Source organism: Saccharopolyspora montiporae (genome assembly GCF_015209505.1).
Lineage (GTDB): Bacteria > Actinomycetota > Actinomycetes > Mycobacteriales > Pseudonocardiaceae > Saccharopolyspora > Saccharopolyspora montiporae.
Genome location: NZ_JADEYC010000009.1, coordinates 57672 through 283901, shown reverse-complemented (window position 1 = coordinate 283901; position 226230 = coordinate 57672). Strand labels below are relative to the sequence as shown.

214 protein-coding genes, 3 tRNA genes, 2 pseudogenes and 2 riboswitches (2 of these 221 running past the window's edge) are annotated in these 226230 nt (G+C 72.3%); of the genes and pseudogenes, 129 read left to right on the top strand and 90 right to left on the bottom strand.

Annotation, left to right across the window (positions count from 1 at the left end; translation table 11 throughout):
• The 4 genes from IQ251_RS06680 to IQ251_RS06665 all read left to right on the top strand — a co-directional run.
• A protein-coding gene (locus IQ251_RS06680) for a FecCD family ABC transporter permease (RefSeq protein ID WP_193927566.1) crosses the window boundary here: on the top strand, positions 1 to 66 show its 3' portion. The gene continues 1020 nt to the left of window position 1, outside the view; 66 of the gene's 1086 nt are visible here — the last part of the coding sequence; its start codon lies beyond the left edge, outside the window; it ends in the stop codon at positions 64 to 66.
• Complete coding sequence (locus tag IQ251_RS06675; protein ID WP_193927565.1) at positions 63 to 1160, top strand: FecCD family ABC transporter permease; 1098 nt, start codon at positions 63 to 65, stop codon at positions 1158 to 1160. Before IQ251_RS06680 ends, IQ251_RS06675 begins: the two co-directional genes overlap by 4 nt.
• A 64-nt stretch (positions 1161 to 1224) precedes the next feature.
• Positions 1225 to 2064, top strand: a complete 840-nt coding sequence (locus IQ251_RS06670; protein WP_193927564.1) for an ABC transporter ATP-binding protein — start codon at positions 1225 to 1227, stop codon at positions 2062 to 2064.
• Positions 2065 to 2367: 303 nt separating this feature from the next.
• Positions 2368 to 4914 carry an ATP-dependent Clp protease ATP-binding subunit gene (locus tag IQ251_RS06665; RefSeq protein WP_193927563.1) on the top strand — a complete coding sequence of 849 codons (2547 nt, stop codon included), beginning with the start codon at positions 2368 to 2370 and terminating at the stop codon, positions 4912 to 4914.
• 80 nt (positions 4915 to 4994) lie between these two features.
• On the opposite strand, the gene IQ251_RS06660 is transcribed toward IQ251_RS06665, so the two are convergent.
• Positions 4995 to 5720, bottom strand: a complete 726-nt coding sequence (locus tag IQ251_RS06660) for a DedA family protein (RefSeq protein WP_193927562.1) — start codon at positions 5718 to 5720, stop codon at positions 4995 to 4997.
• Between the two features lie 281 nt (positions 5721 to 6001).
• Between IQ251_RS06660 and IQ251_RS06655 the strand changes: the two genes are divergently transcribed.
• Entirely contained in the window at positions 6002 to 7003 is a 1002-nt protein-coding gene (locus IQ251_RS06655) for an endonuclease/exonuclease/phosphatase family protein (RefSeq protein ID WP_193927561.1), read from the top strand.
• Between the two features lie 52 nt (positions 7004 to 7055).
• Positions 7056 to 7361, top strand: coding sequence for an antibiotic biosynthesis monooxygenase family protein (locus tag IQ251_RS06650; RefSeq protein WP_193927560.1), 306 nt, complete (start codon positions 7056 to 7058; stop codon positions 7359 to 7361).
• Between the two features lie 22 nt (positions 7362 to 7383).
• On the opposite strand, the gene IQ251_RS06645 is transcribed toward IQ251_RS06650, so the two are convergent.
• From IQ251_RS06645 to IQ251_RS06615, 7 genes are all read right to left on the bottom strand, one after another.
• Positions 7384 to 9324 (bottom strand): YhgE/Pip family protein, encoded by a 1941-nt coding sequence (locus tag IQ251_RS06645; protein WP_193927559.1) that lies wholly within the window; start codon positions 9322 to 9324, stop codon positions 7384 to 7386.
• Positions 9321 to 10052 carry an ATP-binding cassette domain-containing protein gene (locus tag IQ251_RS06640; protein WP_193927558.1) on the bottom strand — a complete coding sequence of 244 codons (732 nt, stop codon included), beginning with the start codon at positions 10050 to 10052 and terminating at the stop codon, positions 9321 to 9323. The genes IQ251_RS06645 and IQ251_RS06640 overlap by 4 nt, the downstream gene beginning before the upstream one ends.
• 178 nt (positions 10053 to 10230) lie before the next feature.
• Positions 10231 to 10740, bottom strand: coding sequence for a 2'-5' RNA ligase family protein (locus tag IQ251_RS06635; protein ID WP_193927557.1), 510 nt, complete (start codon positions 10738 to 10740; stop codon positions 10231 to 10233).
• Entirely contained in the window at positions 10740 to 11630 is an 891-nt protein-coding gene (locus IQ251_RS06630; RefSeq protein ID WP_193927556.1) for an iron-sulfur binding domain-containing protein, read from the bottom strand. Before IQ251_RS06630 ends, IQ251_RS06635 begins: the two co-directional genes overlap by 1 nt.
• Before the next feature lie 55 nt (positions 11631 to 11685).
• The gene (locus IQ251_RS06625; RefSeq protein ID WP_370591235.1) at positions 11686 to 12171 is read right to left on the bottom strand and encodes a beta-class carbonic anhydrase; all 486 of its coding nucleotides are present in this window, start codon (positions 12169 to 12171) and stop codon (positions 11686 to 11688) included.
• Positions 12172 to 12251: 80 nt separating this feature from the next.
• Entirely contained in the window at positions 12252 to 13631 is a 1380-nt protein-coding gene (gene radA, locus IQ251_RS06620) for a DNA repair protein RadA (RefSeq protein WP_193927555.1), read from the bottom strand.
• A gap of 144 nt (positions 13632 to 13775) precedes the next feature.
• Positions 13776 to 14408 (bottom strand): copper chaperone PCu(A)C domain-containing protein, encoded by a 633-nt coding sequence (locus tag IQ251_RS06615; RefSeq protein WP_193927554.1) that lies wholly within the window; start codon positions 14406 to 14408, stop codon positions 13776 to 13778.
• A 296-nt stretch (positions 14409 to 14704) separates the two neighbouring features.
• On the opposite strand from IQ251_RS06615, the gene IQ251_RS06610 reads away from it, so the two are divergent.
• The 6 genes from IQ251_RS06610 to rlmB are packed head-to-tail and all read left to right on the top strand — an operon-like array spanning position 14705 to position 19532.
• Positions 14705 to 15193: a CarD family transcriptional regulator gene (locus IQ251_RS06610; protein WP_193927553.1), complete on the top strand. Its 489-nt coding sequence runs from the start codon at positions 14705 to 14707 to the stop codon at positions 15191 to 15193.
• Between the two features lie 7 nt (positions 15194 to 15200).
• Entirely contained in the window at positions 15201 to 15911 is a 711-nt protein-coding gene (gene ispD, locus IQ251_RS06605) for a 2-C-methyl-D-erythritol 4-phosphate cytidylyltransferase (protein ID WP_193927552.1), read from the top strand.
• Positions 15908 to 16393 carry a 2-C-methyl-D-erythritol 2,4-cyclodiphosphate synthase gene (gene ispF, locus IQ251_RS06600; RefSeq protein WP_193927551.1) on the top strand — a complete coding sequence of 162 codons (486 nt, stop codon included), beginning with the start codon at positions 15908 to 15910 and terminating at the stop codon, positions 16391 to 16393. The genes ispD and ispF overlap by 4 nt, the downstream gene beginning before the upstream one ends.
• 53 nt (positions 16394 to 16446) lie before the next feature.
• A complete protein-coding gene (locus IQ251_RS06595) occupies positions 16447 to 17127 on the top strand; it encodes an HAD family hydrolase (RefSeq protein ID WP_193927550.1) in 681 nt (226 codons plus the stop codon).
• Positions 17128 to 17180: 53 nt separating this feature from the next.
• Positions 17181 to 18575 (top strand): cysteine--tRNA ligase, encoded by a 1395-nt coding sequence (gene cysS, locus IQ251_RS06590; RefSeq protein ID WP_193927549.1) that lies wholly within the window; start codon positions 17181 to 17183, stop codon positions 18573 to 18575.
• A 3-nt stretch (positions 18576 to 18578) separates the two neighbouring features.
• Entirely contained in the window at positions 18579 to 19532 is a 954-nt protein-coding gene (gene rlmB / locus IQ251_RS06585; protein WP_193927548.1) for a 23S rRNA (guanosine(2251)-2'-O)-methyltransferase RlmB, read from the top strand.
• Between the two features lie 240 nt (positions 19533 to 19772).
• Here rlmB and IQ251_RS20235 read toward each other — a convergent pair whose 3' ends face one another.
• From IQ251_RS20235 to IQ251_RS06565, 4 genes are read right to left on the bottom strand one after another with little or no spacing between them, the layout of a single operon-like run.
• On the bottom strand, positions 19773 to 20276 hold the full coding sequence (locus tag IQ251_RS20235) for an ion channel (RefSeq protein ID WP_193927547.1): 504 nt from the start codon (positions 20274 to 20276) through the stop codon (positions 19773 to 19775).
• 50 nt (positions 20277 to 20326) lie between these two features.
• Complete coding sequence (locus IQ251_RS06575; protein ID WP_193927546.1) at positions 20327 to 21202, bottom strand: metal ABC transporter permease; 876 nt, start codon at positions 21200 to 21202, stop codon at positions 20327 to 20329.
• The gene (locus IQ251_RS06570) at positions 21199 to 22011 is read right to left on the bottom strand and encodes a metal ABC transporter ATP-binding protein (protein WP_193927545.1); all 813 of its coding nucleotides are present in this window, start codon (positions 22009 to 22011) and stop codon (positions 21199 to 21201) included. The genes IQ251_RS06575 and IQ251_RS06570 overlap by 4 nt, the downstream gene beginning before the upstream one ends.
• 26 nt (positions 22012 to 22037) lie before the next feature.
• Positions 22038 to 23024, bottom strand: coding sequence for a metal ABC transporter solute-binding protein, Zn/Mn family (locus tag IQ251_RS06565; RefSeq protein ID WP_193927544.1), 987 nt, complete (start codon positions 23022 to 23024; stop codon positions 22038 to 22040).
• Positions 23025 to 23362: 338 nt separating this feature from the next.
• Between IQ251_RS06565 and IQ251_RS06560 the strand changes: the two genes are divergently transcribed.
• Positions 23363 to 24463, top strand: coding sequence for a LacI family DNA-binding transcriptional regulator (locus IQ251_RS06560; protein ID WP_193927543.1), 1101 nt, complete (start codon positions 23363 to 23365; stop codon positions 24461 to 24463).
• A 208-nt stretch (positions 24464 to 24671) separates the two neighbouring features.
• Here the strand turns inward: IQ251_RS06560 and otsB are convergent, their stop codons facing one another.
• The 3 genes from otsB to IQ251_RS06545 all read right to left on the bottom strand — a co-directional run bounded on the left by otsB (position 24672) and on the right by IQ251_RS06545 (position 30389).
• Positions 24672 to 27224, bottom strand: a complete 2553-nt coding sequence (otsB, locus tag IQ251_RS06555; protein ID WP_193927542.1) for a trehalose-phosphatase — start codon at positions 27222 to 27224, stop codon at positions 24672 to 24674.
• A gap of 126 nt (positions 27225 to 27350) precedes the next feature.
• The gene (locus IQ251_RS06550; RefSeq protein WP_193927541.1) at positions 27351 to 28790 is read right to left on the bottom strand and encodes an alpha,alpha-trehalose-phosphate synthase (UDP-forming); all 1440 of its coding nucleotides are present in this window, start codon (positions 28788 to 28790) and stop codon (positions 27351 to 27353) included.
• 150 nt (positions 28791 to 28940) lie between these two features.
• Entirely contained in the window at positions 28941 to 30389 is a 1449-nt protein-coding gene (locus tag IQ251_RS06545) for a threonine/serine exporter family protein (protein WP_370591234.1), read from the bottom strand.
• Positions 30390 to 30664: 275 nt separating this feature from the next.
• On the opposite strand from IQ251_RS06545, the gene IQ251_RS06540 reads away from it, so the two are divergent.
• From IQ251_RS06540 to IQ251_RS06520, 5 genes are all read left to right on the top strand, one after another.
• Positions 30665 to 30740: transfer RNA gene (locus tag IQ251_RS06540), tRNA-Thr, on the top strand.
• A gap of 152 nt (positions 30741 to 30892) precedes the next feature.
• The gene (locus IQ251_RS06535) at positions 30893 to 31144 is read left to right on the top strand and encodes a DUF3099 domain-containing protein (RefSeq protein WP_370591233.1); all 252 of its coding nucleotides are present in this window, start codon (positions 30893 to 30895) and stop codon (positions 31142 to 31144) included.
• 349 nt (positions 31145 to 31493) lie between these two features.
• Entirely contained in the window at positions 31494 to 31979 is a 486-nt protein-coding gene (gene ectA / locus IQ251_RS06530) for a diaminobutyrate acetyltransferase (protein WP_228046202.1), read from the top strand.
• 100 nt (positions 31980 to 32079) lie between these two features.
• Positions 32080 to 33333: a diaminobutyrate--2-oxoglutarate transaminase gene (ectB, locus tag IQ251_RS06525; RefSeq protein ID WP_193927537.1), complete on the top strand. Its 1254-nt coding sequence runs from the start codon at positions 32080 to 32082 to the stop codon at positions 33331 to 33333.
• Between the two features lie 79 nt (positions 33334 to 33412).
• Entirely contained in the window at positions 33413 to 33802 is a 390-nt protein-coding gene (locus tag IQ251_RS06520) for an ectoine synthase (RefSeq protein ID WP_193927536.1), read from the top strand.
• A gap of 123 nt (positions 33803 to 33925) precedes the next feature.
• Here the strand turns inward: IQ251_RS06520 and IQ251_RS06515 are convergent, their stop codons facing one another.
• Positions 33926 to 34960, bottom strand: a complete 1035-nt coding sequence (locus IQ251_RS06515) for an ADP-ribosylglycohydrolase family protein (protein WP_193927535.1) — start codon at positions 34958 to 34960, stop codon at positions 33926 to 33928.
• A gap of 266 nt (positions 34961 to 35226) precedes the next feature.
• Between IQ251_RS06515 and IQ251_RS06510 the strand changes: the two genes are divergently transcribed.
• On the top strand, positions 35227 to 38064 hold the full coding sequence (locus tag IQ251_RS06510) for an AfsR/SARP family transcriptional regulator (RefSeq protein ID WP_193927534.1): 2838 nt from the start codon (positions 35227 to 35229) through the stop codon (positions 38062 to 38064).
• 293 nt (positions 38065 to 38357) lie between these two features.
• Here the strand turns inward: IQ251_RS06510 and IQ251_RS06505 are convergent, their stop codons facing one another.
• On the bottom strand, positions 38358 to 39140 hold the full coding sequence (locus IQ251_RS06505) for an SGNH/GDSL hydrolase family protein (protein ID WP_193927533.1): 783 nt from the start codon (positions 39138 to 39140) through the stop codon (positions 38358 to 38360).
• A gap of 639 nt (positions 39141 to 39779) precedes the next feature.
• Between IQ251_RS06505 and IQ251_RS20095 the strand changes: the two genes are divergently transcribed.
• From IQ251_RS20095 to dapA, 4 genes are all read left to right on the top strand, one after another.
• Positions 39780 to 41270: a hypothetical protein gene (locus IQ251_RS20095; RefSeq protein WP_193927532.1), complete on the top strand. Its 1491-nt coding sequence runs from the start codon at positions 39780 to 39782 to the stop codon at positions 41268 to 41270.
• 116 nt (positions 41271 to 41386) lie between these two features.
• On the top strand, positions 41387 to 42124 hold the full coding sequence (locus tag IQ251_RS06495; RefSeq protein ID WP_193927531.1) for an ESX secretion-associated protein EspG: 738 nt from the start codon (positions 41387 to 41389) through the stop codon (positions 42122 to 42124).
• A 71-nt stretch (positions 42125 to 42195) separates the two neighbouring features.
• On the top strand, positions 42196 to 42879 hold the full coding sequence (locus tag IQ251_RS06490) for a DUF3159 domain-containing protein (protein WP_370591232.1): 684 nt from the start codon (positions 42196 to 42198) through the stop codon (positions 42877 to 42879).
• 44 nt (positions 42880 to 42923) lie between these two features.
• On the top strand, positions 42924 to 43766 hold the full coding sequence (gene dapA / locus IQ251_RS06485) for a 4-hydroxy-tetrahydrodipicolinate synthase (RefSeq protein ID WP_193927530.1): 843 nt from the start codon (positions 42924 to 42926) through the stop codon (positions 43764 to 43766).
• Between the two features lie 13 nt (positions 43767 to 43779).
• On the opposite strand, the gene IQ251_RS06480 is transcribed toward dapA, so the two are convergent.
• Both IQ251_RS06480 and IQ251_RS06475 read right to left on the bottom strand, forming a co-directional pair.
• Positions 43780 to 44751 (bottom strand): N-acetylglucosamine kinase, encoded by a 972-nt coding sequence (locus IQ251_RS06480; protein WP_193927529.1) that lies wholly within the window; start codon positions 44749 to 44751, stop codon positions 43780 to 43782.
• A gap of 164 nt (positions 44752 to 44915) precedes the next feature.
• Positions 44916 to 45977, bottom strand: coding sequence for an SIS domain-containing protein (locus IQ251_RS06475; RefSeq protein WP_228046201.1), 1062 nt, complete (start codon positions 45975 to 45977; stop codon positions 44916 to 44918).
• Positions 45978 to 46229: 252 nt separating this feature from the next.
• On the opposite strand from IQ251_RS06475, the gene IQ251_RS06470 reads away from it, so the two are divergent.
• A complete protein-coding gene (locus tag IQ251_RS06470) occupies positions 46230 to 47285 on the top strand; it encodes a hypothetical protein (RefSeq protein ID WP_193927528.1) in 1056 nt (351 codons plus the stop codon).
• 13 nt (positions 47286 to 47298) lie between these two features.
• Here the strand turns inward: IQ251_RS06470 and thiE are convergent, their stop codons facing one another.
• Entirely contained in the window at positions 47299 to 47970 is a 672-nt protein-coding gene (thiE, locus tag IQ251_RS06465; protein WP_193927527.1) for a thiamine phosphate synthase, read from the bottom strand.
• Positions 47971 to 48071: 101 nt separating this feature from the next.
• Positions 48072 to 48176: riboswitch (TPP riboswitch) on the top strand.
• Here thiE and thiO point away from each other — a divergent pair.
• The 3 genes from thiO to IQ251_RS06450 all read left to right on the top strand — a co-directional run bounded on the left by thiO (position 48167) and on the right by IQ251_RS06450 (position 50263).
• Positions 48167 to 49306 (top strand): glycine oxidase ThiO, encoded by a 1140-nt coding sequence (gene thiO, locus IQ251_RS06460; RefSeq protein WP_193927526.1) that lies wholly within the window; start codon positions 48167 to 48169, stop codon positions 49304 to 49306. (Overlaps the previous riboswitch by 10 nt.)
• Complete coding sequence (thiS, locus tag IQ251_RS06455; RefSeq protein ID WP_193927525.1) at positions 49303 to 49503, top strand: sulfur carrier protein ThiS; 201 nt, start codon at positions 49303 to 49305, stop codon at positions 49501 to 49503. The genes thiO and thiS overlap by 4 nt, the downstream gene beginning before the upstream one ends.
• A 1-nt stretch (position 49504) precedes the next feature.
• Positions 49505 to 50263, top strand: coding sequence for a thiazole synthase (locus IQ251_RS06450; protein WP_193927524.1), 759 nt, complete (start codon positions 49505 to 49507; stop codon positions 50261 to 50263).
• 7 nt (positions 50264 to 50270) lie between these two features.
• Here the strand turns inward: IQ251_RS06450 and IQ251_RS06445 are convergent, their stop codons facing one another.
• The 4 genes from IQ251_RS06445 to IQ251_RS06430 form a co-directional block, all read right to left on the bottom strand.
• Complete coding sequence (locus IQ251_RS06445) at positions 50271 to 52232, bottom strand: FUSC family protein (protein ID WP_193927523.1); 1962 nt, start codon at positions 52230 to 52232, stop codon at positions 50271 to 50273.
• Positions 52233 to 52457: 225 nt separating this feature from the next.
• Positions 52458 to 53324 (bottom strand): bifunctional hydroxymethylpyrimidine kinase/phosphomethylpyrimidine kinase, encoded by an 867-nt coding sequence (gene thiD, locus IQ251_RS06440; protein ID WP_193927522.1) that lies wholly within the window; start codon positions 53322 to 53324, stop codon positions 52458 to 52460.
• A gap of 61 nt (positions 53325 to 53385) precedes the next feature.
• On the bottom strand, positions 53386 to 54999 hold the full coding sequence (gene thiC, locus IQ251_RS06435) for a phosphomethylpyrimidine synthase ThiC (protein WP_193927521.1): 1614 nt from the start codon (positions 54997 to 54999) through the stop codon (positions 53386 to 53388).
• A 194-nt stretch (positions 55000 to 55193) separates the two neighbouring features.
• Positions 55194 to 55769 (bottom strand): peptide deformylase, encoded by a 576-nt coding sequence (locus IQ251_RS06430; protein ID WP_193927520.1) that lies wholly within the window; start codon positions 55767 to 55769, stop codon positions 55194 to 55196.
• Between the two features lie 303 nt (positions 55770 to 56072).
• Here IQ251_RS06430 and IQ251_RS06425 point away from each other — a divergent pair, with 303 nt between their 5' ends.
• Positions 56073 to 56381 (top strand): DUF3263 domain-containing protein, encoded by a 309-nt coding sequence (locus IQ251_RS06425; protein ID WP_370591238.1) that lies wholly within the window; start codon positions 56073 to 56075, stop codon positions 56379 to 56381.
• Positions 56381 to 57064: a LytR C-terminal domain-containing protein gene (locus tag IQ251_RS06420; protein WP_193927518.1), complete on the top strand. Its 684-nt coding sequence runs from the start codon at positions 56381 to 56383 to the stop codon at positions 57062 to 57064. The genes IQ251_RS06425 and IQ251_RS06420 overlap by 1 nt, the downstream gene beginning before the upstream one ends.
• 33 nt (positions 57065 to 57097) lie before the next feature.
• On the opposite strand, the gene IQ251_RS06415 is transcribed toward IQ251_RS06420, so the two are convergent.
• The 5 genes from IQ251_RS06415 to moeA all read right to left on the bottom strand — a co-directional run bounded on the left by IQ251_RS06415 (position 57098) and on the right by moeA (position 64857).
• The gene (locus IQ251_RS06415) at positions 57098 to 59302 is read right to left on the bottom strand and encodes an AAA family ATPase (RefSeq protein ID WP_193927517.1); all 2205 of its coding nucleotides are present in this window, start codon (positions 59300 to 59302) and stop codon (positions 57098 to 57100) included.
• 58 nt (positions 59303 to 59360) lie between these two features.
• Positions 59361 to 60293, bottom strand: coding sequence for a CDP-diacylglycerol--serine O-phosphatidyltransferase (gene pssA / locus IQ251_RS06410; RefSeq protein WP_193927516.1), 933 nt, complete (start codon positions 60291 to 60293; stop codon positions 59361 to 59363).
• A complete protein-coding gene (locus IQ251_RS06405; RefSeq protein ID WP_193927515.1) occupies positions 60290 to 61012 on the bottom strand; it encodes a phosphatidylserine decarboxylase in 723 nt (240 codons plus the stop codon). Before IQ251_RS06405 ends, pssA begins: the two co-directional genes overlap by 4 nt.
• Before the next feature lie 643 nt (positions 61013 to 61655).
• Complete coding sequence (locus tag IQ251_RS06400) at positions 61656 to 63602, bottom strand: M48 family metallopeptidase (RefSeq protein ID WP_193927514.1); 1947 nt, start codon at positions 63600 to 63602, stop codon at positions 61656 to 61658.
• Positions 63603 to 63660: 58 nt separating this feature from the next.
• Positions 63661 to 64857, bottom strand: a complete 1197-nt coding sequence (moeA, locus tag IQ251_RS06395; RefSeq protein WP_193927625.1) for a molybdopterin molybdotransferase MoeA — start codon at positions 64855 to 64857, stop codon at positions 63661 to 63663.
• A gap of 262 nt (positions 64858 to 65119) precedes the next feature.
• Between moeA and IQ251_RS06390 the strand changes: the two genes are divergently transcribed.
• The 5 genes from IQ251_RS06390 to IQ251_RS06370 all read left to right on the top strand — a co-directional run bounded on the left by IQ251_RS06390 (position 65120) and on the right by IQ251_RS06370 (position 71809).
• The gene (locus tag IQ251_RS06390; protein WP_193927513.1) at positions 65120 to 65803 is read left to right on the top strand and encodes a TIGR00266 family protein; all 684 of its coding nucleotides are present in this window, start codon (positions 65120 to 65122) and stop codon (positions 65801 to 65803) included.
• Positions 65804 to 66021: 218 nt separating this feature from the next.
• A complete protein-coding gene (locus tag IQ251_RS06385) occupies positions 66022 to 66225 on the top strand; it encodes a cold-shock protein (protein ID WP_093268692.1) in 204 nt (67 codons plus the stop codon).
• A 259-nt stretch (positions 66226 to 66484) separates the two neighbouring features.
• Positions 66485 to 67648: a serine/threonine-protein kinase gene (locus tag IQ251_RS06380; RefSeq protein WP_193927512.1), complete on the top strand. Its 1164-nt coding sequence runs from the start codon at positions 66485 to 66487 to the stop codon at positions 67646 to 67648.
• 357 nt (positions 67649 to 68005) lie between these two features.
• Positions 68006 to 69643 carry a chaperonin GroEL gene (gene groL, locus IQ251_RS06375; RefSeq protein WP_193927511.1) on the top strand — a complete coding sequence of 546 codons (1638 nt, stop codon included), beginning with the start codon at positions 68006 to 68008 and terminating at the stop codon, positions 69641 to 69643.
• 180 nt (positions 69644 to 69823) lie between these two features.
• Positions 69824 to 71809: a glycoside hydrolase family 84 protein gene (locus IQ251_RS06370; RefSeq protein ID WP_193927510.1), complete on the top strand. Its 1986-nt coding sequence runs from the start codon at positions 69824 to 69826 to the stop codon at positions 71807 to 71809.
• A gap of 12 nt (positions 71810 to 71821) precedes the next feature.
• On the opposite strand, the gene IQ251_RS06365 is transcribed toward IQ251_RS06370, so the two are convergent.
• Positions 71822 to 72280, bottom strand: coding sequence for a PspC domain-containing protein (locus tag IQ251_RS06365; RefSeq protein ID WP_193927509.1), 459 nt, complete (start codon positions 72278 to 72280; stop codon positions 71822 to 71824).
• 94 nt (positions 72281 to 72374) lie between these two features.
• Positions 72375 to 72932, bottom strand: coding sequence for a suppressor of fused domain protein (locus IQ251_RS06360; RefSeq protein WP_193927508.1), 558 nt, complete (start codon positions 72930 to 72932; stop codon positions 72375 to 72377).
• A 132-nt stretch (positions 72933 to 73064) separates the two neighbouring features.
• Here IQ251_RS06360 and IQ251_RS06355 point away from each other — a divergent pair, with 132 nt between their 5' ends.
• The 7 genes from IQ251_RS06355 to IQ251_RS06325 all read left to right on the top strand — a co-directional run bounded on the left by IQ251_RS06355 (position 73065) and on the right by IQ251_RS06325 (position 81314).
• On the top strand, positions 73065 to 73952 hold the full coding sequence (locus tag IQ251_RS06355; protein ID WP_193927507.1) for an AAA family ATPase: 888 nt from the start codon (positions 73065 to 73067) through the stop codon (positions 73950 to 73952).
• On the top strand, positions 73949 to 75076 hold the full coding sequence (locus tag IQ251_RS06350; protein WP_193927506.1) for a vWA domain-containing protein: 1128 nt from the start codon (positions 73949 to 73951) through the stop codon (positions 75074 to 75076). The genes IQ251_RS06355 and IQ251_RS06350 overlap by 4 nt, the downstream gene beginning before the upstream one ends.
• A 112-nt stretch (positions 75077 to 75188) precedes the next feature.
• Positions 75189 to 76307 (top strand): XdhC family protein, encoded by a 1119-nt coding sequence (locus tag IQ251_RS06345; protein WP_193927505.1) that lies wholly within the window; start codon positions 75189 to 75191, stop codon positions 76305 to 76307.
• A gap of 116 nt (positions 76308 to 76423) precedes the next feature.
• Positions 76424 to 76990, top strand: a complete 567-nt coding sequence (locus IQ251_RS06340; RefSeq protein WP_193927504.1) for a (2Fe-2S)-binding protein — start codon at positions 76424 to 76426, stop codon at positions 76988 to 76990.
• Positions 76987 to 79431, top strand: coding sequence for a xanthine dehydrogenase family protein molybdopterin-binding subunit (locus tag IQ251_RS06335; RefSeq protein WP_193927503.1), 2445 nt, complete (start codon positions 76987 to 76989; stop codon positions 79429 to 79431). The genes IQ251_RS06340 and IQ251_RS06335 overlap by 4 nt, the downstream gene beginning before the upstream one ends.
• Positions 79428 to 80282 (top strand): FAD binding domain-containing protein, encoded by an 855-nt coding sequence (locus IQ251_RS06330; RefSeq protein WP_193927502.1) that lies wholly within the window; start codon positions 79428 to 79430, stop codon positions 80280 to 80282. The genes IQ251_RS06335 and IQ251_RS06330 overlap by 4 nt, the downstream gene beginning before the upstream one ends.
• A 156-nt stretch (positions 80283 to 80438) precedes the next feature.
• The gene (locus IQ251_RS06325) at positions 80439 to 81314 is read left to right on the top strand and encodes an SRPBCC family protein (RefSeq protein ID WP_193927501.1); all 876 of its coding nucleotides are present in this window, start codon (positions 80439 to 80441) and stop codon (positions 81312 to 81314) included.
• Positions 81315 to 81364: 50 nt separating this feature from the next.
• Here the strand turns inward: IQ251_RS06325 and IQ251_RS06320 are convergent, their stop codons facing one another.
• The 3 genes from IQ251_RS06320 to IQ251_RS06310 all read right to left on the bottom strand — a co-directional run bounded on the left by IQ251_RS06320 (position 81365) and on the right by IQ251_RS06310 (position 84863).
• Positions 81365 to 82357 carry an o-succinylbenzoate synthase gene (locus IQ251_RS06320; RefSeq protein ID WP_193927500.1) on the bottom strand — a complete coding sequence of 331 codons (993 nt, stop codon included), beginning with the start codon at positions 82355 to 82357 and terminating at the stop codon, positions 81365 to 81367.
• A 26-nt stretch (positions 82358 to 82383) separates the two neighbouring features.
• Positions 82384 to 82977 carry a suppressor of fused domain protein gene (locus tag IQ251_RS06315; RefSeq protein WP_193927499.1) on the bottom strand — a complete coding sequence of 198 codons (594 nt, stop codon included), beginning with the start codon at positions 82975 to 82977 and terminating at the stop codon, positions 82384 to 82386.
• A 239-nt stretch (positions 82978 to 83216) separates the two neighbouring features.
• Positions 83217 to 84863, bottom strand: coding sequence for a DNA repair helicase XPB (locus tag IQ251_RS06310; protein ID WP_228046200.1), 1647 nt, complete (start codon positions 84861 to 84863; stop codon positions 83217 to 83219).
• 416 nt (positions 84864 to 85279) lie between these two features.
• Here IQ251_RS06310 and IQ251_RS06305 point away from each other — a divergent pair, with 416 nt between their 5' ends.
• Complete coding sequence (locus IQ251_RS06305; protein WP_193927497.1) at positions 85280 to 85993, top strand: hypothetical protein; 714 nt, start codon at positions 85280 to 85282, stop codon at positions 85991 to 85993.
• A gap of 175 nt (positions 85994 to 86168) precedes the next feature.
• Positions 86169 to 87773, top strand: a complete 1605-nt coding sequence (mdlC, locus tag IQ251_RS06300) for a benzoylformate decarboxylase (protein ID WP_193927496.1) — start codon at positions 86169 to 86171, stop codon at positions 87771 to 87773.
• 44 nt (positions 87774 to 87817) lie between these two features.
• Here the strand turns inward: mdlC and cutA are convergent, their stop codons facing one another.
• From cutA to IQ251_RS06275, 5 genes are all read right to left on the bottom strand, one after another.
• Positions 87818 to 88135: a divalent-cation tolerance protein CutA gene (cutA, locus tag IQ251_RS06295; protein WP_193927495.1), complete on the bottom strand. Its 318-nt coding sequence runs from the start codon at positions 88133 to 88135 to the stop codon at positions 87818 to 87820.
• Between the two features lie 65 nt (positions 88136 to 88200).
• Positions 88201 to 88983, bottom strand: a complete 783-nt coding sequence (locus IQ251_RS06290; RefSeq protein WP_193927494.1) for an ABC transporter ATP-binding protein — start codon at positions 88981 to 88983, stop codon at positions 88201 to 88203.
• Positions 88980 to 89792, bottom strand: a complete 813-nt coding sequence (locus tag IQ251_RS06285) for an ABC transporter permease (protein WP_193927493.1) — start codon at positions 89790 to 89792, stop codon at positions 88980 to 88982. Before IQ251_RS06285 ends, IQ251_RS06290 begins: the two co-directional genes overlap by 4 nt.
• On the bottom strand, positions 89789 to 90556 hold the full coding sequence (locus tag IQ251_RS06280) for an ABC transporter permease (RefSeq protein ID WP_193927492.1): 768 nt from the start codon (positions 90554 to 90556) through the stop codon (positions 89789 to 89791). The genes IQ251_RS06285 and IQ251_RS06280 overlap by 4 nt, the downstream gene beginning before the upstream one ends.
• 137 nt (positions 90557 to 90693) lie before the next feature.
• Complete coding sequence (locus IQ251_RS06275; RefSeq protein WP_193927491.1) at positions 90694 to 91707, bottom strand: ABC transporter substrate-binding protein; 1014 nt, start codon at positions 91705 to 91707, stop codon at positions 90694 to 90696.
• A 661-nt stretch (positions 91708 to 92368) separates the two neighbouring features.
• Here IQ251_RS06275 and IQ251_RS06270 point away from each other — a divergent pair.
• From IQ251_RS06270 to IQ251_RS06255, 4 genes are read left to right on the top strand one after another with little or no spacing between them, the layout of a single operon-like run.
• Positions 92369 to 95629, top strand: coding sequence for a sensor histidine kinase (locus IQ251_RS06270; RefSeq protein WP_228046199.1), 3261 nt, complete (start codon positions 92369 to 92371; stop codon positions 95627 to 95629).
• A gap of 20 nt (positions 95630 to 95649) precedes the next feature.
• Positions 95650 to 96057, top strand: a complete 408-nt coding sequence (locus IQ251_RS06265) for a roadblock/LC7 domain-containing protein (RefSeq protein WP_193927490.1) — start codon at positions 95650 to 95652, stop codon at positions 96055 to 96057.
• A 32-nt stretch (positions 96058 to 96089) separates the two neighbouring features.
• Positions 96090 to 96824, top strand: a complete 735-nt coding sequence (locus IQ251_RS06260; RefSeq protein WP_193927489.1) for a DUF742 domain-containing protein — start codon at positions 96090 to 96092, stop codon at positions 96822 to 96824.
• Positions 96805 to 97407 carry a GTP-binding protein gene (locus tag IQ251_RS06255; protein WP_193927488.1) on the top strand — a complete coding sequence of 201 codons (603 nt, stop codon included), beginning with the start codon at positions 96805 to 96807 and terminating at the stop codon, positions 97405 to 97407. Before IQ251_RS06260 ends, IQ251_RS06255 begins: the two co-directional genes overlap by 20 nt.
• Before the next feature lie 41 nt (positions 97408 to 97448).
• Here IQ251_RS06255 and IQ251_RS06250 read toward each other — a convergent pair whose 3' ends face one another.
• The gene (locus tag IQ251_RS06250; protein ID WP_193927487.1) at positions 97449 to 99698 is read right to left on the bottom strand and encodes a helicase-associated domain-containing protein; all 2250 of its coding nucleotides are present in this window, start codon (positions 99696 to 99698) and stop codon (positions 97449 to 97451) included.
• Between the two features lie 208 nt (positions 99699 to 99906).
• Here IQ251_RS06250 and IQ251_RS06245 point away from each other — a divergent pair, with 208 nt between their 5' ends.
• From IQ251_RS06245 to IQ251_RS06230, 4 genes are all read left to right on the top strand, one after another.
• Positions 99907 to 100092: a hypothetical protein gene (locus IQ251_RS06245; RefSeq protein WP_193927486.1), complete on the top strand. Its 186-nt coding sequence runs from the start codon at positions 99907 to 99909 to the stop codon at positions 100090 to 100092.
• 218 nt (positions 100093 to 100310) lie between these two features.
• On the top strand, positions 100311 to 101765 hold the full coding sequence (locus IQ251_RS06240; RefSeq protein ID WP_193927485.1) for an NAD-dependent malic enzyme: 1455 nt from the start codon (positions 100311 to 100313) through the stop codon (positions 101763 to 101765).
• Between the two features lie 60 nt (positions 101766 to 101825).
• Complete coding sequence (gene moaC / locus IQ251_RS06235; protein ID WP_193927484.1) at positions 101826 to 102308, top strand: cyclic pyranopterin monophosphate synthase MoaC; 483 nt, start codon at positions 101826 to 101828, stop codon at positions 102306 to 102308.
• 17 nt (positions 102309 to 102325) lie between these two features.
• The gene (locus tag IQ251_RS06230; RefSeq protein ID WP_193927483.1) at positions 102326 to 103333 is read left to right on the top strand and encodes a molybdenum cofactor biosynthesis protein MoaE; all 1008 of its coding nucleotides are present in this window, start codon (positions 102326 to 102328) and stop codon (positions 103331 to 103333) included.
• A gap of 239 nt (positions 103334 to 103572) precedes the next feature.
• Here the strand turns inward: IQ251_RS06230 and IQ251_RS06225 are convergent, their stop codons facing one another.
• The 3 genes from IQ251_RS06225 to moaA all read right to left on the bottom strand — a co-directional run bounded on the left by IQ251_RS06225 (position 103573) and on the right by moaA (position 106328).
• The gene (locus tag IQ251_RS06225) at positions 103573 to 104199 is read right to left on the bottom strand and encodes a transglycosylase family protein (protein ID WP_193927482.1); all 627 of its coding nucleotides are present in this window, start codon (positions 104197 to 104199) and stop codon (positions 103573 to 103575) included.
• A 775-nt stretch (positions 104200 to 104974) separates the two neighbouring features.
• On the bottom strand, positions 104975 to 105265 hold the full coding sequence (locus IQ251_RS06220; RefSeq protein ID WP_193927481.1) for a MoaD/ThiS family protein: 291 nt from the start codon (positions 105263 to 105265) through the stop codon (positions 104975 to 104977).
• 4 nt (positions 105266 to 105269) lie between these two features.
• Complete coding sequence (gene moaA, locus IQ251_RS06215; RefSeq protein WP_370591231.1) at positions 105270 to 106328, bottom strand: GTP 3',8-cyclase MoaA; 1059 nt, start codon at positions 106326 to 106328, stop codon at positions 105270 to 105272.
• A 151-nt stretch (positions 106329 to 106479) separates the two neighbouring features.
• Between moaA and IQ251_RS06210 the strand changes: the two genes are divergently transcribed.
• From IQ251_RS06210 to IQ251_RS06190, 5 genes are read left to right on the top strand one after another with little or no spacing between them, the layout of a single operon-like run.
• Positions 106480 to 106884 carry a TOBE domain-containing protein gene (locus IQ251_RS06210; protein WP_193927622.1) on the top strand — a complete coding sequence of 135 codons (405 nt, stop codon included), beginning with the start codon at positions 106480 to 106482 and terminating at the stop codon, positions 106882 to 106884.
• Positions 106884 to 107636: a molybdate ABC transporter substrate-binding protein gene (gene modA, locus IQ251_RS06205; RefSeq protein WP_193927480.1), complete on the top strand. Its 753-nt coding sequence runs from the start codon at positions 106884 to 106886 to the stop codon at positions 107634 to 107636. The genes IQ251_RS06210 and modA overlap by 1 nt, the downstream gene beginning before the upstream one ends.
• A gap of 32 nt (positions 107637 to 107668) precedes the next feature.
• Positions 107669 to 108439 carry an ABC transporter permease gene (locus tag IQ251_RS06200; protein ID WP_193927621.1) on the top strand — a complete coding sequence of 257 codons (771 nt, stop codon included), beginning with the start codon at positions 107669 to 107671 and terminating at the stop codon, positions 108437 to 108439.
• Positions 108436 to 109524, top strand: a complete 1089-nt coding sequence (locus IQ251_RS06195) for a sulfate/molybdate ABC transporter ATP-binding protein (protein ID WP_193927479.1) — start codon at positions 108436 to 108438, stop codon at positions 109522 to 109524. The genes IQ251_RS06200 and IQ251_RS06195 overlap by 4 nt, the downstream gene beginning before the upstream one ends.
• A gap of 26 nt (positions 109525 to 109550) precedes the next feature.
• Positions 109551 to 110315, top strand: coding sequence for an HAD-IIA family hydrolase (locus tag IQ251_RS06190; RefSeq protein WP_193927620.1), 765 nt, complete (start codon positions 109551 to 109553; stop codon positions 110313 to 110315).
• A 107-nt stretch (positions 110316 to 110422) separates the two neighbouring features.
• Here the strand turns inward: IQ251_RS06190 and IQ251_RS06185 are convergent, their stop codons facing one another.
• Both IQ251_RS06185 and IQ251_RS06180 read right to left on the bottom strand, forming a co-directional pair.
• Entirely contained in the window at positions 110423 to 110821 is a 399-nt protein-coding gene (locus IQ251_RS06185) for a YccF domain-containing protein (protein WP_193927478.1), read from the bottom strand.
• 26 nt (positions 110822 to 110847) lie between these two features.
• Entirely contained in the window at positions 110848 to 111636 is a 789-nt protein-coding gene (locus IQ251_RS06180) for a PhzF family phenazine biosynthesis protein (RefSeq protein WP_193927477.1), read from the bottom strand.
• Positions 111637 to 111769: 133 nt separating this feature from the next.
• On the opposite strand from IQ251_RS06180, the gene IQ251_RS06175 reads away from it, so the two are divergent.
• Positions 111770 to 113398: an AMP-binding protein gene (locus tag IQ251_RS06175; protein ID WP_228046252.1), complete on the top strand. Its 1629-nt coding sequence runs from the start codon at positions 111770 to 111772 to the stop codon at positions 113396 to 113398.
• Positions 113399 to 113590: 192 nt separating this feature from the next.
• Here IQ251_RS06175 and IQ251_RS06170 read toward each other — a convergent pair whose 3' ends face one another.
• Positions 113591 to 114556: a R2-like ligand-binding oxidase gene (locus IQ251_RS06170; RefSeq protein ID WP_193927475.1), complete on the bottom strand. Its 966-nt coding sequence runs from the start codon at positions 114554 to 114556 to the stop codon at positions 113591 to 113593.
• Positions 114557 to 114689: 133 nt separating this feature from the next.
• On the opposite strand from IQ251_RS06170, the gene IQ251_RS06165 reads away from it, so the two are divergent.
• The gene (locus tag IQ251_RS06165; protein WP_370591230.1) at positions 114690 to 115328 is read left to right on the top strand and encodes an HAD family hydrolase; all 639 of its coding nucleotides are present in this window, start codon (positions 114690 to 114692) and stop codon (positions 115326 to 115328) included.
• 10 nt (positions 115329 to 115338) lie between these two features.
• Here the strand turns inward: IQ251_RS06165 and IQ251_RS06160 are convergent, their stop codons facing one another.
• On the bottom strand, positions 115339 to 115551 hold the full coding sequence (locus tag IQ251_RS06160) for a hypothetical protein (RefSeq protein WP_193927639.1): 213 nt from the start codon (positions 115549 to 115551) through the stop codon (positions 115339 to 115341).
• A gap of 259 nt (positions 115552 to 115810) precedes the next feature.
• On the opposite strand from IQ251_RS06160, the gene IQ251_RS20090 reads away from it, so the two are divergent.
• Complete coding sequence (locus IQ251_RS20090) at positions 115811 to 116209, top strand: cold-shock protein (protein WP_193927618.1); 399 nt, start codon at positions 115811 to 115813, stop codon at positions 116207 to 116209.
• 6 nt (positions 116210 to 116215) lie between these two features.
• Here IQ251_RS20090 and IQ251_RS06150 read toward each other — a convergent pair whose 3' ends face one another.
• Both IQ251_RS06150 and IQ251_RS19665 read right to left on the bottom strand, forming a co-directional pair.
• Complete coding sequence (locus IQ251_RS06150) at positions 116216 to 116689, bottom strand: DUF2771 family protein (RefSeq protein WP_193927474.1); 474 nt, start codon at positions 116687 to 116689, stop codon at positions 116216 to 116218.
• Positions 116690 to 116747: 58 nt separating this feature from the next.
• The gene (locus IQ251_RS19665) at positions 116748 to 117410 is read right to left on the bottom strand and encodes a glutaminyl-peptide cyclotransferase (RefSeq protein ID WP_370591229.1); all 663 of its coding nucleotides are present in this window, start codon (positions 117408 to 117410) and stop codon (positions 116748 to 116750) included.
• Between IQ251_RS19665 and IQ251_RS19660 the strand changes: the two genes are divergently transcribed.
• A complete protein-coding gene (locus IQ251_RS19660; RefSeq protein WP_370591228.1) occupies positions 117399 to 118523 on the top strand; it encodes a DUF3027 domain-containing protein in 1125 nt (374 codons plus the stop codon). The genes IQ251_RS19665 and IQ251_RS19660 overlap by 12 nt on opposite strands.
• Positions 118520 to 121483 (top strand): sacsin N-terminal ATP-binding-like domain-containing protein, encoded by a 2964-nt coding sequence (locus IQ251_RS06140; RefSeq protein ID WP_193927472.1) that lies wholly within the window; start codon positions 118520 to 118522, stop codon positions 121481 to 121483. Before IQ251_RS19660 ends, IQ251_RS06140 begins: the two co-directional genes overlap by 4 nt.
• A 63-nt stretch (positions 121484 to 121546) precedes the next feature.
• Here IQ251_RS06140 and IQ251_RS06135 read toward each other — a convergent pair whose 3' ends face one another.
• The gene (locus IQ251_RS06135) at positions 121547 to 121846 is read right to left on the bottom strand and encodes a DUF2530 domain-containing protein (protein WP_193927471.1); all 300 of its coding nucleotides are present in this window, start codon (positions 121844 to 121846) and stop codon (positions 121547 to 121549) included.
• 77 nt (positions 121847 to 121923) lie between these two features.
• Between IQ251_RS06135 and IQ251_RS06130 the strand changes: the two genes are divergently transcribed.
• The 3 genes from IQ251_RS06130 to IQ251_RS06120 all read left to right on the top strand — a co-directional run bounded on the left by IQ251_RS06130 (position 121924) and on the right by IQ251_RS06120 (position 125328).
• Positions 121924 to 123393, top strand: a complete 1470-nt coding sequence (locus IQ251_RS06130; RefSeq protein ID WP_193927470.1) for an NCS2 family permease — start codon at positions 121924 to 121926, stop codon at positions 123391 to 123393.
• Between the two features lie 187 nt (positions 123394 to 123580).
• On the top strand, positions 123581 to 124015 hold the full coding sequence (locus IQ251_RS06125; RefSeq protein ID WP_193927469.1) for a MarR family winged helix-turn-helix transcriptional regulator: 435 nt from the start codon (positions 123581 to 123583) through the stop codon (positions 124013 to 124015).
• Between the two features lie 83 nt (positions 124016 to 124098).
• Positions 124099 to 125328 carry an MFS transporter gene (locus IQ251_RS06120; protein WP_193927617.1) on the top strand — a complete coding sequence of 410 codons (1230 nt, stop codon included), beginning with the start codon at positions 124099 to 124101 and terminating at the stop codon, positions 125326 to 125328.
• Between the two features lie 303 nt (positions 125329 to 125631).
• Here IQ251_RS06120 and IQ251_RS06115 read toward each other — a convergent pair whose 3' ends face one another.
• Entirely contained in the window at positions 125632 to 126261 is a 630-nt protein-coding gene (locus IQ251_RS06115; protein WP_193927468.1) for a superoxide dismutase, read from the bottom strand.
• Positions 126262 to 126767: 506 nt separating this feature from the next.
• Here IQ251_RS06115 and IQ251_RS06110 point away from each other — a divergent pair.
• Genes IQ251_RS06110 through IQ251_RS06100 form a run of 3 tightly spaced genes read left to right on the top strand, consistent with a single transcriptional unit; the run spans position 126768 to position 129528 of the window.
• A complete protein-coding gene (locus tag IQ251_RS06110; RefSeq protein WP_193927467.1) occupies positions 126768 to 127706 on the top strand; it encodes an ABC transporter substrate-binding protein in 939 nt (312 codons plus the stop codon).
• Positions 127703 to 128728, top strand: a complete 1026-nt coding sequence (locus IQ251_RS06105) for a FecCD family ABC transporter permease (protein WP_193927466.1) — start codon at positions 127703 to 127705, stop codon at positions 128726 to 128728. Before IQ251_RS06110 ends, IQ251_RS06105 begins: the two co-directional genes overlap by 4 nt.
• Positions 128725 to 129528, top strand: coding sequence for an ABC transporter ATP-binding protein (locus IQ251_RS06100; RefSeq protein ID WP_193927465.1), 804 nt, complete (start codon positions 128725 to 128727; stop codon positions 129526 to 129528). The genes IQ251_RS06105 and IQ251_RS06100 overlap by 4 nt, the downstream gene beginning before the upstream one ends.
• Here IQ251_RS06100 and IQ251_RS06095 read toward each other — a convergent pair.
• The 3 genes from IQ251_RS06095 to IQ251_RS06085 all read right to left on the bottom strand — a co-directional run bounded on the left by IQ251_RS06095 (position 129498) and on the right by IQ251_RS06085 (position 133423).
• The gene (locus IQ251_RS06095) at positions 129498 to 130994 is read right to left on the bottom strand and encodes a glutamate-cysteine ligase family protein (protein ID WP_193927464.1); all 1497 of its coding nucleotides are present in this window, start codon (positions 130992 to 130994) and stop codon (positions 129498 to 129500) included. The two genes, IQ251_RS06100 and IQ251_RS06095, sit on opposite strands and share 31 nt — an antisense overlap.
• A gap of 193 nt (positions 130995 to 131187) precedes the next feature.
• Complete coding sequence (locus IQ251_RS06090) at positions 131188 to 132123, bottom strand: aldo/keto reductase (RefSeq protein WP_193927463.1); 936 nt, start codon at positions 132121 to 132123, stop codon at positions 131188 to 131190.
• 10 nt (positions 132124 to 132133) lie between these two features.
• Positions 132134 to 133423 carry a multidrug effflux MFS transporter gene (locus IQ251_RS06085; RefSeq protein WP_193927462.1) on the bottom strand — a complete coding sequence of 430 codons (1290 nt, stop codon included), beginning with the start codon at positions 133421 to 133423 and terminating at the stop codon, positions 132134 to 132136.
• 135 nt (positions 133424 to 133558) lie between these two features.
• Between IQ251_RS06085 and IQ251_RS06080 the strand changes: the two genes are divergently transcribed.
• Together IQ251_RS06080 and IQ251_RS06075 are read left to right on the top strand one after the other, a co-directional pair.
• On the top strand, positions 133559 to 134365 hold the full coding sequence (locus tag IQ251_RS06080; RefSeq protein WP_193927461.1) for a TrmH family RNA methyltransferase: 807 nt from the start codon (positions 133559 to 133561) through the stop codon (positions 134363 to 134365).
• Positions 134362 to 134940, top strand: a complete 579-nt coding sequence (locus IQ251_RS06075) for a DUF2537 domain-containing protein (RefSeq protein WP_193927460.1) — start codon at positions 134362 to 134364, stop codon at positions 134938 to 134940. Before IQ251_RS06080 ends, IQ251_RS06075 begins: the two co-directional genes overlap by 4 nt.
• A 6-nt stretch (positions 134941 to 134946) precedes the next feature.
• Here IQ251_RS06075 and sepH read toward each other — a convergent pair whose 3' ends face one another.
• The 3 genes from sepH to IQ251_RS06060 all read right to left on the bottom strand — a co-directional run bounded on the left by sepH (position 134947) and on the right by IQ251_RS06060 (position 138924).
• A complete protein-coding gene (gene sepH / locus IQ251_RS06070; RefSeq protein WP_193927459.1) occupies positions 134947 to 135936 on the bottom strand; it encodes a septation protein SepH in 990 nt (329 codons plus the stop codon).
• A 287-nt stretch (positions 135937 to 136223) separates the two neighbouring features.
• Positions 136224 to 137366: a phosphoserine transaminase gene (gene serC, locus IQ251_RS06065; protein ID WP_193927458.1), complete on the bottom strand. Its 1143-nt coding sequence runs from the start codon at positions 137364 to 137366 to the stop codon at positions 136224 to 136226.
• A 433-nt stretch (positions 137367 to 137799) separates the two neighbouring features.
• On the bottom strand, positions 137800 to 138924 hold the full coding sequence (locus IQ251_RS06060; protein WP_193927457.1) for a citrate synthase 2: 1125 nt from the start codon (positions 138922 to 138924) through the stop codon (positions 137800 to 137802).
• Positions 138925 to 139185: 261 nt separating this feature from the next.
• On the opposite strand from IQ251_RS06060, the gene IQ251_RS06055 reads away from it, so the two are divergent.
• The 10 genes from IQ251_RS06055 to IQ251_RS06010 all read left to right on the top strand — a co-directional run bounded on the left by IQ251_RS06055 (position 139186) and on the right by IQ251_RS06010 (position 148569).
• Positions 139186 to 139488 carry an urease subunit gamma gene (locus IQ251_RS06055; protein ID WP_193927456.1) on the top strand — a complete coding sequence of 101 codons (303 nt, stop codon included), beginning with the start codon at positions 139186 to 139188 and terminating at the stop codon, positions 139486 to 139488.
• 21 nt (positions 139489 to 139509) lie between these two features.
• Positions 139510 to 139836, top strand: a complete 327-nt coding sequence (locus tag IQ251_RS06050; RefSeq protein WP_193927455.1) for an urease subunit beta — start codon at positions 139510 to 139512, stop codon at positions 139834 to 139836.
• On the top strand, positions 139833 to 141554 hold the full coding sequence (locus tag IQ251_RS06045; protein WP_193927454.1) for an urease subunit alpha: 1722 nt from the start codon (positions 139833 to 139835) through the stop codon (positions 141552 to 141554). Before IQ251_RS06050 ends, IQ251_RS06045 begins: the two co-directional genes overlap by 4 nt.
• 20 nt (positions 141555 to 141574) lie before the next feature.
• Positions 141575 to 142267: an urease accessory protein UreF gene (locus IQ251_RS06040; RefSeq protein ID WP_193927453.1), complete on the top strand. Its 693-nt coding sequence runs from the start codon at positions 141575 to 141577 to the stop codon at positions 142265 to 142267.
• A gap of 40 nt (positions 142268 to 142307) precedes the next feature.
• On the top strand, positions 142308 to 143000 hold the full coding sequence (gene ureG / locus IQ251_RS06035) for an urease accessory protein UreG (RefSeq protein WP_193927452.1): 693 nt from the start codon (positions 142308 to 142310) through the stop codon (positions 142998 to 143000).
• Between the two features lie 12 nt (positions 143001 to 143012).
• Positions 143013 to 143768, top strand: a complete 756-nt coding sequence (locus tag IQ251_RS06030) for an urease accessory protein UreD (RefSeq protein ID WP_193927451.1) — start codon at positions 143013 to 143015, stop codon at positions 143766 to 143768.
• 301 nt (positions 143769 to 144069) lie between these two features.
• On the top strand, positions 144070 to 144723 hold the full coding sequence (gene pdxH, locus IQ251_RS06025) for a pyridoxamine 5'-phosphate oxidase (RefSeq protein ID WP_193927450.1): 654 nt from the start codon (positions 144070 to 144072) through the stop codon (positions 144721 to 144723).
• 70 nt (positions 144724 to 144793) lie between these two features.
• A complete protein-coding gene (locus IQ251_RS06020) occupies positions 144794 to 146080 on the top strand; it encodes an MFS transporter (RefSeq protein WP_193927449.1) in 1287 nt (428 codons plus the stop codon).
• Positions 146081 to 146202: 122 nt separating this feature from the next.
• The gene (locus IQ251_RS06015; protein WP_193927448.1) at positions 146203 to 147585 is read left to right on the top strand and encodes an APC family permease; all 1383 of its coding nucleotides are present in this window, start codon (positions 146203 to 146205) and stop codon (positions 147583 to 147585) included.
• Between the two features lie 57 nt (positions 147586 to 147642).
• Positions 147643 to 148569, top strand: a complete 927-nt coding sequence (locus IQ251_RS06010; RefSeq protein ID WP_193927447.1) for an aldose 1-epimerase family protein — start codon at positions 147643 to 147645, stop codon at positions 148567 to 148569.
• Between the two features lie 10 nt (positions 148570 to 148579).
• On the opposite strand, the gene IQ251_RS06005 is transcribed toward IQ251_RS06010, so the two are convergent.
• Positions 148580 to 149728, bottom strand: coding sequence for an acyl-CoA dehydrogenase family protein (locus tag IQ251_RS06005; protein WP_193927446.1), 1149 nt, complete (start codon positions 149726 to 149728; stop codon positions 148580 to 148582).
• Between the two features lie 121 nt (positions 149729 to 149849).
• On the opposite strand from IQ251_RS06005, the gene IQ251_RS06000 reads away from it, so the two are divergent.
• The 3 genes from IQ251_RS06000 (at position 149850) to IQ251_RS05990 (ending at position 153050) form a co-directional block, all read left to right on the top strand.
• Complete coding sequence (locus tag IQ251_RS06000; RefSeq protein ID WP_193927445.1) at positions 149850 to 150458, top strand: TetR/AcrR family transcriptional regulator; 609 nt, start codon at positions 149850 to 149852, stop codon at positions 150456 to 150458.
• The gene (locus IQ251_RS05995) at positions 150455 to 151387 is read left to right on the top strand and encodes a carbohydrate kinase family protein (protein WP_193927444.1); all 933 of its coding nucleotides are present in this window, start codon (positions 150455 to 150457) and stop codon (positions 151385 to 151387) included. The genes IQ251_RS06000 and IQ251_RS05995 overlap by 4 nt, the downstream gene beginning before the upstream one ends.
• A gap of 358 nt (positions 151388 to 151745) precedes the next feature.
• Positions 151746 to 153050: a citrate synthase gene (locus tag IQ251_RS05990; RefSeq protein WP_193927443.1), complete on the top strand. Its 1305-nt coding sequence runs from the start codon at positions 151746 to 151748 to the stop codon at positions 153048 to 153050.
• A gap of 96 nt (positions 153051 to 153146) precedes the next feature.
• Here the strand turns inward: IQ251_RS05990 and IQ251_RS05985 are convergent, their stop codons facing one another.
• The 10 genes from IQ251_RS05985 to IQ251_RS05940 form a co-directional block, all read right to left on the bottom strand.
• Positions 153147 to 154649: an FAD-dependent oxidoreductase gene (locus tag IQ251_RS05985; protein WP_193927442.1), complete on the bottom strand. Its 1503-nt coding sequence runs from the start codon at positions 154647 to 154649 to the stop codon at positions 153147 to 153149.
• A gap of 144 nt (positions 154650 to 154793) precedes the next feature.
• On the bottom strand, positions 154794 to 155522 hold the full coding sequence (locus IQ251_RS05980; protein ID WP_193927441.1) for a GNAT family N-acetyltransferase: 729 nt from the start codon (positions 155520 to 155522) through the stop codon (positions 154794 to 154796).
• Positions 155523 to 155596: 74 nt separating this feature from the next.
• Positions 155597 to 155998, bottom strand: coding sequence for a hypothetical protein (locus IQ251_RS05975; RefSeq protein ID WP_193927440.1), 402 nt, complete (start codon positions 155996 to 155998; stop codon positions 155597 to 155599).
• Entirely contained in the window at positions 155991 to 158813 is a 2823-nt protein-coding gene (locus IQ251_RS05970; RefSeq protein ID WP_193927439.1) for an FtsK/SpoIIIE domain-containing protein, read from the bottom strand. The genes IQ251_RS05975 and IQ251_RS05970 overlap by 8 nt, the downstream gene beginning before the upstream one ends.
• A gap of 134 nt (positions 158814 to 158947) precedes the next feature.
• Positions 158948 to 159199 (bottom strand): hypothetical protein, encoded by a 252-nt coding sequence (locus tag IQ251_RS05965; RefSeq protein ID WP_193927438.1) that lies wholly within the window; start codon positions 159197 to 159199, stop codon positions 158948 to 158950.
• 2 nt (positions 159200 to 159201) lie between these two features.
• Positions 159202 to 159462, bottom strand: coding sequence for a hypothetical protein (locus tag IQ251_RS05960; RefSeq protein WP_193927437.1), 261 nt, complete (start codon positions 159460 to 159462; stop codon positions 159202 to 159204).
• Between the two features lie 126 nt (positions 159463 to 159588).
• On the bottom strand, positions 159589 to 160419 hold the full coding sequence (locus tag IQ251_RS05955) for a hypothetical protein (protein WP_193927436.1): 831 nt from the start codon (positions 160417 to 160419) through the stop codon (positions 159589 to 159591).
• A 265-nt stretch (positions 160420 to 160684) separates the two neighbouring features.
• On the bottom strand, positions 160685 to 161014 hold the full coding sequence (locus IQ251_RS05950) for a PRC-barrel domain-containing protein (protein ID WP_193927435.1): 330 nt from the start codon (positions 161012 to 161014) through the stop codon (positions 160685 to 160687).
• Between the two features lie 169 nt (positions 161015 to 161183).
• Positions 161184 to 162017: an alpha/beta hydrolase gene (locus IQ251_RS05945; protein WP_193927434.1), complete on the bottom strand. Its 834-nt coding sequence runs from the start codon at positions 162015 to 162017 to the stop codon at positions 161184 to 161186.
• A gap of 85 nt (positions 162018 to 162102) precedes the next feature.
• Positions 162103 to 162789, bottom strand: coding sequence for a DUF4232 domain-containing protein (locus tag IQ251_RS05940; protein WP_370591227.1), 687 nt, complete (start codon positions 162787 to 162789; stop codon positions 162103 to 162105).
• A 347-nt stretch (positions 162790 to 163136) separates the two neighbouring features.
• On the opposite strand from IQ251_RS05940, the gene IQ251_RS05935 reads away from it, so the two are divergent.
• Positions 163137 to 163928: a GH25 family lysozyme gene (locus tag IQ251_RS05935; RefSeq protein ID WP_193927432.1), complete on the top strand. Its 792-nt coding sequence runs from the start codon at positions 163137 to 163139 to the stop codon at positions 163926 to 163928.
• A gap of 23 nt (positions 163929 to 163951) precedes the next feature.
• On the opposite strand, the gene IQ251_RS05930 is transcribed toward IQ251_RS05935, so the two are convergent.
• The gene (locus IQ251_RS05930) at positions 163952 to 165010 is read right to left on the bottom strand and encodes a CopD family protein (RefSeq protein WP_370591226.1); all 1059 of its coding nucleotides are present in this window, start codon (positions 165008 to 165010) and stop codon (positions 163952 to 163954) included.
• 825 nt (positions 165011 to 165835) lie between these two features.
• Here IQ251_RS05930 and IQ251_RS05925 point away from each other — a divergent pair.
• The 4 genes from IQ251_RS05925 to IQ251_RS05910 are packed head-to-tail and all read left to right on the top strand — an operon-like array spanning position 165836 to position 170034.
• Positions 165836 to 166759: a DMT family protein gene (locus IQ251_RS05925; protein ID WP_228046197.1), complete on the top strand. Its 924-nt coding sequence runs from the start codon at positions 165836 to 165838 to the stop codon at positions 166757 to 166759.
• A 12-nt stretch (positions 166760 to 166771) separates the two neighbouring features.
• Positions 166772 to 168007, top strand: coding sequence for a glycosyltransferase (locus tag IQ251_RS05920; RefSeq protein ID WP_193927431.1), 1236 nt, complete (start codon positions 166772 to 166774; stop codon positions 168005 to 168007).
• A 9-nt stretch (positions 168008 to 168016) separates the two neighbouring features.
• The gene (locus tag IQ251_RS05915) at positions 168017 to 168907 is read left to right on the top strand and encodes an alpha/beta fold hydrolase (protein WP_370591225.1); all 891 of its coding nucleotides are present in this window, start codon (positions 168017 to 168019) and stop codon (positions 168905 to 168907) included.
• Positions 168904 to 170034: a glycosyltransferase family 4 protein gene (locus tag IQ251_RS05910; protein WP_193927430.1), complete on the top strand. Its 1131-nt coding sequence runs from the start codon at positions 168904 to 168906 to the stop codon at positions 170032 to 170034. Before IQ251_RS05915 ends, IQ251_RS05910 begins: the two co-directional genes overlap by 4 nt.
• A 6-nt stretch (positions 170035 to 170040) precedes the next feature.
• On the opposite strand, the gene IQ251_RS05905 is transcribed toward IQ251_RS05910, so the two are convergent.
• On the bottom strand, positions 170041 to 170451 hold the full coding sequence (locus IQ251_RS05905) for a peptidase inhibitor family I36 protein (protein ID WP_228046196.1): 411 nt from the start codon (positions 170449 to 170451) through the stop codon (positions 170041 to 170043).
• Positions 170452 to 170732: 281 nt separating this feature from the next.
• On the opposite strand from IQ251_RS05905, the gene IQ251_RS05900 reads away from it, so the two are divergent.
• Complete coding sequence (locus IQ251_RS05900; protein WP_193927428.1) at positions 170733 to 172385, top strand: FAD-binding dehydrogenase; 1653 nt, start codon at positions 170733 to 170735, stop codon at positions 172383 to 172385.
• A gap of 46 nt (positions 172386 to 172431) precedes the next feature.
• On the opposite strand, the gene IQ251_RS05895 is transcribed toward IQ251_RS05900, so the two are convergent.
• The 3 genes from IQ251_RS05895 to IQ251_RS05885 all read right to left on the bottom strand — a co-directional run bounded on the left by IQ251_RS05895 (position 172432) and on the right by IQ251_RS05885 (position 175096).
• Positions 172432 to 172794, bottom strand: a complete 363-nt coding sequence (locus IQ251_RS05895; RefSeq protein ID WP_193927427.1) for an SH3 domain-containing protein — start codon at positions 172792 to 172794, stop codon at positions 172432 to 172434.
• 296 nt (positions 172795 to 173090) lie between these two features.
• Positions 173091 to 174680 (bottom strand): monocarboxylic acid transporter, encoded by a 1590-nt coding sequence (locus IQ251_RS05890; protein WP_193927426.1) that lies wholly within the window; start codon positions 174678 to 174680, stop codon positions 173091 to 173093.
• Positions 174680 to 175096 carry a DUF485 domain-containing protein gene (locus IQ251_RS05885; protein WP_193927425.1) on the bottom strand — a complete coding sequence of 139 codons (417 nt, stop codon included), beginning with the start codon at positions 175094 to 175096 and terminating at the stop codon, positions 174680 to 174682. The genes IQ251_RS05890 and IQ251_RS05885 overlap by 1 nt, the downstream gene beginning before the upstream one ends.
• A gap of 708 nt (positions 175097 to 175804) precedes the next feature.
• Here IQ251_RS05885 and IQ251_RS05880 point away from each other — a divergent pair.
• The 4 genes from IQ251_RS05880 to IQ251_RS05865 are packed head-to-tail and all read left to right on the top strand — an operon-like array spanning position 175805 to position 180652.
• Positions 175805 to 179002 (top strand): nitrate- and nitrite sensing domain-containing protein, encoded by a 3198-nt coding sequence (locus IQ251_RS05880; protein ID WP_193927424.1) that lies wholly within the window; start codon positions 175805 to 175807, stop codon positions 179000 to 179002.
• Between the two features lie 55 nt (positions 179003 to 179057).
• Entirely contained in the window at positions 179058 to 179498 is a 441-nt protein-coding gene (locus tag IQ251_RS05875) for a roadblock/LC7 domain-containing protein (RefSeq protein WP_193927423.1), read from the top strand.
• A gap of 7 nt (positions 179499 to 179505) precedes the next feature.
• On the top strand, positions 179506 to 180054 hold the full coding sequence (locus tag IQ251_RS05870) for a DUF742 domain-containing protein (RefSeq protein ID WP_193927422.1): 549 nt from the start codon (positions 179506 to 179508) through the stop codon (positions 180052 to 180054).
• A complete protein-coding gene (locus IQ251_RS05865) occupies positions 180035 to 180652 on the top strand; it encodes a GTP-binding protein (protein ID WP_193927421.1) in 618 nt (205 codons plus the stop codon). Before IQ251_RS05870 ends, IQ251_RS05865 begins: the two co-directional genes overlap by 20 nt.
• A gap of 89 nt (positions 180653 to 180741) precedes the next feature.
• Here IQ251_RS05865 and IQ251_RS05860 read toward each other — a convergent pair whose 3' ends face one another.
• Positions 180742 to 181557, bottom strand: a complete 816-nt coding sequence (locus IQ251_RS05860; RefSeq protein ID WP_193927420.1) for an SAM-dependent methyltransferase — start codon at positions 181555 to 181557, stop codon at positions 180742 to 180744.
• 246 nt (positions 181558 to 181803) lie between these two features.
• Between IQ251_RS05860 and dprE2 the strand changes: the two genes are divergently transcribed.
• On the top strand, positions 181804 to 182547 hold the full coding sequence (gene dprE2, locus IQ251_RS05855) for a decaprenylphospho-beta-D-erythro-pentofuranosid-2-ulose 2-reductase (RefSeq protein WP_193927419.1): 744 nt from the start codon (positions 181804 to 181806) through the stop codon (positions 182545 to 182547).
• A gap of 10 nt (positions 182548 to 182557) precedes the next feature.
• Here the strand turns inward: dprE2 and IQ251_RS05850 are convergent, their stop codons facing one another.
• Both IQ251_RS05850 and IQ251_RS05845 read right to left on the bottom strand, forming a co-directional pair.
• The gene (locus tag IQ251_RS05850; protein WP_193927418.1) at positions 182558 to 183292 is read right to left on the bottom strand and encodes a dienelactone hydrolase family protein; all 735 of its coding nucleotides are present in this window, start codon (positions 183290 to 183292) and stop codon (positions 182558 to 182560) included.
• 59 nt (positions 183293 to 183351) lie between these two features.
• Positions 183352 to 183777: a VOC family protein gene (locus IQ251_RS05845; RefSeq protein WP_193927417.1), complete on the bottom strand. Its 426-nt coding sequence runs from the start codon at positions 183775 to 183777 to the stop codon at positions 183352 to 183354.
• A gap of 200 nt (positions 183778 to 183977) precedes the next feature.
• A riboswitch (cobalamin riboswitch) is annotated at positions 183978 to 184114 on the top strand.
• Positions 184115 to 184214: 100 nt separating this feature from the next.
• Here IQ251_RS05845 and IQ251_RS05840 point away from each other — a divergent pair.
• Genes IQ251_RS05840 through IQ251_RS05820 form a run of 5 tightly spaced genes read left to right on the top strand, consistent with a single transcriptional unit; the run spans position 184215 to position 189861 of the window.
• A complete protein-coding gene (locus IQ251_RS05840; protein ID WP_193927416.1) occupies positions 184215 to 185762 on the top strand; it encodes an ABC transporter substrate-binding protein in 1548 nt (515 codons plus the stop codon).
• Between the two features lie 51 nt (positions 185763 to 185813).
• A complete protein-coding gene (locus tag IQ251_RS05835) occupies positions 185814 to 186590 on the top strand; it encodes a class I SAM-dependent methyltransferase (protein ID WP_193927415.1) in 777 nt (258 codons plus the stop codon).
• Positions 186562 to 187575, top strand: coding sequence for an ABC transporter permease (locus IQ251_RS05830; protein ID WP_193927414.1), 1014 nt, complete (start codon positions 186562 to 186564; stop codon positions 187573 to 187575). Before IQ251_RS05835 ends, IQ251_RS05830 begins: the two co-directional genes overlap by 29 nt.
• Positions 187572 to 188423 (top strand): ABC transporter permease, encoded by an 852-nt coding sequence (locus IQ251_RS05825; RefSeq protein WP_193927413.1) that lies wholly within the window; start codon positions 187572 to 187574, stop codon positions 188421 to 188423. Before IQ251_RS05830 ends, IQ251_RS05825 begins: the two co-directional genes overlap by 4 nt.
• Positions 188413 to 189861 carry an ABC transporter ATP-binding protein gene (locus tag IQ251_RS05820; RefSeq protein WP_193927412.1) on the top strand — a complete coding sequence of 483 codons (1449 nt, stop codon included), beginning with the start codon at positions 188413 to 188415 and terminating at the stop codon, positions 189859 to 189861. Before IQ251_RS05825 ends, IQ251_RS05820 begins: the two co-directional genes overlap by 11 nt.
• A gap of 21 nt (positions 189862 to 189882) precedes the next feature.
• On the opposite strand, the gene IQ251_RS05815 is transcribed toward IQ251_RS05820, so the two are convergent.
• Together IQ251_RS05815 and mrf are read right to left on the bottom strand one after the other, a co-directional pair.
• A complete protein-coding gene (locus tag IQ251_RS05815) occupies positions 189883 to 190542 on the bottom strand; it encodes a hypothetical protein (RefSeq protein ID WP_193927411.1) in 660 nt (219 codons plus the stop codon).
• Between the two features lie 92 nt (positions 190543 to 190634).
• Complete coding sequence (gene mrf, locus IQ251_RS05810; RefSeq protein ID WP_193927410.1) at positions 190635 to 191903, bottom strand: ribosome hibernation factor-recruiting GTPase MRF; 1269 nt, start codon at positions 191901 to 191903, stop codon at positions 190635 to 190637.
• Positions 191904 to 192001: 98 nt separating this feature from the next.
• Between mrf and rpmB the strand changes: the two genes are divergently transcribed.
• From rpmB to IQ251_RS20230, 5 genes and pseudogenes are all read left to right on the top strand, one after another.
• Complete coding sequence (gene rpmB, locus IQ251_RS05805) at positions 192002 to 192238, top strand: 50S ribosomal protein L28 (protein ID WP_193927409.1); 237 nt, start codon at positions 192002 to 192004, stop codon at positions 192236 to 192238.
• Positions 192238 to 192402, top strand: coding sequence for a 50S ribosomal protein L33 (gene rpmG / locus IQ251_RS05800; protein WP_193927408.1), 165 nt, complete (start codon positions 192238 to 192240; stop codon positions 192400 to 192402). Before rpmB ends, rpmG begins: the two co-directional genes overlap by 1 nt.
• Before the next feature lie 12 nt (positions 192403 to 192414).
• The gene (gene rpsN, locus IQ251_RS05795) at positions 192415 to 192720 is read left to right on the top strand and encodes a 30S ribosomal protein S14 (protein WP_193927407.1); all 306 of its coding nucleotides are present in this window, start codon (positions 192415 to 192417) and stop codon (positions 192718 to 192720) included.
• 2 nt (positions 192721 to 192722) lie between these two features.
• The gene (rpsR, locus tag IQ251_RS05790) at positions 192723 to 192953 is read left to right on the top strand and encodes a 30S ribosomal protein S18 (protein ID WP_193927614.1); all 231 of its coding nucleotides are present in this window, start codon (positions 192723 to 192725) and stop codon (positions 192951 to 192953) included.
• A 554-nt stretch (positions 192954 to 193507) separates the two neighbouring features.
• A pseudogene (locus IQ251_RS20230) lies at positions 193508 to 193628 on the top strand (NAD-dependent dehydratase); the annotation flags it as partial.
• A 222-nt stretch (positions 193629 to 193850) separates the two neighbouring features.
• Here IQ251_RS20230 and IQ251_RS05780 read toward each other — a convergent pair.
• The 3 genes from IQ251_RS05780 to IQ251_RS05770 all read right to left on the bottom strand — a co-directional run bounded on the left by IQ251_RS05780 (position 193851) and on the right by IQ251_RS05770 (position 196894).
• Complete coding sequence (locus IQ251_RS05780) at positions 193851 to 195233, bottom strand: GntP family permease (protein ID WP_193927406.1); 1383 nt, start codon at positions 195231 to 195233, stop codon at positions 193851 to 193853.
• Positions 195234 to 195299: 66 nt separating this feature from the next.
• Positions 195300 to 196244 carry a sugar kinase gene (locus IQ251_RS05775; RefSeq protein WP_193927405.1) on the bottom strand — a complete coding sequence of 315 codons (945 nt, stop codon included), beginning with the start codon at positions 196242 to 196244 and terminating at the stop codon, positions 195300 to 195302.
• On the bottom strand, positions 196241 to 196894 hold the full coding sequence (locus IQ251_RS05770; protein WP_193927404.1) for a bifunctional 4-hydroxy-2-oxoglutarate aldolase/2-dehydro-3-deoxy-phosphogluconate aldolase: 654 nt from the start codon (positions 196892 to 196894) through the stop codon (positions 196241 to 196243). The genes IQ251_RS05775 and IQ251_RS05770 overlap by 4 nt, the downstream gene beginning before the upstream one ends.
• A gap of 76 nt (positions 196895 to 196970) precedes the next feature.
• On the opposite strand from IQ251_RS05770, the gene IQ251_RS05765 reads away from it, so the two are divergent.
• From IQ251_RS05765 to IQ251_RS05740, 6 genes are all read left to right on the top strand, one after another.
• Entirely contained in the window at positions 196971 to 197714 is a 744-nt protein-coding gene (locus tag IQ251_RS05765; protein WP_193927403.1) for an IclR family transcriptional regulator, read from the top strand.
• A 34-nt stretch (positions 197715 to 197748) separates the two neighbouring features.
• Positions 197749 to 198894: a galactonate dehydratase gene (gene dgoD / locus IQ251_RS05760; RefSeq protein WP_193927402.1), complete on the top strand. Its 1146-nt coding sequence runs from the start codon at positions 197749 to 197751 to the stop codon at positions 198892 to 198894.
• Between the two features lie 130 nt (positions 198895 to 199024).
• Complete coding sequence (locus IQ251_RS05755; protein WP_193927401.1) at positions 199025 to 199216, top strand: hypothetical protein; 192 nt, start codon at positions 199025 to 199027, stop codon at positions 199214 to 199216.
• Between the two features lie 199 nt (positions 199217 to 199415).
• Positions 199416 to 200123, top strand: coding sequence for a TetR/AcrR family transcriptional regulator (locus IQ251_RS05750; protein ID WP_193927400.1), 708 nt, complete (start codon positions 199416 to 199418; stop codon positions 200121 to 200123).
• A gap of 5 nt (positions 200124 to 200128) precedes the next feature.
• Positions 200129 to 201298: a cytochrome P450 gene (locus IQ251_RS05745; protein WP_193927399.1), complete on the top strand. Its 1170-nt coding sequence runs from the start codon at positions 200129 to 200131 to the stop codon at positions 201296 to 201298.
• Positions 201299 to 201352: 54 nt separating this feature from the next.
• Positions 201353 to 201847 (top strand): pyridoxamine 5'-phosphate oxidase family protein, encoded by a 495-nt coding sequence (locus IQ251_RS05740; protein WP_193927398.1) that lies wholly within the window; start codon positions 201353 to 201355, stop codon positions 201845 to 201847.
• A gap of 92 nt (positions 201848 to 201939) precedes the next feature.
• On the opposite strand, the gene IQ251_RS05735 is transcribed toward IQ251_RS05740, so the two are convergent.
• Together IQ251_RS05735 and IQ251_RS05730 are read right to left on the bottom strand one after the other, a co-directional pair.
• A complete protein-coding gene (locus IQ251_RS05735; protein ID WP_193927397.1) occupies positions 201940 to 202527 on the bottom strand; it encodes a hypothetical protein in 588 nt (195 codons plus the stop codon).
• 143 nt (positions 202528 to 202670) lie between these two features.
• Positions 202671 to 202743: transfer RNA gene (locus IQ251_RS05730), tRNA-Arg, on the bottom strand.
• Between the two features lie 143 nt (positions 202744 to 202886).
• Here IQ251_RS05730 and IQ251_RS05725 point away from each other — a divergent pair.
• Positions 202887 to 204935 (top strand): AAA family ATPase, encoded by a 2049-nt coding sequence (locus tag IQ251_RS05725; protein WP_193927396.1) that lies wholly within the window; start codon positions 202887 to 202889, stop codon positions 204933 to 204935.
• 6 nt (positions 204936 to 204941) lie between these two features.
• Here the strand turns inward: IQ251_RS05725 and IQ251_RS05720 are convergent, their stop codons facing one another.
• Both IQ251_RS05720 and bluB read right to left on the bottom strand, forming a co-directional pair.
• Positions 204942 to 206051 carry a hypothetical protein gene (locus tag IQ251_RS05720; RefSeq protein WP_370591224.1) on the bottom strand — a complete coding sequence of 370 codons (1110 nt, stop codon included), beginning with the start codon at positions 206049 to 206051 and terminating at the stop codon, positions 204942 to 204944.
• Between the two features lie 148 nt (positions 206052 to 206199).
• Positions 206200 to 206880, bottom strand: coding sequence for a 5,6-dimethylbenzimidazole synthase (gene bluB, locus IQ251_RS05715; RefSeq protein WP_228046195.1), 681 nt, complete (start codon positions 206878 to 206880; stop codon positions 206200 to 206202).
• Between the two features lie 156 nt (positions 206881 to 207036).
• Between bluB and IQ251_RS05710 the strand changes: the two genes are divergently transcribed.
• The 7 genes from IQ251_RS05710 (at position 207037) to IQ251_RS05680 (ending at position 213886) form a co-directional block, all read left to right on the top strand.
• Positions 207037 to 207288 carry a type B 50S ribosomal protein L31 gene (locus IQ251_RS05710; RefSeq protein WP_193927393.1) on the top strand — a complete coding sequence of 84 codons (252 nt, stop codon included), beginning with the start codon at positions 207037 to 207039 and terminating at the stop codon, positions 207286 to 207288.
• Positions 207289 to 207382: 94 nt separating this feature from the next.
• Positions 207383 to 208078: a response regulator transcription factor gene (locus tag IQ251_RS05705; protein ID WP_193927392.1), complete on the top strand. Its 696-nt coding sequence runs from the start codon at positions 207383 to 207385 to the stop codon at positions 208076 to 208078.
• Complete coding sequence (locus IQ251_RS05700) at positions 208075 to 209565, top strand: HAMP domain-containing sensor histidine kinase (RefSeq protein ID WP_193927391.1); 1491 nt, start codon at positions 208075 to 208077, stop codon at positions 209563 to 209565. Before IQ251_RS05705 ends, IQ251_RS05700 begins: the two co-directional genes overlap by 4 nt.
• Positions 209566 to 209764: 199 nt before the next feature.
• On the top strand, positions 209765 to 210568 hold the full coding sequence (locus IQ251_RS05695; RefSeq protein ID WP_193927390.1) for a DeoR/GlpR family DNA-binding transcription regulator: 804 nt from the start codon (positions 209765 to 209767) through the stop codon (positions 210566 to 210568).
• Positions 210565 to 211638 (top strand): galactose-1-phosphate uridylyltransferase, encoded by a 1074-nt coding sequence (gene galT / locus IQ251_RS05690; protein WP_193927389.1) that lies wholly within the window; start codon positions 210565 to 210567, stop codon positions 211636 to 211638. Before IQ251_RS05695 ends, galT begins: the two co-directional genes overlap by 4 nt.
• A 142-nt stretch (positions 211639 to 211780) precedes the next feature.
• Positions 211781 to 213172 carry a S1C family serine protease gene (locus IQ251_RS05685; RefSeq protein WP_193927388.1) on the top strand — a complete coding sequence of 464 codons (1392 nt, stop codon included), beginning with the start codon at positions 211781 to 211783 and terminating at the stop codon, positions 213170 to 213172.
• Between the two features lie 213 nt (positions 213173 to 213385).
• Positions 213386 to 213886: a MogA/MoaB family molybdenum cofactor biosynthesis protein gene (locus tag IQ251_RS05680; protein WP_193927387.1), complete on the top strand. Its 501-nt coding sequence runs from the start codon at positions 213386 to 213388 to the stop codon at positions 213884 to 213886.
• A 138-nt stretch (positions 213887 to 214024) separates the two neighbouring features.
• Here IQ251_RS05680 and IQ251_RS05675 read toward each other — a convergent pair whose 3' ends face one another.
• Entirely contained in the window at positions 214025 to 214324 is a 300-nt protein-coding gene (locus tag IQ251_RS05675; protein ID WP_193927386.1) for an antitoxin, read from the bottom strand.
• A gap of 161 nt (positions 214325 to 214485) precedes the next feature.
• On the opposite strand from IQ251_RS05675, the gene IQ251_RS05670 reads away from it, so the two are divergent.
• Positions 214486 to 214662: a hypothetical protein gene (locus IQ251_RS05670; RefSeq protein ID WP_193927385.1), complete on the top strand. Its 177-nt coding sequence runs from the start codon at positions 214486 to 214488 to the stop codon at positions 214660 to 214662.
• A gap of 24 nt (positions 214663 to 214686) precedes the next feature.
• On the opposite strand, the gene mscL is transcribed toward IQ251_RS05670, so the two are convergent.
• A complete protein-coding gene (gene mscL / locus IQ251_RS05665; protein ID WP_193927384.1) occupies positions 214687 to 215154 on the bottom strand; it encodes a large conductance mechanosensitive channel protein MscL in 468 nt (155 codons plus the stop codon).
• A 203-nt stretch (positions 215155 to 215357) separates the two neighbouring features.
• On the opposite strand from mscL, the gene IQ251_RS20225 reads away from it, so the two are divergent.
• On the top strand, positions 215358 to 215540 hold the full coding sequence (locus IQ251_RS20225) for a hypothetical protein (protein WP_370591240.1): 183 nt from the start codon (positions 215358 to 215360) through the stop codon (positions 215538 to 215540).
• 14 nt (positions 215541 to 215554) lie between these two features.
• Here IQ251_RS20225 and IQ251_RS20220 read toward each other — a convergent pair.
• A pseudogene (locus IQ251_RS20220) lies at positions 215555 to 215695 on the bottom strand (FmdB family zinc ribbon protein); the annotation flags it as partial.
• 119 nt (positions 215696 to 215814) lie between these two features.
• Complete coding sequence (locus IQ251_RS05655; protein ID WP_193927382.1) at positions 215815 to 216420, bottom strand: 5-formyltetrahydrofolate cyclo-ligase; 606 nt, start codon at positions 216418 to 216420, stop codon at positions 215815 to 215817.
• A 36-nt stretch (positions 216421 to 216456) separates the two neighbouring features.
• Between IQ251_RS05655 and IQ251_RS05650 the strand changes: the two genes are divergently transcribed.
• From IQ251_RS05650 to IQ251_RS05625, 6 genes are all read left to right on the top strand, one after another.
• On the top strand, positions 216457 to 217359 hold the full coding sequence (locus tag IQ251_RS05650; RefSeq protein ID WP_193927381.1) for a UTP--glucose-1-phosphate uridylyltransferase: 903 nt from the start codon (positions 216457 to 216459) through the stop codon (positions 217357 to 217359).
• A 46-nt stretch (positions 217360 to 217405) separates the two neighbouring features.
• Entirely contained in the window at positions 217406 to 218629 is a 1224-nt protein-coding gene (gene glp, locus IQ251_RS05645; RefSeq protein WP_193927380.1) for a molybdotransferase-like divisome protein Glp, read from the top strand.
• A gap of 6 nt (positions 218630 to 218635) precedes the next feature.
• Complete coding sequence (locus IQ251_RS05640; RefSeq protein ID WP_193927379.1) at positions 218636 to 219298, top strand: GNAT family N-acetyltransferase; 663 nt, start codon at positions 218636 to 218638, stop codon at positions 219296 to 219298.
• 146 nt (positions 219299 to 219444) lie between these two features.
• Positions 219445 to 220251, top strand: a complete 807-nt coding sequence (gene sepX, locus IQ251_RS05635; protein ID WP_193927378.1) for a divisome protein SepX/GlpR — start codon at positions 219445 to 219447, stop codon at positions 220249 to 220251.
• Between the two features lie 74 nt (positions 220252 to 220325).
• A tRNA-Ala gene (locus IQ251_RS05630) sits at positions 220326 to 220398 on the top strand.
• A gap of 433 nt (positions 220399 to 220831) precedes the next feature.
• The gene (locus IQ251_RS05625; protein WP_193927377.1) at positions 220832 to 221314 is read left to right on the top strand and encodes a nitroreductase family deazaflavin-dependent oxidoreductase; all 483 of its coding nucleotides are present in this window, start codon (positions 220832 to 220834) and stop codon (positions 221312 to 221314) included.
• A gap of 52 nt (positions 221315 to 221366) precedes the next feature.
• Here IQ251_RS05625 and IQ251_RS05620 read toward each other — a convergent pair whose 3' ends face one another.
• Positions 221367 to 222038 carry a TetR/AcrR family transcriptional regulator gene (locus IQ251_RS05620; RefSeq protein WP_193927376.1) on the bottom strand — a complete coding sequence of 224 codons (672 nt, stop codon included), beginning with the start codon at positions 222036 to 222038 and terminating at the stop codon, positions 221367 to 221369.
• A 61-nt stretch (positions 222039 to 222099) separates the two neighbouring features.
• Between IQ251_RS05620 and IQ251_RS05615 the strand changes: the two genes are divergently transcribed.
• The 4 genes from IQ251_RS05615 to lat form a co-directional block, all read left to right on the top strand.
• A complete protein-coding gene (locus tag IQ251_RS05615; RefSeq protein ID WP_193927375.1) occupies positions 222100 to 223056 on the top strand; it encodes an ATP-binding cassette domain-containing protein in 957 nt (318 codons plus the stop codon).
• A gap of 28 nt (positions 223057 to 223084) precedes the next feature.
• Entirely contained in the window at positions 223085 to 223846 is a 762-nt protein-coding gene (locus tag IQ251_RS05610; RefSeq protein ID WP_193927374.1) for an ABC transporter permease, read from the top strand.
• 88 nt (positions 223847 to 223934) lie between these two features.
• On the top strand, positions 223935 to 224876 hold the full coding sequence (locus IQ251_RS05605; protein ID WP_193927373.1) for a zinc-binding dehydrogenase: 942 nt from the start codon (positions 223935 to 223937) through the stop codon (positions 224874 to 224876).
• A gap of 149 nt (positions 224877 to 225025) precedes the next feature.
• Positions 225026 to 226230 carry the 5' portion of an L-lysine 6-transaminase gene (lat, locus tag IQ251_RS05600; RefSeq protein WP_193927372.1) on the top strand. The gene runs 157 nt beyond the window's last position, so 1205 of the gene's 1362 nt are visible here — the first part of the coding sequence; the start codon lies at positions 225026 to 225028; its stop codon lies beyond the right edge, outside the window.

Below are 226230 nucleotides of genomic sequence, written 5' to 3'. Positions count from 1 at the left end.
CTGGCGATGGTCGGCGCCCCGTTCTTCATCGCGCTGGTGCGGCGCCGGAAGTTGGCGCGGCTGTGAGCCCCCGCGCCACCGCGACCCGCGAGGCACCCGTGCCCGGCCGTGCGCCGCTGCGCGTCGGTCCGGTTTCCGGGGTGCTGCGCAAGCGGCCGCTGCTGGCGGTGCTCGGCGCCCTGCTGGCCGCGCTGGTCCTGCTGGTGCTCAACGTGGGCCTGGGCGAGTACCGGCTGGGGCCGGGCGAGGTGCTCAGCGCGCTGTTCGGCGGTGGTAACCGGGTCGAGCAGGTGATCATCTGGGAACTGCGGATGCCGCGCGCGCTGACCGCGCTGCTGGTCGGCGCCGCACTGGGGCTCTCCGGCGCGATCATGCAGGCGTTGGCGCGCAACCCGCTGGCCAGCCCGGACATGTTGGGCATCACCTGGGGCGCGGGCACCGCGGCCACGGCGGTGATCGTGTTCAGCGGTACCGCGGGTTCGGTGGCCGGCGTCCTGGCCAACTTCGGGCTGTCCGCGGTGGCGCTGGCCGGCGGGCTGCTCGCCGGCGTGGCCGTCTACGGGCTGGCCTACCGCCGCGCCGGAGTGGATTCCTACCGCCTGGTGCTGATCGGCGTCGGGGTGAGCGCGCTGGCGGGCAACGCCACCTACTGGCTGCTCACCGTGGGCGACGTCAACGACGCCGGCCGGGCGATGGTGTGGCTGGCGGGCAGCCTCAACGCCCGCGGCTGGGAGCACGTGCTGCCGGTGCTGATCGGGCTGGCCGTGCTGATCCCGGTGGCGCTGGTCGGTGCGCACACCCTGGGGGCGCTGCAGTTCGACGACGACACCACGCGCGGGCTGGGCGTGCGCACCGAGCTGTCCCGCGCGGTGCTGCTGTTCGCCGCGGTGGTGCTGGCCTCGGTGGCCACGGCCGCGGCCGGTCCGGTCCAGTTCGTCGCGCTGGCCACCCCGCAGATCGCGCTGCGCCTGGCCGGGGGTCCGCGCCCGCCGCTGGTGGGCTCGATGGCGATGGGCGCCGCGCTCGTGGTGGGTGCCGACGTGCTGTCCCGGACCGCGTTCGGTGGTTTCGAGATGCCGGTGGGCATCGTCACCGCGGTGCTCGGCGCGCCGTACCTGATCTACCTGCTCGTGCGCCGCTACCGGGAGACGGCGGCGTGACGGGCGGGCGCGCCGACGCACGGCGCTTCGCGCACCGCAGGCCGGTGCCACGATGGGAGGTCGCATGACATCGCTCGCGTCCGCGAACGACGGCGCCGCGTCCCCGGCGCAGCGGCTGCACGCCCGGGGCCTGGAGCTCGCCTACGGCGACCGGGTCGTGTCCGAGGGGTTGGACATCGACGTGGTGGACGGTTCGATCACCGCGGTGATCGGCCCGAACGGCTGCGGCAAGTCCACGCTGCTGCGGGCCCTGGGCAGGCTGCTGCCGCCGCGGTCCGGCACCGTGCTGCTGGACGGCAAGCAGATCCACAAGATGCCCGCCAAGGAGGTCGCCAAGGTCCTGGGCGTGCTGCCGCAGACGCCGGTGGCCCCGGACGGGCTCACCGTGGCCGATCTGGTCGCTCGGGGCAGGCATCCGCACCAGTCCTGGTACCGGCAGTGGTCCTCGGACGACGAGAGTGCGGTGGCCGAGGCGCTGGCCTGGACCGGGATCGCCGAGCTGGCCGACCGCAACCTGGAGGAGCTCTCCGGGGGGCAGCGGCAGCGGGCTTGGCTGTCCATGGCGCTGGCCCAGGGCACCGATGTGCTGCTGCTCGACGAACCGACCACCTACCTGGACCTGTCCCACCAGGTGGACGTGCTGGAGCTGGTGGGCAGGCTGCACGAGCAGAGCGGCCGCACGGTGGTGATGGTGCTGCACGACCTCAACCTGGCGGCGCGCTACGCGGACCGGCTGGTCACCATGAAGGACGGGGAGATCGTCGCGTCGGGCGAGCCCGCCGAGGTGCTCACCGAGCAGCTGCTGTCCGACGTGTTCGAGCTCGATGCCAAGGTGATTGCCGACCCGGTGGCGGGTAGCCCCATGGTGGTACCGATCGGCGGTCGGCGGGTCCGCTCCGCGTAGCGGCGCGCCCCGGTCGCGTCGTGCGCGGGGCCGGGTGCGGTTCCCGGAGCGGGCGGTGGTGTTCGCGCTCGGCGGACACTCGGCCCGGTCGGGGGGCGCGTCGGAATGTCGCAGGCCAGCGGCTCGTTGGGCCTGGTGTCGTAGAAGAATGAGAGCAGCAGTCCGCGAGCGGGCACGGACCGCGACCGGGCGGGGACTACTACAGTGGTCCACGAGAGTGCTGAACCCGTCGTGGGCATCGGCGAAGAGCGAGAATGCCGTGTCCCGGAATCAGACCGCCGGCGCAGCAGTCAGGGAGTGCGAATGTTCGAAAGGTTCACCGACCGCGCGAGGCGGGTGGTTGTCCTGGCCCAGGAAGAGGCCCGGATGCTCAACCACAACTACATCGGCACCGAGCACATTCTCCTGGGCTTGATCCACGAGGGTGAGGGTGTCGCCGCCAAGGCGTTGGAGTCGCTGGGAATCGCCCTGGAGGGTGTGCGGCAGCAGGTCGAGGAGATCATCGGCCAGGGGCAGCAGGCCCCGAGCGGCCACATCCCGTTCACCCCGCGGGCGAAGAAGGTGCTGGAGCTGTCGCTGCGCGAAGCGCTGCAGCTCGGCCACAACTACATCGGCACCGAGCACATCCTGCTCGGGCTGATCCGCGAGGGCGAGGGTGTGGCGGCCCAGGTCCTGGTGAAGCTCGGTGCGGACCTCAACCGCGTGCGCCAGCAGGTGCTGCAGCTGCTGTCCGGCTACCAGGGCAAGGAGCCCGCCGAGGCCGGTGGCCGCGGGGAGGGCACCCCGTCGTCGTCGCTCGTCCTCGACCAGTTCGGCCGCAACCTCACGCAGAGCGCCCGGGAGGGCAAGCTCGATCCGGTCATCGGCCGGGACCAGGAGATCGAGCGGATCATGCAGGTCCTGTCCCGGCGCACCAAGAACAACCCGGTGCTGATCGGCGAGGCCGGTGTCGGCAAGACCGCCGTCGTCGAGGGGCTGGCCGCCAAGGTGGTCAAGGGCGAGGTGCCCGAGACGCTGAAGGAGAAGCAGCTCTACACGCTCGACCTCGGCTCGCTGGTCGCCGGCTCCCGGTACCGCGGTGATTTCGAGGAGCGCCTGAAGAAGGTGCTCAAGGAGATCAAGACCCGCGGCGACATCATCCTGTTCATCGACGAGATCCACACGCTGGTCGGGGCAGGTGCCGCCGAGGGGGCCATAGACGCCGCGAGCATCCTCAAGCCGATGCTGGCCCGGGGTGAGCTGCAGACCATCGGTGCCACCACGCTGGAGGAATACCGCAAGTACGTCGAGAAGGACCCGGCCCTGGAGCGCCGCTTCCAGCCGATCCAGGTGGGCGAGCCCTCGCTGGAGCACACGGTCGAGATCCTCAAGGGCCTGCGGGACCGCTACGAGGCGCACCACCGCGTATCGATCACCGACGGCGCGCTGGTGTCCGCGGCGAGCCTGGCCGACCGCTACATCAACGACCGCTACCTGCCGGACAAGGCGATCGACCTCATCGACGAGGCCGGTGCGCGGATGCGGATCCGCCGGATGACCGCACCGCCGGACCTGCGCGAGTTCGACGAGAAGATCGCCGATGCGCGCCGGGAGAAGGAGTCCGCGATCGACGCGCAGGACTTCGAGCGGGCCGCCCGCCTGCGGGACGAGGAGAAGCAGCTCCTCGGCCAGAAGGAGGAGCGGGAGAAGCAGTGGAAGGCCGGTGACCTGGACGTCGTCGCCGAGGTGGACGACGAGCAGATCGCCGAGGTGCTGGCCAACTGGACCGGCATCCCGGTCTTCAAGCTCACCGAGGAGGAGACCACCCGTCTCCTGCGCATGGAGGCCGAGCTGCACAAGCGGATCATCGGCCAGGACGACGCGGTCAAGGCCGTGTCCCAGGCGATCCGCCGCACGCGTGCCGGCCTGAAGGACCCGAAGCGCCCGTCCGGTTCGTTCATCTTCGCCGGTCCGTCCGGTGTCGGGAAGACCGAGCTGTCCAAGGCGCTGGCGGAGTTCCTGTTCGGCGACGACGACGCGCTCGTGCAGATCGACATGGGTGAGTTCCACGACCGCTACACCGCCTCGCGGCTGTTCGGCGCGCCTCCGGGCTACGTCGGCTACGAGGAGGGCGGTCAGCTCACCGAGAAGGTCCGCCGCAAGCCGTTCTCCGTGGTGCTCTTCGACGAGATCGAGAAGGCGCACCAGGAGATCTACAACACGCTGCTGCAGGTGTTGGAGGACGGGCGGCTCACCGACGGCCAGGGCCGCACGGTGGACTTCAAGAACACGGTGCTGATCTTCACCTCGAACCTCGGCACGCACGACATCTCCAAGGCCGTCGGCCTGGGCTTCTCCTCCGGTCAGGACAACGAGTCCAACTACGAGCGGATGAAGAGCAAGGTCAACGAGGAGATGAAGAAGCATTTCCGGCCGGAGTTCCTCAACCGCATCGACGATGTGATCGTCTTCCACCAGCTCACCGAGGGCGAGATCGTGCAGATGGTCGATCTGCTCAGCTCGCGGGTGGAGAAGGCGCTCAAGGGCAAGGACATGTCCCTGGAGCTCACCGACAAGGCCAAGAAGCTGTTGGCCAAGCGCGGGTTCGACCCGGTGCTGGGGGCGCGGCCGTTGCGCCGGACCATCCAGCGCGAGGTCGAGGACAAGCTCTCGGAGAAGATCCTGTTCGGCGAGGTCGAGCCCGGCCAGATCGTCATCGTCGACGTCGAGGGCTGGGACGGCGAAGGCTCCGACGACCAGGCGCACTTCGTGTTCCGCGGCGAGACGAAGCCGTCGATCGTCCCGGACACCCCGCCGGTGGCGATGTCGGCAGGCTCGGAGGAGAACCCCTCGGAGGGCAACGAGGAGTGACCTCCGGCCCGAGCTGAGCAAGCGGCCCCCGCACCGGACGTTCGGTGCGGGGGCCGCTGCACGTTGGGGTGCCCGGGCGGTCAGCGCAGCCGGCGGATCTCCTCGGTCGGCGCTTCGGTGCGGACGTGCTCCAGCTGGACGGTGGGCGCCTCGGCGAGCTGCTGTTCGCGGCGGTTGCGCCGGATCCGCACCAGTACGAACGCGGCGACCGCGGCGACCGCGGCGATCAGCACCCCTCGGGAGAGGTAACCGGCGTACTCCTCGACCACGTACCAGTTCCGTCCGAGCAGGTAGCCGGCCAGCACGAACACGCTGTTCCAGATGAGACTGCCCAGCGTGGTGAACAGGATGAACGTGCCCATCCGCATCCGCTCCACCCCGGCGGGCAGCGAGATGAAGCTGCGGAACATCGGGATCATCCGGCCGAAGAACACCGCTTTGACGCCGTGCCGTTCGAACCACGCTTCGGTCTTGTCCACATCGGAGAGCTTGACCAGCGGCATGCGCAGCGCGATCGCTCTGGTGCGCTCCCGCCCGAGCGCCGCACCCATCCAATACAGCGCCAGCGCGCCGAGCAGCGAGCCGAGCGTGGTCCACAGGATCGCGCCGAGCACGCTCATCCCGCCCTGGCTCGCGGTGAAGCCGGCCAGCGGGAGGATCAGCTCGGACGGCAGCGGGGGGAAGACGTTCTCGAACGCGATGATCAGTCCGGCGCCCGGGCCGCCCAGGGTTTCCATCACGTCGACCACCCATCCGGCGAATCCGGTGGGTTCGGCCTGGGTGGAGGCCAGTGCGGGCAGGTCCATCTGCGGCTCCGTCGGTCGTGCGGCCCCGGGTCAGCGCGGGGCTCGGTGGTCGCGGTCGGCGGTGCGGGACATCCCGCTCGGTCCCATGATTCCAGCGGAATCGGCAGCAACCCCCCGTCCGGGTGTGATGTTGACCATGGTTGCTCCGCCAACTCTTGACGAAAAGTCCTGGTAGTACTATCGGTCCGAATTGACCGGAGCGGGTGCCGGGGCGGGCACGTGCGGCATGCGAGCGGCCGGCACTGGCAAGCTTGCAGCGGAACCGACCGGTGGGAGTCGCGATGGATCAGGCCGTGCTCGCCGAGCCCGAGCAGGAGCAGCCACCACAGGGCAAGCCGGGCGGACGGGTGACCACGGCGCTGCTGGTGCTGGCCGCGCTGGGCCTGCTCGGCTGGATCGCGTTGCCGACCGCCGGAGCGGACCGCGGCCGCTACCTGATCGCGCTCACCGCGCTCACCCCCTACGCCCTGGTCGCGGGGGCGGTGCTCGCCCTCCTCGCTCTGGTGCTGCGCCGCTGGCTGACCGCGCTCGTGGTCGCGGCGCTGGTCGCCTTCCTCGGCGTGGTCGTGGGCCAGCGCGCGGTGCCCGCCGAACCCGAACCCACCGGGCAGCAGCAGCTCCGCGTGCTGTCGCTGAACGCCTACCTCGGCCGCGCCGACGCCCGGCAGGTGGTGGATCTGGTCCGCGAGCACCGCGTCGACGTGCTCAGCCTGCAGGAGCTCACCCCGGAGATGGTGTCCGAACTGGACGGCGCCGGGCTGGGGGAGCTGCTCACGCACCGGGTGTTCGACCCGGGACCGGACGGCAGCGGCTCCGGGCTCGCCTCCCGCTATCCGCTGCGCGAACTGGACCTCGTGCCGGACAGCACGCTCAGCCAGCCCTCGGCGCGGGTGTCGCTGCCCGGGGGCCGGCAGGTCGACGTGGTGGCCGTGCACCCGTACTACCCCGTGGGCCCGGACACCGCCGCGGACTGGGAGCGGGACATGGCCGCCCTGCCGGAACCGCCGCGCGGGGACGCCGTTCCCCGGGTGCTCGCCGGTGATTTCAACGCGACGCTCGACCACACCGAGCTCAAGGAGCTCGTCGGGCGCGGCTACGCGGACGCGGGTGCGGCCACCGGCCGCGGACTCGCGCCGACCTGGCCCGCGCGCGGTGACTGGCTGCCGCCGCCGGTGACCATTGATCACGTGCTGGCCAGCGACGGCATCGGCGTCGGCGGCTACGAGGTCTTCGACGTGGCCGGTACCGATCATCGCGCGGTCTTCGCCGATCTGCACCTGTGAGCTGCGTTGTGCCGCTGGCGGTTCCGCGTCGCCGTGCTCGTAGGGTGGAGGCATGGCTGTTGTGAAGATCAATGCGATCGAGGTTCCGGAAGGGTCCGGCCCGGAGCTGGAGGACCGCTTCGCCGACCGGCACGGATCGGTCGACGGGGCGCGCGGATTCCTCGGCTTCGAGCTGCTCCGGCCGACCTCGGGTGAGGACCGCTACTTCGTGGTCACCAGGTGGGAGTCCGAGGAGGCGTTCCAGGAGTGGGCGTCCGGCCCGGCCAAGGAAGCGCACGCCAACGAGGGCAAGAAACCGGTCGCCACCGGTGCCAGCCTGCTGGAGTTCGAGGTCGTCTTGGAGTCCAAGCCGGAGTGACCCGGCGCCGCCGGCACGGGCCCTAGAGGTCGACCTGCGGGTGCAGGCGGCTCGTGGTCCAGGTGCGCAGCCGCATGACCACCAGCGAGGTGAGCACCAGTGCGCCCACCAGGACGCCGCCCAGCACCAGCAGGTCGCGCACCAGATGAGCGACCTCGCCGCCGGAGATCGTCACCCGGAGGCCGTCCACCAGGTAGCTCATCGGCAGGTAGGGGTGCACCGCCTGGAACGGCACCGGGGTGGTCTCCATCGGGTACAGGCCGCCGGACGCGGTGAGCTGCACGATCAGCAGCACCAGGGACACCAGTCCGCCGATCGCGCCGAACGCGCTGCGCAGCAGCTGGTCGACGGCGGTGAACGCCATCGAGGCCAGGCTGACCAGGCCGATCGTCCACCCGGGATGCAGCGGGGCCAGCCCCAGGCCGAGGTCGACGACGCCGTACAGCACGAGTCCGCCCGCCACGCCCAACGCGGCGGCGGGCAGGAAGCCGGCGAGCGCGATCGTGGGCGCCGCGATCCGCTGAGCCAGTGCGCGCGTGTTCACCGGTCGCAGCAGCAGGTAGGCGAGCAGCCCGAACACCCACAGCGCGATCCCGAAGAAGAACGGCGCCAGCCCCCGCCCGTACACCAGCGCCGGGTTCAGGTTCCCGGTGTGGATCTGCGTCGGTGAGCCGAGCACGTCGGCGGCGCGGGACACCTCGGTCGGGTTCGTGGGCGGGATGCGCTGCAGCGTGTCGTTCACCAGACCCCGCAAGCCGCGCGCCCCCTCGTTGAGCTGACCCGCGCCCTGTTCGAGGACCCCGCTGCCGCCGGCGAGCGTGTCCAGCCCCCCGGTCAGTCCCGCGGTGCCCGCGGCGAGCTCGGCCGTCCCGTCGCGCAGCGAATCCACCGGTGCGGTCAGCGAGCGCATCCGCTCCTGCAGCGGGCCCATGCTGCTCTGCACGCTCAGCGCTCGCTGGTTCGCCTCCTGCGCGGTGCTCAACGCCTGCCGCGCGTCCCGGTCGGCGGTGGTTGCGGCATCGGCGACGCCGCGTGCGCTGTCCAGCGCCTGCCGGTACGCACCATCGCCGGCCAGGTCGGGGTGCGCCGCCCGCAGGTCGTCCAGCGCGGCCACCCCGGACTCCGCGCGGGCGGTGAGTGCTGCGGTCGTGGCCTGGATCCTGCTCAGGTTGCCGACCGCCGTGCTGCTCGCGTTGACCAGCGCGTTGACCGCGCCCGGCAACTGCTCGGTGGAGAAGTCGGCGACCGAGCTCAGCTGCCGGTCCAGCTGCTCCGTCGCCTGCGAGACGCCATCGGCGCCGCGGGAGACCTGGCCGACCCCGCCGCGGATCCCGTTCAGCCCGCCCGCGAGCGATTCGGTGCCCTGCGCACCCAGATCGGTACCGCGGACGAGCTGATCGGACGCCTGCGACGCCAGCAGCAGCTTCTCCCGCGCGCGGTCCAGTTCGCCGTACAGCGAGCGGGCGTAGCTGGCGTGCGCGGCCGCGTTGATCTGGTTCTGCAGCTGGGCCTGCACGGTGTCGGCCATGATCCCGGCGATGTAGCCGTTCGCGTCGTTCTTGGTGAGCAGCAGCACGGCGCGCGACGGGTTGGTCTCCCCGGCGCTGGCCAGCCGTTCGCTGAAGTCCGGTGGCACCTCGACGGTGAAGTAGAACTCGCCCTCGCGGAGCCCGTCGCGGGCCCGCTCGCGGTCCACGAACCGCCAGTCGAAGAGGCCGTCCGCGCGCAGCTGTTGCACGAACTGGTTGCCCGCGTCGATGTGCTCACCGCGGCTGTCCACCGGCCGGTCGGCGTTGACCACCGCGACCGGGACCCGGTCCAGCCTGCCGTACGGATCCCAGTTGGCCCACAGGTACGTCGCGCCGTACAGCAGCGGGACCAGCAGCAGGACCAGCGGGACGAACCGCCGCAGCGGACCGCGGAACCGGCTCAGCTCCAGCCAGGCGAGCCTGATCGCCTTCACCGGCCGCCCTCCCGCTCGTCGGGTTCCTGCCGTGGGTCGGGTTCCTGCCGTGGATCGGGTTCCTGCCGTGGATCGGGTTCGGGGCGCTCGCCGGGACGCGGCGGCATGCGGATCACGTCCACGTCCACGTCCGCATCGGGTTCGTCGGTGGAGCTGGCGATCACCGTCATCCCGGTGCGGGTGAGCGCGCGCAGCGCTTCCCAGGCCTGCGCGCGGGCTTCCCGCCCCAGCCCGGTTTCCACGTCGTCGACCACGATGGCGGGGGGTTCGGCCGCCGCGGCCAGGCCCACGGCCAGCAGCAGCCGGTCGGCGGGCGAGAGCGCGTCGACGGTGGCGTGCGGATCCGGGGCGAGCCCGACGATCGCGAACGCGCGGGCGATGTCGTCGTCGGTGACCTTGGCCGCCATCCGGCGCTCGGCCACGGCCTGCGTGATCCGGTGCTTCGGTTCGAGCTCGTGCCCGGGGCGCAGCCGGGCCGGGTGCACCAGCTTGCGGACCCGCCGGGCGCTGCGCGGCAGCGCGAACCGGTCCACTTCCAGGTGCCCGGTGATCAGCCGCATCCGGCCGGACAGGGCCAGCAGCATCGAGGTGCGCCCGGTGCCACCGGACCCCACGACCGCCGTCAGCGAACCGCTGGGGACGTACAGGTCGACGTTCTCGAACACGTTGCCTTCGGGGCCGCGGGCGCTGATCCCGCGGGCGAAGATGCTCGCGCCCTCGACGTCCATGGCGTCCCTCCTGTCCTTGCGCCCGCCCACCGCGCGCGTGCGGTCGGGAAGGTGCGGGCAGGACGCGGGAGCGGCGGCGGTGCGCCGGTGCAGTGTCGCGAAGGGTGCGGGCCGGGTTCGCGCAGCACGGCCGGGCGAGCTGGCCAGATCCTCCGAAAGGGCGAAATCCGCGCGGGGATCAGCGGCGCAGCAGGGTGTCCACGTCGCCGGTCCGGGTGTCCACGATGCCGGCACCGCCGATGCGCGCGTGCACCGGTTCGATCGGGTGCAGCGCGCTGATCCCGGCGGCCAGCCGGTCCCGGTCCAGCCCGGTGGCCAGCGTGCAGTGCGGGATCCACGCGCCGGGCAGGTAGTGCGCGTCCGGACCGCGGGTGCGTCCGGCCAGCGCGTCGTGCACCGCGTTGTGCAGCGCGAGCACCTCGGTGTCCACCACGGCGCCGAGCACCAGGACGTCCTCGGCGTTCGGGAACGCGGCCAACGTGTACAGCCACAGGTCCGGGATCGACAGCAGCTCCAGCTCCGCCCGCACCTGCGCGCGGGCGGCGTCCGGGATCGCGGTGGCCACGGCCAGCGTCACGTGCGGATGCCCGGTCTCGGCGGGAAGTCCGGCGTCGGCGAGCCGCCCGCGCAGCGCCCGGACGGTCGACGCGCCGGACTCGTCCAGGAACAGTTCGAGCGCCGCGGCCATCAGTGCTCGCCGGGCAGGGCGAAGCGCCCGTCGTCGGTCTGCTCGATCAGGCCGTCCACCAGCAGCGAGTCCAAGCAGCGGTCGCGCTGGCCGGCGTCGGACCAGACCGCGTCCAGGGCCGCGCGCGGCACCGGACCGTCGGTGCCGCGCAGCACGTCGAGCAGCTTGCCGCGCACCTGGCGGTCGGTCCCGGCGAACTTCTGCACCTTCTTGGCCGGTCCGTCGTAGGCGGGTCTGCCCGCGTGCTGCCAGGCGCAGTCGGCCGCGACGGGGCAGGAGTCGCAGGCCGGGGAGCGCACGGTGCACACGGTCTGCCCGAGTTCCATCAGCGCCGCGGAGAGCTTGGCCGCCGTGGCGTCGTCCTCGGGCAGCAGCGCGTCGACGTCGGCGAGGTCGCGCTTCGGCGACGGCGGACCGGCGTCACCCGCTCCGTGCACGGCGCGGGCCACGACGCGGCGGACGTTGGTGTCCACCACCGGTGCGCGCTTGCCGTAGGCGAACGCGGTGACCGCGCGAGCCGTGTAGGTGCCCACCCCGGGCAGCGCCAGCAGGGTGTCCACATCGGCCGGAACCACGTCGCCGTGCTGGTCGGCGATCGCACCGGCCGCCTCGTGCAGCCGCAGCGCGCGGCGCGGGTAGCCGAGCTTGCCCCACGCCCGCAGCACCTCGGCCTGCGGGGCCGCGGCCAGGTCGGATGGGCGGGGCCACCGCTGCATCCACTCCTCCCAGATGGGGCGGACGCGGTTGACCGGGGTCTGCTGCAGCATCGTCTCGCTGACCAGCACGCCCCAGCCGGTGATGCCGGGGGCGCGCCAGGGCAGCGGTCGTGCCGCGGCGTCGAACCAGTCGACCAGTTCGAGCGCGGGCAGGGCGTGCGAGGCGGTTTCCATGTCGCCGCCGATCCTGCCAGCCGCCGCTCCGGCGCGTGCGGCCGCCCGCGCGGCGTCAGGCGACCTCGGTGAGCGCTCCGGTGTCGATGTCGACGACGAATCCGCGCAGGCTGCTGGTCAGCTCCAGGAACGGGCTGCGGCGGATCCGCTCCATCGACTGCCGCACGTCCTGCTCCGCATCGGCGAACGCTTCGACGGCCCAGGACGGCCGGATCCCGGTCTCCTGCTGCAGCGACTCCTTGAACGCGTCGTCGGTGAAGGTCTGCATGCCGCACTTGGTGTGGTGCACCAGGACGACCTCGCGGGTGCCGAGCATCCGCTGGCTCACCGCGAGCGAGCGGATCACGTCGTCGGTGACCGCACCGCCCGCGTTGCGGATCACGTGCGCTTCGCCGTCGCGCACGCCGAGCGAATGCCCCAGGTCGATTCGGCAGTCCATGCAGGTCACGATGGCTACGTGCAGCGACGGCGGCCCGGGCAGCCCACCTTCGGCGGCAACCCGTTGCGCGTTCCGGTGCACCAGATCGTCGGTAGCGCTCACTCGTCCCTCCCCAGGGCGTCAGGTCACGACCCGCCTACCTTACGCCTGATCAGGTGATCATGAGCGGTGCTCCCCGGGCGTCAGTCCCGCTGCTCGGACAGCACGCGCAGCGCGCTCCGCATGTCGGGTACGACCGTTGCTTCGATCCCCTTCGGCAGCGGGCCGGGATCCGGTGGCACCAGGGCGCGTTCGAAACCGAGCCGCGCCGCTTCGGCCAGCCGCCTGCCGATCCCGGACACCCGGCGGACCTCCCCGGCCAGCCCGACCTCGCCGATGGCGACCAGGTTCCCCGGCAGCGCTCTGTCCATCCTGGACGAAGCCAGCGCCAGTGCCACGGACAGGTCGGCGGCCGGTTCGGTCAGCTTCGTGCCGCCGACCGTCGCGGCGAACACCTCCTGGTCGGACAACCGGATCCGCGCGTGCTTCTCCAACACGGCCAGCATCATCGACACCCGCGCGGAGTCCAGCCCCGACACCGCTCGCCGCGGCATCGTCATCTGCGTCGCGGTCACCAGCGCCTGCACCTCGGCCAGCAGCGGGCGCTTGCCCTCGACCATCACCGTCACCGCCGTGCCCTCGACGGGTGACTCCTGCCGGTTCAAGAACAGGCCGGAGGGATCCGGGACCTCGTTGATGCCGTCGTCGCGCTGCTCGAAGCAGCCGATCTCGTCGGCCGGTCCGAAGCGGTTCTTCACCCCGCGCAGCATGCGCAGCGTGGAGTGCCGGTCGCCCTCGAAATGCAGCACCACGTCCACCAGGTGCTCCAGCACCCGCGGCCCGGCGACCGCCCCGTCCTTGGTGACGTGCCCGACCAGCACCACCGGCAGCCCGCGTTCCTTGGCCAGCGCCACCAGGGCGGTGGTCACCGCGCGGACCTGGGTAACGCCGCCCGGGCTGCCGTCCGCGTCCGGGGACTGCACCGTCTGCACCGAATCCACGATGAGCAGGCCGGGTTTGACCGCATCGACCTGGCCGAGCACGGCGGACAGGTCGCTCTCCGCGCCGAGGAACAGCTCGGGGTGCACCGAGTCGGTGCGTTCGGCGCGCAGCCGGACCTGTCCGGCCGATTCCTCGCCGGTGACGTACAGCGATGGTCCGGGCGAGCGGCCCTCGGCCCAGCGGTGCGCCACTTCGAGCAGCAGCGTCGACTTGCCGACGCCGGGATCGCCGGCCAGCAGCGCGACCGCGCCCGGCACGATCCCGCCGCCGAGCACCCGGTCCAGCTCGGCGATTCCGGTGGACACCGCCCGGGCGGAGTCCAGGTCGACCTCGGCGATCGGCCGGGCCGGGGTCGACGGCGCCGCGGCGACGACCTTCGCCAGCTCCGGCCGGGCGGCGCCCGCTTCCTCGACCGTTCCCCACTGCTGGCAGCCCGGGCACCGGCCGACCCACTTGGCGACCTCGTGGCCGCATTCGGCGCAGCGGAAACCGGGGCGGGCGTTGCGGTTCTTGGCGGGCACGCGCTCAGGTTATCGGCCGGGGCCGACGTGGGGGCCGCACCGCCGGGGTCGCACCGCCCCGCACCGATCGGCGCATCGCGGGCCGACGCGCGGAAGGGCCGTCCGTGCCCTGCACGAACGGCCCTTCCGCTGCGGTTCCTGCGGTCAGTGCCCCGCGCCGCCGACCGGGCTGTTGTGCTCCGGCCGCGGCGCGTCGTCCTCGCCGATCGGCACCTGCATGGTGACCGGGCCCGCGTTGGCGAACTCGAACGTCACCGGGATGACCACGCCGGGGCCGATCTCCTGGGTGAAGCCGGTGAGGGTGATCTGCACCTCGCGCTGCCCGTTCGGCGACGCGGGTGCGGGGGTCTGCGGCTCACCGGTCTGCGGCTCACCGGGCTGGGCCCCGTCGGTCGGGCCCGCCCCGGCGGACTCACCGGTGCCGTGCAGCGCGGTGCCCTGGGGCAGCGCGGTTTCCCCACCGAGGTCGGCGGACTGCGCATAGGGGCTGGTGACGCGCACGAGCTGGTCGTCCGGCCCCTCGTTGGCGATGACCAGCTCCAGCGGTGCGGAGGAGCCCGCGGGGTAGCTGGCGCCCGCGGTCGGGAAGCTGAGGTGGGCGTTGCGCACGGCCACGTCCTGCGCGTCCCCGCTCGCGCCGTTGACGGCGGCGACCTGGGTGTCGGTCTCGGTCACCTGACCGGCGCTGCAGCCGCCGAGGACGGCGACGGCGCCGATCCCGAGCGCGGCCGGGATCAATCGGAGGCGGACGGCCTCGTGGTGCTGAGGGCGGCTCACTGTTGCAGCGTCCTTCCTGATCGCCGGACAACCCGGACCGAGCTTAATGCCACGTGCCGGTGGCGTGCCTCCGGGGCCCGCCGGTGCCCGGAGTTCCCGCCGGAGCGGGTGATCGCCCGGTGGATCGGTGTCCGATGTGGACGACCGCAGTGGGCGTGGAGTGGCGGCGCTTGCACGGTCCGACATCGTTTGTCAACCCCTACTCGCCGTCTGACCTGCGATTACGGATGGTGAGGCGCTCGAAGGTCAGTTGCCCCCCGTGTTAAAGTGGGACCAGCGAAAGGGGCAGAGGACACATGGTTTTCAAGGTCGGAGAGACCGTCGTCTACCCGCATCACGGTGCCGCGCTCATCGAAGCAATCGAGACCCGTGTGATCAAGGGTGAGGAAAAACAATACCTCGTCCTCAAGGTCGCCCAAGGCGACCTGACCGTGCGCGTCCCGGCGGACAACGCCGAGATCGTCGGGGTGCGGGACGTCGTGGGCCAGGAGGGGCTGGACAGGGTCTTCGACGTGCTGCGCGCGCCGCACACCGAGGAACCCACCAACTGGTCCCGAAGGTACAAGGCCAACCTGGAGAAACTCGCCTCGGGCGATGTGAACAAGGTGGCCGAAGTGGTGCGCGACCTCTGGCGGCGCGAGCAGGACCGCGGATTGTCCGCGGGTGAGAAGCGGATGCTGGCGAAGGCGCGGCAGATCCTGGTCAGCGAGCTGGCGCTGGCCGAAGGGACCGACGAGGGCAAGGCGGAGACCCTGCTGGACCAGGTCCTCGCCACCGCGGTGTAGGCGCGGCGTGAGCGTTGTCGCGCTCGTTCCCGCCGCGGGTCGCGGAGAACGTCTGGGCGCCGAGGTGCCCAAAGCGCTGGTCGAAGTGCACGGCGAAGCACTGCTGCTGCACGCGGCCCGAGGTCTGCTGGCTTCGGGTCGTGTGCAGCACGTGGTGATCGCGGCACCGTCGGATCAGCTCGACGAGGTGGCCGCAGCGCTGCACCCGCTCGGCGCGGCGCACGTGATCGCAGGCGGTGCCGAGCGCACCGATTCCGTCCGGCTGGCCCTGGACGAGGCCGGTCGGGTCGCTCCGGACGCGGACGCGGTGCTGGTGCACGATGCCGCGCGCGCGTTCACCCCGCCGGAGACCATCCGCGCGGTCGTCGACGAGGTGCGCCGCGGCGCGCCCGCGGTGGTTCCGGTGCTCCCGGTCTCGGACACGATCAAGCAGCTCGACGCTTCCGGGCGCGTCGAGTCGACGGTGGACCGTTCCCGGCTGCGCGCGGTGCAGACGCCGCAGGGCTTCGCGCTGGATGTGCTGCGTCGGGCGCACGACGCGGCGGACGGCGACGGCGCCACCGACGACGCGGGGCTGGTGGAGCGGCTCGGCGTCGAGGTGCGCACCGTGCCCGGCCACGCGCACGCCCTCAAGATCACTACGGCGTTCGACCTGGCCATCGCGGAATCGGTGCTGGCAGCCTGCGCCGCACCCGTGCCGGAGGGGGAACCGCGGTGACCGAGCTGCCCCGGGTCGGCCAGGGCGTGGACGTGCATCCGGTGGAACCCGGCCGGACCTGCTGGATGGCGGGGCTGACCTGGCCGGATGCCGACGGTTGCGCGGGCCACTCCGATGGCGATGTGGCCGCGCACGCGCTCTGCGACGCGGTGCTGACCGCGGCGGGGCAGGGGGATCTCGGCGCGGTGTTCGGCACCGGCGACCAGCGCTGGGCCGGTGCGCACGGCGCCGAGCTGCTGGCCGAGGTGCGTCGGCGCGTGCTCGCGGCCGGTTTCCGGATCGGCAACGCATCGGTGCAGGTCATCGGGAACGCCCCCCGCATCGGTACCCGTCGGGACGAGGCGGAGCGGGTGTTGTCCGAAGCGCTGGGCGCACCGGTGTCGGTATCCGGGACGACCAGCGATGGCCTCGGGCTCACGGGGCGCGGTGACGGGGTCGCGGCGGTGGCCACGGCGCTGGTCGCTCGCGCTGCCGCCGAGTGACCCGGCTCGCACGCAGCTGCCCGACCGGGCCCGGCCCGCCTATCGTGGCGGACGTGACGCAGCCCGCGGTGCTCTTCGACTTCTCCGGGACCCTCTTCCGGTTGGAGGAGGACGCTTCCTGGATGGCGGAGCTCACCGATGCGGACGGTGCGCCGTTCGACATCGAGGAGCAGGCCGAGATCATGCGCCGGATGACGGCCCCCTCCGGGCAGGTCGTCCAGTTGCCCGCCGAATTCCAGCACGCCTGGGACAACCGGGATCTCGATCCGGAGCTGCACCGCAAGGTCTACGTGGAGGTGCTGCACCGCTCCGGGGTTCCGCTGCCGCAGGCCGAGCGGCTGCACAGCAGGCTCATCGACCCCGACTCGTGGACGCCGTACCCGGACACCGCCGGCGTGCTGCGCGAGCTGCACGGCGCGGGAGTGCGCGTCGGCGTGATCAGCAACATCGCCTTCGACATCCGGCCGGCGTTCACCCGGATCGGTGCCGATCAGCACGTGGACGAGTTCCTGCTGTCTTACCACGAAGGTGTGATCAAGCCGGATCCTAAGCTGTTCCTGCGCGCCTGCGAGCGGCTCGGCGTGGCCCCGGCCGACGCGCTGATGATCGGGGACAGCGCGGAGGCCGACGGCGGAGCCGCCGAGGTCGGCTGCCCGGTGGTGCTCGTCGACCCGCTGCCCACCGCGCAGCGGCCCGCCGCCCTGCGCGAGGCCGTCGGCCACCTGCTGGGCTGACCGGAAGCGGATCCTGTGCGGGTGCGCTGACCTGCACCCGTACCATCGTGGTCGTGAGCCTGCAGCTGCATGACACCGCGACCCGCACGACGCGCGAATTCCAGCCGCGCATCGACGGAGTGGCGTCGATCTACGTCTGCGGGGCGACCGTGCAGGGCATGCCGCACGTGGGACACGTGCGCAGCGGGCTGAACTTCGACGTGCTGCGCCGCTGGCTGGCGCACCGCGGCTACGACGTCCGCCTCGTGCGCAACGTCACGGACATCGACGACAAGATTCTGGAGAAGGCCGCCGCCGCCGGACGTCCCTGGTGGGAGTGGGCGGCCACGCACGAGCGCGCCTTCGAGGACGCCTACGACCGGCTGGGCTGCCTGCCCCCCTCGGTGCTGCCGCGCGCCACCGGGCACGTCACGCAGATGGTCGAGCTCATCCAGCGGCTGATGGACCGCGGGCACGCCTACGCCTCCGGCGGGGACGTCTACTTCGCCGTGGACACCTGGACCGCGGAGTACGGCAGGTTGTCCGGCCAGCGGCTGGACGAGGTGCAGCAGGGCGAGACGCCGTCCGGGGCCAAGCGCGATCCGCGGGACTTCACCCTGTGGAAGGCGGCCAAGGAGGGCGAGCCGAGCTGGCCCACCCCGTGGGGCCGTGGCCGGCCCGGCTGGCACCTGGAGTGCTCGGCGATGTCCACGTTCTACCTGGGCAGTGAGTTCGACATCCACGGCGGCGGGCTGGACCTGGTGTTCCCGCACCACGAGAACGAGCTCGCCCAGTCCACCGCGGCCGGGGACGGGTTCGCCCGGTACTGGATGCACAACGCCTGGGTGACGCTCAGCGGCGAGAAGATGTCCAAGTCGCTGGGCAACACGCTGACCATCCCCGCGGTGCTGCAGCGCGCGCGGGCCGCCGAGGTGCGCTACTACCTGATCACGCCGCACTACCGGTCGACCCTGGAGTTCTCCGAACCGGGGTTGGCCGAGGCCGGGGCGACCTACCGGCGCATCGAGTCGTTCGTGCAGCGGGTCGTGCAGCGCACCGGTGCGGTCGAGCCGGGCGAGGTCGGCGCGGAGTTCGCCGCCGCGCTGGACGACGACCTGGGCACGCCGCAGGCGGTCGCCGCGGTGCACGGCGCGGTGCGCGAGGGCAACGCGGCGCTGGACGGCGGGGACGACGCCGCGGCCCGGGACGCGGCCGCCGGGGTGCGCGCGATGACCGGCGTGCTCGGCCTGGATCCGTTGGACGAGCGGTGGGCCGAGCGTTCCGGGGAGCAGGACGCGGCGCTGGGCGCGCTGGGCCAGCTCGTCGAAGCCATGCTGCAGCAGCGCACGCAGGCGCGCGAGGATCGCGACTTCGCCACCGCGGACCTGCTGCGGGATCGCCTGCACGCCGCCGGAATCGCCGTCGAGGACACCCCCGACGGGCCAATGTGGACACTGAAGGACGGGTAACTCGTGGCAGGCAACGACAAGCGCCGCGGCGCCACGCGCAAGTCCAACAAGAAGGGCATGGTCGTCGGCTCCGGCGGGCAGCGCCGCCGCGGGCTGCGCGGCAAGAAGCCGACGCCGAAGGCCGAGGACCGCTTCGCCCACCCGGCCAAGCGCAAGGCCGATGCGAAGAAGAAGGCCGAACAGGACCAGGTCAAGCGCCGGACGCAGCAGGAGAACTCCCCGGAGCTGGTGGCCGGCCGCAATCCCGTCGTGGAATGCCTGCGCGCCGGGGTCCCGGCGACCGGGCTGCACGTGGCGCAGGGCATCGAGGTCGACGACCGGGTGACCGAGGCGGTCCGCGAGGCGAAGGAGCACGGCATCCCGGTGCTGGACGTTCCGCGCACCGAGCTCGACCGGATGACCGGCGGCGCGCTGCACCAGGGCTTGGGCCTGCAGGTGCCTCCGTACCGGTACGCGCACCCGGAGGATGTGCTCAGCGCGGCCCGCGATTCGGGCATGCCGCCGCTGATCGTCGCGCTGGACGGGGTGACCGACCCGCGCAACCTGGGTGCGGTGGTCCGCTCGGCGGCCGCGTTCGGCGCGCACGGCGTCGTGCTCCCGCAGCGGCGCAGCGCCGGGATGACCGCGGTGGCCTGGCGCACCAGCGCCGGGGCTGCGGCGAAGCTGCCGATCGCGCGCGCCACCAACCTGACCCGCACGCTGCGCGACCTGCAGCAGGAGGGGCTCATGGTGGTCGGCCTGGACGCCGATTCGGACATCAGCTCCGACCAGTTGGAACTGGCCACCGAACCCCTGGTGGTCGTCGTGGGCTCCGAGGGGCGCGGGTTGTCCCGGCTGGTGCGCGAGACCTGCGACCAGACGGTGTCCATCCCGATGGCTGGGGATGTGGAGTCGCTCAACGCCTCCGTCGCCGCGGGTGTCGTGCTGGCGGAAGTGGCGCGGAGGCGCCGGGTCTGACGTCGGGCGGGCCGCGGGGTTTCCGCGGCAACCGCCCGGGTTCCGGCCCGCGCTGGGCTGGGGTTCGTCGAGGTGGCGGGAGCCGCGTCCGACCGGTCCGCCGGGGAGGCGAGGACTTCCCGCACTCCGCGGCCCCGCCGTGTCGTTCGCCAGCCGGCTGTGCTCGTGGCGGTGCCGGTCTTTCCGTGACCGCTGTCCACAGCCCGGCCTCATCTTGTGGACAACTCGGATGAGTGCAGGTCAGCGCGGGGTGATCCGGCCGCGGAGTTCGTTGATGACGGCACCGAGGAAGCCGATGTTGAACACCATGTGCACGGCCACCACCGCGCGGGCCCCCTGCGAGGCCGCGTGCACATCGCCGAAGCCGACCGTGGCGGTCACCGACAGCGCGAAGTACAGCGCATCGGTCCGGGTGCCCAGCTGGGCCATCGCTCCCGGGTAGTGCCAGGAAAGTCCGAAGTAGACGGACGCGAAGAACAGCACCGCTAGGTACAGCGCGGCGACCATCCCGGCCATCGAACCGCGCCGGCGCGCACCGGGGCGGAACCGCGCCGCCTGGACCAGGATCAGCACCGAGATGAGCAGCAGCCCTACCGCGAACACCGCCACCGATGAGACGGTGCCGACCACCCCGAACCGGCCCAGCGGCAGCAGGTAGTACACGACCGTGCAGGCCAGCACGACCAGCAGCGCCGTCGCCGGGCCGCGTAGCGCGGACCAGCGGGCGGATTCTCCTCCGGGCACGCCGATCAGCCTGGGGCAACTCCCCGCCGCGCGCCCGCGGGGCAGGTCGGTCAGGCGACCGGGGTCCGGGTGGCCCGGCGCAACCGGTAGCCGCCCACGACCCGGCACACCAGGTAGATCAGGAACGAGATCGTGGTGACGAACGCGCTGACCGGGGCTCCCGGACCGAGCGAGAGCAGGATCCCGCCCAGGGCGGCGGCTTCGGCGAACAGCACGGACAGCAGGGTGGCCTTGACCGGGCTGGCGGTGACCCGCGCGGCCGCCGCTCCCGGGGTGACCATCAGCGCCAGCACCAGCAGCGCACCCACCGTGTAGACGCCGAGGGCCGTCGCCACGCCGACCAGCACCGAGAACAGCGGGGTGAGCACCCGGGCGGGCACCCCGCGGGCGACCGCGACGTCCGGATCGGCGCTGGCGAACAGCAGCGGCCGGTACACCAGGGCCAGCACGACCAGCACCGCCAGCGCCGAGGTGCTCAGCAGCACCACGTCCGCGGAATCCACGCCGACGATCTGCCCGACCAGCAGGCTGAACTTGTTCGAGGTGCGTTCCGGGTTGAGCCACAGCAGCAGCACGCCCACGCCGAGACCGAAGGACAGGATGGCGCCGATCACCGAATCGCGTTCGGTGCCGCGCTGCCCGAGCAGCCCCAGCAGCAGCGCCGCGACCACGGCGCCGGCCAGCGCGCCGATCCCGACCCCCGCGCCGATGAGCAGCGCGGCGGCGGCACCGGTGAACGCGAGCTCGGCGGTGCCGTGCACGGCGAACGACATCCGCCGCATCACCACCAGCGGGGCCAGGCAGCCGGACACCAGGCCCAGCGCGGCGGCCGCGAGCAGCGCCTGCTGCACGAACGGGTAGCCGAGCAGGTCCACCGCGGTGGAGAAGTCGAACACCGGGCTGAGCACGTCGATGAGTTCGTTCACGCCTCGTCCGTTTCGTGCACGTGGTGCGGGTGGTCGTCCTCGGCGCCGACGACCACGAGCCTGCCGCCGACCCGGGCGACCTCGACGTCGGTGCGGAACAGCTCGGACAGGGTCGCCGAATTGAGCACCTCGTCCGGTGTGCCGATCCGGAACCGGCCGTCCACCAGGTACAACACCCGGTCGGCCAGCGGCAGCACCGGGTTGATCTCGTGCGTGACGAACAGGACCGCGGCGCCGGCCTGCTCGGCCCGGTCGGCGATGAGCCCGCTGACCTTGCGCTGGTGCGCGAGGTCCAGGGACAGTAGCGGTTCGTCGCAGAGCAGCACCGAGGGGTCGCCGACCAGGGCCTGGGCGACCCGCAGCCGCTGCTGCTCACCGCCGGACAGCAGGCCCAGCGGCATCCGCGCGTACTCGGCGGCGTCCACCGCGCGCAGTGCCGCGTCCACCCGCCGCTTGCGTTCCCGCCTGCGGCGCAGCCCGACGCCCCAGCCGTGGCCGTCCAGGCCGAATCCGACCAGGTCCTGGCCGCGCACGGTCACCGCGCCCTCGACAGCGCGCTGCTGCGGGATGTAGCCGATCCGGTCGCTGCCGCGACGCGCGGGTGCGCCGTCGATGTGCACCGTGCCGCTGGTCGGCTCCTGCAGCCCGAGCAGCACGCGCAGCAGGCTGGTCTTGCCGGAACCGTTCGGCCCGAGCACGGCGAGGAATTCGCCGGGGTGGACGTCCAGATCCAGCCCCTCCCACAGGGTTCGGTCGCCGTAGGAGAGCCCGGCGCCGCGCAGCCGGACGGGCGGTGCGGTGTCGGTCATCGGGGCGGCTCCCGGGGATCCGCCGCTCACGGCCGGTCGCCGAGGGCGTCGCGGAGTGCGGTGATCTGCCCGCCCATCCAGTCGACGTAGGACCGGCCCTCCGGCAGCGTCTCGGTCATCTCGACCACCGGAATCCCGCGCTGCTGGGCGCTTTCCCGCACATCGCGGGTCACCGGGGTCTCGGTCTGCGGGTTGTGGATCACCGCTGCGGCCTGGCCGGACCGGACCGCGTCCTGGATCTGGGCGACCGCGGCGGCCGAGGGGTCGGTCTCCGACTCGATCGCGTCGACGAAGGACGGCGGTGTGCTGTCCTGCAGGCCCGCGGAGTCGATGAGGTACTGCGCGACCGGTTCAGTGACGATCACCTGCTTGCCGCGGTGGGCTTCGGCGATCTCGCCGACCTGTTGCTCCAGGCCGCCGATCTGCCGGGTGAACTCGGTGGCCGAGTCGTGGAAGCGTTGGCCCTCGGCCGGGCGCAGCTGCGCCAGCTCGTCCGCGATCCGGTCGCCGACCTCGTGCACCACGTGCAGGTCGTACCAGACGTGCTCGTTGCTGCCGTGCGCGTGCTCGTGCTCCCCGCCGTGCTCGTTGCTGCCGTGCGCGTGCGCGTGCTCGTGCCCCTCGCCGGGAGCGCCCTGCTGCTCGCCGCCGTCCTCGTCGCTGAACGCCTGCACGGTCGGCTTCGGGTCGTCCGCCGCGAGGATGCGGTCCATGAACTCGTCGTAGCCGCCGCCGTTGTGCACGACCAGGTCGGCATCGGCGACGTCGGCCGCGTCCCGCGGACTGCTCTCGTAGGAGTGCGGATCGGCCGCGGTATCGGTGATCAGCGGGGTGACCTCGACGGCGTCCCCGCCGACCGCGCGGACCACGTCGGCCCACACGTTCGTCGAGGTGGTGACCTGGACCTTGCCGTCCGCGCCGCCTCCGTCCTGTCCGGTGCCGCACGCGCTCGCGGCGAGCGCTGCTGCGACCAGTACGGCTACCGCGGTGCCGGTGCGGCCTCTGCGGGTCATCGATGCACTCCTCAGCTCCCGGTCACCCGTGGACCGTCGGCACGTGTGCGCGGAGTGATCACGACTGGGGTGATCGCCTCGTCGGGGTCGACGTGTCGAGTCAGGACGACCGCTGGTCAATGGCGAACGGTAACGGGAACCGTTGTCATGTGCAGTTTAAGCACCGATCGGTGCGGGATTCCACCGGCCGGGGGAGGTTGTGCCTGCGGACACGGCCATCGCACCGCCGCCGGAGTCGGACCGAGCCGCGGACGCCGGGCGCGCGCAGCGCTCGGACGTGAGTGGGATATGCATCATGCTCGCTTCACCCCCGGGTACTGAACCGTTACGGTTCCTCCATGGCGCGGTCAACGAATGCCCGGCGGCCTGCGACCCTGGCTTCGCTCGCGGCGGAGCTCGGGGTGTCCAGGACGACGGTGTCGAATGCGTACAACCGTCCGGACCAGCTCTCCCCGGAGCTGCGCAAGAGGGTGCTGGACACCGCGCGCCGACTCGGCTACCCGGGCCCGGACCCGGTTGCCCGGTCGCTGCGCACCCGCAAGGCCGGGGCCGTCGGCCTGCTGCTCACCGAGAACCTCTCCTACGCCTTCCGGGACCCGGGCGCGCTCGGCTTCCTGGAAGGACTGGCGCTGGCCTGCGAGGACGCCGCGCAGGGGCTGACGCTGATCCCGGCGAGCCCGGAGCAGGAGGACGTCGCCTCGGTGCACCGCGCGGGCGTCGACGGGTTCGTCGTCTACTCGGTTCCGGAGGATGATCCGCACCTGGCGGCCGTGCTGGAGCGGCCGGTGCCCGTCGTGGTCTGCGACCAGCCCCGGTTGGACAACATGGACTGGGTCGGCCCGGACGACGGCCGGTCGATCAAGGCCGTCGCCGAGCACCTCATCGGGCTCGGCCACCGGCGCATCGGGGTCTCCTGCATGCGGCTCGCTCGCGGCCGCAACGACGGCCCGGCCTCGGTGCAGCGCCAGGCCAACGCGAGCTTCCACGTGCAGCGCGCCCGGCTGGCGGCGCTGGGCGAGGCGTTCGAGGCGGTCGGCGTCGAGTGGTCGGGCGTGCCGGTGGTGGAACGCTTCGACCACACCCCGGCGTCCGGGGCCTCGGCCGCCGCGCAGCTGCTGGAGATCGACCCGGAGATCACCGCCGTGGTGTGCACCTCGGACATCCTCGCCCTGGGTGCGTTGACCGAAGCGCACAACCGCGGTCTGCGGGTGCCGGAGGACCTCAGCATCACCGGATTCGACGGCATTCCGGACGCCGAGCGGGCGGGGCTGACCACGGTGCGCCAGCCGTGGCTGGAAAAGGGCCGCGCGGCCGGACGATTGCTGCTGGACAACGCCGAACCGGGCCGCCCGCGGCACATCCAGCTGGAGACCCAGCTGATCACCGGTGCGACCTCGGCCGCACCCCGCTCCATGGAAGAACGCTGGTTCGGCCCGTAACCGGATTCCGGCGGCGTGCTGCTCGCCAGCGGCGGTACCCGCTTCCACGCACCGATCAACCTGCACCGCCGCGGGTGTCTCAGACGTCGCCCCGGGGAGGACAGCCCCAGCGCCATGCGTGGCATGCACCAGTGACGTTCCCGCACCGAGGCGGCGCCTGAGGTTCCGCTACCCGCACCGCCCGGCAAGCCCGGTCAAGAACGCCTGCTCACGCGGACAGCAGTTGGGCGCAGCGGATCAGACCCAGGTGCGAGTACGCCTGCGGGTGGTTGCCCAGCGACCGCTCGGCGATCGGGTCGTACTCCTCGGACAGCAGCCCGGTCGGACCGGCGTTGTCCACGATCTGCTGGAACAGCTCCTCGGCCTCGGTGCGCCTGCCGATCAGCAGATACGCCTCGATCAGCCAGGCCGCGCACAGGTGGAAACCGCCCTCGTCACCGGGCAGCCCGTCGTCCCGCCGGTAGCGGTAGACGGTGGAGCCGCTGCGCAGCTCGGATTCGATGGCGGTCACCGTGGCCTGGAACCGCTCGTCGGAGGGGTCGATGAGCCCGGACAGCCCCACGTGCAGCGAAGCCGCGTCCAGGTCGGAACCCTCGTAGGCGGTGGTGAACGCCTGCACGTCCGGGTGCCAGCCGTTCTTGATCACGTCCTGCGCGATCTGGTCGCGCAGGTTCTCCCAGGACGGGTCGGCCGCGTACCCGTACGCGGTGGCCAGCTTGACCGCGCGGTCCAGCGTCAGCCAGCACATCACCTTCGAGTAGATGTGGTGCCGCGGCACGTCCCGCTCTTCCCAGATGCCGTGGTCGGGTTCGAACCAGCGGTGGGCGACCGCTTCGGCCATGGCTTTGACCAGTGACCAGTCCGTCTCCCGGAGCCCGCCGGTGGCCTGGGCCAGGTGTGCGATCAGTTCGACGACCGGGCCGAACACGTCCAGCTGCACCTGCTGGTCGGCGAGGTTGCCCACCCGCACCGGCCGCGATCCCGCGTACCCGGGCAGGCTGTCGATGACCGCCTCCGGGCCCAGCCCGGTGCCCTGCAACGTGTACAGCGGCCGCAGCCGCTCCGGACCGGGCAGCGTCTCCAGCACCCGGTGCACCCAGTCCAGGAAAGCCTCGGCCTCGGTGGTGGACCCCAGCGTGACCAGCGCCTGCGCGGTCATCGCCCCGTCGCGCAGCCAGCAGTAGCGGTAGTCCCAGTTGCGGACACCGCCGATCTCCTCCGGCAGCGAGGTGGTGGCCGCGGCCATGATGCCGCCGGTGTCGGCGTTGCACAGCCCGCGCAACGTCAGCGCCGAGCGCGCCACCAGGTCGGTCTCCACCTCGGGCAGGGTCAGCCGGGCCAGCCAGTCCGACCAGTACCGGTCGGCGGCGCTGCGGCGCTGCGGTTCCGACTCGGCGGCCGGTTCGAGGTCCTCGCTGCCGCAGCGCAGCTCCAGCACGACCGGTTCGTCATCGGAGGGCTGCACCAGGGCGCGCGCGGACTCGTGCATCCCGTCCGAGCTGATCTCCCACTGCACGCCCGGCGAGTGCAGCACCATCGGCTCCGCGGTGCCCAGCACGCGCAGCCCGCCGGATTCCGGCTGCAGGCGCACCGGGACCTGGCCGAACTCCGGGCGGGGCGCGAAATCCACCGCAGTGCGGGCGCTTCCGCTGATCACCCGGATCAGATCGGTGCGGTGCGGATCGCTGCCGTGTTCCAGGTAGTCGGTGACCAGCAGCCGGGACCACCGGGTCTCCACGGTCATCGTGTTCGGCACGTAGCGCTGGCCCAGCGGCAGCGGACTGCGCTGCGCACCGTCCCCGGCCTGCGGGCGGACGGTGAACGTGCCCGCACCGGACCCGCCGAGCAGGTCGGCGAACATGGCCGCCGAATCCGGTCCCGGGTGGCACATCCAGGTCACCCGGGCGTCCGGCGTCAGCAGGGCGACGTTGCGCTCGTTGGACAGCATGGTCAGCCGCTCGATGGGCGGGGCCTGCTCGCCGTAGAGCCAAGTGCGGCGCTCCTCCATCAGGAACGCCAGCACGGTGGCGACCTCGCCGGTGTCGTTGATCCGGTAGTCGGCGGCGCTCTCCCCGTCGCCGACCCGGATGCCCAGGTCCGGGCCCTGCAGCCGGGAGAACGCCTTCTCGTCGGTCACGTCGTCGCCGAGGAACATGGCCGCGGTCGCGCCGACCTGGTGGCGCAGCGCCTCCAGCGCGTTGCCCTTGTCCGTCTGCACGACGGCCAGCTCCACGACCGCCTTGCCCTCGGTGACCTGCACGCCGTCCCAGGTGGCCGGTCCGTTGCGCACGGCGCCGAGCACGTCCTCGGCGATGCCGTCCTCGGCGGCGCGCACGTGCACCGCGACGCTGGCCGGTTTGGCCTCCAGCCGCACGCCGGGTTGGCCCGCCACGATGTTCTGCAGGCTGATCTGCAGTTCGGTGCGCAGCTGGGTGACCTCCGGGTCGAGCTCGTGCACGAAGCCGACGTCGAACTCGGAGCCGTGGCTACCCACCAGGTGCACCTCGGAGGGCAGCCGGGACAGCGTGGCGAGGTCGCGCAGCGCGCGGCCGGAGATCACGGCGGCCGTGGTCGCGGGCAGCGAAGCCAGCGATCGCAGCGCGTGCACCGATTCCGGGAGCGGTTTGGCCTGGCTGGGGTCGGCCACGATCGGGGCGAGTGTGCCGTCGTAGTCGGAGGCGACCAGCAGGCGCGGTGTCCGCGCGAGCTGCACGACGAGGCGGCGCAGCTCGGCAGGCAGTGCTTCGGCGGTCAACGCCATACTCCTCAAGGGCGTGGTGGTCGATGTCGGTGGATCGATCCGGACGGCGCGGTGCAGCTGCCGCCGCGCTCGTCCGGGATGTGTCGTCGCGGCGCGAACCCGTGTCCGGGCCGCTGCGCGCCGGCGCTACTCCGCGTGCGGGGTGCCCAGTGCTTCGAGGAACGACCGCGCCCAGCGGTCGACGTCGTGCGTGAGCACTTGCCTACGCAATGCGCGCATCCTACGGCGTCCCTCCGCTTCTTCGATGTTCAGGGCCGCGAGCAACGCATCCTTCACACCGTCCAGGTTATGCGGATTCACCAGGAACGCGCTCGTGAGCTCAGCGGCGGCTCCGGCGAACTCGCTGAGCACCAGCGTTCCGCCCAGGTCGTGCCTGCTGGCCACGTATTCCTTGCACACCAGGTTCATCCCGTCGCGCACCGGCGTCACGACCATGACATCGGCCGCGCAGTAGAACGCCACGAGGTCTTTGCGCGGCACGGACGTGTGCAAGTAGTGCACGGCCGGGTGGCCGACCCTGCCGTACTCGCCGTTGATCCGGCCGACCGCGCGTTCGATGCCCTCGCGCATCTCCTGGTAGTGCTCGACGCGTTCCCGGCTGGGCGTGGCCACCTGGATCATCACCACGTCCTCCACTGTGATGTCGCCTTCGGCCAGCAGTTCGCGCATCGCGTGCAACCGGACGTCGATGCCCTTGGTGTAGTCGAGCCGGTCGACGCCGAGCAGGATCCGGCGCGGATTGCCCAGTTCCGCGCGCAGCTGCTTCGCGCGCTGCTGGACCTCCTTGGTGCGCGCCAGCCGGTCCAGGTCGTTGGCGGCGATGGAGATGGGGAACGCGCCGACCCGCACCGTCCGGTCGCCGACCTGCACGACGCCCGGCCGGGAGCGCACGCCGACCTGGCCGCGGCTGGGCTCGAAGCCGGCGAGCCTGCGCGCCAGCCAGAGGAAGTTCTGCGCGCCGCCGGGGCGGTGGAAGCCCACCAGGTCGGCGCCGAGCAGCCCCTGCACGATCTCGGTCCGCCACGGCAGCTGCATGAACAGCTCCACCGGGGGGAACGGGATGTGCAGGAAGAACCCGATGCGCAGGTCCGGGCGCAGTTCGCGCAGCATCGAGGGCACCAGCTGCAACTGGTAGTCCTGCACCCACACCGTCGCGCCCTCGGCGCTGACCTCGGCCGCGGCCTCGGCGAACCGCCGGTTGACCCGCTGGTAGGAGTTCCACCAGGTCCGGTCGAACACCGGCGGGACGACCACGTCGTGGTAGAGCGGCCACAGCGTGGCGTTCGAGAATCCTTCGTAGTACTCGGCGAATTCCGCCGCGGTGAGCGAGACCGGGTGGATGTGCAGGTCCTCGTCGAGGAACGGTTCGACGTCGAGGTCGGCGACGCCCGGCCAGCCGACCCACGCGCCGTGCCGGGCGCGCAGGAACGGTTCCAGTGCCGTGACCAGCCCGCCGGGGCTGTGCTTCCAGCGCTGCGTGCCGTCGTCGAGCCGTTCCAGGTCGACCGGCAGCCGGTTGGCGACCACAACGAAGTCCGCTCGGCCGGCGGTGCCGCCGTCGCTCACCGGGAATCCCTCCGCCCTGTAGACCTGCGGCGAGGCTAGCCAATCGCCGCCGTCCGTGCGTGCTGCGTGTGGTGCAAGCACCCGTTGTCGAACCGGTGGAACCGGCTGGCCCGCCGGACCGGCCCCCACCGGATCATTCCCGCCCGGGGCTCATTCCATGCGCCTGCGGCTCGGCCACAGCGGACCGGTCAGCCGGGGACCGGCCATCCGCCGCTCCAGTCGGCCCAGCCGGGTGCGCACCGGGCGGGCGAGGTACTCGCCGAACACCACGCCCGCGCCGAGCGCCAGCCCGGTGGCCACCGCCAGCATCAGCGTGGTCGCACCGACCGGGTTGCCGAGCACGGACAGCTCGTACAGCCCGCGGTAGGTGGCCAGACCGGGGAGCAGCGGGGCCACACCGGACACCGCAACGACCAGGCCGGGGATCTTCAGCCGCCGGGAGACGATGCCGCCGACGAACCCGACGACGGTGGTGGCCACCGCGGCGGAGAGCACGCTGTGCGCGTCGACCGCGAGCATGATCGCGTTGACGGTGCCTGCCAGCGCACCGCCGAACCCGGCGACCACGAGCGGTCGCGGCGGTGCGTAGCTGGCCAGCGCGAAGCAGGCCGAGGTGGACGCACCGGCCAGCGTCTGGATCGGGATGTGCAGCGCGGTCGATCCGGACACCAGGCCGCGCCCGACGTCTTGCCCCTGCAGGCCGCCGAGGGCACCGCCGCCGAGCTGGGTGCTGATGTAGAGGGCCAGCACGACACCGGCGATGAGCCCGGCCGACATCAGCGCCAGTTCGGCCAGCCGGCCGGCCGCGGTGACGTTGTAGCCGGTGATCGCGTCCTGCATGGAGCCGACGACGGTCATCCCGGACAGCAGCACGATGATGCAGGAGGCCACGGCCAGGCCTGGTGCGGCGCTGCTGAGCCAGCCCATCGAGTAGAAGACGAGCGCCACACCGGTGGCCAGCGCCCCGCCCACCATCTGCTGGAAGAAGAACGGCAGCGCGCGCTTGTTCAGCCAGCGGCCCACCCGGTCCACCAGCGCGGTGGCCAGCGCGGCGACCACGGACAGCATCAGGTCCTGGCCGCCGCTGAGCAGCACCGCCAGCGAGGCGGCCATGCCTGCCCAGGCCAGCGTGGCCACCCAGCGCGGGAACGGGTGCGGGGCGCTGGTGATCCGGTCCAGTTCCGCGTAGGCGTCCGAGGCGGAGACCTCGCCCGCGGTGATCCGGCGGAGCAGTTTCTCCACCGCGTCCAGCCGGGTGTAGTCGCTGGACCGGTTGCGCACCACGCGCAGCGAGGTGATCGGCGGCAAGTCGGTCCCGCGGAAGCAGGAGACGGTGATCGACGTGTAGATGACGTCGACCTCGCAGTGCGGCAGGCCGTAGGCGTTGACCACGCCGATGATCGTGGCGGTGACGTCCGAGGCGCCCGCGCCGCTGGCCATCTGGATCTCGCCGATGCGCAGACCCAGGTCGAGCACGAAGTGCACGGTCGACTCGTCGGGCAGCTGCGGCCCGATGACGGCGCTGCGGGTGCCCGGTGGAAGCGTCAGCTCCGGGTCGCGCCGCCGCAGCACACCACGGGCGCGCTGCGTGATTCCCACGGCTCGCCGTCCCTCCTGTTTCCCGCTCTTGTGCGCGGGTCGGTCTTCGTGATCGTCCCCTCGGCCATCGGTGGTCATAGGCAGTCCGTTGCATCCGCCGTTCATGGTGTCCGTCACACGCCGCGCGCCTCGTCCCGGCGGCGCCCACCATCGTCCGCCGACCCTCCCGGGAGCGCTTGCGCGGGTGGGTCGGACCGCTTCGATCCCGGCGCGCACGGCCGCTTACGATGTCGTGGCGCACATCGGCCGGTAGCGGCCGACCGGTGACGCGCAGTGCCGCTGTAGCTCAGTTGGTAGAGCGCCCGCCTTGTAAGCGGATGGTCAGGGGTTCGAGTCCCCTCAGCGGCTCCAACGCTACATGATCTCGGTGCGCGTCCGGGATGACCGGACCGGGCGATCGCGCCGGTGCTGATCGCGAAAACCCTTCGCGCAGCCCGGGTGTTCCGAGCGGCGCGCTCGGGTACGCGGCGGGCGTGCGGGTGCCGTGGCACACCGGCCGACCGGTGACCATCACCGATGCCCAGCCCGCGTTCGACGTGGAGCAGCGGCACCGCAGGCGCGTGTACGCCGTGTTCATGGTGCTGCACCTGGTTGGCTTCGTGGCCGCCGCGCTGCTGGTGCACATCTGGTGGCTGGCGGTGCTGATCATCGCGCTGACCGGACCGTTGCCGTGGGTGGCCGTCGTGGTGGCCAACGACCGGACCGCCGTGCGGGGTCGTGCGCCGGGTCGACCGCCGGACGGTTCGCGGCGCTGATCCGCGGTCCGGGCACCCGATTCGCGCAACAATTCCGGGCGAGCGCGGCGGGATCTTCGGGGCTTGCTCGGCGATCTTGCCGAGAAAAGGCGTTCCCGCAGGTCAGAATAGGTATGTCCGCAATCGGGACGTGAATGCGGCAGCACATCCGTAGCACCGCCCGGAAGTGCGCGGCAACGTTCGTGTAGTGCTTCTCACGGGAGAATCGGCATTTCCCCAGGTAGTCGGGCCGATAAACGCCGCGAAGCCTGACGGATTACCCCGCGTTCTGTTAAGTTGGGTCAGCATGACCGGCGACAAACCGAGCCATAGAAGCGAACGAAATGGCACAAGCGGTTCAGCCGGGCGGTTGGAGATCGAGGCTCCGGTCGTCGCGGACGGCCCGGCACTGCACCGGATCACCCGTGATTCGGGCGTGCTCGATGTGAACTCGCCCTACGCATATTTGCTGTGGTGCAGGGACTTCGCGCACACCTCCGCGGTGGCACGCACCGACGACGGGGTCGTGGGGTTCGTGACCGGATACATCCGGCCGGACGCCCCGGACGCGGTCGTCGTCTGGCAGATCGCCGTCGATGCTTCCCAGCGCGGTGGTGGCGTTGCCCGACAACTGCTGTCCCACCTGGTCGACCGGGTGCAGCCGCGCGGCGTGCGCTACCTGGAGACCACGATCACCCCGGACAACACCGCGTCGATCGGCCTGTTCTCCGCGCTCGCGGAGAGCCGGGGAACCGGCATCGAGCGCAGCGAGCTGTTCACCGCCGACCTGTTCCCGGACGCGCACCTCGGTGAGGACCTGTACCGCATCGGCCCGTTCCCGGCTGCCGGACCGTGATCCGCGCACCACGGAGCCATCACCCGCACCAACGCACCTCGATCGCACAGCGCCGGGCGGCGCCCCGCAGGAGCGGCAGCGCCCGGACGAACGGAGGATCGTGAACGACATCTTCGCCACCCACGAATCGGAAGTCCGCAGCTACAGCAGAACCTGGCCCGCGGTGTTCGACCGCGCCTCGGGCAGCTGGCTCTACGGCGAGGACGGCACCCCGTACCTCGATTTCTTCGCCGGCGCCGGCGCGCTCAATTACGGGCACAACAATCCGCTGCTGAAGCGGAAAGTCCTGGATTACATGGAGCGGGACGGGGTCACGCACGGCCTCGACCAGGCGACCTCGGCCAGGCGCGAGTTCCTGGAGACGTTCGACGAGAAGGTGCTGCAGCCGCGCGGGCTGAACTACAAGGTCCAGTTCCCCGGGCCGACCGGGACCAACTCGGTGGAGTCCGCGCTCAAGCTCGTCCGCAAGATCACCGGTCGCGAGTCGATCATCAGCTTCACCAACGCTTTCCACGGCATGACGCTGGGATCGCTGTCGGTGACCGGCAATTCGATGAAGCGCGGTGGTGCGGGCATCCCGCTGGTGCACGCCACGCCGATGCCCTACGACAACTACTTCGACGGGCAGTACCCGGACTTCCTGTACTTCGAGCGGCTGCTGGAGGACAGCGGCAGCGGTCTCAACGAGCCCGCCGCGGTGATCGTGGAGACGCTGCAGGGCGAGGGCGGCATCAACTCCTCGCGCCCGGAGTGGCTGCGCGGCCTCTACGAGCTGTGCCAGAAGCACGGCATGCTGCTCATCGTCGACGACGTGCAGATGGGCGTGGGTCGCACCGGCCCGTTCTTCAGCTTCGAGGAAGCCGGTATCCAGCCGGACATCGTCTGCATGTCCAAGTCCATTGGCGGGTACGGCATGCCGATGGCGGTCACGCTGATCAAACCCGAGCACGACGTCTGGGACCCCGGCGAGCACAACGGCACCTTCCGCGGCAACAACCCGGCGTTCGTGGCCGCGTCCGAGGCGTTCCGGCAGTACTGGAGCGATGACGTGCTGGAGAAGTCGACCATCGCCAAGGGCGAGCGGGTCGGCGCGGTGCTCGACGAGCTCATCGCCGAGTTCCCCGCCGCGGGTGGCGTGTCCAAGGGGCGCGGTCTGGCCCGGGGTCTCGGCTTCGAGGACACCGAGGTGGCGGGCAAGATCTCCCGGGCGTGCTTCGACCGCAGGATGATCGTCGAGACGGCCGGGCCGTCCGACGAGGTCGTCAAGATCATGCCGCCGCTGACGCTCAGCGACGAGGAGCTCGAACAGGGCCTGCAGATCCTGCGCGACTCGGTGCGCGCCGTGTTGGCCTGACCGGAGCAGGCGGCGATACTGCTCCTGCCAACGGCCGCTGGCCGATCCACATCCGCGAGACGTTCAACCAGGAGGAAATGTGTTCGTCCGGCACCTGTCGGAGGTCGAAGACACCGAGGACGACATCAAGACCGAGAACTGGCGCAGCAAGCGCATCGTGCTGGCCAGGGAGAAGGTGGGCTTCTCGGTCCACGAGACCACCTTGTACGCGGGGACGGTCAACGACTTCTGGTACGACAACCACGTCGAGGCCGTGTTCGTCACGCACGGCGAGGGCGAGGTCGAGGACAAGGCCACCGGTGAGGTGCACCAGCTCGCGCCGGGTTCGCTGTACATGCTGAACAACCGGGACAAGCACCAGGTCCGCCCGCGCACCGAGATGCGCACGGTTTGCGTGTTCAACCCGCCGGTGACCGGCCGCGAGGTGCACGACGAGAACGGCGTGTACCCGCTCATCGTCGAGGACTGAGCCTCCGCAGCGCGCACCCCGTCCGGTGATCCGGGCGGGGTGCCGTGCGTTCGGGGCCCGGCCGAGCCCTGCTCGCGACCCCCGCCGGCTCTGCTCGACCCGTGGCTCCGCTCGACCGGTGGTTCAGGCCAGGCCCAAGTAGCGGCGTTCGTTGAACTGCTCGCCGGAGCAGGAGGCGCCGAGGTCGTGGCCGATGCGCTCGATCACGTCGGCCAGTTCCAGCCGCGCGAGCCACTGCCGGGGCAGTACCGGCGTCCCGTGCCGGGCGCCGAGCAGGAATCCGGTCACCGCCGCGGTCGAGTCCGAGTGCCCCGAGTGATTGGCGGCGAGCCGGACGGCGTCGGCGAACTGCTCCGGTTTGGCCACGGCCAGCGCGCAGTAGACCCCGATGGCCAGGGCTTCCGGGCCGATCCAGCCTTGACCGAGCCGCTCGATGTGCCCGACGCTGGCGCCGAGCCGGGCCAGCGTCGCGGCCTCGGCCAGGGCGGCGGCGGTCTCCGAGTCGTCACGCAGCACCCGGCCCGCGGCCTGGTCGACGGCAGCGGGCAGCCGGCGCCCCTGCACCGCGGTCAGGTGCACGATCAGCGCCATCGCCCCTGCCGACGCCCAGCCGCCCACCGCGCCGTGCGTGAGCGCCGCCGACTGGCAGGCCAGCCGGTAGGTCATCTCGGGGGTGGGCGCGAAGCCCAGCGGTGCGCTGCGGTCCACACCGCCGCAGCCCTTCGAGCTGTTCCGCGGCCGTTCCGGTGACCCGAGCTCCTCCTCCTGCAGGGCGCGCAGGCTGGTCAGCCCGGGGGAGCGGTTGGCGAAGAGCTCGGCCTCGGCGAGCAGCCCGGTTGCCGCGCCCGGCGGCCGGTCGTCCTGCTGCGTGGTCAGCCAGCGCCGGTAGGACGCGGCCAGCGCTTCCACCGGTTGCCAGGCGCCGCCGTTGTTGCCGGTGGTCCAGGCGTGCAGGTAGCCCTCGCCGGTGAACAGCGACATCTGGGTCGAATCGCCCAGCAGGGCCTGCGGCGGGGGTTCGGTGACGCCCTGCTCACCGAACTCGGCCCGCACGTCGGAGAGCTGCGCGAATTCGATGGGCGTGCCGAGCGCATCGCCCAGCGCGCCGCCGAGCAGGCAGCCCACGGCACGATCGACCACTGTGGACGGGGTGGGCACAGGTGCGGGTCTCCTTCCACAGTGGTCCGCAGAACGGGTGATCGACGTGTCCCCGACCCTACTTGCCGCATCGTGGGCCCGGGAGGTGTTCGGACCAACCGCTCCCGGCGGGTGCCGCAGTCCGGCCGCCGAACCGGGGAACGCGGGGAGCCTCCGCCTGGGCCGAACGGCCCGATACCGTCGGGAGGCGGTGGACGTCGGCGGATCGGTGGCCGAAACTGTCCGGGTCCGGCGGCTGTGCCGGGCTCGGAGCGAAGTGGGGGAAAATGCGGTCGCCGGACAGCTCGGCCACTGCGGGAGGTGCCGGCTTCGAATTCCGCGTGCTGGGACCGCTGGAGGTCCGCCGCGACGGCGAGCCGGTGCCGTTCGGCAGCCCGCTGATGCGGGCGCTGCTGGCTTGCCTGGTGCTGGAACCGAATCAGGTGGTCTCGGTGGACCGGCTCGTGGACAACATGTGGGACGGGGAACCGCCGACCACCGCGCGCACCATCATCCAGGGATACATCTCCCGTCTGCGCAGGACTTTCGGCGCGGACGGCCCGGTCATCGCCACCCGCTCGCCCGGATACGCGCTGCAGGTGGACAGCGACCGGATCGATGCGCACCGCGCGCGGTCCCTGATCAACAACGCCCACCTGCTGCCCGCCGACGAGCGGTCCCGCGCGCTGTCCGAAGCGCTGGCGCTGTGGCGCGGGCCGGTGCTGTCCGACCTGGAGGGCAGCGGTCTGCACCAGGTGGTCGGTCCGAACCTGGACGAGCTGCGGCTGCTGGCGGTGGAGGAGCGGGTGGCCGCCGATCTGGAGCTGGGCAGGCACCAGCAGCTGGTGCTCGAACTGCCCGCGCTGGTCGACGCGAACCCGCTGCGCGAGCGGTTGACCGGGCAGCTGATGCTGGCCGGCTACCGGGCGGGCCACCGGGCGCAGGCCCAGGCGCGCTACCACGCGCTGCGCGAGCGGCTGTCCGACGAGCTCGGCATCGACCCCGGTCCGCAGCTGCGCGAGCTCTATGAACGCCTGCTGCGCGACGACGAGCGGCTGATGGACCTGGAGCCGGGACGCTCGGCGCCGGTGGTGCAGCGGCCGGTGCCCGCCGAACTGCCGCCGGCGCCATCCGGATTCGTCGGCCGCTCGCGCGAGCTGTCCGCGCTGGACCGAATGCTGGCCGAGCGCGCCTCCGGGGCGGCCGGGCCGCTCACCGTGCTCACCGGGACCGCCGGGGTCGGCAAGAGCGCCCTGGCGCTGACCTGGTCGCACCGGGTGCTGTCCGAGTTCCCGGACGGTCAGCTCTACGCCTCGCTGCGCGGGTTCGATCCGGAGCGGGCACCGCTGGCTCCGGGCGAGGCGTTGACGAAGCTGCTGAAAACCCTGGGTGTGGCCGGGGATTCCATTCCGGTGGAGGTCGACGACCGGGCCGCGCTGTACCGCTCGCTGCTGGCCGAGCGCCGGATGCTGGTGCTGCTCGACGACGCCCGCGATTCCGATCAGGTCCGTCCGCTGCTGCCGGGCAGTTCGGCCTCGCTGGTGCTGGTCACCAGCCGGCGGCGGCTGGACGGCTTGGTGGTCGGCAGCGGTGCCCGGGTACTGCCGCTGGAGACGCTGCCCACCGAGACCGCGATCGAGCTGCTGGACCGCACCGGGGTCCCCGGCAAGCCCGCCGCCGAACCCGCGGCGGCCGCCGAGCTGGCCGAACTGTGCGACGGGCTGCCGCTGGCGCTGCGCATCGCGGCGGCGCGGATGGCGGCCAATCCGGTGCGGCGCGTCGCGGACCTGGTCGGCGAGCTGACCGATGAGCGGAACCGGTTGCAGGCGCTGGACATCGACGACGCGAACACCAGCGTGCGGCGCGCTTTCGACATCTCCTACCGCAGCCTGCACCCGCTGTGCGCGGACATGTTCCGGCTGCTGGGCCTGGTCCCGGGGCACACGTTCACCGTGCACGCGGTGGCGGCGCTGTGCGGCACCGACGTGTCCAGCGCCCGGCGGAGGCTGCGCGCGCTCGGACTGGCGCACCTGGTGGGCGAACCGGAACCGGGCCGCTACGGGATGCACGACCTGCTGCGGGTGTACGCGCGCAACCTGCTGGCCGATCCCTCCGAGCAGGAGCACGGCGAGCGCTGCGCGGCGCTGCGCCGGTTGCTGAACTACTACCTGGTGGCCGCCGACCACGCCCGGCGCTTCCTGCGCCCGGCCCGCGACGACCTGGACTTCTCCGCCGACGCCACGGTGACCCGTCCGGAGGTGCACGACCGGGACGACGCGCTGGAGTGGTTCGACGCCGAGTGGCCGAACCTGGTCGCCGCGGTGCGCGCGGCCAACGCGGAGGGGCTGCACGAGCTGTGCTGGCCGCTGGTCCGGTTGCAGTTCAACTACCTGATGGTGCGCTGCCCGTGGGAGGACTGGATTCGGATCTACACCGACGGCGCCGATTCGGCCGGCGAGCGCGACGACCCGGGCGGGCGGCTGCTGATGGCCGCCGGTCTGGGGGTGGCGCACGCGCGCTCCGGCAGCCCGGAGGAGGCGCTGGCGCACTACGAGGAGTCGTACCGGATCGCCGCGCTGCTGGACGATCCGTCCGCGCTGGCGATGACCCGGGTCAACATGGGCAGTGTGCTGTACCGGCTGGAGCGCTACGCGGAGGCCCAGGTGCACTGCCAGGAGGCGCTGGACGCGTACCGCCTCCTCGGGGACCGCTACTTCGAGGCCGGGGCGTTGAACAACCTCGCACAGGTGGAGCAGGTCAACGGCGAGCTGGAGTCGGCCCTGGCGCACCTGCGCGAGGCCGAGGCGATGTACCGCGAGGCCGATGATCTGGACACCCTGGCGATGGTGCTGAACAACTGCGGCGAGGTCAGCATGGAGCTCGGGCTGGCCGAGGACGGCAGGCGCTACCACCACGAAGCGCTGGACGTGGCACTCAAGTGCGGGTCGGCGCTGCGTCAGGCCGCCGCCTACCTGGGGCTCGGCGATGCCGCCTGCCGCAGGGGAGACCGCGAGGTGGCCCGGACCCGGTGGGAGACCGCACTGGCGATCTTCGACGCCGAAGGGTCGCCGCGGGCCGCTGAAGTGCGCGAACGCTTGCGCGGAACCGGAGCTGCCGGCGTTTAGCGTGCGTTTAGCGCGTGTCCAGTGACGCTTGGGAACGTGTGTTCAGTGCGGAACAGCCGTGCACGTTCCGCACTGCAGGGCGGCTCTGGGGGGAGTCCGCAAGGGGGGATCGCCGCCCGGTCGTCCCGGCCGGAACTCGTGGCCGGCCGGGACGACGCACCGGGGGCGCGGTCCGCCGAGGTGCTGCTCGCGGACCCGGCGAGTGGGGGTGAGTGCGGGCTTTCGACCCGATCGGGGAGGGCCGGGCCGGGAGTCCGCACTTCGTCCCGCCGGAGCTGGCAGGCGTTCGAGCTTCAGAGGCGTTCGAGCTGGGGACGCTTGGGACGGCGGCCGTCCCCGCTGGACACCCCGCGGAGCCGGCGGCCGATCCACGGCGCCAGGTGCTCGCGGGCCCACTTGATGTCCTGCGCGCGCTGCTCCCGCCACGGGACGTCCGCGGTGTGCGGCCACTTCTCGCGCCAGTCCGACCCGGTCGGCACACCGAGCGCCTCGCAGGCGCGCAGCGCGACCCGCCGGTGCCCTTCCGGGGACAGGTGCAGCCGGTCGGTGTTCCACGCCCGGGAATCGCGCAGCACGTTCATCGACCACAGGTCGACGACGTGGCAGTCGTGCTCGTCGGCGATGGCCCGCAGATGCGCGTTGTAGGTGCCGACCTTGCCGCGCACCCGGCGCAGCACCGGGGTGTCCCGGGTGTCGAACCCGGTGCCGATGAGCACATCGGCACCGGTGGAGCGCAGCGCGCCGACGGCGTCCCGGAACAGCGTGGCCACCAGGTCCGGGTCGGTGCCGGGGCGGATGATGTCGTTGCCGCCCGCGGTGAGCGCGACCAGGGAGGGGCGCAGTTCGACGGCCCGCGGGACCTGGTCGGTGACGATCTGCCGGATGAGTTTGCCGCGCACCGCCAGGTTCGCGTACCGCATGGCCGGGTTGTCCCGCGCCAGGTGCTCGGCGAGCCGGTCGGCCCAGCCGCGGTAGCCGCCGTCCGGGCGCAGGTCCGCCATCCCCTCGGTGAAGCTGTCGCCCAGCGCGACGAAGCTCTCCCACTGCGGTCCGCGGCTCGTCGGCTCCGATCCCATGGCGGCGTCCTTCCCGGTGGCGGTTCGATCCGGGACCACACTGGCGCTCGGGAACTGACCTACGCCACCGAAGGTTGCGGCTCAGTGATTAACGGCACTGATCAGTCTAGCAATTTTGTCCGGTTCACCTGCGCGCTCGCGACCCCACCGCGAGCGGACGCGCGGACCGGGCGCAAACCGGTGTGCGTTGCGGGCAAAACGGGGTCGGCGATCTCCCGCGGCTGCTAATGTCCTCCGACGTGACAGATTCGGCGAGGGGGTGCGCAGTGTTGCGATCGTCGCAGGTTACGGGGCTGGTGATGGTTCCGGTGCGGGTCGTCGTTGATCGGTTCGCCGCTGCGCGGCGGGACGGATGAGCGTCGGCGTCATGCGCAGTCGCAGTCGTCCCGGAATGCCGGGCGCGCACCACTCGGATCGTCGTGGAGAGCTGGGGGAATCGTGACGTCACCGCAGAATCCGGCGTCCGCGCCGGGGCCGGCCGAGCCCGGGGGGACCGCCCGGCCCGGGACTGCGGGCCACCACCGGCCCGGCGCCGAGCAGGGCCCGCCGCCGGTGGGTCCGAGCTCGCCGCCGGGCGGGCAACCGTTACCGCGCGGGCCGCGCCCGCCCCGCTTCGACCTGCGCGCCGAATTCGCCGCCATGGCAGCGGATGTGCATCCGTTCGCGCTCTGGGAGCGCATCGAGCAGCTCGGTGGCCGCTTCGACCGCGAACACGGGGCTCCGCCGCCGCCCGCGCGGCCCGCTTCGGCTCCGGCCCGCCCGGAGAGCAGGCGGCCCGCCGCCGGTGCGGTGTCCGCGCTGTCCGGTGAGCTGGGGGCGCCGGAACCGGACCCCGCTGCGCGGCCGCCGGAAGCTCCCGCCGAGCCGCCGCCGCCCGCGGGACCGTCGGCGGGCCGCCCGCAGCACCGGGACCAGCAGCTCGGCATGGCGGGATCGCTGGACGCCGAGCTGCAGCAGCCCGCGCCGCCGCCCGCTCCGCCCGCGGGTCCGCCCGGTGCGCCCCCCGTCGCCGGTGCGCCCCCCGTCGCCGGTGCGCCCTCCGTCACCGGTGCGCCTCTCGTCCCCGGGCCGCCCAGTGGTCCGCTGCCGCAGCAGCCGCCGCTTCCCGCGCCTGCGCCGGGCGGCCGGGAACTGCGCGACCCGGCCGGTCCGGTCGAGCCCACCGACCTGCCCGCGGCCGAGGTGTCCGCTCCTGCCGGGGCCGACCCGGTGGAATCCGGTGGCCGGCACGGCGGTCGGCACGAGTCCCCGGACGGCGCCCCGGCCGCACGCGATGAACCGGGAGCCGGCGAGGAACCCGCTACCGGCGAAGACTCCGGTACCGGCGAAAACCTGCCGGTCGGCGGCGATCCGTCTACCGGTGGCGCGGAACACCCGACCGGCCCGGAACCTCCGGCTCCGCCGGACCGAGGCGGGTACTCGCCCGCTCCGGGCCGCGGTGCGCCGCCCCCAGGCCGCGCGCCGCACCCGGGATCCGGTCCGCTGCCGGTCCCGTCCGCCCCCGACGGCACCGCCGGTGCGCCGGGGCACCCCCCGGGCCGCGCCAACCGGGAGAACCCGCCGCCGGGAGCCCCGCCGCGGCCGCCGGTGCCCCCGCAGCAGCCGGGCCCGCACCCGGGTTCGGCCCAGCACCCGGGTTCGGCCCAGCACCCGGGGGCGACTCCGCCGCCCGGCGTGCCGCAGCCGCCCCGTCCGGACGGCCCGCCGAGCGGTCCGCTCCCCGCGGGCCCGCCGCAGGCGCCGCCGCCCGCCGGCAACGCGCCGCAGCAGCCGAGCGACCCGGAGCCGGAACCGGACCGCTCCACCGCGCGCCCGGCCCGCGCTCCGAAGTTCGCGCAGCGCAGCGACGGCGGTTTCGGGCCGATGGGATCCGGCAGCCGCGCGAGCGGTTCCGCGCGCCTCGGCTACGGGCGCAACGCACCGCAGTGGACGGCGGAGGACGCCCGCGAGGAGCGCCGGGACGATTCCGAACTGCGCAGCGGGTCCGGTTACCGGCCTGCCGAGGGCAGCGCCGCGATACCGCAGTTCCTGGTCGAGGCGAACGACCTGTGGGAAGAGGAGGACGGCGAGAGCCGGCTGGCGTCCCCGCCCGTGCTGGGCGAATCGCCGGGCGGGTTCCGCGACTTCTGAGACCCGCGACTTCTGACGTCCGCAACCCGGACCGGATCGCGCAGCGGCGCGGGTCCGCTCCGGCGAGGTGCTGCCGATCGGCCCCGCGCCGGCGGTCCTACTGGAAAGAGCCTGTGATGGTGGAGACGATCACCCTGTCGATCCCGGCGGTCGACGTGCTCGGCGAGCAGCTCAACCTCGCCGTGCGGCAGTACCCGTTCGAGATCCCGCGGCTCGGGGAGGGCCCGGAGGACCGCAGCCGGCTGGCGCACCAGGTCTGGCAGGAGCTGGAATCCGCGGGCCTGGCGCGGTCCGGGCGCCCGGAGCCCGAGGTGGAGGACGCGCTCTACCTGCTGTGCAGCTCGGAGGTGTCGATCGCGGCGGCCGGGCTGTTGGACGTGCGCGCCGGGCAGCGCCTGGCCGCGCGGATTGTGGCCACCGGCGAGGTCGGCGTCGTCGGGGTGGTGGAACCGCGGGGGCTGCGGATGAGCTTCGTGGCGCCGGACGTGCTGCCGCGGGCCGCCGCCGACCTGTTGCCCGACGCGCCGACCGGTTCGGCGCAGCCGGTGCGCGCGGTCGCCGACCGGTCCGCGGGGCCGCCGTCCGATGCGGCCATCCACGGGCTCGCCGAACTGCGGGCGATCACCGGCCGGCCGAAGTTCCGGCTGGGCCACTTCGCGGTCACCGGCATCGACCGCGGGCGCCGCGGTGATCGGCTGCCGAACCTGGTGTGGTTCGACAACGACCGTGGGCGGCATCTGCTGCAGGGCGAACGCAGCGATACCGAGGACGTCGTGACCTGCGGTCCCGGCGACAAGCGGGAGGTCGCCGACCGGCTGGCCGGTCTCGTGGACCGGGCGCGCGACCGCGGGTGACCCCGGTTCCGGGAGTCAGTTCGAACACGGGTGGGTGCGTTCGGCGAAGCCGGTAAGGCAGTCTGGATCGTGTGAAGCAGCAGGATCAGGATCCCGGCACCGGCACGGCCACCGGTGACGACCGCGCGTCGTTCATGCAGCTGCTCGGCGGGAAGGAGAGCGCCGTCGATGCCAGCCTCCCACCGGTGGCGTTCGGCGTCGGCTGGTTGCTGTTCGGCGAATCGATCCCGGCGGCCAGCCTCGCGGCGGTCGTCGTGTCCCTGCTGATCGGCGCGTGGCGGCTGTCCCGGCGCGCCCGCCCGGTCGCGGTGCTGGTCAGCCTGCTGTTCGTGCTGACCGGTGCGCTGATCGCGCTCTACACCGGCGATGCGGTGGACTTCTTCCTGACCAGGCTGGTCAGCAACGCGCTCAGCGCCCTGGGCTGGATGATCAGCATCGGCCTGCGCTGGCCGCTGCTGGGCATCATCGTCGGCGCCGTGCTCGGCCAGGGGAAGCGCTGGCGCAACGACCCGGACCTGCTGCGTGCGTACAGCCGGGCGAGCTGGGTGTGGGTGGGCCAATACGTGGTGCGCCTCGCCGTGTTCATCCCGCTGTGGGCGATCGGTGCGGTCGTTCCGCTGACCGTCGCGCAGCTGGTGCTCACCTGGCCGCTGGTCGCGGTCTGCGTGCTGGGCAGCTGGTTCGTGGTGCAGCGCTCGCTGCCCGCCGGCCACCCCGGTCTGCGGCACCCGCAGGACGGCACGGCCGCGGACTGAGCCCGATGTGACAGCGGCCGGGTCGGCCGCGCAGAATGCGGGACATGTCTCTGGGCTCCGTGATCACCGCGATCGTCACTCCGTTCGACGATCAGCTGCGCGTCGACGAGGATGCGTTCGTCGCGCTGCTGCAGCACCTGCGGGAGCGCGGTTCGGACGGCGTGGTGGTGTGCGGCACCACCGGTGAGGCGCCCACGCTGACCAACGGCGAGCACCTGCGGCTGATCGAGCTGGCGTGCGCCGAACGTCCTGCCGGGATGACCGTGGTCGCCTCGACCGGCTCCAACAACACCGCGCACGCCTGCGAGATGACGGCGCGCGCCACCGAACTCGGTGCGGACGCGGTGCTCTCGGTGACCCCGTACTACAACAAGCCGAACCGGCGCGGACTGGTGCGGCACTTCGGCGAGATCGCGCAGGCCACCGACAAGCCGGTGGTGCTCTACAACATCCCCTCGCGCACCAGTCTGCCCATGCCCAACGACCTGCTGGCCGAGCTCGCGCAGATTGAGCGGGTGGACTACGTCAAGCAGGCCGACAACGAGGCGATGGCTCCGGTGGACGGCCTGGGGCTCTACGCGGGCAACGACGACAGCTTCGCCACCGCGCTGGACCTCGGCGGGTGCGGCGGGATCCTGGTGGCCAGCCACGTGGTGGGTCCGCAGATGCGCCGGATGGCCGACGAACCGGAGCGCCGCGCGGAGATCGACGCCGAGCTCAAGCCGGTGTACGCGGCCATGGGGGTCACCACCAACCCGATCCCGGTGAAGGCCGCGCTCAACCTGCTCGGCCACCGGGTGGGCGCGCCGCGGCTGCCGCTGGTGGAAGCCGACGAGCAGCAGCTGGGCACGGTGCGCGCCGCGCTGGTCGGCGCCGACCTGCTCTGACGACCCGCCGCCGCTACCGCTCGGCGAGCCCGTCCGCGCCGGTCGCCAGCAGGCGGGCGTGCAGCTGATCCGGTTCCGCGGCCAGCTCCCGCGCGGCCAGCCACGCCGCACCGGCCGCGCCGGACCCCGCGGTGCGCACCGCGCCGGACAGCCGGGCGCGGACCGCCCGCTGCAGCGGTGCGTCCGGTGCCAGCAGGCCACCGGCCAGCACCACGGGCTCGGCCGGATCGGGTTCGAGCACGGCCACCGCGGCGACCAGTTCCTCGGCCGCGCGGGCCACGATCGCCCGCGCCGCCGGATCATCCTGCTGCGCCGCTCCGGTGACCACGGGCGCCAGTTCGGCCAGCGCGATCGGCGGGCCGGCGCCGGCCGCGGTGATCAGCGAGCGGCGCAGGTCCTCGACCGGTTCGTCGCCGAGCAGCCGGACGCGCACCCGATCGGTCAGCGCACCGGGCGGCTCGCGGCGGTCCAGTTCGGCCAGCGCGGTTCGCACGGCCTCCCTGCCCAGCCAGAACGCCGATCCCTCATCGCCGAGCAGCCAGCCGTGCCCGCCGGCGGTGCGGGTCAGCCGGTGGTCCTCGATCCGCCCGGCGATGGCGCCGGTCCCGGCGATGAGCACCGTCCCGCGAGGCAGCGGGGTGCCTGCCGCGAAGGCCACCTCGGAATCACCGGTCGTGCGCACCGGGCAGTGCAGCCCGAGCTCCGGCCAGATCCGCGCGAAGCGCTCGGCCGCAGCGGGATCCGCCAGCCGGGCCGAGCCGGCCATCCCGAGCACCACCGCGCGCACCGCGCCGGGGTCGGTCCCGGCCAGCGCTTCCCGGGTCGCGCGCGCGATCCGCTCGGCCGCTTCGCCGACCGGGTGCGAGTTCGGGTTGCCACCGCCCGACCGACCTGTCCCGCGCACCGCGCCGGACAGATCGGCCAGCAGCGCGCGGCTGGAGGTTCCGCCGACGTCCAGGCCGAGGACGAGCTCATCGTGCTGCACGCGTCCGTTCTACCTGGTGCGCGGCGGTCGGGGTGACGGCGGCGAACCGGGTGGTTGCGCACTGCTCCGTCCGGCGTAACCTGATGTTGCCCGCCTCACCCCGCCCCCTCGGTGAGGCGGGCCCTTCTGCGTCGGTGCCGAGGAGTCCGGTGCCCGGTACGCGGTCAGCGGGTTCGGGTGATCTTGCGCAGCCCGCGCGGGCTGTCCGGATCGCCACCGCGGTGCAGCGCGAGCCCGAGCGCCAGCCGCTGCACCGGCAGCACCTCCAGTACCGGGGCGACCTCCTCGGCACTGTCCGGCACCGGGATCCGGTGCGAGGCGCGCGCCGCGGCCGCGCCCGAGCCGATCGCGCACACCTCGGCCCCACGCTCGTGGATCGCCTGCAGCACCTCGCGCAGCGCCGCACCGCCCGCTCCCGAGCTGCACAGCGCCAGCACTGCGGTGTCCGCGTCGATCGCGGCCACCGGGCCGTGCAGCAGGTCCGCCCCGCTGTAGGCGCGCGCGGGCAGGTAGCTGGTCTCGGCCAGCTTGAGCGCGGCCTCCGCGGCGGTGGCCGAGGAATAGCCGCGACCGGTGGTGACCAGGTGCTCGGTGGACCGGTAGCGCTGCACCGCCTCCTCCACGGCGGCACGGCCGTCCCGCAGCGCGGCGGCGGCCAGGTCCGGGAGCCCGGCGGCGTGCTGCCCGGTGCCGCCGCGGACGGCGTCGATGAGCAGGTACAGCGCCAGCAGGGTGGCGGTGTAGGTCTTCGTCGCCGCGACCGCGTGCTCGGTCCCGGCGCGGACGTGCACGCCCAGCTCGGCGGCCTCGTCCAGCGGCGATCCCGGCGTGTTGGTGACCGACGCGGTCAGCGCCCCGCGTTCCCGGCCGGCTTCGGTCACCGCCAGCAGGTCCGGTGATCCGCCGCTCTGGCTGATCGAGATCAGCAGCACCCCGGTGAGGTCCGGCCGCGCGCCGTACACCGTGGTCACCGACGGCGAGGCCAGGCCGACGGGCAGTTGCAGCAGGACTTCGATGAGGTACTTGGCGTAGAGCGCGGCGTGGTCGCTGGACCCCCGCGCGGCCAGCAGCACGAAGCGCGGCCGGTACGCGGCGATACGCGCGGCCGCGCGCGCGATCTCCTCCCGCGAGGCCAGCAGGTCGGCGAAGATGTCCGGTTGCTGGTCGATCTCCGCGCGCATCCGCTCGCCGGGCGCGCCGGGTCGGTCGGTGGGCTCCCCGGTCATCGCGCACCTCCTCGCTCGGCGCGTGCTGATCGCGCTCGAACATACCGGCGCGGGCGGGTCCGGGCACCCGGCCGGCGCGCGGGAGGTGCTGCTCGGCGGGGTTGACCCGTGCGCGGGAACTGACATCGGCCGTTCGGGCGCATGCGTTAGCGACCGTGGGTGTACTCACCAAACCCCCCTGTCACGGAGAAACGGAGCGGCTCCGCGCGTTGGACGTCCCGGGAGAGACTGCGTTGCGAGTGCGTGGGAGCCATGAACAGCAGAGATGACAGGACGCGTCGGGACGGCGGTTCCGACGGGTCGGGGGAGGGGACCGGTACCGGGAGCGGCGTTGCGAAGTCCGAGGTCGCGACGTCCGACGTCGCGGAGGACAAGTCGCTGCGCAGCCAGGTGTCGATACCGCAGGTGTCCGGGGCCGCGCTGGCCTCGGTGACCGCGGCCTTCCTCGGTTCGCAGCTGGGCGTCGCCGGGACCATCGTCGGCGCCGGCATGACCAGCGTGATCATCACCGTCGGCGGGGTCCTCTACCAGCGGTCGCTGGAGAAGACCAAGGAGAAGGCGGTGCAGGCGAAGGTCAAGGCCCAGGAGAAGGCCAAGGTCCAGGAACGCGCCCGCGCCCACGGCAAACCGGGAGTCCAGGGCGGAGCTGCGGACAAGCCCGCCCGTCGTCCGGCGACCAGTGACGAGCCGGTCGCGACCCGCCGCATCGAGGTGGGATCGGGCATGCACTGGCCCGGCGGGGAACTCGTGGACGGACCGGAGCCCACCTCCCGCAGCGCACCGCCAGCGGCCCGCGCGGAATCCGGGCCGGATCGGGCCGGTGGCGAGGACACCCGGGTCGCGCAGGTGGCTCCCGATCTCACCCGCAAGCGGCGGGTTCGCGCCGTGGTGGCCGCGGGCACCTGCGCCGCGGCGTTCGCGGTGGCCATGGTCGTGGTCACCGGTTTCGAGGGCGTGACCGGCAAGCCGCTCTCCGGCGGCGACGACGGCACCACGGTCGGGCGGGTGCTGCAGCCGCGGCCGGAACCGGCCGAACCACCGGAACCCGAGCCCGAACCCGCGCCCGCGGAGACCAGCGAACCCAGCACGGCCCTGCAGACGACCTCCGAGCAGCCCGGCACGACCGCGCCTTCCAGCGGGCAGCAGCAGCCGACCGGGACGGGCACCCGGGAGCCGCAGCCCACCGGCAGCGGATCCGCGGACCCCAGCGGGTCGACGCAGCAGTCCAGCGGTGAACAGCGGCCCGAGGACCAGCCCGGCGGTCAGCGGCTCGGCGAGACGGCACCGCCCAGCGGCGCGGCGGGCTGATCCGGCAGGCGGATCACGCGAGCCGTTCGCGCAGCTGCTCCGCGGCGGCGCGCGGGTCCTCGGCCTCGGTGATCGCGCGCACCACCACGATCCGGTCGGCGCCGGCGTGCAGCACGTCGTCCAGGTTGTCCGGCCCGATCCCGCCGATGGCGAACCACGGCCTGCCGTGCCCGCGGTGCTCGGCAGCGTGCCGCACCAGCCCGGGGCCCGCAGCTTCCCGGCCGGGTTTGGTCGGCGTGGTGTGCACCGGGCCGACGCAGAAGTAGTCCACGCCGGATTCGGTCGCCGCCGAGTCGGCCTGCACCAGGTCGTGCGTGGAGCGGCCGACCGCGATCTCGTCGCCGAGGATGCGGCGGGCCTGGTCCACCGGCAGATCGTCCTGGCCGAGGTGCAGCACATCGGCCTCGGCGGCCAGTGCGACGTCCGCGCGGTCGTTGACCGCCAGCAGCGCCCCGTGCCGGATGCAGGCCTCGGCCAGCACCTCCAGCGCGGCCAGTTCCGCTGCGGCCTCCAGCGGCGCGCCTTCCGCGGACTTGTCCCGCAGCTGGATGATGTCCACCCCGCCGCCCAGCGCCGCATCAGCGAACTCCGCGAGATCGCCGCGTTCGGCGCGGGCGTCGGTGCACAGGTACAGGCGTGCCTCTTGCAGGCGCGTGCGGATGCCGAAGCCGTCCAAACCGGGCATGCCCCACAGGGTAGCTCCCGTCGCGCGCGGCGCCGGGAGATCTCGGTGCGTACCGGGGCAGGCGCCCCTGACGAGGGCGATCGTCGCCCGGTACGGTGGTCGGTGGTGAGCACGGGAGTCCGGGTGGCCGGACTGAGAGGGGGAGCGCCCCGACCGTCGAACCTGATCCGGGTCATACCGGCGCAGGGAGCGTGCAGTGAGCGGATTTCCAGTCGAACGCGTCGCCGTGGTCGGCGGCGGTGCCGTGGGCACCGCGGTGGCCTGGCGCGCCGCCGCGGCCGGGTTCCGGGTGTCGTTGATCGACCCCGAACCGGCTTCCGGCGCCTCGCACGTGGCCGGTGGCATGCTGGCCCCGATCGCCGAGGCCTGGCCGGGCGAGGAGGACCTGCTGGAACTCGGCGCGGCCTCGCTGCACCGCTGGCCGCAGTTCGCCGACGAACTCGCCGCCGCCGCAGGCACCCCGTCCGGGCTGCGCCGGGAAGGCACGCTCGTGGTCGGGGTGGACAGCGCCGACCGCGAGGAGCTGGACAACCTCGCCGACCACCTGTCCCGGCTCGGTCGTGAGGTCACCCGGCTGACCGGCCGCCAGCTGCGCTCGGCCGAACCGTCGCTGGGGCCCGCGGTGCGCCGCGGACTGCACGTGCCGGGTGATCTGGCGGTGGACAACCGGGTCGCGCTGGATGCCCTGCAGCGGGCCGCGCGCTCGGCCGGGGTGGAGTTCGTGCCCCGCAGCGCCGCCCGGGTGCGTCCCGGCGCCGTCGAGCTCTCCGGCGACCCCGGGGAAGCGGGCCCGGCGGAGACGGTGGACTGCGATGCCGCCGTGATCGCCGCGGGCGCGCACTCCGCGGAGCTGCATCCCGCGCTGCGGGACAAGATCCGCCCGGTGAAGGGCGAGATCCTGCGGCTGCGGGCCCGTTCCTCGGCGCTGCCGCCGCCGGGCCGGACCGTGCGCGGGCCGGTGCACGGCAGGCAGGTCTACCTGGTGCCGCGGGACGACGGCGGGCTCGTCGTCGGCGCCACCCAGTACGAGAAGGGCTTCGACACCGAGGTGACCGTGGGCGGGGTGCGCGACCTGATCGCCGACGCCGAGCAGCTGCTGCCCGGGATCGCCGAGTACGAGCTGACCGAAGCCGCGGCCGGGGTGCGGCCGGGAACCCCGGACAACCTGCCGGTGATCGGGTTCTGCGAACCCGGTGTGCTGGCCGCGACCGGGCACCACCGCAACGGCTTCCTGCTCACCCCGATCACCGCGGACGCGGTGGTCGAGCTGCTGCGCGGCGGCGCGCCCGCCGGGATCGCCGCCGCCGATCCGCACCGATGGGGAGGTCACCGGTGAACATCGAGATCAACGGCAACACGCACCAGGTCCCCGACGCGTGCACCCTCGCCGATGCGCTGTCCGCGCACCCGGTCCCGGACCGGGGCGTGGCGGTCGCGGTGGACGGTGCGGTCGTCCCGCGCGCCGACTGGCCGCGGAACGAGCTGCGCCCGGGTGCCCAGGTCGAGGTCCTCACCGCTGTGCAAGGAGGCTGACGTGGACGATCCGCTGGTGATCGCCGGACGCGAGTTCGGTTCCCGGCTCATCACCGGGACGGGCGGGGCGACGAACCTGTCCGTCCTGGAGCACTCGCTCATCGAGTCCGGAACCGAGCTGACCACCGTGGCCATGCGCCGCGCCGACGCGGGCGGCGGGCCGGGGGTGCTGGACTTGCTGCAACGGTTGGGCATCGAGGCGTTGCCGAACACCGCGGGCTGCCGCACGGCCGCCGAGGCGGTGCTCACCGCCCAGCTGGCCCGCGAAGCGTTGGGCACGCACTGGGTCAAGCTGGAGGTGGTGGCCGACGAGGACACCCTGCTGCCGGATCCGGTGGAGCTGCTCGACGCCGCCGACCAGCTCGTCGAGCAGGGCTTCGTGGTGCTCGCCTACACCAACGACGATCCGGTGCTGGCGAGCAGGCTGGAGGAGGCCGGGTGCGCCGCGGTGATGCCGCTGGGCTCGCCGATCGGGACCGGGCTGGGCATCCGCAACCCGCACAACATCGAGATGATCGTCTCCCGCGCCGGAGTCCCGGTGGTGCTGGACGCGGGCATCGGCACCGCCTCGGACGCGGCGCTGGCGATGGAGCTGGGCTGCGACGCGGTCCTGCTGGCCACTGCGGTGACCCGCGCGCAGGACCCGGTGCGGATGGCCGCGGCGATGCGCTCGGCGGTGGACGCGGGGCGGCTGGCGTCCCAGGCGGGCCGGATCCCGCAGCGCTTCTGGGCGCAGGCGTCCAGCCCGACGACCCGCTGAGCGCGGGTCAGCCGGCCCGCGTGCCCTCCGGCCGGACGAAGGAGAGCGCGTAGCTCTTCCACGGGTCGTCGTAGCCGAGGGTGCGGTCGATGGCGGCCCGTGCGTGCAGCGCGTTCTCCACCAGCGAGCCCGCCAGCAGCTCCCCGGCCGGGGCACTCGCGCCCGGCACGTCCGGGATCCGCGGGGCGGGCTTGCCGACCAGCAGGTCATCCGCCGAGGTCAGCGCCGGTGCGGCCAGTTCCCGCTCGTCCTGCGGGCGGAACGCCAGGGTCGCCACGTTCTGCCGCAGCGCGTCCAGGGCGATCGCCGCGTCCCGGGTGGACCGGCCGTCATCGGTCTCCTCCCCGGTGCCGTCCAGCAGTGCGGGCATCCCCAGCAGGTCCTGGGTGCGGCGCAGCGCGAGCACGTGCGCCGCGCGCAGGTCGGCGGACGGCGCCGGGATCTGCCCGCTGAGCCGCACGCTGCGCACCAGCTCGGAGACGGCCCACACCGCCGAGCGCACCGATCCGCGCACGTCGGGGAGCACGCTGCTGGGCAGCACCAGGTAGCTGATGAAGCCGACGAACAGCGCGATGGCCGCGCCCACCGCGGTGTTGGCCGCGAAGCTGATGCCCACGTTGATCAGCTCGCGGTCCAGCCGCAACGCCTGGTCGACGACGGTGATCGCGATGAGGCAGCCGAGCAGCAGCTGGTAGTCGCCGCGCAGCCGGTCGGTGCTCAGCAGCATCCCGGCGATCACCAGCGGGACCAGCAGGAACGCCCACGGCAGCAGGGTGATCAGCAGTGCCAGCGCGGTTACGCCGAGCACCGCGGCGCCGGTGCGTTCCAGCGCGCCGGTCATGCTGTCCCGCGCGGCGGGCTGCAGCACCAGGTACAGCGCGAGCAGCAGGCTGGACGCCGACGGGTCGTCCAGCAGCAGCACGACGACCATGCCGACGGCCACGGCCAGCGTGCAGCGCAGCGCGTGCCGGAACAGCGAGGAGCGCAGCGACAGGTGCGCGCGGACCGCGTCGGCGATGCGCTCGCGGCGGGCGCCGGGCTCCGGGGCAGGAACCTGACCCTGATCGCGCTGCACGACGGCGCCGCGCACCCGGTCCAGGCCGTCCCGGATCCCCTGCACCGCTTCCGGCAGGTCCTGCCTGCCGGCGCGCAGCAGCACGGCTTCGGCGGGGTCGCGCCGGGCCCGCACCGGCAGCCCGGAGCATGCGCGGGCCCGCACCGCGCGCGCCAGTTCCGCGGCCACCGCATCGGTTTCCGCGACGATCCGGCGCAGCCGGTCGGCTTCCTGCTCATCGCTCTGCTCGGCCTGCGCCAGCAGCGTCTCCCGGGCCGCGCGCAGCCGGGCCGCGCCGGCCAGCACCTGGCCGAGCCAGACGGTGCCGCCGTCGGCGCGCCACGCGGCGGCCGCGGTCTCCAGCACGCCGGGCCCGGGTTCCAGCAGCGTCCGGGCGACCGCGCCGCGGGTGGCCCGCCGCGGATCGGTGAGCCCGTTGACCACCCGCAGCGCGAGCCCGAACCCGGCACCGGCTGCGGCGGAGGTGAACAGCAGCCAGGCCGGGTCGCCCGCGCCGATGCCGGTCGTGGTGGCGACGATGGTCGCGGCCGCGATGGTCTGCCCGCCGATGCGGTAGTGCTCGCCCAGCGCGGGCAGCATCCCGGCACCGAGCACGACGACGGCCACCAGCAGCCCGGCCAGTACCGGGATCCCGCGGCTGAGCGGTCCGATCGTCATGACCAGCACCAGGATCGGGCTGAACCAGGCGAACCGGTGCAGGTCCGGTTCCAGCGCCTGCCCGCCCGCGGCCACCAGCGCGAACACCGCGGTGAGCCCGGCGATCAGCGCCGGGGTCTGCAGGTCGAGTGCGAAGCCGAACGCGGTCGCCGCCGCGACGGCGACGAGCACGGTCACCGCGAACTGGCGCTGCCGCGGGTCGGGGGCCCCGGCTTCCGTGGCGAGCCGACTCCGCATTCGCTTCCACACCGATTCAGCCACGGTCGTCGAGAACCCCGTTCCTGGTCGTGCGCTCGCGCGGCACCGCGCACGGACCGGTGCGCGGCGGGCGAATGGCGCTTCTGCCCGGCTACGTCGGGCCGCAGTACCACTCGGGTTACAGGTTAGGGACGAGAATCACTCGGTTGAAGCCACGTGGATGCGCTCCGCTATCGCACGGCCGGGTGGTTTCCGCCGCGCGGGTCAGATCGACCGCGGGCTGATCCGCCAGAACGTGGAGACCGGACCGATCCCGGAGCCGAGCGGGTAGGCGTGCTGCACGCTGCGGGTGACGAAGCGCTTGCCGGTGCGCACCGCGTCCGGCACGTCGGCGCCTTTGGCCAGCGCCGCGGTGATGGCGGCGGCGAACACGTCCCCGGCGCCGTGCGTGTGCTCGGTGGCGTAGCGCGGACCGGGCAGCTGGATGGCTTCCGAACCGTCGAAGAGCAGATCCACGCATTCCGGATCGTCCGCCAGGTGGCCGCTCTTGATGAGTACCCACTGCGGCCCGAAGTCGTGCACCGCCTTGGCCGCGTCGAGCAGATCGGTGCGCGAGTGCGCGTCCAGGCCGGTGAGCAGCCGCACCTCGTCCAGGTTCGGGGTGACCAGCGTGGCGCGCGGGAACGCCTCGCGGCGCAGGGATTCCAGCGCATCGGCGTGCAGCAGCGGTTCCCCGCTGCGCGAGGCCGCCACCGGGTCGACGACGAACGGGGTGCTGCCGCTGCGCCCGATACCGCGCCGATCGCAGGCGTCCAGCACGGCCTCGATCGTCGCCGCGGAGGCCAACACCCCGGTCTTGGCCGCGCCCACCCCGATGTCCGAAGCCACCGCGTCGATCTGCGCGGCCACCGTCTCCGGCGGCACTTCGAGCAGCCCGGTCACGCCGAGCGTGTTCTGCACGGTGACCGCGGTCACCGCCGTCATGCCGTGCACGCCGCTGCCGAAGAAGGCCCGCAGGTCCGCGTGCATCCCCGCGCTGCCACCGGAATCCGAGCCGGCGATGGTCAGCGCGGTGGGGGGTGCGGTGTCCGCGGCGGACCGGATCTCGTGCTCCTCGGCGCTCTCGTGCATCCCCGCCATCCTACGTCCGCGCCGAGGGGCTCCCCTCCAGGTCGCCGCCGGGTGGCCGGGCTCACTCGGCGAGCGGGAGGTTGATCCGCCCGCCGCCCGCGGTGAACTCCGCGGACTTCTCGCGCATCCCGGCCTCGATGGCGTCGGTGCTGGTCAGCCCGTGCTCCTGGGCGTAGCGGCGGATGTCGCCGGTGATGCGCATGGAGCAGAACTTCGGGCCGCACATCGAGCAGAAGTGCGCGGTCTTGGCCGGTTCGGCGGGCAGCGTCTCGTCGTGGAAGGAGCGGGCGGTGTCCGGGTCCAGTGCCAGGTCGAACTGGTCGTTCCACCGGAACTCGAAGCGGGCGGTCGACAGGGCGTCGTCGCGCTGCTGGGCCAGCGGGTGCCCCTTGGCCAGGTCGGCGGCGTGCGCGGCGATCTTGTAGCTGATCACCCCGGTCTTGACGTCCTCCCGGTTCGGCAGGCCGAGGTGTTCCTTGGGCGTCACGTAGCACAGCATCGCGGTACCGGCGCGGGCGATCGCGGCCGCACCGACCGCGGAGGTGATGTGGTCGTAGCCGGGGGCGATGTCAGTGGTCAGCGGGCCGAGGGTGTAGAACGGCGCTTCGGCGCACAGCTCCTCCTCGCGCCGCACGTTCTCCTCGATCAGGTGCAGCGGCACGTGGCCGGGTCCCTCGATCATCACCTGGGTGCCTCGGTCGCGGGCGATCGCGGTCAGCTCGCCGAGGGTCTCCAGCTCGGCGAACTGCGCGCGGTCGTTGGCGTCGGCGATGCTGCCCGGTCGCAGTCCGTCGCCGAGGGAGAACGTCACGTCGTAGCCGCGCAGGATGTCGCACAGCTCCGCGAAGTGCTCGTGCAGGAAGCTCTCCCGGTGGTGGGCCAGGCACCAGGCGGCCATGATCGCCCCGCCGCGGGACACGATGCCGGTGACGCGCTCGGCGGTCAGCGGGACGTAGCGCAGCAGCACCCCGGCGTGCACCGTCATGTAGTCCACGCCCTGCTCGCACTGCTCGATCACCGTGTCCCGGTAGACCTCCCAGCTCAGCCGGGCCGGATCACCGCCGACGGCCTCCAGCGCCTGGTAGATCGGCACGGTGCCCACCGGCACCGGGGAATTGCGCAGCACCCGCTCGCGGGTCTCGTGGATGCGGGAACCGGTGGACAGGTCCATCACGGTGTCCGCGCCCCAGCGGGCGGCCCAGACCATCTTGTCCACCTCCTCCTCGACCGAGGAGGTGACCGCGGAGTTGCCGATGTTGGCGTTGACCTTGGTCAGGAAGCGCTTGCCGATGATCATCGGCTCGGCCTCGGGGTGCTCGCGGTTCGCGGGTATCACCGCGCGCCCGGCGGCGACCTCCTCCCGGACCAGCTCGGCGGGCACGCCCTCGCGCACCGCGATGAACTCGGCTTCCGGGGTGATCTCCCCGCGTAGCGCGGATTCTCGCTGCGTGCGGTGCTCGGCCCGCTCCGGGCGGAGCGCGGGCAGCCCGCGGTGCACGTCGATACCGGTCCGCGCATCGGTGTACGGACCGGACGTGTCGTAGACGTCGAGGTGGCTCCCGTCGGACTGCTCGATGCGGCGGAACGGAACCGCCATCCCGGAATCGGTGCTGCGGTGCACTTTCCGCGATCCGCTGATCGGTCCGGTGGTCACCTTCGGCTGCACGTCGGCCACGGCCGTCCCCTCCCTACGCCGGCATTACCCGGACAGGTTCGTGCGGTCGGCGGCGCCGGAGCTCGCTCCAGCCGCCCTCTCAGCCCGCTTCCGGTGCGGGCTCCCGCGTATTCGTGTTATGCGCCGGTGGACGCTAGCCGTCCCGGCGATCGCTGCCAACCCCCGTTCAGCCCGATGGGCCAGCCGCCGGGCGGTCACTCCTCGTCGAACGGGTCCGGCTGCTCGGTGGGGTCCCAGGCCAGGCCGGGCACGCCCCAACCGTTGCGCTTGACGGTCTTCTTCGCCGCGCGGGCATTGCGGCCGATGAGCCGGTCCAGGTACAGGTGGCCGTCCAGGTGGTCGGTCTCGTGCTGCAGGCAGCGGGCGAAAAAGCCCGTCCCCGCAGCGGAAACCGGATTGCCGTCCACATCGGACCCGGTGACCTCGGCCCGCTGCGCGCGCCCGGTGGGGAATGCTTCGCCCGGGACGGACAGGCAGCCCTCCAGGTCCTCCTCCTCGTCCGGCATCGTCTCGGGGACCGCGGAGGTCTCCAGCCGCGGGTTGATCACGTGCCCGCGGTGCCGGACCCCCTCGTCGTCCGGGCAGTCGTAGACGAACAGGCGCAGGTCCACGCCGATCTGGTTGGCGGCCAGCCCCACGCCGTTCGCGGCGGCCATCGTCTCGAACATGTCGTCGACCAGGGTGCGCAGTGCCTCGTCGAACTCCTGCACCGGACGGGTGGGTTCCTGCAGCACCGGGTCGCCGACGACGCGGATGGGGTGAACAGCCATGCGCGGGACTTTATCGCTCCGGTCCTGCCGATCGCGCAGCACTCGCGCGATGGCGGCGCACCGGCGATCAGCGCCGCGAGTGGATCTCGGCGTGGTGTAATTGGGCCCCCGGAATCACAGCCCTGTGATTCGGCGGTCCCCGAACGTCGACCCGAGGCGAGGAGCCGGATGGACGCCGCCCAGATGCTCACCGCGCAGGAGATCGCCCGCCAGTGCGAGCGGCTGGCGACCCGGCAGCCGCAGCAGGTGCCGGAGCAGTGCGCCCGGCCCGGTCTGCGCTCGGTCGACCCGATCACCGAGCCGATCGAGCGGATCGTGGATCCGGACCCCGCGCCGGATCCGGCGCCGCAACCCCCGGATGACCTCACCGAGCGTGATCGGGGCATCCTGGCCTTCGAACGGCAGTGGTGGAAGCGTTCCGGGGCGAAGGAGGACGCGATCCGGGAGCTGTTCGGCATGTCCGCGTCGCGCTACTACCAGCTGCTGAACGCGCTGCTGGACAGCCCGGCCGCGTTGCGGGCGGACCCCATGCTGATCAAACGGTTGCGCAAGGCACGGGCGGCCCGGCGGCGAGCACGGGCGGCTCAACGACTGGGAATCGAGTTGCACTGATGGCTGCTGAGGAACGGCCCGCGGGACCGGACAAGGCGAAGGTCGCGGGCTACGGGCTCATCGGGGTCGGCGTGATCGCGGCTGCGATCGGGGTGAGCACCCTGTACGCCGAGCAGGAGCCGGAGGCCGCGCAGAAGGTCCCGCCGGCACCCACCAGCGGTCAGGAGCCGGGCGGTCAGGAGCCGGGTGGCCAGGAGCCGGGTGGCCAGGAGTCGGGTGGCCAGGAGTCGGGTGGCGACCCGCAGCAGGGCGAGGTGCCCGCGGACCCCGGGCAGGCCGAGCCGCCGGCGCAGCAGGTCCCGCCGCAGTCCAAACCGGACGGTGCACTCCCGGATCGGCCCGCGCAGCAGGTGGATCCGCAGCAGGACCGGCCCTCCGGCACCGAGCAGGACCGCGTCGTGGTGCGGGTGTACAACAACAGCAAGATCAAGGGGCTGGCGCACCGGGCTGCCGAGGACTTCCGCGCCGCGGGCTACGAGGTGCCCGAGGTCGGCAACTTCGCGCGGGGCGTGATCCCCACGACCACCGTGTACTTCCGGCCCGGCACCGAGGAAGAGGCGGCGGCCGAGAAGGTGGCGCAGCGCTTCGGCGCCCGCGCCGAGCCGCGGTTCGAGGGCGTCGGCGATGCCAGTCCCGGCCTGGTCGCCATCATTACCAACGACTACCGCAACGCGGGTTCCTGACCCGGGGCCGCGACTCGAAGGCCGGCTGCCGGCTCACCGCCGGTTGGTGCGGTCGGCGAACTGCTCCAGCGCGGCCAGCTGCGCCGGGTCCAGCGAGGGCCGCACTGCGCGCCGCGCGGTGTCCAGGTGCGCCGCGGTGACCTCGGCCGCGGACAGCGACTCGCGCATCGCGGTGAGCGCGGCCTCCCGGATCAGCGCCGCGCAGTCGGCCGCCGAGTAGCCGTCCAGCTCGCCGGCCAGCGCATCGAGGTGCACATCGGGCGCCAATGGGGTGTTCTTCGCGGCGGAGCGCAGGATCTCCGCGCGGGCCGCGCCGTCCGGCGGCGGGACGTTCACCAGCCGCTCCAGCCGTCCGGGGCGCAGCAGCGCGGGATCGACCAGTTCGGGCCGGTTGGTGGCACCGAGCACGACCACATCGCGCAGCGGCTCCACCCCGTCCAGCTCGGTGAGCAGGGCGGCCACCACGCGGTCGCCGACCCCGGAGTCCGACGACTGGCCGCGCCGCGGGGCCAGCGCGTCCACCTCGTCCAGGAACACCAGCGCCGGTGCGGCGTTCGCCGCGCGCAGGAACAGCTCGCGCACCGCCCGCTCGGACTCGCCGACGAACTTGTCCATCAGCTCCGCGCCCTTGACCACCAGCACGTTCAGCCGCCCGGCGCCGGCGAGCGCGCGCACCAGGAACGTCTTGCCGCAGCCGGGCGGGCCGTACATGAGCACGCCCCGCGGCGGGTCCACGCCCAGCCTGGTGAACGAGTCCGGGTACTGCAGCGGCCACAGCACGGTCTCGGTCAGCGACTGCTTGACCTCGACCATGTCACCCACGTCGTCCAGGGTGAGCCCCCCGGTATCCAGGGTGTCCGAGGTGGTCATGGACAGCGGGCGCACCGAGGACAGCGCGGCGGCGAGGTCCTCCTGCGCGATGCGCGGTTCGTCGCGCTGTTCGCGCAGCGCGGCGTGCACCGCGGCCTCCCGGCACAGCGCCACGAGATCCGCCGCGGCGAAACCCGGTGTGCGCGCGGCGATTCCGGGAAGGTCCACATCGGAGTCCAGCGGTGCGGAGCGCAGCAGGACGCCGAGCAGATCCGCGCGGGCCGCGTCGCCGGGCAGCGCGAAGGTCAGCTCGCGGTCGACCAGGCCCGGTTCGCGCAGCCGCGGATCCGCGGACTGCGGCTGTGAACTGGTGACCAGCACCGCGGTGCCCGGTACGCGCAGCGCCGAGCGCAGCACGTCCAGCACCACCGTCGCCAGCGGAGGCGGGTCGGTGGCGGGCAGCAACGCCTCCACGTCGGTGATCAGCAGCACCCGTGGCCCGCCGCCGTCCGCGGTGGCGCGGCGCACGGCGTCGCGGACCCGCTGCGCTGCGGTGCCGGCCTCCAGCGCTGCGGTGCTCGGGGCGGCCAGTTCCACCAGCTCGGCGCCGACCGAGGCCGCCACGGCCCGCACCAGTGTGGCCTTGCCGACCCCGGGCGGTCCGCTGAGCAGTACGCCGAGTTCGGGTTCGGTGCCGAGCTGGCGCAGCAGCTGCGGCTGCTCGAAGGTGAGCCGCAGCCATTCGGCCAGCCGCGCGGCGTTGTCCTGCGCACCGACCAGATCGGCGATCGGGCGGGCCGGTTCGGCCGCGGGCGGTTCCGGTGCGGGTGCGGGTGCCTGCGGTTCCGGGGAGGGAGCGCTCTCCGCGGCCGGTGCGGACCGCCAGCTCACCACCGTCGCCGGGCGTACCACGGCGGGCCCCGCGGGCTCCACGGCGGTGATGGTGATCAGCTCGCTGGTCCACGAGGCTCCGATGGCGGTGGCGAGCTTGCGGCGGACCTCGGCGGCGTGCCCGGATCCCGCGGGCGCCACGTCCTGCGGCAGCAGGGACACCGAGTCACCGGCGGCGAACACCTTGCCGGTCAGCGCCAGCCGCAGCGTCTCCGGCGACACGGTGGCCTGCGCCATCCGCGACCCGGACACCGCGACGCGCGTGGCCGCGGACGGCTGCGCGGGTGCCATCCCGACCTCGGCGCCCTCGGTCAGCCCGAGGTTCATCAGCACGATCTCGTCGACGAGCAGCACACCGGGCGGCGCGGCGGGTTCGGCCGCGGCGATCGCCGCGGTGACCCGAGCGCCGGTGAGCCGGACCGCGTTCCACGGGCGCAACCCCAGTGCGTCCAGCACTTCCGGATGGGTGCGGACGACGCCGCGCCGGGTGTCCCGGGCGGAGGTGGACAGCCGGGCGGTCAACGTCAGCGAAGGCACGCCCCGAGCCTAGTGAGTGCTGCGCGCACGGCGTGCGGGGCGGTGCCCGCGTGCCGGATCAGCGTGGGAAGCGGTCGCGGCGCAGTTCCAGCCTGCGCCAGCTGCGGCGCGGTCCGTCCGGATGGCTGTTCCGCCGGGGCAGCCGGACCCGCCGCGCGGCGCCGGCGACCCGGCGGCGCAGTGGCGGGCGCAGCCCGAGCCGGCGCTGGGTGCGCCGGCGGATCGCCCGCCGCTCCCGCGGTGGTGCCTCCCACGCCTCGGGGTGCGAGGCCAGCCAGCGCTTGCGGTAGGTGGCGTAGGGGATGTGCAGCAGGTAGACGACCAGCGCGGTGGCCAGCGAGAACAGCGGGAACAAGATGATCCCGCCCGCGAGCACCACGACCAGCACCAGCAGCGGGACGGCGGCCTTCGGCGGCACCTTGATCGTCTTCAGCGACAGCGTCGGTACCCGGCTGACCGCCAGCGCGGCGATCGCGACCATCCAGACCATGATCACGACCGGCTCGGACCACCAGCCGGGCCGCTCGGCGTGCGCGGTGACGATGATCGGCAGCATGGCCAGCAGGCCCGCCGCGGGCGCGGGCACGCCGACGAAGAACTCCTTGGCGTAGGACGGCTGCTCGGTGTCGTCCAGCAGCGTGTTGAACCGGGCCAGCCGCAGCACCATGCACACCGCGAACACCAGGGCTATCACCCAGCCGATCCGGTTGTGCTGCAGCTGCCAGGCGTAGATCGTCAGCGCGGGCGCGACGCCGAAGGAGATCGAGTCGGACAGCGAGTCCAGTTCCGCACCCATCCGGGTGGTCGCGTCCAGCATCCGGGCGACCCGCCCGTCCAGCGCGTCGAGCACCGCGGCGACCGCCACCGCGGCGACGGAGCCGCGCAGGTTGCCCTCCAGGGCGAACTGCACCGCGGACAGCCCCGCGCACATCGCCAGCACGGTGATCGCGTTGGGCAGCAGCCGGATTCCCGGGGTGGTGCGCATGCTCATGATGCGCGCTTCCCGCGGGGCAGCTCGGCGAGCCCGGTCTCGCCGCCGACGGTGCGCTGGCCGGGTTCGACCAGCACCCGGCTGCCCCGCGGGACGTAGAGGTCCACCCGCGAGCCGAAGCGGATCAGCCCGTAGGTGCTGCCCGCCTGCACGTGGTCGCCCTCGTCGGCCGAGCAGACGATCCGCCGGGCGATCAGGCCCGCGATCTGCACCGCGGCCACCTCGGTGCCGTCGTCGCCGCGCACGAGCACGCTGTTGCGTTCGTTGTCCTCGCTGGCCTTGTCCAGGTCCGCGGACAGGAACGCGCCGGGGCGGTAGGCGGTGCGCACGACCTTGCCGGACAGCGGCACCCGCTGGACGTGCACGTCGAAGATGGTCAGGAAGACGCTGATCCGGGTCATCGGCGCGTCGCCCAGGTCCAGCTCCGGTGGTGGGGCGGCCGGTTCGACGTGCGCGACGGTGCCGTCCGCCGGGGCGACAGCGAGGCCTTCCCGCGCGGGCGTGGTGCGCCGGGGTTCGCGGAAGAACCAGGCGCACCAGGCCGTGAGCACCGCGCCGACGACGCCGGCGCCGCGCACGCGGCGGCGCAGCAGCAGGGTGGCGGCCGCGGCGGCGATGACGAACGGGCGGCCCGCGGGGTGCATCGGCGGAACGGTCTCCCGCACCAGCGCGAGCAGCTGCGCGGGCGCGGACTTCTTCGGCTCGGTCTCGTGGGTCATCGAGGTGCTACGCCCCTGAATCGGCTCGTCGTGCGGCGGAGGCGGAGGGCCCGCCCGCGCCGTGATCGGTACAGCATCGCGGACACCGTCGGCCGGTGTGCGGCCAGGGTGAGCAGTGGATCTTCGTCAGCCCTGCTGAGCTGTGCGCGGACCGGGTCGGCGGGTGCCCCGTCGCGTTCGCCGGCCGGGCGGGCCCGGTGGCGTGGCGCACTCGCGGGGTCGGCGCTCGGAAACGGGTCTCCTCGGGGTGGGCGCCAGGTGCTCCACCCCGTTTATAACCCGTCCGGGTGAGTTGCGGCGGGTGGAACGCATCCCGTTGCCCGTTTCGCCCCGCTGCGGGTTCGGTCACCGCCGATCCGTCCCGGGGGCGCCGCGCGGGACGCCCCCGGGGGATCGGCTGCGGGTGGTGCGGGGGCTCGACCGCCTCCCGCGCCCGGTCCGTGCGCCCCCCGACGGCGCGCGGACCTCGGCGGATCCACTCCGCAGTGCCGGTGATGCGGATCCGGCGGGCACCGCGATCGCGCATCGTCACCTGCCGCCCAGTGTAATCGAGTTCACAGTGATCTCGTAGCCGCCGCAGGGGGACCATTGGGTCGACTTCGTCACGCTGCGTGCGCAAACTTGCACTCCGGCGGGCCGGTGGTCATGCCGGGACCGCGGGCTCGGCGTTCAGGTCCATCCGCGCCCCCATCAGCTCGCCCATGCCGCGGTACGGGTCGCCGTGCTCCAGCGCATCCGGCACTCCCCGCAGCCGCAACAGCGCCATGCCCTCGCCGTCCCGGCGCACCGCGGACTCGTCCAGCTCGGAGACCGCGTACTCGTCCAGGTACAGCGACAGGGCCAGCGTCCAGTCCGGGCTCTGCTGATCCAGCCGCGCATCCGCGACGTCCCGGCTGTCCACCCACTGCGCGCCGGGCCGGTTGCGCAGCTCGCCGACCGGGGTGTCGGCCAGCTCGCGCAGCTGCTCCTCCTGTGCGCGGCGCAGCCGGGCCATCGTGCCGGACAGCAGGCGTTTCGTGCTGCTCGTGGCGCCCGGCAGCAGCACCAGCCCGCGATCGGTGACGATCAGGTGGTGGTTCGCGCCGGCGAACAGCACCGGGCTGACGATCCCGGCAGCGGACGGATCGGGTTCGGCGGCGGGCGGGCGGGTGTGGTTCAGCGGGACGCCCAGGTCGACCAGCGCCCGGTGCAGTCCGGGGACCAGCCGCGGATCCTGCATCGCCGGGCGGATCAGCCGGTCCGGGTCCAGCGGCTGGTTGTTGGTCAGCCGGACCGTGGACGGCCCGGCCCAGTCCAGTTCGTGCTGCGCGCGCTGCGCGCAGACCAGTCCGTCCACCACCGCGCAGCCGAGCAGCTCGGTGAGCGTGTCCACCACCGCCCGCTCGACGCGCTCCGGGCACAGACCCGGGTTGAGCACCGGGTTGACGAGGTCGTGGCCCTGGCCGCGGTGCACCGCGGCCAGCACCCCGGCGATGGTCGGCTCGACCGGGAGCCCGCTCTGCACCATCGCGGCCGCCAGCCGGGCCGTTTGCTCGGCGACGTGCGCCGCACCGGCCTGCCGGGCCAGCTCCGGCCAGGGCAGGTGCGGGCCCAGGCTCTGCACCAGCAGCCCGTCCTCCAGCGCGGGAACGCTCTTGCGCGGATTGCGCAGCACCGCGAACGCGGGCCGGTCGTCGACCTCCTTGTCCGGCCCGCTGGAGCGCTTGATCACCTCGATGCGCCGCCCGGACGAGCCACCCTCGTCGACCGAGTGCTTGGCCCGCTCGGCCAGCTGCGGTTTCCGATCCGGGTTCTCCATGAACGAGCGGAAGCCGAGCAGCACGTCCGGGGCGTGCCCGACCTGCTTGCCCATGCTCAGGTAGTGCTCCGCGTAGTCGGCCCAGCCGATCTCCACCGCCGCGGCCTTGCGCAGCGAGGTCACCGCCGCGCGCCGGCCCGCTGCCCGCACCGCCGCCGCGTCCGCGCTGCGGTGCACCTGCTGATCGGACTGCACGGCGATGCGCGCGTAGGTCTTCTCGTAACCGCGGAACAGGAACTTGGTGGGACCGCTGGTCAGCTCGGACGCGGTGCGCTGCACGCTGTCGCCGATGCGCAGCGCGGTGGCGGCGAGCCTGCCGCAGCCGGCCCGGCTGCCCAGCTCACGGGCCAGCACCGCGCGCAGCTCGCTGAGGTTGAGCGCGGCCAGTAGCGGTAGCCCGATCTCCAGGTACCGGGCGCGGACCCGCCAGCCCAGCAGGCTGGTGTCCTCGCGCAGCGCGACCGCGGGCTCCGAGGTGATCCGGATCTCGTCGGGTTCCGGGGTTCCGGTGCTGTCGGCGATCGCTTCGACCAGACCGGACAGTTGGGGTTGCTCGGCGCGCGGCACCGGGACGCCGCGCGTGCGCACCCGCGGGCGCAGCACCGCGCGCAGACCGATGGTGAACACCGCGCCGACGGCGGCTGCGGCGACGAGGACTTTCAGGCCGCCGAACGAGTCGTAGCGGAACGTCAGCACCGCGATCGCGAGCAGACCTGCGACCAGGGCGATGGGGACGGCGAAGAAGGCGGTGTGCAACGCCAGCGCCAGGGGGGCGCGCCAGGGGCCACGCACGAGGACTCCGGTTGGTGGTCGGGGTGGTGGTGCAGTTTCGCGGGGTGCGGGGGACGCGTCAATCCAGCAGCAGCACGTCCACCGGGGAATCGGGCGGCAGCTCCGTGGTCTCCTCCGGGATGTCGAGCAGGCAGTTCGCGCCCGCCAGCGCGGACAGCAGGTGCGAGCCGGGCCCCCCTTGCAGCGCCACCGTGCCCGCGACCGGGTCGAACAGCCCGCGGCGGAATTGTCGCTTTCCGGCGGGCTTGCTGATCTCGTCGGTCAGCAGCGCGCGCCGGACCGGCCGGTGCGCGCGGGCGTGCCCCGCCGCCGAGCGCAGCGCCGGGCGCACGAAGACCTCGAACGAGACCAGCGAGCTGACCGGGTTGCCGGGCAGGGCCACCACGGCCGGACCGCCACGGTACCGCCCCGCCCCCTGCGGCATGCCGGGCTGCATCGCGACCTTGCCGAATTCCATCCCGTCGCCGGTCAGCGCGTCCTTGACCACCTCGTAGGCGCCCGCGCTGACCCCGCCGGAGGTCAGGATCAGGTCGGTGCCGGCCAGCTGTGGCTGCAGCGCGGCGTGGAACGCGGGCACGTCGTCCGGGACGAAGCGCAGCAGCGTCGCCTCGGCACCCGCTTCGCGCACGGCCGCGGCCAGCATCAGTCCGTTGGACTCGTAGATCTGGCCCGGTTGCAGCGGTTCGCCCGGTTCGACCAGTTCGGAGCCGGTGGACAGCACCAGCACGCGCACCGGCCGGTGCACCGGCAACCGCGCGGTGCCGACGGCGGCGGCCACGCCCAGCTGCGCTGCGGACAGCGATGTGCCCGCGGTCAGCACGGTGGAGCCGGTGGTGACGTCCTCCCCGCTGCGCCGGATGTGCGCCCCGGTGCGCACCTCGGCGCCGATGCGCACCTGCCCGGTGCCCGCGTCGGTGCGCTCGACCGGGACGACGGAGTCCGCACCGGGCGGCACCTGGGCGCCGGTCATGATCCGGTGCGCCTCGCCCGGCCGCAGTTCCGGCACGTCCACCCGTCCGGCCGGGATGTCCGCGGCCACCGGCAGCAGCGCGGGCTCGGCGTCCGCGCCGGCCAGATCGGCGGCGCGCACGGCGTACCCGTCCATCGCGGCGTTGTCGAACGGCGGCAGTGCGACCGGTGCGGTGAGGTCCGCCGCGAGCGCGCGGCCGAGGCAGTCCGCGACGGGCAGCCGGTCCACCGGGGTCGCGGCGAGCAGTCCGGCGACCCGGTCCCGGTGCTCGGCGACGGTGGCCATCCGCGAGCTGGCGGTCGGGCCGGGGTCGGCGGTTGGGTTCGGCACGGGGGAATCATCGGCCATCGACCCCGCCGTTGTCCGCCCCGGCGTGGAAATCACCACGTCGGCCACTCGTGCGGGCGGCTCCCGCTGTGCGCCGGATCTCGTCCGTTCCGCCCCGATCGGGGCGCCCGGCGATCTAGGCTCGGGCGGTTGCGGCCGGGCATCGCCCCGGCGAGCCGTGCGAAACGCAGTTCCCAGCCCGAATGGCAGAGGAGGCCCTGTGCAGGTCCGGACTCGGCACACCCCGTCGTTCGGGGTGGCCAGGCTGATGCTCTCCCCGGGGGAGCCGGTGCAGGTGGAATCGGGGGCCATGCTGGCCACCAGTTACGGCGTGGCGGTCGACGCGCGCGCCCAGGGCGGGTTCTTCAAGTCGCTGGCCCGTTCAGCGCTGGGCGGGGAGTCGTTCTTCGTGTCCACCTACACCGCGCCGCAGCAGGGCGGCTGGGTGGACGCCGCGCCGAACCTGCCGGGCGATCTGCACGTCGTGGAGCTGGACGGGCGCACCGGGTGGTGCGTGACGAAGGGCTGCTGGCTGGCCTCGTCCGCCTCGGTGCAGATCGAGACCAAGTGGGGCGGGTTCCAGAACATGTTCGGCGGCGAGGGCGGATTCCTCACGCACGCCGCGGGGCAGGGGACGCTGGTGGTCAGCTGCTACGGCGCGCTGGACGTGCTCACCCTGCAGCCGGGCGAGTACGTCACCGTGGACAGCGGGCACGTGGTCGCCTACGCCGATTCGGCGCAGTGCAGGCTGCGCCAGATGAACCAGGGCGCGGTGCAGTCGATGAAGAGCGGTGAGGGGCTGGTGTTCGACTTCGCCGGTCCGGGGCAGGTGCTCACCCAGACCCGCAATCCGCGCGGATTGGTGAGCTGGTTGCAGGCCAACGGACTCGGTTCGCGCAACTGATCAGCGGTGCGGGAATGCGCGCCGGTGCGGATTTCAGCGCATTCCGCGCGATTCTGCGGCGATGACCCAACGTGGTTGCGCGCGGCACTCGTTCGGCGCAGCGGTTAACGGGAATGTCGCATTGCGGACCCCGGGACTATCCCCGAATTCTCGGGTAGCGTGGCCGTTGCTCCAGCGGTGCTGCGGTGCCGTGCAACACTTTTCATGAGGAGGACGCCGTGGCGGTCGGCACGGTCAAGTGGTTCAACTCGGAGAAGGGCTACGGTTTCATCGCAACCGACGGTGGATCCGATGTGTTCGTCCACTACTCCGCGATCAACATGTCCGGGTTCCGCACTCTTTCCGAAGGGGACCGGGTCGAATTCGAGGTGAAGGCCGGGCGGGACGGCCGTACCCAGGCGGACGGCGTCCGGAAGGTCTGACGGCGCATCCGGCGCGGGCCGGGCGGCCGGTCCGCCCGCGGTCCCGCCGGGCCGGGGATTCCGGTGCGTCGCGGAATCCGGCGCGCATTCCGCGGGTCGGCGGGTGAATGGTTCGCCGGGCGCGGGAATCGAATCCGCATCCACTGGCTTCCTGGGAATGCCCGGGAGCATTCGACGGCGCGGGTTCGTCAGGCGGCCGGCTTCTTCGACGGTGCGGGGATCTTCGACCCGCAGCGTGCCGGACCGATACGCTGCTCCGGTGTCGGAAGACCTCACGGGGCGCCGCCTCGGCCACTACAAGATCGACGGGGTGCTCGGCCGCGGCGGGATGAGCGTGATGTACCGCGCCACCGACGTGCGGCTCGGCCGCAAGGTCGCCCTGAAGGTCATGGGCGAGCACATCACGGGCGATGCCGAGTTCCGCGAGCGGTTCGTCGACGAGGCCCGCAACACCTCGGCCATCGATCACGCCAACATCGTGCCGCTGTACGACTTCGGCGAGGTCGACGGCATGCTCTACATCGCCATGCGGCTGGTCGACGGTTCCGATCTGGCCGGGCTCGTCGAGGGCGGACCGATCGCGCCCAGCCGCGCGCTGGAGCTGCTCGGCCAGGTCGCCGAGGCGCTGGACATGCTGCACGAGCAGGGTCTGGTGCACCTGGACCTGAAACCCGCCAACGTGCTGGTCACCTCCCGCGAGGCCGCCAACGAGCACGTGTACCTGGCCGACTTCGGGCTGACCCGGCGCGGGGCGACCGGGCACCGCACCAGCAGCGGGGACTTCCTGGGCTCACCGACCTACGCCGCGCCGGAGCACCTGCGCGGGGAGTCGGTGGACGGGCGCACCGACCTGTACGCGCTGGCCTGCATGCTGTTCGCCTGCCTGACCGGTCGCCCGCCGTTCCGCGGCCAGGTCTCCGAGATCATCCAGGGGCACCTGGGCGCCGATCCGCCCGCGGCGACCTCGCTGGCCATGTTGCCGCCCGCGATCGACGGGGTGCTGCGCACCGGGATGGCCAAGTCCCCGGACCAGCGCTTCGGCACCTGCAAGGAGCTGATCGCGGCCGCGCGCGGCGCGCTCGCCCCGGCGGCCGGCCGGCCTTCGCCGCCGCCGGTCCAGCGGTCGGGCCCGGTGTCCGGACCGCAGCCGGTGCAGCCGACTCCGGGGCCGCGGCCGGTGCCGGGAGCCGCGTTCCCCTCCCCGCCGCAGGCCCCGGTAGCGCCGCCGCAGGCCCCGCTGCCCCCGATGCCGCCGTCCGGTGATCCGGTGCGGCTACGGCCGCCGAGCCCGGCCGGATCGGCATCGTTCGCCACCGGGCGGCCCGGCGGATCGGGATCGGCGCGCTGGATCGTGCTCGGTCTGGTCGGCGCGGCCCTCGTGGTGATCGTGGTGCTGTTCGTGGTGATGGCCACGTCGATCTGAGCCGATGCCGCCGCCGGGGAGCGGGTTGCGGCCTGCCGGGCGGGTGTCGGCTCGGTGCCCGGACCTGCCTCGACCGGTGCCGCCGAAGACCGGGCGGCACCCCCGGTGCGCGGTGGCTCGATCGCGTGGTCGCCGACCCCGGGTCGCTTGCACTCAACCTGAGTGAGTGCTAAACACGGTGTTGGCACTCGACAATGGTGAGTGCCAGGGTCGGGAAGGTGAGGTCGTTTCCGGCGGCGCCGACAGGTGGCATCGCCGGACGGTCGTCCGTCGCGGGCACCCAGCCTGGCCGTGCCGAGTCCTGCCGTGGGGTTATCCGCCTCCGCGGCGTCCTGATAGGTGGAGGACCACACCGCAATGGCCAAGATGATCGCGTTCGACGAGGACGCCCGCCGCGGTCTTGAGCGCGGCATGAACACCCTCGCCGACGCCGTCAAGGTGACGCTCGGCCCGAAGGGCCGCAATGTCGTGCTCGAAAAGAAGTGGGGCGCGCCGACGATCACCAACGATGGCGTCTCCATCGCCAAGGAGATCGAGCTCGAAGACGCCTGGGAGAAGATCGGCGCCGAGCTGGTCAAGGAGGTCGCCAAGAAGACCGACGACGTCGCGGGCGACGGCACCACCACCGCCACCGTCCTGGCCCAGGCCCTGGTGCGCGAGGGCCTGCGCAACGTCGCCGCCGGCGCCAGTCCGATCGCCCTCAAGCGGGGCATCGAGCAGGCCACCGAGGTGATCGCCGAGCAGCTGCTCAAGAACGCCAAGGAGATCGAGACCAAGGACCAGATCGCCGCTACCGCGGGGATCTCGGCCGGCGACCGCCAGATCGGCGAGCTCATCGCCGAGGCCATGGACAAGGTCGGCAAGGAAGGCGTCATCACCGTCGAGGAGAGCAACACCTTCGGGCTGGAGCTGGAGCTCACCGAGGGCATGCGCTTCGACAAGGGCTACATCTCGCCGTACTTCGTCACCGACTCGGAGCGGATGGAGGCGTCGCTGGACGACCCGTACATCCTGCTGCTGAGCTCGAAGATCTCCAGCATCAAGGACCTGCTCCCGCTGCTGGAGAAGGTCATGCAGACCAACAAGCCGCTGCTGATCATCTCCGAGGACGTCGAGGGCGAGGCCCTCTCCACCCTCGTGGTGAACAAGATCCGCGGCACCTTCAAGTCCGTCGCCGTCAAGGCGCCCGGCTTCGGCGACCGCCGCAAGGCGATGCTGCAGGACATGGCCATCCTGACCGGCGGCCAGGTCATCAGCGAAGAGGTCGGCCTCACGCTGGAGAACGCGGACCTGAACCTGCTCGGCCAGGCCCGCAAGGTCGTCATCACCAAGGACGAGACGACCATCGTCGAGGGCTCCGGTGACGACGAGCAGATCGCCGGCCGGGTCAACGAGATCCGCGCCGAGATCGAGCGCTCGGACTCGGACTACGACCGCGAGAAGCTGCAGGAGCGGCTGGCCAAGCTGGCCGGCGGCGTGGCCGTGATCAAGGCCGGTGCGGCGACCGAGGTCGAGCTCAAGGAGCGCAAGCACCGCATCGAGGACGCGGTGCGCAACGCCAAGGCCGCGGTCGAGGAGGGCATCGTCGCCGGCGGTGGCGTCGCCCTGCTGCAGGCTGCCCAGCTCTCCTTCGACAGCCTCAAGCTGGAGGGCGACGAGGCCACCGGTGCCAACAGCGTGCGCCTGGCCGTGGAAGCCCCGCTGAAGCAGATCGCGATCAACGCCGGCCTCGAAGGCGGCGTCGTGGCGGAGAAGGTCAAGGGCCTGACCACCGGCCAGGGCCTCAACGCCGCCACCGGCGAGTACGAGGACCTGCTGGCCGCGGGCGTTTCCGACCCGGCCAAGGTCACCCGGTCCGCGCTGCAGAACGCCGCGTCGATCGCCGCGCTGTTCCTGACCACCGAGGCCGTGGTCGCGGACAAGCCGGAGAAGGACGGCGGCGCCGCTGCCGCCGCCGGTGCCGACCCGATGGGCGGCATGGGCGGCATGATGTGAGTCCTGCCCCACGGGCTTGATGAGGGCCGTCCCCAGCTCGGGGGCGGCCCTCGTCGCATATCCGGCTCCCCACTATGCGCCGACGTGTCGGGACGTGTCCGCCACCGGCGGGTGTGGTCTCCTGGACCGCGGCCCGGATGATCTTCGGCATCCGGGTGCGAGCCGAGTCGAGGTGGAGCCATGTTCGGTCGATTCCCGCGGCGCACCGCCGCGCTGGTCCTGGTGCTGGGCGCCGTGGCGTCCGGGTGCGGTGGCGGGCCGCCCGAGCCGTCCGGACCGGAGTCCCTCCCCGCGTCCGGAACCCCGCAGGTCACCCCGCAGCCGCGCGAGATCGAGCGGGTCGGGGACGATCTCGGGGTCACCGGGAAGGTCGAGGTCGTCGTCGACCCGGTGGCCGACGGACCCACCCGGGAGTTGGCCGAGCAGGTGCTGCGCATGGCCGGTGCCGACGAGGTCGTGGTGCGCGAACCGGGCGAGCGCGCGGAGGACGCGTCGCTGCGGGTGCGCATCGGGGACAGCGAGTCGCCGTCGGTCGTCCGCGGGCTGCAGGCCGCAGGCCGGGAGCTGCCCGAGCAGCTCGGCCCGGAAGGCTATGCGCTGGCCGCCACCGCCGACGCCGATCCGCAGGTCGTCATCGGCGCGCAGGAGTCCGCCGGGGCGTACTACGGGGTGCAGACGCTGCGCCAGCTGACCTCGCCGGGGCGCATCGCCGGCGTCGCGGTGCAGGACAGCCCGAAGATGCCGGTGCGCGGGGCGATCGAGGGCTTCTACGGTCCACCGTGGAGCCACCAGGACCGGCTGGACCAGCTGGCCTTCTACGGCGACGCCAAGCTGAACAGCTACGTCTACGCGCCCAAGGACGACCCGTACCACCGGGAGCGGTGGCGCGAGCCCTACCCGGAGCCGGAGTTCGACCAGGTGCGGGACCTGATCGCCCAGGCCGGTCGGCACCACGTGAAGTTCACCTTCGCGCTCTCGCCCGGCACCTCCATCTGCTACAGCGACGACGCGGACGTCCGCGCCCTGCTGGACAAGCTGGAGGCGGTGCGTGCCGCGGGCGTGCACGACTTCTCCATCCCGCTGGACGACATTTCCTACACCAGCTGGAACTGCGCGGGCGACGAACGTGCCTACGGCCCGCCGTCCCAGGAGGCCGCGGGCCGCGCGCAGGCCGACCTGCTCAACCGGGTGCAGCGCGAGTTCGTCGATGCGCACCCGGACGTCTCCCCGCTGCAGACGGTGTCCACCGAGTACTCGGACCTGGACGACTCGCCGTACAAGCAGCGGATCCGCGAGCAGCTCGACGAGCGGGTGCTGATGATGTGGACCGGCGACGGGGTGATCCCGGAGCGGATCACCACCGACGACGCCCGCGCCGCCGAGCAGGTGTGGGGGCGCAGGCTGCTGCTGTGGGACAACTACCCCGTCAACGACTTCGACGGCTCCGAGGGCCGGCTGATGCTCGGGCCGTACGCGGAACGCGAGCCGGGGCTGGGCGACGAACTGGCCGGGGACGTGGTGAATCCGATGAACCAGGCCGCGGCCAGCAAGGTCGTCGAACTCGGCGCCGCCGATTTCGCCTGGAACGACGAGGATTTCGACCCGCAGCGCGCCTGGCGGGCCGCGGCCGACTACCTGGCCGGGCAGCGTTTCGCGGGCGGGGATCCGGGCCTGCGCGCGAATCCGGACACCGCTGCGGCGCTGCTGGTGTTCTTCGACCTGGAGCACATGGCTCCGGTCGCCAACGGCAGCGCCTGGTTGCCGCCCGCTCCGGAGTTGGCGGGCAGGCTGGACGAGTTCCGCTCCGCGTGGGAAGACGGCGACCGTGATCAGGCGCTGCGCGACCTCGACGAGTACGCGCAGCGCATCGCCACGGCACCCGAGCGCATCCGGGCCGGGGCGCCCGCGGACTTCGTCGCCGGCGCCGAACCGTGGCTGCGGGCCACCGACCTGTGGGGTGACTCGCTGCTGGCCACGACGGCCGGGTTGCGCGCCCGGGCGGACGGCAACGCCCAGCGCGCGGACGGGCAGTTCGCGCGGGCCGGCCAGTTGGCCGACCGGGCGGGCCAGGTGCGCACCGATCCGGAGGCCAGCCGTCCGCAGGGGCCGGTGCGGGTGGCCGACGGCGTGCTCGATGTGTTCATCGCGCAGGCACCGCAGATGTGAGCGGACCCGTGGTCACGTCCCGGTACCGGACGGCAGCGCCGGTTCCGGGGCGGGCTCTTCCAGCGGGACGATCACCCAGCAGACCAGGTACATCAGCACGCCGATGCCCACGCCGAACAGCGCCAGCGCCGTCATCGCCAGGCGCACCAGCACCGGGTCGACGCCCAGCAGCTTGCCGGCGCCGCCGCAGATCCCGGCGATCATCGCGTCGTCGCGGCTGCGCCGGAACAGGCGTGCCGGCGGGCCCGCCGTGCGCCCGGCGTGCGCGGCGCCGGTGCCGCCTGCGGGCGCCGCTTCCGGCGTGCTCGGGTCCTGATCTGCCGGACCTGCGTCGCCGACCGGGTCCGGCCCGCCGGGGTTCGCAGCGCCGGCCTGGTTCGGGCCGTCGGGGTTCGGACCGTCGATGGGAACAGGGCTGTTGACGGGATCCGGGCCGTTGGCGGGATCCGGGGTGTTCTGCGCATCGCTCATGCCCCGAGCGTGGTGGCTGCGGCTGCGCTGCGACTCCGGGGCGGTCCCGGACCCGTCCCGGAGTCGGCGGGCCCTCCCCCGAAGGGCGGTCCCGTTACGCCACCGGGGTGCGGGTCAGGTCGCGCAGGTCCGCCCCTGCGGACTCCCACCGGTCGTAGAGCACGTCCCGGCCGTACCGGGAAACCAGCTGCGCCTCGCCGCGGGAGAGCGGGATCAGCGTGATCAGCTGCAGCGCGGGTGAGCCGTCCGGCCCGGGCACGATGTCGAACTCGTCGCCGAGGTAGGGGTGCGGGGCGGCGAGCGCACCGGCCACCTGCGTGTCCGGCAGCAGCAGCCGGTCGTTCATGACCAGCGCGCCGTAGCCGACCCGGCTGGCGGATTCGGCCAGCAGTTCGGCCACCACCGACACGAGGTGCCGCGCCCAGCGCTCCTGCGCCGACCGGGCGGTGCACACCAGCTCCTGCGGCAGCGGCGCTCCGGCCCGGTGCTCGCGCAGCCCGCTGGTCAGCACCGAGACGTGCGCGTCGTCGGCGTGATCGCAGTAGACGAGGTGGTAGGCGCGCTGCCGCCCGCCCGCGCCGCGCCCGTCGGCGCCCCGGATCGCGCCGATGTGCGCCTCGACGTGCGCGGGGAACCCGCCGAACCGGCTCAACGCCAACCCCTCCTCGCCTGATCGGGTGTATTGCAGTCTTGCGCAGCACCCGGTGCCGTCCGCGCACGGGTCGGTCGAATCGGAGTGGATCGGACATCGCCCCGGGCGCCACCGGTCGCCTACGCTCGCGGCATGGCGTTGGACCGCGTGCTCGACATGAAGTCCCCGGCGGACGTGACCACGGCGCTGGACGAGACCGGCTACTTGCCCGACCGCGGCATCGCCACCGCCGCCTTCCTGGCGATGCGGATGGGCAGGCCGCTGCTGTGCGAGGGCGAGCCGGGCACCGGCAAGACGGCCCTGGCACGGTCGCTGGCGCAGGCCCTGGACGTGCCGCTGATCCGGCTGCAGTGCCACGAGGGCATCGACGCCGCGCAGGCGCTCTACGACTGGGACTTCCCGCGGCAGCTGCTGCACCTGCGCACGCTGGAAGCCGTCACGCAGGGCGAACTCGACGTCGAGCGCACCGAATCCTCGCTGTACACCGGGCGTTTCCTGCTCGATCGGCCGCTGCTGCGCGCCCTGCGCGAAACCCCCTGCGTGCTGCTGGTCGACGAGATCGACCGCGCCGACGACGAGTTCGAGGCGTTCCTGCTGGAGGTGCTGTCCGAGTACTCGGTGAGCATTCCGGAGTACGGCACGGTGCGCGCGGCCGAGCCGCCGCTGGTCGTGCTCACCTCCAACCGCACCCGCGAGGTGCACGACGCGCTCAAGCGCCGCTGCCTCTACCACTGGCTGGAGCACCCGGACCTACCGCGCGAGGTGGAGATCCTGCGCCGCAGGCTGCCTGGACTGGAGGAGGAGCTGGCCCAGCAGGTCGCCGGTGCGGTGCAGCGGATGCGCGGGCTGGAACTGCTGAAACCGCCCGGGGTGGCCGAGGCGCTGGACTGGGCGCAGGCCCTGCAGGCGCTGGAGTGCACCCAGCTGGACGGGGAGACCGCCGCGGACACGCTCGGCGCGGTGCTGAAGTACCGGGAGGACGCCGAACGGGTCGCGGCCGCAGGAGTCCTGGTGCCGTGAGCGGGCCTGCGGACAGCGGAACCGGGCGGGTGGTCAACGGCCTGGTCGGTTTCGCCCGCGCGCTGCGCGTTTCCGGCACCGCGTGCGGGCCGGCGCAGGTGCAGGCGTTCCTGGACGCCGCTCGCCAGGTGGGGGTGCGCGACCGGGCCGGCGTGTATTGGGCGGGGCGGCTTACGCTGTGCGCCGATCCGGACGACATCGCGCGCTACGACGCCGCTTTCGCCGTGTGGTTCCGCGGTGCCGAACCGCCGCGGGCCCCGCCGCAGCAGGAGGTCGTCCGGACCGCGCGGATCGCCGAACTCGGCGGTTCCGGTGCGGACGAGGGGTCCGCCGACGACGAACCACCGGTCGCGGCCGCGGCCAGCCCGGCCGAAGTGCTGCGCAGGCGCGACCTCAGCGGGCTCAGCGGCGCCGAGCGCGAGCACCTGCGCCGCCTGCTCGCCGAGCTCCGCCCGGATCCGCCGGTGCGTCCCGCGCTGCGCCGGGAGCCCGCCACCCACGGCGCGCTGGATCCGCGGGCGACGCTGCGCGAGATGCAGCGCTGCGGTGGGGAACCGGTGCGCCTGCAGCGGATGCGCAGGTCGGCGCGCCCGCGCCGGGTCGTGCTGCTGGTGGACGTGTCCGGCTCGATGGCGCCCTACGCCGACGCGCTGCTGCGGTTCGCGCACGTGGTGACCCGTCGGGCACCGGCCAGCACCGAGGTGTTCACGCTCGGCACCCGGCTGACCAGGGTGAGCAGACAACTGCGCCAGCGGGATCCGGAACGTGCGCTGGACGCGGCGTCCCGGGCGGTGCCGGACTTCTCCGGCGGCACGCGGCTCGGCGACACGCTGCGCGGCTTCCTGGACCGGTGGGGGCAGCGCGGGATGGCCCGCGGCGCGGTGGTGGTGCTGTTCTCCGACGGCTGGGAGCGCGGGGACACCGCGGAACTGGCCGAGCGGATGTGCCAGCTGCGCAGACTGGCCCGCGCGGTGGTGTGGGCGAACCCGCACGCGGGGCACGCCGGATACGAACCGGTTCAGTCCGGGATCGTCGCCGCTTCCCCGCACGTTGATCGGTTGGTGGCGGGGCACAGCCTGCGATCGCTGGAGGAGGTCTGGGCATGCGTGCGCGACCTCGGCTGACCGGCTCGGAGCGCGTTGTGCACGAGGTGTGCGCGGCGGTGCGGGTTCAGCGGCTCAGTGGGAGCGGTCGTTGCCGCTGGAGGGAACACCCCACGGGATGCGGAGGTGCGCGATGCGCGACGTGCTGGACGAGTTGACCAAGCACTGGCAGGCCGGGGAGTCCGTCGGGATCGGCACGGTGGTGGCGACCTTCCGGTCCGCCCCTCGTCCCGAGGGGGCGGCGATGCTGGTCACGGCCGACGGTTCGGCGGTGGGCAGCGTGTCCGGCGGCTGTGTGGAAGGCGCGGTGTACGCGCTGGCCGAGGAGGTGCGCGACGGCGGCGAACCCGTGCTGCAGCGCTACGGCGTCAGCGATGACGACGCGTTCGCGGTGGGTTTGACCTGCGGCGGGATCCTGGACGTGTTCGTGGAACGCATCGATCGGCAGACCTTCCCGGAGCTGGAGGAGGTCGCGGCGTCGGTGCGCGCCGAGGAGCCGGTGGCGGTGGTGACGCTGCTGGAGCACCCGGATGCCGGGCGGGCCGGCTCCCGACTGGTGGTGTGGCGTGACCGCACCGCGGGCGGGCTCGGTGCGGAGCGCGCGGACGACGCCGTGGCCGACGACGTGCGCGGGATGCTGGCTTCCGGGCGCAGCGGGGTGCTGGAGTACGGGCCGGAAGGCCAGCGCCGCGGCGAAGGCATGCGGGTGTTCGTCAACTCGTTCGAGCCGCCGCCGCGGATGCTGGTGTTCGGCGCGATCGATTTCGCGGCGGCGATGGCGCGGATGGGCGCGTTCCTCGGCTATCGGGTCACCGTCTGCGACGCTCGGCCGGTGTTCGCCACGCACAGCCGGTTTCCCGGGGTGGACGAGGTGGTCGTGGACTGGCCGCACCGCTACCTGGCGGCCGAGGCGGAGGCCGGCCGGCTGGACGAGCGCACCGCGGTCATGGTGCTCACGCACGATCCGAAGTTCGACGTGCCGGTGCTGACCGAGGCACTGGGCCGCGACCTCGGCTACGTGGGCGCGATGGGCTCGCGGCGCACGCACGAGGACCGGCTGGGCAGACTGCGCGAGCAGGGCGTGCCCGAGCAGCGGCTGGCGCGGCTGTGCTCGCCGATCGGGTTGGACCTGGGCGCGCGCACCCCGGAGGAGACCGCGGTCTCCATCGCCGCGGAACTGATCGCGCTGCGCTGGGGCGGTCGCGGGACGCGGCTGTCCGATGCGGAGGGGCCGATCCACCACCGGGGCTGAGCCCGGTTGCCCACCTCGCGCGGCGGGAGCACGCTCTGCTGCGTGACTGCCGTCACCACCGGCGGTCGGTTCCCGGACGCCCGCGGACCGGCAGCAGGTCCGCGCGAGGAGGCGAGATGGCCAGGATTTCCGTCGACGTGGACGGCAGCCGCTACACCGACGAGGTCGAACCCCGGATGCTGCTCGTGCAGTACCTGCGCGAGCGGCTGGGCAAGGTGGGCACGGTCGTCGGCTGCGATACCGGCAACTGCGGGGCGTGCACCGTGCACCTGGGCGGGCGCAGTGCGAAGTCGTGCTCGGTGCTCGCGGTGCAGGCCGACGGGCAGCAGGTGACCACGGTGGAAGGGCTCGCCCGGGACGGCGAGCTGCACCCGGTGCAGGCTGCCTTCCACGACAACCACGCGCTGCAGTGCGGGTTCTGCACGCCCGGCATGATCATGCAGTCGCTGGACCTGCTGGCCGAGCAGCCGGATCCGGACGACGACCAGGTGCGCGAGGGCCTGGAGGGCAACCTCTGCCGCTGCACCGGTTACCAGAACATCGTGCGCGCGGTGCGCGACGCCGCCGACCGGATGCGCCCCGGCGCCGGACCGGAGGCCGAGCGCACCGCGGCCGGAGCGCAGACGCCGCACCCGCGGGAGTCCGCGGACAGCGCCGAGCGGACGGGAGGTCGGCAGGGATGACCTCGCTCGCCGAACCCGGTCCGGAGCTGGGCCGCGCGCGCCCGCGCAAGGAGGACGCCCGGCTGATCACCGGCCGGACCCGCTGGACGGACAACATCACCCCGGCAGGCACGCTGCATCTCGCGATCCTGCGCAGCCCGGTCGCGCACGCGCGGATCACCGCGATCGACACCGAGGGGGCCCGCGGGATGCCCGGCGTGCAGGCGGTGCTCACCGGGCGGGACGTCGCCGGAGAGCAGGGCAGCCTGCCGTGCGCCTGGCCGATCACCGCGGACATGCTCGTCCCGGACGCCCCGCCGCTGGCCGTGGACGCGGTGCACTTCGCCGGGGAGGCGGTGGCGGTGGTCGCCGCGCGCAGCGCCGCCGAGGCGCGCGACGCGCTGGACGCGATCGACGTCGACTACGCGGACCTGGACGTGGTGCTGGACCTGGATGCGGCGGTGCGACCGGATTCGCCGCTGGTGCACCCGGAGCTGGGCAGTAACCGCAGCGCCACCTGGACGTTCGACTCGCAGGAGGCGGGCACCGGTGGGTCGGCGGACGAGGCGCTGGCGGCCGCTGAGGTGCGCATCGACCGGACCTTCCGCCAGCAGCGGCTGATCCCGGCGTTCATGGAGCCGCGGTCGGTGGTGGTCGACCCGACCGGTGACCAGTACACGATGTACTCGGCCACGCAGGTCCCGCACATCCTGCGGCTGATGCTGGCCACCTCGCTGGGCGTGCCGGAGCACAAGATCCGGGTGATCGCCCCGGACGTCGGCGGCGGGTTCGGCGGCAAGCTGCAGGTGACCCCGGAGGAGTTCATCGCGTTCCTGCTGGCCCGCAGGCTGGGCAAACCGGTCAAGTGGACCGAGACCCGCTCCGAGTCGATGGTCTCCGCGCACCACGGCCGCGACCAGGTGCAGCGGCTGTCGCTGGCGGCCCGCCGGGACGGCACGATCACCGGGCTGAAGGTGGAGCTGCTCGCGGACATGGGTGCCTACCTGCGGCTGGTCAGCCCGGGCATCCCGATCCTGGGCACGCGGCTGTTCAACGCGATCTACAGGATCCCGGCCTACCACGTCAGCTGCAGCACGGTGTTCACCACGAAGACACCGACCGACGCGTACCGGGGCGCCGGGCGGCCGGAGGCGACCTTCGCCATCGAGCGGATGGTGGACGAACTGGCCGCCGAACTGGGCATGGATCCGATCGAGCTGCGCCGCCGGAACTGGATCGACCGCGAGCAGTTCCCGTACGACACGGTCGCCGGGCTGACCTACGACTCGGCCGACTACGCGGCGGCCACCGACCGCGCGGTGCAGCTGTTCGGCTACCGGCAGCTGCGCGCCGAGCAGCAGGAGCGGCGCGAGCGCGGGGACACCGTGCAGCTGGGCATCGGCACCTCCACGTTCACCGAGATGTGCGGGCTCGCGCCGTCCCGGGTGTTCGGTTCGTGGTCCTACGCGGCGGGCGGCTGGGAGTGGGCCGCGGTGCGCGTGCTGCCCACCGGCAAGGTGGAGGTGGTCACCGGCACCTCCCCGCACGGCCAGGGCCACGAGACCGCCTGGAGCCAGCTGGTCGCCGACCGGCTCGGCGTGTCCTTCGAGGACGTGGAGGTGCTGCACGGCGATACGCAGAGCGCTCCGCGCGGCATGGACACCTACGGGTCGCGGTCGCTGGCCGTGGGCGGTGCGGCGGTGGCCGCGGCGGCGGACAAGGTGATCGCCAAGGCCACGCGCATCGCCGCGCACCTGCTGGAGTGCGCCGAGCAGGACGTGGAGTTCGCCGACGGGCGGTTCCGGGTGCGCGGCACGGACAGCGCGGTGCAGCTCGGCGAGGTCGCGCTGGCCGCGTTCACCGCGCACGACCTGCCGGAGGGCGTGGAGCCGAACCTGGACTCGGAGGCCGGTTTCGACCCGGAGAACTTCTCCTTCCCGCACGGCACCCACCTGTGCGCGGCCGAGGTGGACACCGAGACGGGGCGGGTGCGCATCCGGCGCTACGTCTGCGTCGACGACGTGGGTGCCGTGGTCAACCCGATGATCGTGGAGGGCCAGGTGCACGGCGGTCTGGCGCAGGGCATCGCGCAGGCGCTGTTCGAGGAGGCGGTGCACGACGAGACGGGAACGCTGACCACGGGCACGCTGGCCGACTACCTGGTGCCTTCGGCGGTGGACCTGCCGGAGTTCACCACCGATCGGACCGAGACCCCGGCGACCTCGAACGATCTCGGGGTGAAGGGGGTCGGCGAGGCGGGCACCATCGCCTCGACGCCCGCGGTGGTCAACGCGGTGGTGGATGCGCTGCGCCACCTGGGCGTGCGCGATGTGCCGATGCCCTGCTCGCCGCAACGGGTCTGGCGGGCGGTGACCGGTGCGGCCGCGAGCGCGGCGACGGCACCGGAAGCCGGTGGTGGGCTCGGTTCCGAGGACGTCGAGACGCGAGGAGGCGAGCGGTGATCCCAGCGCAGTTCGAATACCAAGCACCATCCACAGTGGATGAAGCGGTGGCGGCGCTGGCCGCGGGCGGCGACGACGCGAAGGTGCTGGCCGGCGGGCAGAGCCTGCTGCCGGTGCTGCGCATGCGGTTGGCCGATCCGCAGCTGGTGGTGGACCTCGGCGGCATCGCCGAGCTGCGCGGGGTGCGCGAGGAGGACGACTCGCTGGTCATCGGGGCGATGACCACGCACCACGACGTGCAGCGGGATCCGCTGGTGCAGCAGCACGCGGAGCTGATCGCGCTGACCACCCGCACGGTCGCCGATCCGCAGGTGCGCCACCGCGGCACGTTCGGCGGGGCACTCGCGCACGCCGACCCGGCCGGGGACCTGCCGGCGCCCGCGCTGGCGCTGGACGCGGAACTGGTGCTCGCCGGACCGGGCGGCCGCCGGGCGGTGCCCGCGCAGGACTTCTTCACCGACCTGTTCAGCACCGCGCTCGGCCCGGCGGAGGTGCTGGTCCAGGTCCGGTTGCCGAAGCGCACCGGGTGGCGCGCGCACTACGAGAAGTTCAACCGGGTCGCGCAGGCGTGGTCGATCGCCGGCGTGGCGGTGGCCTTGCGGGTGGCGGGCGGCCGGATCGAGCAGGCGCGGGTCGGGCTGACCAACATGGGGCCGGTCCCGGTGCGCGCCCGCGGGGTCGAGGAAGCGCTGGTGGGCGAGTCCGCCGACGAGCGGACCGTGCGCGCGGCGGCGCGGCGCGCCACCGAGGGCACCGCACCGGCCGCCGACGCCTCGGCCGATGTGGACTACCGCAGCCACCTGGCCGAAGTGCTCACCGGCCGGGCGGTGCTGGCCGCCGCCACCGGATGATCCGGCGGGTCCGTCCGCAGTGATCCGGACGGGCTACCCAGGAGCCGCGGTGGCTGGGAAGCTGGAGTGCGGGCCCGTCCGGTGGGCGGGCCCGCACCGCGGAAAGCACCGGCCCCGCAGCGGGACCGAGCTCGGTCGAACCAGGAGGACGCTCCAGTGCAGATGCAGCACCACTTCACCGTTCCGGTACCGGTCGACGTGGCGTGGCAGGCGCTGCTCGACCCCGAGCGGGTCGCTCCGTGCATGCCCGGCGCCACGCTCACCAAGGCCGAGGGCAACGAGTTCGCCGGTTCGGTCAAGGTCAAGCTGGGCCCGGTGACCTTGCTGTACAAGGGGACCGGCGTGTTCTCCGAAACGGACGAGCAGTCGCGCAAGGTGGTCATCGACGCCAGCGGCAAGGATTCGCGCGGCAACGGCACCGCCGCGGCGACCGTGACCGCCTCGCTGACCGACGAGGGCGAGCAGACCCAGGTCACCGTGGACACCGATCTCAAGGTCACCGGCAAGCCCGCGCAGCTGGGCCGCGGGCTGATCTCCGAGGTCGGTGGCAAGATCCTCGGCCAGTTCGCCGAGTGCCTCGCCGACCGGCTCACCGGCGGCGGCGAGGCCGAATCGTCCGCGAACGCGGGGTCTTCGGCGGACGGGACGTCCGAGGAAACCGGGACGTCCACCGGCACGTCCGGCGGCCCGGAGCAGAACGGGGACAAGCCCGCCGCGGACGACGCGCAGGGCTCGGACGGCTCCGCGGCCAAGACCGGGGTGCAGGCCCCGCAGCAGCGGTCGGACTGGCGGGTGACGGGCCCGGCCAAGCCCGCCGAGGAGTCGGCCCGGTCCGCGAACGCGCACGAGGAACCGGCCCGCCGCGCGGACGCGGTGGTCGCCGGCGGCGCCACGTCCTCCGGCGAGGCCATCGACCTGCTGGACACCGCGGGCGCCCCGGTGCTCAAGCGCGTGGCCCCGGCGGCGGCCGCGCTCATCGGCGCGTTCGTCGTGATCCGCCTGCTGCGCAAGCGCAAGTCCGGCCGCGGCTGAACCCGCGCGGATCCGGTGCGGGCCGGCCGTTCGCACCGGACCGCGCGAGGTCAGCCGGTCAGCAGTGCGTGCACGCGGCCCAGCCGGTCCAGCCACCAGCGCTGCACCTCGGCGGTCGGGGTCGCCGCAGCTACCCGCGCGGGATCCGGGTCGGGCGCGCGCTGCGGGACGGCGATCTCGCCGCCCGCGGGCAGCAGCGGGTCCGGGACGACGTCGCCGTCCAGCAGGGCGATCGTGCCCAGCCCGCAGGCGAACGGGAGCTCGGGCAGCGCGGCGGCCAGCGCCAGCTGCGCCGCGAGCCCGACGCTGCTCTCCACCGCGGAGGACACCACGCACGGCAGCCCGCTGGCCTCGGCGACCTGCAACGCGCGCCGGACCCCGCCGAGCGGGGACGCCTTGATCACCGCCACGTCGGCGGCTCCGGCCACGGCGACGCGCAGCGGGTCCTCGGCGCGGCGGATGGATTCGTCGGCGGCGATGCGCACCTCGACCTGCTTGCGGACGGCGGCGAGCTCGTCCACCGACGGGCACGGCTGTTCCACGTACTCCAGACCGCCTGCGGCGCGGTCGAGTTCGCGGATCCGGGCCACGGCGGTCCCGGTGTCCCAGGCCCCGTTGGCGTCCACCCGGATCGCCCCGCCCGGGCCGAGCGCATCGCGCACCGCGGCGACCCGCTCCACGTCCCGGCCCGGGTCCTGGCCGGGTTCGGCGACCTTGACCTTGGCGGTGCGGCACCCGGAATCGGCCGCGATCCGCGCCGCCGTGCCCGGATCCACCGCGGGAACCGTGCAGTTCACCGGGATGCTGCCGCGCACCGGATCCGGCCAGCTGCCGGTGCACGCCTCCAGCGCGGTGGCCAGCCACGGCACCGCCTGCTCGTCCGCGTAGTCCTCGAACGGGCAGAACTCGCCCCAGCCGGACGGTCCGCGCAGCAGCACGCCGCGGCGCACCTGCACCCCGCGGAAGCGGTTGCGCATCGGCAGCGCGTACACCCGCACCGCGTCCAGGTCGGTCAGGTCGGCGAACCGGCTGCGCGAGGTCATGCGACGGGGTCCTTTCGGGGGCCGGTTCAGGCCACGCTGGGGCGGCCCAGGTCGAACACGTCGATCTCGAACCGCGCCCACTGCCGGCGCAGCGCGGTCACCCCGTTGTCCAGGATGTAGTTGAGCTCGCCCAGCGTCACCGGCAGCAGGGTGAACACCTGCAGCTGCTCCACGCCGCCGGGATCGGTGAACCGGGTGAACTCCGGTGGGAACAGCGGATGGCCGCTGGCCAGCACGCCGTGGATCTCGGTGCCGGCCAGCAGCGGCTGCTCGTTCGGCACGATCTGGTCCGGCACGAGGAACGTGCGCTGCTCCACCATCAGTTCGGCGGTGACGTCGACCAGGTGCCGCGCGGCCTCGGCCTGCTCCTTGTAGACGGTGCAGGCCAGTTCCTGGGCCGGTTCGGCGCCCAGCGGCTGGAAGCGCAGTCCGCTGCTGATCACCGTGGACAGGTGGTACTGGGCGAGGTGGAAGAACACCAGGCCGTAGCCGCGGTTCTCGCCCCGGATGTTGGGCGGTTCAGCCCCGGTGGGCGCACCGGCGTGCCGTTCCAGGTTCTCCGCGAGTCCGACGAACCGGTGTGCGCCACCCATCGCGGAGCGTTCGTGCTCGGTGGTCATCCGCTCTCCAGTGCCCTTCGCCGACACCCGCACGCCGCACAGCCACCCGCGGTCTCCGCTCGGTGCTCCCGACGTCCGGCACTCCCCCCGAGTGCGGCACCGGAACGGTACCGCAGCACGGGTGATCCGCGAGGGGGCTGCGCAGGATCGTCCGCGGCGGAGCCGACGCGGGGACCCGCGGCTGACGGCGGAGCGAGTCTTTCACCCGGTCGTGTGAGGCCGCCGAGCAGGGGGAGGGGTCAGCTCACCTCGGGCACGCCGGGTCCGAGCAGGTCGTCGGCGTCCACGATGCGATAGGCGTAGCCCTGCTCGGCGAGGAAGCGCTGCCGGTGCGCGGCGTAGTCGGTGTCCAGCGTGTCCCGGGAGACCACCGAGTAGAAGTGCGCCTGCCGGCCCTCGGCCTTGGGCCGCAGCAACCGGCCGAGCCGCTGCGCTTCCTCCTGTCGAGAACCGAACGTGCCGGACAGCTGCACGGCCACCGAGGCTTCCGGCAGGTCGATGGAGAAGTTGGCGACCTTGGACACGACGAGCCGGGTGATCTCGCCGCGCCGGAACGCGTCGAACAGCGCCTCGCGCTCCTTGTTCTTCGTCGACCCCTCCACGATCGGCGCGTCCAGCGCCTCGCCGAGCTCGTGCAGCTGATCCAGGTAGGCGCCGATGACCAGCGCGGACTCCCCGGGGTGCCGGTCCAGCACCGTCCGCACGACGGGAACCTTGGTGCGGGCCGTCGAGCACACCTTGTAGCGCTCCTCGGCTTCGGCCGTCGCGTAGCGCAGCCGTTCCTCGTCGGTGAGCGTCACCCGCACCTCGGTGCACTCGGCCGGGGCGATCCAGCCCTGCGACTCGATGTCCTTCCACGGCGCGTCGTAGCGCTTCGGGCCGATCAGCGAGAACACGTCGCCCTCTCGGCCGTCCTCGCGCACCAGCGTGGCGGTGAGCCCGAGCCGGCGGCGGGACTGCAGGTCGGCGGTCATCCGGAACACCGGGGCGGGCAGCAGGTGCACCTCGTCGTAGACGACCAGGCCCCAGTCGCGGGAGTCGAACAGCTCCAGGTGCTTGTACTCCCCCTTGGACTTGCGGGTGATCACCTGGTAAGTCGCGATGGTGACCGGGCGGATCTCCTTCTTCTCCCCGGAGTACTCGCCGATCTCCTCCTCGGTCAGCGAGGTGCGCTCGATCAGCTCCCGCTTCCACTGCCGACCCGCGACGGTGTTGGTGACCAGGATCAGCGTGGTCGCCTGCGCCTCGGCCATCGCGGCCGCGCCGACCAGCGTCTTGCCCGCGCCGCAGGGCAGCACCACGACACCGGAGCCGCCGGCCCAGAACGACTGCACGGCCTGCCGCTGGTAGTCGCGCAGCTCCCAGTCGTCTTGCTCCAGCGCGATCGCGTGCGCCTCGCCGTCCACGTAGCCGGCCAGATCCTCGGCGGGCCAGCCGATCTTGAGCAGCTGCTGCTTGAGCCGGCCGCGTTCGCTGGGGTGCACGACGACGGTGTCCTCGTCGATCCGCGCGCCCACCATCGGGATGATCTTCTTGTGCCGCAGCACCTCTTCGAGCACCGCGCGGTCCAGCGCGGTGAGCACCAGCCCGTGCGCGGGGTGGTTGGACAGCTGCAGCCGCCCGAACCGGCCCATGGTCTCGGCGATGTCGACGAGCAGCGGCTGCGGCACGGGGTAGCGGGAGTGCGAGACGAGCGCGTCCACGACCTGCTCGGCGTCGTGCCCGGCGGCGCGGGCGTTCCACAGCGCCAGCGGCGTGATCCGGTAGGTGTGCACGTGCTCGGGGGCGCGTTCCAGCTCGGCGAACGGCGCGATGGCGGTCCGCGCCTGCTCGGCCTGCTCGTGTTCGACCTCCAGCAGCAGCGTCTTGTCCGACTGCACGATCAAGCAGGACACACATACCTCCGGCGAATGGCTACCCGTCCCGTGACGCACCCGGCTCGTGCGCCACGATCCGTTTTCGCATGTCACGCGACACCGACCAGCGTACTTCCCGCCTGGTGCCGCGAGGCCCGGCGGCACGGTCGCAGCGGACGGTCGATGTGTCCGGGTTCACCGGCGGCGCCGCGGTTCGAGCCCCGCCCGGCCGGGGTGGCCACGAGCGGGTTCTTGCAGGGTGCCGGGGGTGTGGGCTCGGGTGTTCGGGAGGTCACCGCTGTGGTGTCGGTGGTTGGGCCCCGGGGCCGCTGCTTGACCGGATAGGTTGCCCGGAAGGTGAAGATCGCCGATCCCGGGCTGCCGCCCGGTGGTCGCGCGGTGCGGCGGTTCGCCGCCAGGGGAGCAGCGAGGAGAGCGGGGCACGCGTGAACTACCCACCGCAGCCGGGGCAGCACGGGGGGACGCCGGGCTGGGGTCAGCCGTCCGGCCCGTACGGCCAGCATCCGCAGGGCCCATACCCGCAAGGCGGGTTCCCGCAGGGCCCGTACCCGCAGGGCAGCGGACCGTACGGCCAGCCGCCGCAGTCGGGATCGCAGGACTTCTGGCGCCAGGTCGCGCCCCCGGGCGGCGGGATGCCGCCGAAGAAGCCGCGCACCGGGCTGATCGCCGCGCTGGTGGCGGGCGGGGCGTTGCTGCTCGTCGGCGGCGTGGTGCTGGTGGTGCTGCTCTTCCTGCCGTCCGACGAGGAGATCGCGGTGGGCGACTGCGTGTCGCTGGCCAGCGAGCGCGGCGGGCACACCTCGCTGGCCGAATGCGGCACCGCCGAGTCCGACTACGAGGTCGTGGACGTGCGGGAGGGCGAGAACCCCAACTCCTGCCCGGACTTCTGGAACAACGTCGACGACGGCAGCACCTACTGCCTGGTGCTCGACGTCGAGGTCGGCGACTGCCTGACCCCGTTCACCAGCAGCGAGGAACGGCTCCCGCTCAAGGAGGACTGCGACACCACCGGCCCGGTGGACCGGGTCTCGGACATCACCGAGGAAGCGGACGAGACGCTGTGCGACGCCGCGGACGGCTACTACGTGTTCGCCCGGCCGCCGCTGAGCGTGTGCTTCAACACGCCGGAAGGCGTGTGAGGTGCGGCGCGTGACCAACGCGATCTGGCCCGGCCCGCAGCGCGTGTGATTCCGTGTCCCGGGTGACCTCGGTGGTCAGCGGGGTTGCGCGCCCGTGCCGCGCCTCGGCGGGAGCTCCGCCGGACCGGCCGCCGCCGGGCACCCGAACCACGCACGCCGGGTGAGGGAGAGCGCGATGAGCAGTCCGGAACGCACCGTCCGGGACATCACCAGAGATCTGCTCCGGGAACTGGGGCTGACCACGGTGTTCGGCAACCCGGGCACGACCGAGGTGCCGTTCCTGACCGACTGGCCGGACGACTTCCGCTACGTGCTGGGGCTGCAGGAGTCGGCCGTGGTGTCCATGGCCGACGGCTACGCGCAGTCCCGGCGGGAACCCGTGCTGGTCAACCTGCACTCGGCCGGCGGGGTCGGGCACGCGCTCGGCGCGATCTTCACCGCCTACCGCAACCGCACGCCGATGGTGATCACCGCGGGCCAGCAGACGCGCAGCCTCATGTTCGGCGAACCGTTCCTCGGTGCCACCGACGCGGCCGAGTTCCCCCGGCCCTACGTGAAGTGGAGCTACGAACCGGCCCGCGCCGCCGACGTGCCCGCCGCGCTGGTGCGCGCGCACCAGCTGGCCACGACTCCGCCGTACGGGCCGGTCTTCGTGTCGGTGCCGGCCGACGACTGGAACGAGCCGGGCGTGGACGTGCCCGCGCGCCGGTCGCATTCGACGTTCGCCCCGGACCCGGCGGCCGTGGACGAGCTCGTCGCGGCGCTGCGCGACTGCACCCGCCCGGCATTCGTGGTGGGGCCGGCGGTGGACGCGGACGGCGTGGTCGACGACATGGTGCGGCTGGTCGAGAAGTCCGGCGCCGCGGTGTGGGTGGCGCCGATGTCACCGCGCTGCTCGTTCCCGGAGGACCACCCGCAGTTCGCGGGTTTCCTGCAGCCGGAGCAGCGTGCGCTGACCGCGGAGCTTGCCGACTACGATCTCGTCATCGTCTGGGGCGCACCGGCTTTCACCTACCACGTGCACCGCGGCGAAGCCGATCCGTCCACAACGGACGAGGGGGACGTGTTCGTGGTCAGCGATGACCCCGACGTGCTCGCGCGGGCCCGCCGCGGGCGCGGGGTGCTCGGCACGCTCGGGCACGCGGTGCGCCAGGTCGAGCAACGGGTCGCCCCGGCCGGCCGGGCGCTGCCCCGCGGGTACGCGCGCCCCGGCAGGCCGGAGCCGCGGACCCCGCTCACCGCGGCCTACGTGTTCGACGCGATCTCCCGGACGCTGCCGGACGATGCGGCCGTCGTGGAGGAAACCCCCAGCCACCGCAACGACTTGCACGAGCACTTGCCGATCACCTCGCGCGACGGCGGGTTCTTCACCGGATTCTCCGGGGCGCTGGGCTACGGCATCGGCGCCGCCGTGGGCGTGGCCATGGCCGATCCGCAGCGGCGCACGGTGGCCGTGCTCGGCGACGGCGCCAGCATGTACGGCATCCAGGCGGTGTGGACCGCGGTGCGCGAGCAGGCGCCGGTGACGTTCGTGATCCTGGACAACTCGCGCTACGCGGCGGTGGCGGTGCTCGGCGAGGCCGCGGGCGGGGCGAAACTGCCCGGGGTCGAGCTGGGCGGGATCGACCACGCCGCGCTGGCCGCCTCGCTGGGCTGCCCGTCCCGGCCGGTGCGCACCCCGGAGGAGCTGGATCGGGCGCTGGCCGAGGATTTCGCGGGCCGCGCGGGCCCGTCGCTGCTGCACGTCCGGGTCGACGACCAGCAGCGGTACCTGTACTGAGGCGGAGCACCGCGACGGATGCCCCGCCGCGCGAGCACCGGGGTTCAGTCGCGGGTCTCGGTGTCCACCCAGGACAGGTATTCCGGGCTGCCACCGGTGATCGGCAGCACGATCGCCTCCGGCACGTCGTAGGGGTGCTCGGCCTCGATATGCTGCACGAGTGCCTCGGCCCGGGCCGCGGACGTCTTGACCTGCAGCTGCCACTCGGGATCGTCCTGCGCGGCGCCGTCCCAGACGTAGAAGCTGCGGATCGGGACGACCTGCGCGCAGGCGCCCAGGTGCGCGGTGACGATGCTGCGCGCCAGCGCTGCGGCGGACTCCTCGGAGTCGGTCGTGGTCACGACCTGCACGTAATCGGACATGGCGGCAGCGTAACGGCACCGGTGTGCGGTGCGGGCCCGGCGGTGCCGTCGGGCCCGCCCGCCGATCAGGTCCGCGCGGCGGTGCGCACGTCCAGCAGCTGGGCGACCTCGCTGCGCAGCTGCACGAAGTCGGCGGACTGCCGGGTGGCGATCTGGTCGCGCTCGGCGCCCAGGTCCACGGGCAGGTCGCGCACGATCGACGCGGGCGAGCGGGACAGCACGAACACCCGGTCGGCGAGGTAGATGCTCTCGTCGATGTCGTGCGTGACCAGCAGGACGGTGCTGCCGAACTGCTTGCGCGCGCCCAGCAGCAGGTCTTCCAGCTCGAACCGGGTCTGCGCGTCCACCGAGGCGAACGGCTCGTCCATGAGCAGCAGGGCGGGGCGGCAGGCCAGGGCCCGGGCGATGGACACCCGCTGCTGCATGCCACCGGACAGCTGCCACGGGTACTTGGCCGCGGCATCGCCGAGGCCGACCCACTCCAGCACCTCGTCCGAGCGCTCGCGGCGTTCGGCCTTGCCCAGTCCGCGCGAACGCAGGGGGAACTCCACATTGGACCGCACGGACAACCAGGGGAACAGCGAGCGGCTGTAGTCCTGGAACACCACGGCGAGATCGCTCGGCACGCCGCGCACGAGTTCGCCCCGCAGCCGGACTTCACCGTCGGAGGCGGTGATCAGCCCGGAAATCGCGCGCAGCAGCGTGGATTTCCCGCAGCCGGACGGTCCGACGATGCAGGCCAGCTCACCCGCCCGCACGTCGAAGGACAGGTCGGCGATGGCCAGGTGCCCGTTCGCGCCGCCGTAGCGGTGCCCGAGCCCGGCCACGGACAGCATGGTCTCGCTCATCGGTTCTTCCCTCCCGCTTCGGCAGGCGACGCCTGCGAAGGCTGCCAGCTCAGCACCCGGCGCTCGACCGCGAGCAGCAGCGAGTTCAGCACGTATCCCAGGATTCCCAGCAGCACGATGCCGGTCCACATCGCGGGCAGGTCGAACTGCCGCTGGTCGTACATCAGCCGGTAGCCGATGCCGTCGGTGGAGCCGACCAGTTCGGACACCACCATGAGGACCAGGGTCAGCGACAGGCTCACCCGCAGTCCGGCGAAGATCTTCGGCGTCGCGGCGGGCAGCACCACGCCGAAGATCCACTGCCCGCGGGTGATCCCGAAGGACCGCGCGGTGTCGATCTTGACCTGGTCCACCGAGCGGGCCCCGTCGATGGTGTTCAGCAGGATCGGCCACACGACCCCGAACACGATCACCGTGATCTGCATCTGCGGCCCGATCCCCAACAGCACCAGGAAGACCGGGATCAGCACCGGTGCCGGGACCGCGCGCATGAACGCCATCAGCGGGCCGAAGTAGTCCAGCGCGGTGCGTGACCGGCCCAGCAGCACGCCCAGCGCGACGCCGAGCACGATCGCCAGGAACCACCCGGCGAGGATGCGCCCGAAGCTGGTCAGCAGGTCGTCGAAGACGAGGTCGCTGAGGAACAGTGCGGAAGCCGGTCCGCTGAACCAGTTCTCGCCCGCTGTCTGCGCGATCTCGGTGGGCGGCGGGAAGAACGCGCTGCCCGCCAGGCGCGCGGCCAGTTCCCAGAACACCAGAGCCGAGACCAGGACCGCGGCGCTGTGCAGGGATCCGCGGGTCTTGCTCATGCGTCCTCCGTGCCGACGGTGCTCCAGCGCAGTCCGCGCCGGTGCAGCTGCTCCAGGGCCTCGTTGATCAGCCAGCCGATGATCCCGGCGACCAGCGTTCCGGCCAGCACGAGGTCCATCCGGCCGGCTCCGGTGCTGGCGTCGAGCACGAAGTTGCCGATGCCGACGCCGCCGCCGGCGATGAATTCGGTGCTCACCACCAGGATCAGCGCGGTGGCCGCGGACATGCGCACGCCGGTGAGCACGAACGGCGCCGCGTTGGGCAGCGCCACGGTGAACATGGTCCGCGCGCGGCTGAGCCCGAACGAACGCGCGGTGTCGATCATCACCGGGTCGATCTCGTCCAGCGCGTAGATGGTGTTGAACAGGATCGGCCACACCGCGGCGTACACGGCCAGCACGATCTTGGTCTCCGGCCCGGCGCCGATCAGCAGCAGCGCGAGCGGGATCAGCGCCACCGACGGGATCGGGCGCAGGAACTCCACGAGCGCGCGGGTCGCCACGCGCACTCCGCGCACGCTGCCCAGCAGCAGCCCGAGCGGCACGGCGATGAGGATGGAGATCCCCAGCGCGATCGCCCAGGCCAGCACGGTGGCCACAACCTCCAGCACGAAGGAGGAATCACCGAGCAGCCCGAACAGTTCGGCCAGCACGGTGGACGCAGGGGGCAGGTACTGCTCGCGCACTGCCCCGGACCGGCTGAACAGCTCCCACACCAGCAGGAAGCCGATCAAGCCGGCCAAACCCCGACTTGTCTTGGTCATCTCGGAATCATCGGTCCTTTACGGGTGCCGGACCCGGGCCGCGGGCATCCCGGCGTTTCGGGCGAATCGTGCCTTTTCCGGCGAAACGCCCGTCCCTCGACGCGCGGTGGACCCGGTCCTGGCGGTGTCCGGCCTGGTCAGCTTTCCGGGTGCGGCACGATCATGCCGGCCACGTCCAGGTCCTCGGCGATGAAGCCGTGCTCCTTCATCAGCCGCGGCACCCGCTGCAGGCGGGTGGCGTCGGCGCGCGAGTTGAAGTTGAGCAGCGTGATGATCGCCGCGGTCTCCGCATCGATCTTGGCGAAGTCCGGCAGCAGCGGTTCGATCGTGGCGCGGTCCTGGGACGCGGCGACCGAGCGGTCCATCGCGCGCTGGAAGGCGGCCACCGTCTTCGGGTTCTGCTCGCAGAATTCCGCCGTGGCGCCGTACCCGGTCAGCGGCAGGTCCTCCAGCGGGCCGGTCGCGGTGTCCACCACCGGCACCGCGTTCGAGTCGCGCGCGGCCTGGGTGAGGAACGGCTCGGTGAGGATGGCCGCGTCCACGTCGCCGCGCTCCAGCGCCGCGGGCATGTTGATGAACGGGATCGGCGAGTACTCCGCGGTGTTCGGATCCACGCTGTGCGCGCTCATCGTGGCCTTGACCAGCAGCTCGGAGATGGTGTTCGGACCGGAGATGGCGATCGTCTTGCCCGCGAGGTCCTTGGCGTCCTCGACGTCGGAGTCCGGTGCGGTCATGATCACAGTCGTGTTCTTGGCCGCGGACGCGCAGTCGGCGACGATCTTGAGGTCCTTGACGCCCTGGGCCTGCACGGCGAAGAACGGCACGTAGCTGCTGTAGGTGATGTCGTAGTGACCGCCCATGGTCGCGCTGAGCGCAGCGCCGCCGTCCGAGGCGTTCACGATCTCGACGCTGAGGCCCTCCTGCTCGAAGAAGCCGTTGCGCACGCCGAGGTGCAGCGGCGCCAGGTCGTTGATGGGCAGCGCGCCGACCCGCAGGTTCGCCTTCTCCACCTGGCCGTTGCCGCCGTCGGCCGATTCCGCCCCGCCGAGGAGTCCGCATCCGCTCGTGCCCAGCACAGCACCGCCGGCGACGGCACCGCCGGCGATCTTGAACAGGCTTCTGCGCGGAATGGCACTGGGCATCGGACTCATCGGTTCCTCCTCGCGTCGGGTGCGACGTGGCGGTTCGGCGTCGGCTTCGGGAGCTGTGTTCGGGACGGCGCAGCAGCCGGCGGCACTGCCGGCGCACCCGGGGCGTCAGCCAGGGACGCGGGAGCCTGCACTGTGGACAGTGCCGTGGTGGGCACCGCGCGTGCGCGCAGAACCGGGAGGCGGCGAAGCGTCGCCGACCGGTCCACGGCCCTGCGGCGCGGCATCAGGTCTCCCAGGGGCCTGGCGGGCGGAGTGCACATGAACCCTAGAAGGTGCTGACCACCACCGACAACCAGGTGTAACTAGGGCGTCGTCACACTTCCAGCCGATCTGTTGTCTAGACCACTCCTCCGAGTGAGGATGTTCAGCTTTGGGGGCCTGACTTGTGACGCGCCGTTAAGTATAGTCTCGCCCGTCGAGGTGACCGCCTCTGCTCGGGGGATAACCAGCTTGTGACCAGGGAGTGTGATGGCAAGCCCGGCTGACTGGGGCAGGGCCCGCGGCGTCTCGACCAGCCGAGTCGGGGCATCGACGGCCCGCTCGTCCGTGCGCTGCGCTGCCGCCCTCCCCCGCGGGCACGCTGTCCGCACGCTGGTCCGCAACACGACGACCAACACCACCGCGACGGGGAAGGACGACTGAAGACGTGGTGGTGTCGCACATGTCCGCCGCAGCGCAGGAAACAGGGATGCTCAACAACGACCCCGGGACCGCAGCCAGTGCGCCACCGGAGCAATCCGCTGCCGACGGCTCCAGCACGTGGCGACTGCGGAACTGGCGCCTCCGGTACAAGATGGCCGCCGTTCTGCTGGTCCCCACGCTCGCCGCGCTCGGTGTCGGCGGCGTCCGCGTGTACGACGGCCTGGCCACCGCGTCCAGCCTCAACGCCATCGTCGAGCAGGTGGAACTGACCCAGCAGGCCTCGGCCGTGACCCACGAACTCCAGCGGGAGCGGGACTACGCGGTCACGTTCGCCAACGCGGGCGGCGGCGACGAGAACCTCGCGCAGCAAGGTGAGCGCGTCGACGGCGCCATCGCGCAGCTGCGCGAGTTCGACGCGGAGGCCGCCGAGTTCGCGCCCGAGGTGCGCGGCGCCTACGAGGGCGCGGTGAACCGGCTGGACAGCCTCGATGCGCTGCGCGGCACGGTGAGTGGTTCGTTCACCGGATCGCAGACCCTGGTGGCCTACAACTCGGTGATCGATTCGATCCTGCAGATCGACCGAGCGGTGTCCGCCGCGGCCGCCAACACCCCGGTGATGCAGACCGTGCGGGCCACCGAATCCGTCGGCCGCGCCAAGGAGCAGCTCGCCCAGCAGCGCTCCCTGTTGCTCGGGGCCGCCATGCGCGGCGATTTCGTCGCTGGCGAGACCGAGGAGGTCCGCGACGCGACCGCGCGCTACGAGGCCGCCTACGGCGAGTTCCTCAACTCCGCGAGCCCCGCGCAGCAGGCGTACTACGCCGCGGAGGTGGCCGGCGCGGAGGTGGACCGCTCCGAGCAGCTGCTGCAGGAAGCGCTCATCGCCGACGACGAGGACCTGCCGCTGGGCATCAACGCCCAGGATTGGGGCCAGCAGGCGGGCGTGCGCACCGACCTGGTCCGTTCCGTGGAGGAACGGATGATCGACGATCTCCGCACCGAGGCCGACGAGCTCGCTTCGTCCGCCCAGTGGGCCGCGATCCGCGACGGCGGGATCGTGGTGGGTTTGCTGGTGCTGGCCTTCGGCGTCGCCGCGTTCATCGCCCGCTCGATGCTCCGTCCACTGCGGACGCTGCGGTACGGCGCGCTGGAGATCGCGCAAGGCAGCCTGCCGGACGCCATCAAGCAGGTGAACGAGAGCCCGTCGGCGGCCAACCGGGTGTCCGTTCCGCCGGTCCCGGTGCACACCGACGAGGAGATCGGCCAGGTCGCCCGCTCCTTCGACGCCGTGCACCAGCAGGCGCTGCGCCTCGCCTCGGAGCAGGCCCTGCTGCGCACCAACATCAACGACCTGTTCGTCAACCTCGCCCGGCGCAGCCAGACCCTGGTGCAGCGCCAGCTGTCGCTCATCGACCGGCTGGAGCAGGACGAGCAGGATCCGGACCAGCTGTCCAGCCTGTTCGAGCTGGACCACCTGGCGACCCGGATGCGGCGGAACAACGAGAACCTGCTCATCCTCGGCGGCACCGAACTGACCCGCCGGATGATGAAGCCGGTCCCGCTCAACGAGGTGCTCGGCGCGGCGGTCTCCGAGGTGGAGCAGTACGCGCGCGTGGCCATCGTCGACTCGCCGGACCTGGGCATCCAGGGCCGCGTGGTCAACGACTTCGTGCACCTGGTCGCCGAGCTGCTGGAGAACGCCACCGTGTTCTCCAACCCGGACACCGAGGTCAGCGTGCGCACCGCGTACCGCAGGCAGGAGCTGGTGGTCGAGATCCGCGACCGCGGTGTCGGCATCGACTCCGACGAGATCGACGAGATCAACGACCGGCTCACCCGGCCGCCGGACATCGACGTCGCCGTCTCCCGGCGGATGGGGCTGTTCGTGGTCGGCCAGCTCGCGCGCCGGCACGACATCACCGTGCAGCTGCAGAACAACGACGACCTCGAAGGCGGGGCCACCGCCACGGTGCACCTGTCCGGCGAACAGGTCGTGCAGCTGACCCCGGACGGGCCCAAGCCGATGCCGGACCTGCCGCGGGACGCCGTCGTCGAGGAGCGCGACCCGCTGCGCGAGACCGGCAGCCACAACGGCCTGGCCGCGGCCTTCGGGCGCGGTGGTGCCGCCCCCGTCGAGCCGCCCACCGAGCGGGCGCCGCTGTCCGCGCTGGAGGAGTCCGGCGAGCACCTGTTCGACAACCGCAGCGGCGCACCGGAACCGGGCTTCCCGGCCGCGGAGCCCGCGGCACCGGCCGCGCCGTACTCGGTGACGGTGTCCGCCGGGGAATCCTCCTCGTTCGGCGCGGGCGATGTCCCGCAGTGGGAGGACGATCCGGAAACGCCCGGCGACGACGAGGTCCGCGCGGAGGAGTGGCCCGCTGAGGAGGTCGTGCCGGCCGAGGCGCCGCCCGGTTTGGACGGCGAGTGCGGGACCCCGCCCGGTCTGGACGGGCCCGCGGACCTGTTCCACAGCCCGTTCGAGGCGGAGAAGACCCAGCAGTTCGCCACCGGGTTCAGCGGTGCGGACCTGCTCGACGGCGGTGCGCACAACGGTGCCCACCAGGCCCTGGACGGCTCCGCCGACGAGGTGGGCACGCCCGCCGAGAGCGGAATCCGTCGGCAGCCGTCGGCGTCGGGGCCACCGGTTCCCGCGTCCGTCTCCGCGGACGACACCGGAGTCCCCGCGCCCGCGGCCGCCGACGACGAGTCGAGAGGGGCCAGCTGGGACATGGACGACGCGCCGACGCAGCGACTGCCGATCTACGAAGCGGTCCTGTCGCAGTGGTTCCGGGAGTCCGACGGCGGTGACGATCCGGTGCCCGCGGCCGAACCGCCGCGCCCGGCCGCGGAACCGACCGCAGGGTTCGCCGACCAGGTGCCCGCCGAGTCGTTCCCGACCGAGGATCCCCAGGAGTCCGTCCCGCAGCCGGACGAGACCGAGGAGGTCCCGCGCACCACGGCACCCGATCCCGGCTGGGGCTCCGCCGACGTCGGTTGGCGCGCCGCAGAAGCGCTGCTGTCCCAGCAGTCCGAGGAAGAGCAGGAGACGACCGCGGCCGGGCTGCCCAAGCGGGTGCCCAAGTCGAAGCTCGTGCCGGGCTCGGCCGCACCGAAAACGCAGTCCAACACCCGCAAGCCGACCGAGACCCGCACCCCCGACGCGGTTCGCGGCCGGATGGCGAACTTCCAGCAGGGGATCCGGCGGGGCAGGCACTCCAAGGCGGATTCCGCTGAGGCCGACGAGTCCCCCCAGATTCCGAGCCGTCCCGAGGAGCAGGAGTGAACGGGCCCGTGCAGCAATCGATGAGCAGCAACAGCTTCAGTTGGCTGATCACCGACTTCGTGCGCCGCGTGCCAGGCGTGGCGCACTCGGTGGTGGTCTCCGCGGACGGCCTGCTGCTGGCAGGTTCGCAAGGGCTGCCGCGCGACCGCGCGGAGCAGCTGTCCGCGGTGGCCTCCGGTCTGGTCAGCCTCACCCAGGGCGCAGCGCGCTGTTTCGAGGCGGGCGAGGTCACGCAGACCGTCGTGGAGATGGAGCAGGGCTACCTGTTCCTCATGGCGATCAGCGACGGGTCCTGCCTGGCGGTGCTGGCCGCGCCGAATGCGGACATCGGTCTGGTGGCCTACGAGATGACGTTGCTCGTGGAGCGGGTCGGCAGGCAGCTGACCCCGGAACTGCGCGCTCAACTGCAGGGTTCGGTCCGCCGGTGACCGCAGATGGGCAGAGCTGAGGAGAGCGCGCGATGAGCACCGGTTCGGGGTCCGAATGGGACGGTGATCTGTTCCGCCTCTACAACAAGCGGCTCGGCGCCGATTCCTGGCAGGACGACTTCGCCGGTGCCGATTCCGCGGGCGGCCGCGCCCAGGACCCGTCGGGCGGGTCCGACGGCGGTTACGACCGCGCGCTGTTCGGCGGCCCCGGCGCGGACCTGTTCGGTTCGGGGTACTACGAGGCGGCCGCCGAGGACCCCGGCGAGCAGCAGCGATCCCGGCAGGACAGCGGTTCCGGGCCGCCGTCGGTGTCGATGCCCTCGATTTCTCAGCCCATGTCGGCGATTTCGCAGTCCATGCCGTCGATTTCCGGCTCCATGCCGGCGATTCCGGGCGGCGAGGAGGAGGAAGCGCCGGAGGGCTACGACAGCGGTTCGCTCGTGCGGCCCTACGCCCGAACGCGGGGCCGGACGCGGACCGATTATGATCTTGCTATCGAAACGCTGGTCACGACCAGCGAACGCGGACGCACTCAGGCGACGCAGGCCAGGCAGGAGCACCGCTCGATCTCCGAGCTGTGCTTGGAAGCCCGCTCGGTGGCGGAGGTGGCGGCCCACCTCCGGCTCCCGCTGGGCGTGGTTCGGGTGCTCATCGGCGATATGGCCGGTGACGGCCTGGTCCTGATTCACGACAGTGGCATGGTCGTCGGTGATCGGCCGTCCATGGAGTTCTTGGAAAGGGTGCTCAGTGGGCTTCGCAGGCTCTGACCCCCGATCGACGACGGGCGACCAGCAGAAGACCTCGACGAAGATCGTGGTCGCCGGTGGCTTCGGGGTCGGGAAGACGACATTCGTCGGATCGGTGTCCGAAATCGTTCCGTTGACCACCGAAGCGGTGATGACCGAGGCCAGCGTCGGGGTCGACGACCTCAGTTCGACGCCGGGCAAGGTCACCACCACGGTGGCGATGGACTTCGGCCGGGTATCGCTGGACTCGGACCTGATCCTGTACTTGTTCGGAACACCGGGCCAGCACCGGTTCTGGTTCATGTGGGACGACCTGGTGCGCGGTGCGATCGGTGCCGTGGTGCTGGTCGACACGCGCCGGCTCGCCGACGCGTTCGCCTCGATCGACTTCTTCGACGACCGGGAGCTGCCCTACATCGTGGCGGTGAACACGTTCGACGGCGTGATGCACCACCGCATGGAGGACGTGCGCGAGGCGCTGACCATTTCCGAGTCGGTGCCGATGATCGGCTGCGACGCCCGCAACCGGGAGTCGACGAAGAAGGCGCTGATCACCCTGGTCGAGCACGCCATGCGGCAGCGGATGGCCACCGTCGGCCACTGAGCCGCGCGGAAGCCGCGCACCGCAGGCGGTTTCCCGCGCGATCAGTCCTCGATCAGCGCGACCGAGGTGATCCGGTGCAGCGGGAAGTCGCCCGATTCCCCGTTGTCCGCGTCCCGCCCGCGCAGGATGCCGCCGCCCACGGTCACCGGGCGCACCACGCGCTGGCTGCGCACCCCGTGCGTGTCCACGAATCCCAGCCACACGTCGCGTTCCTGGGTCGCGGCGTCGCGCAGCAGGCGCAGCGTGGCCTCCGCGCTCGGCCTGCCGCGTTCCGGGGTGACGGTGCTGCCGCGCCGCGCGGTGCCCGCCCGGTCTCCGGCGCGCAGCTGGGTCACCAGTTCCGCTAGCTGCTCCGGCCCGGGCAGGTGCTGCACCGGTGCCCGCGTCGTGCGGTTGCCGCCGCGCACCCGGTGGCCGCTGGTGCGCAGGTCGAGCACGTTGCCGTCCGGTCCTTCCGCGACGGGGGTGAACCCGGCCTCGCGCAGCCCGTCCACCACGTCGGCGAGCGGGAGCTGGCTGACCAGCACGGTCGGTGCGATGCGCCGAAGCTGCAGGTCCTCGGTGCCCGGTTTGGCCAGGACTTCGCTGAGCAGCACGGGATCGTCGCAGCGCAAGAAGGCCGCAGCCGTCCCGGCGCGCAGCCTGCCGTGCTTGCGGGACACGTCGTCGACGAGGTAGGTCAGCGACTGCGGCACCGGGGTGCGCGAGCGGTCGCGGAACAGCGCGTGCAGGTCGTCGGCGGAGTACCCGGCGTCCAGCGCGCGGCGCACGCTGGCCTCGCTGACCCGGTACACCGTTGCGCTGCCCGCGGATTCGACGTCGGCGACCAGTTTCAGCTCCGCGGCCAGGTCCGGTTCCAGCCGGCCCGGTGCGACCACGGTGAGATCCGCCTGCACCAGCACGTGGTCCAGCGGCTCCGGTAGTGCCGCGCCCAGTGCTCGGGCGGCTTCGGCGGACCCGTCGGACAGCAGCGCCCGGCCCGCGCCGGTCAACGCGTCCAGCGCCACGATCCCCAGCGCGGTGGCTTCGCCCAGCGCCCAGCGGATCTGGTCGTCGCGCACCCGCCCGCCACGCCGCGGGGTGCGCCAAGTGAGCACGCGGCGCACCGAGCTCGGCGGTACACCGCAGCCGCCGGGCAGCTCGTCGAGGTAGTCCAGCACTCGCCTGCGGTCCTGCGGCGCCACCGGCCGGCGCAGCTCCTCGGACAGCGGCCCGATCAGCCGGTCCTTCTCGTCCCGCGCGCCGACCAGCCCGGGCAGCCGCGGCAGGTCCAGCCAGGTCTGCGCGAGCAGCGCCCAGCGCTGCTCCGGCGGCGCGGACAGCCAGTTGTCCGACCGGTAGGTGGGTACCCAGCGCGGTGCGGCGCCCTCGCTGTTGGCGATCAGGTTCGCCCCGGCGGCCAGCTCCACGAGCAGCGCCAGCCGGTTCTCGTCCACGTCAACGGTTTTCGCGGTGCGGCGCAGGTCGCGCACCCCGACACCGCCGGAGCGCAGCACATCCGGCGGGTCCTCGCCCCAGTCGTGCAGCAGGCCTTCCACGTGCCGCAGCAGTTCCAGCACCGCACCGGCGGCGGTCTCGTCCACCACGTCCCGGCCGCGCTCGACCACCTCCGGAACCGGTTCCAGCGCCTCGATCTCGCCCATCGGCCGGTCACCGCGCACCGCCAGAGCCAGCTGCCGGGGCAGTTCCACGTTCTCCGCGTCGTGCCGCAGCAGCAGTCCTCGGGCGAGCAGCCGCTGCACGGGGTTCTGCGCCTCGTCCAGCGGAACCTGCTTGCCCGCGTCCTTGGTGCGGCCCAACGGGGAGTCGCCCGCCAGCTTGCCGACCAGCTCGCGCTCGGCTTCGTCCATCGCGTCCAGCGCGGCGCGGGCACCGTCCGAGGTGAGCTCGGCCGCGGGCCTGCCGAGCCCGGCGGGGAAGGAGGGCAGCACCTCGCGGGCGGTCTGCGGGATGCGCAGCTCCTCCTCGCCCCAGACCAGGGCCAGCGCGCGCAACTCGTCGATTGTCCGCCGCAGCTGCGGTTCGGTGACGTCCTCGCCGAGCAGGTCGGCCGCGTCGGCCGGTGCGACGGGCGCGGTGTCCGCGTCCAGCAACACCAGCGCTTCCAGCGCGGACAGCGCGAACGAGTCCAGGTCCTCGCACGCCCGCGCCACCGAGGAGCGCACCGCCGCCCGGGTGGCCAGCACCGCGGTGTCCGCCGGGGACGGGGTGGCGAGATCCGGCCGGGCGCGCAGCAGTGCGACCAGCTGTTCGTCGCTGCGGCCCCGCAGCCAGTCCGCCAAGTCAGCCATCCCCGCAACGATACCGAGCCGTCGCGGCGCGATGCCGCGGAGCGCCGCGACGAGGTGCTCGCCGGAGGTGTTCGTCCGGTCACTGCGCGGATCGCCGTGTGAGATCCGTCGCGTACACCGCCTGCGGCGCGCGCCCCTGGGCCCGCGTGCTGCGCGCGGTCCGGCAAACTGGACGCAGTAACGTCGCCGGATTGCCCAGGAGGATGACGTGGCCGGCAAGAGCAAGCACGAGCGCATCGACCCGAGTTGGCCCAAGCTGCCGGATCCGAAGGATGCGGTGAGCGAGTTCGTGTCCGACAAGCAGGGCGCGCTGTCCCCGTTCGGCGAGCTGGCGTTCCCGATGTCCGCGGAAACCGTCCCGTACGAGCACCCGGTCACCGAGATCAACAAGTGATCGCCCCGGCGATCGAAACCGACCGGTAACCGGACCGGTCGCGGACCGCTCCCGGAAAAGTTCTAAGCTTTTTCGTGACGGGTGAAGTTTCGATCGCTTGGTGGGCCGGATGGCCTTGCGCGCCGGGTGGTCGAGCCGATCCGGCGGTGCGCGCACGCGCGTGACCGCCGGACCGCGCCACCCAGCACGCAGCCGTTCTCGCTCCTCAGGGGTTTGTCATGCCGGTACCCGGTCCGGGTTACTCCATCACCGTCCGCGTCGAGGCGCCGCCGTCCACGACCGCGGCGGGTGATCTCACCAGTGCCATCGGCCGTGCGGGCGGGGTGATCACCGCCTTCGACGTGGTCGAGTCCTACGCCGACCGGATCGTCGTCGACATCACCTGCAACACGCTGTCCGCCGACCACGCGGACGACGTGACCAAGGTGCTGGAAACGCAGCCCGGTGTGCGGGTGCGCAAGGTCTCCGACCGGACTTTCCTGGTGCACCTCGGCGGCAAGATCGACGTCCAGTCCCGGGTCGCGCTGACCAATCGCGACGACCTCTCCCGCGCCTACACGCCCGGCGTCGCCCGGGTGTGCACCGCGATCGCGGAGAACCCGGAGGACGCGCGGCGGCTGACCGTCAAGCGCAACTCGGTGGCCGTGGTCACCGACGGCTCGGCCGTGCTCGGGCTGGGCAACATCGGCCCGGAGGCCGCGCTGCCGGTCATGGAGGGCAAGGCGGCGCTGTTCCGCAAGTTCGCCGGTGTCAACGCCTGGCCGGTGTGCCTGGACACCCAGGACACCGAGGAGCTCATCCGCGCCGTGGAGCTCATCGCGCCGGTCTACGGCGGGATCAACCTGGAGGACATCGCCGCGCCGCGCTGCTTCGAGATCGAGGAGCGGCTGCGGGACAAGTTGGACATCCCGGTGTTCCACGACGACCAGCACGGCACCGCCGTCGTCGTGCTGGGTGCGCTGCGCAACGCGCTGCGCGTGGTGGACAAGGACATCCGCGACTGCCGCATCGTGGTGTGCGGGGTCGGCGCCGCCGGGTCGGCGATCATCCGGCTGCTGCAGCAGAAGAGCCCCGCGGACATCATCGCGGTGGACATCGACGGCATCGTGCACACCGGCCGCGCGGACGACGATCCGAACCTGAGCTCCATCGCGGCCAGCACGAACGTCGACGGCCGCACCGGTGAGCTCTCCGACGCGGTCCGCGGTGCCGACGTGTTCATCGGCGTGTCCGCGCCCAACCTGCTCGCCGCGGACGACGTGGCGGGCATGAACGACGACGCGATCGTGTTCGCGCTGGCCAACCCGGATCCGGAAGTGGATCCGCTGGAAGCGCAGAAGCACGCGAAGGTCGTGGCCACCGGGCGCAGCGACTACCCGAACCAGATCAACAACGTGCTCGCCTTCCCCGGGGTGTTCCGCGGGCTGCTGGACGCGCACGCGCACGAGATCACCGACGACATGATGATCGCCGCGTCCAACGCCATCGCCGACGTGGTGGACGGCGAGCGGCTCAACGCCTCGTTCATCGTGCCGAGCGTGTTCGACTCCACCGTCTCCCCGGCGGTGGCCGATGCGGTCAAGCGGGTCGCGATCGCGAGCAAGCCCGCCGAGCCGGAGGCCGGCGGCGGCACCGGGCTGCCCTGGTCGATGGCCGACGACGCCGAGTACTAGGGACTGCGCGGCCGCCGAGGTGCGCGGTCCGCCGGCCGCGTGAAGGACTAAGCTCGGGGTATGGCGCAGGACGAGCTCACGCACGTCGATTCCACCGGTGCCGCGCGCATGGTCGATGTCTCGGACAAGGACGCCACGGCCCGGACCGCGGTCGCGGGTGGCGTGCTGCGCACCTCGGCCGAGGTCGTCGACCTGCTGCGGCGCGACGGGCTGCCCAAGGGCGATGCCCTGGCCACCGCGCGGATCGCCGGGATCATGGCGGCCAAGCGCACTCCCGACCTGATCCCGCTGTGCCACCCGATCGCCCTGTCCAGCGCGCAGGTGCAGCTGGATCCGGGCGTCGACGAGGTGCGGATCACCGCCACCGTGCGCACCACCGACCGCACCGGCGTGGAGATGGAGGCGCTGACCGCGGTCACCGGGGCCGGGCTGGCGCTGCACGACATGGTCAAGGCGGTCGATCCCGCGGCGGTGCTCGACGAGGTCTGCGTGCACCGCAAGGAAGGCGGCAAGACCGGGACCTGGACGCGCGAGTCATCGTGACCGCCGAGGAGGCAGCTGTGACCGGGACAGCTCGGGTGATCGCCGCGTCGAATCGCGCCGCGGCCGGGGTCTACGCCGACCGCACCGGTCCGGTGATCGCCGAATGGTTGCGTGCCCGCGGTTACGACACCCCGGACCCGGCGGTGGTCCCGGACGGCGCACCGGTGGGCGAGCTGCTGCGCGAGGCCGTCGCCGAGGGCGCGGACGTGGTGATCACCACCGGGGGCACCGGGATCAACCCCACCGACCGCACGCCGGATGTGACCGCCCAGGTGCTGGACCACCCGATCCCCGGCCTGGCCGAGGCGATCCGTACCGCGGGGCTGCCGCAGGTGCCGACGGCGGTGCTGTCCCGCGGGCTGGCCGGGGTCGCCGGCACGACGCTGGTGGTGAACCTGCCCGGGTCGACCGGCGGGGTGCGCGATGGCCTGGAGGTGCTGGACGGCGTGCTGGCGCACGCGGTCGACCAGCTCCGCGGCGGTGACCACCCGGGCTCCGGTGACGATCACCCGGGGCCCGCCGACGGTAGCCGTTCGGGTTCCGGCGGCGGTGGTCATCAGAGTTCCGGCGGCGGGAGGGAACCCGGTCACCACCACGGCGATGCGGCCGTGCTGCGCGCCGAGGTGACCGAGCAGCCGGTTTCGGTGCCGGAGCTGGCCGAGCTGGTCGAGCACCGCGCGGCGGGAGCCGTGGTGACCTTCGACGGCGTCGTGCGCGATCACGATGGCGGGCGCGGTGTCCGCGAACTGGAGTACGTCGGCCATCCCAGCGCCGGAGAGGTGATCGCGCAGGTCGCGCAGGACATCGCCGGAACGTTCCCCGGGGTGCGCGGACTGGCCACCGCGCACCGGGTGGGTCTGCTGGCGATCGGCGACGTCGCGCTGGGCTGCGCGGTGGCCGCCGAGCACCGCGGGCAGGCGTTCGCCGCGTGCTCGGAACTGGTCGACGAGGTCAAGCGGCGCCTACCGATCTGGAAGCGCCAGGTCTTCGACGACGGTGACCAGGAATGGGTCAACTGCCCCTGACCGCCCGATGCCGATCCCGGCCAGCGGCACGGGTTTTCGAGTCGGATTCCGCCCTTTCGAGCCGGGGGCCGCATGCCGGGTTGGTGTTGCCGCACGAGCGGCGCAGCCGCGTCCGCGGGAAGCGCAGCTGAAAGGGGAGGGACCCCACCGCTGGGGGCGTGCGGTGGGGTCCCAGGCAGTGGGGCACGTGCCGTGTCGGGGGAGTACGGCACGTGCCGCACCGGGTTTCGCGTCCGGCGTCAGCGGATTTCCAGCTGCTGGCCCGGGAAGATCTTGTCCGGGCTGTCCAGGACGCCGCTGTTGCTCTCGAAGATGTCGTTGAAGTCGACGCCGAACTTCTCACCGATCTTGCTCAGCGTGTCGCCGTTCTGGACGGTGTAGTCGCCGCCTTCGGCCTGGACGGACGCCTGCGGTGCGGACTGCGCGGAGCTGTCCTCCTGCTGCGCGCTCTCCTGGCCGGAAGCTCCGGTGGAGCCTTCGGCACTCACGCTGGTGCTGCCGCTGGCCCAATCGGTCTTGGCGCTGCAGCCCGGCCAGGCGTTCGAGCCCTGGGCTTCGAGCACCTTCTCGGCGACCGAAATCTGCTGCTCGCGGCTGGCCTCGTGCGCGCTGGAGGCGTACTGGTCGCCACCGAAGGCGGACCAGGTCGACTCGGAGAACTGCAGTCCGCCGTAGTAGCCGTTGCCGGAGTTGATGCTCCAGTCGCCGCTGCTCTCGCACTCGGCGAGTGCGTCCCAGTCCGCAGCGCTGGCGACCGGGGCGGTGATCGCGATCGGGGCTGCGATCACTGCGCCGGCGACTGCCACGCGGGCCGCGGACCGGCCGGTACTGGAAGGTTTGCGGTGCTTGCCCTTATAGCGAGCCATGTCTCTCTCCTGCCGCACCTGCGAGGTGCCGCCCGGGTCCGGTTTCGGATCCGGTGCCGCCTCGATCGGCTCGGGGGAGCCGACCGCCACCGGGAGCTTCGGGGCGCCCCTCGGCGGTCCTCGTCCCTGTCCGGTGTGTTCGGTTTCGGGGTTGGGATGCCCGCCGGACAGGGTGCGGCGCTGCGGGCTCCCGGCTCCTTGCTGATCGGTTCGGGGCCGACCGAGGAGCGACACTACGTAACCGTTGAGCAGATCGAAAATCCCATCCGCTGTGACGGTAGCCACAGTAACGTGTGGTACGGGTGCTTCGATCCGAGGTGTTTGTGCTGATCAGAGCGTTGTTATCGGTTCGTTTTCGGGCCGATATCGATCACCGTCAGTGAGGCGTGGGTCACCACTTCGTTTCGCTCGCGTATCTGCTATCGCAGGCGTCGCGCAGTCGATCGCCGCCGGGGTCTGGCCGTTATGTCGGAATTTTCCGCAGGCGACCGCGGTCACTGATCGGGGTCGGGATAGACGCGAAGCGTAGTCGTTTCGCCGCCACTTGAGTGTGATGCACAACTCCGACGAAGGAGGCGCAACGGACATCAAGATCGACATCGGGCTGAGCGCATGGCATAAATCACTCGAATGAGTGCGTACCGACACGCCGGATCATGAGGTATCCGCACGCGCGCGCACCCGCACGCGCGCGGATAAAGAAGGTGCAGAACCCGAGTCGGCGGGTTCCTCGGCAGGCGGCCGCGGAGGTGTGCGCGCCCTGCTGCGGCCGGGATCAGCCGCCGGCGAACGGGGGCAGCACGTCCAGCTCGGCGCCGTCGGTGACGGGCACGCTCCGGTCGCGCACCGCCACACCGTCCAGCAGGAAGCTGCACGCCGGAACCACCCGGGCCAGCTGCGGGCCGTGCTGCGCGAGCGCGGTGGTGATCACGTCCTCGGCGGTCACCGCACCGCCGTCCGGCCGGGGCACCCGGATCCGCTCCTCGGCGGTGCCCGCGGCGGCGCGCGCCCCCGCGAAGTAGCGGACCAGGACGGCCACGCTCTCCAGCTCGGGTGCGGTGGTCATCGGCTCAGCCTCCGATCGCGCTCATCGGCCGGTCCGGCTGGGCGAACTCGCCCGAGTCCATGCCGTGCCCGGCGGCCTTGGCCCACATCGTCGCCTGCCAGAGCCGCATCAGCTCCGCGTCCTCCGCACCGTCGCGCAGCGGGCCGCGCAGATCGGTCTCGGTCGTGGAGAACAGGCAGGAGCGCAGCTGGCCATCGGCGGTGAGCCGGGTGCGGTCGCACGCGGCGCAGAACGGCTTGGTCACCGAGGCGATCACGCCGACCGTGGCGGGACCGCCGTCCACCAGCCACCGCTCGGCGGGCGCCGACCCCCGCTCGGCGGTGTGCGGGGTGAGGGTGAACTCGGTGCCGAGCAGCTGCAGGATCTCCTCGGCGGTGATCATCTGCGCGCGGTCCCACTCGTGCTGGGCGTCCAGCGGCATCTGCTCGATGAACCGCAGCTGGTAGCCGTGCTCGATGCAGTAGCGCAGCAGATCGCAGGCTTCGTGCTCGTTGGTGCCGCGCATGAGCACGGCGTTGACCTTGACCGGTTCCAGCCCGGTGTCCTTGGCCGCGCGTAGCCCGGCGAGCACGTCGTCGAACCGGTCGCGGCGGGTGAGCTCGCGGAACACCTGCCGGTCCAAGGTGTCCAGCGAGACGTTGACCCGGTCCAGCCCGGCATCGACCAGCTGGGCGGCCCAGTCGCCGAGATTGATCCCGTTGGTGGTCAGCGAGGTCTTCGGTGCGGAGGGCAGCGCCGAGGTGGCCGCCACGATGTCCACCAGGTCCTTGCGCAGCAGCGGCTCGCCGCCGGTGAACCGGACCGTGGTCACCCCGAGCTGTTCGACCGCGATGCGGATCAGCCGCACCATTTCCGCGGTGTCCAGCAGCTCCGCGCGCTTGAGCCAGGGCAGCCCTTCGGCGGGCATGCAGTAGGTGCAGCGCAGGTTGCACTTGTCGATCAGCGAGACGCGAAGATCCCGGGCCACCCGGCCGAACCGGTCCACCAGCTCCGGGGTGTCCGGGCGCGCTGCCATGTCGACCGTGCTCTGCACGGACGGAATTCCCAGGTCCACCGCGGTCACGCGTCGACCCTAACGCGCCGGCCCGCGGGTTATCGATTCCGCGGTCCGGGCGAATCGGACCCCGCCGGGCTCCGGATCGGACGTATCGTTACGCAGCTGCGGTCCAGTATCCCTGGATCCGGCCGTAGGTGCGGCAGTAGTGTCGGTTCTCGTGCCGCAATACCGGATCGCCGAGATCGCCGACCTTTTCGGGGTCAGCGATGACACCGTTCGCCGCTGGGTGGACGGCGCGCTGCTGCCCGCGGGCCGTGACGCCGCCGGACGCATGGTCGTGGACGGGGCGGCGCTGGCCGAGTTCGCCCGCGCGCAGGCGCGTTCCGCCCCCGACCCCTCCGGAGTGGGGCGTTCGGCGCGCAACCGGCTGGTCGGCCTGGTCACCGAGGTCGTCTCGGACCGGGTGATGTCCCAGGTGGAACTGCAGTGCGGTCCGCACCGCGTGGTCTCGCTGATGAGCACCGAGGCGGTCACCGAACTGGGCCTGCAGCCGGGAGTGCTGGCGGTCGCCGTGGTCAAGTCGACCAACGTCGTGGTGGAGACACCGGGAGAGGGTTCGTGATGGTCAAGATCAGGACGTGCGCCGCGGTCGCGGTCGGGCTGCTGCTGCTCGCCTCCTGCGGGCAGTCCGGCGAGCAGGGCCGCCAGGAGCTGACCGTGCTCGCCGCCGCCTCGTTGACCGAATCGTTCGACGAGCTGGGGCAGCGCTTCGAACAGCAGCACGAGGGGGTCCGGATCCGGTTCGACTACCAGGGTTCGTCCACGTTGGCCGAGCAGATCGACCAGGGCAGGCCCGCGGATGTGTTCGCCTCCGCCGATGAGGAGAACATGGCCAAGGTCACCGAAACCGGTGCCGCGGACGGGCAGTCGCAGACCTTCGCCACCAACCGGCTCACCATCGCGGTGCCGCCGGGCAACCCCGCGGAGGTGCGCTCGCTGGCCGATCTGACCGGGGACCGCTCGGTGGTGATCTGCGAACCGGATGTGCCGTGCGGCTCGGCCACCGCCGAAGTGGCGCGTGCGGCCGGGGTCTCCATCCAGCCCGCCAGCGAGGAGAACGACGTGAAGTCCGTGCTGCAGAAGGTGATCGCCGGGGAGGCCGACGCCGGGCTGGTCTACGTCAGCGATGCGCAGGCCGCGGGTGAGGCGGTGCAGACCGTGGACTTCCCCGAGTCCGGCCGGGCGATCAACGAGTACCCGATCGTCACGCTGCGCGGCGCCCCCGAACCCGGGCTGGCCGACGAGTTCACCGAGTTCGTGCGCGGACCGGAAGGCCGGGAAGTGCTGGAGCGCAACGGATTCGGAGCGCCGTGATCACGCGGCGCCCGGTCGCGCGCCCGGCGGCGGTGCCCGCGGTGCTGCACGTGCCGGCGCTGCTCGGCCTGGCGCTGGTGGTGCTGCCGGTCGTCGGGCTGCTGGCCGAGGTGGACCCGCTGCGGCTCCCGGAACTGCTGCTGAGCTCGTCCGCGCTGGACGCGCTGCGGCTGTCGGTGCAGACGGCGCTGCTGTCCACAGCGCTGTCCCTGTTGCTCGGTGCCCCGCTGGCGCTGGTGCTGGCCCGCTCGCGCGGGCGCTGGCTGCGGGTGGTGCGCGCCCTGGTGCTGCTGCCGCTGGTGCTGCCGCCGGTGGTGGGCGGTCTCGCGCTGCTGTACCTGCTGGGCCGGACCGGGCTGCTCGGTGCTCCGCTGGCCGCGGCCGGGTGGCAGCTGCCATACACGACCACCGCCGTCGTGCTCGCCCAGACGTTCGTGGCCATGCCGTTCCTGGTGGTGGGGCTGGAAGGCGCGCTGCGCAGCGCGGGCAGCGATTTCGAGCGGGTGGCCGCCACATTGGGCGCCGGTCCGTGGGCGGCGTTCCGGCGGGTCACGGTGCCGCTGCTGGTCCCGGCGCTGGGATCGAGCCTGGTGCTCACCTTCGCCCGGGCACTGGGCGAGTTCGGCGCCACGATCACCTTCGCGGGCAGCCTGGAAGGGTCCACCCGCACGTTGCCGCTGGCGATCTACACCGCCGCGCAGTCCGATGTGGACGCGGCGGTGGCCATGTCGCTGCTGCTCGTGGTGGTGGCGCTCGTGGTGGTCGTCGTCGCGCGACCGAAGGCGGCGGAGGGGCGGCTGTGAACGGACTGCACGCCGAGATCTCGCTGCACCGCGGTGAATTCGCGCTCGACGCCGCGATCGACGTCCAGCCGGGCGAGGTGCTGGCGGTGCTCGGCCCGAACGGCGCGGGCAAGTCCACCCTGCTCGGTGCGCTGGCCGGGGACCTGCGCCCGCAACGGGGTGCGGTGCGGCTGGACGGTACCGACTGGCTGGACGTCGAGCGCGGGGTCGAACTGGTCACGCACCGCCGCCGGGTCGGGTTGTTGGCGCAGCGCGCGCTGCTGTTCCCGCACCTGTCCGTGCTGGACAACGTGGCGTTCGGACCGCGGGCCGCGGGCGTGCGCAAGGCCTCTGCGCGCACCACCGCCCGGCGCTGGCTGTCCGAAGTGGAGGCCGCCGAGCTCGCGGACCGGCGGCCGGGCGCGCTGTCCGGCGGGCAGGCGCAGCGCGTCGCGCTGGCCCGGGCGCTGGCCGCCGAGCCGCGGCTGCTGCTGCTGGACGAACCGCTGGCCGCGCTGGACGTGGACGCCGCTCCCGCGGTGCGCGGACTGCTGCACCGGGTGCTGCGCGAGCAGGCGACACCGACCGTGCTGGTCACGCACGACGTGCTGGACGCGGTGGTGCTGGCCGACCGGCTGGTCGTGCTGCAGGGCGGGCGGATCGTGGAGCAGGGCCCGACCCGGCAGGTGCTGAGCCGCCCGCAGGACCCGTTCACCGCCCGCATCGCCGGGCTCAACCTCGTCACCGGCACGGCCACGCCCGACGGCGTGCGCAGCGGCGACGTGCTGGTCACCGGGCGGGAAGCCGAACCGGTCGGTGAGCGGGAGCGGGCGGCCGCGGTCTTCGCGCCGTCGGCCGTGGCGGTGCACCCCGAGCCGCCGCGCGGCAGTCCGCGCAACGCGATCCCGGTGCGGCTGACCGGGCTGGAACCGCGCGGGGACGTGGTCCGGGTGCGCGGCGCTGCGGGGGAGGCGGCGCTGGCGGCCGACGTCACGCCCGGTGCGGTCGCCGATCTCGGTTTCGGCCCCGGTGACCGGGTCTGGTTCGTGATCAAGGCGACCGAAGTGGCCATCCACCCGGTGTCCGGTGGATCATCGGGGGCGTGAGCGAAACATCACCGTGGACGTACCTGATGGACATGGACGGCGTGCTGGTCCGCGAGGAGCACATGGTCCCCGGGGCCGACCGGTTCCTGGCGGACCTGCGCGCGAACGGCATCCCGTACCTGGTCTTCACCAACAACTCGATCTACACCCCGCGTGACCTGCGCGCACGATTGCAGGCGAGCGGTCTGGACATCCCGGAGGAGTCGATCTGGACCTCGGCGCTGGCCACCGCCCAGTTCCTGGTGCAGCAGCGGCCGGGCGGTTCCGCGTTCGTGGTCGGCGAATCCGGGCTGACCACCGCGCTGCACGAGATCGGCTACGTGCTCACCGATCGCGATCCGGACTACGTGATCCTGGGCGAGACCCGGACCTACAGCTTCGAGGCGATCACGAAGGCGATCCGCCTGGTGGAGAACGGTGCCCGGTTCATCGCCACCAACCCGGACGAGAAGGGGCCCAGCCCGGAGGGCACGCTGCCTGCGACCGGTGCGGTCGCCGCGCTGATCGAGCGGGTCACCAAGCGGGCGCCGTACTACGTGGGCAAGCCGAATCCGCTGATGATGCGCTCGGCGCTGCGCCACCTCGGCGCGCATTCGGAGAACACGCTGATGATCGGCGACCGGATGGACACCGATGTGCGCTCGGGGCTGGAGTCGGGGCTGCAGACGATCCTGGTCAAGACCGGCATCTCCGACGAGCACACCGCCGAGCTCTACCCGTACCGCCCGACGAAGGTGGTGGGGTCGGTGGCCGATCTGGTGGACCGGGTGCTGACGCCGTTCGACGCCTGACGTTCCCGGAGGCGCCCGCGCGGCACGCGCACGACGGCGCCGCGCGGCATGCGCCGGGTAGCCGCGCGGCACGCGCTAGCCGCCCCGCGCGCCCCGCGCGGCCCGCGTCAGCGGCGCAGCAGGGCGTAGGCGTCGTCGGTGTCCACGATGCGCCTCCCCATCGGCAGCAGGGAGACGGGCACCAGCTTGAAGTGCGCGATGCCCAGCGGGATCCCGATGATCGTCAGGCAGCTGGCGATGCCTGCGGTGATGTGCCCGAGGGCCAGCCACCAGCCCGCCAGCACCAGCCAGAGCAGGTTGCCGACGGTGCTCCAGCCTCCGGAGCCGGGGTCGTCGACCAGCCGGCGGCCGAACGGCCACAGTGCGAACCGGGCGGTGCGCAGCGAGGCGATGGCGAACGGGATGCCGACGACGGTGATCGCGAGCAGCAGTCCGGCGAAGGCGTAGCCCAGGGCCATGACCAGGCCGCCGAACACGAGCCAGATCAGGTTCAGCAGAAGTCGCATGATCACCAGCCTGCCAGCAACGGGGTCTAGACCCGCAGCTCGCCGTCCAGCACGGTGACCGCGCGGCCGTGCAGGCCGATGCGGTCCCCGCGCAGCACCGCGCGGACCGTGCCGCCGCGGGCGGACGCCTGCTCGCCGATCAGGACGCTGCCGTGCGCGGTCCGGTCCAGGCGCGCGGCCCACCAGGGGGCCAGCGCGCAGTGCGCGGAACCGGTCACCGGGTCCTCCGGGATGCCGACGTGCGGTGCGAAGACCCGGCTGACGAAGTCCACCTCCGGCCGGTCCGGCGCTGCGGTGAGGATCACGTCCGAACCGCCGATGCCGGTGAGCACGTGGAGTTCCGGCACCACAGCCCGCACCTGGGCGGCCGATCCGGCCAGCACGAGCAGTTTCGTGGCGCTGCGGGCCGTGGCCAGCACGTCGACACCGGGCAGCGCCTTGGCCAGCCAGTCCGGCGGCTCGGCGGGTTCCGGCGGGTCGGCGGGCAGGTCCAGTTCGATCCAGCCGTCCGGGGTGCTGCGGCAGTGGAGCACGCCGCTGGCGGTGTCGAACCGCTGCTCGCCGCCGAGCACGTGCGCCGCCGCCAGCGTGGCGTGCCCGCACAGCGGGACCTCGGCGGTCGGCGTGAACCAGCGCAGCGGTTTCGGATCGTCGCCCGGGGTCCCGGTCACGACGAACGCGGTCTCGGAGTGCTTGAACTCGGCGGCCACCGAGCGCATCCAGGCGGGTTCGGCGGGGGCGTCCAGCAGCACCACACCGGCCGGGTTGCCGCCGAACGGGTTGTCGGCGAAGGAATCCACGACGCAGGCACGCACGGTCGGCAGTATGCCCGACCCGCCCGCGCGGCGAATCCCGGCGTACCGGACCCGCCCCTTGGCGAACGGCGCTCGCGTTCGGCAGGATCTGGTGTCCTGCGTCACGTTTCCGGATCCTCGGGAGGCCGTCGTGCTGGATTCCGCCCCGCCCCTGCTCAGCTACTCGTCCGGGACGTCCGAGGTCGGACTGCTCGGCGACACGATCGGCGCGAACCTGGACCGCATCGCGGCGCGGTTCGCCGAGCGGGATGCGCTGGTCGAGTGCGCCACCGGGCGCCGGTGGACCTACCGGGAGCTGCTGGCCGAGGTGGACGCGCTGGCGATCGGGCTGTTGGACGCGGGCATCGGCAAGGGGGACCGGGTCGGCATCTGGGCCCCGAACAGGGCCGAGTGGACGCTGGTGCAGTACGCGACGGCCAAGATCGGCGCGGTGCTGGTGAACATCAACCCGGCCTACCGGGTGCACGAGCTGGAGTTCGTGCTGCAGCAGGCCGGGATCCGGCTGCTCGTGGCCGCGCGGGAGCACAAGGGCAGCGATTACGCGGACATGGTCGAGCAGGTGCGCGACCGCTGCCCGCAGCTGGAGCGCGCGGTGTTCCTGGACGGCGCCGAGTGGCAGGAGCTGCCGCGCCCGGAGGGCGACCGGGGCAGGCTGGTCGCGGCTGGCGCGGAGCTGACCGCGGACGACCCGATCAACATCCAGTACACCTCGGGCACGACCGGCTTCCCGAAGGGCGCGACGCTGTCGCACCACAACATCCTGAACAACGGGTTCTTCGTCGGTGAGCTGTGCGGGTACACCGAGCAGGACCGGGTGTGCATCCCGGTGCCCTTCTACCACTGCTTCGGGATGGTGATGGGCAACCTGGCCTGCACCAGCCACGGCGCGGCGATGGTGATCCCGGCGGAGGGCTTCGACCCGGCCGCGTCGCTGCGGGCGGTGCAGGACGAGCGGTGCACCGCGCTGTACGGGGTGCCGACGATGTTCATCGCCGAGCTGGACCTGCCCGGGTTCGCCGATTACGAGCTGTCCTCGCTGCGCACCGGGATCATGGCGGGCTCCACCTGCCCGGTGGAGGTGATGAAGCAGGTCATCGACCGGATGGGCATGACCGAGGTCGCGATCTGCTACGGGATGACCGAGACCAGCCCGGTGTCCACGCAGACCCGCGCGGACGATTCGCTGCAGCGCCGGGTGAGCACGGTCGGCCGGGTCGGACCGCACCTGGAGATCAAGATCGTCGATCCGGAGACGGGGCTGGTGCTGCCGCGCGGGCAGCAGGGCGAGCTGTGCACCCGCGGGTACTCGGTGATGCTCGGCTACTGGCGGGAGCCGGAGCGCACGGCGGAGGTGCTGGACGCGGCACGCTGGATGCACACCGGAGACCTGGCGGAGATGGACGAGGACGGCTACGTCAGCGTCACCGGTCGGATCAAGGACATGGTGATCCGCGGTGGGGAGAACGTCTACCCGCGCGAGGTCGAGGAGTTCCTGCACACCCACCCGGACGTGCTGGACGCGCAGGTCATCGGCGTTCCGGACGAGCGCTACGGCGAGGAGCTGATGGCCTGGATCCGGTTGCACGAGGGTGCCGAGGAGCTGACCGCGGAGCGGGTGCGCGAGTTCTGCGCGGGCAAGCTGGCGCACTACAAGATCCCGCGCTACGTGCACGTGGTCGACGAGTTCCCGATGACGGTCACCGGCAAGATCCGCAAGGTCCAGATGCGCGAAGAAGCCAAGTCGCTGCTCGGGCTGGGCTGAGCGGGCAGTGCCGGCCCTGTCGCGGGTGTTCGAGCGCTGCAGGCGCAGGCGCTTCCCGAGTCCGACACGTCGGCGTTGCTCGCCGGTCCGCGGCGAACTTCGCCGCGTTCCTCCGGGCGGTGCGCGACGACCGGTTCTCCACCGCGCGCGCAAGAGCTCCGCCCACGAGGCGGAGCTCCTGCGCGGGGTTCGTCAGACTGCGCTGAGCTTGGCGAACTCCGCTTGGTCCTCGGCGTTGAACCGCTCCTCCAGGTGTTCCGGTTCGGCGTCCACGTCGATCTTGTGCAGCGGGACGCCGCGCGCGCTGGAGATCGCGCCGAGCCTGCGCCCGGCGCGGTCCGAGGCGTAGGCGGTGAGCTCGTCCTTGTCCAGCTCGAACGGCAGCACCTCGGGGGCGTCGGCGGGTTTCCACTGGACCGAGGCGACGACCTGCGGCAGCAGCCGGTCCATCTGGTCCTGCACCACTTCCCAATTGCTCTCGTCGGCGGCAACGTGCCTGCGGCAGGTGAACGTGCCCCAGGCCATGTGCCTGCGCTCATCGTCGCCGATGCGGCGCACCACCTCCTGCATGCCGGGCAGGATGCCGCGGCGCACGCAGATCTTGTTCCACGCGTAGTAGCCGGTCAGCGCCAGGCTGCCCTCGACCACGTGGTTGTAGGTCACCGACGCCCGCACCTGGTTCTCCGGGCTCGGGTCGTCGTGCAGCGCGTGCAGCGATTCGGGCAGCGCCTCGTAGAAGATCGCCCGGTAGCCGGCGTTGTCCTGCACGTAGTCGTGCAGGTCCTCGGTGATGCCGACCGCGTCCATCCACAGCCGGAAGACCTGCGTGTGCTTGGCTTCCTCGAACGTGAACTGGGTCAGGTACATCTCGTCGCCGAACCGGCCCTCGTCGGCCATGGCGGCCAGGAACGGCTGCAGGTCCTGGGTGACGGCCTCCTCGCCAGCGATGAACTGCGCGCAGAGCCCGGCGACGCTGCGCTTCTCGTCCTCGGTCAGCGCGGCCCAGTCCTCGGCGTCGCGGGTGAAGTCGATGTCGGTCGGGTTCCAGAACTTGGCGTTGCCCTTGCTGAACAGCCGCAGCGGCAGTGATTCCCAGTTCAGGCCGCTGGCCCGCAGGGAGTGGAAGCCGTCGCGGTGCGCGGGGTGCGTGGTGGTCATGACCTGCTCCAGCCAGCCGGAGATGTGAGGTGTCTTACTCCACATATTCGATACTGCCCAGTTTCGCGTCAAGGAGCCACCGGACGTGCACTGAAAGTGAACGCCGTTCATGTCGTGCGGTTAGCCTGTGCCCGTGCTGCAGCGATCCGGCGACGGTCCGACCGTCGGCTTCGACCTGGACATGACACTCATCGACCCGCGCGCGGGCATGGTGCGCGCGTTCGACGCGCTCAACGACGCGTTCGGGCTGGACCTGGACGGCGAGCACTTCGCCGCGAACCTCGGTCCGCCGCTGCCGGACGTGCTGCGCGGCTACGGGTTCGACGAGCAGCTCGTCGCGCGGTTGGTCGCGCACTTCCGGGAGATCTACCCGCAGGTGGTGGTCCCGGCGACCGAACCGCTTCCCGGCGCGGCCGAATCGCTGGCCGCGGTGCGCGCCGCGGGCGGCCGCGCCCTGGTGATCACCGGCAAGTACGAGGCCAACGCCGCCCTGCACCTGCGCGCCCTGGGCTGGGACGTGGACCGGCTGGCCGGGGACGTGTTCGCTGCCGCCAAGGGCGAGGTGCTGCGCGCGGAACGGGCCGCGGTCTACGTCGGCGACCACCTCGGCGACCTCATCGCCGCCGACACCGCCGGAGCGACCGGTGTCGGGGTGGCCACCGGACCGTACGGAGCGGAAGCGCTGCGCGTCGCCGGAGCCGAGAGCGCGCTACCCGACTTGACCGGCTTCCCGGAGTGGTTGCGCGAGTACTGCGCCCGCACGCGCGCCTGAGGGCGGTCCGTCAGCTCCGCCCGCGGCGGCTGCGCAGCCCGGTGGCCAGCACGCCGAAGAGCAGTCCCGCCGGGCAGAGCAGCGTCAGCAGGTTCAGCCAGACCGGCAGGTTCTCGTACCCGGCCGCGAACAGCCCGAAGACCGCCGCGATCGCCAGCAGCCCGATCCCGAACAGGGCCAGGGAGAGCCCCAGCACGACGGACCCGGAGTTCGACCTCGCCATGCCCGGCAGCCTAGGTGCGCACTGGTCCGCTCGGCGCAGCGGGTCTCGCCCGACGAGGCCGGGTGGTCGCGGACCAACACCGGGTATCCTTGAGGTGACGCGTCCCGGGCGCGCCCAACAGCGCGGCGTGATCGGGGCGCTTTCGTCGTGCCGGGGCGGGCGCTCCGGAGCGGTGGAGCAGGCCCGGTGCTGGACCGACCCAGTGCCGGCAGACGCAGCGACGGCCGCGGGCCGGTGACGACAGGGAACGGTGAGCGCAGTGCCGACCGGCAAGGTCAAGTGGTTCGACGCGGAGAAGGGCTTCGGCTTCCTCACCCAGGACGGTGGGGAGGACGTCTACGTGCGCGCCTCGGCCCTTCCGTCCGGTGTCGACGCGCTGAAGACCGGCCAGCGGGTCGATTTCGACATGGCGCAGGGGCGCCGCGGTCCGCAGGCGCTCAAGGTCGAACTGCTGGATCCGCTGCCCTCGGTGGCCGAGGCGAAGCGGCGCTCCCCGGACGAGCTGCACGGCATGGTCGACGACATGATCAAGCTGCTGGAGCTCAAGGCGCTGCCGGAGCTGCAGCGCGGCAAGTACCCGGACCGCAAGACGTCCAAGCGCATCGGCGAGGTCGTGCGCGCGGTCGCGCGCGAGCTGGATCCGGGCGGCGGCAGCTGACCGGGATCACCGGCGCACGTCGAGCAGCCAGCTCCCGGAGATGCCGAAGTCGACGCCTCCCTCGACGCCGGGGGTGAGCACCGCGCCGAACTGCTGCACCTCGACGTGGTCGAGCTGCTCGGCGTCCGGGGGCAGGTGCAGCGTGTAGGCGTGCCGGTCGCCCGGGGCGAACACGGCGCTGCGGCTGTCCAGCTGCTCGCCCTCCGCGGTGCGGTACAGGAACACGACCTGCCAGGGCGTGTCCGAAACCTCGGCGGGCACCGAGATCTGCACCGGCTCGCCCGGCGGGACGCGCAGCTCCCCGACCGGGTCCTCCGGCGGTTCGGCGCAGTCCTGGCCGGTCGCGTCGCAGTACTGCGCCGGGTCCAGCCGGACCGAATCGCCGTGCGCGTAGAAGGTGACTTGCGGTTCGTGCGGGGCCGAGCACCCGGCGAGCCCGAGGGTCGCCGCGGCAGCCAGCAGCTTCAGTCCACGATGCACGGTAGTCAGCCTACGTCCCGGGCCCGCCCGCGCCGGAGCCGGTCGCCGTCGGGGCCGGTCAGGCCGGTGCGAACCGGACCCGGAACGTCGACGGCCAGTACTTGCCGGTCAGCAGGAACTCGTCGGTGCCCGGGACCGCGGCGATGCCGTTGAGCACGTCGGCGGCGTCGCGCTCGTGCTCCGGGAGGAGCCCGGACGCATCGACGACCGCGGTGACGGCACCGGATTCCGGATCGATCCGAACGATCTGCTCGCTGCCCCAGATGTTGGCCCACACCTGGCCGTGCGCGCACTCCAGCTCGTTGAGCTGCTGGACCGGTTCGCCCTCCGCCGTGACCTGCACCCGGTCCTGCTCGGCGAACGTCTCCGGATCGCGGAAGGTCAGCTCGTCGCCGCCGTCGCTCATCACCAGCCGCCCGTCGCCGTGGCACAGGCCCCAGCCCTCGCCGGAGTACTCCACCCGGCGCAGTTCGCGCAGGCTGTGCCGGTCCCGCTCGATCGCGACCCCTTCCTGCCAGGTGAGCTGCCAGATACGGTCACCGCGGACGGTGATCCCCTCGCCGAAGAGGTCCGCGGGCAGCCGGTCCTCGCGAAGCACCTCGCCGGTGCCGGGGTCGGCGGCCCGCATCGCGGAACCGCCGTAGGTGCCGGTGCCCTCGTAGAGGACGCCGTCCGCGATCTCCAGGCCCTGAGTGAACGAGGAGCGGTCGTGGCCGAGCACGTTGATCACCTCCGCTCGAAGGTGTGGCAGGCTGCCCGCGTGCCCAACGCCCTGATCGGTCTGCTCGCGGTCCTGCTCGCCGTGCTGCTGCGCTGGTACTGGCGCAGAGCACGCGGTGACGGCGAGCAGTGCGCCCAGCAGCGCACCGAGCAGCACGGTCGTGCGCTGACCACGCCGGATCGGATGTCGTCGCACCCCGAAAGCTTGACACGGGCGACGGCACCGGCGACCGCGTACGGCACAATCGAGCGCGTGACGCCGATGCCTGCTCCGATGACCAGCCCAGGCGCGGGTGGCCCGTTCGCCGAAGCGGGGCAGCCCGGGCCCGCACCCAGCAACCCGGAGCTCGCCGACGCGGTGGCGGTCGCCCGGGCCGCCGCCGAGCAGGAGGCGCAGCCGGTCGGGGAACCCATCGGTTCCTCGGGCCGCACCTCCGGTGCCGACGCCGATGCGGCGGTGGGCGCGCACGCCGGTACCGAGCCGGAAGGCCCGGACGCCGTGACGCACTTCTTCGAGTCGCACTACCCCGGTTACGTCGGTTGGCGCTGGGCGGTGACCGTGGCCAGCTCCGGCCCGGGCGCCGAGATCACCGTCAGCGAGGTCGTGCTGCTGCCCGGCCCGGACGCGCTGACCGCCCCGCAGTGGGTGCCGTGGAGCGACCGGGTCCGCCCCGAGGACATGAGCGCGGGCGATCTGCTGCCCGCCGCCGACGACGACCACCGCCTGGTCCCCGGCTACCTGGCCGGCAGTGACGAGCAGGAGCAGGAGGTCGCCTGGGAACTCGGCTTCGGCCGGGAGCGGGTGCTCAGCTTCGAGGGCAAGCTGGAGGCCGCCGACCGCTGGTTCGGTGGGGACTTCGGGCCGGGTTCCGAGATGGCCCGGATGGCGCCCGCGGCCTGCAGCACCTGCGGTTTCTTCCTGCAGCTGGCCGGTTCGATGGGCGGGGAGTTCGGGGTCTGCGCGAACGGGGTCTCGCCCGCCGATGGCCGGGTGGTCAGCGTCGAGTTCGGCTGCGGCGCGCATTCGCAGACCGAGGTGGACACCTCGTCGACCGTGCCGGTGGCCGAGGTCGTCTACGACGACACCACGCTGGACTTCGAGACGCGCGGGTGACCGAGCCGGACCCGTTCGACGCGGCCGGGTTGCGCCGGTCGGTGCTGCGGGCCTGGCAGGAGTCGCCCACCCGGTTCCGCGAGGACGTCAACGCCGAGCAGGACCTGCGCCGCGGCGGCTACCGGGACCGGCTGGCCGTCGAGCTCGCGCAGAACGCCGCGGACGCGGCCGGCGCGGACGGTGTGCTGCAGGTCCGGACCGAGGACGGTCAGCTGCGGGTGGCCAACACGGGTGCCCCGCTGACCGCGGCCGGCGTGGCCGCGCTGTCCTCGCTGCGCGCTTCGGCGAAGCGGGACGGCACTTCGGTCGGCCGGTTCGGCGTCGGGTTCGCCGCGGTGCTGGCCGTGTCCGACGATCCCGCCGTGCTGTCCACCGGTGGCGGCGTGCGGTTCTCCGCGCGGTGGACCGAGCAGGAGGCGGCGCAGCTGCCCGGGCCCGCCGCGGACGAGTCCGCCGGGGGAGCGGTGCCGGTGCTGCGGCTGCCCTGGCCGGACGAGCAGCAGCCGCCCGCGGGGTTCGCGACCGAGGTCCGGCTGCCGCTGCGCGCCGGGATCGAACCGGACGAGGTCCTGGCCGAGTTCGCCGAACAGGCCGCTGACCTGCTGCTGGCGCTGCCCGCGCTGCGCGAGATCCGGGTCGGCGCGGAGAGCTGGACGCGCAGCGACGACGGTTCGGACCGGGTCGCGGTGCACGGGCCGTCCGGCAGCAGGCGCTGGCTGGTGCACCGCGAATCGGGTGCGCTGGCCGAGGGCGTGCTGGCCGAGCTGGTCCCGGAGAGCGGGCACGCGCACTGGCGGGTGTGCTGGGCGCTGCCGCTGGGCCCGGGCGGTGAGCCGGAGCCGGGCGGTCCCGACGTGCTGCACGCGCCCACGCCGACCGAGGAGCGGTTGTCCCTGCCGGCCCGGCTGCTGGCCACCGTGCCGCTGGAGCCGGACCGGCGGCGCGTGGCGGCGGTCCCGGCCACCGATGCGGTGCTCACGCACGCGGCCGAGTGCTACCCGCAGCTGGTCGGCAAGCTGCCCGCCGAGCAGCGCACCTCCCTGGTGCCGCTGCCCGGGTTCCCGTTGTCCGATGTGGACGACAAGCTGCGCCAGGCGGTCGGCGACCGGCTGCGCGTGGTGTCCTGGCTGCCGCGTGCGGCGGGCGGCGCGGTCGATCCGGTGGAGGCCCGGGTGCTGGACCCGGTGTCCCCGGACCTGGTCGAGCTGCTGGCCGACGTGGTCGACGGGCTGCTGCCCGCCGAGTTCTCCGAACCGCGGCACCGCGCCGCGCTGCAGGCGCTGGAGGTGCCCCGGCTCGACCTGGCCGATGTGGTCGCGGCGGTGTCCGGGCTGCGGCGGGATCCGGACTGGTGGCACCGGCTGTACGCGGGGCTGGAGCCGATCGAGGCCGCCGATCCGCACGCGCGCGAGGAGTTCACTGCGCTGCCGGTTCCGCTGGCTGACGGCCGCACGGTCAGCGGTGTGCCCGGGGTCCTGCTGTGCCGGCCGGACGACCCGGCCACCGCGCTATCCGAACTGGACGTGTCCGGGCTGCGCATCGCGCACCCGGCGGCCACGCACCCGCTGCTGGAGCGGCTCGGTGCGCATCCGGCGGGCGCGCACGAACTGCTCGACGCGCCCGCGCTGGCCGACGCGGTGCGCAGCAGCGCCGCCGACGCGCACGCCGGGATGGACGTGCGCCCGCTGGCCCGCGCGGTGCTGCGGCTGGTCACCCGGGGCAGCGCGCCGGAGTGGCTCGGTGCGCTGGCGCTGCCCGCCACCGGCGGATCGGCGCGGCGGGCCGACGAGCTGGTGCTGCCCGGGTCCGAGTTGCTGCAGGTGCTGGATACGGCCGAGGTCGGTCCGGACGGTGCGCTGGGCGTGCTCGACCCCGAGTTCGCCGCCGAGCACGACGCGGAACTGCTGCGCGCGGTGGGCGTGTTGGACGGGTTCGCGGTGCACGTCGAGGAGGAACCCACCGCTGCGGACGAGGACTTCCCCGGCGCGCGGCAGTGGTGGGCCGAGCGGGTCGCCGCGGATCCGGACGGCGCCGTGCCGGGCCGGTTCACCGCGCTGCGCGATCTCGACCTGGTCGCCGATGACTGCTGGCCGGCGGCGTTGCGGCTGATCAGCCGCGATCCGGACGGTTGGCGGGCGCTGCGCGAACCCGGCGGCTATCCATCCTGGTGGATCGCGCGGTTCGCCCTGCTGGCCGGGCACCCGCCGGCGCACTGGCGGCTGCCCGGCGCCGCCGAACCGGAGGGACTGCACGATCCGGTGCCCGAGCTGGGCCTGGACGAGCAGGTGTTGCGCGCGGCGGGCGTGCGCGAGCGGCTGTCGGTCGGCGGGACCGCGGACGCGGCCGATCTGCTGTCCCGGCTAGGCGACCGGGATCGCGAGGTGCCCGCGGGCACTGCGCTGCGCGCGCACCGGGTGCTGGCCGAGGCCGTGGCGGGCGGAGCGGTGGATCCCGCCGAGGTCGATCCGCCGCAGCTGGTGCGCTCGCTGACCGGGGCGGTCGTGCCGGCCGAACGCGCGGTGGTGCTGGACGAGCCGTGGATGCTCGGGGTGCTGGAATCGGCGTTCGTCGTCGCGGGCGGTGGTCCGGAGGACACCGACCCGGAGGCGCTGGCCGAACTGCTGGACCTGCCGCTGGCGTCGGAGGAGGACGTGCCGGCCGTGCCGGATACCGGCAGCGCCCGGCCGTGGCGGGACGTGGCACGGGTGCCCGCCGCGGCGCGGCTGCTGGGCATCACCGTCCCGGATGGGCAGGTCGTGCTGCACGAGGAGCTGCACCTGCAGCTGCGCTCCGGTGCGCAGCGGGTGCACTGGTGGGTGGAACCGGACGGCCGGGTGCACGCCGAGCGGACGCCGGACGGTCTGGCCCGCGCCCTGGCGTGGGCGGTGCAGCGCTGGTCGGAGCGGTTCGCGCTGGCGGCGCTGCTGGCCGATCCCGGTGCGCCGACACTGCTGCGCTGAGCGGCCCGGCCGGCCGGCGAAACCGCGTCAGCCGGCGAAACCTGGTCAGCCGGCGAAACCTGGTCAGCCGTCCAATCCGGACAGGCCCTGCCAGGAGCCGCGCGAGCCGCGGCGGGCGGCCGAACGCTGCCACCGGAAGACACCGAAGCCGATGACGCCCAACCCGGTTCCGGCGGCCGAGGTCCAGAACTGGATACTCCACTGGCCACCGGCGGCGGCATCGACGCCGAACCAGACGGCACCGGCGGTCCACAGCAGCGTTCCGGCCAGCACCACGGGGGTGGGGTCGATGAGCTTGTGCGGCAACCGGGGGACGTGCCGGTGCTCCGGCGCGGCGGGGGTGGATTCGCTGCCTTCTGCCACGTCGGGCAGGCTACGCCGGGGAGTGTCGGGCGCGCGCGGACACCCGCCGCGCCACGGGTCGTGATGGGAAGCGCTGCATGACGGACAGTTCGACCGACGGGAACAAGTCGGTCCTGGATCGCTATTTCAAGATCTCCGAGCGCGGGTCCAGCATGTCCCGCGAAGTCCGCGGGGGCGTGGTCAGCTTCGTGACGCTGGCCTACATCATCGTGCTCAACCCGCTGATCCTGGGCAGCTACTCGCCGGACGACGCCGGCGCCAAGACCGACGTGCTGGGCAACATCCTGCCGGTCTCCCAGGTGGCGGCGTCCACCGCGCTGGTCGCGGGCGCGATGACGATCCTGTTCGGACTGGTCGCGAACTTCCCGTTCGCCATCGCCGCGGGCCTGGGCATCAACACCCTGCTGGCGGTCACCATCGCACCCCAGGTGACCTGGCCGGAGGCGATGGGCCTGGTGGTCGTGGACGGGATCGTCATCCTGGTCCTGGTCGCCACCGGATTCCGCACCGCGGTGTTCAACGCGGTCCCGCCCTCGCTCAAGGCGGCGATCGCGGTCGGCATCGGCTTCTTCATCACCATGGTCGGCATGGTCGACTCCGGGTTCGTCCGGCGGCTGCCGGACGAGGCGGACACCACCGTTCCGGTCGGCCTGGGCATCGACGGGTCGATCGCGTCCTGGCCGACGGCGGTGTTCGTGCTCGGGGTGCTGCTGACCGCGGTGCTCATGGTGCGCAGGGTCAAGGGCGCGATCCTGATCAGCGTCGCGGTGACCACGGTGCTGTCCATCGTGCTGGAGGCGGTGTTCCGCGCCGGGCCGTCCAGCGACACCAATCCGCAGGGCTGGAGCCTGGGCTACCCGGCGCTGCCGGAGCAGATCGCCGGGCTGCCGGACCTGTCGCTGGTCGGCGACATCTCGTTCGGCGCCTGGACCCGGTTGCCCGCGCTGGCCGCGGCGATGCTGGTGTTCACCCTGGTGCTGGCCAACTTCTTCGACGCGATGGGCACGATCACCGGCCTGGGCAAGGAGGCGGGTCTCGCCGACAAGGACGGCAACCTCCCCGGGGTGGGCAAGGCGCTGGCCGTGGAAGGCGTGGGCGCGGTGGCGGGCGGTGCCGGTTCGGCGAGCTCGAACACGGTGTTCGTGGAGTCGGCGTCCGGGATCGCGGAGGGCGCGCGGACGGGTTTCGCGAACATCGTCACCGGGCTGCTGTTCCTGGCCGCCATGTTCTTCACGCCGCTCTACGAGGTCATCCCGGTGGAGGCGGCCGCACCGGCGCTGGTCGTGGTCGGCGCGATGATGATCGCGCAGGTCAAGCAGATCGACCTGGCCGACCTGAGCACGGCGCTGCCCGCGTTCCTGACCATCGTGGTCATGCCGTTCACCTACTCGATCGCCAACGGCATCGGCGCCGGGTTCATCGCCTACGTGGTGATGCGCTCCGCGACCGGCCGGATCCGCGAGGTGCACCCGCTGATGTGGGTGGTCGCCGCGGCATTCGTCGTCTACTTCGCGACCGAACCGATCAGCGCCCTGCTCGGAATCTGACCGGTCCCGCCGGGGCTGGGCCGCTCGGGTGGTGGGCACCCGTCCGAGCGGAGGTGCGGTGCGTGGCCGTTCGTCGGCACAGCGGGCCGCCGGGTGCGGGCATCATCGGGAAGATCACTGATCGCCGCCCGTCGACCGGGGTGATCAATATGTCCGGTTTCCCGAGGTAGTTTGGTAGACTAACGACGTGTCTGACATCATTGAGCGCGAGCGCACCCTGGCCACCAGGCTGCGGCTCGCGGTCGTCCGGCTGAACCGGCGGTTGCGGGCGCAGGGCGGCGATTCGAAGATCACGCTGTCCCAGTTGTCAGCGATGTCCTGCCTGCATCGCTCCGGCGCGCTGACCCCGGGGGAGCTGGCCGCGAAGGAAGGCGTGCAGCCGCCGTCCATGACGCGGGTCATCGGCTTCCTGGAGGACGCGGGGCTGATGCACCGCAGGTCGCATCCCACCGACGGCAGGCAGGCCATCGTGGAGCTCACCGAAGCCGGCCAGGCCCGCATCGACGAGGAGGTCTCGGTGCGCGAGCGGTGGCTGGACCAGCAACTGCTGGACCTGTCGGAGGAGGAGCGTGCAACCCTGTCCGAGGCCGCGGAGATCATCCAGCGCCTCGCGAGCCGGTGAGCTGACCACGCCCGCGCGCGAGCCGCGCCGTGGCTGACCGGTCGCGAGCCGGGGCCGATCCTGCGGATGCGCCGCGCGGCGGGATGTTCCGGTCGCTGCGCGAGTACAACTACCGGCTCTACGCCGCGGGCCAGGTCGTTTCGCTCACCGGCACCTGGATGCAGCGGGCCGCCCAGGACTGGCTGGTGCTGGAGCTGTCCGGCGGTTCCCCGGTGGCGCTCGGCTACGCGGTCGCGCTGCAGTTCCTGCCCACCCTGGTGCTGACCCTGTGGGCCGGTGTGATCGCCGACCGGTTCGACAAGCGCCGGCTGCTGGTGCTCACCCAGACCGCGCTGGGTGCCTGCGGTCTGCTGCTGGGCCTGCTGGACGTGTCCGGCGCGGCCGAGCTCTGGCACGTCTACCTGCTGTGCCTGGTGCTCGGCTGCTTCTCCGCGGTGGACGCGCCGGTGCGGCAGTCGTTCGTCGTCGAGATGGTCGGGCCCGCGCAGCTGACCAACGCCGTCGCGCTGAACTCGATGACGTTCAACCTCGCGCGGGTGGTCGGCCCGGCGCTGTCCGGCGGACTGATCACCGTGATCGGCACCGGGTGGGTGTTCCTGCTCAACGGCGCCAGCTCGGCGGCGGTGGTCGCCGGACTGCTGCTGATGCGCACCGCCGATCTGCGCCGCGCGGACCCGGCTGCCGCGGAACCCGGGCAGTTGCGCGCCGGGCTGCGCTACGTGCGCGGGCGGCCGGACCTGATCGTGGTCATGGTCCTGGTGTTCTGCATCGGGACGTTCGGGATGAACTTCGAGAACACGTTCGCGGTGATCGCGCGCAACGTGTTCGGCCGCGACGCCGACGGGTACGGCCTGCTGATCACCGCGCTGGCGGTCGGCACGCTGTCCGGGGCCGCGCTGGCCGCCCGGCGCAGCGCGGGCAGCGGGTCGCGGATGCGGCTGATGCTGGTGGGTGCGGTGTCCTTCGGTGCGCTGCTCTCGCTCGCCTCGTTGATGCCGACCTACGAGCTGTTCGCCGCCGCGCTCGTCCCGGTGGGCATCGCGGTGATGACCTTCACGACCAGTGCCAACTCGACGGTGCAGTTGGCGGTGGAGCCGACGATGCGCGGCCGGGTCATGGGGCTCTACATGCTGCTGTTCATGGGCGGGAAACCGCTGGGCGGGTTGGCTTCCGGGTGGCTGGCCGATGTGCTCGGCCCGCGTTCCCCGTTGCTGCTGGGCGGATTGCTGTCCTTGGCGGGCGGGCTGCTCGCGGTGTGGTGGCTCGCGCGCCGACGCCGCGAAGATCGGGGGTTGCTGAGTGCGGGAGGTTAGGCTAACCTAAATCATGTCCGCTTCGTGGTGGGAGCGGCAGTCAGTTCGGGAACAGACTGGGCCCCGGCCTCCTTCGGGAGACCGGGGCCCAGTCGCGTTCGGGGCCGGGAACTCCCGCGCCGATCCGGTTGTCCACACCCTGTGGACAGTCGGTCTTCTTGTGGATAACTCGGTGGAGTGGCGGGTCCGGAAGCACTTCGGGGCCCTCCGCGCGGAGGGCCCCGAAGCGTTCGGCAGTGGGCTTGTCGGAGCACTCACCACCGAGGTTCTCGTGTCACCGGCGGGTCGTCGCCGATGCGCGGGTCAGGGAGTCGGCAGCCGCAACCCGTTCTGGCCGGCCCGGGCGTCGGCGAACCGGCGGCCGACCTCGGCCCAGTTCACGACGTTCCACAGCTGCTTGACGTAATCGGCCTTCACGTTCTTGTACTGCAGGTAGTAGGCGTGCTCCCAGATGTCGAACACCAGCAGCGGCGTCGTGGCGATCGACAGGTTCGAGTGGTGGTCGCGCAGCTGCTGGGTGATCAGCCGCTGGCCGACCGGGTCCCACGCGAGCACGCCCCAGCCGTTGCCCTGGATCGTGGTGGACACCGCCTCCATCTGCGCCCGGAAGGCGTCGAACGAGCCGAAGTCCTGGTCGATCGCGGCGGCCAGCTCGCCGGTGGGCTTGTCGCCGCCGTCCGGGCTCAGGATCTTCCACCAGACCAGGTGCAGCGAATGCCCGGCCAGGTTGAACGCGAGCGTGGTCTCCAGGCCGACGATCGAGGAGAAGTCGCCCTTGTCCCGGGCCTCCGCGATCTTGTCCACGGTGTCGTTGGCGCCCTTGACGTACGTGGCGTGGTGCTTGCTGTGGTGCAGCTCGTTGATCTCGCCGCTGATCGCAGGTTCCAGCGCCGCGTAGTCGTAGTCCAACTCCGGCAGCACGTACTGCGCCATGGGGGTTCCCTTCTTCCGATGTTCGCGAGGGGGTCGGGCGGCTCGCCGACGCCCACCGGCAGCCGAGTGACTGCGGGGCGAGTCGCACCCGGCGCCGGGTCGAGGCCGAACCCGTTCAGTCCCTTGTCGTCATCCTCTATCTGTTGCCAGACTTTTGCAAATACCCTGGCGTGGCGTTCGGTGGGCGGCTGCGAGGGATAGATCTCATCCGCCCCGCGTCCGGGCGGTGCGGGCAGCGCCTATGACCTGCTTCGATGCGCTGGCGTTCGGCTGCTGCGGCCGGTTGACCGCCGCATCGGGCTGCGGCAGCATCGGCGCGACCTCGTCGAGCAGGGGAAGCCGGTCGAACTCCGGCGCTGACCCGCAACGGTGGGCCGCGGTATACGCGGCGAGCCCGATCGCCTGCTCGCGAGGAGGCTCCACGAACCGCCGCGGACTGCGGGCAGGGCCTGCGGCACCGCGCGGCGCCGCCGGTCCGGCCGGTCCGCGGCCCGGCGGAAGGCACCATGCGCAGCACACCGGTCCTGCTCCTGATCCCGCTCCTGCTGGCCGGTTGCGCCGGCCCGCCGCAGCCGCCGCCGGACGGGACGCGGGTGGCCAACTGCGGCACCGAGCAGATCATCGAACGCGCACCGCAGCGGGTGGTCAGCCTCAACCAGCACGCCACCGAATTGCTGCTCGCGCTGGGACTGGGCGACCGCCTCGTCGGCACCGCCTACCCGGACGACCACGAACCGCCGGAGCAGGTCGCCGAGCAGTACCGGCGCGTGCCGCTGCTGGCCGAGAAGTACCCCTCGTTCGAACAGGTCCTGGCCGCCGATCCGGACCTGGTGGTGGGCGGGTACGCGAGCGCGTTCGACGACACCCGGGGCGCGGGACGGCAGGCGCTGGCCGACAGCGGGATCCCCACGCTGCTGCTGTCCGAATCCTGCGCCGACGGGCCCGCGGGCATGGACACGCTGCTGGCCGACATCCGGCTGTTCGGCGAGGTCCTCGACCTGGGCGCGGAGGCCGAGCGGCTGGCCGCGCAGATCACCGGCCGGGTGCGCGCGGTCGAGCAGCGGATCGCCGGGCGCGAGCCGGTCGACGTGTTCGTCTACGACTCCGGCGAGCCAGCCGCGATGACCCTCGGCCGGGACGGGGTCGGCAACGATGCGCTGCGCCGAGCGGGCGGTGCCAACGTGTTCGGCGATGTGCCCGGCGGGTTCCCCGACGTCAGCTGGGAGCAGGTCGCGGCCCGCGAGCCGGCGGCGATCGTGCTGGTCGACTACCTCGGCGCCCCGGTCGGCACCAAGCGCGACCACCTGCGCGGGCACCCGCTGGTCGGCCGGACGCCCGCGGCGCGCGCCGACCGGTTCAGCACCATCCCGCTGGTCGAGCTCACCGAGGGCATCCGGTTCCCGGACGCGGTGGAGCGGCTGGCCGCGGACCTGCACGGCGCATGAGGCGGGCGAGGACGTCCGCGGTGCACGCGGTGCTGCTCGTCGCGCTCGTCGCCGCGGTCGGTCTCGCGGTCTCGCTGGGTTCGGTGCCCGTTCCCGTCGACCAGGTGGGTCGGATCCTGCTCGACCCCCTGCTGTTCTGGACCGGTCCGGCCGAGAGCCCCGGGCTCGCGGCGATCGTGTGGGAGTCCCGGATGCCGCGGGTGGCGGCGGCGCTGGTCGTGGGGGCCTCGCTGGCGCTGGCCGGCGGGGTCGCGCAGCTGGTGACCGCCAACCCGATGGCCGATCCGTACCTGCTCGGGGTGTCCCAGGGTGCCGGCCTGGCGGTGTCGGTGCTGGTGGTGTTCGGCGTCGGCGCGGGCCTGCTGGGCGCGGCGACCCAGCCGGTGGCCGCGTTCCTCGGCGGACTGGCCGCGCTGCTGGCGGTGCTGCTGGTGACCGGGCGCTCCGGTTCGGCGACGAAGCTCGTGCTGGGCGGGCTGGCGGTCGGCCAGGTGGCGTCTGCGCTGACCTCGCTGGTGCTGCACACGAGTCCGTCCGGCGACCACGCGGTGCAGGTGCTGTTCTGGATCACCGGTGGACTCGGTGCGGTGCGCTGGGAGTCGCTGGCCTTCCCCGCCGCTGCGCTCGGTGTTGGTGCGCTGGCCGCGCTGGTGACCGCCCGCCGGCTGAACGTGCTGCGTTCCGGCGACGACGCCGCGGCCGCGCTGGGCGTGGATCCGCGGGTGCTGCGCACCCTGGCGCTCGTCGGGATTTCGCTGCTGGCCGGGACTTCGGTCGCCGTCGCGGGCGGGATCGGCTTCGTCGGGCTGCTGGTGCCGCACGCCGCCGCCTTCCTGGTCGGCTCCGAAGCGCGCCGCATGCTGTCCGTCTCGGCGCTGCTCGGTGCGGTGTTCCTGGTGGTGGCGGATCTGGTGGCCCGGCTCGCGGTGGCTCCGTCCGAACTACCGGTGGGCGTGCTGACCGCGCTGGTGGGCGGGCCGCTGTTCCTGTCCATGCTCTGGCGGAGGAGGAGCGTCGGATGAGCGTGCGGATCCGCGGTCTGCGGGTGGAGCTGGCCGGCCGCGCGGCGGTGTCCGATGTGGACTTGGATGTCCCGGCGGGTGAGGTGTTCGGGCTCGTCGGGCCGAACGGCAGCGGCAAGACGACGCTGCTGCGCGCGCTGTACCGCGCGGTGCGGCCGGTTTCCGGATCCGCGGACGTGGCGGGTGCGCCGGTGGCGAACACCGGGCGGCGCGCGCTGGCGCGGCTGCTCGGCGCCACCACCCAGGAAGTCGTGCGCGCGGGCGGATTGGCGGTGCGCGAGGTCGTGGCACAGGGCCGCACCGCGCATCTGGGGCTGCTGTCCCGTCCCGGGCCGGAGGACGAGGACGCGGTGCGGCGCGCGCTGCGGGCCACCGAGCTCGCCGGGGCCGCGGACCGGGACGTGTCCCGGCTGTCCGGCGGGGAGCTGCAGCGCGTGGTCATCGCCCGCGCGCTGGCGCAGCGCCCGCAGGTGCTGGTGCTGGACGAGCCGACCAACCACCTGGACCTGCGCCACCGGTACGCCGTGCTGCAGCTGCTCGGTGAGCTCGCCCGCGGTGGGACCACCGTGTTGCTGACCGCGCACGACCTCGACCTCGCGGTCCGGTTCTGCGACCGGCTGGGCGTCCTGGACGGCGGGCGGTTGGTGGCGGCCGGTGAGCCCGGCGAGGTGCTGGACGAGCGGTTGCTGGCCGAGGTGTTCGGCATCCGGGCGCGGACCGAGCGCGCCGGCGGCCGGTGGCGGTTGGAGGTGGACGGTCCGCTGGATGCTCAGTCCAGCGACCACTCGTGCACCGGCTGACCGCCGTCGCAGTGCTCGATGTAGCGGCGCAGCATCCCGGCCAGCGCCGCGCGGCGGTCCCACCCGCGGTCTTCGAGCCGCGCCACCACCGAGCGCTGCCAGGTCGCGCCGTTGCGCCGCGCCACGCAGCGGTCGCGCACCACGCCCAGGTAGTGCTCGCGCACCTCGTCGGCCACCCCGCACGCGCGCAGGCCCTCGTGCGCCAGCGGCAGCAGCCTGCGCAGCACCAGTTCGTCCGGGGTGACCCAGCCGGCGCCGGGCCAGTACAGCGTGGCGTCCATGCCGTGCCGGGCCCCGGAGTAGAAGTTCTCCTCCGCGGCTTCGAACGACATCTGCGTCCACAGTGGCCGATCCTGCTCGGCGAGCGCCCGCTGCGCGCCGTAGAAGAACGCGGCGTTGGCGACCACGTCCGGCACCGATGGGCCCGCGGGCAGCACGCGGTTCTCCACCCGCAGGTGCGGGACCCCGCCCGCCGGGTCGTACACCGGCCGGTTCCACCGCCAGATCGTCCCGTTGTGCAGGCGCAGTTCGGCCAGCGACGGCGTCCGCCCGCTGTGCAGCGCGGCCAGCGGGTCCTCGTCCTCGGGCTCGGGCAGCAACGCGGGGAAGTAGCGCACGTTCTCCTCGAACAGGTCGAAGATCGAGGTGATCCAGCGTTCGCCGAACCACACCCGCGGGCGCACGCCCTGGTTGGCCAGCTCCTGCGGGCGGGTATCGGTCGACTGCAGGAACAGCGGCACCCGGGTCTCGTGCCACAGCGCTTTGCCCAGGACGAACGGCGAGTTCGCACCGATGGCCAGCTGTACCCCGGCCAGGCACTGCGCGGCGTTCCAGTGCGCGGCGAAGTCCTCCGGGGCCACCTGCAGGTGCAGCTGCACCGAGGTCCCCGCCGCCTCGGGCAGGATCGTCCCGGACAGCGAGCGGACCCGCTCCCCGCCGCGCTCGTCGAGCGGGACGCCCTCGACGTCGAGGCGCATCTGCTCGCCGCGGGCCAGCATGATCTGCTCGTTGAGCAGCGAATACCGCGGGCTGTGGGTGAACCACTCGGGGCCGAAGTGCTCGCTGCGCAACGTGGGCAGCATGCCGATCATCGCGACCCGGGCCCCGGCGTCCCGGGCCGCCGCGTCGGCGCGGGCCAGCGAACCGGTCAGCGCCGCGGACAGCCGGTTGCCGCTGTCCCCGCCGATCACGTGCGGTTCGACGTTCAATTCGATGTTGTGCTGGGCGAGTTCGGTGGTGAACGAGGGGTCGGCGAGCTTGTCCAGCACGACGGCATTGGCCATCACCGGTTCCATGCCCGAGCCCACCAGGCACAGCTCGACCTCGACGCCCATCTGCTGGTGCGGGAAGGAGAACGTGCCGTCGGCCAGCATCCGCGCCAACGCGTCGAGGCCCCGCTGCATCTTGTCGCGATACCGCTCCCGGTCCACCGGCCGGAATGCCCGGTCCGTCACGTGCCGTCCCATGCCGTGTCTCCGATCGATCGGCAGCACGTCAGCACCCGGTCGCCCCGCCCGCCTCCCGCGGACGATGCCCCCGCATGTCCGGCACCCCCGAGATCCGCGACAGCGGGTCACCGGGGCCACCGGGGAACCCACGGTGACACATCACTACCCCGGGCGACAGCGGCCAAAACGGTATCCGGCCGGTGACCGGCGGTCAGCGCGAGGCGTCGTCCAGCCGCTGCATTTCCTCGGCGGACAACCGGATTTCGGCCGCGGTCAGCAGCGGCTGGAGCTGGTCGAGGTTGCGCGCGCTGGCGATCGGCGCGGTCACCCCCGGCTTGCCGGCCAGCCAGGCCAGCGCGACCGAGGCCAGCGGAACCCCGCGCACCAGGGCGATCTCGTCCAGCGCGGCCAGCACCTGCACACCGCGCTCGTCCAGGTACGCGCGGGCCCCTTCGGCCCGTGGGCTGTCCGAGGTGTCGTCGCCGGGCCGGTACTTGCCGGTGAGGAAACCCTTGGCCAGCGCGTAGTACGGCAGCACACCGAGCCCCTCGCGCTCGACGAGCGCGGACAGCTCGCCCTCGAAGTCCGCGCGCTCCACCAGGTTGTAGTGCGGCTGCAGCGCGGCGAACTCGGCCAACCCACCGCTGCGCGACACCGACAGCGCCTCCTGCAGCCGCGCGGCGGAGTAGTTGGACGCGGCGATGTGCCGCACCTTGCCGGACCGCACCAGGCCGTCGAACGCGGTCAGCGCCTCCTCCAGCGGGGTGTCCGCGTCGTCGTGGTGCGCGTAGTAGAGGTCGATGTGGTCCGTGCCGAGCCGGCGCAGCGAATCCTCCGCCGCCGCGGTGATGTTCGCCGCGGACAGGCCGGGCCGCTGCTCCCACATGCCGACCTTGGTGGCGATCAGCACGTCGTCGCGGTTGCCACGCGCCCGCAGCCACTCGCCGAGGACCTGCTCGGACTCACCGCCCGCGTTGCCGGGCACGAACGTGGAGTAGACATCCGCGGTGTCCACGAAGTTGCCACCCGCCGCCAGGTAGGTGTCCAGCACGGCGAAGGACTGCTCGCGGTCGGCCGTCCAGCCGAACACGTTGCCGCCGAGGCAGAGGGGGAAGACGTCCAGATCGGTGTTGCCGAGTTGAGCCATACCCCCGAACCTACCGGCGCCCCGGTCGGCCGCGGCCGTGCGCGGCGCCCGCCGGTTCGTCCTGCGCGGCCTCGGTGGTGCTGGGACTGGTCGCGCGCCTGCCCATGGTCAGGAAGGCGGTCAGCGCCAGCAGCACCACGCCGAACATCACCAGCACCATGGGCAGTTCGGAACCGGCGCCGCCGAGGCCGACCAGCGGTGCGGCCAGCGCGCCGATGACGAACTGGCACACGCCCAGCAGCGCGGAGGCGGTACCGGAGATCTCCCGGTTCTCGGCCAGGGCCAGCATCGTGGTGTTCGGCATGACGAAGCCGAGGCTGGAGATCATCACGAACAGGGCCGCCAGCAGGAACGGCAGCGGCAGGCCCAGCAGGGCGGTGGCCACCAGCACGGCACCGGCCGCGGTGGCCCCGGACAGCGCGCACAGCAGCAGCGTGCTCTCCCCGGCGAACCGGCCGACCAGGCGCGCGTTGACCTGCCCGGCCAGCACCAGTCCGATCGCGTTCGCGCCGAAGACCAGGCTGTAGGTCTGCGGGGACATGCCGTGCAGATCTTGCAGCACGAACGACGAGCCGGACACGTAGGAGAACATCGCGGCCATGGCCAACCCGGCGGTCAGCGCGTTGCCCAGGAACGAGCGCTCGGCGAGCAGTCGGCCGAAGGTGCGGAACGTCGGACCCAGCCGGGCGGGCGTGCGCCAGTGGACCGGTTTGGTCTCCGGCAGCAGGAAGGTGGTGACCGCCAGCAGCAGGGCGCCGAACCCGGTCAGCACCACGAACACCCCGCGCCAGTCGGTGTGGTTGAGCACCTGCCCGCCGATCACCGGCGCCAGGATCGGCGCCAGCCCGGTGACCAGCATCAGCGAGGAGAAGAACCGGGCGGCTTCCACCCCGCCGTAGAGGTCGCGCACCGTGGCGCGCGCGATGACCATGCCCGCGGCGGCGCCGAATCCCTGCAGGAAGCGCAGCCCCATCAGCGCGAACACCGATCCGGACAGCGTGCACAGCACGGTCGCGACGAGGTAGAGCACCAGCCCGACCAGCAGTGGTTTCCGCCTGCCGACCGAGTCGCTGACCGGTCCGGCCACCAGCTGGCCGAACGCCAGGCCGAACAGCACGGTCGTCAGCGTCAGCTGCGCCTGCGCTTCGGTGGCGCCGAGTTCGCCGGCCAGTTGCGGCAGCGCGGGCAGGTACATGTCGATGGTCAGCGGCCCGAACGCGGTCAGCCCGCCGAGGATGAGCGCGAAGCGCAGCTTCTTGCCGGCATGTGCGTGCCGCTCGGGTTCTCCGTCGGTGGCCATGGTGCTCCTCTGCGACTCCGTGCCGTGCCGCGGTGAGTAACGCGAGAGTCCTTCGGTTTATGCCCGCGGGCGCGGTGCCTCGGCTCTCATCTTCGGCCCGTTCGAGCGGTCCCGCCCGGGTGCGAGAATGCTCGTGTGGCAAGAATCGTCGAGGTCGGCGAGGCGGATGATCCGCGGGTCGACGACTTCCGGGACCTGTCCCGCGCGGATCGGCGCCCGGATCGCCCCGGCGGCCGGGGCCTGGTGATCGCGGAGGGCGTCGTCGTCGTGCGGCGGCTGCTCGCCTCGCCCTATCCGGTCCGCGCGCTGTTCGGGGTGCACCGCAGGTTGGACGAGCTGTCCGCGGACCTCGCCGCGGTGGACGTGCCCGCCTACGCCGCCGATGCCGACGTCATGGCGCAGGTCGTCGGGTTCCACCTGAACCGCGGGGTGCTGGCCGTGGCCGACCGGGCCCCGGAGCCCGAGCCGCGCGAGCTGATCGCCGGGGCGCAGCGGCTGGCCGTGCTGGAGGGCATCGGCGACCACGAGAACCTCGGCTCGCTGTTCCGCAACGCCGCGGCCCTGGGCGTGGACGGGGTGCTGTTGGGGTCCGGCTGCTCCGATCCGCTCTACCGGCGCAGCGTGCGGGTCTCCATGGGCCACGTGCTGCGGGTGCCGTTCGCCCGCCTGGACGCCTGGCCGGACGACCTCGCCCTGCTGCGCGACGCCGGGCTGCGGATCGCGGCGCTGACCCCGCGCGCGGGATCGGTCCCGCTCGGGCAGGCGGACCTGGACCGCGGACCGGTGGCGGTGCTGCTGGGATCCGAGGGGCCCGGGCTGACCGAGGAGGCCATCGCGGCGGCGGACACCGCGGTGCGCATCCCGATGGCCGGCGACGTGGACTCGCTGAACGTGGCCACCTCCGCGGCGGTCGCCTTCCACGAGATGGGAGCGGGCCGGTGAACCCCGCGGCCACCGCGCGGCACGAGTGGCAGCTGCAGGTCCGGGACGGGCGCCCGGTACTCGCGCAGCCCGGTGCGGTCGAACTGGACATCGCCGCGGTGGGGTTGTCGGCGGACCTGGTCGACGCGCTGCACGAGTGGGCGGAGGTCTGCGGCTCGCTGTCCGCGGACGGAGCCGCGCAGCGCGGCGAGGCCGTCTCCCGCCGCGGACGCCGGCTGGCCGCGCGCATGGCGGCCGAAACCGGTGCGGAGATCGTCTACCGCGATCCGGTGCGCGGCCACCCGATCCGGCTGGGCGGCGGCGCGCGCACGGCCGAACCCGTGCCGTGGGGATCCGGGCTGCTGGTCAGCGGGATCATCGCTGCGCTCGTCGCCGTCACCCTGGTCGTCATGACGCTCGGGTTGGCCGAGGTCAGTCCGGTGCTGAGCGTGCTGGTCAACCTCGCGGTGGCCGCCGGGCTGGCGCCCTCGGTCTGGATCGGCCGCCGGACGCCGGTGTGGCGTTGGGTGGCCTTCGGCACCGGCGCCGGGATCTGCGCCGCCTGGTGCGCGCTGCTGCTCGGCCTGCTGGGCTGAGCGGCGTCACCGGTGCGAGCGCACGCCCAGCAGCACGTCCTCCCAGGACGGGACGATCGGGTGGCTCTTGCGGTTGCGCCGGTTCTCCGACCGCGGCGACGCGTCCTCCTCCGGCTCCTCGGCCGGTACGGCACCGCCCTGCTCGGCCGCGGTCGGCTCGGGCGGGCGCGGCTCGACGCTCCGCTGCGGTTCGGCGACCGCGGGCGGTACCGGAGCGTTGTCCGCGGTGTCCGGCAGCGGGGCCGCGCCGTCGGCGGCCGCGGGCTCGGCCGGCCCGTCCAGGTCCAGCAGCGGACTGCCCGCCCGCGGCGGGGGCTCGGTCGGGTCCTCCGTCTCGGCGCCCGGCTGGTCCTGGTCGAGCTGCAGCGCCTCGCGTGCCAGCTCGGTGACCGGGCGGACCGTGCGCAGCGGGCGGTTCGGCGAGGGATCCAGCAGCTCGGCAGCGTGCTCGTCCAGCGCGGCGACCGTGCCGCCGTGCGCACCCGGGTGGAACGTCCAGTGCGCCCCGTTCTCCGAGCGGCCGGCCTGCCAGAGCAGCTGGACGACCCACTTGCCGTCCTCGCCGCGCCAGGCGTCCCAGTTCGCCTCGGTGTACTCGTGCCCGCGCATGCCGAAGGTGTGCGCCACGACTTCGCCGAGCGTCTGCACGTCCGGGCCGTCCTCGCGCACCGGGTGCGCGCGCTGGGCCATCTCCGCGATCTGCGCGCGCTCCAGCAGCACCGGGTAGGCGTAGCGTTCGACGCGCTGCTCCGGGATGCCGTGCGCGGTGGCGATCTGCTCGACGGAGGCCCCGGCGCGGACGCGGGCCTGGATCTCCCGCGGCCGGATCTGCGACTCCATCTCGATCTGCACCTGGCCGAGCCGGGTCAGGTCGCCGCGCGCCGCAGCGCGCAACCGCTCGTCGGCGGGAACGTTGAAGCGCTCGCCGTTCTCCGGGTCCTCGCAGATGACGGATTCACCGTCCTCGTCGAGCCCGACCACTCGCAGCGCTCGCATATGCCAGCCTCCCGCCGACTACATGTCACCAAGCTGTGACAGTAACCCGGCGTGCCGCCTTGACGGGGCAGGCACGCCGGGCACGTCGTGCTGTTGGTCGCTCTTCCCGCGTCTGATCTTGCCGGAAGAACAGCCCCCGTGCGAACGGGTAGTTCCACTCAAATCGTGGATCCGGACACGTGCCGTGCCCGGTCGCGTCACTCGTGGAGGTGGCGGGAGTGCTCGGGTTTGTGCTGGTCACCGGGGTGTTCCCGCGTGATCGCGGAACACCCCGGCTGCGCTGCGCATCAGGACAGCTTGGAAACGACCCAATCGATGGACTTGGTAAGAGCGGTCACATCGTCCGGCTCGATGGCCGGGAACGTGCCGATCCGCAGCTGGTTGCGGCCCAGCTTGCGGTACGGCTCGGTGTCCACGATGCCGTTGGCGCGCAGGGCCGTGGCGACCGCGGCCGCGTCCACCGACTCGTCGAAGTCGATGGTGCCGACCACCTGGGAGCGCTTGGCGGTGTCCTGCACGTACGGGGTGGCGAAGTCCGAGGCCTCCGCCCAGCCGTACAGCCGCTGCGAGCTCTCCTTGGTGCGGGCGTCGCTCCAGGACAGCCCGCCCTTGCCGTTCATCCAGTCGATCTGGTCGGCCAGCAGGAACAGCGTCGCGATCGCCGGGGTGTTGTAGGTCTGGTCCTTGCGCGAGTTGTCCAGCGCCGTGGTCAGCGACAGGAACTCCGGCACGTACCGGCCGGAACCGCCGATCTCGCCGACCCGCTCGATGGCGGCCGGGCTCATCGCGGCCAGCCACAGCCCGCCGTCCGAGGCGAACGACTTCTGCGGCGCGAAGTAGTACACGTCCACCTCGGCCGGGTCGAACGCCAGGCCGCCCGCGCCCGAGGTCGCGTCCACCGCGATCAGCGCGTTCTCCGAACCCGCGGGGCGGGACGGGGGAAGCATGACGCCGGTGGAGGTCTCGTTGTGCGCCCAGGAGATCAGGTCGACGCTCGGGTCGGAGACCGGCGTCGGCGCGTCACCCGGCTCGGACTCGACGACCACCGGGTCGGACAGGAACGGGGCCGACTTCGTGGCCTTGGCGAACTTCGAGGAGAACTCGCCGTAGCTCAGGTGCAGGGCGCGCTCGCGGACCAGGCCGAACGCAGCGGCGTCCCAGAACGCGGTGGACCCGCCGACGCCCAGCACGACCTCGTAGCCCTCGGGCAGCGAGAACAGCTCGGCCAGCCCGGAGCGGACCCGTCCGACCAGCGACTTCACCGGCTTCTGCCGGTGCGAAGTGCCCATCAGACCGGCGCCTTCGGTGGCCAGCCGGGTGAGCTGCTCACCGCGCACCTTGGACGGGCCGCAGCCGAACCGGCCGTCGGCCGGCTTGAGCTCGTCGGGCAGCTTCAGGTTCGTCGGGTCGATGGTCTCGGCCTGCGTCATGCCGGCGCCTCCGGTTGTCGTGATGCCTGTACCGGGATCGGCGGACCGCCCCGGACTTCGTCGGACCCGGCGCCGTTGCCGGCTCCCCGCCGCGCCGCGGGCCTTCCTCCGTCCGGAGTCCGGTCCGCCCGGTACCCGGCTTCCGCCGGGTGCGCGCGGCCGCACTGCAACTTACTGCGGTACCCCGCGTCGGCCAAAGCCTCCGAACCCCGGACCGGTGAATCGACCCGGTCCGCACCCGGCTCGGCGGGCCCGCGCGGGGCGCCGCCCGCCCGCGCGTTCGCGCACCGCGTTCGCGCTGGTTACCAGGATAATCGCGGGTGCCGGACGCGGATGGTGACGTGAGCCGCGGCGGGGCCGGCGGCGGCTGCGCGCGGCGGGCGGTGGTCTCCGCCACCCCGGGCCCGCGATCACCCCCCGTGTCCGGCCGGGCTCACACCGGAGCGCCCACCGGGGACGCCCCGCGCCAGCCGGGCACGTCGTGCGGGGGACGCGGGTCCGGCCCGGTGTACTCGGCCGACGGACGCACCAGCCGGCCGGTCCGCTGCTGCTCCAGCACGTGCGCCGACCAGCCGGCCAGCCGGGCGCAGGTGAACATCGCGGGCATCATCGGCGTCGGCACCTGCGCGAAGTCCAGCACCACCGCCGCCCAGAACTCCACGTTCGTCTCGATCTGGCGGTCCGGGCGACGCTCGCGCAGCACGTCCAGCGCCGCCGCCTCCAGCGCGCGGGCCACCTCGAAACGCGGGGCGCCGAGCTGCTCGCAGGTGCTGCGCAGCACGCGGGCCCGCGGGTCCTCGGCGCGGTAGACCCGGTGCCCGAAGCCCATCAGCCGGTCCCCGCGGTCCAGCACGGACTCCACGACCTGCCGGGCGTCCCCGGTCCGCTCGGCCTCGTCGAGCATCGGCAGCACCCGGGCCGGCGCGCCGCCGTGCAGCGGACCGGACATCGCGCCGACCGCACCGGACAGGCAGGCCGCCGCGTCCGCGCCGGTGGAGGCGATGACCCGGGCGGTGAAGGTGGAGGCGTTGAGCCCGTGCTCGGCGGCCGAGACCCAGTAGGCGTCCAACGCGCGGGCGTGCGCGGGGTTCGCCTCGCCGCGCCAGCTCACCAGGAACCGCTCGGCGGCCGAACCGGCCCGGTCGATCTGCTCCGCGGGCACCGGGGGTTCCTCGCCACGCGCCGACTGCGCCGCGTAGGACAGCGCCAGCCCGGTGCAGCGGGCCAGCTGGTCGCGGGCGGTCGCCGCGTCCACGTCCAGCAGCGGTGCCATCCCCTCGGCGGGACCTGCCGCGGCCAGCGCCGCCTGCACATCGGCCCGCACGTCCCCGGTGCGCAGCGGCAGCGGGTCCGCCGCCGCGGGCTGCGGGCCGGTGCCGAACTCGCCGTCCACCAGCAGCGACCACACATCGCCGAACGGGGTGGTGCCCACCAGGTCCTCGATGTCCACCCCGCGGTAGCGCAGTGCGCCTCCGCCGCGGTCCGGTTCTGCGATCTCGGTCCGGAACGCCACGACGCCTTCCAGGCCGGGGCGGAACTCGGTGCCGGCACTGCTCATGATCTGCCTCGTCTCATCGCGGTTCACCGCGCCGGGCGCGGTCGTTGCAGTGGCGGGGTGGGCCCACGGTGCCGCGGTGCAACTCCTGCGGCAATCGTGCCGGTGCGGAAAAAAATTCGCCGATCGGAGTCCGCACAACTGCGCGGGATTTTCCGCAGCGGCCCGCCGGTGGGAAATTCGGTGTAACCACCTCGTTCCCGACCGGTAAAACACCAGGTCAGCAAGTCCGGGGGTGCTGAAAGCCGTGTTAGGAATCGGAATATGCACCTCGTTCCGCACGAGCGCGAGAAGTTGCTCGTCCACCTGGCCGCCGGTCTCGCCCGGGAGCGCCTCGGACGCGGACTGCGGTTGAACTACCCGGAAGCGGTCGCGCTGATCACCGACCACGTCGTCGAGGGCGCCCGGGACGGGTGCTCGGTGGCCGAGCTCATGCGCAGCGGCCGTCGGGTGCTCAGCGCTGAGCAGGTGCTGGACGGAGTGCCGGGGATGATCCCGGACGTGCAGGTGGAGGCCACGTTCGCGGACGGCACCAAGCTGGTGACCGTGCACGATCCGATCAGCTGACCCATCGGGAGGAACCAGCCCATGCGCCCCGGCGAGATCATCACCGGTGCCGAGCCGATCCCGCTCAACCCGGGTCGCACCACGATCGCCCTGACCGTGGTCAACAGCGGCGACCGCGCGGTGCAGATCGGCTCGCACTACCACTTCGCCGCCGTGAACCCGGCCCTGGATTTCGACCGCGCCGCGGCGCACGGCTACCGGCTGGACGTGCCCGCGGGGACCGCGCTGCGTTTCGAACCGGGTGTGGAACGCGAGGTGGCGCTGGTGGCGATCGGCGGCAGGCGGATCGTCCGCGGGCTGCGGCCGGAGCAGGCGGGCCCGTTGGACGAGCCGGAGGAGGCGCGATGAGCACGATCGACCGGCAGCACTACGCCGAGCTGTTCGGGCCCACCACCGGGGACCGGGTGCGGCTGGCCGATACCGGCCTGCTCGTGCAGATCACCGAGGACCGCAGCGCGGGACCGGCGGGTTCCGGGGACGAGGTGGTGTTCGGCGGCGGCAAGGTCATCCGCGAATCGATGGGCCAGTCCGCGGCGACCAGGGCCGAGGGCACGCCGGACGTGATCATCACCGGCGCGGTCCTGCTGGACCACTGGGGCGTGATCAAGGCCGATGTGGGCATCCGGGACGGTCGGATCTGCGGCATCGGCAAGGCGGGCAACCCGGACATCGCCGACGGGGTGGATCCGGAGCTGGTCATCGGGCCGTCGACCGAGGTCGTGGCCGGCGGCGGCAGGATCCTCACCGCGGGCGGCATCGATTGCCACGTGCACTTCATCTGCCCGCAGGAGGTGGAGACCGCGCTGGCCAGCGGGGTGACCACGCTGATCGGCGGCGGCACCGGCCCGGCCGAGGGCAGCAAGGCCACCACGGTCACACCGGGACCCTGGAACCTCGCCCGGATGCTGCAATCCTGCGATCAGCTGCCGGTGAACGTGCTGCTGTTGGGCAAGGGCAACACCACCCGCGCCGAGGCGCTGGCCGAGCAGCTGCGCGCCGGTGCGGGCGGTTTCAAGCTGCACGAGGACTGGGGCAGCACACCCGCGGTGATCGACAGCGCGCTGCGTTGCGCGGACGACAGCGGTGTGCAGGTGGCCATCCACACCGACACGCTCAACGAAGCCGGTTTCCTGGAGTCCACGTTGGACGCCATCGGCGGACGCTCGATCAACGCCTACCACGCGGAAGGCGCGGGCGGCGGGCACGCGCCGGACATCATCCGGGTCGCCGGGCTGGACAACGTGCTGCCGTCCTCGACCAACCCGACCCGCCCGCACACGGTGAACACCATCGACGAGCACCTGGACATGCTCGTGGTCTGCCATCACCTCAACCCGGCGGTGCCGGAAGACCTGGCGTTCGCGGAGAGCCGGATCCGCCCGTCCACCATCGCGGCCGAGGACGTGCTGCACGACCTGGGCGCGATCTCGATGATCAGCTCGGACGCGCAGGCCATGGGCCGCATCGGCGAGGTGATCACCCGGACCTGGCAGACGGCGCACGTGATGAAGGACCGGCGCGGGGCGCTGCCCGGAGACGGCGTCGCGGACAACCTGCGGGCCCGGCGCTACGTCGCCAAGTACACGATCAACCCTGCCATCGCGCACGGGATCGACGACGAGGTCGGTTCGGTGGAGGTCGGCAAGCTCGCCGACCTGGTGCTGTGGGAACCGCAGTTCTTCGGCGTGCGGCCGCATTCCGTGCTCAAGGGCGGATTCGCGGCGTGGGCGGCGATGGGCGACGCCAACGCGTCCATCCCGACCCCGCAGCCCTACCTCGGCCGGCCGAGCTTCGGCGCCCAGCCGGGCCCGGCGGCGGCGAGCAGCGTGTTCTTCACCGCGCAGGAGGCGGTCGACGCGGATCTGGCCGGCCGGCTCGGGTTGCGCACCCCGGTGCGCGCGGTGCGCGGCACCCGCGCGGTGGGCAAGCGGGACATGGTGCTCAACGGGGCGACACCGGACATCCGGGTGGATCCGGACAGCTTCGCGGTGCACGTCGACGGCGAGCTGATCGAGCCCGCCCCGGTGTCCGAGGTGCCGATGGCGCGCCGCTACAACCTGTTCTGACCAGGCCGGTTGGAGGAATCGTGCGAGGAGGTCTCCCGCTGCTCGCGCTCGCCGATGCCCGGTTGCCCGGGGGTGGCCACGCGCATTCCGGCGGTGTCGAGGAAGCCGCCGCGCGCGGGGAGCTGACCGGGGTCGACGACCTGCGGTGCTTCCTGCTTGGTCGGCTGCGGACCGCGGGCGCCGTGCAGGCGGGCTTCGCCGCGGCCGCTGCGCACGCCGCCGCGCGCGGGGTCGGTCGGCGGCACTGGCAGGTGCTGGACGCCGAGCTCGACGCGCGCACCCCGTCCCCGGCCCAGCGTTCGGCCTCCCGGGCGCAGGGGCGCGGTCTGCTGCGCGCGGGACGGGCGGCTTGGCCGGGACCGGTGCTGGAGGACCTGGTGGCGGAGGTGCCGCGGCCGCACCACCCGGTGGTGCTCGGCGTGCTCGCCGCCACCGGCGGAACCGGCCCGCGAGAAGCGGCCTGCGCGGCGGGTTATCTGGCCGTCAGCGGTCCGTCGTCGGCGGGCGTGCGGCTGCTGGGGCTGGATCCGTTCGCGGCCAACGCGGCGGTCACCGAGCTCTCCGCCGAGCTGGACCGGATCGCCGACGACGCCGCGGCCCGCGCGGGCGGCGATCCGGCTGAGCTGTGCGCGGCCGCAGGGCCCGGCCTGGACCTGCTCGCCGAGGCGCACGAGCGCAGACATCGGGAGGAGGTCCGGTTGTTCGCTTCCTGACCCGCAGTGTCGTCCGATACCACCTCCCCGAAAGAAGAGCATGAGCCACGGACACCCCCATCCCGTCGACTTCGATCCGACGGCCGCCGGACCGGATCCGCACCCGCGGGCACCCGCGCGCGGCCGTCCGCTGCGCCTGGGCATCGGTGGCCCGGTCGGCAGCGGCAAGACCGCGCTGACCGCCGCACTGTGCCGCGCGCTGGGCCAGGAGATGCGGTTGGCGGTGGTCACCAACGACATCTACACCACCGAGGACGCCGACTTCCTGCGCGATGCGGGGGTCCTGGACGCCGACCGGATCGAGGCGGTGCAGACCGGAGCCTGCCCGCACACCGCGATCCGGGACGACATCACCGCCAACCTGGACGCGGTGGATCGGCTCACCGAACGGCATCCGGGCCTGGAGCTGGTGATCGTGGAAAGCGGCGGGGACAACCTGACCGCCGTGTTCAGCCGCGGTCTGGCTGACGAGCAGATCTTCGTCGTCGACGTGGCCGGCGGGGACAAGGTCCCCCGCAAAGGCGGGCCGGGCGTGACCACCGCCGACCTGCTCGTGATCAACAAGATCGACCTGGCCGAGCAGGTGGGCGCCGACCTGGGCGTGATGGTCGCGGACGCGCACCGGATGCGCGGCGAGCTGCCGGTGCTGGCCCAGTCGCTGACCGGGTCGCCGAACGCTCCGGACGCGGCCGCCTGGGTGCGCGATCGGGTGCGGGCGGGTGCGCGTGGCTGAGCAGGAGTGGCCGTGCGCGCCGAAGCGCTGCTGACCGTCGAGCTGGGCGCGGACGGGCGCAGCGTGCTGCGCGACCTGCGTTCGCAGCCCCCGCTGACCCTGCTGCCGCAGCGGCGGCGCACGAGCCGCTCCGACGGCGCGGCGGTGGTGCACCTGGTCGGATCGGCGACCTCCCCGCTCGGCGGGGATCGCGTCCGGCTGCGGGTGCAGGTCGGCCGCGGTGCCCGGCTGCGGCTGCGCGGCACCGCGGCCACCGTGGCGCTGCCGGATCCGCACGGCCGGCCCAGCAGTGCCGCGGTGGAGATCGACGTCGCGCCGGGCGGCACCGTCGAGTACCTGCCGGAGGCCACCGTGGTCAGCGCGCGCGCCGAGCACGCGGCCCGGTTGGCGGTGCGGCTCGGTGCGGGTGCCCGGATGCGCTGCCGGGAGACGCTGGTGCTCGGCCGCCGCGGGGAGCGTCCGGGCACGCTGGTGAGCACGACCGAGCTCAGCCGCGCGGGCGTACCGCTGTTGCGCCAGCGGCTGGACCTCGGAGATCGGTGGCTGGACGCGACCCCGCCGCACCGCGCGGGCGCGCGGGTGCTGGCGACCGAAACCCTGGTGTGGGACGCGGATCCGCGGGCGGCGGCCGGCGGGGACGGATGGGCGTTGACCCCGCTCGCGGCCGGTGGTGCGCAGGCCACCGCGCTCGCCCCGGACGCGGTGACCGCGCAGCGGCGGTTGCGGTTGGCGGTCGGCGCGCATCCGGACGCGGCCGATCTGCTGTGATCGGACTCACCCGGAACCGGATTCTCCGGGCGTTCTCCCCCGTTCCGGGGGTGCGCTGCGGGTGCGTGCGACTCCGCGTGCCGGGCCGTTGACCTGATCGGCGCACCCGGCTCGCCCCGCGGACGTGTGCGGACGATCACTGCATCGGTTGCGGAATCGATCGTGCTCGACGGCCGATTCGGCCCGCGCGTCTGATCCGACTACCGTCGTACGAGTGGTTGGCGCCGCCGACCCCGGTGCTGCGCCCGCGCAGCTCCCGGCACCGCAGTCCAGCCGAGCAGGCGACCAGGGAGGAAAACGGATGTCGGAGGCCAACGTCGCGATGCCGTCCATGCGGGTGTCCTACGACGCCGCCGCGTTGCACGAGTCATCGCTGGCGGGCACCTGGCACGAGCAGCTGCAGCGGTGGTTCGACGAAGCGGTCGCCGCCGAGGTCGCCGAGCCGAACGCGATGGTGCTGGCCACGTCCGATGCCGAGGGCTTCCCCTCCTCACGAACCGTGCTGTGCAAGGGATTCGACGAGCGCGGGGTCGTGTTCTTCACCAACTACACCTCGGCCAAGAGCCACGACCTGGCGGCGACCCGGGTGGCCGCGGCGACGTTCCCGTGGCTGGCGATGCAGCGCCAGGTCAACGTGCGCGGCACCGTGGAGAAGGTCAGCTCCGCCGAGACCGCCGAGTACTGGGGTGCGCGCCCGCGCGGTTCGCAGCTGGGCGCCTGGGCCTCGGCGCAGTCCCGGGTGGTGACCAACCGGGAAGCGCTGGAATCCGCGCTCAGCGGTATCGAGCGCCGGTTCGCCGACAACGAGCGGGTCCCGGTGCCGCCGCACTGGGGCGGTTGGCGGATCCGGCCCGAGGTCGTCGAGTTCTGGCAGGGCCGGCCGGACCGGCTGCACGACCGGCTGCGGTTCCGCCGCGCCGACGAGACCTGGACCGTGGAGCGGCTGGCGCCCTGACCCCGCGGGCCGGGTCCGGCTGCGCGGAGCGGTTCAAGTCCGACCGCCGGCACGCTAGGCTGCGGAGCTCGTGCACACCAGCGGTACCCGGACACGTCCCCCCGGCCGGTTGCGCAAGGCGCTCGGCTCGGTCCTGCTGGACACCCGGCCGCTGCGCTACCCGGCCTACCGCAGGCTGTGGCTGTCGAACATCGTCACCGCGGTCGGCGCGCAGTTCGCCGCGGTGGCGGTGCCCAAGCAGCTCTACGACATCACCGGCTCCTCGGCCTACGTCGGGCTGGCCGGGATCTTCGGGCTCGTCCCGCTGCTGGTGTTCGGCCTGTGGGGCGGGGCGGTGGCCGATGCGGTCGACCGGCGCAAGCTCCTGCTGGCCAGCAACACCGGCCTGGCGCTGACCGCGGTCGCGCTGTGGGCGGTCGCGGCCGCCGGGATCGGGTCGGTGTGGTTAGTCCTGGGGCTGTTCGCCGCCCAGCAGACGTTCTTCGCGATCAACATGCCGACCCGCAACGCGGCGATCGCCCGGCTCATCCCGCTCGACCTGCTGCCCTCCGCGCAGGCGCTGGGGTCGACGGTGTTCCAGCTGGGCTCGATCGCCGGACCGCTGCTGGCCGGGATGCTGCTGCCGGTGCTCGGGCTGTCCACGCTCTACCTGGTCGACGCGGTGGCGCTGTGCGCGGCGCTGTGGGCGGTGCTGCGGCTGCCCGCGATGCCGCCGCAGGCCGGGGCGCCGCAGCGCGCGGGCCTGCGTGCCGTGCTGGACGGGTTCCGCTATCTCGCCCTGCACGCGGTGCTGCTGGCGTCGTTCCTGCTGGACATCATCGCGATGGTGTTCGGCATGCCGCGTGCGCTGTTCCCGGAGATGGCCGAGCGGACCTTCGGCGATCCGCCCGGCGGCGGATTCGCGTTGGGGCTGCTCTACGCGGCGATCCCGGCCGGGGCGTTCCTGTTCGGCGTGCTGTCCGGCTGGCTGCACCGCATCCGCAGGCACGGAGCGGGCGTGGTGGTGTCCGTCGTGCTGTGGGGCGTGGCGGTGATCGGCTTCGGGCTGTCCGATTCGCTGTGGCTGGGGCTGCTGTTCCTGGCGCTGGGCGGTGGGGCCGACCTGGTGAGCATGGTCTACCGCAGCTCGATCCTGCAGGCGGCGGCGACCGATGAGATGCGCGGGCGGATCCAGGGCGTGTTCACCGTGGTCGTCGCGGGCGGTCCGCGGCTGGCCGATGTGCTGCACGGTTCAACCGGCGCTGCGCTCGGGACCTCCGCTGCCGTGGCCGGCGGCGGCGCGCTCGTCGTGGTGTGCGCCACAGCCGCGGCGCTGTGCCTCCCGGCGTTCTGGAAGTACGAAGCGCCCACGCGCTGACACGCTGCGTGCGCGTTCCGGTCCGAGTTGTGCGGTTCGCCCCGTGGGGCGGTGCTCGGGCGGTGCACGGCGACCAGGGCCGCTGGGACTCGCCGATCAGCGGAAGTGCACACTCTCCAGCTATGGCCAACGACTCCACCGTCGACAACGCGCAGGGCCCGGGCCTGAAGAAGGTCATGGGGCCCAAATTGCTGCTGTTCTTCGTGGTCGGCGACATCATCGGGACCACGATTTACGCGCTGACCGGCAAGATCGCCGGCAAGGTCGGCGGTGCCCTGTGGGTGCCGTTCCTGGTCGCCTTCGTGGTCGCCTTCCTGACCGCGTTCAGCTACCTGGAGCTGGTCGGCAAGTACCCCAAGGCCGGCGGTGCCCCGCTGTACATCCACCGCGCCTTCGGGATGCACTTCCTGACGTTCATGGTGGCCTTCGCGGTGATGTGCTCCGGGATCACCTCGGCGTCCTCGGGTGCGCAGGCGTTCAGCGGCGACTACCTGCAGGAGATCCTGCCCGGCGCGCCGTCCTGGCTGGTCGCGGTGGGGTTCATCGCGCTGATCGCGCTGGTGAACCTCCGCGGTGTGGCCGAGTCGGCGAAGCTGAACGTGGTGCTCACGATCATCCTGCTCGCCGGGATGGCACTGGTGATCGTGCCCGGTGCGCTGGCGATCTTCGGCGTGACCACCAACGACGCGCTGGTGCCCGACCCGAGCCGGCTGCTGGAGTTCAACACCGATACCGGTCCGTTCCTGGCCGTGACCTCCGCGACCGCGCTGGCCTTCTTCGCGATGGTCGGGTTCGAGGACACGGTCAACATGGCCGAGGAGACCAAGGACCCGGTCAAGACCTTCCCGCGGGCGGTGCTGATCGGCCTGGGCATCACCGCCGCGATCTACCTGGCCATCGCGCTGATCAGCTCGACGTTGGTGCCCACCCACGAGCTCGCCGATTCGGACGGGCCGCTGCTGCTCGTGGTGCAGACCGCGGCGCCGTGGTTCCCACCCGTCCTGTTCGCGGTGATGGCGCTGTTCGCGCTGAGCAACACCGCGCTGATCAACATGATGATGGCCAGCAGGCTGCTCTACGGGATGGCCGAGGAGAAGGTCATCCCGCGACGGTTCGGCCTGGTGCACCACACCCGGCAGACGCCGTGGGTGTCGATCCTGTTCACTAGCGTCCTGGCGATCATCCTGATCAGCTCGCTGGAGATCGAGGACCTGGGCAACACGACCTCCCTGCTGCTGCTGATCGTGTTCGCCCTGGTCAACGTCGCGGTGCTGGTGCTGCGCAAGGACAAGGTCGAGCACGAGCACTTCCGGGCGCCGACCTGGGTCCCGGTGCTGGGTGCGATCACCTGCGCCTTCTTCGCCAGCCCGCTGGCCGGTCGACCGGTGGAGGAGTACGTGGTCGCCGCGATCCTGCTCGGCATCGGCGTCGTGTTCTGGGCGTTCAACTACTTCGCGGGTGGGCGCCGCAAGACCGAGTTCGACCCGACGAAGCTGGGCAGCTGACCCGGGCGGGCGCGCGCACGGGCTGTCCCGGGCCCGCGCCCGCCGTACAGTGGCGGCGTGCATGATCCGGTACCTGCCACCGGTAGGCAGTTCGAGATCGTCGGCGGCGCCGCGCGGGCGGTGATCACCGAGGTCGGCGCGGCCCTGCGCGAGTTCGAGGTCGACGGTGTCCCGCACGTGGAGAGCTACCGCGCCGACGAGCTCCCGCCGCGCTCGGCGGGCGCCGTGCTGGTCCCGTGGCCGAATCGGGTCGCCGACGGCCGGTGGGTGCTGGAGCGCGAGGCGCAGCAGCTGGCGCTGACCGAGCCGTCCCGCGGCACCGCGATCCACGGGCTGCTGCAGCACGTGCCGTGGACCGTGGTCGAGCACGCCGAGTCGACGGTGGTGCTGCACGCGATGGTGCCGGTGCAGCCGGGCTGGCCGGTACCGCTGCTGACCTCGGTCGGCTACGCGGTGGACGATTCCGGGCTGACGGTCACGCACACCGTGCAGAACCTGGGTGGGCGGGCCGTGCCGTTCGGGCTCGGCGTGCACCCGTTTCCGCGGGCCGGCGCGGCCGCGACCGACGAGTGCACGCTGAAGCTGGCGGCGGCGACCGTGCTGCCGGTGGATCCGGAGCGGTTGCTGCCGGTGCGCCCACCGCGGTCGCTGGAGGGCGATGAGCAGGAATTCCGCCGCGGCCGCAGGCTCGCCGGGGTCCTGCTGGACACCGCGTTCGGCGGCGCCGCCCCGCTGCCGGACGATCCGGACGGCCTGGTCCGGCATTCGCTGACCGGTCCCGCGGGCGGCGGCGTCGAGCTGTGGGCGGATCCGGTGTTCGACTGGGTGCAGGTCTACACCGCCGAGGATTTCCCCGGCCGCGGGCGGGCGATCGCGATCGAACCGATGACCTGCCCGCCGGACGCGCTGAACTCCGGCACCGGGCTGACCGTGCTGCAGCCCGGCGCGGACTGGATGGCCCGCTGGGGCCTGCGCCCGTTCTGAACGAGGGAGCTCAGTTCGCGGTGAGGTGGCGGGCGATGAGCATGCGCTGGATCTGGTTGGTGCCTTCGAAGATCTGAAGCACCTTGGCTTCGCGCAGATAGCGCTCGACCGGGAAGTCGCGGGTGTAGCCGGCGCCGCCGAGCACCTGCACCGCGTCCGTGGTCACCTTCATCGCCGCGTCGGTGGCCACCAGCTTGGCCACCGCCGCCTGGTTGGCGAACTCGATACCGGCATCGCGGCGCCGCGCGGCGTCCAGGTAGGTGGCGCGGGCGCTGTGCACCGCGGCGGCCATGTCGGCCAGCAGGAACTCCACGCCCTGGAACCCGATGATCGGTCGGCCGAACTGCTCACGGGTGCGCGCGTACTGCACCGCCTCGTCCAACGCGGCCTGCGCCAGGCCCACCGCGCACGCGGCGATGCCCAGGCGCCCGGAGGCCAGCGCAGTCAGCGCGATGCGCAGCCCATCGCCGCGCTCGCCGATCAGGTTCCGCCCGGGCACGCGGGCCCGGTCGAAGTGCAGCGGGGTGGTCGGCGAGCCGGTCAGCCCCATCTTGCGCTCCGGCGGTCCGGCGGACAGGCCCGCGGTGGACGCGTCGACGAGCAGGCAGCTGATGCCCTTCGGGCCGTCGTCGGAGGTGCGCGCCATGAGGGTGTAGAAGTCCGCGACCCCGCCGTGCGTGATCCACGCCTTGTTGCCGGTCACCAGGTAGTCGTCCCCGTCGGTGACCGCGCGGGTGGACAGCGCGGCCGCGTCCGAACCCGCGTGCGCCTCGGACAGCGCGTAGCCGCCGAGCAGCCGCCCGCCGAGCAGGTCCGGGAGGTGTTCGGCGCGCTGCTGATCGGTGCCGAACTCGGCCAGCGGGAAGCAGCTCATGGTGTGCACGGACAGACCGACGGCCACGGTCATCCACGCGCGGCCGAGCTCTTCGAGGACCTGCAGGTAGACCTCGTACGGTTGCTCGCCGCCGCCGTGCTCGGCGGGATAGGGCAGGCCGAGCAGGCCGGTCTCGCCGAGCAGCCCGAACACGTCCCGCGGGAACCGGTCGGCGGCCTCGTCCGCGGCGGCGCGCCCGGCGAGTTCGCCGCGGGCGAGGTCGCGGGTCAGCTCCAGCAGGTCGGTGGCTTCCCGGCTGGGCAGCAGGCGGTGCACGGCCGTCATCACGGGCGCTCCTGGGGACTCGGGTACTGGAAACCGTACTCTCGGTCGGTTCACAGTACTGTGCGGATCGCGCCCGGGGAACCGCTGGATCGTTGTCCGCTTTGTGGCAGGCTTGCGCGCGATGGACACCCCCGAAGGCGGTCGCCGCGGTGCGCGCCGGGCCGAGCTGCTCGACCGGCTGGTCGACATGTTCCTGGCCGAGGGGTTCGCGCACTTCACGCTGGACGATCTCGCGGCCCGGCTGCACTGCTCGAAGTCGACGCTGTACGCGCTGGCGGGTAGCAAGGACCAGCTGGCGGTGCGGGTCGTGGCGCACTATTTCAAGAAGGCCACCGACAGCATCGAGCACCGGGTGGCGCAGGCCTGCGGCGCGGCCGAACAGGTGCGTACCTACCTGGAGGCGGCGGCCGAGGAGCTGCGCCCGGCCTCGCGGCAGTGCATCGACGACATCGCCGCGAACCTGGCCACCCGGGCCACCTACGAGTCCAACGCGCAGGCCGCCGCGGACCGGATCCGCGGGTTCATCGGCGACGGCGTGCGCCGCGGGGTGTTCCGCGAGGTGCACGCCGGTTTCGTCGGCGAGATGGTCGGCCGGACCATCGCCGGCATCCAGCGCGGTGAGATCACCGAGCGCACCGGCCTGGCGGACGCCGAGGCGTTCGCCGCCCTGTCCCAGTTCCTGCTCGGCGGGCTGACCCCCGAGCCGTCCGCAGCGGTGGAGGACCCGTGATCGTCGTCGGTGGCGAGGCGCTCGTCGACCTCGTGCCAGATCCGTCCACAGTGGAGGGCGAATTGGGGCCGCTGCACCCGCGGCTCGGTGGCGGCCCGTACAACGTGGCCGTGGCACTGGGCAGGCTCGGGGCGCCCGCGGCCTTCCACGCGCGGCTGTCCACCGACCAGCTGGGCGACAAGCTCGTCGAGCGGCTCGGCGAGTCCCGGGTGCGCACCGAGCTGGTGCAGCGCGGTCCGGAACCGACCACGCTGGCGGTCGTCGGCCTGGGCGAGGGCGGCGCGGCGCGCTACAGCTTCCACACCGAGGGCACGGCCGCCCGCTTCGTCGAGGACGTGGAGCTGCCCGCGGAGACCGCCGCGCTGTCGCTGGGCACGCTGGGCATGGTCCTGGAGCCGGGCGCCACGGTCTACGAGCGGGCGCTGCTGCGTGAGGCCGAACGCGGCCGATTCATCGCGCTGGACCCCAACATTCGGCCCGAGCTGATCGCCGACCGGGACGCCTACTGCGAGCGGTTCGAATCCTGGCTGCCCTCGGTCGGGCTGCTGAAGCTGTCCGTCGAGGACGCCCGCTGGCTGGCCGGCGACGAGGACGAGTTCGCGGCGCTGCTGCGCTGGCAGCGGCTCGGGCCCGCGGCGGTGGTGCTCACCCGCGGCGCAGAGGGGATCTCGGTGCTGACCGCGGCCGGGGAGGTCGTCACGGTGCCCGGCGTGCGGGCCGAGGTCGAAGACACCATCGGGGCCGGTGACACGGTGCAGGCCGCGCTGCTGGCCTGGCTGCACCGCAGCGGTGCGCTGTCCGACGGCGGGGTGCGCGGGCTCGGTCGCGCGGAGTGGGAGCGGTGCCTGGAGTTCGCCGCGCGCGCGGCTGCGGTGACCGTGGCCCGGCCCGGGGCCGATCCGCCGTGGGCGGACGAGCTGGCGGGCTGAGCCACCGAGATCGAGTGGGCGGCCCCACGATGTGACCTCGGCCGCGCATTAACCCGTTCGGGTGGGGCAGCTGGGCACAATGAGCGGTGTGTTCGGCTCCGGAGCGTCGCGCGCGTGCGCCCGCAACTGCCGGTTTTGGTGTGATCGTGGTCCCACCTGCCACAAAGCCGAAACACGATTGCTGCGCGACGGCCCTCCCGCGGTCTAGCGTGACTACTGACAGGACCCCAACGGGGTGGTGCTGCGCGGGATCCCCGAGACCGTGCCGGCGCAGGAGCCACACGCAGACCAGCCGCCTCGGCGGCCGCTGGTGGCGCCCGGCCAGCATCACCTCGCCACGAGCGCGGAGAGGTTCCGAATGCCCGACGACGTGACCGCCAAACGTACCGTCGCGCTGCGCTATGACGCCGGCGAGCACGAAATGCAGGTAACGCAGCCGACCGAGGGTGCGCCGGGTGTGGACCTCGGGAAGCTGATGTCCCAGACCGGTTTGGTGACGTTGGACCCGGGCTTCGTCAACACGGCCGCGTGTGAGTCCGACATCACCTACATCGACGGGGACGCCGGGATCCTGCGCTACCGCGGCTACCCGATCGAGGAGCTCGCGGGCAAGTCCAACTTCATCGAGGTCAGCTACCTGCTGATCTACGGCGAGCTGCCCAGCCAGCAGCAGTACGACGCGTTCGCCGAGCGGATCCGCAAGCACACCCTGCTGCACGAGGACCTCAAGCAGTTCTTCGACGGCTTCCCGCGCGACGCGCACCCGATGCCGGTGCTGTCCTCCGCGGTCTCCGCGCTGTCCACCTTCTACCAGGACAGCCTCAACCCGTTCGACAAGGAACAGGTCGAGCTGTCCACGGTGCGGCTGCTGGCCAAGCTGCCGACGATCGCCGCCTACGCGTACAAGAAGTCGGTCGGCCAGCCGTTCCTCTACCCGGACAACTCGTTGGGTCTGGTGGAGAACTTCCACCGGATGACCTTCGGCTTCCCGGCAGAGCCCTACGAGGTCGACCCGGTGATGACCAAGGCGCTCGACCTGCTGTTCATCCTGCACGCCGACCACGAGCAGAACTGCTCCACCTCGACGGTGCGCATGGTCGGCTCCTCCGAGGCCAACCTGTTCGCCAGCATCTCCGCGGGCATCAACGCCCTGTTCGGGCCGCTGCACGGTGGCGCCAACAGCGCGGTGCTGGAGATGCTGGAGGGCATCCGCGCCAACGGTGGCGACGTGGACACGTTCGTCGAGCGGGTCAAGAACAAGGAGCCCGGCGTGAAGCTGATGGGCTTCGGGCACCGGGTGTACAAGAACTACGACCCGCGCGCGGCGATCATCAAGAAGACCGCCGACGAGGTGCTCGGCAAGCTCGGCGCCAACGACCCGCTGCTGGACATCGCGCTGCGGCTGGAGGAGAAGGCGCTGTCCGACGATTACTTCGTCGAGCGCAAGCTCTACCCGAACGTCGACTTCTACACCGGCCTGATCTACAAGGCCATGGGCTTCCCGACGAAGTTCTTCACCGTGCTGTTCGCGCTCGGCCGGCTGCCCGGCTGGATCGCGCACTGGCGGGAGATGCTGGAGGACCCGGCCCGCAAGATCAGCCGCCCGCGCCAGGTCTACACCGGCTACCCGGAGCGCTCCTACCTGGAGATCGGCAAGCGCTAAGCGCCGTCGCGGACTCGACGCGCAGGCCCCGGATCCCGGCTCGGCAGCCGGTTTCCGGGGCCTGTTCTCGTTCGGGGCCGGTTCGTCGAAGACCGGTCAGGAGTCCTCCGGGGCGACACCGCGCATCGCCCGGTGCACCAGTGATTCCACCGCCGGGGCCGCCGCGGAGCGGGCGGCGGGGGCGCGGCCGACCGCGCTGCGCCGCTGCAGCACGTCGTCCGCGTCCAGCGCGAGTTCGTGCCGCACCGCCCACACCACCTCGGCGGCGGTCAGGCCGGGGTAGACCTCGTCGGCCAGATCCGGGTCGAGTTCGGTGAGCGCGGCGATGCGGGCGGATTCGGTGCCGTAGCGGGCCAGCAGCCTCGGGTGCGCGCCGATCTCCGGCAGCTGCTCGCGCGGTGCCGCGCCGACCAGCGCCACGGCGGCGGTGCGCGAGGGTCCTGCCGCCAGGCCGCCCGCGCGCACGGCGGCGTCCACCGCGGCCGCGGCGGTGCGCCGGCAGGTGACCGGATCGGCGTCCAGCGCGGTGACCACACCGGATACCGGGTCCGGCTCGGCCTGCCCGCGCCGGGTGGCCACCCGCGGACCGGACAGCTGCGCCAGCACGTCCGCCCGTCCCAGCCGCCCGCCCAGTACCGCGCCTGCCGCGGACAGCACGTCGTCCACAGTGGAATTATCGGAATGTGTTGCAGAGCTGCCTTTTCCGGATGCGCTGATCAACGCTGTGCCGTCCGGTTGCGGGGCCAGCAGCAGCCGGTCCGGGAGGAGTAGCGCGGTGCCGGCGAGTCCGGCGGCATCCGCGTCGACCAGCAGCCGGGTCTCGTGCAGCACCGGCGGCGCCGCGGCGGGAACCAGCCCGCCCGCCTGCGTCCCGGCCGCGTTGACCACCGCGCGGGCGTCGACCCGCAGCCGTTCCCCGGTGAGCTCGTCCACCGCGTCGGCCCCGCGCGCGTCCGCGGCCGCGACCCGCACCCGGGTCAGCACCCGCGCGCCGAAGCCGGCCGCCGTCCGGGCCAGCGCCACTGCCAGCCGCGCGTCATCGGCGATCTGCCCGGCGTAGCCGAGCAGTCCGGCGCGCAGCCCGGTCCGGCGCAGGCCCGGTACCAGGGCCAGCGCCTCGGCCGCGGGGATCCGGCGCGGTGGCGGCAGCACGTCGGATGGGGTGCGGGCCGCGCGGCGCAGCACATCGGCCGTGCGCAGGCCCGCGGTCAGCGCGGTCTCGGTGCGCCGGGACACCTCGTCGCGCAGTGGCACCAGGCGGGGCAGCGTGGCCACCAGGTGCGGTGCCGTCCGGTTCAGCAGCACAGCGCGTTCCGCGGCCTGGGTGTGAGCAGCGGGTACGTCGCCGCGGGCCAGCCGGTCCAGATCAGCCTGCGCGGGCAGCCCCGGGCCGGCGCCGGCCAGGTCCGCGGCCTCCAGCAGGACCGCGGACAGCCCGCGTGCCGCGGCGTCCAGCGCGACGGCGCAGCCGAGCACTCCGCCGCCGATGACCAGCACATCCGCTCGGCCGCCGGCGGCGTCGGGCAGTTCGGACGCCCGGCGGGCGGCGTTGAGCGAGGTGGCCCGCAGCGAACCGGCGGGCAGCGGCGTGGTGATCATCGCCGCCTCCGCGCGGCCGACATCCGATGCGCAGCCGTCCGGTGCGCGACCACCGGACCCCGCGGTACCGGATGCGCTCGCATGCCCCGCAGCCTACGTGCCGCGCGGGCGGGAAACACCCGTCCGCCCCGATCGGGTGCGCGGTCAGGCGCGCAGCGCGGTCACCGCCTGGTAGCTGAATCCGAGCCTGCGGTAGACCTTGAGCGCGGCCGCGTTGTCCGCATCGACCATCAGCGTCACCGCGCCCTCCCGCGCCAGTTCGCGAGCCAGGAATGAGCAGACCACTGTGGACAGTCCAGTGCCCCGGTGCTCCGGGGCGGTGGCCACGCCGGCGAGGAAGCGGATCCCCGGAGCGGGCCAGGAATCGGCACCGACCGACAGCAACCGCCCGCTGGCGTCCCGTACTCCAGCCCAGCGCACCGCCCCCGGATCACCCGGGACCAGCCAGGACGTCGGGTTGGCGATCCGCAGCAGGTCGGCCACCTCCTGCTCGTCGGCGACCCATTCCGCGTCCGGCCGCGCCCGCGGCGGTTCGGCGGCCAGGTGCATCCAGCCGAACGTCGCCGCGACGTCCAGATCGAGCCGCTCGGCGACCTGGTGTGCCAGCGCCGTGGGCGCCAGCGGTCGCACCCGCTCACCGGGCAGCTCGGGCAGCACCTCGGCCAGCAGGTCGGCGCAGTCGTCCGCGCTCCCGGTGAACAGCACCCGGTCCCGGCGGTTGAGCTGCGGGGCGTGCACCGCGACCGCCCCCGACGACCGCCACGCCATCCCGCTGCGCGCCGGATCGTCGGTGGTCAGCGCCTGGCCGCCCCAGCGGACCAGCAGGTCGTCGGTGGCCTCGGCGAGCTCGTCAGCGGTGTGCAATTCCTGCATGCGGGCATCATCCCGCGGATACCGGGAACGGATTCGATGCAGATGATCGTGCGCACACCGCGCCGGCGGAGCTCTCAGGGCCGGTCCCGCGGTTTCCGGCGCCCCAGCACGCCTCTTGCCTGGCGCTTCGGCTTCTCCACGGCACCCCGCAGCTCCAGGAACGCATCGTGCACCGCGCGGCGCGCCTCGTCCGGATCGGCGGGCTCCGCCTCCGGATCGGGGTCGGGGAACCTGCATTCGCGCATCCAGCGCTCGTCCCACAGCGCTTCCATGGCCGCGTTCCAGCGCTTGCGCACATCGGAGACGACCTGCTCGCGCCGGGCATCGGCCTCCTCGGTGCGCTGCGCGGAGGAGGTCACCAGCTCGCCCAGCTCCGCGGCGCGCTCCTGCTCCTGCTTGCGGACCCGCTGCGCCGCGGTGGTCGCCAGTTCGGTGAGCCTCTTGTAGCGCGACGCCGCGGGGACCTGCTCACTCACCGGCTTCCTCCCGGACCTCGGGCCGCGCGTCCTCGCGGCGCGGTTCGGGCAGCACCGCGGCCTCCGGGGCGGGCAGCCGCAGCGGCAGCACCACCTCCGGCCGGGAGTGCACCGAGCGGTCGAAGAACAGCCCGCGGCGGGCGCGCGGGGACCAGCTGACCGGCTGCCCGGCCGCGAACGTGGACAGCTCCTGGCCCTGCACGTCGAAGGCCACCCACGCACCGATGTCGTCCACCGGGGCCATGCCCAGCGTGTTCTTCAGCCGCTGGGTGCTGCGCCACCAGCCGAGCACGTGCACCCCGCGCTCCGGCCCCTGCTTGAGCACCTTGCGCAGGTCGTCCAGACCGCTGAGCCGGGTCTGCGGATCCTTGTCCTCCATCCGGCCGTGCACCGCGTCCACGCCGTACAGCAGCAGGCAGTGCGGCACGTCCGCACCGGTGCGCTCGTCCAGCCCGGCCGCGATGCCGCCGACGGTGCCGGTGATGCTGTCCGGGTACGCCCGCTCGACGTCGTGGCCGTGCGCGCGCAGCGCCTGCACGAGGTCCCGCACCTGCTCGGCCACCTCGTCGACCAGGCCCGCGACGGTGAACTCGATCCCGCCCGGCCGGTGCTGGCGGGCCAGCGAGAGCGCGGCCGCGCCGAGCACGCTGCCCGCGTCCTCGGACCCGGACCCGAGCACCGCGATGTTGCGCCCCGGCGAGCGCGCCAACCGGACCGCGGCGGCCGCGCCGTGCACGTCGATGACCCGGCCGAGCAGGACCCGCGGGGTGGCCACCGGAGCGCGCAGCTGCGCGTAATCGGCCAACTCGGCCAGATCCGGCAGCAGCGAGCCGTCGAACAGGATCGGCGGGGCGGCCGCCGGATCGCGCCGCTCCCAGAGCCGCTGTTGCAGCCGGTCGAAGGTCTTCTTCGCCGTGGCATCCGGGATGCGGGCGATCTCGTTGCCGTGCCGCACGCCCGACTCGTGGTTGACCACCGCGTGCCAGCGGGGCAGCTCCATCGCCGCGGAGTTCTGGTCGGCCAGCGCGCGCCGTGCCTTCGGCAGTGCGATGCGCAGGATGAACTGCTCGAAAATGGCGGGCTTGCCCCAGAACGCCTCGATCCCGGACACGTCCTGGCTGGCCAGCACCAGGTGGATGCCTTGCGAACGGCCGCGCCGGGCGACGTCCTCCAGCAGCGTCGTCGCCTGGGCGGTAACCGGGTCGCGCTCGGCGAACAGGTACTGGAACTCGTCGATCACCGCCACGATGCGCGGCCAGCGGCCCGCCGGGTCCTCGCCGCGCAGCTCCTCCAGCTTCGTGACCTCGTGCTCCTTGGCTGCTTCCGCGCGGCGGCGCATCTCCTCGGACAGGAAGCGCAGCAGTGCCAGGCCGAACTCGCGGTCGGTGTTCACGTTGACGCCGACCAGGCGCGCGTGCGGGAGCCAGCTGGGATCGCGTTTGCCCGGGGTGAACTGGGCGAACGAGACACCTTCCTTGAAGTCGAGCAGGTACAGCTCCAGCTCGTCCGGGGCGTAGCGGGCGGCGAGGCTGCCCAACATCCCGTACAGGAAGTTCGTCTTGCCGGAACCGCTCGGTCCGCCGATGAGCATGTGCGGACTGGCGTCACCGAGCGTGACGTCCACCTGTTCGCCCTCGCTGAACCCGACCGGCGCCTGCAGGCCGGAGGTGGAGCGCTGCGTCCAGAAGTGCTCGGGAAGCAGGTCGTCCAGGGAGCGAACCCGCGCGCGCCGGGACTGGAACTCCTCGGCTATGGCCGAGCAGGCCGCGGTCACCCGGGACCGTTCCGGCGCGGGATCCAGCTGCACCACCGCCTCCGGGCCGGTGGTGCTGGCGCGCGCCGGGCCGTCCGAAGGCAGGGCGACCGACTCGATCGCGCTGTTCACCGTGAGCGAGAGGTCCACGACGATCAGCTGGATCCCGCAGGCCAGGCCGTTGCGCGCGATGCGCTGCAGTTGCTGCTGCTGCTCTTCGCGCAGCGCCTCCCCGTCGCCGAACAGCACGGCGACGCGCCAGGGTTCGGCGCGCCGGCCCGTCTCGGCGGCCATCGCGCGCAGCGAGGTGTGCCCGCCCAGCAGCGAGCCGGTGTGGATGCGCCGGATGTGATCGGACAACCCGTCCAGCATCTCGTCCAGCCGGGTCGGGTCGTGCACGGTGAGCAGGCCCGCGCCGGTCAACGGGTGCAGGCCGGGCAGCGTGCCGGTCAGCTGGGTGACGTCCCAGACGTGCACGCGCACCGCACCGGGCGGGAAGTGGCTCAGCGCGCGCAGCAGCAGGTTCTGCACCAGTTCTTCGGCGCTCTCCTCGGTGTCCCTGCCGGTCGTGATGCGCAGGTGCGCCTCGTCGAGCAGCGGCAGCGCGGCCGGGAATTCCTCCGGCGCGGGGGAATCCGGTACCGAGGCGGTCCCGATCCGCCACAACCCGGGCGGTGCGGCGGGATCGGCGTCCCCGACGCGGCCGAGCCATTCCGGGAAGTCGAGCCCGGCGGCGCCCGGGGCGGCCTCCGCGACGAGTTCCCGCAGCGCAGCGGGGCCGGTTCCGGTCCACTCCGCGAAGGCCTCCGCGCGCTGCTGCCGGGCCTCGCGCAGGGCGGCCCGGAACTCGGCCGAACCGTCGTCACCGGCCGCGGCGGGCGTGCGTTCCGCGGTTGCCAGACCGGTTTCGGCGATGCGCAGCGCGTGCTCCTGCTGCGCGTGCGCGGCGAGCACCCGCTCGCGCTCGCGGTCTGCGGCGCCGAGCGCGGTGGAGATCCGGGACCGCAGGAGCTCGAATGCTGCTTCGATGCGGCTGCGCCGCTCGTTGCGTTTGCTCCGCACACCCCACCCCGGAACCGTGTCACTGACCGTGAGCAAAGTACCACTCGGCAGCGAGCTGGGCGGACTCCCGGGGCGACGGGTTCCGAACCGATTCCGGAATCGGATGCCTCGGCATATCCCGCACTTTCGTGGTCCTACAGCCGAGTGAGGTAATCGCGCACCGTGTCAGAGGTCCGTTCCACCAGGCCCTGCGCGTGCTCGACCTGGTCGTCGGCGCGGTGCAGGGTCGGCGGCACGACGCTCTCCGGGTGCTCCGGGTCGATGCGGCGCAACGCCTGCTCGACCTCGGTCAGCGCGGTGCGCCCCGTCCCCAGGTGCTGCTGCGCCCGCCGCAGGTGCTCGTCGGCCACCCGCAGCGCTTCGAACAACTCGTCCAGCGCCGACACCGTCAGAGCCGGTCCGCGTAGCCCTCTGCGGTGGTGATGCAGGCGTTGACTGTGCCCTGCGCGCCCGTGATCGTCTGGATCGCCTCGGCGAGCATGCCGTGCGCGTGCTGCACTTCCTGCTGGCCGCTGCCCTGGGTGGCCGAGACCAGCGCCTGCTGCGCCTCTTCCAGCGACATCGCGGCCTGCTGCAACGCCGCGATGCTCTCCGACGCCTTCTGCGTGGCCAGGTTGATGCCCGCGCGAACTTCCTCGACCCCTGCCATCTGCGCTCGTCGTCCTCCGGTGCGCCTCGCCGATCTGGATCGGTCCACAACCTAGCGCGCCGCGGCCGGGACGACGCAGCCAGGTGGGCAGAAAACGATCTCGGCCGCCCGCCACCGGGAACGGGATCAGCGCGGCTCCGGATCCCCGGTCTCGGCGGGGTTTTCCACGCTCAGCCGGATGGCCGCGACGCCCGAGGCCAGATGCCGGTCCGCGGTCCACGAGGCGCTCGCCCGGTCGTGCCGCCACCCGGAACCGCCGAGTCGGTCGGCCGCCCCGCGCAGCACCGCGGCACCGGCGGGCTCCCGGTCTGCGGGGCTCCAGCTCGCGGAGTTCCCGGAGTTCCATTCCGCCGGGCTGAGGTCGAAGGCCACCCGCCAGAGGTCGTCGTGCTGCTCGCAGGAGGTGCAACCCGCCCCGCGCGCGATCCGGCCGACCAGGGCGCGCGCCTGCCACTCGGCCCCCGCGCGGCGCTGCGCGGCGACGTCCACGGTCAGGTGCAGGCGCGGCAGCGCCGCATCGGGCCGGTCCTCGGCGGTTGCGGCGGGTTCGGGTGGCTCCACCGGTCCCGGCCCCGGGAGTTCGGCGGCCGTCCACGCTTCGACCATCAGCCGCTCGCACCCGCCGACCAGCTCGTCCAGCAGATCGGGGTGGTCGACCACGGTCCAGGCGGTCGGCGGCTCGCAGGCGACGCGGTGCCGCGCGTAGTCCGGTCCCAGCCCGCGCATGAAGTTGCGCACCGCGCGGGACAAGCCGGCGATGTGTTCCCCGGTCTCCGCGCACGGGCTGCTGATCGTCACCGCCCAGCACCCAGGTTCCTCGTCGGAGCAGTCGGCCGAGTCCACGATCCGGCCGCCGACGCGCTGCACCAGCGCTTGGCAGGCGGTGTGCGCCGAGTGCTCGTCCTCGGCTCCGACGACCACGGTGATCAGCAGTTCGAGCTCGGTGTCGTGCCCCATCGCGCGGACATTCTCGCGTACGAGGATGCCGCGCCTGCAGCGTGTTCTGCCTTCGCGGCTGCGGTGTTGGTCTGCCTTCGCGGCTGCGGTGTTGGTCAGCCTTCGCGGCTGCGGTGGTGGTCTGCCTTCGCGGCGGCGGTGTCGGTCTGCCTGCGCGGCTGCGGTGTTGGTCTGCCTTCGCGGCTGCGGGGCTGGTCTGCCTTCGCGGCTGCGGTGTCGGTCTGCCTTCGCGGCTGCGGGGCTGGTCTGCCTACGCGGCTGCGGGTCAGCTCTCCGGTTCGTGCTGCACGCCGTAGTAGTGGTAGAGGTCGCGCCCCTCCTGCTCGGACAGGTGGCCGTGCTCGGCGGCGATGCGCGGGGCATCGCGTACCCGGGACCGGGAGACGCCGACCTGGAGCCGTTCCCGTTCGGCCGAGGCGCCGTCCAGCGGGACGAACGTCTCCTTGGTGCCCAGCAGGCCCATCCGCACGGTCACCCACTCCGGCTGCTCGGTCGCGTCGTCGAGGTAGACGTTGCCCACGGTGCCGATCCGGTCGCCGTTGCGGTCGAAGACCGGGGTGCCGATCAGATCCTGCGCGCGTTCCACGTGCTCCATCGCAACCTCGCTCCGCCGGACGGCCGACCGTGTTCGGCCGGTGTCCTCAAGCTGCCCGCGGCCACACGGGCCTGCAACTGCGCAAGCGACACGCCTGACCTGATCCGGTCAGCGTTCGGAGCCCGGGTTGCGCCGCGCCGCCGGGCGGCTGCCGCGCGAGCGGTACCGCTCAGGATTTCCCGCGAGTGGTATCAGTGCGTGCCAGTTCCCGGTTCAGGAAGCTGAGCACGTCGCCCAGCACCTCGGCGCGGTTGCGCTCGTTGAACAGCTCGTGCCGGGCGTCCGGGTAGATGTGCTCGTGCATCCGCGAGCCGCGGACCGCGTCGACGCCGGTGCGCGTGTCGGCTTCCGGGACCAGGTCGTCGTCCGCGCCGTGCAGCCACAGCGTCGGTGCGCGCAGCGCGGGACCGTGGTTGATGGCGCGCAGGCAGCGTTCGATGGCCTGCAGCGTGCGCCGTTTGAACGGGCCGTGCCAGACCTGCGGATCGTCCAGGTAGGCCCGGCCGACCTCCGGATCGCGGGACAGCGCCTGCGGATCGATCGGTGTGTCCGGGATCTCCGAGTACTCCAGCAGGTCGAGCACGTGCCAGGTGCCCAGTACCGGCGCAGACAGCACGATCGCGGCCAGGTGTTGCGGGTACTCCTGGGCGTAGCGCACCGCGAACATCCCGCCGAGCGAGTGGCCGATGAGCACGAGCGGCAGCCCGGGATGCTCGCGCGCGGCCGTTTCCCGGACGCATTCCAGGTCGGCGACGACCGTTTCCGCGTCGGTGAGCAGCGCTCGCTCCCCGGGGGAACCGCCGTGCCCGACGTGGTCCGGTGCGTGCACCGCGGCCCCTTCGCGGGCCAGCTGCTCGGCGACCCACCGGTACCGCCCGGAATGCTCCCCGTAGCCGTGCGCGATCAGCGCGACCCAGCCCGGCTCGCCCGCCTGCCAGGTGCGCACCTGCAGCGGTCCGCTGGGGCAGGTGACGGTGACGGTGCGCTCCGACATCTCGCTCATCCGGCTACCTCAGCACACCGCCCCGCGGCCGGGCCACCGCCGGGCGCGTGCCGGTGCGACGGGTCGGCCGCACCGGCGCACCCGGTCAGCTGTGGTAGGCGCTGCCGTCGATCGCACCGAATCCGCACACGGGCCCGCTGGTCCACGCGACGTCCAGCGGATCGGTTTCGTCCGGCGGGATGACCTGTGCGGCGGCCGGGGTCTGCTGGCACGGCTCGTCGGTGGGTTCCCCGTCGTGCGGGACCGCGGTCCAGCGCAGCGTGGACTTGGCGGTCTGCTCCGGGGCGAGCGTGATCAGCTCGGGGCCCGGATTGGCGGTGCGCTCCAGCTCGGTGGGCAGCGGTGCTCCGTCCTCGCCGACCAGCTGCAGCCCGCCGTAGCCGTACAGCGTGCAGGTCTCGGCGCTGGTGTTGCGCAGGGTCAGCTCGGCGTAGCGCTGGCCGGCGCCGGCATCCGGTTCGGTGAGGGTGCCGGACAACATCGAGGTGTGGCAGCGGTCGGTCGCCTGCTCCGGCGGTGTCGACCCCGCCGGCGGGTTGGATTCGGTCGGCGGGTTGGATTCGACCGGTTCGGCCGGCGCCTGGTCCTCGGCGGGCTGCTGGTCCTGGGCCGGCAGCGTGTCGGCCTGCACCGGTACCTGGGCGGCGTTCTCGGTCGATGCGTCCAGCGCGCCGCCCGCCTGTCCGGCGCAGCTCGTGATCAGCGCTGCCCCCAGCACCGCTCCGGTCGTCTGAAGAGTGCGCAGGCCGATGTTGCGCAGTTTCGGGGTCACGTGGACCACCTCCCCATCCTGCGTTCCCGGTCGGGAACGTCCGCGTGCTCTGCTGTTCTCCAAGACGCCCCGGGGAGACGGAGGTTGCCTGCCGTCCGAGATTTCCGCGGTGTGCCACGGCCGGGCTGCCGAGGGTGCGCTTCGTGAACTGACTTCGCATTCCGCTGTCGGAAATGCCCGCATCCGGTGGTTTTCCGGTCCGGCTTCTCGTGCGGTGCCGGCCGGTGCGCCCCGCGGGACCCCGTTCGGCCGAACGGGTGGCGGGCTTGACCTGATCAGCGGGAGTGGTTGAATCCCGGATTTCGATACTTTGACACCCATCACAGGCCAAACACAGGGGGTCGGCCATGGCCGAGCGGATTCAGGGCATCGACGTCGCCAGGTACCAGGGCGAGCCGGACTGGGGGCAGGTGCGCGGCGCTGGGTACGCGTTCACCTACATCAAGGCCACCGAGGGCATCGGGTACGTCAGCCCGGTGCTGGATTCCCAGTTGGGCGGTGCGCGCGGTGCCGGGATGGTGACCGGCCTGTACCACTTCGCCCGACCGGACACCAACGGTCCGGAGCAGGAGGCGGCGGACTTCGCGGGGCAGTTGGGCAGGCTGGACTCGGCCGCGCCGGGGAACCTGCCACCGTGCCTGGACATCGAGACCGACGCGCCGAACCTCGGCGCCTGGGTCAAGGGGTTCATCGACGCGATTCGCGGGCACACCGGCAGGAACGAGGTCGTCGTGTACGCCTCGGCCTCGTGGTTCGCCGACAAGCTGGGCACCGACGGCTGGGTGGACCCGGGCGTGACGCTGTGGGTGGCGCACTACGGTCGCAACCCAGGTGAGCCGGGGTACCTGACCGACCGGGTCGGCCTGCACCAGTACGCCTCGGACGGGCAGGTGCCCGGAATCGCCGGGAACACCGATCTGAACGTGTCGATGGTGCCGCTGGAGGCGCTGACCGGAGGCGGGGGAGCGCCGCCTCCGCCGCCTCCGCCGCGGGAGGAGACCTACGTGGTGCAGCCCGGGGACACGCTCTCCGAGATCGCCGGCCGGTTCGGCGTTCCGGCGGAGGCGATCGCCCAGGCCAACGGCATCTCGGATCCGGATCTGATCTACGTGGGCCAGGTTCTCAAGATTCCGCGTTGACCCGCCGCCCCGGCCTCGGGCGGTCAGCCCAGGGCCGGGGCGCGGGCCAGGACCACGCCGAGCCCGTAGGCCGCGCCGAGCACCCCGGTTTCCAGCACCGCCCAGCCGAGCAGGGCGGTGCGTTGGTGGCGCCGAATGCGCGGCAGCAGCCGGTAGCGCATCCGCGCGGCGATCCCGGCCAGCAGGGCCAGGCAGCCGAGCTTGGCCAGCACCAGTTGCCCGTAGGCGGTGGTCAGCAGTGCGCTGAAGCCGCCACCGGGGCCGGTCAGCACTTGCACCAGGCCGTTGAACGCACCGGAGACCGCCACGACGAGGATGGCCGCCGTCGCCAACGCGGAGAACCGCGGCACCGCTTCGGCCAGCAGCCCGCGGGCGGGTGCGGCGAACAGGGTCAGCGCGGCGAGCCCCCCGGTCCACACCGCGGCGGCCAGCACGTGGACCTCGACGGAGATCATGGCGATGTCGTGGAACCGCCAGTCGCCGGCGTGCCCGGTCAGCGGCAGCGGCAGCAGGCCGAGCAGAGCGATCGCGGTGCGCAGTCCGGCGGGGACCGTGCTCGCCCCGCGGGCGGCGAGCACGCCCAGCACGGCGCTCACCGCGGCGCATCCGGCCACGGCCAGCAGCGCCGTTCCGGCGGGCACCCCGGTCGCGTAGTCGGTCAGCATCCCGGTGGTGGCCGTCCGGCCGGGGTGCAGTTCGGCGGCCTGCAGCACGAGCGCGAGCAGTGCGCACAGCAGCCAGACCGCCGAAGTGATCACGGCTGCGCGGTCCGCGCGGGCGAGCACTGCCGCGCTGCGCCGCGGGTTGCCCGGGCCGAGCAGGCGGGGCAGCACGCTCAGCCCGACGGTGAGCAGGGCTGCGATGTTCAGCGCGGTGCGGACGGCGGGCAGCCCGTAGCGCACTCCCGGTCCAGGTTCGGGCAGCCCGGGCACCGCACCGGGAGCCAGGTACGCGCTCGCCAGCACGGCCATCCCCGAGCCGGACCCGATCAGCGCTACCAGGAGCAGCGCTTTGCCGCGCCGGGTGCGCGCCGCCGAGTCGCGAGGGCCGACCGCGCGGGCGGATACCGGTTCGTGGGCCACCCGGCCATCGTCGCACCCGCCGGTGCCGGCCGGTCCCGGCTCGGTGCGTCGCCCGGTCGGACACAGCAGGTGATGGCGCCGATCCCGTTCGCGGTGCCGCGGCCGGACGGCGCACAGCCCCGGTGTCGGTTCGGTCACCGTTGCCGGAACGGGCGATGATCATCGCGGTGGCCTCCGGTGCGGAGGAACGGGGCCGTGCGCAGTTCCTGCGTCGGGAACGGCGCAGCGCGGACGGCGTCCGGCCGGTCCCCGCGCATGTGTTGCTGGCAATCTCGGCCGCCCGCTTGTTCTAGAGTCGGGCTCGTGCATCCGGTGAACAGCGCAGCAGCGCGTGCGAGCGGCCCCGTCCGGGCGGCGTGCGAGCGTGCACGGTCGGTGATCGGTCTGCCCGCGGGTCGGGTCGTTCCGGCACCCGAGCGATCGGGGACGCTGCGGCGCGGGCACGTGTGCCAGGTGACAGCATGCGGGAAGCCGGGGGATGCTGGGACCGCCGAGCGGGTGGGGTGCAGTCCGTGAACTCGCCGGGAGGCCCTCAACGGGCCGCGCAGGTCGCAGGGCGGGGCCGGTCCCCGTTCGGGAGTTGGGTGAGGTCGGCCCCGGGGACGGGCCGGGCTCGCGAGGCGCGGGGTTGATCGACGTGCACCAGCAGCGCAGGCGGAGACCGCAGTTGTCCGGACCCGAGTTCTGCACCGGTCCGCCGCCGCCGGACGCGGCGGCGGACAGTGCCCGGCGGTCCGCGGGGCGGCGGCCGGCAGCGCTGCGTTCCGGTGCCCGGGCACGGGTGTTCCCGCGCAGGCGGCACCGCCGGGTGGGGCGTGGTCCGCGATGACGGCGCTGGCGGTGGTGCTCGCCGCGCTGGGCGCGTTCGGCTATGCCTTCGGTGCCCGGCTGCAGCACGCGGCGGTGCGCAACACGATCGGCAACAGCGGGTTGCGGTTGCGGCATCAGCTGCACCTGGTGCGCGATCGCAGCTGGCTGCTGGGGTTGATCGCGCTGGGCTGCGGGGCCGTGCTGCACGCGGTGGCGCTGGGTATGGCGCCGCTGAGCGTGGTGCAGCCGGTGGGCGTGCTGGCGCTGCCGGTCACCGTGCTGCTGACCATGCGCGAGCGCGGGTACCACCCGCGGGACTTCAGCCCGAACATGCTGCTCGCGGTGGCCGCGGCCACCGGTGGTGTGGGCGCGTTCGTGTTCCTGGCCGTGGGCAGCGCGCGCACCACTGCCGTGTCCACCGAGCACCAGATCACCGCCACGCAGCTCATCGCGACCGTCGTGGCGGGACTGGCCGTGTTGGCCGCGCTGACCGGGTCGAAGGTGCGCTGCGTGCTGTTCGCGGCTGCCACCGCGGTCGCCTACGGGTACGTCTCGCTGCTGATGCGCGGGATCGCCCAGCAGGTCACCGAACTGCGACTGCTGGACGACAACCTGCTGCCCGTGCTGGGCATCGTGGTGGCCGCGCTCGTGGGCGGCTGGTTGCTGCAGCACGCCTACGCCAGCGGTCCGCCGGACCTGGTCGTGGCCTGCCTGACCGTGATCGATCCGCTGGTGGCGGTGGGCCTGGGCATCGGTCTGCTCGGTGAGGCCGACCTGGTGGGCACCTGGACCGCGGTCGGCCAGATCATCTTCGCCGTGGTCGCGTGCGCCGGGGTGTTCGTCCTCGCCCGGTACCACCCGGACAGCCAAGGAATCCCGGATTCCCGCCGCCGTCGGCGGGGATCCGCTCGCCGAACCGAGTTCGACAGATCGTCCTGACGGGAGTTCCACTTGACTTCGCAGCCGCTCAACGCGAGCCCGCTCCGGATCGTGGTCGGTGCGGTCACCTATCCGCCCGATGTGAACGGAGCGGCGAATTTCGGGCACCGTCTGGCGACCGGCCTGGCGGCACGGGGGCACGACGTGCACGTGATCTGCCACTCCACCGACCGCCGGGAGCGGACCAGCACCGAACAGGGCGTGACCGTGCATCGGGTTCCGTCCTTCGGCACCCCGTTCCACCCGGCCATCCGCGCGCTCGCACCGTGGAGCGCCTCGTCGCGGGCGGCGCAGTTGCTCGACGAGATCCAGCCGGACGTGGTGCACGTCCAGTCGCACTTCTTCATCGGCCGCGGGTTGATCAACGCCGCGCGGCGGCGCGGGATCGGGCTGGTGGCCACCAACCACTTCATGCCGGAGAACATCTTCGGCTACCTCAAGGTGCCGAAGTCGCTGCAGTTCCTGGCGGCCCGGATCCTGTGGCACAACCTCGTCCGGCACTACGGCAAGGCCCAGCAGGTCACCGCTCCGACCCCGCGTGCGGTGCAGCTGCTGCAGGACAACGGTTTCACCGCCCGAGCGATGCCGGTCTCCTGCGGTATCGATGTGGAGCGCTACCGGCGGCGGGCGCTCAGCCACCGCCAGCAGGACCCGGATCCGCACCCGCGCACGGTGCTGTTCGTCGGGCGGCTGGACGAGGAGAAACACATCGACGATCTGCTGCGCGCGACATCGCTGCTGCGGACCAGGGACCAGATGCGGTTGGAGATCATCGGCGACGGCTCGCGGAAGGCCGATTTCGAGCAGCTCGCCGCGGATCTGGGTATCGCCGAGCAGGTGCACTTCCCCGGGTACGTCTCCGATGAGGAACTGCTGGACGCCTACGCACGCGCGGACCTGTTCTGCATGCCCAGCATCGCCGAGCTGCAGAGCCTGGCGACCATGGAGGCGCTGTCCGCCGCGACACCGGTGGTGCTCGCCGACGCGATGGCACTGCCGCACCTGGTGCAGCCGGGCAGCAACGGCTGGCTGTACCCGCCGCGGGACGTGCACGCGCTGGCCGCCGCGATCGACGACGTGCTCGCCGATCGGGAGACGATCGACCGGATGGGTGCGGCGGGGCAGCGGTTCGTGGCCCAGCACGACATCAACGTGGTCCTGGGGCGGTTCGAGTCGATATACCGCCAGGTGATCGATCCGGACGCGCTGGCAGAATCGGATGAAACGCCCACTGAACTGGCTAGCTGAGGACCGCCCGTGGACACCGCGAGACTTCGGCCGTCGGAGGAGGTAGCGCGCATCGGCGAGGCCGACCTGCACTACTGGGTCTACCCCGCCGGAGCCGGTGCCGACGGTGCGGACCAGCACGAGACCGTGCTGATGGTGCACGGGCTGCGCGGGACGCACCACGGGTTGGAGCTGATCGCCGCCGGTATTGCGCGCGGGCGGGTGATCATCCCGGACTTGCCCGGATTCGGCGATTCCGAGCCGATGCGGGGCCGCACGCACGACACCGCGGGGTACGCGGACGCGCTGATCGAACTGATCCGCCGCCTCGATGACCGCGGCAGGCCCATCGTGCTGATCGGCCATTCGTTCGGCTCCATCGTGGCCGCTCGGATCGCCGCCCGGGTGCCGCATCTGGTCCGGCGCCTGGTGCTGATCAACCCGATCTCGACGCCGGCCCTGGCCGGTCCCCGGGTGGCCATGTCCAAGCTGACCTCCGCCTACTACTCGCTGGGCCGCGCCCTGCCCGGCAAGGCGGGGCATGCGCTGCTCAGCAGCAGGTGGGTGGTGCTCGCGTCGAGCCGGGCGATGACCCGGACCAAGGACAAGCGGTTGCGCGAGTTCATCCATGACAGCCACCTCCGGCACTTCAATCGGTTCCACAGCCCGGCGGTGCTCAGCGAGACCTTCCAGGCGTCGGTCACCAGCACGGTTGCCGACTTCGCCGACGCGATCGGCATGCCCACCCTGCTGATCGCCGGTGAGCACGACGAGATCGCGCCGGTCGCCGGGCAGCGCGAACTCGCCGACCGGATGGCCGACGCCCGGTTGGAAGTGCTGCCCGACGTCGGCCACCTCGTGCACTACGAGACCCCGCTGGCCGCCGCGGCCGCCGTCGAGCGCTTCCTCGGCACCCCGTGAGCGAGGCGGCCGGGGCCGGACGGGCCGGAACGAGCGGCGACGACCGGGGATGGCACCTCGTCGTCGATGCGCGCTGGACGCGGATCGACACCCACGACGGCATCAGCCGGTTCGGCGCGGGACTGCTCGACCAGCTCCGCCGCCGGTACCGGGTCACCGCGCTCATCCACGACGAGCGCCAGCTCGACATGCTGCCGCACGGCATCGCGTGGGTGCGGGTGAACCGGCCGGTCGCGCTGTCCGAGCTGTGGATCTCCCGGCGCCTGCACGAGATCGGCGCCGATGTGGTGTTCAGTCCGATGCAGGTGATCGGCGGTTTCCGCAGGCGCTACCGGCTGATCGTCACGCTGCACGACCTGATCTACTACCGGCATCCGCAGCCCCCCGGTTTCCTGCCCGCCCCCGTGCGGTGGGCCTGGCGCCTGTTCCACACGGCGTTTTGGCCGCAGCGGGTGCTGTTGAACCGAGCGGATGCCGTGGTCACGGTCAGCGAAACGACGCGGCGGCTGATCGAGCACCACCGGCTCACCGCGCGCCCGGTGCGCGTGGTGCCCAACGCGCCGCCGGACACCGCTGTCGCCCGGCCCGCGCTGCGCGACGGCGGCGGTGCGCGGGATCTGGTGTACATGGGTTCGTTCATGCCGTACAAGGACGTCGAGACGTTGATCCGGGGCATGGCACTCCTTCCCGAGCACCGCCTGCACCTCGTCAGCAGCATCGATCCGCGGCGGGAGCGCGAGCTGCGTGCGCTGGTTCCGGAGCAGGGCGGTTCCGTGGTGTTCTGGCGGGGGATCGGTGAGGACGACTACCGGCAGCTGCTCGCCGGTGCGAGCGCACTGGTGACGGCGTCGCGGGACGAGGGGTTCGGCCTCCCGGTCATCGAGGCCATGTACGCCGCGACACCGGTGGTGTGCACCGAGCTGAACATCTTCCGCGAGGTCACCGCGGGCCACGCCGCGTTCTTCGCGCCCGGTGACCACCGCGGGTTCGCCGCAGCGGTGCGCGGGGTCGCCGATCCGGATGTGCGTGCCGCCCTGGTCGCCGCCGCGGGCGAGCGGGCCCGCGAGTTCAGCTGGCAGCGGTCCGCGGACGAACTCGCGGCGCTGGTGCGCGAGCTCACGGGCTGACGGTGCTCAGCTGCGCCACACCTGGATGGCGCGGGCGACGTAGGGCGCCTCGGGCACCTGGGAACCGGGTGGGTGCGTGGAGAAGTCGGCATCCGTGTCGCAGTCCGGGTCCTGGTACACGGTCACCGAGTGGTGCGTGCTGTTGGCGAAGGACTTCGCCTCCAGTCCGTCGGGTAGCGGGATGCAGCGCTCGAACTCCGCGCCCGCCGCGGCGGTGTGGTGCGCCCGGCCGGTGAACGAATCCTGGCCCCAGGCGCAGAAGTGGCCCGCGCGGCACGGTCGGTCCGCGCCCGACCCCGGTGCGGTGGCGGCCTCCGGGGCTGTGGCGCCGAGCAGCAGTGCGGTCAGCGCTCCCGCGGCCGCCACCAGTGCGGTGCGCGTCGCGGGCCCGCGAGCAGAGCGGCTTCCAGTGTCCATTGTGGAGCACAATGCCGAAGTCATCGAAAGTTCCCTTCGCAGAGCGGTATTCGATTACCGCTGATCCGATGTGCCCAGATTGCCCATCGGCCACCGCTTTTCCAAGCGGATCATCCTGATACACCCTGACCGGGTGGTTTCGCACGCCTGGGAACTGCGACGGCGCCGAACATCCGCGGCGTTCCCGGATCGCCCGGATGCTCACTCGATTCGGTATAGAGTCGGCGGTATCGGGAAGTCAACCGGCGGTATCGGGAAGTCAACCCCGGGGGGAGCGGAACATGCCGGAAGCGGACGTGATCGTCGTCGGAGCGGGACTGGCCGGCTTGGTGGCCACCGCCGAACTCGCCGACGCGGGAAAGCGGGTGCTGGTCCTCGACCAGGAGCCGGAGGCCTCGCTCGGCGGGCAGGCCCACTGGTCGTTCGGCGGGTTGTTCTTCGTCGACTCGCCCGAGCAGCGCAGGCTCGGCGTGCACGACTCGCCCGAGCTCGCCCTGCAGGACTGGTTCGGCTCCGCGGCCTTCGACCGGCCGGAAGACCGCTGGCCCCGGGAATGGGCGCGCGCCTACGTGGAATTCGCCGCCGGGGAGAAGCGCGCATGGCTGGCCGAGCAGGGTGTGCGCTTCTTCCCGCTGGTGCAGTGGGCCGAACGCGGTGGCCACCTGGCCACCGGCCACGGCAATTCGGTGCCCCGCTTCCACATCACCTGGGGGACCGGACCCGGCCTGCTGGAACCGTTCCTGCGCCGGGTGCGCAGCGCCGAACGACGCGGGCTGGTCCGCTTCCGGTTCCGGCACCGGGTGAGCGAGCTGATCACCGAGGGCGGTTCGGTCACCGGGGTGCGCGGTGAGCTTCTCGCCCCCAGCGGTGCGCAGCGCGGCGAGCCCAGCACCCGCGAGCAGGCGGGCGAGTTCGAGCTGCGCGCCCAAGCGGTCCTGGTCTCCTCCGGCGGGATCGGTGGTGATGTCGACCTGGTGCGGCAGAACTGGCCGCAGCGCTGCGGTCCGCCGCCGCAGCGCATGATCGCCGGAGTCCCCGACCACGTGGACGGCCGGATGCTGGGCATCGCAGCGCACGTGGGTGCCAGCGTCATCAACCCGGACCGCATGTGGCACTACACCGAAGGGATCCGCAACTACGCGCCGGTCTGGACCGAGCACGGCATCCGCATCCTGCCCGGGCCGTCCTCGCTGTGGGTCGATGCCCGCGGGCAGCGGCTGCCGTCGCCGCTGTTCCCCGGTTTCGACACGCTGGGCACGATGGAGCACATCACGCGCACCGGCTACGACCACACCTGGTTCGTGCTCAACCGCCGCATCATCGGTCGCGAGTTCGCGCTGTCCGGCTCGGAGCAGAACCCGGACCTGACCGGGCGCAGCGTGCGCGGGGTGCTGCAGCGCGGTGGCGGGGGTACGCCCGGGCCGATCGCGGAGTTCGTGCGCAGCGGCCCCGATTTCGTGGTGCGCCGCACGCTGGGCGAACTCGTCCGCGGGATGAACGACTTGGTGGGCGAGCAGCTGGTCGACGAGTCCGCGCTGCACGAGCAGGTACGCGCCCGCGACCGGCAGCTCACCAGCGGATTCGGCAAGGACGAGCAGGTCAACGCGATCCGGGACGCGCGGCGCTACGCGGTGGACCGGCTGGTGCGCGTGGCACCACCGCACGAGCTGCTGGACCCGGAGGCCGGGCCGCTCATCGCGGTGCGGTTGTCCCTGCTGACCCGCAAGACGCTCGGTGGGCTGGAGACCGACCTGTCCGGTCAGGTGGTGGACGGCTCCGGAGAGGTGCTGCCCGGGTTGTACGCGGCGGGTGAGGCCGCCGGTTTCGGTGGTGGAGGGGTGCACGGCTACCGGGCGCTGGAGGGCACCTTCCTCGGCGGCTGCCTGTTCTCCGGCAGGCAGGCCGGGCGGGCGCTGGCCGCGGCCGTGGCCTGACACCGGCTGCGCGCCGCCGACCGCGCGTGTCGGCGGCGCGGGCGGATCACAGCAGGCAGCCGCTTACGTACCCGGTGACCGAGGTGTCCCGGTTCGTGATTTCGAACCACTCAGAATTGTTCGAACCGTTCTCGCACAGAACTGCGCTGCCGTCGACGGCCCGGTGCACCTCGGCCCTTTCACCGGGGTTGCCGTCCCCCACGACGGTTGCCTCGACTCCGGGTGCCGACCGGATTCGAACTCCTGGTTGCTCGAACTTCCTCGATTGTTCGTGCGAGACCTGCTCGGCCCGGTGCATCAGTTCGCTCCGGATGTTCAGCGCGAGTGTCACGACGTGCGTGGCCAGCCCGGATGTGGGGAAGGCCACGGCCACAGCAGCAGCGAGAAGTGCCTTGCGAACGTTGCGCATCTTAGCCCCCGCCAAGGGCCGGAGATCAATTTTCACAATTTCCGAAGCTGTCTGCTCCGGTTCTTCCGGCCGCTTTCCATTCTATTTCGAAAAGGGCGCCCGGACATTATCCGATCGGGTAGAGCGGAATTGGTGCGGGGAAGCGCGGTCCGGTGACCCATCGTTGTCGGGCGGCGGAGGAGGATCCGGCGTGTGGGTGATGCGCGGCGGATCGTTCGGGGGTGGGGGTGCGCGATCGCGCACGGGCCCCGTTCGAACCGGGCGGCGGTTCGAACGGGGCCCGCAGGACGCGGGCGTCAGCCGTTCCGGGGAGTGATCCCGGTCAGCGAGCGGACTTCCAGCTCGGCCTGGCGTTCCCGTTCCGAGGGGCCCTTGTGCAGGAACGTGCCGATGAATCCGAGCAGGAACGAGACGGGAATGGAAACGATTCCCGGGTTCTTCAGCGGGAACAGCGCGAAGTCCACGTCCGGCAGGATCGAGTCCGGGGAGCCGGACACGACCGGGGACAGCAGCACCAACAGCAGGCAGGAGATGAGCCCGCCGTAGATGCTGAACAGCACGCCGGTGGTGTTGAACCGCGTCCAGAACAGCGTGTACAGCAGGGTCGGCAGGTTCGCCGAGGCGGCGAAAGCGAAGGCCAGCCCCACCAGGAACGCGATGTTCTGCCCGTTGACCAGCACGCCGCCCAGGATCGAGGCGAGCCCGATGCCCACCGCCGTCCACCGCGCCACGAGCAGCACCCGGTCCGAATCGGCGTTGCCGCCGCGGATGATGTTGGCGTAGATGTCGTGGGCGAACGAGGCCGACGCGGTCAGCGTCAACCCGGCGACCACGGCCAGGATCGTGGCGAAGGCGACCGCCGCGACGAGCCCGAGGATCACCGTGCCCCCGACCTCGTACGCCAGCAGCGGTGCGGCCGAGTTCTCCGCGCCGGGGGCGTTGAGGATCGTGTCGGTACCGACGAGCGCGGCTGCGCCGTACCCGATGACCAGGGTGCACAGGTAGAACAGCACCATCGTCCAGGTGGCCCACACCACCGAGTTCCGCGCTTCGCGGGCGTTGGGCACGGTGTAGAAGCGCATCAGCACGTGCGGCAGGCCCCCGACACCGAGCACCAGCGCCAGCGACAGCGAGACGAAGTCCAACTTGGACATCTCCGAAATCCCGTACTGCACACCGGGTGCGAAGATCGCCTCGCCGTTGGGGTTGTTGTCCGCCGCCTGGCGCAGCAGGTCGCTGAAGCTGTAGCCGAACTTGCCGAGCAGGAAGATCGTGATCAGCACGACGCACAGCAGCAGGAAGGTCGCCTTGATGATCTGCACCCAGGTGGTGCCCTTCATGCCGCCGACCAGCACGTAGAACACCATGATCAGGCCGACGCCGGCGATCACCAGGGCCTGGCCCCAGCCGCTGTGCACGTTCAGCAGCAGCGCGACGAGACCACCGGCACCGGCCATCTGGGCGATCATGTAGACGAGCGTGATGACCAGTGTGGACAGTGCCGCCGCTGCGCGGACGGGCCGCTGCCGGGTGCGGAAGCTGATCACGTCGCCCATGGTGAACCGGCCGGTGTTGCGCATCCGCTCCGCGATGAGCAGCAGGTTCACCAGCCAGGCGACCAGGAAGCCGATGGAGTACAGGAAGCCGTCGTAGCCGTGCACGGCGATCGCCCCGGCGATGCCGAGGAAGGACGCGGCGGACAGGAAGTCGCCGGACAGCGCGATCCCGTTCTGCGCGCCGCTGAACGAGCTCCCGGCCACGAAGTAGTCGCTGGTGGTACCGCGGTTGCTGACGCTGTAGACCACGATCAGCGTGATCAGCACGAACACCGCGAACACCGCGGTGTTGACGATCGCGGTGTCTTCGGGGATCAGGGAATCGGGCATCAGGCGGCACCGCCCGCGTTCTCCCGGAGCTCGTCCACCTGCGGGTCGAGGTGCTTCCGGGCGTACCGGGCGTAGAGGGTGGTCAGCAGCAGGGTCGTCGCGAACTGCCCGATGCCCATCAGCAGACCGACGTTGACCTCACCGAAGACCCGCTGGGCCATGAAGTCCGGTGCGTAGGCGGCGAGGACGACGTACCCCAGGTACCAGATCAGGAAAAACGCCGTCGCCGGAAAGACGAACCATTTGAGGCGGCTGCGCAGGGAACGGAATTCAGGGCTCTGCTGGATGGCGGAGAAATCGACGTGCTCCGGGGTGTACCGAACTGCGCTCTTGTCGATTCCACCGAAGGCTGTCCGCCCGTTTCCGCCCGGATCGCGGGGGTTGCCGCGCACCGCGGATTGCGTTGCGTTGCTCATGCATCCTTCCTGGAACTGTGCGGTCGGCCGCTGGGGCCGGGACCTGCGACGGCGAGAAATTCTAACCACGCCACGCTGTCACCCGACAGTGTGGTGATCGCCACTTTTTATTGCGTTTTGGCTGAACAGTCGACCCATAGCGGGCAGGATGGGCGCGGGCTGCGGCGGGTCTGGTTACTGTCTGGTATCACCAGGTCATTGCGGTTCGGGCACGACGGGAGTCGGCGACCAGGGAATTCGCTGTCCATCCCGCGATGCGCAATTGTAATCATTTACTCCGAACGAGTGAAACTGCGAGTTTCGCAACAGGGCCGCCGATACGCGGTGTGACCTACCCTGTTTGCCGCAGCCGAATGGGAAAACGCCCCCGGTGCTTTCTCGCGCAGTGGGGCTTATAGTGCGTGGGCACTGAAAGTCAGTCGCGCGGACGGGAAGGGTTGCAGTTCGAGACCGGTGTCCGGAATGCGCGATCCGTGCGAGGTCGCAGCAGCACGTGCCAGGCGGGGCTCCCGCAGGTGCGGTGCAGTACTGTGAGCCGCTGCTGATCGCCGCGCCCGACGCCGCCGCGGCTGGATTTCACCCTGACAAACCTGACGACGATTGCGGGATCGCACGCATGCGCCGTTCTCCAACGAGCAGTTGGCCGGACAGCCGACGTACCCGGGGTGCGCGGCACGGCAATCCCCGCCCGCGGCCGGGAGGGCAGTCGTGAACGTCGACGAGGAGGCCGGCGGCGCCCCACGCCGCCGGGACAAGGTCTTGCAGTGGCGCAACTGGCCGCTGCCCACCAAGCTGGCCGCGGTCGTGCTGGTGCCGCTGATCTTCGCGATCACGCTCGGCGTCGGCCAGATCGGCTGGCAGGTCGATCAGGCCGGCGAGTACCGGCGGGTGGCCCAGGTCCTGGACGCGGTCGAGCGCATCGAACCCCTCCTCGGTTCGTTGCAGGAAGAACGCAACGGAGCGGTCCAGTACCTGACCGGGGACACCGGTCCGGAACAGGTCGAGCGCAGCGCAGTGGAGACCGACCGGGCCGTGGCCGCGCTCGACGAGCTGATGAGCCGGACCGACAACGACTTCGCGGAAGTCGTCGTCGACCGCAACGGTGAGCTGACCAGGCAGCTTCAAGGGATCCAGCAGCTGCGCGACGGGGTGCAGAACGACCAGCTCGCCCCCGCCCAGGCCATCCAGGGCTACTCCGCCCTGACCAACGCGGCCCTGTCGCTGGACGCCGCGCTCACCAGCACCGTCGCCGACCCGCAGCTGTCCTCGAACGCCGCCGCGAGCCAGTCGGTGCTCTCGATGATGGAGGAGGTCCGGCTGCAGCAGGCGCTGGTGCTGACCGGCCTGTCCGAGGGCGCGCTGGACGAGCAGGCCCTGCAGCAGTTGATGGGTTCCCGCGCCCGGCTGGTCAGCAAGATCGGCGAAGCCGGATCGACGGTCGCGGCCAAGTGGCGCGAACTGCTCACGGAGAAGGTCGGTGGTCCGGAGGTCACCCAGCGGAACCAGCTGCTGGCCGCGGTGCTGATGGAGAGCACCGACGACGTCGCCAGTGGCGAGTACTCCATCGGCCGCGAGCAGTGGAACACCGCCTCGGACGCCTCGGTCGAGGTGATCAAGGGGGGCCACGACCTCGTCGCCGACGACGTGCGCACCACTGCGGCGGGACTGGAGTCCGACGCCAGCGACCAGGCGGGTTGGGACTCGGTGCTGCTGCTGGCCGCGCTCATCGCGGCCGCCGCGACCGTGATCGTCATCACCCGGCACCTGCTGGGGTCGCTGCGCCAGCTGCGCAGCAGTGCGCTGGATGCCGCTGAGTACCAGCTGCCGGACGCGGTCGCCGAGATCCGCTCCGGTGGGCGCGCCGACTCCGCGGTGACGCCCGTTCCGGTGCGCACCACCGACGAGGTCGGGCAGGTGGCCCGGGCGTTCGACGAGGTCAACCAGCAGGCGCTGCGGCTGGCCGTCGAGCAGGCCGACCTGCGGCGCGGCTACAGCGAGGTCTTCATCAACGTGTCCCGGCGCAGCCAGAGCCTGCTGGAACGGCAGCTCCGGCTCTTCGAGGACCTGGAGCACGACGAGGAAGATCCGGATCAGCTGTCCCGGCTGTTCCAGCTGGACCACCTCGCGACCCGGATGCGCCGGAACAACGAGAACCTCATGGTCCTCTCCGGCAGCGACCTGGCCCGCCGGTTCACCCAGCCGACGACGCTGGCCGACGTGCTGCGCGCGGCCGTGTCCGAGATCGAGCACTACCCGCGGGTGGTCGTGCAGCCGCCGCCGAACGTCCAGCTCCGCGGGTACGCGGCCAGCGACATGGTGCGGCTGGTGGCCGAGCTGCTGGACAACGCGGCGAACTTCTCCGCGCCGGACACCAACGTCACGTTGTCCGGGTACCAGGCCGGTGACGGGACGATCGTGTTGGACGTGCTCGACCAGGGCATCGGCATGGGCGATGCCGAGCTCGCCCGCGCCAACCAGCGCCTGGCGCGCGTGGACGAGGACGACCTGGCCAGTTCGCGCCGGATGGGCCTGTTCGTCGCCGGCCGGCTCGCGGTGCGGCACGGGATCGGCGTCGAGCTGCACGGCGGCCCGGACGTCGAGGGGGTGCGCGCGACCGTGATGGTCCCGGCCGAGCACGTGGTCTCCTCGGAGGCGACGGCCGCCTGGCAGCCGCCGGGCAACCCGGGTGCGTTCGGCGGCAACCCCGGTTCGTACGGCAACGCGGGTTCATACGGCAACTCCGGGTCGAACGGCGACCTCGGTTCGTACGGCAACAACGGGCACGCGCACCAGGAGATGCCCACGTCGGGCGCCCTGCCCTCGCCGGGACGGGCGGCACCGCCCGGTTGGCCCGGGGCTTCGGACGGGACGCCGGGCGGATCCTGGTACGACGATCACCAGGATCCCGGTGCCACCAACAACGGCATCGATCGGAACGAACTGCTGCACGGGGGCGCGACGGACACGCATCCGCCGGTCAACGGGTCCTCGCGGGAGGACCTGCGCACCTCGATGTGGCAGGAACCGCCCGCACCCGAACCACCCGCGCAGCCGCCCGCACCGGAACCGCCTCCGCAGGCGGCCGCTCCCGCGCCGGAACCAGGACTCCTCGGCAACAGCCTGTTCGAGCCGTCCGGCGATGTGGACGCGGAACGGCCCACGGCGTACCTGTTCGATGCCCCGTCGGACCTGGCAGGGCATCCGGAACCCGGGTTCGAGTGGCCGTCGGTCGAGCAGCCGCCGCCCGCGCCCGGTCCGCCGAACCCGCCGTCCCCGGTCCCGCGGTCGCGGCCGGCGCCGACCACGCCGCCGGAACCGGATCCGCAACCGGGGCGGTCCGCGTCGCAGTGGTTCCAGCCCGCGTCGGAGAACCCGTTCGCCGACGAGGAGGGCGCCGACGATCCCGGCTGGCCGGACGCGGGTGACCCCGCCGACGGCGGTGCGAGCGAACTGTCCTACACCTCGTCCGGACTCCCGCAGCGCACACCGCGATCCGGTGGCGCGGCCGAACCCGCCGGTGAGCAGCGGGCCGGCACTCGCAGCGCGGGTGACATCAGCAGGCAGCTCGCCGACAACCACAACGGGGTCCGGTTCGGCGGCCAGCAGGAGGCCCCGGCCCAGCAGGCGCCGGAAGCGGCCGAACCGCAGTGGCCCGATTCCGGAGCGGACCGGGGGCGGGAAGCGGCCGAGGCTGCGGCGAACCCGCAGCCCGCCTCGTTCACCGAAGCCGGCCTCCCGCGGCGCACACCCAAGGCGCACCTGGTTCCCGGCAGCATCGGCTCGAAGTCGGACGACGGGTCGTCGGGCGGACAGCTGCACCGGGACGCCGACCACCTGCGCGACCGGCTCTCCGGCTTCCAGAGCGGGGCCAGCCGCGGCAGGCACCGCGCGTCCGATGAGGAGTGAGCCCGCCGGCGAGGTCGAACCAGCCGGTCATCGGCGGCAATGAACAGGAGGTTGCATGACTGCCCAGGAGACGATTTCCCGCAGGTTCGGCTGGTTGATCACGAACTTCGCCGAACAGGTGACCGGCGTCGCGCACGCCATCGTGGTGTCGGCGGACGGTCTGCTGCTGACGGCTTCGAACACCCTGCCCCGGGACCGCGCGGACCAGCTCGCCGCGGTGGCGTCCGGTCTGCTGAGCCTGACCCAGGGCTCGGCGAAGTGTTTCGAGGCGGGCGAAGTCGTGCAGACCGTCGTGGAGATGGAGCACGGCACCCTGCTGCAGATGGGCATCAGTGACGGCTCGTGCCTCACGGTGCTCGCGGCCCCGCAGTGCGACATGGGACTGATCGGTTACGAGATGACCATGCTCGTGGAGCGGGTCGGCCAGATGCTGACGCCGGAGATCCGGTCGCAGCTGCAGAGCGCGTCGAACTCGTTCACGGGCCAGCTGGTGTGAGGACGCGATGAGCAGAGGCTCCGATTTCTCGGAAAGCGGGCGAAGATACGAGGACAGCGGTGATGACGCGCTCGCCGATGTGCTCAACGGCTTCTCCCTGGACAGCAGGCGCAGGCGCAAGCGCCGGGAGCGCACCGACGAACAGCGTCCGGAACAGCAGCAGCCGCAGCAACCGGACCACGACCAGCAGCAGGCCCCGGAACCGGAGGAGCAGCGCGCGGCCTCCAGCGTGCGGTCCTACACCTGGACCGGTGGTCGCACCCGGTCGACGCACGAACTGCAGCTGGAGACGCTGGTCTCGGCCGGGGAAACCTCCCGTCCGGGGGTACCGGCCCGGCTGGAGCACCAGTCGATCGCCGATCTCTGCCGGGACCAGCCCCGGTCGGTGGCCGAGGTGGGAGCTCTGCTGTCCGTGCCGGTGGGGGTCACGCGGGTTTTGCTGGCAGACATGGCCGAACTGGGGTTGATCACCGTGCACCAGACGGTGAGCGAAAGCGGCAGCGCACCACACATGGTGTTGATGGAAAGGGTTTTGAGTGGACTCCGTCGGCTTTAGCGCCCCCCGAGCCACCCCGCCGCAGCCGGCCAGCAAGGGCGGCACGACGTCGGCGAAGATCGTGGTCGCAGGTGGTTTCGGTGTCGGGAAGACGACGTTCGTCGGCTCCGTCTCCGAGATCATGCCGCTGACCACGGAAGCAGTGATGACCGAGGCCAGCCAGGGCGTGGACGACCTGGCCGCGACGCCGGACAAGTCGACGACCACGGTCGCGATGGACTTCGGCCGCATCTCCCTGGATTCGGACCTGATCCTCTACCTGTTCGGCACGCCCGGGCAGCAGCGGTTCTGGTTCATGTGGGACGACCTGGTGCGCGGTGCGATCGGTGCGATCGTGCTCGTGGACACCCGGCGGTTGGCGGACTCGTTCTCGGCCATCGACTTCTTCGAGGACCGCGGGTTGCCCTACCTGGTCGGGGTGAACTGCTTCGACGGGAACATGCTGCACACCGCGGAGCAGGTCCGGGAGGCGATGGCCATCGGGCCGGACGTGCCGATGGGCCCGTGCGATGCGCGGGATCGCGAATCCACCAAGCGCACGTTGATCAGCCTGGTCGAGCACGCGATGCGGCACTGGGCGGCCAAGTACTCCGGATGACGGTGGCGCCGGGCCTCGGCGGTGCGCCGCGGAGTGCCCGGCGGGCCGGGGTGCGGCGCAGTACGCCGCGTCCCGGGAACCCGGTGCCGTCAGTTCTTGCGGCCGACCCCGCCCAGCAGCAGGTGGTCGCCCGTCGAGGGCGGGCCCAGCTGCGGACCGTCCGGCCACCACGCGTGCAGGTGGGTCAGGCCGGGGTCGATCATCTCCAGATCCCCGAACATCGCCCGGATCTCCGCGTGCCCGCGGTAGAAGCAGCTGCCCATCATCGCGTTGAACCGGCGCTGGCTCTCCTCGGCCAGGTCGGCCTGCTCGCTGCCGTCGCCCGGGTTGTGCAGGTGCGAGATCGCGGCGAACGAACCCGGCGCCAACGCGGCGAGGTAGCGCTGCATGATGCCGGCCGGATCGTCCTCATCGGTGACGTGGTGCAGCGTGTTGCACTGGATCAGGCCCACCGGCCTGCTGAGGTCGATGTTCCGGACCACCGCCTGGTGCGCCAGGATCCGCTCCGGCTCGCGCAGGTCCGCGACGGCGAAGTGGGTGCGGTCGTTCTCCTCCAGCAGCGCGCGCCCGTGCGCAGCCACCGCCGGATCGTTGTCCACGTAGACGACGTGCGCGTCCGGGTTGAGCCGCTGCGCGGCCTGGTGCGTGTTCTCCGCGGTCGGCAGGCCCGAGCCCAGGTCCAGGAACTGGTCGATCCCGGCCTGCCCGCTGAGGAACCGGACGACCCGGATGAGCCACGCGCGGCACTGCCGCCCGACCTCGGCGGCTTCCGGGGCGACATCCAGCAGCGTGCGGTAGACCTCCCGGTCCACCTCGAAGTTGTCCTTGCCGCCGACGAACGCGTCGTACACCCGGGCGATGCTGGGCCGGGTCGTGTCGATCCGCGGCTCGTCCACAGAGTCCATGCTGCGCCTCGTCCTGCCCTTCCGCTCGCGGCCGCCTGCTCATGATCGCGACCGGTTCGCCAGCCTATGCGTGCGCCAACCGGCCGGTAAACGTCCGTTACGTGCTGCAGTCGTAGTCCGTTCGGCTCAGTGATCGGTGCGCTGAACCGCGCATCCGCCGCGGCCGGAGCGCGTCTTTGCCGAGTACGGGCTGATCAGGGGGCCGCCGGGAATCGGCGCCGGTCGCCGGGTGGCAGACTCGCCAAGATGAGCGGAACGGTTCTGGTGCTCGGCGGGCGCAGTGAGATCGGGGCGGCGGTAGCGCAGCGGCTCGCCGCGCGCGGCCACCGGAAGGTGGTGCTGGCCGCGCGACGCAGCGCCGAACTGGACGGTGAGGAAGCCGCGCTGCGCCAGGCCGGGGCCACCGAGGTGGTGCGCGCCGAGTTCGACGCCGCTGCCCTGGACACGCACCAGCGGGTCCTCGACGAGCTGTTCCGGCAGCACGGGCCGATCTCGGTGGTGGTGACGAGTTTCGGGATCCTCGGCGACCAGACCCGCGCCGAGCACGACGCCGAGCACGCCGTGCAGATCGTGCACACCGACTACGTCGCGCATGTGGCCGTGCTGACCCGGCTGGCCGACCTGCTGCGCGAGCAGGGCAGCGGGCGGATCGTCGTCTATTCCTCGGTGGCCGGCGTGCGGGTGCGCCGCGCCAACTACGTGTACGGCTCGGCCAAGGCCGGGCTGGACGGGTTCGCCAGCGGTCTGGCCGATGCGCTCGTCGGCAGCGGGGTGCGTCTGCTCATCGTGCGGCCCGGGTTCGTGATCGGGCGGATGACCGGCGGGATGGATCCGGCGCCGTGGTCGAGCACACCGGACCAGGTGGCCGACGCGACCATCCGCGGGCTGCGCCGCGGCAGCCGCGTGGTCTGGGTCCCGCGCGTGCTGCGCTGGGTGTTCGCCGGGATGCGCCTGGTTCCGCAGTTCGTGTGGCGCCGGATGCCGCGCTGAGCTCCCGTCCTCAGCTGGTCGGTGGTCTGCGGCGTGGTTCCGGTGGTTTGAAGTGCCCGCCCTCCGAGGCGTTCGGCGCTGCGCCGAGGTAGTGCCGGAGCCAGGCGGCCGCGGAAGCGGACACGTGTTCCAGCGCGCCCGGTTCCTCGAACAGGTGGCCCGCACCGGGCACGATCTCGATCGAGACATCGGCCAGGGGCAGCGAGGTCATCAACCCGGCGGCCTGGCGGTTGAGGTTGAGCACCTCCCGGTCGTTGCCGCCGACGATGAGCAGCGTCGGGGCCTCGACCGAGGCGAGCGCGTCCCCGCCGAGGTCCGGGCGCCCACCGCGGGACACCAGGGCGCCCACCCGGTCCGGGCGCCGGGCCGCGGCCTTGAGCGCGGCGGCCGCCCCGGTGCTCGCGCCGAACAGGCCCACGTACCGCCCGCGGGTGCTCGGCCAGTCGCCCAGCGCGTCGACCGCGGGTACCAGGCGTTCGGCGAGCAGGTCCACGTCGAACCGCAACTGCTGCGTCTGCTGGTCGAACGCGGCCTCGTCCCGGGTGAGCAGGTCCATCAGCAGCGTGCCGTAACCGGCGGTGCGCAGCGCTTCAGCCACGGCGCGGTTGCGCGGGCTGCGGCGCGAACTGCCCGACCCGTGCGCGAAAAGCACGATCGAGGTGGCCTGGTCTGGGATCACCAGATCGCCTTCGAGTTCCCCGCCCGGCGTCTTCAGGGTCACTGGTTCCGTCGCGAGCTGGGCCATGGCAACCTCCAAAGCGGTGGTGTTGCGCAGCGATTACCCGGCGCGCGCTGCGGCGACACTCACCCGGTGGTGCCCGGACCGGCCTCGTGCGGGAGGTTGATCTGCCAGGACACCCCGTGCCGGTCCACCAGCCAGACGAAGCGCCGGCTGAAGCCGTAGTCGTCCGGGGGCATCAGTTCCTGCCCGCCGTCGACCAGGCCCCGGTGCAGCTGATCGAACTCGGGCTCGTCGGCGCAGTCGACGAACAGCGAGATCGCAGGGGTGAAGCCGAAATCGTGGCTGATCGGGCTGTCGATGCACTCGAATGCCTGGCCGAGCAGCGTGAACGTGGCTCGGTGGACGCTTCCCGCAGCGCCCGGCCCGTCCGGCCCGTAGCGCTCGATGTGCTCGATGCGCGCGTCCGGCAGCAGTGCGGTGTAGTGCTGGATGGCTTCCTCGGCCCCGCCTTGGAACATGAGGAAGGTGCGGATGCGGTGTTCGGGCACGGCGTGCTCCTCGGTCGGTGGACGTCGGCTCCCTTGTAGCAGAGACCGCGCGCGTCGGTCGGTTTCGGCGACGACGGGCGTTCGCCCGGACACCGCGCGCGACGAGGGCCCTGCTGCGCAGCGGTGTTCCCGGTTCGCGACTCCCGGGTAAAGGGCTGTGCGCACGAGATATGCGACACCTCGCGGTGCCGGGCCGCTATCGCTGGATGTCACTCGTCCGTAGGATGCCCGTGCGCGTCCAGGGAACACCGGTGCGAATCCGGGGCTGCCCCGCAACTGTGAGGCCCGCCGAGCGGTGGGTCGGAGCCAGACACCTGCGCGCCGAGAGATGAGCGGTCACGCCACGCGGGATGGTCGGTGCCGCACGAGCCGCCGGCTGCGGTCTCGTGCCCAGCACGCTCCCCGCGCGGTCCGACCCGGACGCGAGGGGAGTCAGCATGCAGGTGGGCGAACGCGGGATTGCCGGGAGGCTCGGCAGGAGGGGTTTCCTGATCGGCGGCGCTGCGGCGGCCGGTGCGCTGGTCACCGGGTGCGGTGGTTCGTCCGGTTCGTCCGCGGGTGGCTCGATCGACTCGTTCTCCGCGGTCATGGAGGGTTCCGGCGCCGACGAGGCGTTCGATCCCGGCACCAGCCACATGTTCATCGACGAGGCCCGACTCAAGGCCGTCTATGACGGGTTGTTCGAGGTCGATGACCAGATGAAGCCGATCCCGCGGCTGGCCGAGCGCGCCGAACCCAACGCGGACGGGACCCGGTGGCGGCTGGCGCTGCGCGATGCGCGCTGGCACGACGGCTCGACGTTCACCGGCGACGACGTGCTGTACACGATCAGCCGGATCCTCGGCGGCGGGGAGCCCGACGCGTTCATCGCCGCGACCACGTTGGAACACGTGAACCTGCGCGAATCGCGCGTCGTGGACCCGCGCACCGTGGAGATCGCGCTGAAGAAACCGGATTTCGAGTTCCGGACTGCGCTGGCCGCCTATGGGACGCGGATCGTGCAGAACGGCACGCGGGACTTCGTCGACCCGGTCGGCACCGGCCCGTTCCGGTTCGAGTCGTTCGAGCCGGGCAAGGAGTTCAGCGGCACCAGTTACGAGCAGCACTGGAACGGCGCCCCCGCGATCCGGCAGCTGCGCATCCTCAGTGCCGATTCGGACGCGCGGCTGAACACGCTGCAGGGCGGGCAGGCCGATTTCGCGGACAGCATCACGCCGGCCGCCGCGCGCACGCTGCGCGGCAACGACCGGGTAGCGGTGAACACCACGCCGAACAGCGGGATCCACTACTTCGCGATGAAGACGGACCGGCCGCCGTTCGACAACCCCGACGTGCGGCGCGCGCTCATGTTGCTGGCCGACCGCGAGGAGATGGTCAAGGTCGCCTTCGAGGGCGAGGGCGACGTGTCCAACGACGTGTTCGGCGCCGGATTCGAGTACTACGCCGAACTCCCGCAGCACGGGTACGACCCGCAGCGTGCGAAGACCCTGTTGCGCAGGGCGGGGGCGGAGAACCTGAGGTTCGACCTGTTCACCGCGGAAGTCTCGTCCGGGCTCGTGGAAGCCGCGCACCTGTTCGCCGAGCACGCCGCGAAGGCCGGGGTGCGGGTCAACGTGGTGGTGGGCTCCAAGGACACCTACTACTCCGAGACGCTGGACCGCGGCGAGCTGACGATGGGCCAGTCCGGACCGCTGCCGGTGCCCAACCACTTCGCGTCCCGGCTGGTCACGGGATCGCCGCAGAACCGCACGAACTGGTCGGATCCGGAGTTCGACGCGCTGTTCGCCCGCGCCCAGGCGACCCGGTCCGACGAGGAGCGCGCGGCGATCTACCGGCGGATGCACGAGATCCAGTACGACCGGGGCGGTTTCATCTTCTTCGCGAACACCTACTGGCATAACGCCGCCAACGCCGAGTACCGCGGCATCCCCACCGGCGTGCCGAACTCGTTCGGGTGGGTGCGCTTCGACGACGTCACCGGCTGACGTGCCGGGAAAACCCCTGGCACACGACCGAATCCGTAGCAGAGGACGCAGATGACCAGCACGTCAACTCCCACCCGCGAGCAGGCCCTGCACTGGCTGGACCGCTGGGACCGCCAGCAGGAGCACTACATGCCCGACCGCGAGGAGCGGTTCGCGGTGATCGCCGATGTGCTCGACGAACTGCTGCAGCGCCTGGACCCGCTCATCGTGGACCTCGGGGTCGGTCCGGGCTCGCTGGCCGTCCGGCTGCTCGACCGGCTGCCCGGCGCCCGGGTGGTCGGCGTGGACGCCGATCCGCTGCTCATGGGCCTGGCCGACCTCGCCTACGGCGCCGACGACCGGCTGCGCCTGGTGCACGCGGACCTGCGCGATCCGTCCTGGTTCGATGCGCTGGGCCTGGACCGCGCCCCGGACGCGTTCGTCAGCACCACCTCGCTGCACTGGATGAACCGGGAGCCGATCCGCGCGCTGCTGGCCGAATGCGGCCGTGCGCTGCAGCCCGGCGGCCTGTTCGTCAACGGCGACCACCTCTATGAAGGTCCGGGCGGTGAGCGGCTCGACGCGCTCGGCAAGGCGCTCACCCGGCGGCGGGCCGCGCGCGCCGAAGTGCGGCGCAGCGAGGACTGGGCGGCGTGGTGGCAGGCCGTCGAGCAGGCTCCGGAGCTCGCCGGCCTGCTGGCCGCGGCCCGGGAGAACGGTTTCGAGCACCGGGTGACCGACCGGCCCGCGGTGCACGACTACCTCGACTTCCTGCGCGAAGCCGGCTTCGCCGAGGCCGGGATCGTCTGGCAGGTCGGCGATGACCGGATCGCTGCCGGCATCCGCTGAGCGCACCGCCCCCGCACGCGTGCGGACCGCGGGCACGGGGTTCGGCCGGTTCGCCGCGCGGCGCCTGGTCATCGGTGCGGGCCAGGTGCTGGTGCTGCTGGTGCTGGTGTTCGGGTTGTCCCTGCTGCTGCCCGGCGATGCCGCGGACGTGCAGAGCAGCGACGCGTTCAGCACCGAGCAGCGCGCCGAGACCCGGCAGCTGCTCGGGCTGGACGTCGCGCCGGTGACCCGGTTCGCGGACTGGTTGGGGCAGGTCGCGCGCGGCGACCTCGGCACCTCCTACGCCACGGGCGGTCCGGTCGCCGAGCTCATCGCCGAACCGTTCGCGATCACCGCGATCATGGCGGTGCTGACCACGCTCCTGTTGCTGCCTGTGGCCGGTGCGGCCGGATTCGCGGCCGGTCTGCGCCCCGGGTCGCTGCGCGATCGTGCCATCACCGCGGTGAGCGTGTTCTTCGACTCGATCCCGGATTTCGTGCTGGCGGTGCTGCTGGTGGCCTACGTGGCCATCGGACTCGGCTGGTTCCCGGCGACGTTCCTCGGCGCCGACGTGTCCACCATGCTCACCGAGCCCGGCTACCTGGTGCTGCCGCTGGTGGTCATGGTCGCCCGCGTCGCCGCGCCCCTGGTGCGGCTGGTGCGTGCGGGCGTGATCTCGGTGATGCACGAGCCCTACATCGCCCAGGCCGTGCGGCTGGGGGTGCCGCGCCGGTCGCTGCTGGTCCGGCACGTCGCGCCGAACGCGCTCGGGTCGGCGGTGCAGGAGCTGGGACGCACCGGGGACGGGCTGCTGTCCGGGGTGCTGATCGTGGAGGCGGTGTTCGTGATGCCCGGGGTTGCTTCGGCGCTCATCGACGCGATCGGCAACCGGGACCAGCCGGTGATCCTGGCGATCGTGCTCATCACCGGACTGGTGGCGATCGCGGTGAATCTGGGCATCGATCTGGCCGGGCGCCGGATGGTGCCGCGCAGGGAGCACGCATGAGCTGCGGGAATGCGCGCGGGCCCAGCCGTCTGCGCTGGCTGTACGCGCTGCTGGTGGCGATCCCGGTGCTGGTGGCGGCGTTCGGGCCGCTGCTGGCCGAACTGGGGCCGCAGGAGCGGCAGAGCCCGTTCGGCCCGTCGAGCTGGTCGCCGTTCGGCACCGACCGACTGGGCCGGGACGTGCTGGTGGCGGCGCTGCAGGGCGGGCGGACCCTGCTGCTGACCACGCTGGTGACGGTGCTCGTCGCCTACGTCGTGGGCGCGCTGATCGGGCTCGCCGCGGCGAGCACCGCGAAGCCGTGGCTGGAGGACCTGCTGATGCGGCCGGTGGACGTGCTGCTGTGCCTGCCGTCGCTGCTGATCATCATGGTCGCCGCGCTGCGCACCGACGGTTCGGCGGTGGCCGTGGCCTGCGCAGTGGGGCTGGCGCTGATCGCGCCGATCGCGCGGTTCGTGCGGATGGCCGCGCGCGGTGTGGTGCAGGGGCCGGTGATGGACGCGCTGCGCATGCAGGGCGCCAGCCGCACGCACCGCTACGTCCGCTACGCGCTGCCGGAGCTGGCCCGCCCGGTCGCGGCCGATCTCGGGGTGCGCACCGCCGCGGGCATCTACTTCCTGTCCTCGGCGAACTTCCTGGGGCTGGGCTTCGACACCACCTCGGCCGACTGGGCGGTGTCCGTGGCGGCGAACAAGGACGGTCTGTCGGTCGCGCCCTGGTCGGTGCTGCTGCCGGCGGGCCTGATCGTGCTGCTCGTGGTGGGGATCAACGTGCTGTGGGATGAACTGCTGGCCGATCCGCACCGGGTCGCGGCGCGGGATGCGGTGCGGGCGGTGCGCGATGGCGGGTGAACCGGTGATCGCGGTGCGCGGACTGTCCGCCGAGGTCGGTGGGCGCAGCATCGTGCGCGATGTGCACCTGGACGTCGGCGCCGGTGAGGTGGTGGCGCTGCTCGGCCCGTCCGGTGCGGGCAAGACGACGGTCGCCGCTGCGGTGGCCGGTGTGGACCGGCCGGGCCTGGAAGTCACCGGTGCGATCGAGGTCGCCGGACGCGTCGGCTACCTGCCGCAGCACGCCGCGGCCACGCTCAACCCGGCGCGGCGCATCGGCGCGGCGCTGGGCGAGTACGCGAGCCTGGGCTCGGGTGCGGGCCGGGAGCGGGTCGCCGAGGTGCTGCGCACCGCCGCGTTCGATGTGGACGGTGCGGAGTTGGCGGCGACGCTGCGCAAATACCCGTCCGAGTTCTCCGGCGGGCAGCGCACCCGGCTCGCGTTGGCGCAGGTGCTCGCGGTGGCGCCCGATGCGCTGGTCCTGGACGAGCCCACCGCCGGGCTGGACGCGCTCAGCCGCGCGGACCTGGTGCGCCGGCTCGCGGTGCTGCGCGATCGCGGGATGGCCGTGCTGCTGGTCACGCACGATCCGTTCGTGGCCGAGGAGCTCGCCGACCGGGCGCTGCAGGTGTGCGAAGGCGAGCTGGCCGGACCCGCCCGGTTCCCGGCCGCGGCCGCACCGCCGGTGTCCGCAGCCGCACTGAGCGCGGGGCGGAACGAGGTCGAACTGCGCGGCGTCGGTGTGCCGCACCGGCTGGCCGACGTCGACCTGCAGGTGGCCGCGGGAGAGGTGCTCGGCGTGATCGGGGCGTCCGGTGCGGGCAAGTCGAGCCTCGCGCGCTGCGTGGCGGGGCTGCTCGAACCGCAGCGCGGGCAGGTGCTGATCGGTGGGCGGCGGTTCCCGCGGTTGCGCAAGCGTTCCCGGCAACAGCTGGCCCAGGTGCAGCACGTGTGGCAGGAATCGGCGGGCTCGTTCGAACCGCGCCGCCCGGTGCTCGACCAGGTCGCGGCCACGGCGGTGCGGCTGCGCGGGCTCGACGCGGCGGCCGCGCGGGACGAGGCGGTCGAGCTGCTGCGCGAGCTCGCCATCGCCCCGGAGCAGGCGGCCCGCCACCCCGCGGGACTGTCCGGTGGTCAGCTGCAGCGCGCGGCGGTGGCCCGAGCGCTGCTGGCGCACCCGCGGGTGCTGATCTGCGACGAGGTGACCAACGGCCTGGACCAGCCGCTGTCCGCGCAGATCCTCGACCACATCGCGCGGTTCCGCCACGAGCACGGATGCGCGGTGATCAACATCAGCCACGACGTCCGGTCTCAGCTGCAGCGCGCGGACCGGGTCGCGGTGGTGGCCGACGGCCGCATCGCGGAGGTGGGCACGCCGGGTGAGCTGCTGCAGGATCCCCGTTCGGCGCACCTGCGCGACCTGCTGCACGCCGAGGGGCTCACGCCCGCACCGCGGTGATCGGGAGTCCACTTCGGATGGTCAGCTCACCGCCCGGGCCAGCGCGACCGCCGCCTCGGCAGTGGTGTCCAGCAGTTCCTCCGAGGTGGACCCGGCAGCGGGTTCGGCCTCCGCCACCAGGACGGTGCTGCCGCGCCGCGCGGAATCGTAGTGCTCACCGGTGAACGCGGGCCGCGGGCTGATCGGGCGGATGTCACCGGTGCCGTGCTCGTCCATGCGCGCCTTGAATTCCCGCGCGTCGCCGGCCGACCGCAGCCGCACCTCGGACACCAACACCGACATCGTCCCGCCCTCGTGGGTCAGCGGGAACTGCACCCGCCCGATGTCCCGGCAGCCGTGTTGGACGAGGAATTCCTGCACCTCGCCGAACGAGATCAGCGCGCACTCGGCCGTGTCCCGCAACGACGATCCGCGCTGCAGGCGCATCGTGCGCCACGCCTGCTGGGGCTTGCCCGCGCGCACCTGCTTGGTGGCCTTGCCGAGGTTCTGCCCGATCCCGCGCACCACAGCGGTTTCCGCAGCCGACGCGCCCGCGCCGGTGATGCCCGCGGTGCCCGCAACGCCCCCACCACCTGCGGCAGCGATCGCGAACACCCCCACCGCGACGAGCGGACCCCCACCGCCGCCGTTGCGGAGCGGGTATTTCGTGCCGTCCGGACGGCTTCGGAATTCCGGTGCCATGTGCCTCCCCTTCGCCGAGGCACGACCCTGGCAACCGGCACCGCGCTCACGGTCCCGAACGCGACCGGATCACCCGAACGCAGCAGCCCGCGTCAGCAGCCGCCGGAGCCGCGGGCCGGGTCCAGGTCGGCGTCTGCCGGGTCCTCGTCCGAGCAGTCGTCGGAGTGCCATTCGAACGGATCCTGGTGCTGTGCCCAGACATCCCGGCCCGCGGCGAGTTCCTCGTCGGTGAGCAGCGCCGCGCGCAGCCGGCGGCTGATCTCCGCGGCATCGGCGTCGTGCGTGATGACGACGATCTCCTGCGCGCGGTCGCCGTAGTGCTCGTCCCATTGCAGCGAGGCGCGCAGCCGCCGCTCGTCCGCGAACTGCGTCCACTCCTGCTCCGGCAGCGCGGCCAGCCACGGTCCGGCATCGCCCACGGCGAGCCCGCCACCCGCCGATTCCAGCCAGAGCGCGGAGTCCGGCCTGCTGGCGATCCAAGCGCGCCCGCGGGTGCGCACCACGCCGTCCAGCAGCGCGTCCAGCGCTTCGTGCAGCCGCTGCGGGTGGAACGGCCTGCGATCCTCGAACAGCAGCACTTCGACGCCGGAATCCGGCTCCATGGGCGGTTGCCCGCGCAGCAGCGGTCCGTGCGCCCCGTCGACGTCCCCGCGGCGGGCGTTGTCCGGGATGCGGGCGAGCAGGTCGGCCACGTCGAGTCCGTCGAGCTGCGTCCACGCGGTCGCGGGGGCCAACCGGCGCAGCACTTCCCGGGTGCGCACTTCGGTCCAGCCGTCCTCCGCAGCGGGGCCGAACACGATCGCGTCCGCGAATTCCGCGTGGCCGACCGCGAGCTGGGCGATGGTGCGCTCGTCGTCCGTCCCGCCGCCGAGTCCGCGGTCGGCCAAGGTGTCCTCGCTGCTCGCATCGGCGAGCCAGCGGGCACCGTCGACCGCGTTGAGCACCGCGTGCACCACGACGTCCTCGTCCACGGTGCGCCCGTCGACCGGCACCTGCTGCAGCGACCAGCAGATCGCTTCGGGTTCGACGAGCGGATCGAGGTGCAGCACGATGTGCTCGACGCCGGGGGTGGCCGACAGCCTGCGCAGTTCCGGTAGCAGGTCCTCGCGCAGGGTGCAGGACACGCAACCGTGCACGAGCTCGACGGTGCTGTCGATGTCCCGGTCGCGGTGGCGCACTCGTTTGTCGAGGAACCCGTCGCCGACGCGGTGCAGGTCGTGGTGCAGCAGCGCGGTCGTGCCGGGGGCCCCCGCGCGCACCGTCTCCGCGGTCGCGGCGGTCTGGTCCTGGTCGAGTCCGCACACCACGATCAGCGGGGTCCGCTGGTCGGTGCTCCGGCCGCCGGGTGCTCCGGTCTCCATGCCCACTCCTGTTGAGAACCGTTTTCACGTCAGTGCCCGACACGGTACCCTCCCGATCGGCATTAATGAAAATGGATGTCGTTATCGAAAGGTGTGGCATGTCCAACCGCTGCCAGGTGACCGGCAAGCAGCCCGGTTACGGCAACAACGTCGCGCACTCCCAGCGGCGCACCAAGCGCCGCTGGCTGCCGAACATCCAGCGGCGCCGCTACTGGCTGCCCTCGGAAGGCCGGTGGGTCCGGCTGCGCGTGTCGGCGAAGGGGATCAAGACGATCGACGCGCGCGGCATCGAGGCCGTGGTCGCCGAGGCGCGCGCTCGCGGGGAGCGCGTCTGATGGCCCGCGACGACGTCCGCCCCGTGGTCAAGCTGCGCTCCACCGCCGGTACCGGACACACGTACGTGACCAGGAAGAACCGCCGCAACACCCCGGACCGGATCCGACTGCGCAAGTTCGATCCGGTGGTGCGCAGGCACGTCGAGTACCGCGAAGAGCGGTGAAGGAGGCCCCCGTTGGCGAAGAAGTCCAAGATCGCCGCCGACCGCAAGCGGCGGGACGTGGTAGCCCGCTACGCGGACCGGCGGGCCGAGCTCAAACGGATCATCCGCGCGCCGGGCAGCACCGTCGCGCAGCGCGATGCGGCGCTGGCCGAATTGCAGCGCCAGCCGCGCGACGCCAGCCCGACCCGGGTACGCAACCGGGACGCGGTGGACGGCCGCCCGCGCGGCTACTACCGCACGTTCGGGCTGTCCCGGATCCGGCTGCGCGAGATGGCGCACGCCGGGGAACTGCCGGGTGTGACGAAGGCGAGCTGGTGACCGTGATCGAGCGCCAGCCCCGCGGACGAGCCCGGCGCAGGCCGAACCTGCTGCAGCAGCACGGCGTCCTGGACGTCGACTGGAAGGACATCGAGGTGTTGCGCAAGTTCGTCTCCGACCGCGGCAAGATCCGCTCCCGCAAGGTCACCGGGCTCACCGCCCAGCAGCAGCGCGAGGTCGCCACCGCGATCCGCAACGCCCGCGAGATGGCCCTGCTGCCGTACCCGAAGTAACCGGACGCGGGTCGGGGCGCGCCGCGCGCCCCGACCCGCCCGCTCACGCGATCGGGAGCACACCGGTGTTCGCGGAAGAGATTCATGCTTTCGGGAAGCGCGTGTTCGTTGCTCCGCCCCGGGTGCCGTGCTGCAATTCCGCCGATTCGTTCAGATATACCGGTATTCCGCGGAATCCGAGAGGTCTGGGACCACCGCGGTTCCGAAGCGGCGTGTGCCGTTTCGCCGGACGTAGTCCGAAACCCGTTGCGGCGCTCCGTATGTGGCGCCGTGCGGGTGAGCACCGAGTGGGAACGCGTGGGGAGGACTAGTTGTCGTCAGCGGGAGCGCGATCCGGTCGCCCGGGTACTGGTGCTCCGCACGCGTCCTGTGGCAACGGCGGTCTCCCCGCGGGCGGTCGGCGAACGGAATGCGTCGCCGCGTTACCGGTGCGGTGACCCGCTCGGCCCGTTCCGGCGCCGGCGGCGGGCTTCGCGCGAACGCCGCCCGGCGGGCCGGGTGCAGCGGTCGTGCCGAGCTTCGGTGCGTTCGAGGGGTCTGCGTCGGTGGAGCAGTTGGACAATCCGCGGGTGGAGCAGGCTGAGCATTACTACAACGTGCGGCATACGGGGTTGGTGGAGTTGGGTCTGCAGCCGCATCTGTTGTCGGAGACGTTGATCGAGTCGTTGTTCCGGGTGGCGCAGCGGTATCGGGATCGGGTGGATGTGGCGGCGATGCGTCCGTCGGTGGACTGGCGCGCGCCGAGCAGTCCTGTCCGCGTCCGCGACGACTCCGCCGAGGTGCAGCCGCCTGCTCCGCAACCGGAAGCGGCGGCGGAGCAACGGCCGATGGCACCGTCCGGCGTCTGAACCGCACGCGGGTCGGGGTGCGCGGTGGCGCGCACCCCGACCCGCCCGCTCACGCGAGTGGGACCAGTACGAGCACCAGCAGGAAACCGATCCCGCCGATGAGGGTCTCCAGCACGGTCCACGTTTTCAGCGTCGTCTTCACGTCCATGCCGAGGTAGCGGCCAACCAGCCAGAACCCGGAGTCGTTGACGTGCGAGAGCACCGTGGCACCGCAGGCGATGGCGATCACCAGCAGGGCCGAGTACAGCGCGGACACCTCGCCCATCGCGGCGACGGTCGGGGCCAGCAGACCGGCGGTCGTGGTCAGCGCCACCGTGGCCGAACCCTGTGCCACGCGCAGTGCCGTGGAGATCAGGAACGCGGCCAGGATCAGCGGGAAGCCCAGGCTGGCCAGGGTCTGCGCCAGCGCGTCGCCGATGCCGGAGACGTGCAGCACCTCACCGAACATGCCGCCCGCGCCGGTGATCAGGATGATCGCGCAGACCGGGCCCAGCGCGCCGTTGACGATCTGCTCGACGCCGGCCTTGGACCGGCCGCGGCCGAGCACCAGGATCGCGGTGATCGCGGTGATCAGCAGGGCCACCGGGGTGGCGCCCACGATCTGCAGCGCCTGCACCCAGGTCGCGCCGTCGTCCACGACTCCGGCCGTGGCCAGGGTGTTCAGCCCGGTGTCCAGGAAGATCAGCAGCATCGGCAGCACGAGCAGCGCCACCACGGTGCCGAACTTCGGGTAGGGCAGGTCGTCGTGTTCGGACGTGTCCTTGGCGGCGCTGATCTCCGGGATGGGCACGTCGACCCGCCTGCCGATGATCCGCCCGCCGAGGTAACTGCTCAGGTACCAGGTCGGGATGGCCAGGATCAGGCCCACGAGCAGCACCGTGCCCATGTCCGCGCCGAGCAGTTCGGCGGCGGCGACCGGACCCGGGTGCGGCGGCACGAACGCGTGCATCACCGCGAACGCGCCCACCGAGGGCAGCGCGTACAGCAGCAGCGAACCGCCGAAGCGGGCGGCGACGCTGAAGATGATCGGCACGAACACCACGAACGCGGCGTCCAGGAAGATCGGGAAGCCGAAGAACAGCGAGGCGACACCCAGGGCGAGCGGCGCGCGGCGCGGCCCGAACCGGGACACCAGGGTGTTGGCGAGCACATCGGCGCCGCCGGTGACTTCCAGCAGTCGGCCGATCATCGCGCCCAGACCGACGAGCAGGCCGACTTCGGCGAGCGTGTCACCGAACCCGGCGAGCAGTACGTCGTCCACGAGCTGGTCGAGCGGGATCCGGGTGGCCAGGCCGACCAGGATGCTGACCAGTACCAGGGCGATGAAGGCGTGCAGCCGAAACTTAATGATCAGCAGCAGGAGCAGCCCGATGGCCGCGAGTGCGATCAGCAGCAGCGGACCGACCCCGTAGGCCGGCGTCATCGTTTCCATGTCGGTGATTCCTCAACGCTGAGCGAATGCGATCAGGTGCCGGGTGGCACCACGGGTGCGGGCGGACTACCGGCTGACGTCGGAGCCGTCCAGGTCCGCGAGTTCCGCGCGATCGGGAAGACCTTCCCAATCGCCGTCCACGGCAACGGCGAGCGCTCCCGCCGCGGCCGCGTCCTGCATGCGCTGCTCCGCCGGGGCGGACTGCAGCAGCGCGGCGAGGTATCCGGCGGCGAAGGCATCGCCGGCGCCGACCGGATCGACCACAGTGGACGGGTGTGGCGGCGCGGGCAGCGACTGTCCGTCGACCAGCCCGAACGCTCCGTCCCCGCCCCGCTTGATGACCACCTGCGCCGGCCCGAGCTTCGCCAGTTCGGCGGCGAGCTCGTCCGGACCGGAGCCGTCGACCAGCAGCCGGGCCTCGTCCTCGGTGGCGAAGAGTACGGTGCTCGCCCTGGCGAGCTCGCGCAGGGGGCGGGCGGCCTCGTCCGGGCTCCACAGCGCCCTGCGGTAGTTGATGTCCAGCGAGATCGGCACTCCGGCGGCCTGCGCGGTGTCCACGGCGGCGCGCGCTGCGGCGCGGGCGGATTCGCTCAGCGCCGGCGTGATCCCGGTCAGGTGCAGCGCGCCCGCGGTGCGCACCAGCTGCGGATCCAGATCGGCCGGCTGCAGCCGCGATCCCGCCGAACCCGAACGGTAGTAGGAGACGTTGGTGCGCATCCCGTTCCGGCGTTCCTTGACCAGCAGCGCCGTGGGCGCGGTGTCGTCGGTGATCACCTGCTCGCCGGGAACGCCCTGGCCGCTCAGCGTCATCCGGATGAGCTCGCCGAACTCGTCGTCGCCGACCCGACCGATCCACACGGCTTGCCCGCCGAGGCGGCTGACACCGATGGCGGTGGTCGCTTCGGCCCCGGCCACGCCCAGTTTCAGGTGCGGCGCGTGGCGTAGCGGGCCGGTGATCGGCGAGGACAGCGCGGCCATCGCCTCGCCGAGGGTGACCAGGTGCCCGCTCATGCGGCGCCTCCGGTGGCGTCCAGCAGCGCGCGGGCGCGGGAGCGCAGCCCGTCCAGGTCGCCGGTGTCCAGCGCATCGCCGAGCAGCGGCCCGCCCACGCCGACGGCGCAGGCCCCGGCGCGCAGGAAATCACCGGCTGTGTCCGGCGAAATACCGCCGGTGGGCAGCATTTCCACGTCGTCGAGCGGGGCGCGCAGTTCGCGCACGTACTTCGGCCCGCCCAGGCTCGCCGGGAAGATCTTGACGGCGGTGGCGCCGAGGGCGTGCGCGCGCAGCACCTCGGTCGCGGTGAAAGCGCCCGGGAAATAGGCGAGATCGTGCGCGCGCACCCGATCGGCGACCGCTTCGTCGAGGCCCGGGGTGACGATGAACTGCGCGCCGGCCTCGGCGGCCTGGTCGACCTGCTCCGGGGTGCGCACGGTGCCGACGCCGAGCTCGGCGGCCGTGCCGTGGCGCAGGCGGGCTGCGCGCAGGGCTTCCAGCGCACGGGGGGTGTTCGTGGTGACCTCCAGGCACCGGACGCCGGAGTCGACCAGCGCGTCCAGCACGTCGTCGAGGTGTTCGCCACTGCCTCCGCGCAGGATGGCCACCGCGCGGGTGCGCCGGAGGGCTTCGGGGATCTGCTTCGCGCCCAAGTCCTTCACTTCCATGATTGCAGCATGTGCAAAGTCTATGTAAATGTTGCACAGATTCTGTAGGCTGGATCGGCCGAGGTCAAGGAGGACCATGTCGAGAACCGTTGCCAAAGCCGTGATCGCGCTCAACGAGCTAGCCGACGGACCCCGCCCGCTGTCCGCGCTCGCGGAGGCGGTCGGTGTGCACTCGTCGACCGCGCTGCGGATGCTGCAGCCGCTCGTGGACGCCGGGATGGTCACCCGCGGCGGCGACGGGCGATACCGGCTGGGGCTGCGGATGGCCGAGCTCGGGCAGCAGGTCCTGGACGACCTCGACCTGCGCGCCGCCGCGCGCGGGCACCTGCTCCCGCTGGCCGACTCGACCGGCGCCACCGTGCACCTGGCCCAGCTCATCGACGGCGCCATCATCTACGTGGACAAGATCGAGAGCGCGGCCAAGGTGCGCACCTGGTCGCGGGTCGGCCGTCCGGTCCCGCTGCACACCTCCGCGGTGAGCAAGGCGATCCTGGCCCGGCTCGATCCGGCGACGGCCGAGGGGCTGATCGACGGATGCGACTTCGCCCGGTGCACCGAGGCCACGATCACCTCCCGCGCGGACTTCCGCGTCGAACTCGTCCGCACCGCGCAGCGCGGGTACGCCACGGACTTCGGCGAGTTCGAGCCGCTGGTGCACTGCGTCGGGGTCGCGGTCCCGGAGACCGCACCGGGAGTGCACGCCGCGGTCTCGATCACCACGGTGCGAGCGGACCCCGACGTCGACGCGCTGCGCGGGCTGGTCCCGGAGCTGACCGCGGCCGCGTCCGCGATCGCCGACGACCTCGGCCACCGGTCCTGACCGGCACGACCCCTACCGACAGGAGGACTTCGCAGTGAAGATCGCCAGCCTGACGACGTACTTGATCGAGCCGCGGTGGCTGTTCCTGCGCGTGGAGACCGACGACGGGCTCGTGGGCTGGGGCGAGCCGGTGGTCGAGGGGCGTGCGCACACCGTCGCCGCCGCCGTCGACGAGCTGTCCGATTACCTGATCGGCGCCGATCCGCGGCGCATCGAGGACCACTGGCAGGTGCTCACCAAGGGCGGCTTCTACCGGGGCGGTCCGGTGCTGTCCAGCGCGGTGGCCGGGATCGACCAGGCGCTGTGGGACATCCGCGGCAAGGCGCTCGGCGTTCCGGTGCACGAGCTGCTGGGCGGTGCGGTGCGCGACCGGATGCGCATCTACTGCTGGATCGGCGGGGACGAACCCACCGCGGTGGCCGAGGAAGCCGCCCGGCAGGTGGAGGCCGGGCTGACCGCGATCAAGATGAACGGCACCGGGCGCATGCGGCACCTGGAGACGACGGCGCAGGTCAGCGCAGTGGTGGACCGGGTCGCGGCGGTGCGCGAGGTGATGGGCCCGGACCGGGACGTCGCGGTGGACTTCCACGGCCGGGTTTCGCCGGCGATGGCGCGGGTGCTGTGCCGCGAGCTCGAACCGCTGCAGCCGATGTTCGTGGAGGAGCCGCTGGTCCCGGAGCTGTCCGCCGACCTGCGCCGCATCTGCGACTCCACCACGATCCCGATCGCCACGGGTGAGCGGTTGTTCTCCCGCTGGGACTTCCGCGATGTGCTGCCCGCCGGGATCGCCGTGGCACAGCCGGATCTCTCGCACGCGGGCGGGATCTCGGAGTGCCGCCGGATCGCGGCGATGGCCGAGGCGTACGGCGTGGGTCTGGCGCCGCACTGCCCGCTGGGGCCGGTCGCGCTGGCCGCGAGCCTGCAGGTCGACTTCGCCAGCCCGAACGCGCTGATCCAGGAGACCAGCCTGGGCATCCACTACAACCAGGGTTCGGACTTGCTGGATTACCTGGCCGACGCCTCGGTTTTCGAGTTCGCCGACGGCCACGTCGAGCGGCTCACCGCGCCCGGGCTGGGCGTGCAGATCGACGAGCAGGCGGTGCGGAAGGCGGCCGAGGTCGGGCACCGCTGGCGGTCGCCGATCTGGCGGCACGAGGACGGCGGCTTCGCCGAGTGGTGAGCCGGGGGACGAGCCTTAACGGCGGCTCAGCAACACCCCAAGATCATCTTCGATGAGCACCGCGCGGACGCGTTCTGGCGTGGAATCGGTGTCGTAGCGCAGGAAGCGGACGACGAATCGAGGAGAACGCGTGGGTGCACATCCGGCGAAGAGCCGCAGCTGGGCGGCCGGGCTCATCCGGTGGGCGGTGGTGGCGGTGCTGATCATGATGGTCCTGCGGTACCCGGCGGCGTCCTCGGATCTGGCCGTCGACGCGCTCGCCTGGCTGCGCTGCCAGGCCGAATCGCTCGCCACGTTCGCCGACGGGATGTCGGGCCGCTGACGAGGTCCCCGAACTCCCCGGTTCCCGGCGGCCCGCACCCCGAGGCGACCCTCGGGCAGCCGGAGGAATCCTGCCCGGTGCCCTTGCTGCGCAGCGGTGGAGCTCGTACCGTGACGCTGTGACCGGATGTGTTGATGCGGTCACAGCGGGACGTGATCACGCGTCACCGGGGTGCAGCGCCGTACCTGCGGAGGCCGGCATGGCGAGACGGGACACCGAACGGGCGGATCGCATCTTGGATGCGGCCGCGGACCTGCTGACCAGGTGGGGCTACCGCAAGGTCACGGTCGATGAGGTCGCCCGGCGCGCCGACGTCGGCAAGGGCACCGTGTACCTGCACTGGCGGAGTCGAGACGCTCTGCTGTTCGCGGTACTGCTGCGCGAGGGCGTGGCGACGTTCGACGAGCTGGCGCGGGGCATGCGCGCCGATCCGGGCGAGGTGTTGCTGCACCGCTACGTGCGCGCCGTCTTCCTGCAGGCGATGCGCCGCCCGCTGCTCGCCGCGATCTACACCCGGGACGCGGAGGTGCTCGGCAGGCTCATCGCCACCGATGCCTCGCGCGGGGTCGTGCACAGCAAGATCACGCTGTCCACCGAGTACCTTGCCCTGCTCGCCGAGCACGGTCTGCTGCGCGCGGACCTGCCGGTGGAGCGGATCGCCTACGGCATCGGGACCGCCGTGCTGGGACACCTGAGCATCGACCCGATGCTGCCGCCGGAACTGGCCATGACCGACGAGGTGAAGGCCGACCTGCTCGCGGAGATGGTCCGCCGCTCGTTCGAGCCGGCCGAGGCGCCGAACGAGCGCGCGCCCGGTGAGGTGGCGCCGAAGATCACCGGCATCGTCGAACAACTCCGCGACACCTACCTCGAGCACATCTACGGCTCGACCAACGGGGAGGAGTGATCACCATGGCCACGACCACCACGTTCGACGATCTGCACGCCTGGATGCGTTCCGCGCGGAAAAGCGCTGCGGTGCAGGTGGACCACGACAACGGCCTCGCGCACGTGTTCGGTTACCCGGAAGCCTTCACGGCCATCACCGAGACGACGGACTTCTCCTCGGATCTCAGCAAGCTCGTGCCGCGCAACCGCGAATTCGATGTGTTCGCCGAGGGCAACTTCATCAACCTGGACCCGCCGCGGCACGACCGGCTGCGCGGACTGGTCAGCAAGGCGTTCACGCCCAAGATGATCGCGCAGTTGGAACCGAGGATCACCGAGATCACCGACGACCTGATCGGGCAGGTGGGCGACGAGTTCGACCTGGTCGATGCGTTGGCCTACCCGCTGCCGGTGATCGTGATCGCGGAGCTGCTGGGCATCCCCACCAGCGATCTCCCGGTTTTCCGGCGGTGGGCGGACGCGCTGTTGTCCCAGCAGACGGGCGAGCTCGACCAGGAGCAGATCGAGCACGCCCTGGCCCAGGTCGAGCCGATCATGCGGGAGATGAACGAGTACCTGCTCGAACACATCCGCGCCCGCCGCGCCGACCCCGGTGACGATCTGATCAGCGGGCTGACCGCGGCGGAGACCGACGGCCGCACGCTGACCGACGGGGAGATCATCGGGTTCGCCGGGTTGCTGCTGATCGCCGGGCACATCACCACGACCGCGCTGCTGGGCAACAGCATCCAGCTGATGGACGAGCACCCCGACATCGCCGAGCAGCTGCACGCCGACCGAGGGCTCGTCCCGCAGGCGATCGAGGAGTTCCTGCGCTTCCGCTCCCCGTTCCCGCGGCTCAGCCGACGCACCACGCGGGAACTCACCCTCGGCGATGTGCGGATCCCGCAGGATTGCATCGTGTTCCCGTGGCTGGCCTCGGCGAACCGCGATCCGAGGCGGTTCGAGGAACCGGACACTGTGGACATCCACCGCACGCCGAACCACCACCTCGCCTTCGGTAAGGGCATTCACTTCTGCATCGGCGCCCCGCTCGCCCGCTTGGAGGCGAAGGTCGCGCTGAACCGGCTCCTCGACCGCTACCGCAGCATCGACGTCACGGGTGGCGAATTCTTCGACGCCGCCACCATGGCCGCGGCCAAACAGCTCCCGGTCTTGGCCACACCCCGCTGACCTGGGACGCGTCCCCGGTCGCGGTGGTCGCGCGGAAGCGGAAGGATGACGCTCATGCAGCAGCAGGACATCGATGCCGAACTGTCCTTGTCCGGCGCGCAGGAGCTGCTCGGTTCCACCGCGGCCGCCCACCTCGGCTACACCGGCGAGGACGGGACACCGCGGGTGGTTCCGGTCGGCTTCTCCTGGACCGGCGCCGAGTTCGTGGTCTCCACCGCCACCACCGCGCCGAAGGTCGCCGCGCTGTCCGCCCGCCCGGACGTCGCGCTGGCCATCGACGCGGGCAACACCCCCGAGCAGGCGCGCTCGCTGTCCGTCCGCGGGCGGGCGGACGTCCGGATCGTCGAGGGCGTGGTGGAGGAGTACCTCGCCGCCGCTCGGGAAACCATGGATGCGGACGCGGCGGCCGAGTTCGAGCGGACCTGCCGGCAGCTGTACGACCGGATGGCGCGCATCGCGATCATGCCCCGCTGGGTGCGCTACTACGACTTCGGTGCGGGGCGGATGCCCCGGTTCCTGCAGGAGCTCGCCGAGCGCAACCAGCCCTGACGGCCGGAGAGGCGTGCGTTCGCGGAGCCTGTTGTTCCCCGGTCAGCAGGTCTCCCCGAAGCACTCCATAAGACGGAAGCACCGCGCAGCCCTCAGCATGCGGGGCCGAGGTGGGTCGGGATCCCGTGGTGCGGTTCGCCGATCGGGAGATGCTCCGGGTCTGTGGTGCAGGCGGTCTTCGCGAGGGCGTAGGCCAGGTGGATGTACTTCGAGCCTGGCGCGCTGATCTCGATCGGTATGCGTACGGCGTATCCGCGCGAGGTCACGTGCAGGAGTGCTTCGACCTGCTCGGTGTCCCCGCTGATGTAGCGGAGTGCGAGCCGCTCGCCCCACATGTCCGCGACGGGTTGGTACTCGGCAGAACGTCCCAGTTCCTGCAACACCCAGGCGTGAACGAGGAAAGGGGATGCCGACTCGTCGTCGGGGACCCAGAAGACGCTGTCGTCGATCTCCGGTTCGGGAAGCCCCGGACCGATGTTGGCGAGGCGCTGTCGAATCAGCGTGCAGCTGTCATCCGGGTCGATGCGCAGCGTTGCCGTCGAGCCGTCTGCCCACGAAACCGTCACCATCGCAGGCCGCCGGCTCAGATCGATGCTCGTGACCAGGAAGCCAACGGCCACGTTGCCGCCCTGGAGCAGCGCCAGGTTGCCGACGATCGGCGACCACCACTCGGCGGGCATGTCCCTCCCGTTCACCACGTGACCGGTTCGCTAGTTCCCGCAGCCGATGCTTGAGCATCCGGGGTCTCGCCGGTGGACAGCTGATCGAATTGTGCGTGGTGATCGTGTCCCTGACCGGGCCAACGGTACTGACCTGGGAAATGCGCCCCCGGCAGGATTCGAACCTGCGACACCCGCTTTAGGAGAGCGGTGCTCTATCCCCTGAGCTACGAGGGCTCGGCCCGCTGCGGGCCTCGTCGGAGGGTACCCGCTCGGGAGGCCGGCGCGGACACCCGGTGCGGATGTGCCGAGCCGGCCACCGGGCTGCCGCTGTCGCGTAGGGTCAGGTGATCGTTACTCGACGGTACCGAGGTGGGGTCGTGGGCAACTCGAACAGCGGTGACGGGAACAACGTGGTCCAGGCCGGGACGATCAACGGCGACGTGCACATCGCGGGGGAACGGGCGGATCCGGTCCCGGCGAGTCTCGCCGCCGCGCCGTCGGGATTCGTCAACCGCGAGCCGGAGCTGCAGGTGCTGGACGGTCTGCTGACGCAGGAGCGCAGCGATCGGGCCGGTTTCGGGGTGATCAGCGGTTCCAGCGGCACCGGCAAGACCGGCCTCGCGACCCACTGGGCGCATCGGGTCAAGGACCGGTTCCCGGACGGTCAGGTGCACGTCGATCTCGCTTCCGGCGAGCGTTCGCTGGACGACGCCGCGCAGGACGTGCTGCGGGAACTCGGCGTCAAGGGTGCGGACATCCCGGAGCAGGCGGAAGCCCGGATCTCGCTGTTGCGCACCCGTACCGCGGACAAGCGGCTGCTGATCCTGTTGGACGACGTGCCGGATCCCGATGCGGCAGAACGGCTGCGGTCCAGCTCGCCGGGCAGCGTCTTGCTGTGCACCAGCTTTCGGGATGCTTCCGCGTCGGCCGGCCAGGACGCCGTCGTCGTCCGCCTCGACGCGTTGAGCACCGAGCACGTGGTGCAGTTCCTGCGCAGCGGGTTCCCGAGCGGTACCGAGCTCAGCCCCGAGGACGGTGCGGAGCTGGCGCGGCACTGCGGCTGCCTGCCCGCGACCATGCGCGTGGCCGCCGGCCAGTTGCGCAAGCACGGGTGGACCGTGCCGCGCGCGCTGCGCGAGCTGACCGATCCGCGCAGGCGGCAGCGGCACTTGAAGGACCACCTCGCGGTCGTGGACCTGGCCGTCGAGCACCTGCGGACCGATGAGGCCGAGCTGTACGCGCTGCTGAGCCTGTTCCCCGGTCCCGCGGCGCCCGCGTTCGCCGCCGCGGCGCTGGCCGACGCCGACGAACTCGACGCCGAGCTGCTGCTCGCCGACCTGCACGAGGCTTGCCTGGTGGAACGCAACGACCGCGAGCAGTACCTGTTCCACGACGTGGTCCGCGAGCACGCCGAGCAGCGGGCCGCCGCGCTCGATCCCGATGAGCGCGTCGACGCGCTGCGCCGGCTCGTGGCGCGCTACCGGGAACTCGGCGCGTTCGCCGACCGCGCGGTCACCACCACCGACCGGCTGCGCGTGGGTGACATCCAGGTGACCGGGGACAACCCGTTCACCGGGAAGACCGAAGCCCTCGAATGGCTGGAGGGTGAACGGCTGAACCTGCTCGCCCTGCAGCGGCTCGCCGCCGACAAGGGTTGGCACCGGGACGTCGTCGCGCTCGCGGAAGGCGCGCTGTGGGCGCTGCACAACCAGCACAAGTACTTCACCGACGCCCTGCGCGCCTTCCGGCTCGGCGCGGACGCGGCCGCAGCGGCCGAGGACGCGGTCGCCGAAGCCCGGATGCTGAGCCTGCACGGGCAGGTCCGAATCGAACTCGGACGGCCCACCGACGCGCTGCAGGACTGCGAACGGGCCGTGCAGCTCGCCGAACGCGCCGGGCACCGCGAAGTGCTGGCTTCGGCGATCGAATTCCGCGGCAAGGCGCGCAGCGGGCTCGGCGAGCACGAGGTGGCACTGGCCGACTTCCGCCGCTCGCACGAGCTCAACCTGGAGCTCGCGGACACGCGCGGGGTCCTGTTGCAGGAGTACCTCGCCGGTCGCGAACTGGTCGCGCTCGGCCGCGCCGGGCATGCCCTGGACAGCCTGCGCAGCGCCCGGGAGCGGCTCGCGCTGATCTCGGACGAACCGCGGTTGGCGCAGCGCATCGACACCGCGGTTGCCGCGGCGCACCGGATGTCCGACGAGCACGTGACCGCCGTCGACCTGCTGCACGACGTGCTCACCGGTGTCCGCGCACGCGGCGCCACCGGCGACCTGGCCGAACCGCTGGAACTGCTCGCCGACTCGCTCACCGCGCTGTCCCGGCCCGGCGCCGCGGACCACCTGCGCGAAGCGCTGCAGCTGCTGGAGCAGTCCGGCGACCCGCGGGCCGACCGGGTGCGGACCAAGCTCGCCGAGCTCGGCTGACCCGGCTCAGCGGAACCCGTCGACCCACGGGCGCGCGGACACCGGCGGTGGCGCGGCGGGCCACGACGGTTCCGGGAGGCCCAACTCCCGGTGCAGGACACGACGCAACCGAGCGAAACCGCTTGGCGCGAAGGTGTTCTCGATCAGCTTCGCGTGCTCGGGGACCGAGGTCGCGGCGGCGATGCGCTCGCGCAGCGGCTCGCCGGGCAGCAGGTGGTCGGCCCGGGCGCCCAGCTCGGCCATCCGCGAACCGGCCACCACCTCGGATCGACCGAAAGCCGCCAACAGCAACGGTTTTCCCAGTGCAGCGGCATACATCGCCAGTGAACCGTGGTCGGACACCACGACATCCGCGGCCACCAGCGCCGCCTGCCAGCCGCCGAGCGGTTCGGCCAGCAGGAGCCCGCCGGTGCGCGCGGACCGGGTCCAATGGCCCAGGTTCAGGTGCCCGTGCCGCGTCCACACGTTGGGGTGCAGTGCCGCGGCGACCCGGTGGTCGTCCGGCAACGCCGCGACGAGGTCGGCGGGCAGCTTTCCGTGCCGTCCGAACAGCGACTCCGGCCCCCAAGTGGAGGCGACCAGGACCAGGCGCTCGTTCGCGACGCCCAGCGCGTGGCGGTATGCCGAGCGCCCCGGCAGGCTCGCCTGCAACCGGTCCAGGCAGGGATCCCCGATGACCTCGGCACGGGCGACGGCTTCCGGGCATCGGGCGCGCAGCAGGTCGAGGTGGTCGGGATGGCCGAGCCCGACCACGTCCGGGACCAGCGCACCATCGGCGACCAGCTCATCGCGGGCGAGCCCGGCGATCTCGCCGCTCACACCGGATCCGGTCGCCGCGTGCTTGTGCGGGCCCGCACCGTGCGGCAGCACGAGCAGCGGGATGCCCAGCTCCGTCAGCGGGCCCTTCTCGCTCGCCGCCACCGCGAAGGTGAACTCGCGGGGCTCGACCGACACCCAGTCCACGACCAGCGCGCCGATCCGGTGGAGCTCTTCGACCAGCCCGCCGGCGAACTCCGACCCCGGCACCACGGTGAACCAGGTCTCGATCCGCAGGTCATCGGCCAGCACCGGTAGCACGTCCAGCAACCGGTCGAGCGCGGCGCGGGTGCGTACCACCAGGAGCACTCGCTTCTCGGCGCGGACGGTGCTCCTCCGGTCTCCGGTCTCCGGTCTCCGGTCTCCGGTCTGTCCACAGTGTACTCGAAAGCGTCGGCTCCCGAGTCGGATTCGCCCCGTCCGCCGTGCTTCCGGTGCGGTGGCCGGGTCATCGCGGCGAGCTGCCGCCGTAGCGTTCGTGGTGCACGACGTCCTCCAGCGGCATCCGGCTGCGCCAGCCGTGCCGTTCCAGATCGGGCGTGTCGGCCAGCGCGCGCACCGTGCCGAGGCACAGCCAGGCGACCGGCCGCACGCCGGACGGGATGTGCAGCAGCCTGCGCAGGAACTCCTCCCGGTAGAAGCTGACCCAGCCCACACCGAGCCCCTCTGCGGTCGCGGACAGCCACAGGTTCTGGATGGCCAGGCACACCGAGTACAGCCCGGCGTCGGCGATGGCGTGCCTGCCCAGCACCTGCGGTGATCCCCGGTCCGGGTCGTAGGTGACGGCGAGCCCCAGGCTGGATTCGACGATGCCCTCGACCTTGATCCGGCTGAACGTCTCCGCCCGTTCACCGTCCAGTGAGGCGGCGAACACGCTGCGCTCGGCGAGCACGTGCTCGCGGAAGCCGCGGCGGGTCGCCTCGTCGCGCACCAGCACGAAGTCCCAGGGCTGGCTCAGCCCGACGCTGGGTGCGCTGTGCGCGGCGGTGAGCACCCTGCGCAGCACGTCGTCCGGGATCGGTCGGCCGTCGAACTCCGCGCGCACGTCGCGCCTGCGCTCGATCGTCTCGTACAGGTCTGCGATGGGCGATGGCTGAGCGGGCTGCCCCGCGTTCTCGACGGTGGTCATTCGGACCATCGTGCCGTGCGGCGGTTCCCGCCCGGGAGGGGGTCGGGACGCCGCCGGTGCTATCGTGCAATGAAAACCGTTTTCGTTAAATACGTGCCCCGTTCGCCGGGTAGCTGGACGGGGAGCAACCGTCCCCAGCGCAACCAGGGAGTGAAGGTGAAACCGGACATCCATCCCGAGTACCACCCGGTCGTGTATCAAGATCGGGGCACCGGCGACCGGTTCCTGACCCGGTCCACCGCGACCTCGGAGACCTACGTGGAGTGGGAGGACGGCAACTCCTACCCGCTCATCACCATCGACGTGACCGCCTACTCGCACCCGTTCTGGACCGGCAACCAGCGGGTGCTCGACACGCAGGGCCGGGTGGAGAAGTTCCGCCGCCGCTACGGGGGCCGCACCCGCTGAGCCCGCGGCGGCCCGCCCCCGCGGGCGGGCCGCCGCGCGCCGGCGCGAACCCGGTTCTCAGCCGCCTCTCAGGACGAAGAGTAAGACTGTCGGCATGCGCATCCTCGTCGTCGACGACGATCGTGCCGTGCGGGAGTCGCTGCGGAGATCCTTGCAGTTCAACGGGTACCAGGTCGAGCTCGCCGCGGACGGTCAGCAAGCCCTGGACTGGCTCTCGGACAACCGGCCCGACGCGATGGTCCTCGACGTGATGATGCCGCGGCTGGACGGGCTGGAAGTCGCACGCAGGTTGCGCGGCACCGGCGACGACCTGCCCATTCTGGTGCTGACCGCGCGGGACGCCGTGTCCGACCGGGTCGCCGGGCTGGACGCCGGGGCGGACGACTACCTGCCCAAACCCTTCGCGCTGGAAGAGCTGCTGGCCCGGTTGCGCGCCCTGCTGCGACGCACCGGCCAGCCGGAGCCCGGTGCGGAAGCCGAACCGGCCGCGCTGCGCTTCGCCGATCTGGAGCTGGACCCCGGTACCCGCGAGGTCCGCCGCGGCGAGCGCCCGATCAGCCTCACCCGCACCGAGTTCTCGCTGTTGGAACTGCTGATGGCGCACCCCAAGCAGGTGCTGACCCGCAGCCGGTTGCTGGAGGACGTGTGGGGCTACGATTTCCCGACCTCGGGGAACGCGCTGGAGGTCTACGTCGGCTACCTGCGGCGCAAGACCGAGGCCGAAGGTGAACCCCGGCTGATCCACACCGTCCGGGGAGTCGGATACGTGCTGCGCGAGACCCCGCCGTGAACCTTCCCGCACCACCCCCGCCGGACGCGCCGGCCGACCGCCCGAAGGAGAGCCGGTTCCAACGCGTCCCGCTGCGCAACCGCGTGACCTGGCTGGCCGCGATCTGCGTCGCCGGTGCCGTGGCACTGGTATCCGTGGCGGCCTTCCTGACCGTCAACGACAGCCTGTATCAGCAGGTCGACGACGACCTCACGGATCGGGCGGTGGACGCCGCGCAAGGTCCGCTGGTGCAGACGCCCGACCTGCAGCAGGTGCCGGTCGCGTTCTACGCGGCGGCCAACTTCAAGATCAGCGTGGTCTCCGCCGACGGCAGTGAGATCGGCCCTATCGACCGGCCGCCGTCCAGCTACCTGGAGCTGTCCGTGGCCAAGGGCGAGGTCCCGCGGTCGCTGCGCACCGACCAGCGGACGAACAGCCGCGTCGTGGCGGTGCCCACCGGTGAGGACGCCGCGCTGGTGATGTCCACCTCGCTGCGCCCGACCCAGCAGACCCTGGCGCAACTGAGCGTGGTGCTGGTCGTGATGGGCGGGGCGGGCATCCTGCTGGCCGCGGCGGCGGGCACCGCGGTCGCGCGGGCCGGGCTGCGTCCGGTGCAGCGGCTCACCGCGGCCACCGAGCGGGTGGCCAGAACCGGTGACCTGCGGCCCATCCCGGTCAGCGGCGACGACGAACTGGCCCGGCTGACCACCAGTTTCAACGGCATGCTCAGTGCGCTGGCCGAGTCCCAGGAGCGCCAGCGCCGGTTGGTCGCCGATGCCGGGCACGAACTGCGCACCCCGCTGACCTCGTTGCGCACCAACTTGGAGCTGTTGATGGCCTCCGCCCGGCCGGACGCGCCGACGCTGTCCGATGAGGACCGCGCCGAGATGTTCGCCGACGTGCAGGGCCAGGTGAACGAGTTGTCCGCGTTGGTCGGGGACCTGGTGGAACTGGCCAGGGAGGACACCCCGCAGGCCGTGCACGAGCCGCTGGAGCTGGTGGACGTCGTCGAGCGGGCGCTGAGCCGCGCGCAGCGGCGGTCGCCGCGGATCACCTTCGACGTGCGGGTGCGGTCGTGGGAGATGCTCGGCGATGCCACGGCGCTGGAGCGCGCGGTGCTGAACCTGCTGGACAACGCGGCCAAGTGGAGTCCGGATTCCGCCACGGTGCGGGTCGACCTGCACCCGGACCAGGACGGCTTCGCGGTGCTCGAAGTGGCCGATGCGGGCCCGGGGATCTCGCAGGCGGATCTGCCGTACGTGTTCGAGCGCTTCTACCGCTCCTCGGACGCGCGCACGCTGCCCGGTTCGGGGCTGGGGCTGTCCATCGTCAAGCAGGTGGCCGAGCGGCACGGCGGCACCGTGTGGGCCGGCCCGGCGCCGGAGGGCGGCGCGTTGCTGCACATGTCGCTGCCCGGTCAGCAGCCGGGCGCTGCGGCGGAGGACGAGCAGGACGGCACCGCGGGGCCATCGGAGCAGGACGAAGACGCGGAAACCGAACAGCAATGAACAGCACGTCCGGGTGATGACCGGGCAGACGCGCGTCGCGCGCCGGTGAGCTGTTCGGGTACTGTTGTTTTCTGTTGGGTTGATGTGTCGTCCGCGTTCTGGACGGATCGGTGCCCTGGATGGATCTGTGCCTGGGACGGATCTGCGTCCCGGATGGATCCGCGTCCTGCGAACCGGGCGGACGCGGGACGGAGGTGCGGTGCTCGCGCGGCAACGCCAGGAAGTGATCCTGGACGAGATCCGCCGGACCGGCGCGGTGCAGGTCAGCGATCTGGTCGCCCGGTTGGGCGTGTCGGACATGACCATCCGCCGCGACCTCGACGTGCTCGCGCGGCGCGGGGACGTGGACAAGGTCTACGGCGGGGCGACCTCGGCGCTGGGCCGCAGCACCGACGAACCCGGTTTCGACGCGAAATCCGCGCGCCAGCTCCGGGAGAAGGAGGCCATCTGCCGCGTGGCCGCCGAGCAGGTGCGGCCCGGCACGGCGATCGGCCTGTCCGCGGGCACGACGACGCACACCCTGGCCCGGCAGCTGGATGACGTGGCCGATCTCACCGCGGTCACCAACTCGGTGCGCGTCGCCGACGCCCTGCAGCAGCGGTCCCGGACCGACCGCACCGTCGTGCTCACCGGCGGGGTGCGCACCCCGTCGGACGCCCTGGTCGGGCCGGTTGCGCTCCAGGCGCTGCGCACCCTGCACCTGGATGTGGTCTTCCTCGGCGTGCACGGCATGGCCCAACGCGCCGGCTGCACCACGCCCAACCTGAACGAGGGCGAGACCAACCGGGCGCTGGCGCAGGCGGCCGGACGGCTGGTCGTGCTGGCCGACAGCTCCAAGTGGTCCACAGTGGGCATTTCCACCATCGTCGACTTCGACGAGGTGGACCTGCTGATCACCGACGACGGCCCCCCGGAAGGGGCCCGGCAGTGGCTCGGGGACCGCGTGGAACTCGAACTGGCCGCGACCGCCGAGGACGGCGCGCGGCAGGAGGAGGTGCCGTGAAGCGCACGGTCGGGCACCTGGCCGACGGCCGGGAGATCATCTACTTCGACGCCGATCCGGACCGCACCCGCACCGCGGTGGACACGCGCGATCTGCCGCCGCAGGCCCCGGCTTCCGAGATCCGGCGGGATCCGCTCTCCGGGGACTGGGTCGCCATCGCCGCGCACCGCCAGGCGCGCACGTACAAGCCGCCGGCCGACCAGTGCCCGCTGTGCCCGAGCAGGCCGGGACATCCCACCGAGATCCCGGAATCCGACTACGACGTGGTGGTCTTCGGCAACCAGTTCCCGTCGTTCGCGCAGCACATCCCGGGTTTCGACGGGACCGTCGACGGCATCGAGCAGGTGCCGGCCGGACCGGCGCGCGGGCAGTGCGAGGTCGTCTGCTTCACCTCCGACCACGACTCCTCGTTCGCGCAGCTGAGCCAGGACAAGGCGCGGCTGGTGGTCGACGCGTGGGCGGACCGGACCGCGGAGCTGGCCGGATTGCCGGGCGTCGAGCAGGTCTTCTGCTTCGAGAACCGGGGCGAGGAGATCGGCGTCACGCTGCACCACCCGCACGGCCAGATCTACGCCTACCCGTTCGTCACCCCGCGCACCGCCAAGGAGCTCGCCACCGCCGAGCGTTACCTGCGGGAACGCGGAACCCCGGTGCAGGGCGACGTGCTCGCCGCCGAACGAGCCGGCGGGCAACGGGTCCTGGTCGAATCCGAGCACTGGACCGCCTACGTGCCGGCCGCGGCGCGCTGGCCGGTGGAGGTGCACGTGGTGCCGCACCGGCAGGTGCCGGACATCCCGGCGCTCACCGGTCCGGAGCGCGACGACTTCGCCGCCACCTACCTCGACGTGCTGCGCAGGCTGGACCGCCTCTACGACCGGCGGCTGCCGTACGTGGCGGGCTGGCACCAGGCCCCGGTGCACACCGGGCGGGACGCGGCCTGGTTGCGGATGGAGGTGTTCTCCGTGCAGCGCACCGCGGACAGGTTGAAATACCTGGCGGGTTCGGAATCAGGTATGGCAGTGTGGATCAACGACGCGACTCCGGAGCAGATCGCCGCCCGGCTGCGCTGATGCCGCCGGCGCGCGGTCCGCTCCGCTGGGCGGTCCGCAGTCGTCGGGCGGCCGTCCGGTCGTCGGAAACCGCGAGCGCAATGGCAATGACACCTCAGGCTGATCTCAGGCGACTCTCAGCCCCGTATCGCATCCTGGAAATATGAGCGACCACCCCTCAGGATCCGCAGGCGACCAGCCGGGTGAGCAGCAGCCGCCCTCCGGCGGCCCGGCGCCGCACCAGGAGGGCGGTGCCGCCGCGCACCCCGGTTCGCAGCAGCCGGGTTCGCAGCCCGGCTCGGAACACCCGGGCGCGCAACCGGGTTCGGCGCAGTCCTCCGGTTCGGCGCAGCCCGGTCCGCAGCCGTGGCAGCACCAGCCGTACCCGACGCAGCAGTTCGACCAGCGCCGGCAGTTCGACCAGGGGCAGCAGCAGTTCTCCGGGCAGCAGCCCTGGCAACCCGGTTACACCGGCGCGCAGCCGGTGCCGCAGCAGGGACGTGGTCGCGGTGGCCTGTTCGCCGGGATGACCGTGCTCGCCCTGGTGGCCGCGTTGATCGGCGGCGGCATCGGTTCGTTCGTCGGGTACCGGATGATAGGTGATCAGGCCCCGGGCGTGAGCTCGCTGGACGACACGCGGCCGGCGCGCAGCACCAGCAACGCCCCGGAAGGCACCGTGCAGCAGGTCGCGGACAAGGTGCTGCCCAGCGTCGTGCAGCTGCAGGGCGCCTCCGGTGAGGGCTCCGGCATGGTGATCAGCGAGGACGGCTACATCCTCACCAACAACCACGTGGCCGAGGAGAGCGCTCGCGGGCAGCTGCGCGCGATGTTCCACGACAACCGCTCCGCGCCGGTGCGGCTGGTGGGCACCGACCCGAATTCCGATCTCGCCGTGGTCAAGGCCGACATCAACGGCCTCACCCCGGTCGAGCTCGGCCGCAGCGACGACCTCCCGGTGGGTGCGCCGGTGGTGGCGATCGGTTCCCCGTTCGGCCTGTCCGGCACCGTCACCAGCGGGATCATCAGCGCCAAGGACCGCCCGGTGCGCGCGGGCGGGGAGAGCGGGGCGCAGGCCAGCGTGCTCAACGCGCTGCAGACCGACGCCGCGATCAACCCGGGCAACTCCGGTGGTCCGCTGGTGGACATGGACGGCCGCGTGGTGGGCATCAACTCGGCCATCTACAGCCCGGGAGGCGCGCAGCAGGACCAGGCCGGTTCGGTCGGGCTCGGGTTCTCCATCCCGATCGACCAGGCGTGGCGCACCGCCAAGGAGCTCATGGAGACCGGGCACGCCAGGCAGACCGAGCTGGGCGTCCGGATCACCGACGGCCCGCAGCCCGGTGCGTTCGTGGTCGACGTCATGCCCCGTGGAGCCGCCGAGGAAGCCGGTGTCCGCGAACGCGACCTGATCACCAAGATCGACGACCGACCGATCCAGGACGCCGATGCCCTGGTGGCCGCGGTCCGCTCGCACGCTCCCGGTGAGCGCGTGACGCTGACCATCGGTGCCGGGGATGCCGAGCGGACGGTCGACGTGACGCTCAAGGGCGAGTGAGTTCCGCAGCAGCAGTCCACGCGGCGGGCCGCCACGCGGGTGGTCGTGGCGTCCCCGCCGGGTACACCGCATCCCGCGCGGCGATCGCCGGGGGAGCTGGAGGAAACGATGTCCGACACCACACCGACCATGCCCCGGTTGATCAAGCCGGGCGAAAACCCCACCGGCTTACACGACCTGACCCCGGCTTCGCTTGCCACTACCGTTACCGGCATGGAACGCAGCGCGCAGCGGTTGGGCCGGGCACTGGTGGTCGTCGTCGACGACCGGGTCGCCCAGGGTGAGCAGGACGACGGCATCGGGCCGTTGGTGACCGAATTGCTGGAGGAAGCCGGTTTCATCGTCGACGGCACGGTCGCGGTGGCCGGGGAGACGGTCGAGATCCGCAATGCGCTGAACACGGCCGTGATCGGCGGGGTGGACGTGGTGATCACGGTCGGCGGGACCGGCGTCTCGCCGCGCGACGTCACCCCGGACGCCACCGCCGGTGTGCTGGATCGCCCGATTCCCGGGGTCGCGGAAGCGCTGCGCGCCTCCGGGCTGGCCGCGGGCGCGGTGGACGCCGGGGTGTCCCGGGGACTGGTCGGCGTGTCCGGCAGCACCCTGGTGGTCAACCTGGCCAACACCCGCTCCGCGGTGCGGGACGGGATGGCCACGCTGACACCGCTGGTCGCGCACGTCATCGAGCAGCTGTCCGGACTGGAAAGCGCCTAGCGGGTCGCTGTTCAGCAGAACGCCGGTGGCATCCACGCGGATGCCACCGGCGTTCTCGCTGTCAGAACCGGGTGCGCGGCGGTCGGCGCCGTCGCTGCCGCGGTTTGGCCCGGTCCGGGCGCTGCTGATCCGGCCGGATCAGGACGACTTCGGCCCCGTGCCGTCGGATCCGCCGTCGTTGCGGTCCTTGTCCTCGGGTCCGCCCTTGTCGCCGTCGCGGCCCGGTTCGCCGTTCTGCTGATCGCGGTTGAGCGCGTCCTGCACCTTGCTGTTCACGCCCTCGATCTTGTCGTGGTACTTGCCACCGGTCGCCTTGTCCAGCTGCGACTTCGCGGCGTCGACACCCTTGGCCGCGGTGGGGCCGTGCTTGTCCGCCAATTCTTCGGCCTTGCCCTTGGCCTGGTTGGCCAGATCCTTGGCCTTGTCCAGGAAACTCATCGTTGCCCTCCAGTGGCTCGCGTCCGCCAAACCGCGGGGGTTGCACGCCAACCCCACCACCATCAACTGTAACCGAATTCACGAGCGTGCTGACCAGGCGATTCGTCCGCTCCGCCGGTCCTGCGCCACCGCAGTGCGGTGCGGCGCGCGAGGATGGAGGGGTGAGCGATGAGGACGTGCGGGACGAGCAGGAGCGGCTGCGCAGGCGGCGCAGGCTCGCCGAGGTGTTCGGCGACGTGCTGCCGGAGAACACCTCCGACGACGCGCCCGAGCATGAGCGTCCCGCCGATCCCGGCCGCTGGTACCGGGAGAACACCCCGCCGCACCACGGTTCCTGACGACACCGCGCCGGAACGGTCCCGCTAGTTCTGCTGGCCGTTGCCGACCCGGTCGGTGGCCTCCGCCTCCACGGTGACACTCGCCGCGTCCGCGGTCGTGGCCTCGTCGAGCCCCTGCTGCTTGCGCAGCAGATCGCGGATCTCCTGCAGCAGCTCCACGTCGGTGGGCTCGGCTTCCTCGGTCGTCTTGCGCATGTTCTGCAGCTTCTGCATCGGCGCGACGAACAGGAAGTAGACGACACCGGCGGTGAGCAGGAAGGTGATCACCGCGTTGATCACCGCGGCGAAGTCGATGACCGAGCGCAGGTTGCCGTCCTGCAGCGTGATGGCCAGTCCGGTCACCTCGCTGCCGCCGGTGGCCGCGATGAACGGCTCGATGATGCTGCTGGTGAACGTCGTGACCAGTGCCGTGAACGCGCTCCCGACCACGACGGCGACCGCCAGGTCGATCACGTTGCCGCGCATCAGGAAGTCCTTGAAGCCCTTGAGCACGTCTTCTCCGCCTCTCTCGGTGTCACCGTCCGCCACCGCCCGGTGGCCCGCAACGGAGCGTAACGGCGAGGATCCGGAGCGAGGACGCGGGTGAGCGTTCGTGCGGGTGGCACCGGCTCGGGACATGCGAAAACCCGCCGGTCGTGCTGACCGGCGGGTCAGGGGAGAGGGCGGCTCAGGAAGCGGCGGCAGCGGTCGTCGAGGTGCTCGACGAGCCGGACGAGGACGCGGAGCTCGACGAGCCCGCGGTGCTCGACGAGGAGGAGTCGGACGAGGGCGACGAGGAGCCGGACTCGGAACCGGACGATCCGGAGGACTCGGACCCGGACGAGGACGAGCCGCCGGAGCTGCTCGTGGAGCTGCCGGAGCGGTTGTCGGTGCGGTAGAAACCGCTGCCCTTGAACACGATGCCCACGGCGTTGAACAGCTTGCGGAGGCGGCCGGTGCACTCGGGGCACTCGGTCAGCGAGTCCTCGCTGAACGACTGCACCGTCTCGAATCGGTGATCGCACTCGGTGCAGGCGTACTGGTAAGTGGGCACGGCCGTGAACCTCCGACGTCTCGTACTTGGCACTCGAACTACACGAGTGCCAAATCAATGATGCGGGACAACAGGTGTCCGGTGCAAACACTCCTACGTCACAGCGCGGTGGCCGGTGGTCACCGCGCAGCGGCGGGCAGCGGTGCGAACCCGGCCTGCGGGGTCAGCACCGCGGTCATCCGCACGTCGTGCTCCTCGCCGGGCAGCTCCTCGACGAACTCGGCGTCGCGCACCACGGCCACCAGCTCGACCCCGGCGGCCGCGCTGGGCAGCGAGCGGTCGTAGTAGCCCGCGCCGCGCCCCAGCCGCACGCCCCGCCGGTCCACGCCCAGCGCGGGCACCAGCACCAGGTCCGCGGTGCCGATCGCGTGCTGCCCGAGCCGCTCACCGGCCGGTTCGAGCAGCCCCATCCGGGCCTCGCGCAGCGATTCGGGCCCGGTGTAGCGGGCCCAGTCCAGCGGCTGCCTGCCGTCCACGACCGGCAGCAGCACCGCGCAGCCCGCCTCGTGCAGCACCTGCGGCAGCTGCGCGGATCCCGGCTCCGGTCCGACCGGGACGTAGGCCGCGACCGTGCCGGTCCCGCGCTGCTCGACGAGGTCCCGGACACCGCGCAGCAGCGCCGCCGCTTCGGTCGACAGGGTGGTCGTGCTCAGCGCGCGGCGCTGTCCCAGCAGTTCACGCCGCCAGCCGTCCTTGGTCGTGCGAATCGGTTCGGAAGTGCTCACGGGTTCACCCTAGGGTTCCCCGATAGGCTCGCGCGCATGAGCAGCCCGACGAGCACGTCGCCAGCGTTCCGCACCGCAATCGTGCCTGCCGCCGGCCTGGGGACCAGGTTCCTGCCGACGACCAAGGCGGTGCCCAAGGAGTTGCTCCCGGTGGTCGACACTCCGGGCATCGAACTGGTCGCCGAGGAGGCCGCCGAGGCCGGTGCCGAGCGGCTGGTCGTGGTGACGTCGCCGGACAAGCGGTCGGTGGCCGAGTACTTCCAGCACCAGCCCGAACTGGAGAGCACGCTGGCCGAGCGCGGCAAGGACCGGCTGCTGGACAAGGTCCGGCGCGGCCCGGACCTGATCAACGCCGAGATCGCGCTGCAGGAGCGCGCGCTGGGCCTCGGCCATGCCGTCGGCTGCGCCGAACCCAACCTCGCCCCCACCGATGACGCGGTCGCCGTGCTGCTGCCCGATGACCTGGTGCTGCCGCACGGGGTGCTCGGCCGGATGGCCGAGACCCGTCGCAGGTTCGGCGGCAGTGTGCTGTGCGCGTTCGACGTGCCCGCCGACAGCGTGTCCTCCTACGGGATCTTCGACGTCGACGACACCGACGAGAACGACGTCAAGCGGGTGCGCGGCATGGTGGAGAAGCCCGCTCCGGACCGGGCGCCGTCCCGGCTGGCCGCCGCGGGCCGCTACCTGCTCGACCGCGCCGTGTTCGACGCGTTGCGGCGGATCGATCCGGGTGCCGGAGGCGAGCTGCAGCTGACGGATGCCGTAGCGTTGCTGATCTCCGAAGATCACCCGGTGCACGTGGTCGTGCACAGCGGTGTGCGACACGACTTGGGAAATCCTGGCGGATTCCTGAAAGCTGCGGTGGACTTCGCGCTGAAGGATTCCGAGATCGGGCCGGACCTGCGGGACTGGCTCGTGGAGCGGATTGGCAGGAGCTGAGGCCGCGCCGGTGCGTGCGGCCCGGCCCGCGGGGAGGGCGACACCCATGAGGTCAGTGGACGAGCAACTCGCGCGCGTGCTCACGGCCGCCGTGCGCCCCGCGCCGGTCCGCGTCGCGATATCCGAGGCGCAGGGCTTGCTGTGCGCCGAGGAGGTCGTCGCCGAACAGGCGCTGCCCGGGTTCGACCAGGCGGCCGTGGACGGATACGCGGTGCGCAGCGTGGATGTGCAGACCGCGGTGGACGAGTCGACGATCCTGCCGATCGTCGGCGAGATCGGGGTCGCCTCGCGGCAGCCGCGCAGGCTGCAGCCCGGCCAGACCGTGCGGGTGGCCACCGGCGCGCCGCTGCCCACGCTGGCCGACGCCGTGGTGCCGCTGGACTACACCGACCAGCACCCGGCCAAGGTGACCGTGCACCGGCCGGTGCCGTCCGCGGCGTTCGTCCGCCGCACCGGCGAGGACGTGCAGACCGGTGACGTCGCGGTGCGTCGCGGAGCTCCGATCGGTTCGGCCCAGGTGGGCCTGCTGGCCGCGGTCGGCCGGGACAAGGTCCTGGTGCACCCGCGCCCGCGCATCTCGGTGATCTCGGTGGGCGACGAGCTGGTCGATGTGGACCGCACCCCGGGTCAGGGCCAGGTCTACGACGTGAACTCCTATGCGCTGGCCGCCGCCGCCCGGGACGCCGGTGCCGAGGTCACCCGAGTCGGCGTGGTCGGCGGCGATCCCGCCCGGCTGCGCGAGGTCGTCGAGGGCCGGCTGCTGCTGTCCGAGATCGTGGTGATCGCCGGCGGCGTCGGTGGTGCGGCGGGGGAGCGGATCGCCGGTGGACTCGCCGACCTCGGTGAGCTGGACGTGACCCGGGTGCGGATGCATCCCGGATCGGTGCAGGGCTTCGGCAGGCTCGGCCCGGACGAGATCCCGACGTTCGCGCTGCCGGGCAACCCGGTCAGCTCGCTGGTCGTGTTCGAGGCGCTGGTGCGGCCGCTGATCCGGGCGGCGCTGGGCAAAGGCAATCCGCACCGCCGCACGGTCGACGCGGAACTGGTCTCCCCGGTGTCGTCCCGGGAGGGCCGCCGCGGTTTCCTGCGCGGCCAGCTGCTGCGCGATCCGGACAGCGGTTCGTACCTGGTCCAGCCGCTGGGCACCTCGGGGTCGCACCTGCTGGCCTCGCTGGCCGAAGCGAACTGCCTGCTGGTCGTCGGCGAGGACACGACGGAGGTGGCCGCGGGGGAGCAGGTCCAGGTGCGGTTCCTGTCCCAGCGCGCCTGACCGGCGATGCCTGCCGACCGCGCGGATCCGCATACCGCCCGCCATCCGGGCTGGCCGGGGCGTCCCGGTCCGCTGCGCACCGCGGGAGGCCGGGTGGCGCTGCGCCCGCCGCGGCTGCGCGACGCCCGTGCCTGGTCGAGCACGCGGCTGCGCGATCGCGCCTACCTGCAGCAGTGGGAACCGTCGGCGGTCGGCGGTTGGAACGAGCGCAACACCCCGGGCGCTTGGCCGGCGCAGTGGGCGGCGCTGCGCGGGATGGCCCGGCGCGGTCAGGCACTGCCGTTCACGATCACCGTCGACGGCGAGTTCGCCGGTCAGCTGACGGTGGGCAACATCGTCCGCGGCGCGCTGCGCTCCGGGTGGATCGGGTACTGGGTCGCCGCCGACCGGGCCGGGGGCGGGGTGGCGACCGCCGCGGTGGCCCTCGCCCAGGACCACGGCTTCGGCCCGGCCGGGCTGCACCGGCTGGAGGCCACGGTGCGGCCGGAGAACGCGGCCAGCATCCGCGTGCTGGAGAAGACGGGATTCCGCCGCGAGGGGTTGTTCGAGCGCTACCTGGATGTCGCCGGGGCCTGGCGGGACCACTACGTCTACGCGCTCACCGCCGAGGAGCTCCCGGGCGGTGCCGCCGCGGCGCTGGTCCGGGCCGGTTTGGCCGAATGGTCCTGATCGCTGCTGCGAAAGTGTGATCATGGGCACTCGTGCACAACCGAATCGGCACGGCGTGGCTCCGAGACAGGAGTGGTGGATGTGGCTAACGTGACGTGAGCGGAACGTATCCGTGCTGCCAGTAGCCAGGGGGGAGGTGGCGAGGCATGCCGAGTTCGTTGCTCTTCGCCGCACTGGCGGTGGCGTGGCTGGTCGTGCTGGTGCCGATGTTCGCCCGTCGCCGTCAAGAGGTTTCCAGGACCGAGGACTCCGCGCTGGCAGCGCGGGTGGTCCGCCGAGGGACCGACCGGCACCCGGGGCGGGGTGCCGGGCCCATCGACCAGGTGGAGGACGGGATGCCGGACACCGACCGGGACGACGCCGTCGAGGAGTACGACCAGGACGGGGGGTGGCGGCCGGTCAACGGCGACGACGTGCGCGCCGGGCGCCGCTACCGGCCGGGGCGCGGCGGGTTCGACCCCGAGGCGGCGGCGCTGGCCGCGCGCGCCAAGTACGCCCGGCGGCAGCGCATCGTGCTGTCCATCCTGCTGGCCGCGGTCGTCACCGCGGTGCTGGCGGCGGTGGCGTGGAGCCCGCTGTGGTGGCTGCACGCGCTCGCCGACCTGGTGCTGGTCGGCTACCTGACCTACCTGCGCAGGCAGGTGCGCATCGAGGAAGAGGTCCGCAACCGCAGGCTCGCCCGGATGAACGGCGAGCGGGAGGACTTCGCGGATGCGCCCGAGCAGGACCGCTACGAGTACGCCGAATACGACGAGGACGGCTACGAGTACGAGGACGACCGGGACGGTGAGTTCGCCGGGCCCCAGGAGGCGGACCGGCGGGTGCCGCAGCGGGCCGAGCGCCCGGCAGCGGTCGGCCGGGCGGTGCCGGTGGACATCGACGACGAAGACCCGATGTTCGATGAGCTGGACGAACGCACCTGGCAGCCGTACCGCAAGGCCGTCGGCGAATGACCGTCCCGCCGCGGGAGGGGGGTGCTGTGAAAGCCGATCGAGTGCCTTGCTAGGCTTTCGTCAGCACTCACCGAGGGGCTGTAGCGCAGTTGGTAGCGCGTCTCGTTCGCATCGAGAAGGTCAGGGGTTCGATTCCCCTCAGCTCCACCGAATAGGAGGCGAGCGCTCGCGGAGAGCGCTCGTCTTTTTCGGTTTCGCGTGTTGACCGCGGGGGCCGAGCCCCCGCGGACCCCCACGGTGCGGTGGTGGCGTTCCGTTGGCTTCCCGAGTTCGGAGTGTTCCCGGCCTGCCCACGGACCAGCCCTCCGGTGGTGTTCGAGTAAGCTCCCCCAACCTCCACGCAATGCCTCGTGGTCGATGGCCGCTGGTTATCCTACCCGGGTGTCGATGTCCATACGGGGGTTGTCCCCGTTGGCCCCCGCGGTGCGGTAGTCGCTTGCTGTGCGGCTCCGCGCCGTTTTTGTGTTTCCCGACCTGCTCGCGGACTGGCGAGTGGGTGGTTGGTCGGCTAGATCGAGATCCCGCGCCGGCACGATGACTGCGTGGCGCGTTCGGTGGAAAGCCGCGGCGGGAGGAATCAGTGGCACTGACCGACCACAAGCCGCGCGGGCTGCTGCGGTTGCTGCTGCGCGCGCCGATCTGGCTCTATCGTGCTCGCCTCGGCTTCCTGGCCGGGCATCGGCTGCTCTACCTCGCCCACCGGGGGCGCCGTACCGGCGCACGCCGCGAGGTCGTCGTGGAGACGGTGCACTACGACCCGGATGGCCCCGAGGTCGTCGTGATCGCGGCTTGGGGTGGCGATCCGGACTGGTATCGCAATCTCCGCGCGGCGCCGGCGATCGAGGTGCGCGTCGGTGCGAAAAGGTGGCCGCAGCCCGCGCACCGGTTCCTCGGTGCGGCCGAGACGCAGCGGATCCTGCTCGCTTACCAGCACGCTCACCCGCATGCGTGGAAGCGGCTCGCGCCGCTGCTCGGTTTTCCCGCCGAGCCGACCGACCCGCGCTGGCCCGAAGTCGCTGCCGCGGTGCACGCCATCGCCTTCACCCCGGCTTCGCCGAGTTGACCGTGCCGGGGATCGGCACGCCCCCCAGCGCACGGACGCGTAGTCGGTCGGATCAGTCGGTGTGCAACGGGTGCGCCCGCGAGGCGCTGTCCTGCGCTCGGGCGTGCGCGAGGAGGCTCGGGTAGTCGGTGGCGATGCCACGCAGCAGGGTCTCCACCGCGGATTCGACCTCCTGCTCGCTGGTGGAGGCGTGCCCGAACAGCGCTCGGTAGTGCACGAGCGAGCCGAGCAGGTCCAGGGTGAGCGGGCGGTCGAGATCGGTGCGCAGGTCGCCGCGCGCGAGTGCGCGGTCGAGCGTGCCCTCGACCGCCGCGCGGGGAGGGTCGAACAGCGTCGACATGAACTCGTCGCGCAGCCGGGGTGACCCGGTGCAGTCGGCGAGCAGCGGGCCGAGCACGTCCGGCGGCATCCGCTCGAACGCCTGCACGTAGAGGTTGATGCATTCGCTGATGTCGCACAGCGTGCAGTCGGTGTCCGGGGCGCTGACCTCGCCGAGCTGCCGGGCGAGCACGGCGAGCACGAGCTGCTGGCGGCTGGCCCACCGGCGGTAGACGGCGGGTTTGGTGGTGCCGGCGCGCCGGGCGGTGTTCTCGATGCTGAAGCGGTGGTAGCCGGATTCCCCGAGCAGGGCGAGCGCGGCGTCCAGCACGGCCGCGTCGATATGCGTGTCGCGCGGTCGGCCCGCGGTGGTCGTGGACTTCGTCCGATCGGTCGGGGCTGGCATGTGCCCAGGCTAGCAGTTATATTCCGATACGAGACGTAATGTAAATCGCCGGGGGGTCGGGATGATCCACGCACACCAGCTGGCCCGCACGTTCTGGGTCGACCGCACACCCGTCGAGGCGGTGCGCGGCATCGATCTCGATGTGGCACCCGGGGAGGTCGTCGCTTTCCTGGGGCCCAACGGGGCGGGCAAGAGCACCACCCTGCGCATGCTCACCACCCTGCTGGCGCCGACCGGTGGAACGGCCGAGGTCGCCGGGCGGGATATCGGCGCGGACCCGGTCGCCGTGCGCCGGCGGATCGGGCATGTCGGCCAGGGAAACGGCTCCTTCGACGGCCTGCGCGTGCACGAGGAGCTCTACACCCAGGCCCGCTTCTACGGCATCTCGCGCCGCAGCGCGCGGGCCCGCAGCGCCGAGCTGCTCGACCAGTTGCAGCTCGGCGAGCAGGCGAACCGGGACGTGGCGCGGCTTTCCGGCGGCCAGCGGCGCCGGCTCGATATCGCGATGGGCCTCGTCCACCGCCCGCAGCTGCTGTTCCTGGACGAGCCCTCGGCCGGGTTGGACCCGCAGAGCCGGTCCAACCTCTGGGAGCACATCGCCCGCATGCGCGCCGAGGACGACACGACGATCTTCCTGACCACGCATTACCTCGACGAGGCCGACTCCGTTGCCGAGCGGGTGATCGTCATCGACGACGGCAGGATCATCGCCGATGGGCCGCAGGACCAGCTCAAGGCCAAGGTGTCCGGTGACCTGGTCACCGTCGAACTGGTCGAACCCGCCGACGCGTCGGCCGCGGCCGGGATCGCTGCCCGGCTCCCCACCGCCCACGCCGTCTCCGCGGACGGGGATGTCGTCGGGTTCCGCGTCGCCGAGGGCGACACCGCCACCCCGGCGGTCGTACGCGCGCTGGACGCCGCGGGCATCCGGTTGCGCAGCACCCGGGTCCAGCGGCCGACGCTGGACGACGTCTTCCTGTCGCTGACCGGCCGCAGCCTGCGGGACAGCGAGAACTAACCCCACCGCCCGTATCGGGAGTGCCACGATGAGCCTGCTCGCCGCCACCGGTTCCGTCTTCAACCGCGAGATCCGCGCCAAACTCCGCACGCCCTGGCCCTACATCGAGGCGATGGGTGATCCGCTGCTGCTGCTCGTGCTGTTCGGGCCACTGGTCGCCGCCCTCGGCGACATGCCGGGCCTGCCGGCGCACTCCACCGCCCAGTGGTTCGTACCCGGCATGCTCGTGCTCATGGTCTTCACCACCGGAGCCTTCATCGGTGCCGGTTTCCAGGAAGAACGGGCCTCGGGGGCGCTGGAGCGCATGCTCGTCACCCCGGTCAACCGGTTCGCGCTGCTGGCCGGGCGCGTGCTGCGCATCGTCGCCGTGGTGGCCGTCCAAGCGGTGATCGTCGTCGCGGCCACCGCTCCGTTCGGCCTGCAGGTCCCACCGCTGGGTGCCCTGATCGCGCTGGTGCAGCTGGCCACGCTGGCCGCGGCGCTGGGGATCGTCTCGCTGGCCGTCGGGCTCGTGCTACGGAACTCCTACGCGTTCTGGGGCGTGGTCTCGATCGTCTACACGCCGATCCTGATCACGTCGGGTGCCATGCTGCCGATGGAGCTCGCCCCCGGGTGGCTGTTCGCGATCTCGCGGGTCAACCCGCTCGCGCACGTCGTCGAGGGGCAGCGGGTGCTGTTCTCCGGCGAACTCGCCCACCCGGCCGTGCTGCTGGGATTCGCCGTGACGGTGCTGTTCGGGCTCGTCGGGGCGATCGTGGGCACCCGGGCGATGGGGCGGCTGCGGGCATGAGAGGGACCGCGCGCCGTCGGTGTGCGGGCGCGGCGGTGGGACCATTTCCCACCAGATGCCGTCGTGGAGCGGGGAGGCGCGAGAGCTGATGAAGGCGTGGCAGTTCGTCGAGACCAACGAGCCGCTGGTGCTCAACGAGGTCCCGGAACCGGTCCCGGGCGCGGGTGAAGTCATCATCGCGGTGCAGGCGTGCGGGTTGTGCCACTCGGACGTCACCTACATGACGCATCCGGGGACGAAGGCGGCGATGCCGTACACGCCGATGACCTTGGGGCACGAGACCGCGGGTGTGATCAGCGCCGTGGGGCCGGGGGTGACCGGCTGGCAGGTCGGCGACCGGGTCGGCGTGTGCCCGTCGGGCAAGGGGTTCCCCGGGTTCTTCACACCGGGCGGATTCGCCGACAAGCAGCTCGTGCACGTCGAAGACCTGGCCCGCGTCCCGGACGGTCTGGACATCTCGCTGGGCGCCGTCGCCACAGACGCGGGCATGACGTCGTACCACGCGCTCGTCGTGCGCGGCGGGCTGACCGCGGACATGTCGGTCGGGGTGATCGGCATGGGCGGACTGGGGCAGATCGCCACCCGGGTCGCGGTGCTCAAGGGCGCGGACGTGCACGTCGCCGAACCGAAGCGGGATCTCTGGCCGTTGGCGGAATCGCTGGGCGCTGCGGGCCTCGTCGCCGACGCCGCGGATTGGAAGGGGCGCGACTTCGACCTGGTCGTCGACTACGCGGGCTTCGACACCGCCGCTCGCGCGATCGATGCCGTGCGGCCCGGCGGCACCGTGGTGACCGTCGGCATCGGTGCGCCGGAGTTCACCATCCCCTCCCAAGCCCTGCTGTGGAACAAGAACCTCATCGGGTCCATCGGGGGCACCGTGGCCGACATCGAGGATCTCTACGCGATGATGACCGCGGGCGACCTCGCGCCCGCTTACGAGGAGATCGGGTTCGACGAGGTCCAACGCGGACTCGAACGGCTCGAAGCCGCGCAGGTCACGGGCCGGCTGGTGGCTCGTTTCGGGAGCTGAGCCCGGATGCGGGCGGCATCTTTGCGGACACCCCGTCGATAGCGAGGAAGATTTCCACCGCGCTCGCGCGGACCAGCGACGATATTGCGGTAATGGCGACTCCGGTTGTAACTTTTCCTGTTGAGGGTGTTCGGCTTCCGGAGGTGCCCATGACGGCTCAGCAGGAGACCACCCAGTCGCCCACCGGACCGCCGGTGCAGCGCGGCCCCCGCCCGGACGCGGTCGCCGCGCTGCGCGGGCACGTCACCGGGGATCTGCTCGACATCCAGGTGGACCTGGACGGGAGCGAGGGCTGCCGCATCCGGGACGCCCGGGACGGCGGCGGCTACCTCGATCTGACCACCTACTTCAGCTCGGCGCCGCTCGGGCACGGGCATCCCGCGCTGCGTGCCCCCGAGTTCGAGGCGGACCTGCTGCGCGCGGCGCGGATCAAACCGGCCAATCCGGATTTCGCCACCGCGGAACAGGCCCGGTTCGCCGACACGTTCCGGCGCGTCGTCGGGATCGCCGAACTCCCGCTGCTGTTCTTCATCGACGGCGGAACGCTCGCCGTGGAGAACGCGCTCAAGATCGCGTTCGACTGGAAGACCAAGCGCAACGCCCGGGAAGGAACCCCGGTGACGGCGGGCCGGGTGTTGCACCTGGAGCACGCCTTCCACGGCCGCAGCGGCTACGCGCTCTCGCTGACCAACACCGACCCGGTCAAGATCCGCGACTTCCCCAAGTTCGACTGGCCGCGCATCCCCGCACCCGCCGTCGAACCCGGTCAGCGGTGGGAGGTGCCGGACCTGCTGCCGGCCGAGCAGGAGGCGCTGTCCGCCGCTGAGGCGGCGCTGCGCCGATGGGGACCGGAGATCGCCTGCTTCGTGTACGAACCCGTGCAGGGCGAGGGTGGTGATCGGCACCTGCGCCCGCAGTTCCTGCAGGCCGTGCAGCAGTTGTGCCGCGAGCACGACGTGCTGACCGCGGCCGACGAGGTGCAGACCGGTGCGCTGGCCGGGCGGCCCTGGGCGCACGTCGAGCTGGGACTGGAACCGGACCTGGTCGCGTTCGGCAAGCGGATGCAGGTCTGCGGGGTCATGGGCGGGCGCCGGGTGTTGGACGTCGCCGACAACGCGTTCCGCGAGACCGGCCGGATCAGCTCGACCTGGGGCGGATCGCTGGTCGACATGGTGCGGTCCACCCGGGTGCTGGAGACCGTCGAGCGCGACGGGCTGTTCGCCGCGGCGCAGGCGGCGGGCGCCGTGCTGCGCGGTGAGCTGCAGGCGGTGGCGGCCGATTTCCCGGACCTGGTGCGCGATCCCCGCGGGCGCGGCCTGATGTGCGCGATCAGCTTCGCCGATCCGGCGGTCCG

What these genes read in the sequence shown, in the direction of transcription:
- IQ251_RS06670 (WP_193927564.1), top strand. Translation starts at nt 1,225, where the DNA reads ATGACATCGCTCGCGTCCGCGAACGACGGCGCCGCGTCCCCGGCGCAG.
- IQ251_RS06665 (WP_193927563.1), top strand. Translation starts at nt 2,368, where the DNA reads ATGTTCGAAAGGTTCACCGACCGCGCGAGGCGGGTGGTTGTCCTGGCC.
- IQ251_RS06660 (WP_193927562.1), bottom strand. Translation starts at nt 5,720, where the DNA reads ATGGACCTGCCCGCACTGGCCTCCACCCAGGCCGAACCCACCGGATTC.
- IQ251_RS06655 (WP_193927561.1), top strand. Translation starts at nt 6,002, where the DNA reads ATGGATCAGGCCGTGCTCGCCGAGCCCGAGCAGGAGCAGCCACCACAG.
- IQ251_RS06650 (WP_193927560.1), top strand. Translation starts at nt 7,056, where the DNA reads ATGGCTGTTGTGAAGATCAATGCGATCGAGGTTCCGGAAGGGTCCGGC.
- IQ251_RS06640 (WP_193927558.1), bottom strand. Translation starts at nt 10,052, where the DNA reads ATGGACGTCGAGGGCGCGAGCATCTTCGCCCGCGGGATCAGCGCCCGC.
- IQ251_RS06635 (WP_193927557.1), bottom strand. Translation starts at nt 10,740, where the DNA reads ATGGCCGCGGCGCTCGAACTGTTCCTGGACGAGTCCGGCGCGTCGACC.
- IQ251_RS06630 (WP_193927556.1), bottom strand. Translation starts at nt 11,630, where the DNA reads ATGGAAACCGCCTCGCACGCCCTGCCCGCGCTCGAACTGGTCGACTGG.
- IQ251_RS06610 (WP_193927553.1), top strand. Translation starts at nt 14,705, where the DNA reads ATGGTTTTCAAGGTCGGAGAGACCGTCGTCTACCCGCATCACGGTGCC.
- IQ251_RS06570 (WP_193927545.1), bottom strand. Translation starts at nt 22,011, where the DNA reads ATGACCGACACCGCACCGCCCGTCCGGCTGCGCGGCGCCGGGCTCTCC.
- IQ251_RS06565 (WP_193927544.1), bottom strand. Translation starts at nt 23,024, where the DNA reads ATGACCCGCAGAGGCCGCACCGGCACCGCGGTAGCCGTACTGGTCGCA.
- IQ251_RS06560 (WP_193927543.1), top strand. Translation starts at nt 23,363, where the DNA reads ATGGCGCGGTCAACGAATGCCCGGCGGCCTGCGACCCTGGCTTCGCTC.
- otsB (WP_193927542.1), bottom strand. Translation starts at nt 27,224, where the DNA reads ATGGCGTTGACCGCCGAAGCACTGCCTGCCGAGCTGCGCCGCCTCGTC.
- IQ251_RS06510 (WP_193927534.1), top strand. Translation starts at nt 35,227, where the DNA reads ATGCGGTCGCCGGACAGCTCGGCCACTGCGGGAGGTGCCGGCTTCGAA.
- IQ251_RS06505 (WP_193927533.1), bottom strand. Translation starts at nt 39,140, where the DNA reads ATGGGATCGGAGCCGACGAGCCGCGGACCGCAGTGGGAGAGCTTCGTC.
- IQ251_RS20095 (WP_193927532.1), top strand. Translation starts at nt 39,780, where the DNA reads ATGGCAGCGGATGTGCATCCGTTCGCGCTCTGGGAGCGCATCGAGCAG.
- IQ251_RS06495 (WP_193927531.1), top strand. Translation starts at nt 41,387, where the DNA reads ATGGTGGAGACGATCACCCTGTCGATCCCGGCGGTCGACGTGCTCGGC.
- dapA (WP_193927530.1), top strand. Translation starts at nt 42,924, where the DNA reads ATGTCTCTGGGCTCCGTGATCACCGCGATCGTCACTCCGTTCGACGAT.
- IQ251_RS06475 (WP_228046201.1), bottom strand. Translation starts at nt 45,977, where the DNA reads ATGACCGGGGAGCCCACCGACCGACCCGGCGCGCCCGGCGAGCGGATG.
- IQ251_RS06470 (WP_193927528.1), top strand. Translation starts at nt 46,230, where the DNA reads ATGAACAGCAGAGATGACAGGACGCGTCGGGACGGCGGTTCCGACGGG.
- thiE (WP_193927527.1), bottom strand. Translation starts at nt 47,970, where the DNA reads ATGCCCGGTTTGGACGGCTTCGGCATCCGCACGCGCCTGCAAGAGGCA.
- IQ251_RS06445 (WP_193927523.1), bottom strand. Translation starts at nt 52,232, where the DNA reads ATGCGGAGTCGGCTCGCCACGGAAGCCGGGGCCCCCGACCCGCGGCAG.
- thiD (WP_193927522.1), bottom strand. Translation starts at nt 53,324, where the DNA reads ATGCACGAGAGCGCCGAGGAGCACGAGATCCGGTCCGCCGCGGACACC.
- IQ251_RS06430 (WP_193927520.1), bottom strand. Translation starts at nt 55,769, where the DNA reads ATGGCTGTTCACCCCATCCGCGTCGTCGGCGACCCGGTGCTGCAGGAA.
- IQ251_RS06420 (WP_193927518.1), top strand. Translation starts at nt 56,381, where the DNA reads ATGGCTGCTGAGGAACGGCCCGCGGGACCGGACAAGGCGAAGGTCGCG.
- pssA (WP_193927516.1), bottom strand. Translation starts at nt 60,293, where the DNA reads ATGAGCATGCGCACCACCCCGGGAATCCGGCTGCTGCCCAACGCGATC.
- IQ251_RS06405 (WP_193927515.1), bottom strand. Translation starts at nt 61,012, where the DNA reads ATGACCCACGAGACCGAGCCGAAGAAGTCCGCGCCCGCGCAGCTGCTC.
- moeA (WP_193927625.1), bottom strand. Translation starts at nt 64,857, where the DNA reads ATGGCCACCGTCGCCGAGCACCGGGACCGGGTCGCCGGACTGCTCGCC.
- groL (WP_193927511.1), top strand. Translation starts at nt 68,006, where the DNA reads ATGGCCAAGATGATCGCGTTCGACGAGGACGCCCGCCGCGGTCTTGAG.
- IQ251_RS06370 (WP_193927510.1), top strand. Translation starts at nt 69,824, where the DNA reads ATGTTCGGTCGATTCCCGCGGCGCACCGCCGCGCTGGTCCTGGTGCTG.
- IQ251_RS06365 (WP_193927509.1), bottom strand. Translation starts at nt 72,280, where the DNA reads ATGAGCGATGCGCAGAACACCCCGGATCCCGCCAACGGCCCGGATCCC.
- IQ251_RS06355 (WP_193927507.1), top strand. Translation starts at nt 73,065, where the DNA reads ATGGCGTTGGACCGCGTGCTCGACATGAAGTCCCCGGCGGACGTGACC.
- IQ251_RS06345 (WP_193927505.1), top strand. Translation starts at nt 75,189, where the DNA reads ATGCGCGACGTGCTGGACGAGTTGACCAAGCACTGGCAGGCCGGGGAG.
- IQ251_RS06340 (WP_193927504.1), top strand. Translation starts at nt 76,424, where the DNA reads ATGGCCAGGATTTCCGTCGACGTGGACGGCAGCCGCTACACCGACGAG.
- IQ251_RS06335 (WP_193927503.1), top strand. Translation starts at nt 76,987, where the DNA reads ATGACCTCGCTCGCCGAACCCGGTCCGGAGCTGGGCCGCGCGCGCCCG.
- IQ251_RS06320 (WP_193927500.1), bottom strand. Translation starts at nt 82,357, where the DNA reads ATGACCTCGCGCAGCCGGTTCGCCGACCTGACCGACCTGGACGCGGTG.
- IQ251_RS06315 (WP_193927499.1), bottom strand. Translation starts at nt 82,977, where the DNA reads ATGACCACCGAGCACGAACGCTCCGCGATGGGTGGCGCACACCGGTTC.
- mdlC (WP_193927496.1), top strand. Translation starts at nt 86,169, where the DNA reads ATGAGCAGTCCGGAACGCACCGTCCGGGACATCACCAGAGATCTGCTC.
- cutA (WP_193927495.1), bottom strand. Translation starts at nt 88,135, where the DNA reads ATGTCCGATTACGTGCAGGTCGTGACCACGACCGACTCCGAGGAGTCC.
- IQ251_RS06290 (WP_193927494.1), bottom strand. Translation starts at nt 88,983, where the DNA reads ATGAGCGAGACCATGCTGTCCGTGGCCGGGCTCGGGCACCGCTACGGC.
- IQ251_RS06285 (WP_193927493.1), bottom strand. Translation starts at nt 89,792, where the DNA reads ATGAGCAAGACCCGCGGATCCCTGCACAGCGCCGCGGTCCTGGTCTCG.
- IQ251_RS06280 (WP_193927492.1), bottom strand. Translation starts at nt 90,556, where the DNA reads ATGACCAAGACAAGTCGGGGTTTGGCCGGCTTGATCGGCTTCCTGCTG.
- IQ251_RS06275 (WP_193927491.1), bottom strand. Translation starts at nt 91,707, where the DNA reads ATGAGTCCGATGCCCAGTGCCATTCCGCGCAGAAGCCTGTTCAAGATC.
- IQ251_RS06270 (WP_228046199.1), top strand. Translation starts at nt 92,369, where the DNA reads ATGTCCGCCGCAGCGCAGGAAACAGGGATGCTCAACAACGACCCCGGG.
- IQ251_RS06265 (WP_193927490.1), top strand. Translation starts at nt 95,650, where the DNA reads ATGAGCAGCAACAGCTTCAGTTGGCTGATCACCGACTTCGTGCGCCGC.
- IQ251_RS06260 (WP_193927489.1), top strand. Translation starts at nt 96,090, where the DNA reads ATGAGCACCGGTTCGGGGTCCGAATGGGACGGTGATCTGTTCCGCCTC.
- IQ251_RS06250 (WP_193927487.1), bottom strand. Translation starts at nt 99,698, where the DNA reads ATGGCTGACTTGGCGGACTGGCTGCGGGGCCGCAGCGACGAACAGCTG.
- IQ251_RS06240 (WP_193927485.1), top strand. Translation starts at nt 100,311, where the DNA reads ATGCCGGTACCCGGTCCGGGTTACTCCATCACCGTCCGCGTCGAGGCG.
- moaC (WP_193927484.1), top strand. Translation starts at nt 101,826, where the DNA reads ATGGCGCAGGACGAGCTCACGCACGTCGATTCCACCGGTGCCGCGCGC.
- IQ251_RS06225 (WP_193927482.1), bottom strand. Translation starts at nt 104,199, where the DNA reads ATGGCTCGCTATAAGGGCAAGCACCGCAAACCTTCCAGTACCGGCCGG.
- IQ251_RS06220 (WP_193927481.1), bottom strand. Translation starts at nt 105,265, where the DNA reads ATGACCACCGCACCCGAGCTGGAGAGCGTGGCCGTCCTGGTCCGCTAC.
- modA (WP_193927480.1), top strand. Translation starts at nt 106,884, where the DNA reads ATGGTCAAGATCAGGACGTGCGCCGCGGTCGCGGTCGGGCTGCTGCTG.
- IQ251_RS06190 (WP_193927620.1), top strand. Translation starts at nt 109,551, where the DNA reads ATGGACATGGACGGCGTGCTGGTCCGCGAGGAGCACATGGTCCCCGGG.
- IQ251_RS06185 (WP_193927478.1), bottom strand. Translation starts at nt 110,821, where the DNA reads ATGCGACTTCTGCTGAACCTGATCTGGCTCGTGTTCGGCGGCCTGGTC.
- IQ251_RS06170 (WP_193927475.1), bottom strand. Translation starts at nt 114,556, where the DNA reads ATGACCACCACGCACCCCGCGCACCGCGACGGCTTCCACTCCCTGCGG.
- IQ251_RS06160 (WP_193927639.1), bottom strand. Translation starts at nt 115,551, where the DNA reads ATGGCGAGGTCGAACTCCGGGTCCGTCGTGCTGGGGCTCTCCCTGGCC.
- IQ251_RS06130 (WP_193927470.1), top strand. Translation starts at nt 121,924, where the DNA reads ATGACGGACAGTTCGACCGACGGGAACAAGTCGGTCCTGGATCGCTAT.
- IQ251_RS06120 (WP_193927617.1), top strand. Translation starts at nt 124,099, where the DNA reads ATGTTCCGGTCGCTGCGCGAGTACAACTACCGGCTCTACGCCGCGGGC.
- IQ251_RS06115 (WP_193927468.1), bottom strand. Translation starts at nt 126,261, where the DNA reads ATGGCGCAGTACGTGCTGCCGGAGTTGGACTACGACTACGCGGCGCTG.
- IQ251_RS06110 (WP_193927467.1), top strand. Translation starts at nt 126,768, where the DNA reads ATGCGCAGCACACCGGTCCTGCTCCTGATCCCGCTCCTGCTGGCCGGT.
- IQ251_RS06105 (WP_193927466.1), top strand. Translation starts at nt 127,703, where the DNA reads ATGAGGCGGGCGAGGACGTCCGCGGTGCACGCGGTGCTGCTCGTCGCG.
- IQ251_RS06100 (WP_193927465.1), top strand. Translation starts at nt 128,725, where the DNA reads ATGAGCGTGCGGATCCGCGGTCTGCGGGTGGAGCTGGCCGGCCGCGCG.
- IQ251_RS06095 (WP_193927464.1), bottom strand. Translation starts at nt 130,994, where the DNA reads ATGGGACGGCACGTGACGGACCGGGCATTCCGGCCGGTGGACCGGGAG.
- IQ251_RS06090 (WP_193927463.1), bottom strand. Translation starts at nt 132,123, where the DNA reads ATGGCTCAACTCGGCAACACCGATCTGGACGTCTTCCCCCTCTGCCTC.
- IQ251_RS06085 (WP_193927462.1), bottom strand. Translation starts at nt 133,423, where the DNA reads ATGGCCACCGACGGAGAACCCGAGCGGCACGCACATGCCGGCAAGAAG.
- sepH (WP_193927459.1), bottom strand. Translation starts at nt 135,936, where the DNA reads ATGCGAGCGCTGCGAGTGGTCGGGCTCGACGAGGACGGTGAATCCGTC.
- serC (WP_193927458.1), bottom strand. Translation starts at nt 137,366, where the DNA reads ATGACGCAGGCCGAGACCATCGACCCGACGAACCTGAAGCTGCCCGAC.
- IQ251_RS06060 (WP_193927457.1), bottom strand. Translation starts at nt 138,924, where the DNA reads ATGAGCAGTGCCGGCACCGAGTTCCGCCCCGGCCTGGAAGGCGTCGTG.
- IQ251_RS06055 (WP_193927456.1), top strand. Translation starts at nt 139,186, where the DNA reads ATGCACCTCGTTCCGCACGAGCGCGAGAAGTTGCTCGTCCACCTGGCC.
- IQ251_RS06050 (WP_193927455.1), top strand. Translation starts at nt 139,510, where the DNA reads ATGCGCCCCGGCGAGATCATCACCGGTGCCGAGCCGATCCCGCTCAAC.
- IQ251_RS06045 (WP_193927454.1), top strand. Translation starts at nt 139,833, where the DNA reads ATGAGCACGATCGACCGGCAGCACTACGCCGAGCTGTTCGGGCCCACC.
- ureG (WP_193927452.1), top strand. Translation starts at nt 142,308, where the DNA reads ATGAGCCACGGACACCCCCATCCCGTCGACTTCGATCCGACGGCCGCC.
- pdxH (WP_193927450.1), top strand. Translation starts at nt 144,070, where the DNA reads ATGTCGGAGGCCAACGTCGCGATGCCGTCCATGCGGGTGTCCTACGAC.
- IQ251_RS06015 (WP_193927448.1), top strand. Translation starts at nt 146,203, where the DNA reads ATGGCCAACGACTCCACCGTCGACAACGCGCAGGGCCCGGGCCTGAAG.
- IQ251_RS06005 (WP_193927446.1), bottom strand. Translation starts at nt 149,728, where the DNA reads ATGACGGCCGTGCACCGCCTGCTGCCCAGCCGGGAAGCCACCGACCTG.
- IQ251_RS06000 (WP_193927445.1), top strand. Translation starts at nt 149,850, where the DNA reads ATGGACACCCCCGAAGGCGGTCGCCGCGGTGCGCGCCGGGCCGAGCTG.
- IQ251_RS05990 (WP_193927443.1), top strand. Translation starts at nt 151,746, where the DNA reads ATGCCCGACGACGTGACCGCCAAACGTACCGTCGCGCTGCGCTATGAC.
- IQ251_RS05985 (WP_193927442.1), bottom strand. Translation starts at nt 154,649, where the DNA reads ATGATCACCACGCCGCTGCCCGCCGGTTCGCTGCGGGCCACCTCGCTC.
- IQ251_RS05980 (WP_193927441.1), bottom strand. Translation starts at nt 155,522, where the DNA reads ATGCAGGAATTGCACACCGCTGACGAGCTCGCCGAGGCCACCGACGAC.
- IQ251_RS05960 (WP_193927437.1), bottom strand. Translation starts at nt 159,462, where the DNA reads ATGGCAGGGGTCGAGGAAGTTCGCGCGGGCATCAACCTGGCCACGCAG.
- IQ251_RS05955 (WP_193927436.1), bottom strand. Translation starts at nt 160,419, where the DNA reads ATGGGGCACGACACCGAGCTCGAACTGCTGATCACCGTGGTCGTCGGA.
- IQ251_RS05950 (WP_193927435.1), bottom strand. Translation starts at nt 161,014, where the DNA reads ATGGAGCACGTGGAACGCGCGCAGGATCTGATCGGCACCCCGGTCTTC.
- IQ251_RS05945 (WP_193927434.1), bottom strand. Translation starts at nt 162,017, where the DNA reads ATGAGCGAGATGTCGGAGCGCACCGTCACCGTCACCTGCCCCAGCGGA.
- IQ251_RS05935 (WP_193927432.1), top strand. Translation starts at nt 163,137, where the DNA reads ATGGCCGAGCGGATTCAGGGCATCGACGTCGCCAGGTACCAGGGCGAG.
- IQ251_RS05925 (WP_228046197.1), top strand. Translation starts at nt 165,836, where the DNA reads ATGACGGCGCTGGCGGTGGTGCTCGCCGCGCTGGGCGCGTTCGGCTAT.
- IQ251_RS05905 (WP_228046196.1), bottom strand. Translation starts at nt 170,451, where the DNA reads ATGGACACTGGAAGCCGCTCTGCTCGCGGGCCCGCGACGCGCACCGCA.
- IQ251_RS05900 (WP_193927428.1), top strand. Translation starts at nt 170,733, where the DNA reads ATGCCGGAAGCGGACGTGATCGTCGTCGGAGCGGGACTGGCCGGCTTG.
- IQ251_RS05895 (WP_193927427.1), bottom strand. Translation starts at nt 172,794, where the DNA reads ATGCGCAACGTTCGCAAGGCACTTCTCGCTGCTGCTGTGGCCGTGGCC.
- IQ251_RS05890 (WP_193927426.1), bottom strand. Translation starts at nt 174,680, where the DNA reads ATGCCCGATTCCCTGATCCCCGAAGACACCGCGATCGTCAACACCGCG.
- IQ251_RS05885 (WP_193927425.1), bottom strand. Translation starts at nt 175,096, where the DNA reads ATGAGCAACGCAACGCAATCCGCGGTGCGCGGCAACCCCCGCGATCCG.
- IQ251_RS05875 (WP_193927423.1), top strand. Translation starts at nt 179,058, where the DNA reads ATGACTGCCCAGGAGACGATTTCCCGCAGGTTCGGCTGGTTGATCACG.
- IQ251_RS05870 (WP_193927422.1), top strand. Translation starts at nt 179,506, where the DNA reads ATGAGCAGAGGCTCCGATTTCTCGGAAAGCGGGCGAAGATACGAGGAC.
- IQ251_RS05860 (WP_193927420.1), bottom strand. Translation starts at nt 181,557, where the DNA reads ATGGACTCTGTGGACGAGCCGCGGATCGACACGACCCGGCCCAGCATC.
- dprE2 (WP_193927419.1), top strand. Translation starts at nt 181,804, where the DNA reads ATGAGCGGAACGGTTCTGGTGCTCGGCGGGCGCAGTGAGATCGGGGCG.
- IQ251_RS05850 (WP_193927418.1), bottom strand. Translation starts at nt 183,292, where the DNA reads ATGGCCCAGCTCGCGACGGAACCAGTGACCCTGAAGACGCCGGGCGGG.
- IQ251_RS05840 (WP_193927416.1), top strand. Translation starts at nt 184,215, where the DNA reads ATGCAGGTGGGCGAACGCGGGATTGCCGGGAGGCTCGGCAGGAGGGGT.
- IQ251_RS05835 (WP_193927415.1), top strand. Translation starts at nt 185,814, where the DNA reads ATGACCAGCACGTCAACTCCCACCCGCGAGCAGGCCCTGCACTGGCTG.
- IQ251_RS05830 (WP_193927414.1), top strand. Translation starts at nt 186,562, where the DNA reads ATGACCGGATCGCTGCCGGCATCCGCTGAGCGCACCGCCCCCGCACGC.
- IQ251_RS05825 (WP_193927413.1), top strand. Translation starts at nt 187,572, where the DNA reads ATGAGCTGCGGGAATGCGCGCGGGCCCAGCCGTCTGCGCTGGCTGTAC.
- IQ251_RS05820 (WP_193927412.1), top strand. Translation starts at nt 188,413, where the DNA reads ATGGCGGGTGAACCGGTGATCGCGGTGCGCGGACTGTCCGCCGAGGTC.
- IQ251_RS05815 (WP_193927411.1), bottom strand. Translation starts at nt 190,542, where the DNA reads ATGGCACCGGAATTCCGAAGCCGTCCGGACGGCACGAAATACCCGCTC.
- mrf (WP_193927410.1), bottom strand. Translation starts at nt 191,903, where the DNA reads ATGGAGACCGGAGCACCCGGCGGCCGGAGCACCGACCAGCGGACCCCG.
- rpmB (WP_193927409.1), top strand. Translation starts at nt 192,002, where the DNA reads ATGTCCAACCGCTGCCAGGTGACCGGCAAGCAGCCCGGTTACGGCAAC.
- rpmG (WP_193927408.1), top strand. Translation starts at nt 192,238, where the DNA reads ATGGCCCGCGACGACGTCCGCCCCGTGGTCAAGCTGCGCTCCACCGCC.
- IQ251_RS05780 (WP_193927406.1), bottom strand. Translation starts at nt 195,233, where the DNA reads ATGGAAACGATGACGCCGGCCTACGGGGTCGGTCCGCTGCTGCTGATC.
- IQ251_RS05775 (WP_193927405.1), bottom strand. Translation starts at nt 196,244, where the DNA reads ATGAGCGGGCACCTGGTCACCCTCGGCGAGGCGATGGCCGCGCTGTCC.
- IQ251_RS05770 (WP_193927404.1), bottom strand. Translation starts at nt 196,894, where the DNA reads ATGGAAGTGAAGGACTTGGGCGCGAAGCAGATCCCCGAAGCCCTCCGG.
- IQ251_RS05765 (WP_193927403.1), top strand. Translation starts at nt 196,971, where the DNA reads ATGTCGAGAACCGTTGCCAAAGCCGTGATCGCGCTCAACGAGCTAGCC.
- IQ251_RS05750 (WP_193927400.1), top strand. Translation starts at nt 199,416, where the DNA reads ATGGCGAGACGGGACACCGAACGGGCGGATCGCATCTTGGATGCGGCC.
- IQ251_RS05745 (WP_193927399.1), top strand. Translation starts at nt 200,129, where the DNA reads ATGGCCACGACCACCACGTTCGACGATCTGCACGCCTGGATGCGTTCC.
- IQ251_RS05740 (WP_193927398.1), top strand. Translation starts at nt 201,353, where the DNA reads ATGCAGCAGCAGGACATCGATGCCGAACTGTCCTTGTCCGGCGCGCAG.
- IQ251_RS05735 (WP_193927397.1), bottom strand. Translation starts at nt 202,527, where the DNA reads ATGCCCGCCGAGTGGTGGTCGCCGATCGTCGGCAACCTGGCGCTGCTC.
- bluB (WP_228046195.1), bottom strand. Translation starts at nt 206,880, where the DNA reads ATGACCACCGTCGAGAACGCGGGGCAGCCCGCTCAGCCATCGCCCATC.
- IQ251_RS05705 (WP_193927392.1), top strand. Translation starts at nt 207,383, where the DNA reads ATGCGCATCCTCGTCGTCGACGACGATCGTGCCGTGCGGGAGTCGCTG.
- IQ251_RS05685 (WP_193927388.1), top strand. Translation starts at nt 211,781, where the DNA reads ATGAGCGACCACCCCTCAGGATCCGCAGGCGACCAGCCGGGTGAGCAG.
- IQ251_RS05680 (WP_193927387.1), top strand. Translation starts at nt 213,386, where the DNA reads ATGGAACGCAGCGCGCAGCGGTTGGGCCGGGCACTGGTGGTCGTCGTC.
- IQ251_RS05675 (WP_193927386.1), bottom strand. Translation starts at nt 214,324, where the DNA reads ATGAGTTTCCTGGACAAGGCCAAGGATCTGGCCAACCAGGCCAAGGGC.
- IQ251_RS05650 (WP_193927381.1), top strand. Translation starts at nt 216,457, where the DNA reads ATGAGCAGCCCGACGAGCACGTCGCCAGCGTTCCGCACCGCAATCGTG.
- glp (WP_193927380.1), top strand. Translation starts at nt 217,406, where the DNA reads ATGAGGTCAGTGGACGAGCAACTCGCGCGCGTGCTCACGGCCGCCGTG.
- IQ251_RS05640 (WP_193927379.1), top strand. Translation starts at nt 218,636, where the DNA reads ATGCCTGCCGACCGCGCGGATCCGCATACCGCCCGCCATCCGGGCTGG.
- sepX (WP_193927378.1), top strand. Translation starts at nt 219,445, where the DNA reads ATGCCGAGTTCGTTGCTCTTCGCCGCACTGGCGGTGGCGTGGCTGGTC.
- IQ251_RS05620 (WP_193927376.1), bottom strand. Translation starts at nt 222,038, where the DNA reads ATGCCAGCCCCGACCGATCGGACGAAGTCCACGACCACCGCGGGCCGA.
- IQ251_RS05615 (WP_193927375.1), top strand. Translation starts at nt 222,100, where the DNA reads ATGATCCACGCACACCAGCTGGCCCGCACGTTCTGGGTCGACCGCACA.
- IQ251_RS05610 (WP_193927374.1), top strand. Translation starts at nt 223,085, where the DNA reads ATGAGCCTGCTCGCCGCCACCGGTTCCGTCTTCAACCGCGAGATCCGC.
- IQ251_RS05605 (WP_193927373.1), top strand. Translation starts at nt 223,935, where the DNA reads ATGAAGGCGTGGCAGTTCGTCGAGACCAACGAGCCGCTGGTGCTCAAC.